198 protein-coding genes, 6 pseudogenes and 2 other annotated features (1 of these 206 cut by a window edge) are annotated in these 230,686 nt (G+C 48.5%); of the genes and pseudogenes, 156 read left to right on the top strand and 48 right to left on the bottom strand.

Features of this window, described 5'->3' with window-relative positions:
• The 17 genes from A7975_RS17070 to A7975_RS16995 all read left to right on the top strand — a co-directional run.
• Positions 1-659: the 3' portion of an ABC transporter ATP-binding protein gene (locus tag A7975_RS17070; RefSeq protein WP_053372615.1), read on the top strand. Its footprint begins 97 nt before the window's first position; the window shows 659 of its 756 coding nt (coding positions 98-756); its start codon lies beyond the left edge, outside the window; it ends in the stop codon at positions 657-659.
• Between the two features lie 51 nt (positions 660-710).
• Entirely contained in the window at positions 711-1,358 is a 648-nt protein-coding gene (locus A7975_RS17065) for an ABC transporter permease (protein ID WP_053372614.1), read from the top strand.
• Between the two features lie 320 nt (positions 1,359-1,678).
• A complete protein-coding gene (locus tag A7975_RS17060; RefSeq protein WP_255314304.1) occupies positions 1,679-3,238 on the top strand; it encodes an HAL/PAL/TAL family ammonia-lyase in 1,560 nt (519 codons plus the stop codon).
• Positions 3,239-3,269: 31 nt separating this feature from the next.
• Positions 3,270-4,880 (top strand): FAD-dependent oxidoreductase, encoded by a 1,611-nt coding sequence (locus tag A7975_RS17055; protein ID WP_065385858.1) that lies wholly within the window; start codon positions 3,270-3,272, stop codon positions 4,878-4,880.
• Positions 4,877-5,215 (top strand): 4Fe-4S binding protein, encoded by a 339-nt coding sequence (locus A7975_RS17050; RefSeq protein WP_053372612.1) that lies wholly within the window; start codon positions 4,877-4,879, stop codon positions 5,213-5,215. Before A7975_RS17055 ends, A7975_RS17050 begins: the two co-directional genes overlap by 4 nt.
• A gap of 22 nt (positions 5,216-5,237) precedes the next feature.
• Complete coding sequence (locus A7975_RS17045; protein WP_065385857.1) at positions 5,238-6,533, top strand: 4-hydroxyphenylacetate 3-hydroxylase C-terminal domain-containing protein; 1,296 nt, start codon at positions 5,238-5,240, stop codon at positions 6,531-6,533.
• A gap of 12 nt (positions 6,534-6,545) precedes the next feature.
• Positions 6,546-7,970 (top strand): 4-hydroxyphenylacetate 3-hydroxylase family protein, encoded by a 1,425-nt coding sequence (locus A7975_RS17040; protein ID WP_065385856.1) that lies wholly within the window; start codon positions 6,546-6,548, stop codon positions 7,968-7,970.
• A 153-nt stretch (positions 7,971-8,123) separates the two neighbouring features.
• Positions 8,124-9,068, top strand: coding sequence for an ABC transporter substrate-binding protein (locus A7975_RS17035; RefSeq protein ID WP_065385855.1), 945 nt, complete (start codon positions 8,124-8,126; stop codon positions 9,066-9,068).
• 124 nt (positions 9,069-9,192) lie between these two features.
• Entirely contained in the window at positions 9,193-10,080 is an 888-nt protein-coding gene (locus tag A7975_RS35670; RefSeq protein WP_082198236.1) for a DUF427 domain-containing protein, read from the top strand.
• Between the two features lie 535 nt (positions 10,081-10,615).
• Positions 10,616-11,032, top strand: a complete 417-nt coding sequence (locus tag A7975_RS17025; RefSeq protein ID WP_053372608.1) for a DUF2203 domain-containing protein — start codon at positions 10,616-10,618, stop codon at positions 11,030-11,032.
• Between the two features lie 147 nt (positions 11,033-11,179).
• Positions 11,180-11,332, top strand: coding sequence for a hypothetical protein (locus A7975_RS34240; RefSeq protein ID WP_176707742.1), 153 nt, complete (start codon positions 11,180-11,182; stop codon positions 11,330-11,332).
• A gap of 31 nt (positions 11,333-11,363) precedes the next feature.
• Positions 11,364-12,134: an IclR family transcriptional regulator gene (locus A7975_RS17020; protein WP_065385854.1), complete on the top strand. Its 771-nt coding sequence runs from the start codon at positions 11,364-11,366 to the stop codon at positions 12,132-12,134.
• 120 nt (positions 12,135-12,254) lie between these two features.
• Complete coding sequence (locus A7975_RS17015; protein WP_065385853.1) at positions 12,255-12,983, top strand: type 1 glutamine amidotransferase; 729 nt, start codon at positions 12,255-12,257, stop codon at positions 12,981-12,983.
• 38 nt (positions 12,984-13,021) lie between these two features.
• On the top strand, positions 13,022-13,930 hold the full coding sequence (locus tag A7975_RS17010; protein ID WP_065385852.1) for an aldo/keto reductase: 909 nt from the start codon (positions 13,022-13,024) through the stop codon (positions 13,928-13,930).
• Between the two features lie 421 nt (positions 13,931-14,351).
• A complete protein-coding gene (locus A7975_RS17005) occupies positions 14,352-14,753 on the top strand; it encodes a VOC family protein (RefSeq protein WP_053372603.1) in 402 nt (133 codons plus the stop codon).
• Positions 14,754-14,909: 156 nt separating this feature from the next.
• Positions 14,910-15,353, top strand: coding sequence for an Rrf2 family transcriptional regulator (locus A7975_RS17000; RefSeq protein WP_053372602.1), 444 nt, complete (start codon positions 14,910-14,912; stop codon positions 15,351-15,353).
• 208 nt (positions 15,354-15,561) lie between these two features.
• The gene (locus A7975_RS16995) at positions 15,562-16,578 is read left to right on the top strand and encodes an LLM class flavin-dependent oxidoreductase (RefSeq protein WP_065385851.1); all 1,017 of its coding nucleotides are present in this window, start codon (positions 15,562-15,564) and stop codon (positions 16,576-16,578) included.
• A 387-nt stretch (positions 16,579-16,965) separates the two neighbouring features.
• Here the strand turns inward: A7975_RS16995 and A7975_RS16990 are convergent, their stop codons facing one another.
• On the bottom strand, positions 16,966-17,454 hold the full coding sequence (locus A7975_RS16990; RefSeq protein WP_255314318.1) for a M15 family metallopeptidase: 489 nt from the start codon (positions 17,452-17,454) through the stop codon (positions 16,966-16,968).
• A 291-nt stretch (positions 17,455-17,745) separates the two neighbouring features.
• On the opposite strand from A7975_RS16990, the gene A7975_RS16985 reads away from it, so the two are divergent.
• From A7975_RS16985 to A7975_RS16965, 5 genes are all read left to right on the top strand, one after another.
• Positions 17,746-18,183, top strand: a complete 438-nt coding sequence (locus A7975_RS16985) for a MarR family winged helix-turn-helix transcriptional regulator (protein WP_065385850.1) — start codon at positions 17,746-17,748, stop codon at positions 18,181-18,183.
• 56 nt (positions 18,184-18,239) lie between these two features.
• Complete coding sequence (locus tag A7975_RS16980; protein ID WP_065385849.1) at positions 18,240-19,217, top strand: ring-cleaving dioxygenase; 978 nt, start codon at positions 18,240-18,242, stop codon at positions 19,215-19,217.
• A gap of 166 nt (positions 19,218-19,383) precedes the next feature.
• Positions 19,384-20,997 (top strand): S-layer homology domain-containing protein, encoded by a 1,614-nt coding sequence (locus tag A7975_RS16975; protein ID WP_065385848.1) that lies wholly within the window; start codon positions 19,384-19,386, stop codon positions 20,995-20,997.
• Positions 20,998-21,098: 101 nt separating this feature from the next.
• Positions 21,099-21,947: a pirin family protein gene (locus A7975_RS16970; protein WP_065385847.1), complete on the top strand. Its 849-nt coding sequence runs from the start codon at positions 21,099-21,101 to the stop codon at positions 21,945-21,947.
• Between the two features lie 250 nt (positions 21,948-22,197).
• Positions 22,198-23,436, top strand: coding sequence for a TraB/GumN family protein (locus A7975_RS16965; RefSeq protein WP_065385846.1), 1,239 nt, complete (start codon positions 22,198-22,200; stop codon positions 23,434-23,436).
• Between the two features lie 108 nt (positions 23,437-23,544).
• Here the strand turns inward: A7975_RS16965 and A7975_RS16960 are convergent, their stop codons facing one another.
• Both A7975_RS16960 and A7975_RS16955 read right to left on the bottom strand, forming a co-directional pair.
• The gene (locus A7975_RS16960; RefSeq protein ID WP_065385845.1) at positions 23,545-25,269 is read right to left on the bottom strand and encodes a cache domain-containing sensor histidine kinase; all 1,725 of its coding nucleotides are present in this window, start codon (positions 25,267-25,269) and stop codon (positions 23,545-23,547) included.
• A 32-nt stretch (positions 25,270-25,301) separates the two neighbouring features.
• Complete coding sequence (locus tag A7975_RS16955) at positions 25,302-26,849, bottom strand: response regulator transcription factor (RefSeq protein ID WP_141680321.1); 1,548 nt, start codon at positions 26,847-26,849, stop codon at positions 25,302-25,304.
• A gap of 189 nt (positions 26,850-27,038) precedes the next feature.
• Here A7975_RS16955 and A7975_RS16950 point away from each other — a divergent pair, with 189 nt between their 5' ends.
• The 5 genes from A7975_RS16950 to abc-f all read left to right on the top strand — a co-directional run bounded on the left by A7975_RS16950 (position 27,039) and on the right by abc-f (position 34,166).
• Complete coding sequence (locus A7975_RS16950) at positions 27,039-28,340, top strand: ABC transporter substrate-binding protein (RefSeq protein WP_065385843.1); 1,302 nt, start codon at positions 27,039-27,041, stop codon at positions 28,338-28,340.
• Positions 28,341-28,433: 93 nt separating this feature from the next.
• Positions 28,434-30,101 (top strand): type 2 periplasmic-binding domain-containing protein, encoded by a 1,668-nt coding sequence (locus A7975_RS16945; protein WP_065385842.1) that lies wholly within the window; start codon positions 28,434-28,436, stop codon positions 30,099-30,101.
• 85 nt (positions 30,102-30,186) lie between these two features.
• Positions 30,187-31,077, top strand: coding sequence for an ABC transporter permease (locus tag A7975_RS16940; RefSeq protein ID WP_255314303.1), 891 nt, complete (start codon positions 30,187-30,189; stop codon positions 31,075-31,077).
• Between the two features lie 12 nt (positions 31,078-31,089).
• Positions 31,090-31,974 carry a carbohydrate ABC transporter permease gene (locus tag A7975_RS16935; protein ID WP_065385840.1) on the top strand — a complete coding sequence of 295 codons (885 nt, stop codon included), beginning with the start codon at positions 31,090-31,092 and terminating at the stop codon, positions 31,972-31,974.
• A gap of 377 nt (positions 31,975-32,351) precedes the next feature.
• Positions 32,352-34,166, top strand: a complete 1,815-nt coding sequence (gene abc-f, locus A7975_RS16930; protein ID WP_065385839.1) for a ribosomal protection-like ABC-F family protein — start codon at positions 32,352-32,354, stop codon at positions 34,164-34,166.
• Between the two features lie 111 nt (positions 34,167-34,277).
• On the opposite strand, the gene A7975_RS16925 is transcribed toward abc-f, so the two are convergent.
• Positions 34,278-34,586, bottom strand: a complete 309-nt coding sequence (locus tag A7975_RS16925; protein WP_082198232.1) for a thioredoxin family protein — start codon at positions 34,584-34,586, stop codon at positions 34,278-34,280.
• Between the two features lie 95 nt (positions 34,587-34,681).
• On the opposite strand from A7975_RS16925, the gene A7975_RS16920 reads away from it, so the two are divergent.
• The 16 genes and pseudogenes from A7975_RS16920 (at position 34,682) to A7975_RS16855 (ending at position 49,061) form a co-directional block, all read left to right on the top strand.
• Positions 34,682-34,972 carry a hypothetical protein gene (locus A7975_RS16920; RefSeq protein WP_065385838.1) on the top strand — a complete coding sequence of 97 codons (291 nt, stop codon included), beginning with the start codon at positions 34,682-34,684 and terminating at the stop codon, positions 34,970-34,972.
• An 897-nt stretch (positions 34,973-35,869) separates the two neighbouring features.
• A complete protein-coding gene (locus A7975_RS16915; RefSeq protein WP_053372590.1) occupies positions 35,870-36,463 on the top strand; it encodes a TerD family protein in 594 nt (197 codons plus the stop codon).
• Between the two features lie 27 nt (positions 36,464-36,490).
• A complete protein-coding gene (locus A7975_RS16910) occupies positions 36,491-37,072 on the top strand; it encodes a TerD family protein (RefSeq protein WP_053372589.1) in 582 nt (193 codons plus the stop codon).
• Positions 37,073-37,165: 93 nt separating this feature from the next.
• A complete protein-coding gene (locus tag A7975_RS16905; protein WP_065385837.1) occupies positions 37,166-37,744 on the top strand; it encodes a TerD family protein in 579 nt (192 codons plus the stop codon).
• 77 nt (positions 37,745-37,821) lie between these two features.
• Complete coding sequence (locus tag A7975_RS16900) at positions 37,822-39,114, top strand: TerD family protein (RefSeq protein WP_053372587.1); 1,293 nt, start codon at positions 37,822-37,824, stop codon at positions 39,112-39,114.
• A gap of 24 nt (positions 39,115-39,138) precedes the next feature.
• Positions 39,139-39,930 (top strand): TerC family protein, encoded by a 792-nt coding sequence (locus tag A7975_RS16895; protein WP_053372586.1) that lies wholly within the window; start codon positions 39,139-39,141, stop codon positions 39,928-39,930.
• 100 nt (positions 39,931-40,030) lie between these two features.
• Positions 40,031-41,236 (top strand): HpcH/HpaI aldolase/citrate lyase family protein, encoded by a 1,206-nt coding sequence (locus A7975_RS16890; RefSeq protein WP_082198231.1) that lies wholly within the window; start codon positions 40,031-40,033, stop codon positions 41,234-41,236.
• A pseudogene (locus A7975_RS34960) lies at positions 41,178-42,482 on the top strand (phosphoribosyltransferase family protein); the annotation flags it as partial. The gene A7975_RS16890 and the pseudogene A7975_RS34960, both read left to right, overlap by 59 nt.
• Before the next feature lie 81 nt (positions 42,483-42,563).
• Positions 42,564-43,661 carry a cysteine protease StiP family protein gene (locus A7975_RS34955; protein ID WP_255314317.1) on the top strand — a complete coding sequence of 366 codons (1,098 nt, stop codon included), beginning with the start codon at positions 42,564-42,566 and terminating at the stop codon, positions 43,659-43,661.
• Positions 43,658-44,455, top strand: coding sequence for an HAD family hydrolase (locus A7975_RS16880; protein ID WP_065385835.1), 798 nt, complete (start codon positions 43,658-43,660; stop codon positions 44,453-44,455). Before A7975_RS34955 ends, A7975_RS16880 begins: the two co-directional genes overlap by 4 nt.
• Before the next feature lie 42 nt (positions 44,456-44,497).
• Entirely contained in the window at positions 44,498-45,520 is a 1,023-nt protein-coding gene (locus tag A7975_RS16875) for an ATP-grasp domain-containing protein (protein ID WP_141680319.1), read from the top strand.
• A 148-nt stretch (positions 45,521-45,668) separates the two neighbouring features.
• The gene (locus A7975_RS16870; protein ID WP_065385833.1) at positions 45,669-46,361 is read left to right on the top strand and encodes a hypothetical protein; all 693 of its coding nucleotides are present in this window, start codon (positions 45,669-45,671) and stop codon (positions 46,359-46,361) included.
• Between the two features lie 31 nt (positions 46,362-46,392).
• The gene (locus A7975_RS16865) at positions 46,393-47,490 is read left to right on the top strand and encodes a toxic anion resistance protein (protein WP_065385832.1); all 1,098 of its coding nucleotides are present in this window, start codon (positions 46,393-46,395) and stop codon (positions 47,488-47,490) included.
• 118 nt (positions 47,491-47,608) lie between these two features.
• Positions 47,609-47,734, top strand: a complete 126-nt coding sequence (locus tag A7975_RS34950) for a hypothetical protein (protein WP_255314302.1) — start codon at positions 47,609-47,611, stop codon at positions 47,732-47,734.
• Positions 47,735-47,804: 70 nt separating this feature from the next.
• Positions 47,805-48,368: a hypothetical protein gene (locus A7975_RS16860; protein ID WP_053372580.1), complete on the top strand. Its 564-nt coding sequence runs from the start codon at positions 47,805-47,807 to the stop codon at positions 48,366-48,368.
• Positions 48,369-48,470: 102 nt separating this feature from the next.
• Positions 48,471-49,061: a thymidine kinase gene (locus A7975_RS16855; protein WP_065385831.1), complete on the top strand. Its 591-nt coding sequence runs from the start codon at positions 48,471-48,473 to the stop codon at positions 49,059-49,061.
• A 67-nt stretch (positions 49,062-49,128) separates the two neighbouring features.
• Here the strand turns inward: A7975_RS16855 and A7975_RS16850 are convergent, their stop codons facing one another.
• A complete protein-coding gene (locus A7975_RS16850; protein WP_053372578.1) occupies positions 49,129-49,575 on the bottom strand; it encodes a tellurite resistance TerB family protein in 447 nt (148 codons plus the stop codon).
• Between the two features lie 340 nt (positions 49,576-49,915).
• Here A7975_RS16850 and A7975_RS34235 point away from each other — a divergent pair, with 340 nt between their 5' ends.
• From A7975_RS34235 to htpG, 7 genes are all read left to right on the top strand, one after another.
• Complete coding sequence (locus A7975_RS34235; RefSeq protein WP_065385830.1) at positions 49,916-58,057, top strand: glycoside hydrolase family 3 N-terminal domain-containing protein; 8,142 nt, start codon at positions 49,916-49,918, stop codon at positions 58,055-58,057.
• Between the two features lie 311 nt (positions 58,058-58,368).
• Entirely contained in the window at positions 58,369-58,569 is a 201-nt protein-coding gene (locus A7975_RS16840; RefSeq protein ID WP_141680318.1) for a hypothetical protein, read from the top strand.
• Positions 58,553-59,428, top strand: coding sequence for a glycosyltransferase family 2 protein (locus A7975_RS16835; protein WP_065385828.1), 876 nt, complete (start codon positions 58,553-58,555; stop codon positions 59,426-59,428). Before A7975_RS16840 ends, A7975_RS16835 begins: the two co-directional genes overlap by 17 nt.
• Positions 59,401-60,099: a glycosyltransferase family 2 protein gene (locus A7975_RS16830; protein ID WP_053372575.1), complete on the top strand. Its 699-nt coding sequence runs from the start codon at positions 59,401-59,403 to the stop codon at positions 60,097-60,099. The genes A7975_RS16835 and A7975_RS16830 overlap by 28 nt, the downstream gene beginning before the upstream one ends.
• A gap of 5 nt (positions 60,100-60,104) precedes the next feature.
• On the top strand, positions 60,105-61,229 hold the full coding sequence (locus A7975_RS16825) for a glycosyltransferase (RefSeq protein ID WP_065385827.1): 1,125 nt from the start codon (positions 60,105-60,107) through the stop codon (positions 61,227-61,229).
• A gap of 13 nt (positions 61,230-61,242) precedes the next feature.
• Positions 61,243-62,301, top strand: coding sequence for a polysaccharide pyruvyl transferase family protein (locus tag A7975_RS16820; protein WP_065385826.1), 1,059 nt, complete (start codon positions 61,243-61,245; stop codon positions 62,299-62,301).
• Between the two features lie 239 nt (positions 62,302-62,540).
• Positions 62,541-64,421, top strand: a complete 1,881-nt coding sequence (htpG, locus tag A7975_RS16815; protein ID WP_053372572.1) for a molecular chaperone HtpG — start codon at positions 62,541-62,543, stop codon at positions 64,419-64,421.
• Positions 64,422-64,452: 31 nt separating this feature from the next.
• Here the strand turns inward: htpG and A7975_RS16810 are convergent, their stop codons facing one another.
• The 3 genes from A7975_RS16810 to A7975_RS16800 all read right to left on the bottom strand — a co-directional run bounded on the left by A7975_RS16810 (position 64,453) and on the right by A7975_RS16800 (position 69,616).
• Positions 64,453-65,994, bottom strand: coding sequence for a GGDEF domain-containing protein (locus tag A7975_RS16810; RefSeq protein WP_065385825.1), 1,542 nt, complete (start codon positions 65,992-65,994; stop codon positions 64,453-64,455).
• 180 nt (positions 65,995-66,174) lie between these two features.
• The gene (locus A7975_RS16805; protein ID WP_053372570.1) at positions 66,175-67,803 is read right to left on the bottom strand and encodes a response regulator transcription factor; all 1,629 of its coding nucleotides are present in this window, start codon (positions 67,801-67,803) and stop codon (positions 66,175-66,177) included.
• Positions 67,793-69,616 (bottom strand): cache domain-containing sensor histidine kinase, encoded by a 1,824-nt coding sequence (locus A7975_RS16800; RefSeq protein WP_082198229.1) that lies wholly within the window; start codon positions 69,614-69,616, stop codon positions 67,793-67,795. The genes A7975_RS16805 and A7975_RS16800 overlap by 11 nt, the downstream gene beginning before the upstream one ends.
• A gap of 192 nt (positions 69,617-69,808) precedes the next feature.
• On the opposite strand from A7975_RS16800, the gene A7975_RS16795 reads away from it, so the two are divergent.
• From A7975_RS16795 to pyrE, 10 genes are all read left to right on the top strand, one after another.
• The gene (locus tag A7975_RS16795; RefSeq protein WP_053372568.1) at positions 69,809-71,176 is read left to right on the top strand and encodes an ABC transporter substrate-binding protein; all 1,368 of its coding nucleotides are present in this window, start codon (positions 69,809-69,811) and stop codon (positions 71,174-71,176) included.
• 81 nt (positions 71,177-71,257) lie between these two features.
• On the top strand, positions 71,258-72,142 hold the full coding sequence (locus tag A7975_RS16790) for a carbohydrate ABC transporter permease (RefSeq protein WP_053372567.1): 885 nt from the start codon (positions 71,258-71,260) through the stop codon (positions 72,140-72,142).
• 55 nt (positions 72,143-72,197) lie between these two features.
• On the top strand, positions 72,198-73,082 hold the full coding sequence (locus A7975_RS16785; RefSeq protein ID WP_231637306.1) for a carbohydrate ABC transporter permease: 885 nt from the start codon (positions 72,198-72,200) through the stop codon (positions 73,080-73,082).
• Positions 73,083-73,203: 121 nt separating this feature from the next.
• The gene (locus tag A7975_RS16780; RefSeq protein ID WP_082198273.1) at positions 73,204-74,067 is read left to right on the top strand and encodes an ABC transporter permease; all 864 of its coding nucleotides are present in this window, start codon (positions 73,204-73,206) and stop codon (positions 74,065-74,067) included.
• 46 nt (positions 74,068-74,113) lie between these two features.
• Positions 74,114-75,016 carry a carbohydrate ABC transporter permease gene (locus tag A7975_RS16775; protein WP_053372565.1) on the top strand — a complete coding sequence of 301 codons (903 nt, stop codon included), beginning with the start codon at positions 74,114-74,116 and terminating at the stop codon, positions 75,014-75,016.
• Between the two features lie 72 nt (positions 75,017-75,088).
• Entirely contained in the window at positions 75,089-76,750 is a 1,662-nt protein-coding gene (locus tag A7975_RS16770; protein WP_053372564.1) for an extracellular solute-binding protein, read from the top strand.
• Between the two features lie 247 nt (positions 76,751-76,997).
• Positions 76,998-77,426 carry a disulfide oxidoreductase gene (locus tag A7975_RS16765; RefSeq protein WP_231637305.1) on the top strand — a complete coding sequence of 143 codons (429 nt, stop codon included), beginning with the start codon at positions 76,998-77,000 and terminating at the stop codon, positions 77,424-77,426.
• Between the two features lie 66 nt (positions 77,427-77,492).
• The gene (locus A7975_RS16760; protein ID WP_053372563.1) at positions 77,493-77,957 is read left to right on the top strand and encodes an MEKHLA domain-containing protein; all 465 of its coding nucleotides are present in this window, start codon (positions 77,493-77,495) and stop codon (positions 77,955-77,957) included.
• Positions 77,958-78,107: 150 nt separating this feature from the next.
• Positions 78,108-78,986 carry a DUF72 domain-containing protein gene (locus tag A7975_RS16755; RefSeq protein ID WP_065385823.1) on the top strand — a complete coding sequence of 293 codons (879 nt, stop codon included), beginning with the start codon at positions 78,108-78,110 and terminating at the stop codon, positions 78,984-78,986.
• Positions 78,987-79,088: 102 nt separating this feature from the next.
• Positions 79,089-79,610, top strand: coding sequence for an orotate phosphoribosyltransferase (gene pyrE / locus A7975_RS16750; RefSeq protein ID WP_053372561.1), 522 nt, complete (start codon positions 79,089-79,091; stop codon positions 79,608-79,610).
• Between the two features lie 342 nt (positions 79,611-79,952).
• Here pyrE and A7975_RS16745 read toward each other — a convergent pair whose 3' ends face one another.
• Positions 79,953-80,804 carry an NAD-dependent epimerase/dehydratase family protein gene (locus A7975_RS16745; RefSeq protein ID WP_065385822.1) on the bottom strand — a complete coding sequence of 284 codons (852 nt, stop codon included), beginning with the start codon at positions 80,802-80,804 and terminating at the stop codon, positions 79,953-79,955.
• Positions 80,805-80,869: 65 nt separating this feature from the next.
• A complete protein-coding gene (locus tag A7975_RS16740; protein WP_053372559.1) occupies positions 80,870-81,322 on the bottom strand; it encodes an Lrp/AsnC family transcriptional regulator in 453 nt (150 codons plus the stop codon).
• A 196-nt stretch (positions 81,323-81,518) separates the two neighbouring features.
• On the opposite strand from A7975_RS16740, the gene A7975_RS16735 reads away from it, so the two are divergent.
• From A7975_RS16735 to A7975_RS34945, 4 genes are all read left to right on the top strand, one after another.
• Positions 81,519-82,670: a serine hydrolase domain-containing protein gene (locus A7975_RS16735; RefSeq protein ID WP_065385933.1), complete on the top strand. Its 1,152-nt coding sequence runs from the start codon at positions 81,519-81,521 to the stop codon at positions 82,668-82,670.
• A gap of 78 nt (positions 82,671-82,748) precedes the next feature.
• A complete protein-coding gene (locus A7975_RS16730) occupies positions 82,749-83,951 on the top strand; it encodes an MFS transporter (protein WP_255314301.1) in 1,203 nt (400 codons plus the stop codon).
• 146 nt (positions 83,952-84,097) lie between these two features.
• The gene (locus A7975_RS16725) at positions 84,098-84,577 is read left to right on the top strand and encodes an NUDIX hydrolase (protein WP_065385820.1); all 480 of its coding nucleotides are present in this window, start codon (positions 84,098-84,100) and stop codon (positions 84,575-84,577) included.
• Position 84,578: 1 nt separating this feature from the next.
• The gene (locus A7975_RS34945; RefSeq protein WP_255314300.1) at positions 84,579-84,713 is read left to right on the top strand and encodes a hypothetical protein; all 135 of its coding nucleotides are present in this window, start codon (positions 84,579-84,581) and stop codon (positions 84,711-84,713) included.
• 35 nt (positions 84,714-84,748) lie between these two features.
• Here the strand turns inward: A7975_RS34945 and A7975_RS16720 are convergent, their stop codons facing one another.
• Genes A7975_RS16720 through A7975_RS16710 form a run of 3 tightly spaced genes read right to left on the bottom strand, consistent with a single transcriptional unit; the run spans position 84,749 to position 87,831 of the window.
• Positions 84,749-85,897, bottom strand: a complete 1,149-nt coding sequence (locus A7975_RS16720; protein WP_065385819.1) for a DHHW family protein — start codon at positions 85,895-85,897, stop codon at positions 84,749-84,751.
• A gap of 21 nt (positions 85,898-85,918) precedes the next feature.
• Positions 85,919-87,301 (bottom strand): MBOAT family O-acyltransferase, encoded by a 1,383-nt coding sequence (locus A7975_RS16715; protein WP_065385818.1) that lies wholly within the window; start codon positions 87,299-87,301, stop codon positions 85,919-85,921.
• A 5-nt stretch (positions 87,302-87,306) separates the two neighbouring features.
• Positions 87,307-87,831, bottom strand: coding sequence for a DUF4358 domain-containing protein (locus A7975_RS16710; protein WP_065385817.1), 525 nt, complete (start codon positions 87,829-87,831; stop codon positions 87,307-87,309).
• Positions 87,832-88,106: 275 nt separating this feature from the next.
• Here A7975_RS16710 and A7975_RS16705 point away from each other — a divergent pair, with 275 nt between their 5' ends.
• The 8 genes from A7975_RS16705 (at position 88,107) to A7975_RS35280 (ending at position 96,250) form a co-directional block, all read left to right on the top strand.
• Positions 88,107-88,835, top strand: coding sequence for an amino acid ABC transporter ATP-binding protein (locus A7975_RS16705; protein WP_053372553.1), 729 nt, complete (start codon positions 88,107-88,109; stop codon positions 88,833-88,835).
• An 18-nt stretch (positions 88,836-88,853) separates the two neighbouring features.
• The gene (locus tag A7975_RS16700) at positions 88,854-89,705 is read left to right on the top strand and encodes a transporter substrate-binding domain-containing protein (protein WP_053372552.1); all 852 of its coding nucleotides are present in this window, start codon (positions 88,854-88,856) and stop codon (positions 89,703-89,705) included.
• 74 nt (positions 89,706-89,779) lie between these two features.
• Positions 89,780-90,433 (top strand): amino acid ABC transporter permease, encoded by a 654-nt coding sequence (locus A7975_RS16695; RefSeq protein ID WP_053372551.1) that lies wholly within the window; start codon positions 89,780-89,782, stop codon positions 90,431-90,433.
• 15 nt (positions 90,434-90,448) lie between these two features.
• Complete coding sequence (locus A7975_RS16690; protein ID WP_053372550.1) at positions 90,449-91,099, top strand: amino acid ABC transporter permease; 651 nt, start codon at positions 90,449-90,451, stop codon at positions 91,097-91,099.
• 129 nt (positions 91,100-91,228) lie between these two features.
• On the top strand, positions 91,229-92,515 hold the full coding sequence (locus A7975_RS16685; RefSeq protein ID WP_255314299.1) for an ATP-binding protein: 1,287 nt from the start codon (positions 91,229-91,231) through the stop codon (positions 92,513-92,515).
• A gap of 6 nt (positions 92,516-92,521) precedes the next feature.
• Positions 92,522-93,412 carry a response regulator gene (locus A7975_RS16680; protein WP_065385816.1) on the top strand — a complete coding sequence of 297 codons (891 nt, stop codon included), beginning with the start codon at positions 92,522-92,524 and terminating at the stop codon, positions 93,410-93,412.
• A gap of 149 nt (positions 93,413-93,561) precedes the next feature.
• Positions 93,562-94,671 carry an ABC transporter ATP-binding protein gene (locus A7975_RS16675; protein ID WP_053372548.1) on the top strand — a complete coding sequence of 370 codons (1,110 nt, stop codon included), beginning with the start codon at positions 93,562-93,564 and terminating at the stop codon, positions 94,669-94,671.
• Between the two features lie 13 nt (positions 94,672-94,684).
• Positions 94,685-96,250, top strand: a complete 1,566-nt coding sequence (locus A7975_RS35280) for a glycine betaine ABC transporter substrate-binding protein (protein WP_065385815.1) — start codon at positions 94,685-94,687, stop codon at positions 96,248-96,250.
• 137 nt (positions 96,251-96,387) lie between these two features.
• Here the strand turns inward: A7975_RS35280 and A7975_RS16665 are convergent, their stop codons facing one another.
• A complete protein-coding gene (locus A7975_RS16665) occupies positions 96,388-97,629 on the bottom strand; it encodes a DUF3895 domain-containing protein (protein WP_065385814.1) in 1,242 nt (413 codons plus the stop codon).
• A 130-nt stretch (positions 97,630-97,759) separates the two neighbouring features.
• Between A7975_RS16665 and A7975_RS16660 the strand changes: the two genes are divergently transcribed.
• The 4 genes from A7975_RS16660 (at position 97,760) to A7975_RS33705 (ending at position 104,181) form a co-directional block, all read left to right on the top strand.
• Positions 97,760-98,416, top strand: coding sequence for a pentapeptide repeat-containing protein (locus tag A7975_RS16660; RefSeq protein ID WP_053372545.1), 657 nt, complete (start codon positions 97,760-97,762; stop codon positions 98,414-98,416).
• Between the two features lie 303 nt (positions 98,417-98,719).
• Positions 98,720-102,247, top strand: coding sequence for an S-layer homology domain-containing protein (locus A7975_RS16655; protein ID WP_065385813.1), 3,528 nt, complete (start codon positions 98,720-98,722; stop codon positions 102,245-102,247).
• A gap of 164 nt (positions 102,248-102,411) precedes the next feature.
• Positions 102,412-103,809 carry a threonine synthase gene (thrC, locus tag A7975_RS16650; protein ID WP_065385812.1) on the top strand — a complete coding sequence of 466 codons (1,398 nt, stop codon included), beginning with the start codon at positions 102,412-102,414 and terminating at the stop codon, positions 103,807-103,809.
• Positions 103,810-103,974: 165 nt separating this feature from the next.
• The gene (locus A7975_RS33705) at positions 103,975-104,181 is read left to right on the top strand and encodes a hypothetical protein (protein WP_141680315.1); all 207 of its coding nucleotides are present in this window, start codon (positions 103,975-103,977) and stop codon (positions 104,179-104,181) included.
• A gap of 450 nt (positions 104,182-104,631) precedes the next feature.
• Here the strand turns inward: A7975_RS33705 and A7975_RS16640 are convergent, their stop codons facing one another.
• Positions 104,632-105,195 (bottom strand): class I SAM-dependent methyltransferase, encoded by a 564-nt coding sequence (locus A7975_RS16640; protein ID WP_065385811.1) that lies wholly within the window; start codon positions 105,193-105,195, stop codon positions 104,632-104,634.
• Between the two features lie 176 nt (positions 105,196-105,371).
• Between A7975_RS16640 and A7975_RS16635 the strand changes: the two genes are divergently transcribed.
• From A7975_RS16635 to A7975_RS16610, 7 genes are all read left to right on the top strand, one after another.
• Positions 105,372-105,677 (top strand): transposase, encoded by a 306-nt coding sequence (locus tag A7975_RS16635; RefSeq protein ID WP_065385810.1) that lies wholly within the window; start codon positions 105,372-105,374, stop codon positions 105,675-105,677.
• 11 nt (positions 105,678-105,688) lie between these two features.
• Positions 105,689-106,432: a DDE-type integrase/transposase/recombinase gene (locus A7975_RS16630; protein ID WP_082198226.1), complete on the top strand. Its 744-nt coding sequence runs from the start codon at positions 105,689-105,691 to the stop codon at positions 106,430-106,432.
• On the top strand, positions 106,362-106,634 hold the full coding sequence (locus tag A7975_RS35475; protein ID WP_369688925.1) for an integrase core domain-containing protein: 273 nt from the start codon (positions 106,362-106,364) through the stop codon (positions 106,632-106,634). Before A7975_RS16630 ends, A7975_RS35475 begins: the two co-directional genes overlap by 71 nt.
• 915 nt (positions 106,635-107,549) lie before the next feature.
• A complete protein-coding gene (locus A7975_RS16625; protein WP_065385809.1) occupies positions 107,550-108,428 on the top strand; it encodes a hypothetical protein in 879 nt (292 codons plus the stop codon).
• Between the two features lie 23 nt (positions 108,429-108,451).
• A complete protein-coding gene (locus tag A7975_RS16620; protein WP_065385808.1) occupies positions 108,452-109,336 on the top strand; it encodes a hypothetical protein in 885 nt (294 codons plus the stop codon).
• 78 nt (positions 109,337-109,414) lie between these two features.
• Complete coding sequence (locus A7975_RS16615; protein ID WP_065385807.1) at positions 109,415-110,890, top strand: S8 family peptidase; 1,476 nt, start codon at positions 109,415-109,417, stop codon at positions 110,888-110,890.
• Positions 110,891-110,893: 3 nt separating this feature from the next.
• A complete protein-coding gene (locus A7975_RS16610; protein ID WP_065385806.1) occupies positions 110,894-111,394 on the top strand; it encodes a hypothetical protein in 501 nt (166 codons plus the stop codon).
• 488 nt (positions 111,395-111,882) lie between these two features.
• On the opposite strand, the gene A7975_RS16600 is transcribed toward A7975_RS16610, so the two are convergent.
• Complete coding sequence (locus A7975_RS16600; RefSeq protein WP_065385804.1) at positions 111,883-112,143, bottom strand: transposase; 261 nt, start codon at positions 112,141-112,143, stop codon at positions 111,883-111,885.
• Between the two features lie 253 nt (positions 112,144-112,396).
• Here A7975_RS16600 and A7975_RS16595 point away from each other — a divergent pair, with 253 nt between their 5' ends.
• From A7975_RS16595 to A7975_RS16580, 4 genes and pseudogenes are all read left to right on the top strand, one after another.
• Positions 112,397-112,723, top strand: a complete 327-nt coding sequence (locus A7975_RS16595) for a GNAT family N-acetyltransferase (protein ID WP_065385803.1) — start codon at positions 112,397-112,399, stop codon at positions 112,721-112,723.
• A gap of 103 nt (positions 112,724-112,826) precedes the next feature.
• Positions 112,827-113,934, top strand: a pseudogene (locus tag A7975_RS16590) (transposase); the annotation flags it as partial.
• 110 nt (positions 113,935-114,044) lie between these two features.
• Positions 114,045-114,329: a transposase gene (locus A7975_RS16585; RefSeq protein ID WP_065385802.1), complete on the top strand. Its 285-nt coding sequence runs from the start codon at positions 114,045-114,047 to the stop codon at positions 114,327-114,329.
• Positions 114,330-114,359: 30 nt separating this feature from the next.
• A pseudogene (locus A7975_RS16580) lies at positions 114,360-115,295 on the top strand (IS3 family transposase); the annotation flags it as partial.
• Positions 115,296-115,615: 320 nt separating this feature from the next.
• On the opposite strand, the gene A7975_RS16575 reads toward A7975_RS16580, so the two are convergent.
• The 4 genes from A7975_RS16575 to A7975_RS16560 all read right to left on the bottom strand — a co-directional run bounded on the left by A7975_RS16575 (position 115,616) and on the right by A7975_RS16560 (position 119,249).
• Positions 115,616-115,978 carry a hypothetical protein gene (locus A7975_RS16575; protein WP_082198222.1) on the bottom strand — a complete coding sequence of 121 codons (363 nt, stop codon included), beginning with the start codon at positions 115,976-115,978 and terminating at the stop codon, positions 115,616-115,618.
• A gap of 217 nt (positions 115,979-116,195) precedes the next feature.
• Positions 116,196-117,416 carry an acyltransferase family protein gene (locus A7975_RS16570; RefSeq protein WP_065385800.1) on the bottom strand — a complete coding sequence of 407 codons (1,221 nt, stop codon included), beginning with the start codon at positions 117,414-117,416 and terminating at the stop codon, positions 116,196-116,198.
• 56 nt (positions 117,417-117,472) lie between these two features.
• The gene (locus A7975_RS16565; RefSeq protein WP_255314298.1) at positions 117,473-118,018 is read right to left on the bottom strand and encodes a GNAT family N-acetyltransferase; all 546 of its coding nucleotides are present in this window, start codon (positions 118,016-118,018) and stop codon (positions 117,473-117,475) included.
• Positions 118,019-118,163: 145 nt separating this feature from the next.
• The gene (locus tag A7975_RS16560) at positions 118,164-119,249 is read right to left on the bottom strand and encodes a DUF3626 domain-containing protein (RefSeq protein ID WP_065385798.1); all 1,086 of its coding nucleotides are present in this window, start codon (positions 119,247-119,249) and stop codon (positions 118,164-118,166) included.
• Between the two features lie 164 nt (positions 119,250-119,413).
• Between A7975_RS16560 and A7975_RS34560 the strand changes: the two genes are divergently transcribed.
• From A7975_RS34560 to tyrS, 6 genes are all read left to right on the top strand, one after another.
• A complete protein-coding gene (locus tag A7975_RS34560) occupies positions 119,414-119,719 on the top strand; it encodes a GNAT family N-acetyltransferase (protein WP_218061017.1) in 306 nt (101 codons plus the stop codon).
• Positions 119,720-120,070: 351 nt separating this feature from the next.
• Positions 120,071-120,553: an SRPBCC family protein gene (locus A7975_RS16550; RefSeq protein ID WP_065385797.1), complete on the top strand. Its 483-nt coding sequence runs from the start codon at positions 120,071-120,073 to the stop codon at positions 120,551-120,553.
• Positions 120,554-120,603: 50 nt separating this feature from the next.
• Complete coding sequence (locus A7975_RS16545) at positions 120,604-120,930, top strand: YnfA family protein (RefSeq protein ID WP_053377448.1); 327 nt, start codon at positions 120,604-120,606, stop codon at positions 120,928-120,930.
• 61 nt (positions 120,931-120,991) lie between these two features.
• Positions 120,992-121,245 (top strand) — a binding site (T-box leader).
• A 91-nt stretch (positions 121,246-121,336) separates the two neighbouring features.
• Positions 121,337-123,016 (top strand): glutamine--tRNA ligase/YqeY domain fusion protein, encoded by a 1,680-nt coding sequence (locus tag A7975_RS16540; protein WP_065385796.1) that lies wholly within the window; start codon positions 121,337-121,339, stop codon positions 123,014-123,016.
• Between the two features lie 145 nt (positions 123,017-123,161).
• On the top strand, positions 123,162-124,217 hold the full coding sequence (locus tag A7975_RS16535) for a hypothetical protein (protein WP_065385795.1): 1,056 nt from the start codon (positions 123,162-123,164) through the stop codon (positions 124,215-124,217).
• Positions 124,218-124,459: 242 nt separating this feature from the next.
• Positions 124,460-125,749, top strand: a complete 1,290-nt coding sequence (tyrS, locus tag A7975_RS16530; RefSeq protein WP_053372533.1) for a tyrosine--tRNA ligase — start codon at positions 124,460-124,462, stop codon at positions 125,747-125,749.
• A 167-nt stretch (positions 125,750-125,916) separates the two neighbouring features.
• Here tyrS and A7975_RS16525 read toward each other — a convergent pair whose 3' ends face one another.
• From A7975_RS16525 to A7975_RS16515, 3 genes are all read right to left on the bottom strand, one after another.
• Positions 125,917-127,122 carry an MFS transporter gene (locus A7975_RS16525; RefSeq protein WP_053372532.1) on the bottom strand — a complete coding sequence of 402 codons (1,206 nt, stop codon included), beginning with the start codon at positions 127,120-127,122 and terminating at the stop codon, positions 125,917-125,919.
• Positions 127,123-127,194: 72 nt separating this feature from the next.
• Complete coding sequence (locus A7975_RS16520; protein ID WP_053372531.1) at positions 127,195-127,476, bottom strand: ArsR/SmtB family transcription factor; 282 nt, start codon at positions 127,474-127,476, stop codon at positions 127,195-127,197.
• A 184-nt stretch (positions 127,477-127,660) separates the two neighbouring features.
• Positions 127,661-128,635: a phosphotransferase gene (locus tag A7975_RS16515; RefSeq protein WP_065385794.1), complete on the bottom strand. Its 975-nt coding sequence runs from the start codon at positions 128,633-128,635 to the stop codon at positions 127,661-127,663.
• A 308-nt stretch (positions 128,636-128,943) separates the two neighbouring features.
• Between A7975_RS16515 and A7975_RS16510 the strand changes: the two genes are divergently transcribed.
• The 3 genes from A7975_RS16510 (at position 128,944) to A7975_RS16500 (ending at position 133,857) form a co-directional block, all read left to right on the top strand.
• Positions 128,944-132,465 carry a LamG-like jellyroll fold domain-containing protein gene (locus A7975_RS16510; RefSeq protein WP_176707740.1) on the top strand — a complete coding sequence of 1,174 codons (3,522 nt, stop codon included), beginning with the start codon at positions 128,944-128,946 and terminating at the stop codon, positions 132,463-132,465.
• Between the two features lie 69 nt (positions 132,466-132,534).
• On the top strand, positions 132,535-133,575 hold the full coding sequence (locus tag A7975_RS16505) for an S-layer homology domain-containing protein (protein ID WP_065385792.1): 1,041 nt from the start codon (positions 132,535-132,537) through the stop codon (positions 133,573-133,575).
• A gap of 75 nt (positions 133,576-133,650) precedes the next feature.
• The gene (locus A7975_RS16500) at positions 133,651-133,857 is read left to right on the top strand and encodes a VOC family protein (protein ID WP_065385791.1); all 207 of its coding nucleotides are present in this window, start codon (positions 133,651-133,653) and stop codon (positions 133,855-133,857) included.
• Positions 133,858-133,924: 67 nt separating this feature from the next.
• Here the strand turns inward: A7975_RS16500 and A7975_RS16495 are convergent, their stop codons facing one another.
• Positions 133,925-135,007 carry a branched-chain amino acid aminotransferase gene (locus tag A7975_RS16495; protein WP_141680312.1) on the bottom strand — a complete coding sequence of 361 codons (1,083 nt, stop codon included), beginning with the start codon at positions 135,005-135,007 and terminating at the stop codon, positions 133,925-133,927.
• A 118-nt stretch (positions 135,008-135,125) separates the two neighbouring features.
• On the opposite strand from A7975_RS16495, the gene A7975_RS16490 reads away from it, so the two are divergent.
• Positions 135,126-136,022 (top strand): LysR family transcriptional regulator, encoded by an 897-nt coding sequence (locus A7975_RS16490; RefSeq protein WP_065385931.1) that lies wholly within the window; start codon positions 135,126-135,128, stop codon positions 136,020-136,022.
• 15 nt (positions 136,023-136,037) lie between these two features.
• Positions 136,038-137,252: a UTP--glucose-1-phosphate uridylyltransferase gene (locus A7975_RS16485; RefSeq protein WP_065385790.1), complete on the top strand. Its 1,215-nt coding sequence runs from the start codon at positions 136,038-136,040 to the stop codon at positions 137,250-137,252.
• Between the two features lie 13 nt (positions 137,253-137,265).
• Here A7975_RS16485 and A7975_RS16480 read toward each other — a convergent pair whose 3' ends face one another.
• On the bottom strand, positions 137,266-137,475 hold the full coding sequence (locus tag A7975_RS16480; protein WP_053372524.1) for a hypothetical protein: 210 nt from the start codon (positions 137,473-137,475) through the stop codon (positions 137,266-137,268).
• 108 nt (positions 137,476-137,583) lie between these two features.
• Between A7975_RS16480 and A7975_RS16475 the strand changes: the two genes are divergently transcribed.
• The 5 genes from A7975_RS16475 to rnhA all read left to right on the top strand — a co-directional run bounded on the left by A7975_RS16475 (position 137,584) and on the right by rnhA (position 142,936).
• Positions 137,584-138,678, top strand: a complete 1,095-nt coding sequence (locus A7975_RS16475; protein ID WP_053372523.1) for a GerAB/ArcD/ProY family transporter — start codon at positions 137,584-137,586, stop codon at positions 138,676-138,678.
• Between the two features lie 5 nt (positions 138,679-138,683).
• On the top strand, positions 138,684-140,126 hold the full coding sequence (locus A7975_RS16470; protein WP_065385789.1) for a spore germination protein: 1,443 nt from the start codon (positions 138,684-138,686) through the stop codon (positions 140,124-140,126).
• Positions 140,123-141,262: a Ger(x)C family spore germination protein gene (locus A7975_RS16465; protein ID WP_082198220.1), complete on the top strand. Its 1,140-nt coding sequence runs from the start codon at positions 140,123-140,125 to the stop codon at positions 141,260-141,262. The genes A7975_RS16470 and A7975_RS16465 overlap by 4 nt, the downstream gene beginning before the upstream one ends.
• Before the next feature lie 182 nt (positions 141,263-141,444).
• Positions 141,445-142,209 carry a methylenetetrahydrofolate reductase gene (locus A7975_RS16460; RefSeq protein ID WP_218061016.1) on the top strand — a complete coding sequence of 255 codons (765 nt, stop codon included), beginning with the start codon at positions 141,445-141,447 and terminating at the stop codon, positions 142,207-142,209.
• 73 nt (positions 142,210-142,282) lie between these two features.
• Entirely contained in the window at positions 142,283-142,936 is a 654-nt protein-coding gene (gene rnhA, locus A7975_RS16455) for a ribonuclease H (RefSeq protein ID WP_053372519.1), read from the top strand.
• Between the two features lie 292 nt (positions 142,937-143,228).
• Here the strand turns inward: rnhA and A7975_RS16450 are convergent, their stop codons facing one another.
• On the bottom strand, positions 143,229-144,095 hold the full coding sequence (locus tag A7975_RS16450) for a helix-turn-helix domain-containing protein (RefSeq protein WP_442950602.1): 867 nt from the start codon (positions 144,093-144,095) through the stop codon (positions 143,229-143,231).
• A 137-nt stretch (positions 144,096-144,232) separates the two neighbouring features.
• Here A7975_RS16450 and A7975_RS16445 point away from each other — a divergent pair, with 137 nt between their 5' ends.
• The 7 genes from A7975_RS16445 to A7975_RS16415 all read left to right on the top strand — a co-directional run bounded on the left by A7975_RS16445 (position 144,233) and on the right by A7975_RS16415 (position 150,504).
• Entirely contained in the window at positions 144,233-145,291 is a 1,059-nt protein-coding gene (locus A7975_RS16445; RefSeq protein ID WP_053372517.1) for a Gfo/Idh/MocA family protein, read from the top strand.
• Positions 145,288-146,145, top strand: coding sequence for a sugar phosphate isomerase/epimerase family protein (locus A7975_RS16440; RefSeq protein WP_053372516.1), 858 nt, complete (start codon positions 145,288-145,290; stop codon positions 146,143-146,145). The genes A7975_RS16445 and A7975_RS16440 overlap by 4 nt, the downstream gene beginning before the upstream one ends.
• Positions 146,146-146,165: 20 nt before the next feature.
• Positions 146,166-147,056: a sugar phosphate isomerase/epimerase family protein gene (locus A7975_RS16435; protein WP_065385786.1), complete on the top strand. Its 891-nt coding sequence runs from the start codon at positions 146,166-146,168 to the stop codon at positions 147,054-147,056.
• A 339-nt stretch (positions 147,057-147,395) separates the two neighbouring features.
• The gene (locus A7975_RS16430; RefSeq protein WP_082198219.1) at positions 147,396-147,839 is read left to right on the top strand and encodes a methyl-accepting chemotaxis protein; all 444 of its coding nucleotides are present in this window, start codon (positions 147,396-147,398) and stop codon (positions 147,837-147,839) included.
• Between the two features lie 230 nt (positions 147,840-148,069).
• Positions 148,070-149,002 (top strand): manganese-dependent inorganic pyrophosphatase, encoded by a 933-nt coding sequence (locus tag A7975_RS16425; protein ID WP_053372512.1) that lies wholly within the window; start codon positions 148,070-148,072, stop codon positions 149,000-149,002.
• A 109-nt stretch (positions 149,003-149,111) separates the two neighbouring features.
• A complete protein-coding gene (locus A7975_RS16420; protein WP_053372511.1) occupies positions 149,112-149,408 on the top strand; it encodes a DUF6509 family protein in 297 nt (98 codons plus the stop codon).
• Between the two features lie 127 nt (positions 149,409-149,535).
• Positions 149,536-150,504 (top strand): phosphotransferase family protein, encoded by a 969-nt coding sequence (locus A7975_RS16415; RefSeq protein ID WP_065385785.1) that lies wholly within the window; start codon positions 149,536-149,538, stop codon positions 150,502-150,504.
• On the opposite strand, the gene A7975_RS16410 is transcribed toward A7975_RS16415, so the two are convergent.
• Positions 150,501-150,812 (bottom strand): hypothetical protein, encoded by a 312-nt coding sequence (locus tag A7975_RS16410; protein ID WP_065385784.1) that lies wholly within the window; start codon positions 150,810-150,812, stop codon positions 150,501-150,503. The two genes, A7975_RS16415 and A7975_RS16410, sit on opposite strands and share 4 nt — an antisense overlap.
• Before the next feature lie 164 nt (positions 150,813-150,976).
• Between A7975_RS16410 and A7975_RS16405 the strand changes: the two genes are divergently transcribed.
• From A7975_RS16405 to pruA, 3 genes are read left to right on the top strand one after another with little or no spacing between them, the layout of a single operon-like run.
• Positions 150,977-152,188, top strand: coding sequence for an ornithine--oxo-acid transaminase (locus A7975_RS16405; RefSeq protein ID WP_053372508.1), 1,212 nt, complete (start codon positions 150,977-150,979; stop codon positions 152,186-152,188).
• Positions 152,189-152,193: 5 nt separating this feature from the next.
• Positions 152,194-153,096 (top strand): arginase, encoded by a 903-nt coding sequence (gene rocF / locus A7975_RS16400; RefSeq protein WP_065385783.1) that lies wholly within the window; start codon positions 152,194-152,196, stop codon positions 153,094-153,096.
• 49 nt (positions 153,097-153,145) lie between these two features.
• Positions 153,146-154,693, top strand: a complete 1,548-nt coding sequence (gene pruA, locus A7975_RS16395) for an L-glutamate gamma-semialdehyde dehydrogenase (protein ID WP_053372506.1) — start codon at positions 153,146-153,148, stop codon at positions 154,691-154,693.
• 3 nt (positions 154,694-154,696) lie between these two features.
• On the opposite strand, the gene A7975_RS16390 is transcribed toward pruA, so the two are convergent.
• Positions 154,697-156,049 carry an aminotransferase-like domain-containing protein gene (locus A7975_RS16390; protein WP_065385782.1) on the bottom strand — a complete coding sequence of 451 codons (1,353 nt, stop codon included), beginning with the start codon at positions 156,047-156,049 and terminating at the stop codon, positions 154,697-154,699.
• A 113-nt stretch (positions 156,050-156,162) separates the two neighbouring features.
• Between A7975_RS16390 and A7975_RS16385 the strand changes: the two genes are divergently transcribed.
• A complete protein-coding gene (locus A7975_RS16385) occupies positions 156,163-157,140 on the top strand; it encodes a DMT family transporter (protein ID WP_065385781.1) in 978 nt (325 codons plus the stop codon).
• A 458-nt stretch (positions 157,141-157,598) separates the two neighbouring features.
• Here the strand turns inward: A7975_RS16385 and A7975_RS16380 are convergent, their stop codons facing one another.
• Complete coding sequence (locus A7975_RS16380) at positions 157,599-158,501, bottom strand: LysR family transcriptional regulator (protein WP_065385780.1); 903 nt, start codon at positions 158,499-158,501, stop codon at positions 157,599-157,601.
• 194 nt (positions 158,502-158,695) lie between these two features.
• On the opposite strand from A7975_RS16380, the gene A7975_RS16375 reads away from it, so the two are divergent.
• Both A7975_RS16375 and A7975_RS16370 read left to right on the top strand, forming a co-directional pair.
• Entirely contained in the window at positions 158,696-159,169 is a 474-nt protein-coding gene (locus A7975_RS16375) for a DinB family protein (RefSeq protein WP_065385779.1), read from the top strand.
• A gap of 147 nt (positions 159,170-159,316) precedes the next feature.
• Positions 159,317-160,801 carry an amidase family protein gene (locus tag A7975_RS16370; RefSeq protein WP_065385778.1) on the top strand — a complete coding sequence of 495 codons (1,485 nt, stop codon included), beginning with the start codon at positions 159,317-159,319 and terminating at the stop codon, positions 160,799-160,801.
• Between the two features lie 65 nt (positions 160,802-160,866).
• Here the strand turns inward: A7975_RS16370 and A7975_RS16365 are convergent, their stop codons facing one another.
• From A7975_RS16365 to A7975_RS16360, 3 genes are read right to left on the bottom strand one after another with little or no spacing between them, the layout of a single operon-like run.
• Entirely contained in the window at positions 160,867-161,511 is a 645-nt protein-coding gene (locus A7975_RS16365; protein ID WP_053372500.1) for a metal-dependent hydrolase, read from the bottom strand.
• Between the two features lie 48 nt (positions 161,512-161,559).
• On the bottom strand, positions 161,560-161,721 hold the full coding sequence (locus A7975_RS34230; protein ID WP_157265580.1) for a hypothetical protein: 162 nt from the start codon (positions 161,719-161,721) through the stop codon (positions 161,560-161,562).
• 16 nt (positions 161,722-161,737) lie between these two features.
• Positions 161,738-162,625, bottom strand: coding sequence for an AraC family transcriptional regulator (locus tag A7975_RS16360; protein ID WP_065385777.1), 888 nt, complete (start codon positions 162,623-162,625; stop codon positions 161,738-161,740).
• Between the two features lie 217 nt (positions 162,626-162,842).
• Between A7975_RS16360 and A7975_RS16350 the strand changes: the two genes are divergently transcribed.
• The 6 genes from A7975_RS16350 to A7975_RS16325 all read left to right on the top strand — a co-directional run bounded on the left by A7975_RS16350 (position 162,843) and on the right by A7975_RS16325 (position 172,033).
• Positions 162,843-165,503, top strand: coding sequence for a glycoside hydrolase family 78 protein (locus A7975_RS16350; RefSeq protein WP_065385775.1), 2,661 nt, complete (start codon positions 162,843-162,845; stop codon positions 165,501-165,503).
• A 220-nt stretch (positions 165,504-165,723) separates the two neighbouring features.
• Positions 165,724-166,776 (top strand): LacI family DNA-binding transcriptional regulator, encoded by a 1,053-nt coding sequence (locus A7975_RS16345; RefSeq protein ID WP_065385774.1) that lies wholly within the window; start codon positions 165,724-165,726, stop codon positions 166,774-166,776.
• Positions 166,777-166,817: 41 nt separating this feature from the next.
• A complete protein-coding gene (locus tag A7975_RS16340) occupies positions 166,818-167,372 on the top strand; it encodes a glycerol-3-phosphate responsive antiterminator (protein ID WP_053377445.1) in 555 nt (184 codons plus the stop codon).
• A gap of 29 nt (positions 167,373-167,401) precedes the next feature.
• Positions 167,402-168,892, top strand: a complete 1,491-nt coding sequence (gene glpK, locus A7975_RS16335) for a glycerol kinase GlpK (RefSeq protein WP_065385773.1) — start codon at positions 167,402-167,404, stop codon at positions 168,890-168,892.
• A 187-nt stretch (positions 168,893-169,079) separates the two neighbouring features.
• A complete protein-coding gene (locus tag A7975_RS16330; RefSeq protein WP_065385772.1) occupies positions 169,080-170,765 on the top strand; it encodes a glycerol-3-phosphate dehydrogenase/oxidase in 1,686 nt (561 codons plus the stop codon).
• Positions 170,766-171,034: 269 nt separating this feature from the next.
• Complete coding sequence (locus A7975_RS16325; RefSeq protein WP_065385771.1) at positions 171,035-172,033, top strand: cation diffusion facilitator family transporter; 999 nt, start codon at positions 171,035-171,037, stop codon at positions 172,031-172,033.
• A gap of 72 nt (positions 172,034-172,105) precedes the next feature.
• Here the strand turns inward: A7975_RS16325 and A7975_RS16320 are convergent, their stop codons facing one another.
• From A7975_RS16320 to A7975_RS16310, 3 genes are all read right to left on the bottom strand, one after another.
• Positions 172,106-173,227 carry an ABC transporter permease gene (locus A7975_RS16320; RefSeq protein WP_065385770.1) on the bottom strand — a complete coding sequence of 374 codons (1,122 nt, stop codon included), beginning with the start codon at positions 173,225-173,227 and terminating at the stop codon, positions 172,106-172,108.
• Entirely contained in the window at positions 173,228-174,157 is a 930-nt protein-coding gene (locus A7975_RS16315; protein WP_065385769.1) for an ABC transporter ATP-binding protein, read from the bottom strand. It abuts the gene before it with no gap.
• A gap of 442 nt (positions 174,158-174,599) precedes the next feature.
• Positions 174,600-176,654: a beta-galactosidase gene (locus A7975_RS16310; protein WP_065385768.1), complete on the bottom strand. Its 2,055-nt coding sequence runs from the start codon at positions 176,652-176,654 to the stop codon at positions 174,600-174,602.
• A gap of 157 nt (positions 176,655-176,811) precedes the next feature.
• Between A7975_RS16310 and A7975_RS16305 the strand changes: the two genes are divergently transcribed.
• Positions 176,812-177,666: a helix-turn-helix transcriptional regulator gene (locus A7975_RS16305; RefSeq protein ID WP_053372490.1), complete on the top strand. Its 855-nt coding sequence runs from the start codon at positions 176,812-176,814 to the stop codon at positions 177,664-177,666.
• Here the strand turns inward: A7975_RS16305 and A7975_RS16300 are convergent.
• Positions 177,663-178,535, bottom strand: coding sequence for a VOC family protein (locus tag A7975_RS16300; protein WP_065385767.1), 873 nt, complete (start codon positions 178,533-178,535; stop codon positions 177,663-177,665). The two genes, A7975_RS16305 and A7975_RS16300, sit on opposite strands and share 4 nt — an antisense overlap.
• 223 nt (positions 178,536-178,758) lie before the next feature.
• On the opposite strand from A7975_RS16300, the gene A7975_RS16295 reads away from it, so the two are divergent.
• Positions 178,759-179,229, top strand: a complete 471-nt coding sequence (locus tag A7975_RS16295) for a hypothetical protein (RefSeq protein ID WP_065385766.1) — start codon at positions 178,759-178,761, stop codon at positions 179,227-179,229.
• Complete coding sequence (locus tag A7975_RS16290) at positions 179,226-179,852, top strand: hypothetical protein (protein ID WP_065385765.1); 627 nt, start codon at positions 179,226-179,228, stop codon at positions 179,850-179,852. The genes A7975_RS16295 and A7975_RS16290 overlap by 4 nt, the downstream gene beginning before the upstream one ends.
• Positions 179,853-179,904: 52 nt before the next feature.
• Here A7975_RS16290 and A7975_RS16285 read toward each other — a convergent pair whose 3' ends face one another.
• Positions 179,905-181,089 (bottom strand): acyltransferase, encoded by a 1,185-nt coding sequence (locus tag A7975_RS16285; RefSeq protein WP_053372486.1) that lies wholly within the window; start codon positions 181,087-181,089, stop codon positions 179,905-179,907.
• Positions 181,090-181,328: 239 nt separating this feature from the next.
• On the opposite strand from A7975_RS16285, the gene A7975_RS16280 reads away from it, so the two are divergent.
• The 4 genes and pseudogenes from A7975_RS16280 (at position 181,329) to A7975_RS16265 (ending at position 185,324) form a co-directional block, all read left to right on the top strand.
• A complete protein-coding gene (locus tag A7975_RS16280) occupies positions 181,329-182,273 on the top strand; it encodes an EamA family transporter (RefSeq protein WP_065385764.1) in 945 nt (314 codons plus the stop codon).
• A gap of 184 nt (positions 182,274-182,457) precedes the next feature.
• A complete protein-coding gene (locus tag A7975_RS16275) occupies positions 182,458-183,552 on the top strand; it encodes an ArsR/SmtB family transcription factor (RefSeq protein ID WP_065385763.1) in 1,095 nt (364 codons plus the stop codon).
• Between the two features lie 105 nt (positions 183,553-183,657).
• Positions 183,658-184,533, top strand: a pseudogene (locus A7975_RS16270) (ABC transporter ATP-binding protein); the annotation flags it as partial.
• Positions 184,530-185,324: an ABC transporter permease gene (locus A7975_RS16265; RefSeq protein WP_082198218.1), complete on the top strand. Its 795-nt coding sequence runs from the start codon at positions 184,530-184,532 to the stop codon at positions 185,322-185,324. The pseudogene A7975_RS16270 and the gene A7975_RS16265, both read left to right, overlap by 4 nt.
• 100 nt (positions 185,325-185,424) lie before the next feature.
• Here A7975_RS16265 and A7975_RS34225 read toward each other — a convergent pair whose 3' ends face one another.
• From A7975_RS34225 to A7975_RS16260, 3 genes are all read right to left on the bottom strand, one after another.
• On the bottom strand, positions 185,425-185,592 hold the full coding sequence (locus tag A7975_RS34225) for a hypothetical protein (protein ID WP_176707739.1): 168 nt from the start codon (positions 185,590-185,592) through the stop codon (positions 185,425-185,427).
• A 59-nt stretch (positions 185,593-185,651) separates the two neighbouring features.
• On the bottom strand, positions 185,652-185,813 hold the full coding sequence (locus tag A7975_RS34220; RefSeq protein ID WP_176707738.1) for a hypothetical protein: 162 nt from the start codon (positions 185,811-185,813) through the stop codon (positions 185,652-185,654).
• 99 nt (positions 185,814-185,912) lie between these two features.
• Positions 185,913-186,773 carry an AraC family transcriptional regulator gene (locus A7975_RS16260; protein WP_065385761.1) on the bottom strand — a complete coding sequence of 287 codons (861 nt, stop codon included), beginning with the start codon at positions 186,771-186,773 and terminating at the stop codon, positions 185,913-185,915.
• 146 nt (positions 186,774-186,919) lie between these two features.
• Between A7975_RS16260 and A7975_RS16255 the strand changes: the two genes are divergently transcribed.
• From A7975_RS16255 to A7975_RS16185, 15 genes are all read left to right on the top strand, one after another.
• Positions 186,920-187,750, top strand: coding sequence for an amidohydrolase family protein (locus A7975_RS16255; RefSeq protein ID WP_065385760.1), 831 nt, complete (start codon positions 186,920-186,922; stop codon positions 187,748-187,750).
• Entirely contained in the window at positions 187,747-189,246 is a 1,500-nt protein-coding gene (locus A7975_RS16250; protein WP_065385759.1) for a tagaturonate reductase, read from the top strand. The genes A7975_RS16255 and A7975_RS16250 overlap by 4 nt, the downstream gene beginning before the upstream one ends.
• Positions 189,239-190,738 carry a UxaA family hydrolase gene (locus A7975_RS16245; RefSeq protein WP_065385758.1) on the top strand — a complete coding sequence of 500 codons (1,500 nt, stop codon included), beginning with the start codon at positions 189,239-189,241 and terminating at the stop codon, positions 190,736-190,738. The genes A7975_RS16250 and A7975_RS16245 overlap by 8 nt, the downstream gene beginning before the upstream one ends.
• A 22-nt stretch (positions 190,739-190,760) precedes the next feature.
• Positions 190,761-191,705 carry an aldo/keto reductase gene (locus A7975_RS16240; protein ID WP_065385757.1) on the top strand — a complete coding sequence of 315 codons (945 nt, stop codon included), beginning with the start codon at positions 190,761-190,763 and terminating at the stop codon, positions 191,703-191,705.
• A 15-nt stretch (positions 191,706-191,720) separates the two neighbouring features.
• A complete protein-coding gene (locus tag A7975_RS16235) occupies positions 191,721-192,734 on the top strand; it encodes a zinc-binding alcohol dehydrogenase family protein (protein ID WP_065385756.1) in 1,014 nt (337 codons plus the stop codon).
• A 235-nt stretch (positions 192,735-192,969) separates the two neighbouring features.
• The gene (locus tag A7975_RS16230; RefSeq protein ID WP_053372475.1) at positions 192,970-194,832 is read left to right on the top strand and encodes an ABC transporter ATP-binding protein; all 1,863 of its coding nucleotides are present in this window, start codon (positions 192,970-192,972) and stop codon (positions 194,830-194,832) included.
• Positions 194,819-196,528: an ABC transporter ATP-binding protein gene (locus A7975_RS16225; protein ID WP_065385755.1), complete on the top strand. Its 1,710-nt coding sequence runs from the start codon at positions 194,819-194,821 to the stop codon at positions 196,526-196,528. The genes A7975_RS16230 and A7975_RS16225 overlap by 14 nt, the downstream gene beginning before the upstream one ends.
• A 71-nt stretch (positions 196,529-196,599) precedes the next feature.
• Positions 196,600-196,880 (top strand) — a binding site (T-box leader).
• A 146-nt stretch (positions 196,881-197,026) separates the two neighbouring features.
• Positions 197,027-198,028, top strand: coding sequence for a tryptophan--tRNA ligase (trpS, locus tag A7975_RS16220; protein ID WP_053372473.1), 1,002 nt, complete (start codon positions 197,027-197,029; stop codon positions 198,026-198,028).
• A 293-nt stretch (positions 198,029-198,321) separates the two neighbouring features.
• Positions 198,322-199,275 carry an ABC transporter permease gene (locus tag A7975_RS16215; protein ID WP_065385929.1) on the top strand — a complete coding sequence of 318 codons (954 nt, stop codon included), beginning with the start codon at positions 198,322-198,324 and terminating at the stop codon, positions 199,273-199,275.
• Positions 199,265-200,206: an iron chelate uptake ABC transporter family permease subunit gene (locus A7975_RS16210; protein WP_065385754.1), complete on the top strand. Its 942-nt coding sequence runs from the start codon at positions 199,265-199,267 to the stop codon at positions 200,204-200,206. The genes A7975_RS16215 and A7975_RS16210 overlap by 11 nt, the downstream gene beginning before the upstream one ends.
• Complete coding sequence (locus A7975_RS16205; RefSeq protein ID WP_065385753.1) at positions 200,203-200,961, top strand: iron ABC transporter ATP-binding protein; 759 nt, start codon at positions 200,203-200,205, stop codon at positions 200,959-200,961. Before A7975_RS16210 ends, A7975_RS16205 begins: the two co-directional genes overlap by 4 nt.
• 65 nt (positions 200,962-201,026) lie before the next feature.
• Positions 201,027-202,007: a siderophore ABC transporter substrate-binding protein gene (locus tag A7975_RS16200; RefSeq protein ID WP_082198216.1), complete on the top strand. Its 981-nt coding sequence runs from the start codon at positions 201,027-201,029 to the stop codon at positions 202,005-202,007.
• A gap of 153 nt (positions 202,008-202,160) precedes the next feature.
• On the top strand, positions 202,161-202,913 hold the full coding sequence (locus tag A7975_RS16195; protein ID WP_065385752.1) for an ABC transporter ATP-binding protein: 753 nt from the start codon (positions 202,161-202,163) through the stop codon (positions 202,911-202,913).
• Complete coding sequence (locus tag A7975_RS16190; protein ID WP_053372468.1) at positions 202,901-203,662, top strand: ABC transporter permease; 762 nt, start codon at positions 202,901-202,903, stop codon at positions 203,660-203,662. Before A7975_RS16195 ends, A7975_RS16190 begins: the two co-directional genes overlap by 13 nt.
• Positions 203,663-203,668: 6 nt before the next feature.
• Positions 203,669-204,508, top strand: coding sequence for an MBL fold metallo-hydrolase (locus tag A7975_RS16185; protein WP_065385751.1), 840 nt, complete (start codon positions 203,669-203,671; stop codon positions 204,506-204,508).
• 11 nt (positions 204,509-204,519) lie between these two features.
• On the opposite strand, the gene A7975_RS16180 is transcribed toward A7975_RS16185, so the two are convergent.
• Both A7975_RS16180 and A7975_RS16175 read right to left on the bottom strand, forming a co-directional pair.
• Positions 204,520-204,948, bottom strand: coding sequence for a DMT family transporter (locus A7975_RS16180; protein WP_065385750.1), 429 nt, complete (start codon positions 204,946-204,948; stop codon positions 204,520-204,522).
• A gap of 27 nt (positions 204,949-204,975) precedes the next feature.
• Positions 204,976-205,674, bottom strand: a complete 699-nt coding sequence (locus tag A7975_RS16175) for a Crp/Fnr family transcriptional regulator (protein WP_065385749.1) — start codon at positions 205,672-205,674, stop codon at positions 204,976-204,978.
• 229 nt (positions 205,675-205,903) lie between these two features.
• Here A7975_RS16175 and A7975_RS16170 point away from each other — a divergent pair, with 229 nt between their 5' ends.
• Together A7975_RS16170 and A7975_RS16165 are read left to right on the top strand one after the other, a co-directional pair.
• Positions 205,904-206,368 carry a divergent PAP2 family protein gene (locus A7975_RS16170; protein ID WP_053372464.1) on the top strand — a complete coding sequence of 155 codons (465 nt, stop codon included), beginning with the start codon at positions 205,904-205,906 and terminating at the stop codon, positions 206,366-206,368.
• 139 nt (positions 206,369-206,507) lie between these two features.
• Entirely contained in the window at positions 206,508-207,302 is a 795-nt protein-coding gene (locus tag A7975_RS16165) for an alpha/beta hydrolase (protein ID WP_065385927.1), read from the top strand.
• Between the two features lie 14 nt (positions 207,303-207,316).
• Here A7975_RS16165 and A7975_RS16160 read toward each other — a convergent pair whose 3' ends face one another.
• The 5 genes from A7975_RS16160 to nirB form a co-directional block, all read right to left on the bottom strand.
• Positions 207,317-208,270, bottom strand: coding sequence for a TRM11 family SAM-dependent methyltransferase (locus A7975_RS16160; RefSeq protein WP_141680310.1), 954 nt, complete (start codon positions 208,268-208,270; stop codon positions 207,317-207,319).
• 105 nt (positions 208,271-208,375) lie between these two features.
• Positions 208,376-209,152: a uroporphyrinogen-III C-methyltransferase gene (cobA, locus tag A7975_RS16155; RefSeq protein WP_065385748.1), complete on the bottom strand. Its 777-nt coding sequence runs from the start codon at positions 209,150-209,152 to the stop codon at positions 208,376-208,378.
• Positions 209,149-210,015, bottom strand: coding sequence for a formate/nitrite transporter family protein (locus A7975_RS16150; protein ID WP_053372461.1), 867 nt, complete (start codon positions 210,013-210,015; stop codon positions 209,149-209,151). Before A7975_RS16150 ends, cobA begins: the two co-directional genes overlap by 4 nt.
• 13 nt (positions 210,016-210,028) lie before the next feature.
• On the bottom strand, positions 210,029-210,343 hold the full coding sequence (nirD, locus tag A7975_RS16145; protein ID WP_053372460.1) for a nitrite reductase small subunit NirD: 315 nt from the start codon (positions 210,341-210,343) through the stop codon (positions 210,029-210,031).
• A gap of 20 nt (positions 210,344-210,363) precedes the next feature.
• A complete protein-coding gene (gene nirB, locus A7975_RS16140; RefSeq protein ID WP_065385747.1) occupies positions 210,364-212,805 on the bottom strand; it encodes a nitrite reductase large subunit NirB in 2,442 nt (813 codons plus the stop codon).
• Between the two features lie 335 nt (positions 212,806-213,140).
• Here nirB and A7975_RS16135 point away from each other — a divergent pair, with 335 nt between their 5' ends.
• From A7975_RS16135 to A7975_RS16125, 3 genes are all read left to right on the top strand, one after another.
• Positions 213,141-213,758: an ANTAR domain-containing response regulator gene (locus A7975_RS16135; RefSeq protein ID WP_065385746.1), complete on the top strand. Its 618-nt coding sequence runs from the start codon at positions 213,141-213,143 to the stop codon at positions 213,756-213,758.
• Between the two features lie 15 nt (positions 213,759-213,773).
• Positions 213,774-214,820: an anthranilate phosphoribosyltransferase gene (locus A7975_RS16130; protein WP_065385925.1), complete on the top strand. Its 1,047-nt coding sequence runs from the start codon at positions 213,774-213,776 to the stop codon at positions 214,818-214,820.
• A gap of 219 nt (positions 214,821-215,039) precedes the next feature.
• Positions 215,040-215,393 (top strand): helix-turn-helix domain-containing protein, encoded by a 354-nt coding sequence (locus tag A7975_RS16125; protein WP_065385745.1) that lies wholly within the window; start codon positions 215,040-215,042, stop codon positions 215,391-215,393.
• Positions 215,394-215,559: 166 nt separating this feature from the next.
• On the opposite strand, the gene A7975_RS16120 is transcribed toward A7975_RS16125, so the two are convergent.
• Positions 215,560-216,597 carry a glycosyltransferase family 2 protein gene (locus tag A7975_RS16120; protein ID WP_065385744.1) on the bottom strand — a complete coding sequence of 346 codons (1,038 nt, stop codon included), beginning with the start codon at positions 216,595-216,597 and terminating at the stop codon, positions 215,560-215,562.
• A gap of 190 nt (positions 216,598-216,787) precedes the next feature.
• Here A7975_RS16120 and A7975_RS16115 point away from each other — a divergent pair, with 190 nt between their 5' ends.
• The 7 genes and pseudogenes from A7975_RS16115 to A7975_RS35665 form a co-directional block, all read left to right on the top strand.
• The gene (locus A7975_RS16115) at positions 216,788-217,600 is read left to right on the top strand and encodes a hypothetical protein (protein ID WP_141680309.1); all 813 of its coding nucleotides are present in this window, start codon (positions 216,788-216,790) and stop codon (positions 217,598-217,600) included.
• Positions 217,597-218,151 carry a hypothetical protein gene (locus tag A7975_RS16110; protein ID WP_065385742.1) on the top strand — a complete coding sequence of 185 codons (555 nt, stop codon included), beginning with the start codon at positions 217,597-217,599 and terminating at the stop codon, positions 218,149-218,151. The genes A7975_RS16115 and A7975_RS16110 overlap by 4 nt, the downstream gene beginning before the upstream one ends.
• Before the next feature lie 148 nt (positions 218,152-218,299).
• Positions 218,300-220,042 carry an ABC transporter ATP-binding protein gene (locus tag A7975_RS16105; protein WP_065385741.1) on the top strand — a complete coding sequence of 581 codons (1,743 nt, stop codon included), beginning with the start codon at positions 218,300-218,302 and terminating at the stop codon, positions 220,040-220,042.
• A gap of 12 nt (positions 220,043-220,054) precedes the next feature.
• Positions 220,055-221,824: an ABC transporter ATP-binding protein gene (locus tag A7975_RS16100; RefSeq protein WP_065385740.1), complete on the top strand. Its 1,770-nt coding sequence runs from the start codon at positions 220,055-220,057 to the stop codon at positions 221,822-221,824.
• 430 nt (positions 221,825-222,254) lie between these two features.
• Positions 222,255-227,379 (top strand): annotated as a pseudogene (locus A7975_RS35470) (5'-nucleotidase C-terminal domain-containing protein); the annotation flags it as partial.
• A 1-nt stretch (position 227,380) separates the two neighbouring features.
• Positions 227,381-229,932: pseudogene (locus tag A7975_RS35465) on the top strand (5'-nucleotidase C-terminal domain-containing protein); the annotation flags it as partial.
• 263 nt (positions 229,933-230,195) lie between these two features.
• Positions 230,196-230,686, top strand: a 491-nt coding sequence (locus tag A7975_RS35665) for a 5'-nucleotidase (RefSeq protein ID WP_176707752.1), incomplete at both ends; no start/stop codon positions are given.

Genomic DNA, 230,686 nt, shown 5'->3' with positions numbered 1-230,686 from the left:
TCATTACGATAATAGGACCCTCAGGTTGCGGGAAGACGACACTGCTTAAAATGATCAATCGGTTGATTGAACCGGAATCCGGGCAAATCCTGCTGGAGGGAAAAGTTATCAATAGTCTCGATCCCGTGGAGTTAAGGCGAAACATTGGGTATGTCATTCAGCAGATCGGCTTGTTTCCTCATATGACAATTGAGCAGAACATCTCCATTGTGCCCAGACTAAAAGGTGAGAAAAAACAGCATTTAATTGCAAGGGCCTCGGAACTACTGGATTTAATCGGCCTAGACCCGGCTAAGTTCCTTAAACGGTATCCCCATGAGCTTAGTGGCGGACAGCAGCAGCGAATCGGCGTTGCTCGTGCCCTGGCTGCCAATCCTTCGATTGTGTTGATGGATGAGCCGTTCAGTGCGCTCGACCCTATTAGCCGTGTTCAATTGCAAAAAGAACTCATTCATTTAAATAAACAGGTACGAAAAACAATTGTATTCGTCACCCATGATATTGAAGAAGCATTGAAGATCGCTGATCAAGTCGTTTTGCTTAATGAAGGTACAATTGTTCAACAAGGTTCACCTAATGCGCTATTGCAATCACCCATAAACAATTTCGTTCGTGATTTTCTAGGTGCGGAAAGGTTTCCGCTTGCATACAACCTTTAACCTTTGTTGTGGGGTTGTATATTCAACCAATTTGAGAAAGGAAATAACTGCATGATTGAATTCTGGGAGATCCTCCGAACAAATTGGCAAGAGGTTTTACAAAAAACAAGCGAGCATTTTCAATTGTCGTTCATTTCAGTCCTCATAGCTTGTGCGATAGCGGTACCCGCAGGCATTTATGTTTCTACACATAAACGGCTAGCCAATATTATGATTACAGTGGTGTCTGTTATTCAGACGATCCCAAGTTTAGCGTTATTTGGATTCATGATCCCACTGCTCGGCATTGGAGTTAAACCCGCAATCTTTGCTCTTACACTATATGCGCTTTTCCCAGTCTTGCAAAATACTTACGTTGGCATAAGTGGTGTTAATCCTGCTTTGATTGAAGCAGGGACGGGAATGGGCATGACGCGGTTGCAAATATTGCGGTTGGTGCAGTTGCCTATTGCCAGGAGCATGATTATGGCTGGCGTAAGAGTTGTTACTGTTCAAACTATCAGCATGGCCACCATTGCCACTTATATTGCAGCTGGCGGACTCGGAGACATTATTACGCGGGGCATATCGATGATTAACACGTCAATCATTTTGCTAGGGGCTATACCGGTATCGATATTAGTTATTATTGTTAATTTATTATTACTTGGTTTGAATCGTGTATTAACACCGAAAGGTTTAAGACATCAAAAAACATGAGCGTAAGAGGAGTATTCATTATATATGGATTTAGACAGACGCGTTGTTGATTGAAGTCATCATGGGTGGTAGGACTCGTCATAATATTGCTCGCTGCTACTGCAGGGTGCGGCAATTTGCTGGAGGCAGGCTCTAGTAAGTCTGACACAATCAATATTGCTACAAAAGGTTTTGCAGAGTAGAATGTTTTGGCCAATATGATTAAATTGCTGATTGAGAATGATACCGATTTGAAGACAAAAGCTCAAGGGCTAATTAAATAGATCTTGAAAATGCAGGATGCCCAGTAATCAAAGAATCCAAAGGAGTGATGACAGTTGGTGACAGTCAACCAAACGATACGCAACCATCATAGCGTCGCAGACGATGCGCTGGTTCTGAACGGGAAGCGAATGACGATTCAAGATGTATATGATGTCGCTCATCACGGCAGGTCTGTGAAAATCTCGGAAGAGGCCATGAGCCGTGTAGAAGCGGCGCGAAAGCTGGTATTAGAGCTGGTTGAGGAGGACGTACCGGTATATGGCTTTAACCGGGGAGTCGGATGGAACAAGGATAAGGTGGTTGCGCCGGCAGTCTTTGAGCAATTTAACCGCAACCTGATTTTGTCGCATAGTTCCGGGGTAGCACCTTATGCCACTGAAGCAGAAGTACGGGCCGTTATGGTTGCCAGACTGAATACACTGCTGCTTGGCTGCACAGGCTCGCAATCCACGATACCTGTGCGTTATGCCGAATTTTTGAATCTTGGCATTCATCCATTACTGCCGCTCAGAGGCTCTGTAGGAGCAGCAGATATTACAACGGTTACGCATATTGGCCTTGCCTTTATCGGCGAGGGGGAGGTCGATCGGGGAGGAGAACGGCTCACGGCGGTCGCTGCTTTGAGTGAGGCTGGGCTTGAGCCGCTTGTACTCGGGCCAAAAGATGGGCTATCACTGATTTGTACCAATGCATTATCTGCGGGAACAGGAGCGCTGGCGCTGCATGAATGCGGAGAACTGTTGAAGCTTGCTGATATTGTATTCGCGTTATCTCTGGAAGCCATTCGCGGCAATGTCAGCCCATTGGATGAAGCGGTCCATCGCGTACGCCCGTTTCCCGGTCAGTTGCAAAGCCTGTCCCATATCAAAAGCTTGCTTACGGGGAGCGATCTATGGGACAGCTATAATCCGGAATCGCTGCAGGACCCGTTAAGCTTTCGCGATGCCTGCCAAATTCATGGGGCAGCCTACGATGCATTCCGTTACACGAGGGATCAACTGGAAATCCAGCTTAATAGCTCGGACGATAATCCGTGCGTGATCATAGAAGAACGTAGAATTATCTCTTGCGCCAATTATGAGCCGGTATCCTGGACGCTCGGCTTTGAAATGCTTGGCAGTGCGCTTCATCATATATCCAAGAGCGCCTGTTATCGGACGATCAAGTTAGGTACGCCTGCTTTTACGGGATTAAGCCGTTTTCTGACTGCAGACGAAAGCCGTTCGATCGGTTATTGCACTGTGCAGAAGACGATTACTTCACTAGACACGGAAATTCGCCATCTTATAAATCCTGCTTCTTCTGATTATTTCTCTCTCGCCGGGGACATTGAGGATCATGCCGCCAATTCGCCGTTTGTTGTAGCCAAAACCCGCGAAATCATCGACCGGCTTCACATTGTACTCGGTATCGAGGCGCTTCATGCAGCACAGGCCATTGATTTGCGCGGTGGTATTCGTCTGGGCAAAGGCACCGAAGCTGCGTATCAAGCGATTCGCTCGGTTGTCCCTTTTCTAGCTGAGGACCGAAATTTATCGGTAGATATCGCACAGGCATACGGGGTGTTGAAAAGCGGAGAATTACTCTCACGGGTAAGAGAGGCATTGGATCAGTAAGCATGAACTTAAGGAAGGCGGACTGATAGGAATGAGTAATGAAGAATTGAAGCTGAAAGCCGATGTACTCATCATCGGCGGCGGACCTGCTGGTGCATGGGCATCCATTGCTGCAGCGGAACAAGGTGCTAGTGTCATCCTTGTCGACAAGGGCTATTGCGGAACAAGTGGGGCGACAGCGCCGGCAGGGACGGGGATTTGGTACATAAAGCCGAATGAACAAGAGCGTGAAGAGGCCATGATGAGCCGTGCAGAGCTTGGCGGACATCTGGCGGACCGAAAATGGATGCTGCGCGTACTCGATCGTACCTATCATAATGTACATCAAATCCGGGACTGGGGTTATCCCTTCCCGATCGATCAAGGGGGTGAGCTTAATTATAGCAGTGTGCAGGGACCGGAATATATGCGGCTGATGCGCAAGCGCGTACAGAAAGCGGGCGTACGCATATTGGATCATAGCCCGGCACTGGAATTGCTTGCCGATGGCCATGGTGTAGCTGGCGCAACAGGTATTCAGGAACAGACTGGGCAAACATGGCGTATTGATGCCGCAGCGGTCGTTATCGCTACAGGCGGATGCGCATTTCTAAGCAAGGCGCTGGGTACCAATGTTCTGACTGGTGACGGTTATCTGATGGCGGGAGAAGCTGGAGCGGAATTTTCAGGTATGGAATTTTCGACAGCCTATGCGATCGTTCCGCATTTCTCATCGGTGACGAAGACCGTATTTTACAATTGGGCGACCTTCTATTATGAGGACGGCAGAGTTGTCGAAGGCGCGGGATCGCGAAGAGGCCGCTCGGTGATTGCCAAGACTCTGCTTAAAGAGCCAGTGTATGCACGTCTGGACAAAGCGGACGAAGCCTTGAAGCTGGCAATGAGAAAAGCGCAGCCCAATTTCTTTCTCTCCTTCGACCGGCTAAAAATCGATCCCTTTACGGAGAAATTCCCGATTACACTCAGGTATGAAGGAACGGTCAGGGGCACTGGAGGCATTAACATTGTAGACGAAACCTGCGCGACCAAGGTTCCAGGTCTATATGCGGCAGGTGATGCAGCGACCCGCGAGCTGATTTGTGGCGGATTTACAGGCGGTGGCAGCCACAATGCGGCATGGGCGATGTCATCAGGTTACTGGTCTGGCGAAGGTGCGGCCAGATTTGCCTTGAAGCAGGGAGCACATCGATTGGATAGAGATGCCCGCGGCTTGTCCGAGCAAACAGGGGTGCCGACACACCCTAACTCAAACAAAAGCGCTATGAATACCGAAGAACTGATCCGCCTTGTTCAAGATGAAGTGTTTCCGTATGATCGTAATTGGTTCCGGAGCGAGCAGGGCCTTACGGACTCGCTGGGACGCCTGAACCGGTTATGGCACGAAATCAAACAGGGGGTAAGCACAGGTGAAGGCAGTACGATAAGTGTGAGAGAAGCCGCCGCTATGACGGCTACTGCTAGATGGATGTACGAAAGCGGCCTCGAGAGAAGGGAAACGCGGGGCATGCATGTACGAACGGATTTTCCGGGCAAGGATGCTGCCCAACACTACCGCTTGATTAGCGGTGGTCTGGATAAAGTTTGGGTTAAGCCGCATACAGGCCCATACTCTGGGAACATAAGGGAGGCAATCCGCCCATGATCGAGATATTGAGTGCCGACCGCTGTATTAGCTGCAATCAATGTGTAAGGATCTGTCCGACCAACGTATTTCAGGCAGTACCTAATGATATTCCGGTCATTGCCAGGCAATCGGCTTGCCAAACCTGCTTTATGTGCGAGCTGTATTGTCCTGTAGATGCGCTTTACGTGTCGCCTAACGCTGATCGTATAGAGAAGATTGAAGAGTCGACCGTTATTGAAGACGGACTTCTTGGCAGCTACCGCGAATCGGTTGGATGGGGAAAGGGCAGAAAATCCACTGCATCGGATGATGAATCCTATATCGTCTTCCGTGCAGCGCGCTCTTCCCATTAGATCAAAGAGGAGGAAAGTGAAAATGAGCACATCACATGATCTGACATTCACAATCGGATCAAAAGCAGCCCTTTACAACGGAGGACAACATTTGCCGTCACAGGTGCAGCAAGCGTTGCAACAGGAGTGGAACAGCATATCCCTGGAATTGGAGGCACAGGAAGGCGAGAGCTGGAAGCAAGCTTATATCCTCCCCAAATCATTGGATCAATTGCGTTCTAAACGATCCGGGTGGTATCAAATTGCTCGCGGCAGCTCCGTATTTGCAAGCGGTTTGAGCGATTATGCTCATTCTTTATGGTCCGGCTGGTACGGCAACAGGGAGCTCGATCAGATCAAGGAGCATCTTGATGCCCAGCGGTTAGCGAATTTGTTCGAGACCGCTCTGCGAGAGCGCAGCAGGCTTACGACCTCCTTTCATAAGATAAAGCCACTTGCAACTGGTTCAGAGACGATTCATCCGATCCTAAGTCTGACGGAGAGCGGCATTCGGTTACAAGGCAAGCAAACCTTTGGAGCAGACGCCTTATTTGCGGACGAATTGCTGGTGTTTCTCAACCAGGCAGGGGAGAGAGTCTCGTCAGGAATCGCTCTTATTCCAGTAAGCAGCGAGCAATTGGAGGTTCAGGTACACGCCGATTTGCAGGCGGGCATTACCGTCATCTATAACAGCATCGACATACCTTGGGAACGCATATTGGTGAATGACGATGCAGCGAGTGTCAAGCAGTTGACTCAGCAGCCTGCAGCTGTATCTCTTGCCGATTATCAATGGATTGCAAGACAGCTAGACGTGCTGGAGCTAATAGCCGGAACTGCATTCGCGCTTGCGGAAGAGAATGGCTTGAACAAGGAACTTCATATTCAGACGGCATTAGGCGAAATTGTTCAGCATCTTGAAGTGCTGAAAGCTTTCATTTTCACAGCTGAAGAAGGAGCCAGCGCTAACGAAGCGGGTCTGTTCCTCCCTTCCGCTACTCCGCTGCAGGCGGCAAGGAAAGCCGGAGGAGCATATATTCATCATGCGCTGGATGTGCTCGATCGAGTAAGCCAAACCGCAATTTTGGATTCCCCGCACTTGTCTTTTTCCGGTCAGCGCGATGATGGGGATCAGGCAACGCTGCTGCACGGGGTGTGGACACTTATAGGCGGTGAGCAGGCATATCGAAGAAAGCAGCATGAGCTCTATACGTTTGGCGATCCGATCGTACAATCGGCTCTGTTCTATCAACAATATGCGTTTGATTTCTACAAAGAGCTGTACACAAAGTTTTGGAACAAGGCTGGTACTCCAGCAAGCCAATATATTTATGAATAGGGAGTGAGCGAATTGTCATCTGGCAAACGATATATAGAGCGTTTAAATGACGGAAGACAAGTATGGCTGAATGGAGAATGGGTAAAGGATCTCCCCTCGCATCCCGACTTCCGGGGCACAGTTGCATCTATCGCTTCCATTTTGGATTTGCAAGATGATCCGGACATCGGCCCGCAGCTTACTTTTGAGACGGAAACAGGGGTTAAGGCGAATTTAGCCTATTTAATTCCTACCGAAAAAGAAGACAATATCCGCCGAGGCCATTCTTTTAAAATCTGGTCGGATGCAACGTTCGGTGTAATGAGCAGGGTTGCAGGTTCCTATCGGTCCCAAATTACAGGTCTTTATATTAATCGGAATTTCATCAATCAGGAGCAGCCGCATTTTGCTGAGAGAATCGAAAACTATTTTAAATATGTACGAGATAACGACCTGCTCATCACTTCGGCTGGTCATGATCCGCAGGTCGATCGCAGCAAGCTCGCCCATGATCTGGGTGATTTATATACCGCTGTCCGAATTGTGAGGGAAACGGAAGACGGAATTATCGTTCGCGGGGCTAAGATGATTGCTACTGGTGGGGCCTACCTGGATGAAATTATAATTTCTCCTCTCGCCAAAAAAACAGCAGCTGAGAAGGAATATGCGAGTTTATTCGTGATTCCAGCCAATAATCCGGGCGTATACCAGATTAGCCGTGAATCATTTGCTTCCCAACAGGAAGAGGATCATCCGCTAAGTTCGCGTTATGATGAGATGGATACCGTCATTGTGTTCGATGATGCACTGATTCCCTGGGAGCGGGTGTTGGTGAAAGAAGATCCGGATACGCTGTGGAAGCTGCGTACGGATCATGTATCCAATGGATTCGGGCTGCATGAAATTGTCGTGAGACTCGTAAGCAAGCTGGAATTCGTCACCGCTGTTGCCGTAGAGCTTGCCGAATCGATTAACATTACCAAATTCGCTCATGTGCAGGAGAAGCTTGCGGAGCTGGCTTTCCAGGTGGAATCCGTCAAAGCGTTATGGTATTCATCCGAGCATAAGAGTACGCTTCATCCTCTAGGCGTGTGGCTGCCAAGCAAGCAGGAGCTTGCCACAGCTAAAAATTTGGGGAACAAATACTACCCTCGAGCAATTGAAATTTTGCAGCAGTTATCGGGATCGGGTATGCTGCAGGTTCCTTCGAGACTGGACGATTTGCGGGGGCCGCTAGGGCCGAAATTGCAGAAATATTACCGGGGTTCCGACCGCAGCGCCGAGGAGCGTGGGAAACTGCTTAAGCTATCCTGGGAATTGGTGGGCAGCCAACTTGGGGCAAGACATGAACTCTATGAGCGATTCTATGCCGGAGACCCGGCTAGAACCTTTGCGGTTCAATTCCTGGACTATGATAAGCGTGAGCTTATTGCCAAAGCAAGGGCGAAATTCGGTTAATATCAGGAATGTCATGCAATCAAATATAACATTGATCGACCAAACGGTTGGAGGTCTTGTTTTCCCACAAGGGGAGAACAAGGCTTTTTTTATAAAATTTGTCAGCATGCGTCATCAACCAACAAATTAATTTAGTCGAGAGGGGAATTTCAGATGAAAGAAACATTCGATCACAGCAGAAGCAATCAAAAGAGGGGTAGAGGGAGATACAGAAAAGCTGTAATCGTCATAGGGCTTTTGATTCTGCTCCTTGCAGGCTGCTCCAGTTCAGGCGGCGGCGCTTCCGATACCATTAAGATTGCTACTAAGGGCTTTGCGGAATCAGATATTTTGGCAAATGCCTACAAGCTGCTGATTGAGCAGGATACCGATTTGAAGACAAATATTGAAACACTGGACAACGCGCTGCTCTGGGGTGCCGTTAAGGAAAAGAAAGTTGATTTTTATGTAGAATACACCGGTACGGCCCTTATTAATATATTGAAGGCAGAGCCGGAATTTGACCCGCAGAAGGCATATGACAAGGTGAAGACGGAGCTAAAAGCCAATAATCACCTTACGATTCTTGACCCGATCGGCTTCAACAATACGTATGCTTTTGCACTGCACAAAGATATCGCGGAGAAATACGGAATTAAGACCACCTCGCAGCTTGCGGAGAAATCCAGTGAACTGATCTTTGGCGCAAGCGAAGAATTTTTGAATCGCCCAGACGCCTGGCCGCCGATATTGAAAGTATACAATCCTAAATTCAAGGAAATCAAAAACATTCAAGATACGGGCTTGGCCTTCAAAGCGATCGAGCAAGGGCTGATCGATTCGTTTATTCTTTACACGACACATAGCAACATTACAGTGAAGCCTATCGTGGTGCTTGAAGATGACAAGCATGTCTTCCTGCCTTACTATGCTGTGCCGCTCGTCCGCGACGAAGTGCTGGAGAAGCATCCCGAGCTGAATGAGGTGCTTAACAAGCTGTCCGGCAAAATTACGGATACCGAGATGCAGAGGTTGAATGGGGAAGTGGAGCTTAAGCAGAGGCCTGCGCTTGATGTCGCCAAAGAATGGCTTACGGAGAATGGCTTGTTAACCAAATAAAGCATGATATTCTTGGGGGAAGAAGCAAGCTTTATGTAACCAGTGTGCAGTGTTTGCTGCATGTTTGCAGGGGAGTAAAGCTGCTTCGGACTCTATTATTTATCCTATAAGGGGTTGGTTGAATATGACTCACCATGATCCAAGTACGTCCATCTCGATTAATCGCGTGCCATTCATCATATCAGATGCGGAACGGCGTGACATTCCGCGCTTTGAGAAACGCCCGATCGATGCTATACTGCCCACGGAGAGCTTAACTCTGACACGTCGCTTTGTTCCGTATCCTGATCGCTTCACCTTCGAATCGAGCGCACGTTGGATTCGAGCTGTAGTTGGCGATATTGCGGTGGTCGACAGCCGTTCGCAGATTCTGGTATGGGAGCCGAGGCACAAGGTTCCCGAGTATGGCTTTCCTATCGAGCACGTTCGTACAGATTTGCTAATACCGTCACAGGAAAGACCGGAGCCTCGAGAATTTTACAGGCCGCAAACAACGGACGTGAGTTGGTTCGATCTAAAGCTCGGTGAACGTCACATTCCGTTCGCGGCATGGTCATGGAACGTCGAGGGACTTAAGGGCTACCTTGGAGTCAATTGGTTTAACGGTGTGCTCGATGGCTGGTTTGAGGAAGATCAGCCTGTGATGACCCATCCTCGTGATCCATACAACCGGGTTGATGCCTTGCCGAGCAGCCGACATGTGGTCGTGTGGGCGAATGGCCGAGTGATTGCAGAGACGCATGACCCTGTACTTGTGTACGAGACTGGCTTGCCGGTCAGATATTACTTTCCGGTTGCAGACGTAGATTTCAGCACCCTGGTTAAAACCGACTATTGGAGCGAATGCCCCTATAAGGGTTACTCTGATGGATATTGGCGCCTGAGCGAAGATGATGTCAACATTGCATGGTCATATTCAGATCCGCGTCCGGAATTATCTGAGATAGCGGGTCGCATTGCCTTCTACAACGACCGCGTTCAACTCGTCGTGGATGGCGAGCGAGAGAACTGATGCAAATGCTTTAACCGCCAGCCACTCTCTTGCTACCCTTATTTTTTTATTTCCTCAACGTTCTCTCATAGTCTTCAAAACGAATTTATCGAATTTGTTTCCGATCCGCTGATCGAACAATAATACCCTCCGACTTTCCGGAGGCATCTATTCCTACTTTTGTCTGCTCGAAGCGCTTCAAAAATGTAAAGGTATTTTCATATACATATAGAGCATCATTTCATGAAGAAAGCCTCTTTCATCCGACAGCTCCTCCGTTAATCTGTCTCTTTCACCTAGCTTGTGGCAGGTAAGAATACTCGGGTATTTCGTTAAAGAATTTATTTTCTTTAAATCCATTTTGGGTAGCTCCTTATCAAATGTTTTTCACTAATAAGCACGGGTAATTGCCTTATTTGTGTTTGGTAAAGAGTTCAGCTTTCCTTTTATGTGCGTCGAATGAGAGGATTGCTATGCTTTTGGGCAAAAAGAGGTTACCATAACCTATAGAAGCTTATCGATAAAAAAGTGCAATCAGATAAGGAGTGATCATAGGATGGAGAATATAACCTTTACGCTAGATGAAGCTAACGAGCTGCTGCCGCAATTGAAGGAGGATTTAAAGCTGCTTCAGCAATTAACAGCACAGTTCGAGAACCTATACGTAGATTATCAGAAGGAAAAGGCTGTATATGAGCAAGCCTTTGCAGCTGTACAAGGAAGCAAGGATCCTTTTTTCGAACAGGAAAGCCAGCTGGAATTCATGAAAATGGAAGCCGACCTGCTGATTGACAACTTTTCGCGAAAAGGCGTGCTTTTGAAAATGATCAACCCAGGATTGATCGATTTTCCAGCAGTGCTGGATGGCGAGAATATTCTCATTTGCTGGAAGGAAGGGGAAGAGCATATTAGCCATTATCATGGCTGGCATGATGGCTTTGTTGGAAGAAAGCCTTACCCGAAACAAGGATGATAACGAGGATGAAAATGATCGGTGAAGGCAAGGTGCCTTAACCTGGTCATTTTTTGTTGATAGGCGGCATTGCTAAATGTGCAACATTTTCCATTTTTTATGCGTATGTAAATAGGCATTTAAATCGAGAAGATAAGCAGGTGTTGCATGAGAAAATGGATTTCGACGTTTGCCCGAGGCGTGATCATGAAAACGGGCAGCAGAGTGTTTGGCGAGACGCTCTCGGAGAGCGGCATGATCGTGGTGCAGGCAGAGGGCAAGCTGCTCGCCTTCAAAGAGCCGGCCAGCTTGAGAAATTAATCTAGTTGCAAAGGAAATGAGGCGAGGCGCCATGTCAGGCGTAATCACGAAAGCCATTCACATATTGGACCTTTTGCTTCCGCAAGGGACGGAGAAAGAGATGAGCGTCACGGAAATGAGCAGGGAACTGGATATGCCCGTGCAAAGCGTTCATCGGATATTAGCCTCCTTAATGGAGCATGGGTTCGTTGCGCAAAGCACGAAAACGAAGAAGTACAAGCTAGGCTTGACGATTATGAAGTATGGCTTCCTGATGTGGGATAGCTTGATGCTCCGCACGGTTGCGAGGCCGTTCATGGAGGAGCTTTCGCAGAAAACGAAGGAAACCGTCTACCTCGCTACCCGCGAAAATGCGGAGGGCGTCTATATCGACTCGGTTGATTCACCGCAAATTTTGAAAATATCCGAACCGATCGGGCTTAAGCTGCCCTTGTTCATCGGCGCTTCAAACCGTGTGATCCTCGCCTATTTGCCAAGTAAAACGCAGGAAGCATTGCTCGCGGATGTTGATTGGTCATCGGTGCCTTCGCTAAAGCCATTGTCGCGGGAGCATATTGAGGATGAGATTGCAATGATTCATAAGCAAGGGTATGCCATTACGACAGGCGAGGCAACGGAGGGAACGACCGGTATCGGTGCCCCGATCTTTTCTTATGAGAACATGGTAATTGGCTCATTAAATGTGGCAGGGCCTTCTCTTCGGTTTACGGAGGATACGATTGAAAGAAACAGCTCACTCGTCAAAAAATATGCAGATCTCATTTCGAACGAGCTTGGCTATCGCTACAAGCTGAAGCGGTAAGTTATTTTTTGTACATGGTTTCCCGTTATTCGGGATATAGATATTTCAGATACTGAATAATGGGATTATAATTACCTTCATTAGCAGCAGCGCCTGCGTACATTGGAGGAGATCCGAACGATGAATATCCTTGCTTTTAGACATTTTGAATTTGATGATGATTATGCGCTCCGTACATGGGCAAGCCTTACGGGGCATCGGCTGGAGATGCGCGATCCTTCTATTGAAATAAATGCAGCTTGGCTTGATGAGACGGATTTGCTCGTTATATGCGGCGGGCCGATGAGCGTGTACGAGGAAGATCGATATTCCTGGCTCATTTCCGAGAAGCAATTTGTGAAGCAGGCGATTGTGCTCGGCAAAAAAGTGCTGGGCATCTGCTTCGGCGCTCAAATGATAGCTGAGCTGTTAGGAAGTCCCGTATATCGTGGCGCCTATAAGGAAATAGGCTGGCATACGATTAATCGCACGGGAGAGCAGCATCCGTGGCTGGATGGCTTGCCGGAGCAGCTGGTATCGTTTCAGTGGCATGGCGACACCTTTGATTTGCCTGCGGAAACGCGTCTGCTCGCTTATTCGGAAGCGTGCAAGGTGCAGGCTTTTGCCTATAGGGAGCATGTACTCGGGCTGCAATTCCATCTGGAGACGACACCATCTTGCATCGAGTCGATGTTTGCGCACTGGTCCTCCGAGCTGATCGATGCTCCTTATATTCAGAAGGCAGAGCAAATTCGAGGTCAATTCGGTCAAAGCGAGCATTCGATTAAAGCGCTCCACCGTATATTGGATCAGATTACTGCCCATGCAGAGGCAAAGTGCCATACAACAACGATAAACGGAAATGGCTGAAAGGGAAGTTTATTTTTTAAAAAAGGGAGTGTTCAAGGATGAAGCGCAATCGTCTAGGAAAATCAGAGCTCTACGTAAGTGAGGTCGGTCTTGGCTGCATGTCGCTTGGGACAGACAGGGAGAAGGCGGTAGCTCTCGTGCATGAAGCTATTGACGGGGGCATCAATTTTCTGGATACGGCAGATCTTTATAATGAAGGGCTTAATGAGGAAATTGTCGGTGAGGCCATTCGGGGAAGGCGTTCAGAGGTTATACTCGCCACGAAGGTCGGCAATCGCTGGGAGCCTGGCAAGGAAGGCTGGACCTGGGACCCGTCCAAGGCATATATCAAGGCAGCAGTGAAGGACAGCCTAAGGAGGCTTCAAACGGACTATATTGATCTCTATCAGCTGCATGGCGGTACGCTGGAAGATCCAATCTCGGAAACCATCGAGGCGTTCGAGGAGCTTAAGCAGGAGGGGCTTATTCGTTATTACGGCATATCCTCTATTCGGCCAAACGTCATTCGCGAGTACGTGGAGCGGTCAAATATCGTCAGCGTGATGAGCCAGTACAGCATATTGGATAGAAGGCCGGAAGAGCATGTGCTGTCTCTGCTGGCAGAGAAGGGGATAAGCTTAATTGCTCGCGGTCCGGTGGCAAAAGGGATTTTGACTGATGATGGCGCTGGGAAAGCGGAGAAAGGTTATTTGGATTATGGCAAGGAAGAGCTGTCAGCGCTGCGTGCTGTATTGCTCGAAACGGGAGATGGCTCCCGAGACATGGCACATACAGCAATCCGATATGCGCTAGCCCATCCGGCTGTTGCGACGGTTATTCCTGGCGCAAGCACTTCTAGGCAATTGCTGCATAATATAGCGGCGAGTGAGGCTGCACCGCTTACGCCACATGAACTAGAAGCTATTCAGAGCATAAGCCGAAGCAGCCGATATGAGCAGCACCGTTAAAATAAGCATGAGGGAGTATGACTGGGCAAAGTTTTCATTTACAGAACAAACGTTCAACGCTATGATCTCTTTGTGGGTCATTTTCCAATTAATTGCATGGAGAAATGAGGGAGCTGCCTGCCGGGCAGCTTTTTTTTTGAACCAACAAATAGTATGTTCGAAATTGTTCGTATGCTGATTCATACTGACAAACGTTATTAGATGACAAGCTGAGTCGTTTCATGCCTTGGCTGCATCGGATCGTTCGAAGGACCAAACATTGCCGACCGCGCAATTCTCTTACTTAGGCAAGCACAGGAGGCAGAAACAATGGGAGTGAGCAGCTCGAGCAGCTGGTTCATTTTATAAAGGAATACCATTCGGAAATTTGGGTCAATCCATTCTTACTTTCGAAAACGAGGAGAAAAGGAGAGGTTGAACGATGATTAAACGAATCGAATGTGCCTATGTACCTGTGTCTGATGTGGAGAGGTCCGCAGCGTGGTATGAGCGTGTATTAGGCATGCGCCTCCGTTCCAAGGTTGAACCGGGTCGCGGCGCGATTATGGTGATGGAGGAAGGCGGCTGGTTATTTCTTCTGCCAAGCCCTGACATGACACCGCTTACTTTCGTCACGGCAGGTTGGGCGGAAGATGATGCGTCATTCGAAATGTTCCCGCTTTGCTTTGAAACCAATCAGATTCATGTGCTGTTTGCTTCCCTTAAGGAAGCGGGGACATGGGTGGAGCGGGACATTCGAGATGAGGGTAGCTGTGGCCTACAGCTTAATTTCAAGGACCCGGACGGCAATAAGTATCAAGTATGGCAGCAGCCGGCATCATAGGTTAAAATAAGGTCTATTCTATCGCCTTGAGAATGTGACAGAGAGAGAAGGCTATGCGAGTCCTTTCTCTCTGTGCTATTCTTAGATAGGAAGGTTTGACTTTATCAACTGTATGCAATAATATTACAGTATCCTTCTTGAGAGGGAGTTGTGAAAATGAATAGTGAATTTACGGTAGCGGTTCACAGTCTCGTGCTGTTAGCCTATTTGCCTGATCATATGGCCAGCAGCGATACGATCGCTCGGAACGTTTCGACGAATCCAACGCGCATTCGCAAAATTATGAGCACGCTGAGGAAGCACGGATTTGTGAAGACGAAGGAAGGAATCGGCGGCGGATATATTTTGAACTGCGAGCCGGGCGAGGTTACGCTGGCTCAAATTTACCGCGCAATTTCTGGCGGTACACTGAAGCCTCACTGGTGTTCCGGCAACCCGGAGGAGGATTGTCTCGTATCGGCTAATATTCAGGCTGTTATGGATCATTTTTTCTATGAAGCTGAGCAGCATTATGAGGCTTACCTGGAGCAAAATACGCTGCAAACGGCTTTGGATAAAATCCGAAAATGTCAGCAGCAGTATAAAACACAGCAGGTTTAATGTCATTGTACGGATGCGAGGAATCACGGCTGCTTCAACAACAATTAGCGGTAAAACGATAGAAGGAAGTTTTTACCGCTGATTGTTGCTGTCGTGCTAGAAAAGCAGCTTTTTTTATTGCTCGATATGTATCAAATATTCATACAGTTAATTTGAGAATGGATTAAGGAAGGCTATATCTTCCGATGATTAAGAAAGGGTGAGCATAATGTCAGAACAGACGCAAATAAATGCAACATTTAACATTCCACTTTCAGTGCTCGATGTTTCTCCAATTGTTGAAGGAGGCTCCGTTGCCGAATCGCTGAGAAATACGTTAGATCTTGCCCAGCATGCGGAAAAATGGGGCTACAACCGCTACTGGCTGGCGGAGCATCATAATGCGCCCAGCATAGCAAGCTCGGCTACTTCTATCGTAATTGGTCATGTAGCGGCAGGCACATCGACGATTCGCGTAGGCTCAGGCGGCATTATGCTGCCAAACCATGCGCCGCTTGTCATCGCCGAGCAATTCGGCACACTGGAGTCTTTGTTCCCCGGCCGTATCGATCTTGGGCTTGGCCGAGCGCCGGGCACGGATGGTCTTACAGCAGCGGCGCTTCGCGGGAACAGAAAAAGCAATGGGCATGATTTTCCTGAGCAGCTGGCAGAGCTCCGCGCATTTCTAGATCCGTCCAGCGCAGAGGTTGGCATGCCTGTAAGGGCGATTCCAGGCGAAGGACTGGAAATTCCGATTTGGCTACTGGGCTCAAGTGATTTTAGCGCCTTGCTGGCTGCTCAGCTTGGCTTGCCGTTTGCATTCGCAGGACATTTCTCGCCGACCTTTACCGTTCCGGCTATGAATCTCTATCGCAGCAGCTTTAAGCCATCGGCAATTCTCGATAAGCCAAAGGGAATGGTTGCAGTTAACGTTGTAGCGGCAGATACGGATGAAGAGGCGGCTTACCTAGCTACGTCCATGCAGCAATTATTTCTTTCTTTTATTCGCAATACGCGCGGTCCATTGCCTGCCCCGGTTCGCGATATGGATACCGTATGGACACCTCAGGAGAAAATGGCTTTGCAGCAGCAGCTTGGCTCTTCCATTGTTGGAGGGCCAGAAACGGTTCGCAGCAAGCTGAAGCAATATATTGAGGCGACGCAAGCAGATGAGATTATGGTTGCAGCACATATTTTCGATCATAAGGCACGCTTGCGTTCTTATGAAATTATAGCTGGGCTGTAGAGGGCTGACGGATCGAGATCGTTAGGCCGTTCAGGCCGTTCACTCATTTAGCGGGCGTCGTGAGAAAGCCCTATGGATGGACGTTTTTACTATCGGCTAAGTCACCTGTTCTTATGCTGCATTGCAGCAATTTTATTGTTGTATGTTCTGGGCGTTTAATCTGATGGTGTGCCTAGTGTTTGACTGCTCGCCAACATTAGGTCTACTTTCTAGACCTATTTCCGCTTTCCGCTGACGGAGCGTCAGTTACCCACTTGGCAGGTTGACCTTTGGCGTAGGGAGCACAAGATGTTCATTTGGCGCGGAATGCATGCAAATTAAAAAAGCTGTCCTAAGGTCGAAAACCTTTTGGGGCAGCTTTTTTTTGCGAACTCGGAAATATATCAATCATTCAGCGGGCGGCCGCTGTCCATTGCGGAGCTGCCGGATGGAATAACCGAAGTCCATCTGGAGATGCGGATAATCGGGGAAGTTGTTCCAATCGCCGCCCCAAGAGAAGCCAAGCTGCTTCGCTATGGCAACAACCTCCATCCAATCCGGCTGCCCGTTCTTGTTGCCGTCATACTCCATGTCCCATACGACCTCGCCCTTCTTCGTGTACAGCGCAAAATCGATGGCAAGCCCGTAATTGTGATAAGAATGGCCGCCCTGCACTTGCGTAACGACCTTGCCCTCCGTCGTTCGTCCCTTTGCATAGATCGCATCCTGCTCCTCGCTTGAGCGGAAGCCGTCCGTAATCAGGATCTTGATGCCTGCTTTGCCCGTCTGGGCGATCAGCTCGTTCTGCTTGGCGAAGACGATCGGATGCAGCTCGGTTATCGGAGCAGCGGGAATGATATCGTTATTAGGCAAATAAGGCTCGAGGGTGAGGATCATCTTCCATAACAAAACGGCCGTTATCGCTAAAATGACCAGCAGCAAAAGTCTGTTGCGCTTGCGTTTCGTTCTGGCTGCGAGGTCAAAGGGAGATTGACCAGCCGGCAGCGGCTGCCGGTTAATTGGATTTCGTTCAATCATTCTAAATCTCCTTACGCATTGTATCCGCTTATCTTAACATATTGTCATTAAGCTTACCCTAGCCTGTGGTAGGGGATTCGATGTCGACATTTGACTTTTTATCAGTTTAGGTCTAAACTGATAAGTATAACGAAGAAGCGAGGTGGTCCAATGAGTGAAAATGAAGCGGAATCTTTCTTGTCTAAACGCGATGAACGATTAGGCTTAATGGTATGGTATCGCTTATCGCGGGTTTATAACCAAAGCTTGAAAGAAACCCATCAGCATTTGAGAAAATGGGACCTGTCGGTCTCGCAGTTCGATATACTCGCACAGGTCGGCGCAAATAAACGTTTGACTCAGCAGCAGCTAGCCGACAAGCTGTTTGTGACAAAAGGCAACATTACGCAGCTGCTCGGCAAGCTAGAGGAGCTTGGTTTCGTAAAGCGAGAGCAAGAGTGGAAGACTAAATATGTATCGTTAACGGAGAAGGGCAAGGAGCTATTTGATGATGTCGTTCCGATGCAGGAGCATTTTCAGGCATCGCAGTATAACGCTTTGAATCGGGATGAGAAGCGCCAGCTGCTCGACTTGCTCAAAAAAATATAAGATCGATAACTTACGCAGCATGATTTGCTGCCCAAAACTTATAGGAGGTTGTTATTATGCAACTTAAAGGCATTCACCACGTATCCGCAATCACGGGCACGGCATCCGGCAATTTTGACTTTTATACGAAGCTTCTAGGCCTTCGTTTAGTTAAGAAGACGGTTAACCAAGACGAGACTTCGGTTTATCATTTGTTCTATGGCGATGAGAAAGGCAATCCGGGGACGGAGCTTACTTTCTTCGAATTTCCGATGACAGGCAAAAACAAGCCCGGTACAAGCAGCATTTCATCCCTGTCCCTTCGGGTGGCAAATGATGCGGCGCTTCGTTATTGGAAGGAGCGGTTTGAACAATCCGGCGTTGACCATGATGAAATCACAGAACGCGCAGGACGCAATACGATTGCTTTCCGTGATTTTGAAGGACAACGTCTCGTGCTCGTATCCGATGAGCGTAATGAAGGGGTTAAAGGCGGCATTCCTTGGGACAAAAGCCCGGTTCCTGTTGCATTCGGCATACTTGGACTTGGCCCGGTACAGCTGACGGTCAAAAATCCGGAGCCAACCGTACTCGTCCTAACGCAGCTGATGGGCTTCCGCGAAAAAGGTAAGTACCCGTCTACTATCGCAGGCCAGCCGGATATCGTCGTATTCGAAACCGGCGAAGGGGGCAGCGGCGCTGAGATTCATATCGAGGAACGCCATGATTTGCCGCGTGAGCAGCAGGGCCATGGGGGCGTCCATCACGTGGCGTTCCGCGTGGACAACGACGACGAGCTTCGCGAGTGGATTGAGCATATCCGCGGAGTCCGCATTCCAAACTCCGGTTTCGTTGACCGTTTCTACTTCCGCTCGCTATACTTCCGCGAGCCAAACGGCATTCTTTTTGAGCTAGCGACTGACGGTCCTGGCTTTGATACGGATGAGGATATCAACCATTTGGGCGAATCGCTTGCTCTGCCTCCGTTCTTAGAGCCGCAGCGCGCGCAGATCGAAGCCAGATTAAAACCGCTGGAAACCAAATCAAACGGGTAAGCAACCATAGCGATAAAAGGCGAGCCATTCCTTTCTTAGAGTAGAAGGGAATGCTCGTCTTTTTTTTGCACAATTGATTATCTAGTATAGCTACCAATAATTTAGCAATGAGTAATAGACGGAAGTTTGGTATGATTCGAGGATTCGGCCTAGTAGGAGGATCTTCATGAATTATAAAAGCACTAGAGTTGCTCTAGCGGCATTCGTTCTATTATTTGTGATCACGAACGTACAGTCAGCTGTTGCGGAAAGCACGCTGCCATTTGACGATATATCAAGGAGTTACGCCAAGCAGGAAATTATAGATTTATATAATAAAAAAATAATAACGGGCACATCGGATCGCACCTTCTCTCCGGCCCAATCGATATCTCGGGCAGAGTTTGTGACCGTGCTTGATCGGCTGCTTAGATTAGAGCCGGTGGCAACACCGGTATCACCATTTGCCGACATGCCGAAGAAGGCGTGGTATTATGGCTGGATTCAAGCTGCCGTGCAGCTTGGCTTAGCCGATGGCGTAAGCGCCACTTCCTTTGCTCCAGCCAAGCCAGTCACGAGGCAGGAGGCGGCGGTATTGCTGTCGCGGGCGCTAAAGCAGCCCGGAGGCGCTGCGGGCGCGGACATGAGCTTCGAGGATGACAGCCTGATTGCGGAATGGGCGATTCCGTCAGTTATGTCGGTTCACGAGCTTGGCCTAATGAAAGGCGACGATAATGGCCTCTTCCGTCCAGCCGACCCCATCACAAGGCAAGAGACGGCGGTCATGATTCACCGGGTGCTGCAAAATAAGAAATGGGCAGCCGAGCTCGCGGCAAAGCCTAAGGAATCCATCAAGCTAGGCTGGCAATATTCGCAAACGACGCAGCAGTATGAACAAAGTGTTTTGAAATCCAATGTGAATACGTTGTCTCCGCGCTGGTACTTTGCGGGCGCAACGGGTGACGTATCCGATAACACAGATAAAACGCTTGTGGATTGGGCGAAAAAGAACAATAAAAAAGTGTGGGCCATGGTCGGCAATCGTTCCGATCAAGCAGCTACGCATCAAATGCTGTCCAATAGCGCTTCGCGTAATGCGGCAATCACGAAGCTGACGGCATTTGTGCAAAAATATGAGCTAGACGGTCTTAATATCGATTTCGAAAATGTAGCGCCACAGGATCGTGCCGCGCTGACCGCCTTTATAACGGATTTATCGAAAAAGCTTCATCTTTTAAACGCGACTCTATCCATCGATGTATCTCCCGACCGGGGCACCGATTGGACGGATGCTTTCGATTTTGCGGCGCTTGGCAAGCAAGCGGATTATGTCGTATTGATGGGGTATGACGAGCATTGGGGCGGTACATCGGAAGCGGGACCCAATGCCTCATTAGACTTTGATAAAGCGTCGATCGATAAGCTATTGCGATTAGTGCCTAATGAGAAGGTCATTTTGGCATTGCCATTTTACAATCGCGATTGGGATCTGAAGAAGGATGGAAGCGTGGAATCCTCCGAGTTTATTTCCTTTAGCCAGCAAAATGCGCTCATTGAGCAGTATGCAATTAGACCGAAATGGAATGCTAAAGAAGGGCTATACACGGCTTCTTACGTAAAAAACGGCGTGAACCATAAAATGTGGGTAGAGGACGGACGCTCGTTATCCGCCAAATACAAGCTGGCAGTTGATAATCAGCTAGCCGGTTTAGCTTATTGGTACATCGGCGGGGAAAGTGCTGACATTTGGACGAGCATGAGAAACGCAGACCGTTTTTTGGGCTATTCCTTCAAGGGGTAATAACGTAAAATTAGTTACTTGAGAAAAGTGAGTTAGCGAGCTATACTAAAGCTATAGAACAAACATCTAACAGCTTTCCTACTCTAAGGAGGTATAGCGTTATGAGTGAAAAATCGCAGATCTATAAACGCAGCATAAAAAAGGTGCGTACTCCGGAAATTAACCATATAAGCAGCCAGCATCAGAACAGTTTTATATTGGAGCAAGGTTTCTTTGAAGAGCATGACCCGTTTCTTCTGCTCGCAGAGGATTGGTTCCAAAAAGGCTCCTTCGACGATCATCCGCACCGCGGCATAGAAACCGTGACGTATGTGATCAAAGGACGGCTTGAGCATTATGACAATGCCTCTGGCAGCAAGGAAGAGCTCGTTGCGGGCGATGCCCAGTGGATGACAGCCGGACGAGGCGTTATCCATAACGAAGACCCTGCCGAAGGCGAGATCGTACATTCGCTACAGCTATGGGTTAACCTGCCGGCAGCCGATAAGATGACGACGCCCCGTTATCAAAATCTTAGAGGAGCCGATATGCCTGTAAGGGAGGAAGAAGGCGCCATTATACGCGTTTTCTCCGGCTCATCGGGCAACGTTCACTCCGCAACCCAAAACGTGGTCCCAGTCACCATGCTGGAAATGACGCTTGAGCCGGGAGCTACGGTTAAGCAGCAATTGCCGGGCTCGTACAGCGGTTTTCTCTACGTGCTCGAAGGAGAAGGGGAGTTTGGCAGCGAACGCACGAAGGGCAGCAAGCGGCAAGTATTAACGTTGAGCCGAGAGGACGGCACCGAGTCAAGCGAGCTTGAGCTGACAGCCGTAACGAAGCTCCGCGTTATGCTCTATGCGGGCGAGCCGCTCAATGAGCCGATTGCCGCGCGAGGACCGTTCGTGATGAATACGGAAGAGCAGATCAGACAGGCTTATTCGGATTATCGGAACGGCAAATTTGTATAATCAATCGAGTAAGGCACGCCCGCACATTGCGGAGCGTGCCTTTTTTTATGGACAAATAGCAGGCTGCCTTCAAATTGTAAGCGCATTATATGATACTGCCATTAGGGCATGCAACGAAAACAAAATTGGTATTTTCCGATATTGTAATTGCGCGGGCGCTATATGTAAAATATGGAGCGATAGGGTCTATTTGCCGTAGAAAAGCGAGTACGGCGCAAGGCCGATGACGGAGGAGGGAGAGGGTCCATTCATGAAAAGATTTGCAGCACTATTTCTAACACTAGCACTACTATTTTCATTTGTTACTAACGTACAAGCGGAGTCAAAGCCCGTAACGGTATGGGTAGAGAACCAGCAGGTACAGCTCGGCGACCTCCAGCCTATAGTAGAGAAGGGCACGACGCTTGTTCCAGCGAAGCTGCTGCTTGAGAAGCTTGGTTTTGAAGTCACTTGGGACCAGAAGAACCAAGTCATTTCCGGCAAGAAGGAAGGTCTGGTTCTTTTATTCCAAATCGATAATCTTGGGGCAATGGTCAACGAAGCAGAGCAAGGCTTGCTTGTTGCGCCTAAACTGGTTAAGGGTACCGTTTATATCCCTTTACGCACGGCAGGCGAGGCGGCAGGGTATGAGGTATCTTGGAACAAAGAGCAGCGCGCCGTTTCCATTGTGGCCAAAGAACCGAGCCGCGGCTTCCTATGGAAGGTAGAGAATGCGGGAAATACGGTATATTTGTTAGGCTCGATTCATATTGCGAACAATGCCATGTATCCGCTTCGCCCGGAAATTCAGAAGGCGTATGAAGCTTCCGACTACTTGGCTGTTGAAGCTGATATTTCAAAAATGAACGAAGCCGATGTACAGAAGCTTGTGCTTGATCTAAGCGTCTATAAAGACAAAACAACGCTTAAGGATCACATTTCCGCTGATGCGTATAAGAAGCTGGGAGAAATTTTGAAGGCGAACGGCTTGGCTGAAAACGTGCTGGACACGTACAAGCCTTGGAGCGTGTCTTCAACCGTAGATTACCTTACAACGGCAAAATCAGGCTTTGATCCGGGTATCGGCATCGACGCGCATTTCTTGCAGCAGGCCATTACGGGCAAGAAGCCAATTCTTGAGCTTGAATCGATTGAATACCAGCTCAAAATGTTCGACGGATTCTCAGATAAGCTGCAAGAAGAGATGCTGAGCGCATCCCTTGAAAACTTTTACAAAGAGGATTCCGGAATCGAAAAGCTTACTGAAATGTGGGTGACCGGAGACGAGAAGCAGCTGCTTGAGCTGACTAATTCGACATCGTCCAATGAAGAGTTTAGAAAAGCACTGCTTACAGACCGCAATGGTCCAATGGTCGATAAAGTTACAGGTTACTTGAATGACAGCGCCAAAAAAACTTACTTTGTTGTTGTTGGCGCAGCACATATGTTAGGCGAGGATGGCATCGTGCCATTGCTTGAGAAAAAGGGCTTCACCGTAACGCGTCAATAATGCGGCAAATACAGAAGGCAATCCCGTGAATAACGGTGATTGCCTTCTTTTTTATCATATGAAGCTGCAATGCGGCGAACCCGTTCAGCACGGACTGTTCTAGTTAAATCAGCTTGGTATTGAACCTATTTTAGCGGGGATTTGGATAGTTATCGAGGTACCTTGTAGAGGGAAGCTGTCAATGGCAAGAAGAAACTCGCTTCCGAACAGTAATTCTAAGCGTTTCTTTACATTGGTTAACCCGATATTCCTTATGCGTCCGTCGTTGGAGTGGGCAGCATTGCCATTCCGAGCCATTGACTCTATAGCCTCAGGTGTCATTCCTACACCATCATCGCTAATATTCACTACTAGTCGATCATTCTCGAGGTGAATAGATAAGGTAATCATTCCTTTTGTTTCTTTAGGGAGTATGCCGTGGAATAAGGCGTTCTCAATAATAGGCTGTAAAATATTTTTTGGCATATAAATGGTAGATACGTTATCAGCGATGTCCAAGTGCAATTCAAATTGATCGCGATATCGATACTTTTGTATTTTTGTATAGTCCTGAATAATGCCGACTTCTTTCTCGACGGAAGAGAACACTTCGTTATTTCCGATTTGTACCGCATCTTGCAGAATATGAATAAACGCTGTCATCATCTCCGTAATATCATGGTGCCGCTGTTTTCTTGCTAAGTATATGACCGTATTTAACGTGTTATAGATAAAGTGCGGATTAATTTGTGAGAGCAATAGATCGATTTCAAGCTGCTGCTTGATCTTCTCATTCTCCAACGATTCCTGGATGTGCTCCCGCAAATCTTCAAGCATTCGGTTAAAGCCAAGAGCTAGCACTTCAAGCTCGTCCTTGCTTTGAACCGTTATATTCACATTCAAGTTCCCTGCGGACACTTGTTTCATTGCGCGTGTGAGTTTTAAGATCGGTTTTGTTATATTGTTAATTAGTGGGGTTAGAATGAGCAATATGGCCAATATACTAGCCCCGATCATGAGCAAAATAAAGGTGAAAATATAATTTATTTTATGTAAAATTTTTTTTTTGGAAGTGTAAGAAATAATATTCCATTGATCGCCTACGGAGCTTTTATAGATGAAGCCGCTTTTATTTTCCTCGAATGAACTGCTCGCATTGAAACGATCGTTAAGCAGCGGATTTTCTGCTTTCCTATATAGAATTTGCTTATCTTCGTTCACCCACCAGTATTGTTCGTAGGATGCCGCATTGGATTGCACAACACTTACAAAATGATCGAAGTAGATGTTGATAATTAATTTTCCAATAACTCGGTCATAGTGATCAATGTCTAGTATATTCACCGCATAACTAATCACCTTACTTTGTTTATCGAGAGAGGAGTCGTTGTGCATAAAATGCGGGCCTGTAAAACCCCGATCTTTGTGTGAAGCGATGAATTCACGAAACCATGGTTCACCTAGGGATTCACGTACAGATTCATCGAGTGGAGAAGTGCTTAACGTTACTTCCTGCCCTCCTTTAACAATATAAAAGCTTTGAACATCGTTTCTTAAAGCAAAATACTGATTAAGCTTGCGGACAATTTCGCTTCTCCCGTCTAGGAAGTCGTAGACATCATCCATACGCGTATCTTTCTTGAGGAAGGCTTGTAGATTTTCATCCACCATAAGTGTTTCCGTAAAGGTGCGGACATTTGAAATCATATCGTTCAGTCGGTAGGCTGTTTGATTTAATTTGACCTGGTCATCTTGAATGACCTGTTGTTTTAATATTTTGGAGAAATATAAGTAAAAGATGGTGCCGCAAAACAGCAGACAAACCGTTACAATGGAAGCTGTGCTTATAATCATTTTTCGTTTAATGCTACGGTTTATCAGGATAATTAACCTCCTTTGCGATATTCTTGCGGCGTAAAGCCAGTCACCTTGTAAAAAACCTGACTGAAGTAGGCGCTGTTGCGGTAACCAATTTTTTCGGCAATTTCATAAATCTTAAGGTTGTTTTCCTGAAGTAATTTCTTCGCTATATTAACGCGGTAAGAGGTAACATATTCCAGGAATGTTTGCTGCAATTCTTTTTTGAAGAGCTGATGCAAATAGGGAACGCTGATACTCACCGATGTGGACACGCTCTCTACACTTAAGTCAGCATTGTAGTTCTTATGAATGAATTGAATAGCTTCACGTGTTTTCCGAGATAGATTAGAGAATCCATCCTTCTCGATTTGCTGAGAAAGCAGATTCATCTGTGAGATGAACCATTGTTTGATATCATCAACATGGAATATTTGCAGCACTTGATGCACCATGTCTTCATTGGCGATTTTTGTAGGGAGCATGCCGTATTTGTTGCGATGAAAATCGAGCTTCTTTAGTAATTCCGAAGTTAACAATTGCAGGGACAACGGGTCATTTAACTTTTGAATGTGATCAAAGTAACCTGGAATTTTCTCTTGAAGAACCAAGAGGTCACGCTCTTCCTGTATTTCTTGAAGTTGCTCTGGAAAAAAGGTATTCGGAGAAAGTTCAATATCAGGATTATCCTCTAATGTGTAGTACGCTTCTCTTCCATTAAACCATCGCTTGAGAAACAACGCATGACTTCGATGAAAGATGGTGTTAAGTTCCCGTTTACCGGAAGCTGCTACCGAGCCTGCGATAGAAATCGTTTCGTTGCTGGATTGACGCATTATTTTTTGAAGATGCTTCGCAAGATTGATCTGTTCTTGTTGGACTTTCCATAACTGGTGGGTATTTGTTATTGAATAAATAAGCACAATCTCCCTATCGTTTAAAGGAACTGAAATTAGATGCTTCATACTCATCTCTATATCGAATTGATCATATTTAAATATTTGCGATAATGGAATTCCAAACTCAGAGATTAACTCTGGAAAAAGAGGATAGGGCGTGTCCTGCTTCAAATAGAACAGTGCCAAAGGAGAATCTAATTGTTTCAGCCAGTCTGTTCCAAGATGATGAGGCGCTTCCGTATGCTTGCCTATGAATAGCTTCCGCAAATATTCCTCTTGAACCATAGAAACACTGCTGATCAGTCTCTCCCACTGCAGACGTACTGACAGAATCGTATCCAGCAACGTTTGAGCATCAATTTCATGCTTGAGTAAGTAACTCGACACGCCGTAGCGAATCGCTTGTTTGGCATATTCGAAGTCCTGGTATGACGTTATCATAATAATCCGACATAGTTCATTCTCGGATCTGATTAGTTCAGCGAGTTCCAATCCGTTTACGATAGGCATACGAACATCTGTAATAACAAGATCAGGCTTATGAACTCGAAATAGCTCCATGGCCCGTCTTCCGTTTCTAGCTGTTCCAATAATATGGAAATTATAATCTTGCCATTCGATTAAAGATTCCAGATCTTCAACAGCAAGAGCTTCATCGTCAACAATCATTACTTTCATAGTTAAAGGCTCCACTGGTTACCCTCCGATTTCACGTTAATATCCATTATAACATGTGGTCATTTGCTAACTAGCCGAGTATAGGAAATTGAATAATAGTATAGAATTGTGATGTTTTTTCGCCCTAAGGTGCGTGGTATGCTTCAAAACATAACCAACCTTAGCAATTGAAAAGGGGGGTCAAGGAAGATGAATAAAGGGACTCAATTGGGTATAAGGGGGTTATCATTTTTATTCATATTGTCGCTTATAGCTTGCAGCAATGGTGGAACCAAAGCTCAGGAAGCGAAGGGAAATCAAACCATTGGCAGCAGTGGTACGGTTACAATCTGGGGTTGGGACAAGCCGAAGGACAATGTGCTGCAAGGGTTTAAAAATAAATACCCGGATATCTCAATCAATTACGTAAATATATCATCGGGAGATATAATGAAAAAATTGCAGGTCTCACTGGCGTCGGGTGGTGATTTGCCGGATATTCTCATGATTGAGCGTGATTTTCGGGGGCAGCTGAATAATATGGGTTTGCTAGAAAACCTGGAGGCCGAACCGTACAAATTCAATCGGGATTTAATCTTTGATTACGACGTACCTCAAAATTCAAATGCATATGGCAAGATCGTGTCTGTTCCAATGGACATGAGCATCGCAGGATTAGCCTACAAACGTGAATTAACGAAGCAATATTTTGGCACGGATGATCCGAATAAGCTTCAAGCGCTTCTCCCGAATTGGGATCAGTTTATTGCAAAGGGGAAGGACGTTTTAGAGAAAAGCGGAGGCAAGGTGTACATGTTTACAAGCCTCAGAGAAGCTTGGCAGATCATTGCAGGCCAGAATCCCGAGCCCTATGCAATAGGCAACAAAATAAACGTGAATAAATTAGCCGCTTTGTTTGTTCTCATCCGAAGGATGAGTGATGCAGGTATCATTGATAATCTCGATAAAAGCTCACCATTGAGTAACTCATCTTTTGCACAAAACAACCACATCTTCTACCCTGCCGCGATTTGGTCGCCCCGCTATCAGATCGAGCCAAATGACAAGAATGGCAGCAACGGGAGATGGGGGCTTATGGTGCCGCCTGGCGGAGGATTTATTTGGGGAGGAAGCTCCTTCGGAATTCCTCGCAATGCGAAGAACAAAGAGCAAGCATGGAAATTTATCCAGTGGTCACAACTTTCACAAGAAGGTGCTGAAGCGAATAAAAAGGATGGGATATTTACGCACTTCAAAGCTGCCTATGACAATCCAGGCTTTATCAATTGGAAAACGCCTTGGTTTGGCGAGCAGGATATTGGAATCACCTTCTTCCAAGACCTAAATGTCGTAACGAAGTACATCCCGCTAAGTAAGTATGACGATACCATTATTTCGAATGGGGTTGTAATTGCTTTGAAGACGCTGGCCTCCGACCCTGGAATTGGCAATGACGAATTAATTAAAAAAGTGACGCAAAGTATAAAAAATATTGCCCCTGAGTTGAAGTAGCCATTTAGGGACGGAGGGAGGAAAACAAACAATCTTCCCTTCAAATGATGGAATGTGAGTTGCTATATCAATAGAATGAACGGGGGATTCTCTATGAAAAAGGCTGCATTATTTATGTTGAGCTTGATTATTGCAAGTAGTATGGCAGCTTGTGAAAGCGGTACCAAAAGTACGGGCGGAAATGTAACGACGGATGGCGGCACGGCTGGCAACGATGCCATTGTGGATGGGAAGATGAAGGATGAAGTGGTTTTCAGTATTCCGAAAGTTGTAGATCCCAATGCTAAGCAGGGTGCTGGGAATCTGCCGGCAGGCGACTCGAATGATAATAATCAATTCACCAGATACGTGAAAGAAAAGCTGAATATATCTTTTGAAGCGGCCTTCACAACTGCTCCGGAAGCTTATGACCAAAAGCTTAGTTTGGCAATGGCCAGTAACGAGCTGCCGGATGTTACTGTAATAGCGGAAGCTGATTTCAAAAAATTGGTAGAAAACGGTCAGGTTGAAGATTTGACTGCTGTTTATAACAAGTATGCCTCTCCAATCTTGAAGAAAATTTACGATTCAACCAACGGGAGGTCGCTGAACCAGGCGACGGTCGACGGTAAATTAATGGCAATCCCTAACGTTAACACGATGGCGGATTTTACGAACATGCTTTGGGTTCGCAAAGATTGGCTGGATAAATTGGGATTGAAGGAACCTAAGACGCTGGACGACATTATTACTGTTGCAAAGGCTTTTATAGAAAAAGACCCCGACGGCAATGGCCAGGCCGACACGATGGGATTGCCCGGTCCGAGCAAAAATTCAGCTCTTGTTACGAATGATAAAAATCACTACTTTGGTTTTGAACAAATTTTCGCACTCGATCAGGCCTTCCCCGGCATGTGGGTGAAGAATGACAAGGGTGAAATCGAATATGGCTCCATCCAACCGGAAGCTAAGAAAGGCCTCGGAATTTTACAGAAAATGTATAATGAAGGCGTGATCGACAAGCAGTTCGCATTTCGCGATGACCCTTCTCAGTATGTAAAGAGCGGCAAAGCCGGCATGTTCTTCGGGCCTTGGTGGATGCCGCTTGGCATGCTGCAGGATGCGGTGAAAAATGATCCAAAAGCGGAATGGATTTCCGTACTAGCGCCTTTTGGAGCTGATGGCACCTTTACGTCAAATCGCGGATCGGCAAGCGGTGACTTTGTCGTTCTAAAGAAAGGATTTAAACATCCGGAAGCTTTAATCCTGTATATGAACTTATATGGCGCCAATTTAGTCGGGGAAGATCCGGAAGGTGGACAAAAGCTGGATCCGAATGTTGATCTAGGGTACTGGCCAATTCGGATGACACTTGAATATGGCGATAAGGTAGAAAGAACGTCCATTGAAGTCCAAAGCGTAATCGACGGAAAGAATAAGCCTGAAAGCCTGGACCCGGTTAAAAAAACGATATATGAAGCCTATTTGCGAGATCAGCAGAATCCGAGAAAAGTAGTGCCTGATTGGGCTTTATCTGCTAGTTGGCTTGCATCCGGCAAGGTGCTTAGCCAGCCGATAAAAATTGTGAATAATGAGTTTACGGGCACGACGGAAAGTATGATTCAAAAATGGGCAACGTTAAGTAAATTAGAAAATGAAACGTATTTGAAGATAGTTATGGGTCAGTTAGATATTAGCGCCTTTGATGATTTTGCGAAGAAATGGACCGAATTGGGCGGCGAACAGGTCACGCAAGAAATTAGAGAGCTGGCAGGAAAATAAAAAGAAAAATCTGCAAGCGGGCTGGTTCTCTTGTCCAAAGGGAGCTGGCTTGCCTGCTGGATTATGAACGCAGGAGGTGAAGAATGTGAGGGAAAGATTGAATATTAAACACTATTGGATGATGTTGATTCCAGGGTTATGTCTTCTATTCGTTTTTAATACGTATCCATTGTTCGGCTCCATTATCGCTTTTCAAAATTATAATCCGTTCAAAGGAATGCTTCATTCCAAGTGGGTGGGTCTGGAAAATTTCGAGTTTATGTTTCAGCTGCCTGATAGCCGCCAGATTTTATTCAATACGATCAATATCGCCTGTTTGAAAATTATTGCAGGGATGGTCTTTTCTCTAACCTTCGCTATTTTGTTGAATGAGCTAAGGCTAAAGTTTGCCAAAAGATCCATTCAGACGCTTGTGTACATTCCTCACTTTTTATCATGGGTTATTTTATCGGGTATATTGATAGACCTTTTTTCACTTGAAGGAATGGTCAACAAAGTTGTGCAGTGGTTCGGAGTTCAACCCATTCAATTTTTAGGCAGCAATCAGCTATTTCCTTTTCTTTTAATTGGAAGCGACGTCTGGAAAGAGTTCGGCTTCGGCGCGATTGTTTACTTGGCTGCTTTAGCAGGCATTAATCCCGGTTTATATGAGGCTGCAGCCATTGATGGAGCAAACCGATTTCAAAGAATTATGTATATTACGCTTCCTGGCATCGTGCCTACCATTGTTTTGTTAGTTACTTTGAGTTTGGGAAATATACTAAACGCAGGCTTCGATCAAATATTCAATATGTATAATCCTATTGTATATGAATCTTCGGATATTATTGATACTTATGTATATCGCGCGGGGCTTGTCTCCCAGCAATACAGTTTGGCGACTGCCGTTGGGTTGATGAAATCGCTCATCAGTTTCGTTTTGATCGTTATTTCCAACATGCTTGCTAAAAAATTTGCTAATTACCGTATATTCTAAGGCAGGTGTGAAATCATGACAGATAATAGTGTCGCTTCCCGAATTTTTGATCATTTTAATGTGGTATTGCTGAGCTTGCTGGCCTTGCTATGTCTTGCTCCCATTTGGCATACGCTTGCTCTGTCCTTTAGTTCCAAAAGCGCTGCTGAAGCGGGAATGGTGTTTTTCTGGCCGGTGCATTTCAATTTTACATCGTATACTCAAATCATTGGAGATCAACAGTTTTGGAGATCTTTTCTGATTAGCATCATAAGGGTCATTCTCGGGAGTTCGTTGAATTTTCTAATGACGCTGCTTCTTGCTTTCCCGATGTCGAGAACGACCAAACAGCTGCCGTTTCGGAATGCCGTTATGTATTTTTTATTGTTTAATATGTTGTTTTCGCCCTCAATGATACCGATGTATTTCACGGTGAAAGATTTAGGATTGATGGATAGCATTTGGGCGCTGGTCCTTCCATCGGCCGTTCCGATCTTCAACGTCATGCTGCTGATGAATTATTTCCGCAATATACCGAAGGAAATGGAAGAAGCGGCGATGATAGACGGTGCCGGACCTTGGTACATGATGATCAGAATTTTCTTGCCCATTGCCGTTCCTACGGTGGCTGTTATTACATTGTTTAGTATTGTCGGCCATTGGAATGCTTTTTTTGACGGATTAATTTATATGAATAAGGTCGAGCATTACCCGTTACAGACCTATATACAGCAGCTGATCGTCAAGATTGACCCGAGCAAACTGACTGTAGAACAGCTGGTAAAATTGCAAAATGTTTCTGCGAAAACGTTGAATGCGGCAAAAATATTTATTTCCATGCTGCCTATTCTCATTTTATATCCATTTTTACAGAAATATTTTATTCATGGTATTATGCTTGGTTCAGTTAAAGAATAAGAGAGATGCGCAGCTTGTCTGGAACTGTCTGGAAAGTTAGGCTTGAAAATGTATTTGGCAGTTCGTTATAATAGACACATATCAAAACTGATGACTGACGGAGGTAACCCAGCCGATGAAGTAAGTACACGATTCCTGCAAACAACTTGTCTAAGTACAAGCGGCGTTCTCGGCAGCGAGAACCGGTCAGGGATACGTGCGTCGATTTGGGGACTTATGGATAGTCAATCAGCAGCGATAGATAGGTGATGTTTACCCGCGACAAAGCGGTGTAACGCCTCCTTATTTTCGTTTACCTGATATTCCCCTGCGTATTCGACCGTGTGCCGCTGGCCACGGTTTTTTATTATGTTTATTGAAATGGGGAATGTTCATTGATGCTGTTAAAAGTGAAACAATTGACTAAAGAATGGGACGGCAATCTGCTGTTCGAAAATATAAGCTTTGAAGTGAAAGAAGGCGAGCGGCTTGCGCTGTTTGGACGAAATGGCGTGGGCAAAACGACGTTATTGCAAGGGCTGACCGGCAGGCTAACGCTAGATGGCGGCGAGGTGCAGCGCTTGTTGCCGCTTGACGAGTGGGGCTTGCTCGACCAGCAGGCGCAGCTGCGTTCCTCGCTGACGCTGCTCGAATTCGTTCAAGCGGGATCGGCTGAGCTGTTCGGCTTGAAGCAAGCGTTGTCGGAGCTGACGCAGCAAATGGGGGCGGAGACGAGCGAGGAGCTGCTGAGCCGCTATAGCGAGCTGTACGAAAGGTATGCGCAGCTAGATGGCTACGGCTGGGAGATCAAGGCGGAGCGATGCTTAAATCAATTGGGCTTTGATCCTACGCTATGGAGCCTACCGTTTGCGCGGCTTAGCGGAGGCCAGAAGACGAAAGCCCAGCTGGCGGCGCTTATGGTAAGGGAGCCGAAGCTCGTCATTTTGGATGAGCCAACGAATCACTTGGACTCGGCCGCGCTTGACTGGCTGGAGCAATGGGTGCAGTCGTATCCGGGAACGATCGTGTACGTGTCGCATGACCGAACGTTTATCGATCATACGGCAACGGCCGTATTGGAGCTGGAGCGGCATGGCTGCCGCCGTTATCCCGGCGGTTATACCGACTATAAAGCGCAGAAGGAGCTTGAGCTTAGGACGCAGGCGGCGCTGCACAAAAAACAGCAGCTGGAGCGGGAGAAGCTGCTTGAGAGCATTCGGATGTACGCGGAATGGTTCCAGCAAGCGCACAAGGCAGCGGGACAAAATGATTTTTTGAGATCAAAATCGAAAAAAAACGTCTCGCGCCTCCATGCCAAGGAGTCTGCGCTGGAGCGGCTAGAGAGCGACAAAGTTCAGAAGCCTCGGGAGGAGTCGCAGCTTCGCATGCAATTGGAAACGGAGGGCTTCGCGGCGTCGACGCTGCTGCGCATGGAGAATGTGAGTTTTGCTTATGAGGGCCGCAAGCAGGTGTTCAGCCAGTTCAACCTTTCGATTGGCCGGGGCGACCGACTCGCCGTGCTAGGTCCAAACGGAGCGGGCAAGTCGACGCTGCTGAAGCTGGCGACAGGCAGCATAACGCCCACTGCTGGCGAGGTAACCATTCATCCGCAGGTGAAGATCGGATATTTCGAGCAGGAGCTTGATAAGCTTGATCACGAGTCAACGATTCTGGACAGTCTGCTGATGATTCCGGAGATGACGCAATCGCATGCGCGTACGATTTTGGGCTGCTTCTTATTTTCGAAAGAGGATGTCTTTAAACGAATCGGGGATTTAAGCATGGGCGAGAAATGCCGTGTCGCCTTTCTAAGGCTGTATTTTGGCAAAGCGAATTTGCTTGTGCTGGATGAACCGACCAACTATTTGGATGTGAGTACGCGCGAGCAGGTGGAAGAGGCGCTTTCGCATTATCCAGGCGCCGTACTTCTTGTAACCCATGACCGCTATTTGATCCGCCAAGCGGCTAACCGATTGCTTGTAATGGATGGGCATGGCGAGCCGAGCTTGTTTCCCGGAACCTATGAGGAGTACCTGTCCAGGGATCGCAGCCGATTGCTCTCGCCGGAGGAGCAGCTTAGCCAGAACGAGCAGGAAATGCTTCAGCTTCGGTTAGCTTGGCTCATGAGCAGCGAACAGCCGGCTGAGCAAGAGGATCGGCAGCGGCTTATGCAGGAAATTCGCAAAGTGCGCGACCAAATAAGCGAGCATTAACACTCGTCTTTCCTCGGAGAAGAGCAACCTTTTGCAAACGAACCTCGTTTGTATATTTATGGAAATGGAAGTGGGGGCGGCTCATGAGCATGATTTTCTAGCAGAGTCCCCTTACTTTAGCATCAGATAGACATGGTCAACGGACTGCATCGCGTATTCCTTCTGAATCAGCTCGCCATTCTCGAGTATTGCCAAGCACGGAACGCTGGCAATTTTCCATTGCTCGCGCAGCCGCGGCGCATAGTTGATATTCAGTTTGTACAGCGGGGCGGAAATACCGGTCATATCAGCAATTTCCAGCATGCGCTCGCCGATTTTGCAGGTGCCGCACAGCGGGGTAAAGAAGTAGACTGCTGCTTTGCCGCCTTCGGCAAGCATGATGTTCAGTAAGGATGGTTCATCTATTTCTTGGATAGCCATTTCTCGATCTCCTTAACGTTTATAGTTGTAATGTACTCGATTGGCGTGAGGCATACAAGAGCAATGGATTTCATGGTTACGGGGTGAGCACGGGCATGAAGAAGAAAAACATTTTTATAGGCGCTGCTATTTTGGTTATTGCCTCCTTGTTTGTTAGCTCTTTTTCTCCCGAATGGACAATCCGCAGACATATTTTAGGGAGCCTGCAACCCATTAACAGCCTAAAAGCCAAGATTACGACACTGGGGAGAGTGGATGCGGAGTACGGTCATTTATACAATGTCAGCGGATTTATGAACCGGGCTACGGGAGATGAGCTTGGATTCTTTTATTTGAAAAAGCTTGGCCCCTTCTGGTATGTGGCAAGCACGGGGACAGGGCCGTAACCAAAGGATTAAGTCAGAAGCCTAGATTTAGATCTAGAACAAGGGAGCTATCCATGAGGCAGCTCCCTTTCCTGTTTCTTATTGTTGGTAGTACATAAGATACATGAACATTTTAGGGAGCTAGGGAAACATTAAATGATTTATATTGGGAGGAATGACGTTGAAGGCGGAAAGGCTCATCAGCAATGCAGTGGGGGCAGTCGTATTCATTTGCGAGTGTTCTCGTGGAGTTTGACATGATCATAATCGGGCAGAGGGCCTAGCGAGCTTATTCTGCTTTTTTTATTTGTTCGAGAGGACGAGCGACAGCAAAAACAACCCATTAATGAGGAGCAAGGCAGCGAAGATAAGTCCTGTTTTATTCCGTTTTATAAATTCCATACAAACACCTCGTTAACGCATATTTACTACTTATAATTATCACGCTTATGATCTGTTTTTTCCACCTTTTTTTTAGCAGATGCGCGGGGGATGCTATTATGTCCGTTCGTCAGCTTATCGCATGGCGCCATATTTGCTTTTTCGTCAAAAAAGGCAGACTCGTTTAAATTTTTGCAGAAAGGACAGCGAAATATTTCTTTTATAAAACGACAACTTTGGCTGAAGTGGATACCTTAATGTCTCTTTACTTGAAGAAATTTGTAATTGGAATGGCGATTGTTATAAAATTAAAGGCGAGGTGCTCGAAGTTCGAGCTTTCTCTGCAATATCGCTTTTTTTCATGTGGAGTTTCCGTAAAGAAGAGGTAATGTTCAGGATTTGTAGAATAATGTAGTGACCACACTTTTTTTTGGAACTTACATGTCGAATAGGCGTATTGTTGGGTAGAACCTATGGAACTATACCTGTTATTCATTGACTCTAGTAGTTTAACTAATGGAAAGGGGGTGCAATACAATGGCTATCTCTCTCGTTAAAGGTCAGAAGGTTGACTTGACAAAAGGTAATGCTGGTCTTAGCAAAGTGATCGTAGGCCTAGGGTGGGACCCTGCTGCTGTAAAAGGCGGATTCTTCGGAATGAAGAAGGCGGCTAACGTAGACTGCGATGCTTCGGCGTTATTGCTTGATGCAAACGGCAAGCTAAGCGGCGAGAAAAATCTCGTTTGTTTCTATAATAAGCAGAGCGGTGACGGATCTGTCGTCCATACTGGCGACAACATCACAGGCGAAGGCGATGGCGATGACGAGCAAATTATCGTTCAGCTTGACCGGGTACCCGACCATATTCACAAAATTCTTTGCGTGGTGAACATTTACGAATGTGAGTCCAGACGTCAAGATTTTGGTATGATCAAATCCGCTTTTATCCGCATCGTAAATCCTGCCAACAATCAAGAGCTTATTCGTTTCAACTTGACGGATAATTACGCAGGCAAAACGGCATTGGTCGTCGGTGAGCTTTACAGACACAGCGGCGAATGGAAGTTTAATGCAATTGGCGAAGGCACTCATGCTGCCCACGTTGATATTCTTGCTCGTCAATACCAATAACTATAATTAGAAAAGAGGTCATTTCAAATGGCAATCAGCTTATCCAAAGGTCAAAAAATCGATCTTACGAAAACAAACCCGGGTCTAACTAAAATCACTGTAGGTCTAGGCTGGGATACTAATAAATATGACGGCGGAAAAGACTTTGACCTAGATGCATCCGTATTTGCTCTTAATGCACAAGGCAAAGCAGGTTCCGAGTCCGACTTTATTTTCTACAACAACCCTAAAAACAGCAACGGCTCCATCGTTCACACGGGCGATAACCGTACCGGCGCAGGCGACGGCGACGATGAGCAAGTGAACATCGACCTTTCTGCAGTTCCAGCAGAAACAGATAAAATTGCATTCTGCATTACGATCTATGATGGTCCTGCACGCAGCCAAAATTTTGGACAAGTATCCAACGCTTTCGTTCGTATCGTTGACGAGCAAAGCGGCACAGAGCTTATCCGCTATGACCTGGGAGAAGACTTCTCCGTTGAAACGGCTGTTATCGTAGGCGAGCTATACCGACATTCCGGCGAGTGGAAGTTCAGCGCAATCGGAAGCGGCTTCCAAGAAGGCCTTGGCGGTCTTGCACGCAACTACGGCCTATCGGCTAACTAATCGTTCCATCTACCCGTAAAGGGTCGCCAGCGGCGGCCCTTTTTTGAAATGAAGGAACTTATTCTTATTTTCACATAAAGGAGGAGAAGAGCGATGTCCATCAATCTTTCCAAAGGACAACGAATTGATCTTACCAAAACGAATCCAGGACTAACGAAGGTTGTTCTTGGACTCGGATGGGATACGAATAAGTATACCGGCGGCGGTGAAATTGACCTCGATGCGAGCGCGTTTCTTCTGCATCAGGACGGCAAAGCCAAGGACGAGAAAGACTTTGTATTTTATAATGCTTTGAATGCTTACAACGGTGCCGTTGAGCATACGGGCGATAACCGTACGGGTGAAGGCGACGGAGACGATGAGCAAATCATAATTGATTTTCTCAAGGTTCCTGCGCATATTCAGAGAATCGGAATTAGCGTCACGATTCATGATGCCGAGTCGAGGCTGCAAAACTTCGGACAAGTCTCGAATGCATTCGTGCGTTTGGTAGACGAGACAACCGGCAGGGAAGTGCTTCGTTACGATCTTGGCGAGGAGTTTTCCGTTGAAACGGCAATCGTATTTTGCGAGCTGTACCGCCATGGCGCGGATTGGAAATTCCAAGCGGTTGGCTCCGGTTTCTCGGGCGGACTTGCAGCGCTTTGCCGCAACTACGGACTTACCGTGTAAGCTGTACGTCGAAAAGGGTGACAGGGCTGGAGCGGATTTGTCACCCTCTTCTATTATTACCGAAGGGCGGTTTACGCATGGAGCTAGCATTAATGAAAGGCCAGAAAGCAGATATTACCAAAAACAATCCTTCTTATCGAAACCTGATCGTAGGAATGGGTTGGAATAGCGCTGCAGGAATTGATGTTGATTTCTCAGCCTTTCTATTACGCGCAAACGGCAAAACTGCCGGGGATCAAGATTTGATTTTTTACAGCAATCCGAAGGACGCTAGCGGTTCGATTGAGCTGATTGGCGATAATAAACGAAGCCTTGCAGGCAAAGTCGATAAGGAACAAGTGATGATACGCATTAACGATGTGCCTCAGGCGATCGAACGCATTTCCTTTACCTTAACGATCTATGATGGGGAAGCGAAAAGACAAAATTTTTCTAACGTGAACGATGCCTATATCCGGGTTGTTGACGAAGGAACAGGACGCGAAATATTGCGCTATGACCTTGGAAAAAATTTCTCTATCGAGACTGCAATAGTCGTAGGAGATTTATATAGATATAATGGCGAATGGAAGTTTAACGCCATTGGATCAGGCTATTCCGGCGGGCTTGCGGCGCTTTGCAATAGCTTCGGCATTGAAGTGAAGGCCGATACGCCAGCTCCGAGTACGCCGCCAGCACCTGTGAAAGCTCCTATTATTTCTGCTAAGCCGCCAGTACCTCCTGCACCGCCAGCACCGCCTGCACCAGAACCAAAAACAGCTCCAGTAAATCTCAGCAAGATTTCGCTTACCAAACGCGGAGATGTCATCAATTTGCAAAAAGGTGCCGGATCGCTCGGTGAAATCGTCGTTAATTTGAATTGGAATCAAAAGAAGGCGTCAACCGGATTTTTTGGCCGCTCAAGCGGCGGTGTTGATCTGGACGTTGGTTGCTTGTTTGAATTGAAGAACGGGCAAAAGGGAACCGTACAGGCACTGGGCAAAAGATTTGGAGATTTCTCGAGAGAGCCGTTCATTTCGTTGGATGGCGATGACCGTACCGGTTCGGTTACAACGGGCGAGAATCTTAGAATCAACGGCAATAAGGTTTCAGAGATTAAAAGAATCGTCATCTATGCATACATCTATGAAGGAGCGACTAACTGGGCCGAGGCAGCAGGTATCGTAACCATCACGCAATCAGGCGGGCCAGATATAGAAGTGCGCATGGACGAGCATAACAATCGCAAGGGCATGTGCGCCATAGCTATGATCGAGAATGTGAACGATCAAACCTTCAGTATTCAGCGGCTCGTGCAGTACTTCTCCGGGCATAAAGAGCTCGACGAGGCTTATGGCTGGGGTCTTAGATGGGTTCAAGGAAGCAAATAAAGCAATATTCGGAGGTATTCACAGATGGTTGATTTTTTTCAGAGCGTAATCGCAAATTTCGGGAGCTTTTTTCATTGGGACAACCTGTCGCAAGTGTTCACAAACCCTACTAACTGGGGGATCATTGCGACACTCGTCATTTTGGAAGGCTTGCTTTCGGCAGATAACGCGCTCGTGCTAGCGGTAATGGTTAAGCATTTGCCGAAGGACCAGCAGAAGAAAGCTTTGTTCTACGGTATTATCGGAGCCTATATTTTCCGGTTCATTGCAATCGGTGTGGGTGTCTACCTCGTTCAAATTACGTGGATAAAAGTCGCGGGCGGACTCTATTTATTATGGATTGCGCTGAGCAACCTGTTCCATCTTGAATTCAAGCTTGCGCGCGTCGGCAACATTCCATTAATTCCATACATCGGCAAGAAGGGCGACGGCGAAGAAGCAGAAGTTCAAAATAAAGGCTACGGCTTCTGGCGTACCGTACTTGCTGTTGAGATCATGGATATCGCGTTTAGTATCGACAGCGTTCTAGCTGCATTTGGCGTGAGCGAAGAGGTATGGGTTCTATTCCTCGGCGGTATTCTCGGCGTACTTATGATGCGCGGCGTCGCTCAAGTATTCCTCAAGCTGATCGATAAGTTTCCAGAGCTTGAGAAAGCAGCCTTTATTCTAATCATCGTTATCGCTGCAAAAATGATCGGCGGCGCGTATGGCTTGCATGTGCCGCATACATTGTTCTTCGGCTTAATTATAGCGGTATTCGGAGGCACGCTTATCTATAGCGCAGTTCGTAACAAAAGAGGCTCAAAAGCCGTCTAGTTTCTTGCATACAACGATTGTCGAAAATATCCCTCAATGGATCACGAGGGATATTTTTTAACTCTCAGCTGGGTTTTACAAACTTTTAGGAGGGATAACTTTGAGGTATTTTAACTATCTTACCAATGATGAAGAGCAAAATTTCTTTTACTCCCTTCCGACTCAGTTCAATAATGATGCTGACAAAGAAATTATTGCTCACGCGATTGGTGCTGCGCTATACATGCCGGCAACCAAGGATAATATAGCAGACGATTTGGTAGCCGTAAAACACGAGGGACTCGTGTCTATGGTGATAGACCTTGAAGATGCAGTAGGCGATAATCAGCTGGAGTATGCAGAAGAGACGTTGAAAGCAACGCTACTAAAGATTGGTAGATATATTTCGATAGGTTTGCTGCGTGCCGATCATATCCCTCTAATCTTCATTAGAGTTCGTTCCGTTGATCAGTTCAAACGGCTGCTCTCCTTTTTTGGAGAAGAGATCGAATACGTTACGGGCATCGTGTTTCCAAAATTCAATATAAAAAGCGGCAGCGAGTATTTAAGGCTGCTGGCGGAGTATAACAAACGGAAGCTGCCATCAAGCACGGTGCTGTACGGCATGCCGATTTTGGAGAGCGCGGACATCATATACCGTGAGAAGCGAGTTGAGACGCTGCTGGCCATTGCGGGGCTGCTGAATGAGTATAAGGAATATGTGCTGAATGTGAGGATTGGCGCTACGGATTTTTCGAGCCTATTTGGGCTTCGCAGAAGTCCGGACCATACAATCTACGATATTGGCGTCATACGGGATTGTATAGCTGATATCGTCAACGTCTTTGGACGAATGGACAACCATTACGTCATCTCCGGGCCTGTGTGGGAATATTTCAAGAGCGACCGGGTGTTCAAGCCTCAGCTCCGGCAGACGCCGTTTGAGGAGAGCATGGGACGGCACGGACGGATTTTGCGGATGGATTACATTAATAGGTATGTGGACGGGCTTATTCGCGAAGTAGCGATGGACAAGGAGAACGGCATCATCGGCAAGACGATTATTCATCCTACGCATATTAAGCCGGTTCAAGCGATGTTTGTTGTTACGCATGAGGAATATATGGATGCCCTGCACATTATGGAAAACGGCCAAGGCGACTTGGGCGTAATGAAGAGCCGCTATTCGAACAAAATGAATGAATTTAAGCCGCATATGACTTGGGCCAAACGGATTATGATCAGATCGAACATATATGGGGTGCTAAATGAAAACCAGAATTTTACCTGCCTGCTCGCAGAAGAACGAGAATCATCAATCGTTTAATATTATTGGAGATTTAGAGGTTTCGATAAAGGTGACGAGCAACGCCTTTCATATTCCGCTAGAGCAGCTATTCCAGATGGCGGCCCGCATTAATAAAAAACGAAGCTTCTTATTCGTAAGCAAGGTGTTAGGCAAACATATCCCCGTTCGTCCCCATGTATCTTTGTTATCAGGCGCGGCGCTTGGACTGCTGTATCAACAGTTTAGAGGAAAAGAGCTCCCGATTCAGGTTAAGCAGCTGCTTCACGCTTTTGAAGCGCCGGAGTCGGCAGGTGAAATCTATGATTTGATGAAGCGCAATAAAATGACAGTCGATGGGAAAACGCTGTTCATCGGTTTCGCGGAAACCGCTACGGGCCTTGGTCACAGCATGTTCGACATGTTTGATGGCGATGCCAGCTTCTTGCACACGACAAGGGAGAGCATCGATTATATGGCCTCCTGCATCGATTTTGAGGAAGAGCATTCCCATGCCACTACGCATCGCTGCTATGCAAGCGACCCCGCCATATTCCAGCAAGCCGAAACGATTATTTTAGTTGACGATGAGATGACAACCGGTAAAACGGCGATTAATATCATTCATGATTTGCATGCCAGATACGGTAAAAAAAATTATATCGTAGCCAGTCTCTTGGACTGGCGTTCCAATGAGGATATAGAGCGCTTCAGCGAGCTTGAGCGGGAGCTGGGCGTCAGCGTGAACTGCTTATCGCTCGTGTCTGGGCAGATTGCTGTAAAGGGCGCCCCTATTGAGAGCACGGATCATATCGATGAGCAGCATGAGCCTGAAATCGTGCCGGTTATCGATTCCTTATATGTGAACAGCCGCTTCGCAAGCCTCCCTTCCTCAAACGGGGATGTTGACTATCTGAAGCATACCGGCCGGTTTGGCTTAACGGCGCAGGACAGCTTTGCACTGGACATGGAAGTAGATCTAGCGGCAGCATTTCTGCAAGAGCGCCGATCAGGCGGCAGGACGCTTTGTATGGGAACCGGTGAATTTATGTACGTTCCGATGCGGGTAGCTGCAAAGCTTGGCGAGGACGTCTGGTACCAATCAAGCACGCGCAGTCCGATTCATCCGAATACGCAGCCTGATTATGCCGTTCGATCCGCTTATCGGTTCACCTCTCCAGAGCATGCGGATGTCATGAACTTCATGTACAACATTCCGCGCGGCCATTATGATGAAATGTTCCTCTTTATGGAGCGTGAGGCAGCCGCTGCGCAACTGGAGGAGCTTAGGCAGGTTCTGCACTCTCTAGGCATCCCGCATGTCCATATCGTTTACTTTAGCGCTAGAAAAATAGCCGATCCTGCTCCCATGGGCAGCTATAAGCCGGAGGATGCCATTTTTCTGCTTAAGGATCTTAGCGATATTTCGTTGGAACAGCGCACCGAGGATAGGGAAGCCGCGATGCAGACAGGGGGCCATTACTCGGAGAGCCTCGCGATTGAATACCAGCCAACGGCTGAATATATTCAGTTGTTCCATGATACGCTCAGCGACTCCGCCATTCGGATCGCAAGAGCGGTTGGGACCGTCTCCGAAATGATTATTCAGAAAAACGGATTTGACGTTGTGCTCGCTTCCTTGGCGAGAGGCGGTACGCCAATCGGCGTCTTAATCAAACGCTACATTAAGCAGGTGTACGGAGTCGATATGCCGCATTACAGCCTTTCGATCATACGGGGCAAAGGCATTGACGAGAATGCTCTCCTTTATATGAATCAGAGCCATCCGGATAAACGCGTGCAATTTGTTGACGGCTGGACGGGTAAGGGCGCAATACGGAAGGTGCTGATCGCTGCATGCAGCCTTATGAAGCAAAAGTATGGCCTTGAGCTGAACGACGAGCTTGCCGTGCTCGCAGATCCTGGCTATTGCGCGGGGACGTTCGGAACGAGAGAGGACTTCCTTATTCCGAGCGCTTGCCTCAATTCAACCGTGTCGGGCCTGATTAGCCGAACGGTGCTGCGCAGCGACCTGATCGGACCGGATGATTTTCACGGCGCCAAATTTTATAAGCAATGGGAAGAGTCAGACCTGACGGGCGTATTCGTGGACACGATCTCTGCCCATTTTAACGAGACAGCAGCTGGCTCGAAAGAAGAGGCGCTGCGAATGCAGGCGAATCCCGCGCAAAGTGAAATCACTTGGCAAGGGCTGCAGGATATTGCGCAAATCCAGAGCGATTTTGGCATTACGGATATTAATTTGATCAAGCCAGGGGTGGGAGAAACGACCCGCGTTCTGCTTCGAAGGGTGCCTTGGAAAATACTTGTCGACCGGCTCGATAATGCCAATCTGAAGCATATTCTTTTGCTGGCGAAGGATCGTGGCGTTCCGGTTGAGGAATATCCGAATATGACCTATTCCTGCTGCGGGATCATCAAGGCGATAAAGGGGGAGTCGGAATGATTTTTGCGAGCGATTTGGACCAGACGTTGATCTATTCGGCAAGGTCGAAGGGCGAGATGGAAATCGAGGAGATGGTGCCCGTTGAGTTGTATGAGGGCAGACATATCTCCTATATGACGAAGCCTGCTATAGAAAAGCTCAAGCAGCTAACGGGCACTGCAAGGTTCGTTCCTGTGACGACGCGTATACCGGCGCAATTTAACCGGATATTTGGAATTAGAGAAACGTTTGGCCCTGAATACGTAATTGTAAGCAACGGCGGCACCATTCTCGTGAACGGGCAAGTCGATCAGGACTGGCAAACCTTCGTACGGGATGCCGTGAAGCAGCATTGCGCCGAGCATGCGGAGATTTCCAGCTTGTTCGCCAAGATCGCATCTTCACATTGGGTAAAATCGAGTGATCTTTGCGATGATTTGTTTTATTCCATCGTTGTGGAGAGAGACCATTTGCCTCATGAGTCGCTTGAGGAGCTGAGGCAGCAGCTTGCGCCGCTTGGCTGGAGCTATTCGCTTCAAGGACGCAAAATTTATTTGGTTCCCGAGAAAGTAAGCAAGGGAGCGGCTATTCAATATGTGAAGGAGAAGCTTGCTTCTACTTTCGTATATGCGGCGGGAGACAGCCTGCTTGATGAGAGCCTGCTGCTTGCTGCTGATTATGCGATTTCGCCGTCACACGGTGAATTAGGCCGTTTCTATGAATCGCATCCCCATATTCAATTTACGGAAGCCAGAGGCGCCCTTGCCTCTGAGGAACTGCTCGACGCCATCTTAAAGCATGCCCGGATAGCATGAACGCTCCAGCCTCATCACTCTTAATGACAGGGAAGAAGGTAAATAGATATGACACGCGTTTATATGAATCGTTGGTTTTCGGTAGCGTATCATTACATTAACATGATTCGGAACAATCCAGACGGCGAGTCGTTTGAGTTTTTTGGCACGCATCCGGACATTAACCATATGTCGCTGCTGGCATCCGACCATATCGGAGTGGAGCCGGCCGTTTTCGGCCTTGAGTATGTTCGGTTTTGTGTGGATTTCTGCAAAAAAAATGAAATCGATATTTTCATTCCGCGCCTGCATATGGAGGAAATCTCGCGCCACGTGCATCTGTTTGACCAGATTGGCACGAAGGTGATGGTATGCCGCGATATCGAGCTGCTGGATTCGATGATCGAAAAGGATAAATTCTATGAAGCGCTGCAAGGAAAAGATCTCGTTACGATTCCCGATTACCGCGTTGTGAATACGGCGGAGCAATTTAAACAAGCCTATGAAGAGCTTACGGCTGCCGGGCATAAGGTATGCTTCAAGCCTACGGTATCGGAGGGCGGAATGGGCTTTCGGATTATCGACAACGAACGTGATCCGCTTCGCGACCTTTACGGCTATGTCACCTTGTCCACTACGTTTGAGCAGGCCTATGAAACCTTGTCATCGACGGATCGCTTCGCCAATTTGATGGTGATGGAGCTGCTGGACGGCACGGAGTACAGCATCGATTGCGTGGCAAGCGCCGAAGGCGAACTCATTACGGCGATTCCTCGCCGCAAATCGACGGGAAGAACCTATCTTCTGGAAGACACGCCGGAGCTGATGGGCATTGCTCATCGTATTGCGACGACGCTGCGTATCCCTTATGCTTTTAACATCCAAGTTCGTTATAATAATGGTGTTCCTAAGCTGCTTGAAATTAATCCGCGCATGTCTGGCGGTCTCTATATTACATGTCTTTCAGGCGTGAACATGCCTTACCTTGCAGTGCAAGCACTTCTAGGCAAAAAGATTGAGCCGCCTGTTCCGCAGTTTGGCATTCAGGCCGGCTACGTGGAGCAGCCGCTCATTATGAAGCATTAAACGAGAAGGGGACGAGAGTCCTCTTTTTTTTTTTTATAATGGGCCAACATATAAAAAATTGACTTACCTGTACCAAAAACGAGATAATTGAATCATAACGACGAATACAGGCATCAAGATAAGCAAGCTTAAACATGGAGGTGCAGCAATGAATTCAATAAAAACACCGTTAGGCATCGCGATAGGCAGCTACGCAGCCGCTCTTGTGGTTTACTGGATTTCTTCTCCCTATATAGCAATGGCTATACCTGCGCTTGGCATGTTTGCCGCGCTTTCGATTAGGCAGCGGGGCAGGAAAGAAATCAATCCGCCAACACGCGAGCCTGAACTGCAGCAGACGCCGCAAAACCAACCTATCCAACAGCAAAGTGCAGCGAGCCCGGCTAGTGCACAAGCGGCCGCACAGACTGCTGGATCAGCAGCGGAACCACCGCAGGTACTCGATCCCGAGCTTGCAGCTGCATTAGAATACATCGGCATTATTGAAGATATGATTTTACTCGAAGGCGAACAAAATAACTTGGACGATGAAATTGTACAGAAAACGCTCGCCCTGCTGTCACGCCTAAATCGGTTAATTCCTGATCTGGTCGCTTTGGGAGATGCAAGCATTAACCACAATATTTTGCGCTTGGTGCGCAAGGATCTAAACTCGACGATCAATCCATTTCTACGGCTAAGCGGCGACGCGAAGCGTCAGAACAGGCGGCTTTTGCTGGATGGCATAAAGGATATCGATTCGAAGCTTACCTTCTATACGAAGACGATTGAGCAGAAGGATCTAATGGAGCTGCACACGAAGGCTGAGCTAATCCAACAGCGTTATCGTCTTACTGACTAATACTTCTGACTAATGAAAGGGGAAATGAGAGATGTCACAACAGCTCGTACAATTAAAAAACGAAGATCTCCAGAAGCTGGAGCAGGAAGTGCAAAGCACGATGCAGAAGGTAGCGACAACGGATGCGATGCATCTGGATACGCTAATGGATGAGATTACGAAAAAAGGCCAAAAGACGCTTGAGCGTTCCGGGCAGACGCTGACGATGCTGGAGCGCCCGTTATCCGATCTGATGTCAGGCAAGAGGTCTGAGGTAGCGACTAATATGCTGAAGCTGCGCAGCGAGGTTGAGGATTTGAGCAAGAGCAAGCAGCTCAGCCTTGTGCAGAAGCTGCTGCGGAAAGCACCGATGAAGGCTTATATTTATAAGTATCAATCAGCCAAATCGAATGTACAGGTGATCGTGAAGTCGCTGCGCGACGGACGCGACAATCTGGAAGAGAATGTCGTGCACATGAGAAACTTGAAGCGCAGCAGCTTAGACAATGTCTATGATCTGCAGCTGCTAGTGGAATACGGCAATCGTCTCAAAAAAATGTTCGAGGATGAAATCGCGAAGCCGGAGAACGAGCTGCGCAAAACGTATTTGGAGCGCGGCCTTCGCAAGGTCGTTACGAAGCTTCAAACGTATACGGAAATGATTATGCTGTATCAGCAAGCGATTGCTGCAACGGATATTATTAACGATACCAATGATAAGCTAATGGATGCGCTCGACAGCTCCATCGATAAAACGCAGCATTTGATGTCGGTATCGGTGCTGATTGCCAGCGCGATTGATGACCAGATGAAAGCGATTGAAGCGGTCAATTCGACGAATGAGATGCTGGGCAATCAGTTTGCCGAGAATGCTCGCCTTCTGAATGAAACGAGCGAGAAGGCAAACCAAGCGCTGACGAAGCCGGCTATGAGCATGGAGCTTGTAGAGCGGGCGATGTCGGATCTCTTCTCGGCTATGGATAAATATGAGAATTCAAACCGCCAAATCATTCAAACCGTATCGCAGCAGACGGAGAAAATGACGCAAATCAATCAAAAGGTTGGACAGCGGCTAGGCATTCAAGCGACTTCAGGGGCAGGCAATGCCGTGCTTCCTCCGGGAACGTCCACGAAAGGCTTCTTGGAGTAAAACGATAATAAATTTGTGATGGACGAGCTCTCAGGGGCTCGTTTTTTTTGTCTTTAATTGAGGTGTGACGAGGGATGTCTCCATAATAATCGCTCATAAAAAAGGGATCGCCGGCATAGTGTTAAAGAAAAAACGAGGTGATCATGTTATGTTTGGCGGTATCGCGCTGGCTGCGCTCCTTCTTGTGTTGATTGTGGTCGCAAGCTCCGAGAGAGTGGAGGCTATTATGGAGGATTTCAACTAACAGCTGTTTGCGTTGCACTCTGATTTGGTATAATAGATTGAAATTATACTGTTGATCGGAGGTATGCCATTTGGAGTTCACCTATGAGATTATTTCGGAGTCCAATATTAACGTTCGGTTCATCTACGGCGGAGAATGGTTTACCTTTAACCTGTTTAACCGTGACAATCAGTGGGTCCTTCATCCATTTGACTCTACGCTGATACGCAATAAAGATATGAGCAGGCTTGTTATTGCTGATCTGCTTCAACATAGGCCGTTCCAGGTTATGCTTGCCAAAGAAGGCATTATCCTCTCGGAGCTGAATACATCGATCCCGCTTGGCCAGAACGAGGAGCCGGAGGTGGAGTACGAGGAGCTACCCCGCATAGACCGCGGATCAGATCGTTTATTCGATGAGCAGCGCTCCTCAAGCCCCCTGGAGTTTGATATCGATCAGCTAATTGAGGAAAATGAGCTTGAGGACTTGATACAGCTGGAGGTGCAGCTCATAGAAGCGCGCCAGAACATGTACAATCAAGTATTGCATAAGATGTTTATGGCTAATCTAGGGCCAACCGATCAGGAATTCCAGAGAGTCCAGCAAATCGTCAAAGCATACGGAGAAGCAAAAACAAGGCTCCTTACGATATAGCAGGGTTTGTCTGCTCCCCTTGTGCCTATCAAATTTTCCAATCGTTTCGTGCCGTCAAATCCTGTATAATAGGAGCACTGAACTTTTTTGGAGGAGATTTGATTGGCACAGCTTTATTATAAATACGGAACGATGAACAGCGGCAAATCGTTTGAAATTATTAAGGTCGCTCACAATTACGAGGAACAAGGCAAGCAGGTGCTTATTTATTCTCCATCCGTTGGGGCTAGGGGCAGCGTTGATCGCGTAGGCTCAAGAGTCGGCTTCGAGCGTGAAGCGATTCCCGTACACGAGAGCACGAATCTTTATGACAGCGTGAAGGCTTATGTAACTGCCGCGCTGCCGTCAAAAATTTATTGCGTCCTGATCGATGAAGCGCAGTTTTTGAAGAAACATCATATTTTGGAGCTTACCCAGGTTGTGGACGAGCTCAATATACCGGTCATGGCTTTTGGCCTGAAAAATGATTTTCAAAACCAGCTGTTCGAGGGCAGCTATAATCTGCTCGTGCAAGCGGACAAAATCGAGGAGATTAAGACGATCTGCTGGTATTGCGACCGCAAGGCGACGATGGTCATCCGCTTTAATGATGGACAACCTATGAACGCAGGCGAACAGATTCAGATCGGCGGCAATGAGGATTATAAGCCGGTCTGCAGACGCTGCTACAATGAGGCATTTCGCAAGGCATAGCCGTATAGATAAAGAACCTCCAAAATCACGGTAAACGTGACGTTGGAGGTTCTTTTGCATTTCGATATTACAAGCTGAATTCGCTAGGGTTAAGGCCAAGTGTATTGCAGATATCACGAACAGCCGCTTGCTCCATAGCATCAAAATCGCCGTCCGCTGCGCCAATCGCGCTGCACACGCCCACGATGACACGTCCAACTTCAGGCTTGCTGCGGTATTTGGCAATCGCTTTAAGCGCTTCTTGCTTGCCGATCATGCCATCAAATTCGATGTTTCCTACGTAGTGATTGAAACGGTTGATCACATCGCTCATGTCAAAAACTTTAAGTTCCTCGCTGCGGCTAATATATCCAGCCATTTTTTGCTTTTCAGAAGCATCGATAGAACCGTCGGCTCCGGCAACAATCGCACAGCCTGCAACGACTGCATCCAAGAAATCTTTATTTTTGAATTTTTTGACCTGGTCGTTTAGTCCTTGTTTGGTATTCTGCAGCCATGATGTAAATGAACTCATATGGGTCAGCCTCCTATAGTGAATTGGTCATACTCTAACTCTATTGTAGATTCTAATGAGGTCAATTAGCAAATGCTGTGGAAAAATGTCTGTTTTTGCAAGCTTTTTCATGGGCATTTGCCATTGAAATAAAATGCTTAACCAGAAGCTGGCAGCCAAACGCGGATTTTTGCAACCGGTTGCAAAATCCCAAAAAACAACGCACATAATCACAAGAATGCGCCATATTTTCAAGTCCCTTTCGATTTTATACTTGTAGGTAATCTCGTCTGCAGCCGGACTTGGAAACGGGGCGGCTGAGCCGTGAGACGGCTATTACAGTTTTGAGGAGGGTTTGGATTTGAAAAGAAAGATGTCGATGATGACAGCGATTCTGTTGGTTGTATCGCTGATGACGAGCTTGCTCTCGGTAGGCGCGGCGCCTTCCGCGCAAGCAGAGGGAGCGCTTCCGACGTATTTGGATCCGGCGGCGAGCGTTGATGCCCGGGCAGCGGACTTGCTGTCGCGTATGACGCTGGAGGAACGCGCAGGACAAATGATACAGCCAGAGAAATCCAATATTACACCGGAGGAGGTAAAGCAGTATTTTATCGGCTCGGTGCTTAGCGGCGGGGGATCGTTCCCGAATGGCAAGCAGCAGGACAGCACAAGGGAAAATTGGCAGGCGCTCATAGACAGCTATCAGGACGGGGCGCTCTCGACGCGGCTTGGCATCCCGCTGTTATATGGGGTGGACGGCGTGCATGGCCATAACAATGTGAAGGGGGCAACCTTGTTCCCCCATAACATTGGCCTGGGCGCGGCAAACAATGCTGAGCTTGTGAAGCAAATCGGAGCCGCAACGGCGAAGGAAATTCGGGCGACGGGAGCAAATTGGGATTTTGCGCCAACGATTGCTGCGCCGCAGGACATTCGCTGGGGCCGTACATATGAGGGCTACAGCGGCAACCAAGCGATCTCCAAGGTGCTTGGGGCGGCCTATATCGAAGGACTCCAAGGTGAAACCGCTGCCGAGCGCAGCCAAACGAAACATGTCGTTGGCGCTGCGAAGCATTTTATAGGCGAAGGTTACACCGACAATGGCACGAATCAAGGAAATATAACGAAGTATACGGAGGACGAACTGCTTGCAACCGATTTGTCGATGTACAAGGCGGCTGTAGACGCAGGCGTGCAAACGGTTATGGCGTCCTACCACAGCATCCAAGGCTTGAAGATGCATGCGAACAAGCGGCTTCTTACCGATGTGCTGAAGGGTCAGCTTGGGTTTAAAGGATTCGTTATTTCCGATTACAACGCCATACAGCAAATAACGCGTGATCAAGATGGCAAAGCTGTCAGCGGCTTGAGAAACCAGCTGCTCGTATCCGTCAATGCTGGCGTGGACATGTTCATGCTGACAGGTGATTGGAAGGCGAGCCTGACACATTTGATCAGCCTAGTGAAGGATGGCAGCATTGCGGAGGAGCGTTTGAACGATGCCGTATTGCGCATTTTGAAAGTGAAAATTTCTTCAGGGTTATTCGAAAATCCGAAGACAGATACGGATTTGACAGGCTACTTCGGAGCGGCTGAGCATCGTGCGCTTGCACGCCAAGCGGTTGCGGAATCGCTTGTGCTCTTGAAAAATGATGTGGTGAACGGTTCGCCGATCATGTCGCAGCTGAAGGGCATGAACAAAATTTTCGTAGCCGGCAAAAACGCGAACGACATCGGCAACCAGTCCGGCGGCTGGTCGATTACATGGCAAGGCGCATCCGGAGCGATTACGACCGGAACGACCATTTATGAAGGACTTAAGGAGGTTGCAGGTGCAAGCAAGACCGTAACCTACAACAAGCACGGCCGAGGCGCTGCGGGCTATGATGTCGCAATTGCGGTAGTCGGCGAAACGCCGTATGCGGAATCGACGGGCGATCGTACAAGCTTAAATCTCGATGAAGAGGATTTGGCAACGATCGCGAATATTCGCGCGGCTGATCCGAACATCCCGCTTGTTGTCGTTCTCGTATCCGGGCGTCCGCTCACGATAGCGGATCAAATGGATGATTGGGACGCGCTCGTGGCAGCTTGGCTGCCGGGAACGGAAGGCCAAGGCGTCGCTGACGTATTGATCGGAGGCAAAGGATTCAAAGGGAAAAACCCGATTAAATGGCCATTCTATTTGACCAATTATCCGATTGTGGGAGCCGACAGCCCGAACTTGCTGTTCCCTATCGGTTATGGCTTAACGAGCGGGCAGGCTACGCCTGTGCTGCCACCTAAGCCGGTACAGACGGAGGCGCCGTCACAGCCGCTGCCGGGCAAGCTGGAAGCGGAATCTTTTGTCGCTAAGAGCAGCGGCTTGAATACGGAAGATACGACGGATACAGGCGGCGGCAAAAACATCGGCTGGACAACGGGCGGCGCTTGGCTGGACTACACGGTCAAGGTGAATGAGCCAGGCACATACAGCGCTGCGTTCCGCTATGCGGGCAACGGCGGAGCAACGGGCATAAAGATCAAGACAGGAGAAGGAGCGACAGTCGGCACGCTAAACGTAGGCTCAACAGGCGGCTGGCAGAGCTGGAGAACAGCAACGGTCGACAATGTCGTGTTAAGCAAAGCCGGTACGCAAAAGCTTCGATTGGAGTTTATTGCCGGCGATATCAACTTTAACTGGGTGGAGTTCACGCGTACTGGAGACGTTCCAGTAGGCGGCGGTGGTGGCGGCGGCGTTACGGAGCCGGGCACTGGCGGCGAACAGCAGCCGGCCCTTGTTGCCGGAGCTGTTGAATCATGGATTTCCAGCGAGCGCGACGCGGGCAACCGCCAGTGGTATTACGCTGATCGTTACCACGCTGGAGATAAGAAGCTGGAGCAGCAAGCCAATCTGGATATTACGCTGCCGGATAACAGCAAAGCAACAGCGATCACGATCAATCCGGACAAAAAATACCAGTCGATGCTAGGCATTGGCTCTTCGATGGAAGAAGCGACGATTCACAATCTTGTGAAAATGTCGCCAAGCAAGCAGGAAGAGCTGCTTCGCGGCCTGTTCGACAAGGACAACGGCATCGGCATGAGCTTGGTTCGCCTGACGATCGGAACCTCCGATTTCACAGCGCAAAAGTTTTATTCGTATGATGATTTGCCTGCTGGCGAAACGGATGTTGAGCTAGCGAAGTTTTCGATTCAGAAGGATATCGATTTTGGCATTATTCCTACCGTGAAGAAGATGCAGGCGATTAATCCGGACGTGAAGTTTTTCGCTTCGCCTTGGAGCCCGCCGGGCTGGATGAAAACAACCGGCAGCATGATTAGAGGCCAAGTGAAGGAAGAGTATCTTCCTGTTCTTGCCGCTTACTATGTGAAGTTCTTGGAGGCCTATGCGGAGCAGGGCATTTACTTCGAAGGCATGACGCTGCAAAATGAGCCGCTGCTCGAAATTGATTACCCGAGCACAGCGATGTCATGGCAGCAAGCATCACGCCTTGCGAAGCTGCTGCGCGCGAAGCTGGATCAGAACGGCAATGCGAAGATCAAAAACGTGAAGCTGTGGATGTTCGACCATAATCCTGGCGATACGATGGCTTATCCGGCGCAAATTTTAGGCAATCCGGTAGAGGGTGCCTACGACGCCATTGAAGGAACAGCGTTCCATGATTACGGCGGCGAGCTGTCCATGATGACGACTCTCCAAAACCTGTTCCCGGAGAAAAGCGTTTATTTGACGGAGCGGGCGGTATGGGGCACGTCGGGTGCCGACCGAATCGCACAATATTTCCGCAACTATGCGAGAAGCTACAACAGCTGGGTAACGATGCTCGACAGCGATATATCGTCGCATCAATGGGTAGGCATCCCTGATCCGACACCGATCGTGCAGGATTCCTCAAACCCGGACAACTATTGGAAGCTTCCGGAATATTATTTGATGGGTCAATTCACGAAATTCGTGAAGCCGGGTTACGTGCGGATCGACAGCAATTATGGATCGGCGGCAACGGTGACGAACGTCGCTTTTGCAAGCCCGGATGGCCGCGAGATTGTAACGGTGGTCATTAACCAAACCAATGATCCGCAGCCTTTCAAAATCTTGATCGACGGCCTGCAAATCAATGCGGTTATTCCGGCGAAGTCAGCCGCGACCTATCGCTGGGACCGCTCGCAAATCGCTAGCGTTCCAGCAACGATTGATGCAACACGTTTTGTCTCGGCAGAAGGCGAGTATCAGGTTAATCCGAAAGGATATTTGGGCTCGTTCAACGCTAGCGGAACGGCTTCCTTCGATTATATCGTCTCGGTAGGCGAGGCGGGCGAATACGATCTTGATCTGGCGCTCGCAGGCTTTCAGACGAATGCTTCCGTAGACTTTAAGCTGGACGGACAGCCGCTTGTTACGCTTCCGATTAATCAGACGACGTACCAATGGGAATATTTTGCGAATCAGCGCGTGCGTGTTGTGCTTCCTGCGGGTACGCATAAATTAACGATGGCTGTCAGCAAAAACGATTATAACATTAAGAGCATCACCTTCACCAAGGCGGAGTCGGCACCTATTGAGCTTCCGGGCCTTATTGAAGCAAGCAAGTTCTCATCCGCTTTGAATGTGCTTGTAAATGGATCAGCGGTCAGCTTTGCCGATCCGGATGATTGGATGGAATATAAAGTACAGGTTCCGGCAGACGGAACCTACGGCATTACTTATCAATACGCGACCGAGCAAAACGGCGCCAAAGCAGAGCTCTCAAGCGATGCTGCCGTGCTCCAAACAACGGATCTGCCAACCAGCGGAGGCTGGGATACATGGGCAGCCGTGACGGATAGCGTCACACTGACGGAAGGCTTGCATACGCTGCGGGTTCGGATCGTCGGCAGCGCATTTAATCTAAATGCGATTGCGGTTGGCCCGGCTATCCTTGCGGAGACGGCTACCATTACGGAAGGCGCAGTAGCTGGAAGCGAGCTTATTATTAATTTGTATAATGACAGCTACAAAGAGGAATTGACGGCAGCCAACTGGTCGATCGAAGGATATGCGGGAACGGTCGTAGACAGCGTATACCGTGTGGATGACCATACGGCGAAGCTTGTAATCGGCGGCTCCGTGTCTCGCGATCACGACTCTGATCGTACGCTGACGGTCACAGCCAGCGTCTACGAGGCAGCATCAGGCAGCTTAGGCCAAACGATGAAAACGAAGGTTCTCATTCAAGCTGTTGATGATGCCGAATCGTTGTCATTGTCAGAAAACGCGCTGGCTTATGGCGTTAACGGCAAGGAGTTAATCCTTACGATTGCAGGCGGCACGTTCGTAGGGCAAAACTTAAATGCGATCACCCTGACGGGTACGGGCAAGACGCTTGGGGGCGTATCGCTTCAAGCGGCTGAGCTTCTTACTCCGCAGTCCGTGAAGCTTACGCTCAATTGGAATGAGACGGTTTACTATAACGAGCTGGAGCTGCAGGTTAACGTTCCAGTGGAAGCGTACGACGATTCTACAGGAGGCACTGCATTAACGGCGAAGGCAGCACTGCTTGGCACGGAAAATGTGAAAACGCCAATTCAGCTGCTTGCCCTCGATTCGCTGGATCAATTCAATAAGCTGAGAGGCTTTACGGTAACCGGCACGGGCAGCGCAAGCGGACTATCGCAAATCGATGCAGGAGATTATGCGGATTATTTGGTTCATGTTCCGGCAACGGGCCCTTATGTCGTGACGCTAAAAGCAACGTCTGCTGGGCAGGCCTTAAACGGCATCGCCATCGAAGCGGAAAACGGCGCGGTTCGGAAAACGATCACCGTACCTAATCTTTACAATCAGGTAGTGGAACTGCGGGTCGTGATCGACCTGAAGGAGGGCGACCAAAAGATTCGTCTGGCAGCCGGCGCATCGGGCTACTCGCTGCGAGGAATCAAGTTTGAGCCGTATGCGGTACAAGTGATGGATCAAAGCGCAGCTATGAAAATTGAGGCGGAGAGCTACAGCCATGCAGACTCGGCTGCCGTTCAAAGCAACATGGACGGCCAAACGCTGAAATTCAAAAACGTAGGTTTTATCGCGGCGGCGGGCTCGCTTTATTTTGACGTCAGCATCGCGAAATCAGCTTTCTACAAAGTGACTTATCGTTATGCTACGCCACAAGCGGGCGTGAGCGGAACATTGTCGGTGGACGGCCACAAGCTGTCGACAACGGCGCTTGGAGCAAGCGGAGGCTGGGACGCCTATACCGAGACTTCCGGTATTGTACAGCTTGCGGAAGGCGTGCAAACGATCCAATTCACGAGCAATAATGACGGAGCGAATCTGGACTGGATGTCGCTTGAAGAGACAGAGGCGGCTGCGCCGATCGAAGGCAGCACAGCGCTTCCGAAAGCTTCGCTTAAAGCTGGAGCTTACAAAGGCACAAAAACGGTTGTTTTATCGTCTGCAACAGAAGGAGCTTCCATCTACTACACGACGGATGGAACTTTGCCAAGCAGCGCGAATGGCAAACGATATAACGGGCAGCTTACGCTGTCGGAGCTGACAGTGCTCCGCACAATCGCCGTTAAAGCAGGCATGAAGGACAGCTTTGTCGCACCATTTACGTATATCATTACGCCAGGCGGGGTGCAGCCAACGCCGGAACCAACAACAGAACCAACAACAGAACCAACAACAGAACCAACAACAGAACCAACAACAGAACCAACAACAGAACCAACAACAGAACCAACAACAGAACCAACAACAGAACCAACAACAGAACCAACAACAGAACCAACAACAGAACCAACAACAGAACCAACAACAGAACCAACAACAGAACCAACAACAGAACCAACAACAGAACCAACAACAGAACCAACAACAGAACCAACAACAGAACCAACAACAGAACCAACAACAGAACCAACAACAGAACCAACAACAGAACCAACAACAGAACCAACAACAGAACCAACAACAGAACCAACAACAGAACCAACAACAGAACCAACAACAGAACCAACAACAGAACCAACAACAGAACCAACAACAGAACCAACAACAGAACCAACAACAGAACCAACAACAGAACCAACAACAGAACCAACAACAGAACCAACAACAGAACCAACAACAGAACCAACAACAGAACCAACAACAGAACCAACAACAGAACCAACAACAGAACCAACAACAGAACCAACAACAGAACCAACAACAGAACCAACAACAGAACCAACAACAGAACCAACAACAGAACCAACAACAGAGCCAACAACAGAGCCAACAACATCGCCAACGCCGGCACCGACGCCAGTGGCAACACCGGCGCCAACAACGGCACCGACGAAGGCACCGGGCGGCAAAGCCATCCCAGCGCCAACACCGGTCATCGACACGGCTAGCGGGCTCGGCAAAACAACGATAAGCCAAACGCTTATCGACGGCGCTTTGAAGCCTGGTCAAGGTGGAATTGATGAAGTTCAAGCGGTAACTATCGAGGTTCCGAAAGTGAGCGGAGCTAAGGGCTATGAGGTGCAATTGCCTAAAGAGTCGATTAGCGCAGCGAAGCTAGCGATTCAATATGAAATTGTAACGAATATAGGAACGGTCACCCTGCCAAGCAACATGCTGGCATCGGTGCCTGCAAGTGCGAAGCAGGTGTCCATCGTAATCTCAAGCGTTGACAAGGCGAAGCTTACCGAAGAGGCGCAAGCCGCACTTGGTGATCGCCATGCCATCGAACTGAGCCTCTACGTGGACGGGGTTAAAGTGGAATGGAGCAATCCAGAAGCTGCTGTAAACGTATCGCTTGCCTACAGCCCAAGCGCGGAGGAAAAACAGAACTCCGAGCATATTACGGTATGGTACATCGACGCGGCAGGCAAAGTCATTGCGGTTCCAAGCGGTAAATACAATGAAACGAAAGGCACCGTAGCCTTTACTGTTCATCATTTCAGCACCTATGCGATTGCTTACGTGAACAAATCGTTTGATGACCTAGGCAAGCACGCTTGGGCGAAGCAAGCGATTGAGGTTATGGCATCCAAAGGCGTTATTAACGGCGTATCGGAAAAAGCTTACGCGCCGGCGCAGCAGGTGAAGCGCTCAGACTTCATCACGCTGCTTGTCAAAACGTTAGGCTTAAGCGCAGCGGTTGACGGTAACTTCACCGATGTAGCGCAGAATGCTTACTACTACGATGCAGTTGGCATTGCGAAGAAGTTAGGTATTGTTACCGGACGCGAAGGCGGTGCCTTTGATCCGAATGCATCGATCACAAGGCAAGAAATGATCGCGATGACCGCAAGAGCTTTAAAAGCCTCCGGCAAAAAGCTGCAAGCGGGAAGCACGGATCAGCTGAAGCCGTTCTCGGATTTGAACCAGCTGGCTTCCTATGCGGAGGACAGTGCGGCCCTTCTTGTAGCGAACGGCATTGTGAAGGGAGACGGCTCCAAGCTGAATCCGCTTGGACATACGACTCGAGCGGAAGCGGCAGTTATTATGTATGCGATTTATAACAAATAAGTAAGCTTCAAATTGAAGCAGGCCATGGTTAATCCATGGTCTGTTTTTTTTTTGCTGCTGCAAGATATTGAGTTTAGGCAGGTTTTCAGCGGTGCTTTGCGCAATAGACGCGCCTAATATCGCGAGCTTTCATTGAACGCTGCAATTTGTGCAATATACGAGCTTCGTATCGGCAAGGGTGACTCTTACTCAGTATTTTGTACAACGCAAAAGTGCGGATTCTATGAAAATTTTTTCAAATTAGCCTTGTGCCGTTCACTCTACTAATCTCTCGAATAGGATGAGGGTAACAATTGGAAGGAGTTGATCATGTGTCATTTTATCTAAAGCTGCGCACGTACCAAGGCAGAGACGTAGAGGTGGTTCTCTCGAACGGCGAAGTAATTGCGGGTGTTTTGATTAAGGTAGGCTTCTCCTTTGTGGTGGGTCAAGCTTTAAGCATACCCGGATACAGCGGCACGGAGGATGTGCTGATTCGCTCGCGGGTCATTGATTATGTTCGAATATTTTAGGCAGGGCTGCACGGATGGCGGGCGAAGACGGGATCTGGTCAAGCGGCTGATCGAAGACAAGCAGGCGATGCCTGTGCTCAGGCAAGGAACGGATTTCTCCCAAGCCGGAAAACGCAGCACAGCCAAGCAGCGCTTATCCGTCATTATTCCTGCTCAGAACGAGGAAGCGGCTATTGGCCGTGTCATTCAAGAGGTAAAGCAGCTGTCGCCTGCTGAAATTATCGTTGTCGTAAACGGAAGCTTCGATCGAACGGAGAAGATCGCGCATGGGCTTGGCGCGTCCATTATTGGATTTCAGGAGCCGCTGGGAACAGATGTCGGCCGGGCAATCGGAGCTTTGGCATCCTCCGGTGAGCAATTATTGTTTGTGGATGGTGATTTTGTTATCCCGTGGAAGGAGCTTGTCCCGTTTGCTGATGTGGTGCTGCATGAATGTGATTTGGCTGTCAATAAGCTGGATCACCATCTTCGCATGCGCATTCCATGGAGTGCCGTAACGACGCTGAAAATAGCGCTAAATATGGCTTTGGGCCGCGAGGAGCTTGCGAATGCGTCGCTTGTACCCGTACCTTTCGCCATGAATAGACGGGTGCTTGAAGCCATTCCCTGGTCCTCGCTGTTGTGCCCGCCGAAGGCATACGCGCTTGCTGTGCTTAGCGGCTTGTCCATCAAGGCTGTGCATAAGGTCGAGGTGGATCGGCTGAACCGCTACAGGCCCCATAAGCACAATAAGCAAGGGGACGACCACTCGCCGGCTGCGATGCAAATTATCGGAGATCATTTTGAAGCTCTGCATGCCATCCATAGCAGAAAGGGGAATGAAGGAGACAAATGGTGCAGAGAGAGCCTGGAAAAGTAAGTATCGTTATAACTAACCATAATCGAGCGGCGTATTTGGCCGAATGTCTGGATAGCTTGCATCGGCAGACTTATGTGAATAAGGAGATTATTATCGTTGACGATGCATCATCCGATCGATCGATCGACGTCGTGAGAGCATGGTGCGAGAAAAATGGGGTAGTCGGCACAGATTCACTTATCCTCGTAAAGCTGCCTAGAAATGCTGGATTTTCTGGAGCTATAACAACGGGCTTCTTCCTTGCCCGCGGGGAGTTTATCGCAGTGCAGGATGCAGATGATTTCTCGCATTCCTCCCGTTTGGAGAAACAAGTGGCTTATTTGCAAAGCGAGCCGGATGTCGCGTTGGTCGGAACGAACTACGCTGCCTTTAAGGATGCGGAGAAAGATCGGCAATATGTGCCGGCTAACTGGCTAAGTTATGGCGAGGAGATCCGCAGCGTTTACCGAAAGGGCGGTCACTGCGTCTGCCATGGAACGATCATGTTTCGCGGCGATGTGTTTGACCGTATCGGAGGGCTTAGCCGGAAAATCGTCGGTGCAGAGGATTACGATTTTATCGTCAAGTTTTTGGAGCATAAGGCCCGCATAGAAAATATGCCCGAAATTTTATATTACTACCGCTTGCATACGAATCAACGCTCGTTAGCCTATTATTCCAAAAAGGAGTGAATGAAATGACAAGCTCGCCGTTATCCGTGTTGATGGCTCTGGACAGTATGGATGCCGGTGGCACGGAAACTCATGTATTAAGCTTGGCAAGGGCATTAATAAGCAGCGGTCAACGAGTGAGCCTAATTTCATCGGAGGGCCTAATGAGACCGCAGTTCGAAGAAGCGGGCTGCTCCGTGTTTTTATACGATTTTCGAGCAGCCAGCTCGCCAGCTTATGCGGATCGATTAGCGAGGCTGGTGGACATGATGCGAAGGCAAAAGATTGACATTGTTCACGTTCATCAGACGCCGTCAGGCCTGCTAGCCGCAAGAGCGGCAGAGCAATTAGCGATCCCGATGGTCTTCACCGCACATGGCACTTATTATCCGCAAGCGACCATAAAGAGCATTCTTGCCTCCTCCAAGGCGGTTATCAGCGTAAGTCCCCCCGTTCAAAAATATATCGAGCAGCTAGGATCCACGTCTGCAATCGTACCGAATGGGATCGATTTGCTCGCGTTTTATCCTACTCCGCAATCGAGCTTGCGCTCTGATCTAGGCATTTCTGAGGATGCAGTCGTTCTGGTCTACGCAAGCCGGCTGGCATGGGGAAAAGCGACGGCTTGCGACACGCTGCTGCGTGCGATGAAGGATCTTCATCGATACGGTTGGGACCGGCTGCAGCTGATCGTCGTAGGAGACGGGCCCAAATTCGAGCCGCTCAAAAAGCTCGCGTCCTTCATAGAGGAGGAGAGCGGTAGCAAGTTCATTCATATGGTAGGCAAGCAGGCACAAATGCGAGAGTACTATAATGCCGCAGACATCGTCGTAGGTACAGGTAGGGTAGCGCTGGAAGCGATGGCTTGCGAGAAGCCTGTGCTTGCTACCGGCAACCACGGCTATTTTGGCTGGGTGGAGCCGGACAATTACGAGCAGGCATGGATGCACTATTTTGGAGACCATGGATCAAACGCTCCTCATTCACGGTATCTTTATTCGAACGACATCGCACAGGGCTGCAGGCGGATAGATGAGCTGCGGGTGCTTGGAAAAGAAGGGAAACGGTGGATTGAGCGTGAGTTTCAGATTGGCCGGGTACTTGAACAGACGATGAATGTGTACCGTGTTGCCTTAGGCAATTCATCTTGAAGGGTGGTAGAGCATGAAACGAATTTTGTATTTGGGCTGGCTTGGATTTAATAACATTGGCGATGAATTGATGTGGCTCTTGTTCCGGGATCTGTGCAGATCCTATCTGCCTGACAAGCATTATGATGTCCTTCCATCGATACCGGGCGTCGATATCCACAATCCGGGTCCATATGACACGGTTGTGCTGGGCGGCGGCTCGCTCCTCATTCCAGGTTATATTGATGTCGCTTATCAAGCGGTTAAGAAAAATAAGAGGGTGTTAATCTGGGGAAGCGGCCATGACAGGCAGGAATATCCCGCGCTGGGTGCTTCCGGCAAAGTAACAACGAATCTTGCCTACACGGCAGAAAATGAAGCTACAAACGCGAAGCTGGCGGAGCTGGTTCGGAGCTCTGTATTTTGCGGCGTCCGCGGGCCCTTATCCTATCAATTTCTTGAGGATTCCGGCGTTGACATGGAGCATGCGATCATTAGCGGCGATCCAGCCTTTCTGCTTCATCCTCCTTCGCCGCGCAAACGGGGGCAGGAGAGCCGGACGATCGGCGTAAACTGGGGTACCGCTTATAATCGGATTTTTGGCGGCAATGAGGAGAAAGTGGAGCAGCAATTGGCGGAGGCGCTGCGCCAGCTGATTTGCAAGGGCTACCGCATTCATATTTTCCCGGTATGGGGTCCGGACCGGGAGGCTTGCAAGCGATTGTACGCGAAGCTTGGAAACACGGACAAAGTAGAGCTTGATCTTGAGCTCTATCACCATGATGATTTGCTTGATCGGATGAAATCGTACGCGCTGACGATCAACTTCAAGCTGCATGCCAGTTATTTATCTGCTGCTGCCGGCGTGCCTTTCATAAGCCTTGGCTACCGGTTCAAATCCATCGATTTTGGCCTCTCTATCCAGCTTCCTGAATTCGTGCTGTCGACGGGAGACGAGCGGTTAGGGGAGAGCATTCTGGATCGAGTGGGCAGCATTGAGAAGGAATCGGAGGATATCCGCAGAACGATCAGTGCCGAGAAAGAAAAATATCGTTTGCTCCTCGAGAAGCCATTTCGCGAGGGACTGCTTTAACCGCGCGGCCATCCATCCATAAAGAGAAGCTGCCCAAGGGATATGACCTTGGGCAGCTTCTCTTTTTTTTCGAATTTTGCCAAATTCAAGTTGACAGTAAAAAATAGTTTATGATATATAAAAGGAAGGATTAGCACTCTACGGATTTGAGTGCTAATATGGAAGAGGTACAAGCTTTTGCCGCCAGAGGCAGGCAGTAGCCGTTATGCTTGAATGATGAATGGAAAGGGGACTTACTCATGTCCAAAACACAGTTTAAAGCAGAATCGAAACGATTGCTGGAAATGATGATTAACTCCATTTATACGCAAAGAGAGATCTTCCTTAGAGAGCTGATCTCTAATGCGAGCGATGCCATCGACAAACTATATTACAAAGCGCTAACCGACGAGAAATTGGTATTCAACAAAGAAGATTATTACGTTAAAGTCGTTGCCGACAAGGAAAACCGGACGCTTACGATTACGGATACAGGTATTGGCATGACGAAGGAAGATCTTGAAAACAATCTTGGCGTCATTGCGAAGAGCGGCTCCTTTGCGTTCAAAAATGAAAATGAGCTGAAGGACGGCCACAATATCATCGGCCAATTCGGCGTCGGTTTCTACTCGGCGTTTATGGTGGCTGACGTAGTTACGGTCGTGACCAAGGCTCTCGGCAGCGACGAGGCTTTCAAATGGGAATCAACGGGTGCGGACGGCTACACGATCGAGCCTTGCGAGAAGGATTCGGTAGGTACGGAAATCGTATTGAACATTAAGGAAAATACCGAGGATGATCAATACGACGAGTATTTGGAGGAGTACCGCCTCAAATCCATTATCAAAAAATATTCCGACTTCATCCGTTATCCGATCAAGATGGATGTGAAGGGACAACGCCCTAAAGCTGACGCGGAAAACGAGTTTGAGGAATACCAAGAAGAGCAAACCGTCAACAGCATGGTGCCGATCTGGCGGAAAAATAAAAACGAGCTTACGCAGGAAGATTACGATCAATTTTATTTCGAAAAACGCTACGGCTTCGATAAGCCGATTAAGCATCTTCATATTAGCGCGGACGGCGCTGTCGTTTATAATGCGATCTTGTACATTCCGGAGAGCACGCCTTTTGATTACTATACGAAGGAATTTGAGAAAGGGCTGGAGCTTTATTCGAATGGCGTGTTGATTATGGATAAATGCTCGGACCTGCTTCCTGATTATTTCAGCTTCGTTAAAGGGATGGTTGATTCGGAGGATCTATCGCTCAACATTTCAAGAGAAATGCTGCAGCATGACCGCCAGCTGAAGCTGATTGCAAAAAACATCAACAGCAAAATCAAAAGCGCCCTGCAGGGCATTTTGAAGGATGATCGCGACAAGTACGAGTCCTTCTACAAAGCGTTCGGCAGACAGCTTAAATTTGGGGTATACAACGATTACGGCGTGAATAAGGACGTGCTTCAGGACTTGCTGCTGTTCCACTCCTCCAAGGAGAAAAAGCTTGTCACGCTGGATGAATACGTATCGAGAATGAGCGAGGACCAGAAATATATTTATTATGCTTCGGGCGAGTCGATTGAAAGAATCGATAGACTGCCGCAAACCGAGATGGTGACGGATAAAGGCTACGAGATTTTGTACTTTACCGATGATATCGATGAATTTGCAATCAAGATGGTCTCGAAGTATAAGGATAAAGAGTTTAAGTCGGTATCGAGCGGCGATCTAGGCATTGAAGCGGATGATAAGGATGAAGAATCGGCCGAAGAGCAGGATTTGAACAAAGAGCTGTTTGAGCAGATGAAAACGATCCTTCAGGATAAAGTGAAGAGCGTAAAAGCGTCAAAACGACTCAAAACCCATCCTGTATGCTTGTCCACTGAGGGCGAAGTAACGATCGAAATGGAAAAAATATTGAAGGCGATGCCGAACAGCCAGGATGTCAAAGCGGACAAGGTGCTCGAAATCAATATTAACCATGACATTTTCCAATCGCTCAAAAACGCCTACAGCAACGATAAAGAGAAGCTGAGCCTCTACACGAGCTTGCTTTATAATCAAGCGCTGTTAATCGAAGGGCTGCCTATTCAAGATCCGGTAGCGTTCACGAATGATATCTGTAAAGTAATGGCTTAATTTCGAGCTACAAAAAACAACCCGCACCGGCTTATGCCAGTGCGGGTTGTTTGCCGTCATAAAAGCTAAACGTATTTTTGCCGCTTCGTTTGGAGTGATAGAGCGCCTGATCCGCGCAAGCATAGAGCTCATCGGAATCCTGGGCATGTTCCGGTGCAAGCGCAATTCCAATCGAAACCGTCGTGCGGAAATCGTTCACCACATTGATCCCCTTGATTTCAATAGGGCGCTTGAGCTCATGAATAATGTGGCTGGCTGCTTCGAGAGCGATCTGCCTGTCATCGATATGGTTCAAAATTACGGCAAACTCATCGCCGCCAAGGCGCGCGGTTATCGCATCGGGATAAGTCACAGCGGAACGGATCCGTTTGCTGATTTCTTGAAGAAACGAATCTCCCGCATCATGCCCGAGCCGATCGTTGACCATTTTGAAATTATCAAGATCGATAAGAAGCAATGCCGTGTTGCTCTGTTTTTTCTTGTTTTTCTCTATGCTTGATATAAGGGAGTTTTCAAACGCCGCGCGATTGAAGAGGCCTGTCAATAAATCATGGGAGGCCAGGTACATCGGTTTTGCCACAAGCCTCGTTATGATGTAGGAAATGATAAGCGCTATGGCGATTGTCGCTAACAGCTGAAGCAGGAACACATGCCTGTTCTGCTGCAGCTTGGTTTGCAGCTCCTGCTCGTTGTATATGATCTCGATGATGCGCTGATCGGTAAAGCGGGTTATCGCGTTGTCCACTTGAATCGTGTAGGGGACATAGCGATAAGTAACCGGCAAGCCATCCCTCTCGCTTGCGATCTCCTGTACGGTGGAATTTGCGTACGCTTGGCTGAAGACAGGCATATTTTGCTTGGCGACGACGAGCGACTTTCCATCCGCGCCCGTTTTGCCAATCGACTTGCCCGTCGTCGTGAACACGGTGATGTCGTTGATATAGCTGTATTTTTCGATAAGGCTGTTGCTGATTTCGAGAAAATTGAAGCTTTGGAAGATCGGATTATTATCGAGATACAAGCCAAGCTCGATCAAATATTTGTGGTCAGGGGTGGGGATATAGCTGTACTTTCTGATTTTCCCCGTATTCGTTTCCTGATCGAGCCCATCCGCTACGAACGTGTTCTCCTTTAGCCTCTCTTTCAAGAGATGCGAGAAGGAGCCCGCCGCGCCTCCATCGTCAGCGAAGCTTAGACCAACATCCAAAGGGAAGCTGCTGTGCCGAACGGTCATTGTATCGTCAATGATGTAAATGTCCATTCCATCGAGCTGCCCTTTGAGCGCTTGGTAGTCCCAGGATGCAACATCCGGATTTTCATAGTATTTTTGCAGCAAACGGTGGGAGTAGGCTCTCATCTTATTCTCGATGTCCCTATCTGAAATGAGAAATGCTTTGTCTGCTGCCGAGACCGCGGTGACGACGGTATCTTCGACTAAAGCGGATTCGCGTTTATAACCGGCGATCAAGTTATCCTTTAAACGATGCTGGTTGACCAGCGATACGCTGAAGGTCAGCAAAATGGTGAAGACACCCATAATGGTCATGAGCTTAGCGTTGAAACTAAATTGCACGGCAATACCTCCTCTACGATATTCATGCATTGCCCAGTGATGCTCTCGAATGAGCCGTTAGGTCTATTTACCTACGTTATATATCGGCTGGCTTAATCGTTAAGTTAATTGCTTTTTTTGGAAGTGAATACAAAAATGCGAGGCGCTGTGCCGCGCCTCGCTTCTTATGGTTCATTGCTGCTATTCCGCATTGTAGTTTTTCTGATATTGCCGCGGCGTAAGTCCGGTCCACTTCTTGAAGGTTGAGCTGAAGTGGCGCTCCTCCTGGTAGCCGACCAGCTTGGAGACGGCATAAATTTTGTAGCTTTGGCGAAGCAGCTCCTTGGAGCGCTCCACACGGTATTGGTGCAGGTAATCGAGGAAGTTTACGCCAAGCTCTTGCTTGAACAGGGAGCTGAGGTAAGAATTGCTCACGAACGTCTCCTTGGCGGCCAGCTCCAGCGTAAGATTTGAATTGTACCGCTGCTTAATAAGCTCAATGGTCGCGTGTACGGTGCGGTGGAGCGACTTTTGATTCGATACGGCCTCGACGATGCTCTGGACGATCTTTTGCAGGACGACGGAGCAGTCATCCAGCGTCTCCATATTAGGAATTTTCTCAATCCAGTTGACGAAGCTGTCCTGCCATTCAATCGAAGCTACTTTGCGCTCTTGCGCAAACTTTTGCAGCTCGAGGATGAGGCTTGTTGCGTATAATTGCACCTCGGCTTTCGAATAACCCGAATTGTTGCGAATATGGGACATGCCTGCCTCGATCGCATCAACCGCCTGCTCATACTGCTCATTTTGCAGAGAGACGAGCAGTTCCTTTCCGATACGGTGCAGCAAGGCATCGTCCAATATGGACGCTTTGGCTGACTGCTGCTTATCCGTGCATGTGTAGAAGAAGATGCCGCCCCGGCCTTGATAGAACCTGCCCTGCATCGCTTCCATCGCCTCTTGGTAGCCGATATGCGCATATTCGACCGAGGCATTGACCGAGCTGATCGATATGCTGATGGAAAGCTTCAGATAAGCTTCCAGATTGTACTGCAGCTCCTTCATCGCGCGCTCAATCGCATCATGCGTCGTATCGGCCGGATAGTTGCCGATCCACAGCATCTCGTCGCCATGCCGGAATACTTCAAGCTTGCCGGCATAAAGCGGGCGGAGCGTCTCTCCTGTAATGTTCAGCAGCGCATAACGAATGAGCTCTAGATCTCTTTTGGAGGAAGCGGCGTTAGGTCCCGTGCTGGAATCGATTCGGATGATGCCGACCTGAATCGATCCTTGCACGAGCGTCATTTCTACCTCTCGGATGACGTTGTAACGATTTTCGAGCGGCATGAGCGGCTGCTGAATCCACTGGGACAAAATTTGATTTTTGAGCAAATGAATGTTGCGGTTCCAGCTGCGGCTCAGCTCGTTGACCGCTTTATCCTCATTTTCCGATTCTTCGATCTTTTGCTTGAGATCGAGGATCACGCGAACGATGTCATGCGGCATGCACGGCTTAAGAAGATAGTCCGACACGCCAAGCTTGATGGCCTCCTTCGCGTATTCGAATTCGTTGTAGCCTGTCAGAAGCACGGAACGAAACTCATGTCCGGCCGCCTTGGCCGCGCGGATCAGGTCGAGCCCGTTCAAGTGGGGCATGCGGATATCAGTCAGCAGCAGATCGGGCGGATCATTGTTGATCATCTCCAAAGCTTGCCTGCCATTCTCGGCTTCGCCTGCAATCTCGATGCCGTAGAGCTTCCAGTCGACAAGTGTCAGGATGCCTTCGCGGAAGGACTGCTCATCCTCTGCAACGATCATTTTAAGCGCCATTTCCATTGCCCCCTTGTTTGATTCGTAATTGCACTCTAGTACCCAAGCCTTCTCTGCTCACAATCTCGAATTCCGCCTGCTCATAAAATAGAGCGAGCCTTTCTTTAATATTGGACAATGCCATCCCGGAGTGGGGCGCATTCATTTGCAAGTTTTTCATTGGCTCTTGTGCCGGCGCTTGGTTCAAACGCTGCACCTGTTCATCCGGCATGCCCAGCCCGTTATCCGCGACCTCCAAAATGATCCGCGAATCCTCCGTATAAGCTTTGACGTGAATATGTCCATTGCCGCCAGAGGGCTCGATCGCATGAATAATGGCGTTCTCGACGAGCGGCTGAAGCAGCAGCTTCGGCATGCGGAAATGCTGGATGGACGGCTCCATGTCGATTTCAAAATTAAAGCGGGTCGTGAACCGTTTCTTTTGCAAAAACAAGTAGTTTCGCACCAGCTCCATCTCATGCTCCAGCTCGACGAAGTCGTTGCCGCTGTTAAGGCTTAAACGAAACACCTGCGAGAGTGAAATAACCATTTCGGAAATCTCCTTGTCTCCCTTTTGCATGGCACTCCAGTTGATCATATTCAGCGTATTGTACAGAAAATGAGGATTAATTTGCGATTGCAGCGCCTTAAGCTCCGCTTCCTTCTGCTTCAGCCGCGAGGCGTAGACATCGTCGATCAACGTCTTGATCCGTCCGACCATCGTGTTGTACAAATGTCCGAGCCTGCCGATCTCATCATTGCCGTTAAAATGGACACGCTGCGTAAAATCACCGGTCTGAAGCGCTTTCATAGAAAACATGAGCTTTTTCATCGGATTCGTAATAATGCGGGCGATGACCCATGAGACAAGGATGGTGATCAGCGTCACGACAGCCATGATCGAGAATGTGACGGAGCCGATATGCTTTAGTTCTAGCACCAGCTTGCTGCGATCCTGAATGACGACGGAATGCCAGCCGGTAATGTCCGATACGGAATCCGAGACGATATATTGTTTCTTCTGCTTCAGTAGCTCGAGGCCGTGATCCGGATGAATATTGTCTACATTCGTCTGGTCAAATACGGGAAGCAGGGTGACCGGCTTGCCGATCCACTGCATGTCGGTTGCGGCGAGCACGATGCCTTGGTCATTCATAATAAACTGCGTGGCATCCCCGTTGTCATGATACAGCGTCTTGCTTAGTTTATCCGCGTCCATCCCAATGATCAGAAGGCCGTTGCGCGCATAATTGTAAAAGCTTTTGTAGGGCTTAATCAGGACGATCTTATGATGGTAATCGCCAGGCAAAATATAATCCGACGGATAGAACATATCCCAAATTTGTCCGTTCTCTGTTTTGGCTAGCCTTTCATAGTAACGGGTTTTGGTAAATCCATCTAAGCTAATTGCGCTTGCGATGCCTGTTTGCGTAATGACAAACGGCTGGCCGGATTCATGCTCCTTCGAGGTCGGGTAGAGGATGAGCGACTGGATCGATTCCCCGGTAACCATCAGCGGCAGCAAATTTTTGAATACCTGGTCGCGGCGCTGGGGCGTATCGCCATTCATCACCATGCCTTGCACGGTCGGATTCAGAAATAAGTAATTGGAGAAGCTTAGCGTGCTTTTGGCAAAATAGTCCAGCTGGTCCTTCGTCTTGATTGCCATGTTCAGCTGAGACTGGCGCAGCTTATCGACGACCTCGCCTGAGGCGATGTAGTACGAATACAGACCCGTAACACCTACGGTAACGATAAGAAGCGGAATGACTAACGTAAGCAATTTGCGCTGCAGCGTAATATGTCGAAATGGAGGGAAAAGAGCTCTCATCATTTTCACCTGTAGTCATTCAAATTTGTGATTTCAGTATACCAAGAAATAATTGGAGGAAGTGGTTTTTTGCTTATGATCCAAAAAATGAGGCATCTATTCTAAATTTTGGGTCATATTTTGGCATGGGAGTTCCAAGTTATAATGGGGGCAGAACAGGAAATACCTGGTCAAACAAATAAAGGTGGGGTAGCGATGAAAAAAATATGGATCACGCTCGTGGCGATGCTTATGGTGTTTACGGTAACGGCATGCGGCTCCGGCAATAACGGAGCAAACGGAAATAAGAGCACGAATGCGCCGAGCCCTAGCAACGAAGCGAAGGAAACAGAGGCTCCGGTTGAGGGCAAAACAGCAGAGCCGGTAACGCTTAAGTTTTTTACGGCGCTCGCGGACCGCTCTAACGGAGCAGGCAAAATCGAGCAAGCGATCATCGATAGCTACATGGCTGAAAACCCGAACGTGAAAATTGAAGTCGAGGCGCTTCAGGATGAGCCGTACAAAGCCAAAATCAAAGTATACGCTTCAACCGATGCGGTGCCTGACATTATTCAATCATGGGGCCAAACCTCTTTCATCAAGCCGCTTATCGACAACAATATGCTGCTTGAGCTGAATGCATCAGAATTTGCGGACAGCAATTTTGTTCCAGGCGCGACAGACGGCTTCTCCCAAGACGGCAAGCTGTACGGCTTGCCGCGCGGAACGGATTTCCTCGTTATCTACTATAACAAGAAGCTATTTGACGACAACGGCTTGAAAGTGCCGACAACGACGGCAGAATTGCTGGAGGTTTCGAAGCAGCTAAGAGCCAAAAAGATTAACCCGATCGCTACAAACGCAATGGAAGGCTGGTCGCTGCCAATCTGGTTCGAATATGCGGCACAGCGCCATACAGGCGATTTCAACAAAATGGATGCGGTTCTAAAGGGCGAAGGCAAATTCTCCGGCGATGCTGATTTCTTGGCAGCGGCACAGGACATTGCGGCGCTGGCAGAAAATAAAGGACTCGCAGACGGCTTCCTGACAGCGGATTACGGCACATCCCGCAATCTGTTCGGCCAAGGCCAAGCGGCCATGTACGTGATGGGCAACTGGGAAGCGGGACTTGCAACGGACGAGAACTTCCCTGAAGAGTTCCGCAACAACGTAGGCGCGATCTCGTATCCGGCTTCCGATAAAGGCAAGGCAACGGACGTAGCGGCTTGGTATGGCGGCGGATACTCCGTATCGAAAAACTCGAAAAACCCAGAAGCAGCGGTAGCATTCCTGAAATACTTCTTTGCACCGGACAATTGGGCGAAGCAAGTATGGCAAAACGGCTCCGGCACGCCGGCTCAGAAGTTTGACCAGTTCTTGACTGGCAACGAAACGGCGCTTCAAAAGCAGCTGGTTGATATTTTCAGCGCAATGACATCTTCCAGCGGTACGCCAGTTCATGACAATGGCACGGATGAGTTTAAGACAAAAGTAATGGAAGCACACCAGAAGCTGTTCGGCAAACAAATTACGCCGGAGCAGTTCCTGACGGAAATGGATGCAGCAGTCGCTGTTCTGAAATAACAAGATTAACCTGGTAGCGGCGGGATGGCCAAATGATATTGGCTGTCCCGGCCTTCTACGAAAGAGAGAGCGGGGAGAACCATGCACAAACTGATGAGCAATCGGCTCACCATCTTCTGGCTAGTCGCACCTGGCTTTATGCTGTTTCTCTTCATGGTTTGCTTTCCGATTATCATGAGCGGTTACTATGGTACGACGAATTGGACGGGAATTGGCGCATACGAGTTCGTTGGGCTGGACAATTATATTAAAATCTTATTTCATGACGGCGTTTTTTGGCGGTCATTGCGCAACGCGCTGCTGCTGCTTGCAGCAACGCTTCTGATTCAGCATCCCCTTGCATTATTGTTTGCGATATTCGTCACGCATGCAGGAAAGCTAGAGAAATGGTTCCGGGCCATCTTTTTTATACCGGCCGTTATTTCGATCGTTGTTACCTCAAAAATGTGGGTAAGCGTATTTCATCCGAATTTCGGGATGTTAAATAAATTGCTTGAAGGCGTAGGCTTAAGCGCTTGGAAGCAGGACTGGCTCGGAGATCCGCAAATCGCCATTTGGTGCGTCATTGTCGTCGTCATGTGGCAAGGGTTCGGCTATGCGCTGCTGCTTTATTATGCCGGGCTGCAAGGCATACCGAAGGATCTATTCGAAGCCGCTGAGCTGGATGGCGCAGGCAGAGTGAATTTGTATACAAGAGTTATCATTCCGCTGCTCTCTCCTATGGTTCGGGTTGCGGTCGTCATTGCTGTCACCGCCTGCTTGAAGCAGATGGAAACGGTGTTTCTCATGACGAACGGAGGACCAGCCAATACGACGCAATTCATCGGCAACTACTTGTACAAAACAGCGTTTTCCTCCTCGCTTTACGGCTATGGAAACGCGATATCCGTTGTGTTCGTCATTATTTGTCTTATTATTACGCTTGCGATGAATAAGGCGTTCAAGAAGGATGTCGGCGAGTTCTAACGTAGGCAGATGCGTATGCATTTTTTGGTTATACGAATTTTTAGGAGGCATGCTTGTGGGAGCCGTTACAGCTAAGACCAATCGGGAAGCGGTAGGCATTAAGAAAAAGGATGCCGCATCGCCCGCAATAAAGGTTATTCTTCATCTCATCTTATGGAGCGTGGCGCTGCTTCAAATTTTTCCGCTCATTTGGCTGATCAATTATTCGTTTCTGAAGAGCGGAGATTTTTTTGGAAGCGGCATTTTAAAATGGCCTAAATCGTTTGAATGGAATAACTACGTGAATGCATTCACATACGGGAGCGTTCCGCGCTTCTTGCTCAACAGCGTGTTTATTACGACCGTGACGATTCTGGTAGCGGCCTTCCTCGCGCTAATGCTGAGCTACGCGTTCACGCGAATGGAGTGGAAGCTGCGGGGGCCGGCGATGGCTTTCATCATGCTTGGCATGATCGTACCGATTCACGCGACGCTGCTGCCGAACTTCATTTTGTTCGACAAGCTGAATCTCATCGATAATCCTTTGTCGCTCATTCTACCGTACATTGCTTTTTCGTTGCCGATCAGCCTGCTTATTATTTCGGGCTTTCTGGAGACGATCCCAAGGAGCATCGAGGAATCGGCGGTGATGGACGGCTGCTCCGTCTTTGGCGTTATTTTCCGCATTATCATGCCCATTACGAAGCCTGCTATCGCAACGGTATGCATTATGAACTTCATCAGCTGGTGGAATGAATTCATTATGGCGAATACGTTTCTAACGTCCGAGACGTTCAAGACGCTGCCATTTTCCATTATGAAATTCACCGGGCAATATTCATCCAATTATGGCGCCCAGTTTGCGGTCATGACGATTATTGCTTTGCCGACCGTCATCATTTATTTGTTGTTTACGGAGCAAATGTCGCGCGGCATAACAGCCGGAGCGGTGAAGGGCTAAGCCAGAATAGGGAGGCGGAGGTAGCGTGCAAACACCTGTTACAGCAAATACAGCGGTAAGCAGCCCTCGCAGACAAAGACCGCTTTGGCGGCGGTTTTTGTCGCAATGGCAAGTACAGCTGATGATTTTTCCGGCATTGGTTTTTATCCTCGTATTTAATTACTTTCCGATGTACGGCGTGCTGATGGCCTTTCAGGACTACAGCTTGTTTAAAGGCTTTTTTGGCAGCCCATGGGCAGGGTTTAAGCATTTCGAAATGTTTTTTAACTCGCCTGACTTCTTCCGGGTAATAAAGAACACTATTGTAATCAGTCTATTGAAGCTGGTTATCAACTTCCCGGCTCCGATTTTGCTTGCGCTCATGCTTAATGAAGTTAGAAACATGGCGTTCAAAAAAGTGATTCAAACGATCAGCTATTTGCCCCATTTTTTATCGTGGGTAATCGTGTCCGGCTTTACGATCTCGATCCTCTCCGTCGATAACGGAAGCTTGAACATCCTGCTGCAGTCGCTTGGGCTCATCGACAAGCCGATTAATTTTCTGTCGCTGCCCCAGTACTTCTGGGGAATAATCGTGACGACGAATTTGTGGAAGGAAATCGGCTTTGCGACGATCGTTTATTTGGCGGCGATTGCAGGCGTGAATCCGAGCTTGTATGAGGCGGCGTCGATTGACGGGGCAAGCAAGTTCAAACAGATTTTTTTGATAACGCTTCCTTCGATTACGCCGGTCATTATTATTTTTCTAATACTGAACATCGGCAGCTTGTTGAATGCTGGTTTCGACGATTTGCTCCTGCTTGGCAAAAGCGCGATGCTCCGCGATGTGGCGGAGGTCATCGATACGTATGCGTACCGGATAGGGATCATTAACAACCGATTCTCGTATGCGGCGGCGGTTGGCTTGTTCAAAGCGATTATTAGCGTTGGTTTGCTGACGATGGCGAACTATCTGTCTAGAAGAGCAGGTACAAGCCTATGGTAAAGCGGACCCGAATGGCAGCTAATATGCAGAAAAGTGGTGAAGCCTAGTGAAGCTGAGCAGCGGCGACAAAGTATTGCAAACGTTCATTTATATCTTCCTAGTGCTGCTAGGGCTGGCTACTCTATATCCGTTCTGGAACTCTGCCGTCATTTCCTTTAATGAGGGGTTGGATACGGCAAAGGGCGGAATAACGGTATGGCCAAGAGTGTTTACGCTTGATAATTACAGCATCGTATTCCAAAATGACCGCATCGTGGACGCCTTTCTCATTTCGGTTGCGCGTACCATTGCCGGAACTGCGATATCGATTTTCTTCACCGCTATTTTCGCTTACGGCTTGTCCGTCAAAGGCGTTATCGGGAAGAAATTTTATATGGTTTTTGCGATTATTACGATGTATTTCAGCGGCGGGCTCATCCCCTTCTACCTGCTAAACCGCGAGCTTGGCCTGATGGATACGTTCTGGGTCATGGTCATTCCGACCGCGGTCAGCGTATGGAATATGATCATATTCCGCACCTTCTTCATGGGCTTGCCCGATGGGCTGGAGGAATCGGCGAAAATGGATGGCGCAAGCACGTTTGGCATCTTTTTCAAAATTGTGCTTCCTTTATCAGGCCCTGTATTGGCTACGCTTTCATTGTTTACGGCGGTTTACCATTGGAACGATTGGTTTACGGCCACGATCTTCATTAACGACGCGAAGCTGTATCCGATTCAGACATTCCTGCAGCAAATTATGAACTCGAACACGATGAGCGAGCAGCTGTCGATCGCTTCGCAAGGCAGCGGCGCCGCTACGGATGCCTTAAGCCGGATGCAGAGCGTCACGAGCAAGTCGCTCACGATGGCGACGATGATGGTAGCCACGATTCCAATCGTATTGGTATATCCGTTCGTTCAACGTTTTTTCGTAAAAGGCGTCATGATCGGCTCCTTAAAGGAGTAAAGCTGGTATTCGGCCAAATAGCTTCGGCGAGTGGTTTGAGTATATATATTAAAAAATGGGAGGCGTACGAATATGAAAGGAAAAAAGCTGCTAACCACGCTTATGACTGTCGGTCTTGCCGGTTCTGTGCTGCTCGCGGGTTGCTCCGGCAATAATGGCGGAAACACCGGAAATACGGGCAAAGCAGGCAATTCAGGCAACACAGGCTCTAATAAAGCAGAAACGAGCAAAGGGTTTGTTTTGGGGGAAACGCCGGTATCATTTTCTTATTATGTACATTATGACTGGTGGACCACGGAGCCATGGGGCGCGAACCCGAACAGCAAATGGGTACAGGATAATTTGAAGGTTACGGTAAATCCGATTCAATCCGGCGGTGCGGCAGCGCAGAAGCTGAGCACGATGATCGCCTCCAAAGAGCTTCCCGACGCAATTATGATGGACCGCGGTCCAGAAGTAGAACGGCTAAGATCAGCGGGAGCGCTCGTTCCCCTTGACGAATATATCGATAAGTATCCCAATTTGAAAAAATGGGCGGGCGAAGAGACATTGAACATGCTTCGCTCCAGCGACGGCAAAATCTATCAATTCCCGAACTGGTATACGGCTGCGCCTACAGGCAACGGCGGCTGGTTTGTGAATAAGAAGATATATGCGGAGCTTGGCTCGCCTAAGCTTGAAACGACTGATGATTTGTACGCTTACTTGCAGCAGGTAAAATCCAAATATCCTGACGTTGTGCCTTTAGAGGTTGGCGGCAACGCTTCCGGCGTTGAAGTCATGTTCCCTAGCTTCCAAGAGGGCGCAGCCGGCGCATTCCACGCGATGAAGGCATTCCCGAATGGCGATAAGTTCGATACGATCTATAACAATGAAGCTTGGAAGGAAACGATGCTTTATGCAAGCAAGCTGTTTAGAGAAGGCTTGATGACGCAGGATGCGATGACGCAAAAGGACGATCAGGTGAAAGAAAAGCTGGCAACTGGCAGGGTCGCTGTATTCGTGGGCGGCAATGCAACGAACATGGGCCGCGAAGGCCATAACGCGTTAAAAGCACAGGATCCAAATGCAGGTTATGAGTTTATTTGGCCGGTAGCGAAGGCTGGCTTGGATAAAAACAAAGTGTATCCGAATGGTTATAATGCGCTTGGCTGGAACGTTAACGTCATTACGACAAGCGCCAAAAACCCGGAAGCGATTTTCGCTTACTTGGATTGGATGACAGGCGAGGAAGGCACGCGCATTATGTTCTTCGGACCGCAAGGCTTGTATTGGGATGATTTTGACGCAGACGGCGCGCCAATTCCGAACGACAAATGGTTCAGCACTACGCAAGAGGTGAAGGACAAGGATAAGCTGGAAGCATACGTATGGGCAGGAAACGCTACGTTTGTTGATACGAGCAAGCAGAAGATCGAGCAAACGCTGCCGGAGGACCAACGCAACTGGGGTGCTTTGGCACAGCTGAACATCGCTTGGAAAACATCGCAAAACATGACGCAGTACAACAATATCGACCCGGCTCCTGAGACGGATGAAGGGATTATCAACCAACAGGTTACGGAGATCGCTAACGAATACTTCGGCAAAATCCTGTTCGCGAAGAGCGACGCTGAGGTGCTTAGCCTGATCGACGAAGCGAAGAAAACGACAACAAGCCTCGGCTTCGACAAAGTCAACGAGTTCCGCACAGCAAGATGGAAAGAGAACTTAGCTTTGATTAACGGCAAATAATTAGTCTAAGCGATTAGTGCAAAAGGGCTGCTCCGCCGGTAGATTTATCTGCCGGGCGGGCGGCCTTTTTTTGGGGAGGTGGAAGCTTTCTTCTTAGAGCGGTTTAAAAAGTGGGGAAACCACCCAATATCCGTGAATATTTTTAAACATGCCGCATGTTATAGCTCTTTCGAGTCATGTCTATCTCCACTTCTTTGAGCGAAAATGATAGATAGGGAATTGAGCTCAAGGAAGCGAGGAGAATGATTTGGAAGAACAATTGGATAAGAAGAAATCATTTTGGTTATTTGTTGCTTGGGCGGCGGCTGTGCTGGCAACGGCAGGCAGCTTGTATTTGAGCGAGGTCATGCATTTTGCGCCGTGCAGCCTCTGCTGGTTTCAGCGCATCTTTATGTACCCGCTGGCGATTCTGCTTGGAATAGCCTATTCGAAAAGCGATACAGGGATTGTTTCGTATGCTTTGCCGCTTGTTGTGATCGGAGGGGGCTTCTCGCTCTACCATACGGTGCTTCAGAAGCTGCCGCATGACTCCCCGCTTGCAGCATGCGGTCCGGTCTCCTGCCAAGGCGATTATTTGAACTGGTTTGGGTTCATTACGATTCCGATGCTGGCGCTTGCTGCGTTTATTATGATTTTGACGGCGCTGCTTCGCCTGCGCAAGCTTAACCGTTCATAAGAAGTAGACAAGCGCGGCTCTCCGTGATATATAGATTGGAGCAAGCAAAACGGGGAGGAACGACAAGTGCAATTACCGCTAACAGGCGTAGGCGCCGCCGAGGAGCACGCAAGGCTGCTGTTGGACAGCTACCGGCGTTGGACAGGCAAGGAGCTGCTGGATATAGAGCCCGGCAAGAGCATTAGGGAGCAGTTGTTTCATGCAACAACCGTTATTTTATCGCATGGCACGGAAGCTGATCCCGTTCTAAACTATGGGAATCAGAAAGGGCTTGGGCTGTGGGAGATGGAGTGGGAGACGTTCACGAGCACGCCCTCGAGATTGACGGCAGAGCCGATGGAGCGTGCGGAGCGGGACCGCTTCTTTGAGGCAGTAACCGCTAATGGCTACGTAGACAATTACACGGGCATTCGAATTTCAAGCACAGGCCGAAGGTTTTATATCGTGAACGCGACGGTTTGGAATTTGGCGGACGAGAGCGGAGGCTATCTGGGACAAGCGGCTGCATTCTCGGAGTATCGCTATCTATAGAAGGAATGGGCTTTGGAAGGGCTGCTCTTCGTAGAATGATCTACTGAGAGCAGTCCTTTTTTTTGCCGTGCGCAGCTGTTGGCTTCCTTATATGCAAGTTAGGTATAATGAAAAAAAAGATTGGCAATAAGAAGCAGCGGAGGGGTAAATATGCCGATACATATCGGACTGGCAGGCTGGGGCGATCATGATCGGCTGTATGTCCCAAGCGCAAAAGCAGGCAGCAAGCTGCGGCAATATGCGAAGCATTTTCCGGTTGTGGAGGTGGACAGCACCTTTTACGCCATTCAATCGAGGGAGCGCTTTGGCAAATGGCTGGAGGATACGCCGGATACGCTTCATTTTCTCGTTAAGGCGTATCAAGGAATGACTGGACATCAGCGCGGACCGTCGGTGCCCGCGTCGGAAACCAATGAAATGTATGCGGCGTTCCGGGACATGCTTGAGCCTGTTATCGCGGCTGGCCGATTGACGGCGGCGCTATTTCAATATCCGCCTTGGTTTGACTGCACGCAGGCAAATGTTCGGATCTTGAGAGAGACGAAGGAGCGAATGAAGGGAATCCCGTGCGCACTGGAGTTTCGGCATCAGAGCTGGTTCACGGAGGAGTTTCGCGAGAAGACGCTAGCGTTCATGGAACGGGAGCAGTGGATGCACAGCGTTTGCGACGAGCCGCAGGCTGGAGCGGGCTCCGTGCCAACCGTGCTTAGGGCAACGGATGCGCTTTCCACGATCGTAAGGTTTCACGGACGGAATGTGTCCGGGTGGACGCAAGCCAGTGCGCCGAATTGGCGCGAGGTGCGCTATTTGTACCGATATAGCGATGAGGAGCTGTTGGACTGGGTTGGAAAGCTGCGGCTGCTGGAGCAGCAGAGCGAGCATATACACGTCATTTTCAACAACAACTCCGGTGGGGATGCGGCAGACAATGCGAAGCGGCTCATGGAGATGCTGGGGCTTGCCCGCCCGGATGGCGGGGAGCCGAACGAACCGCCGCCGCCCGTCGTCGAGCAGCTGGATTTATTTTAGCGGAATGATAGCCGTTTGAAGTCCGGATAAGTTGTGTACATATTCATCTATACATCAATTGGCATTGTGGTAAAATGAAAAGAAATCCTAGGCAGGTGGAATATGGAAATAGCTCTTCTGGCAAAAGAAATTTATAAGACGGCACATTTGACCGGTACTTTTAAGCTAAGATCAGGGAAAGAATCGAATGACTATTTTGACAAATATTTGTTTGAGTCGAATCCGATATTGCTAAATTTAATTGCGGAGTATTTATCAAAGTTGGTTCCCCTAGGAACAGAAGTGTTGGCGGGCCTTGAAATGGGCGGTATTCCGATCGCGACGGCCGTGTCGCTTAAAACGGGAATCCCCGTCGCGTTCGTCAGAAAAAAAGCCAAAGAGTACGGCACTTGCAAGCTCGCAGAGGGCATTGATATTCAAGGTAAAAACGTTTGTATCATTGAGGATGTCGTCACGACTGGCGGCCAAATTCTATTAAGCGCCAACGATTTGAAAGATTACGGAGCGATAGTTAAAAATGTCGTATGCGTCATCGAACGGGAGCAGCAGGGAAGAGAGAATCTGGAAGACGCGGGGTTGTCCTTGTATTCCTTGTTTAAGATGGACGAGCTTATCGAATCGTAATATAAATTTGACCTAATACGCAAAAAGTGAGCCTTAGAAGCGATTCTAAGGCTTTTTTGCGTATAGGGAGCATGTGCGAGTAGCGGTTAAACGGGTTTAGCGGGAAATTCTCCATCTAATTTTCGCGTACGGAGCCCATTTGAGCATTTAGCTGGAAATACTCCCGTTAATAGGATCACTTACAGCCGAATTTGCTAAAATGCAGAAAATTAACGGGAGAAATTCCTATTAATGCTGATTTTTGAGTAAAGTTGCATGAAATAACGGGAGCTTTTCCCGTTAATGCTGCTGATTGAAAGCTTTCGGAGCGCGCGGCAAGCGGACGTTTATAACGCATGAAGCTTATGTCGACCGAAATGATTTTTTAGGCATGAAGCCAAATTCCTCTACCAATCGATCCATCCGGTACAGCGGCTTGTATTGATTTTTGGCGTCGTCAAAATGACTGAGATCGTACACCGCGGCTTGGTCGCCTAGCAGTGATCGGAGCAGGGAAAGCGATGGGACTGAAGCGCTGACGTCAGGTCCTACAAAATTGCATGTAATCACCCTGTCCTTCGGTGGCGCATTTATGATTTTTATTAGTCCGTCCACCACATCGCTCACGTATACATGCCCGAACTGAATGAAGGGGACAGAAAGTGAAGGGGGATCATCCATGACAGGCGCAGTCCATTTACCATCCGTTGCGACCGCTCCTAGCCTTAAGTTGATAAAGTCGGCGCCGGGACTCATTCTATGAAAATAGCGGGTTAAATCCTCGACCATTGCTTTGCTGAGGCCATAGGCGTCTTTTGCCAGGCAGGGATGGTCTTCCGGTATGGGAAGCTCGAGCGGCATAAAATCGTCATGCAGGCTTCCTGTTGCGGCAATGGAGCTAGCCGTTATAAACCTCGAGCAGCCACGATCGAGTAAATACCGATAAAGCCTTCTTGTTCCTTGCACATTTACAGCAAGAGCGCTCTCCTCGTCACTTCCGCCCGTTACCGCAGCCAGGTGGACAACAACGTCGATTGGTATGCCATCCAGCTGATGCAAATCCTCCGTTTCATGAAACGACCCTTGTATGAAAGTAAAAGATTCATCGCCACCCAAAGGGCTCCGTCCCATACCGATTACGGAATGGTTTTGAACTAGCTTTTCAACTAAACGCTGTCCGATAAATCCATTAACACCTGTGATCAGAATATTCATCGTGAGGAGTCTCCTTTTAAAAGCTCGAATGTACGGATTAACGTTTTATTTTACTGCTGTTTCGGCTAGGCCAGCAGGTTTGGTGATTCTAGTGAGGCAATCATAGGCTTTTGCTCAATTGGCGAAGACATCACGATCAGAATCGTATACGTCCCATATTTATCGCATAAATTGCCGAATTCCTCGAGAGAACGAGTGGAGTCGGTCACCACCTTCAATAAGTAGTTGTGTTCTCCGCTGATGCGGTAGCATTCCGCGACCTCGGGTGCTGAGCGGCAAAAATCGAGGAAAGCGTGGCAATCTCTTGTGCTAAAAAGGATGTAGCCAGCTGTTTGCTTCCCTATTTTTTCTGGAGATATTATCGTGCGATACTCCTCGATGATTCCTTTTTCCTCCATGCGCTTGACTCGCTCGGTTACTGCGGGCTGCGATAATCCGACGCACTTGCCCAGCTCCGTCATCGAAATTCTCGCTTGGTTCTGAAGATAAAACAGAATTTGCTTATCAATATAGTCCATCCGAGCGGGCTCCTTTAAATTCAAAGATTTTATATGAAAGTAACTCGTTTTCCTTTGTAAGGAGGCAGATTTAGCTTTATCGCCTTATGTAAGGCGAATGACTTAATTAATATAATATACTCACAATAGTAAAGTGATCAAGGCTTTAACTATTCAGAGAGGATGAGCATGATTGAGTCATTTAAATGTAAACAAAATGAACCAGTATGATTTACAAGCGCGCATTGATGAAGTTATCGATCGTACCCTTGCCGAGAAACGGCTGGTTGGCGCTGTCATAAAAGTATCGTTAGATGGGCGACTGGAATATAGCCGAGCTGCCGGATTTGCTAACCGCGAAAGTAACGAGCTGATGCAAGATGATACATTATTCCGCTTTGCTTCCGTAACCAAACCCATCGTATCCACGGCAGCCCTTGTGTTGGTTGCGCAAGGCCGTCTGCGGCTGGATGATCGCGTAGATCGGTGGCTCCCTGCGTTTCAGCCGCGCTTGCCAAATGGCGAGCCTGCGACATTGACGATCCGTCACTTGATGACGCATACCGCAGGACTGACCTACCGCTTCTTCCAAGAGGATAATGGTTCCTATGAGCGAGCGGGCGTATCCGACGGCATGGATCAACCCGGTATCACGCTGGAAGAGAACCTTAGTCGTCTCGCTTCTGTACCGTTGCTCTACGAACCGGGCACAGAGTGGAAGTACTCAATCGCAACGGATGTGCTGGGGGCAGTCATAGCAAAAGTAACAGATTCGCCTCTTAGCGAAGCCATTCGTTCTCTAATTACAGAACCGCTTGGACTTCATGATACCGGCTTTACAGCAGTTGATCCGGAAAGGTTGGCGGCTGTATACATTAATGATACACCAGAGCCGCGCCAATTGCAGGATGAAGGCAGTGTTGCCTTTTTGCAGGGGACGGCTGGATTCCGCTTGGCACCCGGCCGGGCGTTTGACGAATCAGCCTTTCCATCTGGCGGAGCAGGCATGGTCGGCAGCGCCGGTGATGTTCTTAAGCTGCTGGAAACGCTGCGTTTGGGCGGGGCGCCGCTTCTGCCTGAGCGCTTAGTTCGGGAAATGGCGACCAACCAAATTGGTGAACTGCCCATGCTTTATTGGCCAGGCCGAGGTTTCGGGCTTGGGTTTACGCTGCTCAAGGACCCGATAGCGGCAGGCACGCCAGAATCGGCGGGCACATGGCGGATGGGCGGGACGTATGGCCATACGTGGTTCGTAGATCCAGCTAAAAAGCTTAGTGTGGTCGCTTTTACCAACACAGCCTTGGAAGGCATGTCGGGCCAGTTTACGGTTGATCTCTGTGAAGCGATTTATAAAGGAATAAACAAATAAAGCAGGAACAGGAGCCTTGGTACGGGATAAGCCGGCCTAGGCTCTTTTTATAACCGAATACATGAGGGAGTGATGGTTTTGATTCAAAACGGTTCACATCAAAGAGCTGCAACCCCCATATTTTTTATTGCGCTTGGATTATTTGGCGTATACACCATTGAGTTTGGCGTGGTTGGCATACTTCCGGCGATTATTGAACGATACGATGTCAGCACATCTCAGGCCGGTATGCTTGTTGGCTTGTTTGCTCTTGTCATTGCGCTTGCCGGTCCTTTTATGGTTTTGCTTCTATCGCCGTACAATTCTAAAAAAGTGATGCTGCTATGCCTGCTCATATTTGCAGGAAGCAGCATAGGATCGGCATATGCGCCCAACTTTTATGTACTGCTGGCCCTTCGCGTTATTCCGGCATTGTTCCATCCCGTCTATTTTTCGCTTGCCTTCGCTGCCGCAGCGTCCCTTTATTCGAAGGAAAAAGCGACGGAAGCCTCGGCCAAAGCATTTGTAGGCACCAGCATGGGAATGGTGCTCGGAATACCGATTACGACCTATTTAGTCGATCAAATCTCATACGAGGCTTCCTTCCTTTTTTGTGCTGCTGTAAATATCGCCGCTAGCATAGGGATTGCCCTCATGCTTCCAAAACCGCCTAGCGCGGAGAAAATTTCTTACGGAAAACAGCTAGGCATCTTGCGTAAAATCCCCTTATGGATAAATATTAGCGCATCCACCTTCCTATTTGCCGCTATGTTTTCGGTATATAGCTACTCTGCCGAATATTTAAAACAAGTAATGGGAATGAGCGGCAATGCCATTAGCGTTATGCTTATTGTTTTTGGGATCTCCGGCATGGCGGGCAATTTGCTGGCTGGAAAGCTGATCGGATTAAATATGGTAAAGACGACTATTTTGCATCCGCTCGTCTTAGCGATTTCCTTCTTGCTGCTTTATTTGGGAGAGGCATCCTTTGTTCCTATCGTCATTATTACCGTGTTGTGGGGAGCTGCTCATACAAGCGGACTTATAGTCACGCAGATATGGTTAACATCCGAGGCGCCGGAGGCTCCTGAATTTGCCACCGGCGTATATATTTCCTTCATCAATCTGGGCGTGTTCATCGGTTCGGCAGCAGGCGGGTGGTTTCTAACCGCGTTTGGCATGAAGGGCGTGATTGGGAGCGGACTGCTTTTTATTTTGCTGGCTATGGTCTGTATTGTCCTAAAAGTTATCTTTTTTCATCCAACAAGCTCGAAAGCGAAGGCAAGTCAGCTATCAAAATGAGGGGGAACATATTTTGAGCGAGCAGCGAAGTATGGTAGATTTATAGGATTAGGGTAATCTCCTTATAAATGGATAATCTGCTTTGCAATCCTGCTGCTATTGCTCGATTAGGAAGGAACGTTCAAGCCATAAAAGGAGGTTCTTCTATGGGTTATATGATGGATCTTAGAAGCTTGGTGGGGACAAGGCCGCTTATCATGGCTGGCGCCTGCGTTTTATTATGCAAGGAGGATTCACTTCTTCTGCAAAGACGGTCAGACAACGGTTTGTGGGGGCTTCCCGGAGGGGCGATGGAGCCAGGGGAGGCGCTGACCGAGGTCGCAAGGCGGGAGCTATTGGAGGAAACGGGATTAATAGCGGGGAGTCTGGCGCTATTTGACGTATTCTCTGGGCCAGAGCTCTACTATAAGTATCCGCATGGAGACGAGGTGTATAACGTCTCTACCGCGTATATCTGTTCGGATTTTGAAGGGATGCTTAAAGAGGATGGAACAGAGACTCTGGAGCTGCGTTTTTTTGAATTTGGTTCAATCCCGCAGGAGCTAAGCCCTCCGGATCGGCCGGTTATTCATGCTTTTCTGGAGCGCTTCATAATCAATAAAAATAACCCGGAAGGCGGTGCCTGAAATGCAGACGCTAATCGTTATTTTATTATTGATCATCATCGGGCTGCTGCTTCGAATCAATTCGAAATTGCCGAGGCGTGATTTAGCAACGGAAGCGGTTGAACGATACCATGAAGAACGGTCGAAGGATAAATAAAGAAGGAGCAGCTACCCAGGCTGCTCCTTCTTCCGTTAATATTTTAGCTTCAATAGATTGCGCTCCGTTATGAAGGTTGTCGTATTGAAGAGCAGCAGCACGTCTTTAATGCCGTTTTCCTCCATGTAGCTGCTAATACTGCCGTTGTAGTAGCGAATGTCGATTACATGGATGTCTTTCACATGCTGCGTAAGGAAAGGCAGGAAGCTGTGCGCATAGGAATCTTTGATGACCAGCAGCTTTTCTTGATCTGTTTTCTCTGCTGGAAGATCGGTATGAAGCGTCATTAGCGCATGCACGCCGCCAAGGAAATACGAGTATTTGTCTTTTTTCTCTAAGTAGCTCGCATCGTACATGCCAGCATAGGTTTTGTCCGTATCCGCGACATACATCTCCGTTGCAAAGCCATGTTTCTCTATATAAGCTTGTATGGCATCTGGCTTTAATCCGCTGAACTGACCGCGCGTATGGTAGCTGCCTAGAAACGAATCGCTGACTGTCTCTATATCGAATTCGCCCTCGGCAGCAGCCGTCCAGCCCATTTTCTCTGCATAGGCGACATAGGCAAGATAGGCGCCATAGGTCGTCCAGTGATGATCGGTTTTATAGTAGATGGGCTTCGAGCCGCCAGCTGCGGGGCGAAGGAAATCGAAGCCGTCAATGAATGACAGGCTGTCTTCAACCTGCTTCCCGATAAAGCTGTTTACCTTCGATTGCGGATAAGCTTCAGCCAGCCATGGCAGCCGCTCCGGATACATGCCGATGGAGGTTGGCGCGAGCATGAACGTCATGTTCGCATCCGGATGGCTTTGCGCATACTTCTTCACCGCAGACGCATACTCCTCGATTTCGGTATCGCTTGGCTCGTTAAACTTTTCGAACAAATAGCCGTCCTTGCCTTTATAGATGCCGTTATTCTCCTGCTGCAGCCGAAGCTGCTCCAGCATCGACTTCGTCCAAACAAAGTTCGTTCGGAATGGAAAATGGTCGGTTACGTAGCTCTCCGCGTCCTCGGAGAACTTCTTGGACCAAAGATTTTCCCAAGTAAGCTTAGGCGCTTTCCGGAGCGTACGGTTCTCCACGTCGGAGAACACTTGCACAGGCAGCATAAAAAATAATAACGACATGGCAAACAGAACGATGACGAAGCCCCACACGAAGGCGCGATCCGTCTTTTTGCCCATATCTGCCCGCCTCCTTCTTCGTTAAAAACGGAAATATAAAAATGGATTGAACGTGGCATCAACTAAATAAGCGACCGACATGAAAAAGAGTCCCGCATGCCAGCCAAGCTGAGCGACAGGCCCGAAGCTGCGCTTGATCTCCCGTTTTGGCATGGAAGCAAGGACGAGCAATACGAGCAGAATCGCGTTCGTGTATAACAAATACAAGGACTCATTATTCCATAAGGGCTGATGATTAAATCCGAACATGGCTGCAAAATAAGCGCCCATATGGGACAGCTCGTCGAATGCAAAAAATACCCAGCCGATCAAGATGAGGAGCAGCGCGTACGCATGCCGAACCCAGGCAGGCATACGCTGCAAGAACCTCAAGCCGAACCATTTTTCAAAGACAAGAACAACCCCGAAGTATAAGCCCCAGAGCAGGAAGTTCCAGCTCGCTCCGTGCCAAATGCCGGTCAGCAGCCAGACGATCATGATGTTCCGAAGCTGCTTCCACGGCCCTTTGCGATTGCCGCCAAGCGGAATATAGACATAATCCCGAAACCAAGTGCTGAGCGAGATATGCCAGCGTCGCCAGAAGTCGGTAATGCTTCGCGCCGTATAGGGCCGGTTGAAGTTTTCGTTAAATCGGAAGCCAAACATCATGGCAAGCCCGATGGCCATATCGGAATAACCGCTGAAGTCAAAATATATCTGGAATGCAAAGGCGATAATGCCTAGCCAAGCGGTCAACGCAGGCATCGTATCGGCGCTCGAAGCGGATATCGTATGCCAAAGCAGGCCGATATTGTTCGCAAGCAGCACCTTTTTCGCCAAACCGATAATGAACCGCCTTACGCCTTCGGCGAACAGCTCGATGTTGACGCTGCGATGGCGCAGCTGCTCGGCAATCGTCGAGTACTGCACGATAGGGCCGGCAACGAGCTGCGGGAACAAAGCGACAAAGGTCCCGAAGTCGATCCAGTTGCGCTGCGCCTTGGCGGTTCCCCGGTAGACGTCAATAATGTAGGACATGGACTGAAACGTATAAAACGATATGCCGATTGGCAGCGCCAGCTCGGTTAGCGGTATTTGCGTACCTAGCCATGCATTCACATTATGAATGAGAAAGTCAGCGTATTTAAAATAACCTAGCAAAGTTAAATTAACGATGATAGAGGCGACAACGATCCATTTCCGCTGCAAGCTGCTTAGCCTCGGATTGCTTAGCAGCAGTCCGAAGCTGTAATCCGTTACCGTGGATAGCAGCATGATGGCGATATACACTGGCTCGCCCCATGCGTAGAAGACAAGGCTGGTCACGAACAATACGAAGTTTTTAATACGCCACGGCGATATGAAGTAAAGCAGCAGTACAGCAGGCAGAAATAGAAATAAGAAGAGTAGACTGCTGAATACCATACTCGTTATTTTTTCTCGAAGTAGCTATCGAATTCCGTTACGAATTTATCGGGCTGATCAGAGATGACGAAAAATACGTAATTGCCTTTTGAAACAAGCTTGTAGTTTTTAGCATTCTCGTATTGATCCTGCAAATAGGTTTCAAACTGTTTTTGTACATCGGCAGCACGCTTCTTAATGCCATCTTCAACTGCCGCAACATCCTTCGCATCCTTCACTTTAAAGACGGCAACCTCATTCGTTTTTACGTTCATCATAGGGGACATAATCGTATATTCTTCCAGCAAAGCGGGGTCAATGTAATACATTTGCTTAACCATATCGCCTGTCATTTCGACTAATGCGGGCTGCTCGATTTTGGCAAGCATGCCGTCAACCATTTCTTTGGTCGTCTTAGTCGTTACGAATTGATTTTCTTTATTAGCGGAAGTGCTGCTATTTTTGTCCGAATTCCCATTGGAGCCGGAGCATGCTGTCAGTACAAGACCTAACGCAATAACAAGCATAAATGCAAAATAACTTTTTTTCATTGTAATCAATCTCCTCGATGTCTTTATTTGATGTTTACAAAAGCTAAAAACGGTTTGTTATTCGTGAAAGTTGCAGTTTTATTTATTATGGTAAAAAATAACGCGGGTATTCACGGCTATATTCATGTGAGCTGCAAGCGCTCCTTTTAGAAAAATATCTGATTGGCATGTAGGATTTTATAAGATCATGTAGTTTAACCATAGTATTTGTGTTAGGTTTTCTAACTCACAACTAACAGAATAACGATTGAATGATGCTTTAGGAGGAGGGTGCCATGATCTCATTTCGGCAGGTCGAAAAGCATTACGGACATTTCCATGTGCTCAAAGCCATTAATCTCCAAATTGAGCAAGGTGAAGTAGTAGTCGTTGTGGGACCTTCTGGTTCAGGCAAAAGCACGCTGCTTCGGTGCATTAACCGATTGGAGACGATCACGAGCGGCGATGTCATTGTAAACGAGCATACGGTCAACGCCAAAAAGACGGATATCAATAAGCTAAGACGGGATATCGGAATGGTCTTTCAGCATTTCAATTTGTATCCTCATAAAAAAGTCATCGACAATATTACGTTAGCGCCAATGAAGGTGCTAGGGATGACGAGGCAGGACGCGGAAAAAACCGCGATGTACTATTTGGAGAAGGTCGGGATCGAGGATAAAGCAGGGCAGTATCCTTCGCAATTATCGGGAGGACAGCAGCAGCGGGTTGCGATTGCAAGGGGACTTGCGATGAAGCCGAAGGTGATGCTGTTTGACGAGCCAACCTCCGCGCTTGATCCGGAAATGGTCGGCGAGGTGCTTGATGTCATGAAGGCGCTTGCGAATGAGGGCATGACGATGGTTGTCGTAACGCATGAGATGGGGTTTGCACGCGAGGTAGCCGACCGTGTCGTGTTTATGGATAAGGGACAAATCATCGAGGAAGCTTCACCTGAGACGTTTTTTTCCAACCCGCGCGAGGAACGGGCACGCTTGTTTCTGAACCGGGTATTAAATCATTAATACAAAGGGGCGATTTTAATGATGGCAAAGAAATGGTTGAGCGTTGGCGTTATGATCATCGTATTGTCGGTGTTTGTGCTTGCGGGGTGCGGAGGGGCAAAGGAAAACGAGGCGAACAGCAGCCCAGGCGCCGGCAATGAGCCGGATGCTGCTGCAACGATTGTGGATACGATTAAAAAAAGAGGAAAGCTGGTTGTTGGCGTAAAGTACGACACGAAGCTGTTTGGATTAAAAAATCCTTCGAACAATGAAGTGGAAGGCTTCGATATCGACATCGCAAAGGCGCTTGCCAAATCGATTCTCGGGGACGAGACGAAGATCGAACTGAAGGAGGTCACCTCCAAAACGCGTATTCCGATGCTGGACAGCAATGAAATTGACTTAATTATTGCCACCATGACGATTACGGAGGAGCGGAGAAAGCAGGTTGATTTCTCCGAGGTGTATTTTAAAGCCGGTCAGTCCCTGCTCGTGAAAAAAGGAAGCGCGATTAAAGGCATCGATGATGTCAAAAAGGGAACAAAAATACTCGCAGTAAAGGGCGCCACTTCCGTCGATAACATTATTGAAAAATCGCCGGAAGCTACCGTGCTTGAATTTGATAATTATCAGGATGCCTTCAGCGCGCTGAAAGCCGGCCAAGGCGATGCGCTAACGACGGACAATGCGATCCTGTACGGCATGATGGCGCAAGATGCTGGCTTTGAAGTAGTTGGCGAGCCTTTCACGGATGAGCCGTATGGCATTGCGATCAAGAAAGGCGAGACAGCGCTTGTGGATGCCGTCAACAAAGAGCTTGCTGCGCTGAAATCAAGCGGGGAATACAATAAAATCTACGAGAAATGGATCGGCACCATGCCGCTGGAGTAACGGGAAAACAACAAAAGGAGGGTGGCTGCGGCCGCCCTTATTTCATAGGTCAGATCCGCAAAGGAGGGTAAAAGATGCCTGATTTCTCGATCTTAACCTCGCATTTGGACCTCTATATGGAGGGTTTCGTCAATACGGTCTACTCCAGCATCATTGCGCTGATCGGCAGCTTCGTGTTGGGGACGATCATTGCCGTATTCCGCATTACGTCAATTAAGCCATTGCGGTGGGCGGGCACGGCGTACGTTGAATTTATCCGAAACATTCCGCTGCTGCTCGTAGTTTATGTTTTTTACTTGGTGCTGCCGTCGCTCGGTATTGTGCTAAGCGGATTTATTTGCGGAACGATCGGCCTTGCGGTATATACGTCCTCTTTTATAGCGGAAGCCATACGAGCGGGCATTATGTCCGTGCCAAAAGGGCAGACGGAGGCGGCGATGTCCTCCGGACTCACGTATGTGCAGACGATGAGGCATGTCATTCTTCCGCAAGCGATCAAAATCGTCATCCCTCCGCTCAGCAACCAATTCATTAACTTGGTCAAAAATACTTCGGTGCTTAGCGTGGTAGCGGGCCTAGATCTTATGTACTTTGGCGATAAGGTGGCAAGCAAAACCTATATTTATATGGATACCTATATCATTGTCGGGCTCTTTTATTTGCTGCTGACTCTCCCTTTAAGTTATATGGCGCTTCAACTGGAGCGAAGACTGGCCAAACGCGGATAGAGAGGAGGAGGACAAATGGATTTTGCCAATGCTTTTACCATCGATAATTTGACATTTATTCTCGAAGGGTTCTACATGACGCTTAAAGTGGCGTTCAGCTCCATTATATTAAGCTTTGTGCTTGGCGCGATCGTAGGCACGATTCGTTATATGAAGGTTCCGGTGCTATCGCCGATTCTCGCCGTTATCGTTGAGCTGATTCGTAATTTGCCGCTGCTGCTCATTATTTTTTTCACGCGGTTCGCTTTGCCGGAGGTCGGCATTCAGCTTGGACCCGTGTACGCGTCCATTATTGCTTTGACCTTGTTCGAGGGGGCCATGATATCTGAAATCGTCCGCAGCGGTCTTAATTCCATTGAGAAAGGGCAAATCGAAGCGGCTCGTTCCTCCGGCCTCAGCCATCTCCGCACGCTGTGGCATATCGTGCTGCCGCAGGGGCTTCGCCGCATGGTGCCGCCGCTGGTCAGCCAGTTTATTTCGCTGCTCAAAGATACCTCATTAGCCGTTGTCATTTCATTGCCTGAGCTGATGAACCAATCGAAAATCGTCATCGGGCAGAGCATAACGTATGCCATCCCGGTTCTATTGTTCGCCGCGCTTCTATACTTTATGGTGAATTATGCTTTATCTTTGATAGCCAAGAAGCTGGAGACCAAGATGGTTTAACGGCGGCAGCGATCCAAAAGCTGACTTCGCAGGAGGTCAGCTTTTTTTTGTGACCATTGTCGCAATATTCAAAAAAGTGTATGAAAATAACGGCCCGTTGTTTACAATTATTTTAAATGGGGGAATGGCTTGCGAAAATATACGAATAACATAGGGATGCAAATGATACTAATAGCAGTAGTGACCGCGGCAGCGGGCGAATTTAAAATAACGCCCTTTAGCGGTGACTTGTTCCGAATCGGGCTTGGCAGCAGCGCCTTTCTGCTATTGCTTGTGTTGTTAAGGCATCTGCCTTATGTGTATACGGGTATCGTTACGGGGGTAACGGTGCTCGCCTTCCGATCGGTTATCGACGGCTTCGTTTCATTCGAAACGTTCTCGCTTATCGCAAGCATGAAGACGCATCTCTCAGCGTCGCTTTATTACATTATTTTCGCCGTAGGAATGAAGCAGATCCAGCCCTATTTGCCCAAGCTACACCCTTTGCTGCTGGCCGGCGTCTTTTCGGGCATTGATTTCATTTCCAATGAACTAGAGCTGCTTACACGCAGCCTTATATTTGATTTGCCATCCTTTTATTCTGGGCAATGGCTGCTGCTCGGCGCCACCTCCGTTGTTCGAAGCTTGTTTGTGGTTGGCATATTCAGCAGCATGATGATCAATCAGATGCGGGTCGTACATACCGAACAGAAAAAAAGAATGGATCAAATGCTGAACTTCGGATCAGGGCTGTATGGGGAAGTCTTTTATTTGAAAAAATCGATGGATGCCATCGAGCGCATTACTTCCCAAAGCTACGATTTGTACGGGAAGCTTAGTGATGCCGGAGATAAAAACATAAGCCGGTCGATGCTGGACATCACGCAGCAGATTCATGAAGTGAAGAAGGACTCTCAGCGCATTTTATCCGGCTTGCTGAAGCTGTTCGACCGCGAATCGGCCTCTGATATGACGCTATCGGAAATTATTATTTTCGTCATCGAATCCAATGAGCATTACAGCCGGATGCTGAAAAAAGAGGTTCATTATGAGAAACGGATCGGCACCGATTACGCGACCGCTCATTATATTCCGTTATTGACGATGCTTAACAATCTCGTTTCAAATGCAGTGGAGGCCATTGATACGAGTGGAACGGTTCGGATTAGCGTGTATGAGCAGGCGAATGAAACGGTGCTCGTCGTGTCGGATACGGGGGAAGGCATTGCGGAGCAAAATAAGGACATTATTTTTGAACCGGGATTTACGACCAAATTTAATATGGAAGGCTGTGCGGCGACCGGAATCGGCTTATCGCATGTTCGCGATATCGTCAGGTCTACAGGGGGAAGGCTGCGCCTGCAAGCATCCAGTCCGTATAAGGAAACGACCTTTGTTGTCGCTTTTTCAACCGATACATTGAAAATAGGGGTGTGAAGACCGATGCTTTCATTTGGTATTGTGGATGATGATGCGGCCAGCATACTGATGCTTCAAAACATCATTGAAAAAAGCTGGCTTGGCGAGGTTATCGTTACTGCGGAGGATGGAAGCGACGGGGAGAGGGCTGTTCTGGGCGCGAATCCGGACATCGTGCTTATCGATTTGCTGATGCCCGAGCAAGATGGAATCGAGACGATCAACAACTTGAAGCTAAGGGGCTACAACGGCAAGTTTGTGATGATCTCGCAAATCGAGAGCAAAGATATGATCGGGAAGGCGTATCAAGCCGGTATCGAATATTATATTCAGAAGCCGATTAATTTGGTGGAAGTGCAGGCTGTACTGTCCAAAGTGAATGAGCACTGGAAGATTGGCTGTTATTTAAAAGAGATGAAGGACTCTATGGCAAAGCTGAGCAACTTATATATGGACGCGGGGAGCAGCCAGCGGAAAATGACCGTTCGCGAAACGGTTCAGCCTATATTGAGAGATTTGGGTGTCGTCGGCGAAATCGGCAGCAGGGACATTGTCGAAATGATGGAATATCTGGTTCAGCACAATAAATCGGAGTTGCTCCCGCCTTTGAAAGAACTATACGAGCTTATTGCCCGTACCCATCATGATCAAGGCAAAGAGGGCAAGGCAGTCGAGCAGCGGATTCGCCGTACGCTGATGAGCGCGCTCTCGAATCTCGCAAGCATCGGTTTGGCAGACTATAGCAATCCTAAATTCGAGCATTATGCTCCGCTTTATTTTGACTTTCAAGACATTCGTTTGAAAATGAAAGAGATTGACGAGCAGCTGCAGCCGGAGAAGATTAAAGTGAACATTAAGAAGTTTCTGCAGGTGCTTTACTTAGAAGTGCTGGATAAACAAAGAAGCGAGCAATAGAATAGGTGAATTGATCCTTTGATCGTCCAAAGCGTCGCAGCCTTACCGGCAGTGATGCTTTTTTTGCGTTTCCTTGGAAGCATAGGGAAATGGCAGTTGGATAAAATAACAGCAGCCTGTTTTTATTCTGACTAACATGGGGTGCCTGCTTGATACAATTCAAAAACGTGACGAAACGTTACCACGACGGAATGACCGCTTTAAAAGGAATCGACCTGGAAATCAAGGAAGGCGAGTTGATTACGTTGATTGGGCCAAGCGGCTGCGGCAAGACGACGACGATGAAGATGATTAATCGTTTGGTCGAGCCTTCCTCGGGTCAAATTCTGATCGGCGGGAAGGACATTTCCCGCATTAATCCGGTCGAGCTGAGAAGAAATATCGGATACGTCATTCAGCATATCGGTTTGTTTCCGCATATGACGATCAAAGAGAACGTAGCGATCGTGCCTAAGCTGAAGGGCATCGCCAAAGATACATACGAGAAGCGTATCGATGAATTGATGGAGATGGTGGGACTTAAACCAAGCGAGTATCGGGACCGTTATCCCGCCGAGCTAAGCGGAGGCCAGCAGCAGCGAATCGGCGTCATTCGGGCGCTTGCGGCGGAGCCGTCGATTATTTTGATGGACGAGCCGTTCAGCGCGCTTGATCCGATTAGCCGGGAACAGCTGCAGGATGAATTAATTCATTTGCAGGAGGAGGTCAAAAAAACGATTGTTTTCGTCTCGCATGATATGGATGAAGCGCTGAAAATAGCCGATCGCATCGTCTTGATGCAAGGCGGCGAGATCGTGCAGGCGGATACGCCAGACCGCATTCTTCGCCGCCCGAAAAACGATTTTGTCCGCACGTTTATTGGCGGCAACCGCTTGAACGAATCGGAGCAGCTGACGGTGGACGATGTCATGGTTCCGAACCCGGTTACCGTTTCTTTGACGCGCGGCCTTGCTCATGGGGCGAAGCTGATGAAGCAGTTCCGGGTAACCAGCTTGCTCGTAACCGATAGGCATCGCCATTTGAAGGGGATCGTAACGAAAGAAATGCTGGAGGAGCAGTACCACCATGAGGATTTGACGCTTCAGGACATCATGAAATCGGATGTTCCAACCGTACTGGCTGGTACGGGTGTCGCAGACGCCGTGGAGCTGATGAGGCAGCATGGCTTGTACAGCCTTCCGGTCGTCCATCCGAGCGGCTTATTAGCCGGCTTAGTCACCAATTCCAGTCTAATTGACGCTCTGCTAAAGCAGATTTAAGAGGGAGGTAGCCATGAATTTCTGGGATGTGATCATAAGCCGCCAAGAAGATATATTTCGCGCGACCATGGAGCATATCGAGCTATCGTTTATCGCCCTTTTGATCGCGATCGTCATTTCGATTCCGATGGGGCTGCTCCTTACCCGTTTTCCACGGTTTGCGTCACCGGTAATCGGCGTAGCCTCCTTGTTTCAAACCATTCCAAGCTTAGCCTTGCTCGGGTTCATGATTCCGATCCTTGGCATAGGCATGTTTCCGGCGATCGTAGCTTTGACCGTCTATGCGCTGCTTCCCATTCTGAGAAACACATATACCGGTATTATGAATGTGGAGAAGCCGATTAAAGAAGCCGGGATCGGCATGGGGATGACGAGCATGCAGGTGATGATGAAGGTGGAGCTGCCGCTTGCTTTGAGCGTCATTATGGCGGGTATCCGCACGGCCACCGTAATGTTGATTGGCGTTGCCACGCTTGCATCGCTTGTTGGAGCGGGCGGGCTTGGCGATTTGATTTTCCGGGGCATATCGACGGTAAATACGGAATTGATTTTGGCAGGGACGATTCCATCTGCATTATTAGCTTTGCTCTTTGACTATTTGCTGGGCTGGATGGAGCGGGCAGTCACTCCAAAAGGAACGCGAAAAGGCGGCAAAAAAACGTCCAAGCTCGTAAAAGGCTTGCGAATTGGTCTAGGCACGGTACTGATTCTGGCAATTGCGGCAGGCATCGTGGCGAAAGGAAATCCATTTGGTTCCGATTCCATCGTTGTGGGCGGGAAAAATTTTACCGAGCAGGATATTTTAGCGCATATGATGGCCTCTTTGATCGAAGCGAAGACGGACCTCAAGGTCGTCCGCAAACCTTTTCTCGGTGGATCGCAGGTCACGCACAGTGCGCTGGTCAAAGGCAACATCGATATTTACCCGGAGTATACCGGAACCGGCTGGACATCGGTGCTGAAGGAAGAGCCGATCGGCGGCAAGCCGGAGGAAACGTATGAGAGAGTGAAGGCTGCTTATGAAAAGAACTTCAATGTGACATGGCTGCAGCCCATCGGCTTCAACAATACTTACACGCTTGCTATGAAACGGGAACGCGCCGAGCAGGAAGGGATCGAAACCTTTGCGGATTTGGCGCAGAAATCACAAAAATTCATTTTGGGCGCGACGCATGAGTTTTTGGAACGCCCAGATGGATATATCGGCCTGCAGCAGGCATATGGAATGAAGTTCAAGGAAGTGAAGGGGCTGGACCCCGGCCTAACCTATAGCGCGGTTAAAGAAGGAACGACGGACGTGAATGACGCCTTCTCCACGGATGGCCGTATAGAAGCGTTTGGCCTGAAGGTAATCAAGGATGATAAGCAGTATTTCCCGCCTTATTACGCAGTGCCCATTATCCGGATGGACACGCTTAAGGAGCATCCCGAGCTGGCGGAGGTGCTTAATCTGCTTGCGGGCAAAATCGATGACCGTGCGATGTCGGTGCTGAACGGCAAGGTCGATCTCGAAGGGAAGCAAGCACGCGAGGTCGCCGAGCAGTGGCTGAAGGATGCGGGACTGATCGAGGGTAAATGAAAAATAGAGCTAGAACCTAGCTCTATTCCATTCAAAATAGCTGAAATTACGGGAATAAGTCTAGAAACTAGACTTATTTCGGCGCGCTCTCCGCCAAATGAGGTGCCGAGACACCCCGCCGGCTGAATATAGAGCTTTTATTTGTGCGCGCTTGTGCTGGAATAATTGCGATCCTCGGAGTTGCTGCTCACAAGCTCGCATAAGCCTGTTGCTGCAAGCTTGTCCAAGTACGCGGCAACGGCGATGTAGATGCCCGGCTTGCCGGTTGACATTCGCTCATCCGAAGCGAGCTTCTGCTCGATCAAGAAATTCGAGATCGCCAGCGTGCTGATGCGCCCATATTTCAAGGCATCGTCAACGACGCGCTGTGCGGAAGGAGCCAGGTAAAAAGGGCTGGACTTCTTAGCGCTTCCGCTGCTCAGCTCGGCTTCTCGCAAGGCGGCGGCTCCCAGCTTCCTGCCGGCCTCCTCATAGGCATAAGCATCCTGATTAACAGCAGGCGCAGGCTCATCAAATACAAAAGCGCCTTGGCTCTCTTCCATTTCGTCGAAGACGAAGGCGCCCTGACTGCTTTCCGCATTGTCGAACACAAAGGCAGCTTGGCCGTCATCTGTTTCTGCAAAGCTAAAAGCAACCTGAGCGGTGTCCTCATCGTTAAAGCTGAAAGCAGCTTGTCCTTCGTTCGCCTCATGCGTGTCCACAGGATCGACTAGCCGGCCGCCGCTTTCTTGATCATCCGTGTCGTCTGCCGGCTCATTATAATAGGTTAGAGCGGCAGCAATCCTCTTCTGCCTGCTCGCTTGGTCAAGCTCGCGCAGCCTGCCGCGCAGGCGCGCCAGCTGCCTGTCGAGCAGCGGAAGCTTAGCGTCCAAATGCGCCTGGATATCTTGCGGCACCTCCAGCTCAGCGGGCAGCGGCAGGAAAAGATGCTGATCGAGCTGCCAGCCATCCCGGTATTTGATGAGCATTTCGTTAAGCTCGCCATCGAGCACATCAAAGCCCTTCATAATATCCGAAATCGCCTTCGCATCGATCCCGGTATGCAGCTGCAAATGCTCAATTCCAAAGTAGCGTACCGTGTTCGAAGGCAGATGAAGCACTTGATGCTGATAGCGCAGCGATCTGCCGCATTCGCATTTCGTATGCGGCGACACTTCGCCGCTATCGGTAAACCCGATATAATCCCATTCCTCGATAAATGACTCTATATCTTCAAACTGTGCATCCTCGGGGATGAATTGGCATTTTTTGCGTGCCAGCTGCCGTGCGAACAAGGTTCTCCGGCCTCTAACCAGCTCATGATGCAAAAAATGACGTTGCTCCTCCGACAGTTTTCCCATGATGTGATCGCGCTGCTCCAGCGTCATCTCGTATTTCATCTCGCACCTCGCACTCTGAACCTTTATTTATTCACATTATAGATGGGGATGAGGAAGAAGTCATTAGCGATGAGGTGTATAATAGGGAGAAGTTGAAGTCATTACATCATAAAGGCAGGTCATCATACATATGTCGAGTAAAAAAGAAAAAATCGAAGCGCCTAAAATTCCGGACGGTTTAACAGCATTAGACGTCCCTGATTACGAATGGGCGGACGAGCATGAAATTAGCGACAGCATCATTCAAGATTGCAGCATTCAAAATCAATCAGCCTATAAGGTTTGCTTCGACAGGGTCGTGCTCAGCAATGTGGTGTTCCGGGGCACTAGCCTGCGGAAAGCGGAATTTACCGATGTTCGTTTTGAAAACTGCGATTTATCGAATATTGATCTGAGCGAAACGATTATGCACCGGGTTTCATTTCATAACTGCAAGCTGCTTGGCATGGATATTACAGGCTCGACGCTGCGCAACGTATGGTTCGAGCAATGTTACGCGGATTATGCGGTACTGCGCTTCTCGAACGCGAAGGGCGTTAAGTTTGAGAAAAGCTCGCTAGCGAAAGCGGACATGTCGAATATGACCTTGGCTCAATTTTATTTAAGGGAAGTGAATATCGATCAAGCGCAGCTGTCCCAGACGAAGCTTGGCGGCATCGATATAAGCAGCTGCGAATTTAACGGCTTGGGCGTATCGCTCGAGGATTTGCGCCGCTGCATCATCTCGCCGGCGCAGGCGATTACGTTCGCGACGATTTTTGGGCTGGTTGTGGACGATGGCATGTAATGACATAGGGAATACGAACGCAACCCCGGAAGGCTTATAGCTTGAAGGGGTGTTTTTTTGCGCTTGCGGCAGCGGCAAGGTTGTATTAATTCACCTGTGCACAGAGTGAACAAATCAAACTTAAGTTCATATTTCTGCGTTGGAAAAGCTATAACACGGGTCATTCTGGAAGTTCATTCCCGTCCGAATTGTTCAGTTGAAGAGGCAGCGCATCTCCGTTATCATTCGGTGTGACGTTCCAAAGCACATCATTTGTAAACGCATACAACAGGAGCGATATTAGGGATTGAAGGAGGAATACCATTGTTACGGAAAAAGAAATGGTTGTCTTTGGCGCTCTGCTGCTCTTTGCTCGCATCCTTTCTCACCTCGCTGGCACCTGCTTATGCGGCGAATGAGAGCCAGATGACAACAGCTGCTGTCACGGACGAATTTACGGAACAGGAGCTGAAGGATAACGACTACATTGTTTATTTCGTCAATGCAGGGGACGCAACGCCAGCAACGGTGGAGGGCAGCGATAAGCTGGGCCTCTATAGCTCGGTTACCGAGCAGGTGTATGGGGTCGATCCGATAACGAAAAAATCATGGGGTTTAGTCACAACGACCAGCGCGACGAACGTGCGCGATGCAACGACGAAATCGGGCTCATTGCGATACTATAACGGCACACAAGTGAGAGATAAGGCAATTTCTTACGATTTTGAGCTGCCGCAGGGCGAATATGACGTGACATTCGGCTTCAGCAACCCATGGAGCGGCAGAAGCGTGAATTTGCTTTTGGAAGGGAATAACGTATCCGGCGGTGATTTTGCAATTGGCGGCGATGGAGCCGAGAAGGTCGTTACCTATCGCAAGGTCAATGTGACCGATGGGCAGTTGAATGTGCGCATACAAGGGCCGGCAACCGCTGCGCTCTCCAATTACAATGATCCGCTTATTAACTATCTCGTCATAAGATTGAACATTACGGTGCCGCTTGCAGATTTGGAAAATAAAATAGCGGAAGCCAAGCTGGATGCGGCGGGCACGAATTATACGCCGTACAGCCTCGCAGCATTAAATAAAGTGATTCAAGAGAGCGAGACGCTGCTTCAATCGCTGCTGAGCAGCGGCGCCGACATTACGGAGCCTGCGGTGCAGGAGCAGATTATCTCCGGGATCGCAGCGTTGTCGAAAGGAATATCGGAGCTGGCGATAAATGAGCCGTACGATTCTTTTAAGCCGGGGGATATTTGGCGAGATACGAACGGAGCGCTTATTCAGGCGCATGGCGGCGGCATGATGTACGATGAGGTGACCAGCACCTATTACTGGTACGGCGAGGATAAAACTTACGGTTATTTGCCGGCCCGCGGGGTCAGGGTGTACGCCTCGAAGGATCTATACAACTGGGAGGATCATGGGCTTGCGCTTACCGCGATTGAGTCTGCCGATGATTTTGTGAACGATCCTCTTATTTCAGAGCTGTACGCTGGCAGAGAGGACAAAGCGGACATTTTGAATGATATCGGCACGGATCGGATCATTGAGCGTCCGAAGGTGATTTATAACGATAAGACCAAAAAATATGTGATGTGGATGCATACCGACGGTCCGAGCGCTACGTCAACGGCTAACTACGCGAAGGCAGAAGCGGGATATGCGCTCAGTGACTCTCCTTTTGGGCCATTCGTGTACCAGGAAAGCCATCGCATGGATCGTGCTCCGGAGGGAGCTGCGGACAACGGCCAGCCATACCAGCCGGGAATGGCGCGCGATATGACCTTGTTCAAGGATGATGACGGCACAGGCTACTTGGTTTATTCCAGCGAGGAAAATTTGACGATCTATATTTCCAAATTAAATGATTCCTACACAGATGTAGTAGGTTGGCATAAGGATGGCAATGTTGAGCGCGATACAGCATACAAAGCGGTTCATGGCGTCGATTATGTACGTGTATTCCCGCTTGCCCAGCGCGAAGCGCCAGCTTTGTTCAAGTACCAAGGGAAATACTACATGATTACGTCCGGCGCCACGGGATGGGCTCCGAACGTGGGCAAATATACGGTTGCCGACAACATTATGGGACCATGGAAGACGATGCGCGATGTCGCGCCGGGCAGCTCTACGACCTTCGGCTCGCAAAGCACACAGGTTATACCGGTAGATGCTGCCGCAGGCAAATTCATTTATATGGGTGATCGTTGGAATCAAAACGATCTTGCGAATTCCCGTTACATCTGGCTGCCGATTGAATTTGGCCAAGGTGATGAGATCGCTTTGCGCTGGCAGGATGAATGGAAACTTGATGTGCTGGACGGTATGGGGAAAGTAGAGGTAAATACCACCCTTCCGGCAAGCACGACTATTGGAGTGGCACCTGCGCTACCGGATGTCGTTAATGTGACTTTATCGGACGGTACGATAAAGGATACGCCTATTGCTTGGAGCGTGAATGCCGATTCATTCCAAAAGCCAGGCGTGGTAAACATCAGCGGCTTGTTAACGGAACTATCGAACAAGAAGGTTGAGATTCAGCTGTATGTCATCCCTAAAGGCGGCGCATATTTTGTCCATGCAGGCGGTGCTGACACCCAGGATTATAAGGACATGATTGCGTTAATGGGCGAGGAAAATGTGCTTAACGGAGCCATTATCGATCAGAAATACGATCCTGCGAATGGTCAAAGCTGGGGGTATGTCGGAGACAATACGTTGACGTCGGGAACGAGCTCCGGCGATCTCTTCGGCTCCTTGCGGTATTTGAAGGGCAATTCCGGCGATGATCTCACCTATCGCTTCGATATCGGCAACGGAAGCTACAATGTCTATGTCGGACTATATGATCCTTGGTCCCAATATTCAAATGGCAAACGAATAGCTGATCTATTATTGAATGGCACGGTGAAAACGAACGGATACGTATTCACGGCTGCAAAGGATGTATTAAGTTATGACGATGTAGCCATCACGGATGGCAAGCTTGAGCTGACGGTACATAGGTCGGCCAATGCGGGAGCATCGAGCTCCGATCCGCAAATAAGCTGGATCATGATTGCGGAGAACGGCGAGAAGCCGAGCCCGAGCCCTAGTCCCGATCCGACACCAACACCGACACCGACATCAAGTCCGGACCCGACACCGACATCAAGTCCGGACCCGACACCAAGCCCGGATCCGACGCCAAGCCCAAGCACGGACCCGACACCAAGTCCAGTGTCGACACCGAATCCAAACACGAATCCGGCGCCTAGTCCGTCGCCGAGTATATCACCGAGTGCAACGCCAAGCCCAAGTGCCGAACCGCAGCCGGTTTTCCCTGATGCTGTAGGGCACTGGGCAAGCGCATCGATTGCCAAGCTTGCCGGCCAAAAAATACTGGGAGGTTTTCCTGACGGCAGCTTTAAGCCGGATAAGCAGATGAGCAGAGCAGAGTTTGCGGCTGTCGTTTCCAGATTGCTTCATTTGGAGCCTTCAGAAGGTAAAACGAGCTTTGAGGATATTCCGTCAACAGCCTGGTATAACCAATATGTTATGGGCTTGTATGAAGCGGGAATCATTACAGGCTTTCAGGACGGCAGCTTCAAGCCGAATCTAGAGCTGACGAGAGAAGAGGCTTTCGTTATTTTGCACAGAGCATTGAAGGATCAATTAAAGGTTTTAGCTGATGCGAGCAAGCCGACCTTTACGGACAAGGCAGGCATATCCAGCTGGGCTAATGAAGCGATTGAAGCTTTAACGGCGGCTGGTGTAATCAAAGGATACGAGGACGGCACCTTGCGTCCAAAAGACAAGATTACGCGCGCGGAGATTGCGTCGATCGTAGCTAGCCTCGTAAAATCATAATAATTACGAAAGGCATCCTCGATAACGGGATGCCTTTCGTTTATTTTTAAAGCATAAAAATGATATACTGTTGTGAAAACAATCGATTATTATGGCAAACGATGATATGATTTAAATAACTAAATTAGACGATTAATTGTGCGCATGTAGGAGGCTATTTACAGATGGAGTACATCAGTACAAGAGGAAATGTTGGCAAAATAGGATTTATCGATGCGTTTATGATGGGTCTGGGCAATGATGGCGGTCTGCTTGTGCCTAACGAAATTCCGGTTATTTCCGCGGACACGTTGAAGGAATGGCAGGAGCTAAGCTATCAGGAGCTGGTGCTCGCGATATTCTCGCATTTTACGAACGGTGAAATTCCTGAGCAGGATCTAAAAGATATGGTATATGCGAGCTATTCGACCTTCCGCGATCTGGAAGTGACGCCGGTGCGCAAATTGAAGGATGATCTTTATTTGCTGGAGCTGTTCCACGGCCCTACTTTCGCATTTAAAGATATCGCCCTGCAATTTATGGGCCAGCTGTATACGTATGTAGCGGCTAAACAAAATAAAAAAATTCATATTCTCGGAGCAACCTCCGGCGATACTGGCGCTTCGGCGATCGAAGGCGTCAAAGGCAAGGAAGGCATCAAAATTTGTATCTTGCACCCGCATGGCAAAGTAAGCAAAGTGCAGGAGCTGCAAATGACGACGGTTCAAGAGGACAACGTGCTGAATCTGTCGGTGGACGGCAACTTTGATGATTGCCAGCGCATGATTAAGGATTTGTTCGCTGACCTTGACTTTAAGGCGACCAATCATTTGGCGGCGATCAACTCGATCAACTTCGTCCGTATTTTGGCGCAAACGGTTTACTACTTCTACGCCTATTTCCAAGTCGTGAAGATGGCGGATGCGAAGCAAGTAAACTTCAGCGTACCGACGGGCAACTTCGGCGATATTTTTGCAGGTTATTTGGCGAAGCGTATGGGCCTTCCGGTTGGCAAGCTCATTCTAGCTACGAACGAAAACAATATTTTGGAGCGCTTTATCCTTGAGGGCGTGTACAAGCCGGGAGATTTCCGCAGCACGTACAGCCCGTCGATGGATATTCAAGTAGCAAGCAACTTCGAGCGTTACTTGTACTACGTGCTGGGCGAGGATGCCGCACAAATCCGTACGCTGATGGATCAGTTCAAAGCGGAAGGACAAATTGTCATTTCCGGAGAAGCGCTGAGCAGGGTGCAAGCGGAATTTGGCGCGCATGGGGTACAAGGGCAAGAGTGCTTGAGCACGATTAATAAATATGAAGCGGAAAATGGCTACTTGCTTGATCCGCATTCCGCTTGCGGCGTAGCAGCGGCTGATAAATACAGCGGCGAGCAAGGGATCACGATCTCGCTTGCGACAGCTCATCCGGCTAAGTTTAACGAAGCCATTGAGCTTTGCGGAATCGAGCAGCAATTCCCTGAGCAAATCGCTTCGCTATTCAACAAAGAGCAGCGCCAGACTCGCGTAGACGGTTCGCTTGCGGCGGTAGTCCGTGAACTGGAAGTTTTCTATAACGCAAAATAATAATGATTCAACTATCAAATAAAGCTGCGGTAATGAAGGGATTCGCCTTCTTGCTGCAGTTTTTTTTAATTCAAGCTGAAATTTTTCTCTTATTTTTACATATTGTAACAAATTGAGACAAATGGTATGATTTACAAAACTGCCATTCTAGGAGGAAATACAGGGGTGTCTTATCTATCTAAAACAACAAAAGAAGACATAATGGAAGGCAATTACGACCGTCCAATTGGTGTGAGCATACTTGCTATCTTACTTATTATTAACGGTGCTGTGCTATTAGTAGCACAGTTATTAGCATTTTCTAAGCTGAATGAAGCATCCTCATTTATCGGGGTATCTAATGTTTTTTTTCAAGGAGCACTTGGTTTTTAGGGGTTCTTGGCATTTCTGCCGGGATCGGGATGTGGCGTGGGAAAAAAGTGGGTTGGTGGCTAGCCATCTTTTACTTCGCATATGAAATTACTCGAAACGTAAATGCATGGTTTACCATTAAAGTGATTTCAGATCAGTTTGCTGTTTCAGGACAGAGCCTGAATAGCTATTACATTAAATACGGGATAAGGATTTTATGGAATGTCCTGATTTTATATTTTATGTGTCGTGAAAATGTTACGTTTTTTTTCAATACAACGGAAACGAAAAAGTGGAAAGCGCTGCTTATTGTGTTTGCCTATTGTATAGCGATTTTATTATTGGGTTCCATCTTAAACCTATTCAATTAGTAGGGCTGTTGTATTACAAAAGCACTTCCATATAAAATTGAAGCGAAAAGAGCCACTTCAGCAATCTGAAGTGGCTCTTTTGCGATAGAAGCATCTACACTTATTTGCGTGCGGTTATAAAAAACCGATGCTCCGTACTTTGAATAAAGCCATTCTGCTCCAGCTTTTCTTGCAATAGGATGAGTTTATCCAAGCACTCTCGCACCGAAAATCCAGGAAACTCCCATTCAATGATTTTCGCAAAATAAACCAAAGCCCCTACATCATAAAATTGCAGTAAAGGGAAATGCTCCATACCCTCAATGAGTGTAAACCGTGCCTTCAATAGTTCGTCTCGGCAGGTTTGCAGATTAAAGTTGGGATCCGTTAAGCTCACTTGTTGGCCGAGCAGAAACGTTGATAATTCCCTGTTGTTTTGTCCGCCAACCTGCTGGGTCACGAAAATGCCGCCAGGTTTTAAAATTCGGTGAACCTCTTGCGCGGAGAAGGATTCATGCCGATTGATGACCAGATCAAAAAAATCACTCTCAAACGGCAGCTCATGATCATCGCTCACCAGCCTTACATCAATTCCAAATGCGGGCAGCGTATTTTTGCATAGCTCATAATTAGGCGTATAAGCTTCGGTTGCATAAGTTTTGCCCTTTGGAGGAGAGAGCGACAATGAAACTACCCGCCGCCTGTTCCATATCAAGGAGTGTAGTTGTGCTCTGCATGTAGGATAATGCGGTTGTTCTGTAATCCCAAGGGAGCTCCTGCGTTGCTCTTTAGCCCCCTAATTCCATTGGAGTCCGAATTGGAATCCATAGTACACTATGTATATGGATGAGGTGAGGGATAATGAGGAGAAAAAGACAAAGTGAAGCGTACAAAATGAAGGTAGTTGAAGAGGCCCTACAAGGGGGCAACTTTAGTCATACAGCGAGAAAACATGATCTGAATCCCGAATCGGTAAGGGTCTGGGTGAGAGAATACCGTGACTCATTAGCAGTTGAGAAGAAGGAAGTTGCTGAAGGTCCAATCCCGGAAGAAGATTATGAGTTAAAGTACAACAGAGCTATGAAGATTTTAGGTGAGAAGGAGGTCGAACTAGAGATCTTGCGTGAGCTCTTAAAAATGCCCAACCCCGCTTATCCGAAAAGATAGCCATTGCCAACATGTTTATTAAGCGGGGACACGAGGCATCATGGGTACTCTCTATCGTTGGTGTCGCAGCATCGACATACTACGACCGAATAAAAAGGACGGACAACCAGAAGTCTTCAAACACAAAAGCATGGGCTACAGAGCCAACTCAAAAACGTGGTCGTCCCATCCCAGGCTATTCCTACACGAAGGCTGGAGAAAAGGTTTGTGACGCACAAATCGAAGAATGGCTGCTGGAGCTCATTGCAGGCGAGGAACATATTTACGGCTACGAAAAACTAGCTGTGAGCCTTTGGAATCAACACGACCTGGTCATCAACGACAAGAAAGTATATCGGCTCTGTAAAGAGCTAGATATCCTGCAGCCGCAGAGGGTCAGCCGTCCCAAGTATCCACGAAAGCTCGCAGCTAATCATGAGATTCATGCACCGAACCAGTTATGGCAATGCGATATTAAATATGGTCATATTGCTGGACTAGATCGATTCTTTTTTATCTTAAGCTACATTGATGTATTTGGATCCATTGTGGCACAATACCGTGGTCCAACCTGTGAAGGGAAGCATGTCGTACAAGCTCTTAAGGAGGCACTGAAGACACGCAAGCTTGATCCTAAAAAAGATGGAAAAGGACCTATCATCCGAACGGATAACGGCCCACAGTATATCAGTAACGTGTTTGGTGATGTGCGAGGAGTTCCATATTCATCACGAGAGGATCCCGCCAAAATCGCCGAATATGAATGCTTACATTGAATCTTATCATAGCCAGTTGGAGCGAGATCTTTTGCAAAAAAATGAGTATGAAACGTTTGCAGATGCCTACGAAGCGATAGACCGATACTTAGACTTTTATAACAACCGACGTTTGCATCGTAGTATTTTTATGCTATCACCGACATGCTTCTTTCAAGCTTGGCGACAAAACCAAATACAGCCGATGGTGATTAAACTGTAACCGGGTTTTGAATTCTGGAGCATTTACTCGAAATAAAGTGCAAGCGTAAGAACGACTATTGAATTCCAATTAAAACTCCAAAATTAAGGGGTCAAACCGGTTGCTGTGCGTTTAGCCAGCTACGAGAAATCCCAACCCGTAAACGTCTTTTCCTCTTCCAGTATCCAAAAAGGTATTAATTCATTTAATTTCATGATTCGCTGTACCCCTCTCACATTTTCATACAATCATGTGGATTAGGTGCAGATAACTGATAACAATTACATATTAAGCCCGATACATTCTGTTATCAGCATGTATATAACTGCACCGGGCAATTACCGAATTTTATCATCATCGCTTATTCCTCGCTTTTGAAAAAGTAAGTACGAATTTACAATAACTACACCAGTACTCATTACTTGAAAATATTTTCATGAACAGATCATCCAAGTACTCGTCCTTATGATTCAAGATAAAATGTACAGTCCTTTGTGACTACGAAATATAGACTAGTAACCCTCCTCTATTGAGTGGTCTATTGGCACCGTCTATTCTTCGAGGAATATGCCGAATCTTCTTAGTATTTTAGCACATTCGAGTAGACAAGAAATCAACAACTCAACTATTTTTTTCACTTTACAACTCAATCAAAAGAAGATCAACAAAAGAAGATCAACTGCGTTAGAATAATAAAAAACACAGCATAATCATGATGTATTTGATGCACGCAAACTCTTATTCGGAAAATACCAATCAACATTGCGTTGTTAGTTTGTTAATATTATGATATTTATTTAAATGTATGTAAAATATAAATACTATAAAAAACCTAAAGTGAAAAATATAATTAATATTTGTAAATATTAGGTTGACTAAAAGTATTACTCATAGTACTATCGTGAAGACCGGTCGAATTGAAAAAAGGAGGCATTTATGTTTTTTAATACCAAAAGAATGATATCTATTACTTGTAGCTTATTTCTATTAACGTTATTGGCAATGCAATCACCAATTTCTAATGCACAAGAGGGAAACACTATGGAATTGGACACTGGTACAGAGTTTAAATTGTTAAATGTTAATAAGGTTCCAAAGCCAAAATTAACTGATGAAACGTCTAAGAAAGCTAGATTAGAAAGTCTTATGGAAGAGGCGCATAGAATCTGGGCAGAGGAAATGGATATGTCTGCAGTAAATAATTTTCTACGTGAAAATGACTGCATAATACTTACTCCTGAAAAAAGTGATTCTATTGGGACAGTTTCTACTTCAAACAGTGATGTAACTATGGGTTTACCTTCTGTAGGTTACGAAACGTGGTCTGGCTATTATTTTGTAACTGGAACTATGCAATGGAAAAAAATAGGTACATCAACACAACCAAGGTGGTACAACGATTTTATGGGTGCTGGTGACGCTGAAGTTGTACTGTTAAGTTTAGGTGATGGGAAAAATAAAAATTTCAAAAATAAGGGATATTCATTGAGTATAAGGGATAAAAGTGGAGTCTCATCAAGTATTATGAATGCAGAAGCATGGGATAATAGTGGTGTAATTTGGAGACCTCAAGATAGTTTTTCTGGAAGTACAACTATTGGGAATGCAAATTATAACATTGATAGTTACTTTGCTACACTGTATGTTGAATATTTGGGATCAGAAACGAACATACCCGTTTTTAGTCAATATAGTCATACGTGGAAAAACACGAATATTACGGGGTTCTCATTTTATTCGAATGGTTTATCCGTATCATTTGCAGACAGTGCTTATGGATGGAAAGCATCTTCAAATCCAAAATATTTTAATTAATTATTAATCATAGGAGGGATACATTGAATTATAAAATGAAGAAGTTTTCTTTAGTTACAATATCTTTATGTTTGCTTTTAGCTTTAGTTGTTCATCTACCAGTTTCAAATGCACAAGAGTCAGTAACAAAAAAAATGGATAATGGTATTATCTTTAAGTCGTTGGCTGCTGATAAGCTACCAGAACCAAAGATAAAAGATGAAAAATTAAAAAAAGCTAGGGTAAACACTCTGATGCAAGAAGCTCATAGAATATGGGCTGATGAAAATAATATGTCGGCGGTTAATGATTTTTTACGCGCTAATGGCTGTATTATACTCACTCCTGAGAAAAGTAAAGTAATAGGCAACGTATCATCCTTACAAGATGATGTTACAATGGGTCTACCAGGTATAGCTTATGAAACTTGGTCAGGATATTACATTATCACAGGAACAATGCAATGGAAAAAAATAGGAACTACCACTAACCCGCGATGGATGAATGATTTTGATGGCGGAGCAGGTGATGCAGATGTTGTTTTATTAAGTATCGGGGATGGTCAAAATGCTAATTTCAAAAACAAAGGATACTCTTTAAGCATCAAAAACAAAAATGGAGTTTCTGTCCATGTCCCTAATGCAGAATCGTGGGATAAAAGTGGTGTAATTTGGAGACCACAAGATCAATTCACTTCAGATGTTAATGGATTGAATAAAAATTATAATTTAGATAGTTATTTTGCTACTTTGTCTCTAGAAGTTATTGGAGGAACGGCCGTTAATCTTCCTGTATTCAATCAATATGGACACACTTGGAAAAAAACTGCTATAAGTGGTTTTGGCTTTTTTTCTAATGGTCTAACGCTATCTTATGCAGATAGTAGTTATGGTTGGAAAGCGATTTCGGGACCTAAATATTATAATTAGTCTTTAAATAAATTCAACCCCCTTCTATACTTTAATTTTAATTAAGGAGGGGGTTGTAAAATTCTATAGGAGTAGTACATGAGATATATGAAATTTAGATATTGCATATTAATAATGTCCCTAGTATTAACGAGTTTATTATGTTTTTATTTATTTGACATTTTTAAGGTGAAACAAGAAAAAGTACCTATCATAGCCATAATTGATACAGGGTTGGACATAAGGAATAAAAAAATGATTAGAGTAATGAAGAGTGGGTATAACGCTATTAATCCCACTGATAGTATAAATGATGATAATGGACACGGTACATTAATGGCGAATATAATAATGAATTTAACTGATAAGAAAATTCAGATACTTGCTATAAAAGCATTTGACTCGCTTGGAAATGGAAAAACTAACAATATTGAAACCGCTCTTAAATATATTATAAAAGAAGAGGTTGACATCATTTTATTTAGTTCTTCTTTTTCATATCTTCCTGAAACAACGCGTTCTCTAATATCAGAAGCAAATAATAAGGATATAATAGTAGTTGCTGCAGCAGGAAATAATAATACGGATGTTTCTTATCCCGCTAGATTCCCAGAAGTTATAGCTGTCGGTGCATCGGACAACAGCGCTAGAGCCAATTATTCTAATTATGGATATGGTTTAGAATTTTTAGCTCAAGGTAATTTAGGGACGGCGATTCCAAGAGGACATGAGAATCGCAATGTTGAAGGTTCTTCAATATCAGCAGCGAGGGTCACGGCATTAATTTCAAATTTATTAGCAAATGAGAATTTTAAAGTGGGGAATGATAATATCAGGTCATTTCTTTTAGGAGCTATAAGGGAAAAGAATAACGAGTGGAGTTTCGAAAAGGGACTTGGAGTTTTATCTGATAATAAAGTGGATAGTAAAAATTCACAACGGTATTTATCAATTGAAAACGGCGATTCTTTTCCTGTAAACACTATATTACCTGTAAAAATAGGTAATTTTGAAAAATATAGTATAACTGTCCCGATAGACGGAGAGTTGAAAATACTGGTCTCTGATTATGAAAAATTTAATTTGAGTCTCTATGACGAAAAAAAAAATAGGGTGTCGCATAATTATGGTAAATACTTAGTTGAAAAAGGAGAATATTTTTTAGAAATAAGAACCAAAACTCCGAATAAGCCGGTTAATACACAATTATTAATTGATCTAACTCTTATAAAGGATAAATATGAATTTAACAATACTATTGATAAAGCATTCAGTTTGAATGGTGTAAACTTTCCTTTGACACTAAATTTTGACGAAGTTGCAGATACTGATTTTTTTAATATAACGACTAAAAAAAATATTATTGAAATAACAGTAAATCCAATATGGGGGTATTGTGATATATCTATTTCATTATATGATACTAATGAGTTTAAATTACTTGAAATCGATGATAATGGTATAAATGAAGTGGAAAAATTAAAGTATAAGACAGTTCCAGGAAATTACTATATTCAGATAGAAAATAAACTGAAATCGGATGAGAGTTCATATTCGATAATTGGGAGTTGGTAAGTAATGAGGTTTAGACTTGTGCTTATGTTAATAACTATTATTGTATTGCTGTCTGGATGCAATGAACAAGAATTAGATGTTAATCAAGTTATGAAGGACTCAAAAATTCAATACGAATATATTATTCATACTAAAGAAATTCCAGAACGCAATTTAGCTTTAGTTTTTTATAAGCAACAAGAAATGTATGGATTAGGGTTATTAGAGAAGAAAAATAGTTGGAAATGGTTAGTGGGCTCTACAAAACCTATTGAGGAATTAGAGATGTCTATGGTATATAACAATCTCGACCAAAAAGCACCTATGGCATTTGGAGTAATAAATAATTTATCCATAGATAGTGTTAAGATTGAAATTAAAGGTGAAAAAAAAATAGCTGAAATTATAGAAACACCGGATGAAAAAAGATTATGGTATGTATTATTTGATGAACCGCAAAATCCACCAATAGAGGTTTATGGATACGATAAAAATGGAGAAATAGTGTTCTCAACTGCATCTTAATTGATAACACTAACTTGAATATTGAACCTCTTCCGCTTCAACCAGCCTTCATCCGTAGAGATATACGTAATATCCGAAAGCCATTTCTCGCACGGTTTACTTGTTTCAAAATTTTGATTCAGAAGATTATCCGCTACAGGCAGATTATGATTAGAGTTCGTTGTAGCCTTATATTTCTTGACCACTTTCGATCGGATACCGTTTGTCTGCATGAGGCGAGCCACACGGCCTCGACTAGCTTTTTGGTCGGGCGGTAGATTCGCGGAGACCCGTAGATCCTGTGGCTTTTTATGTGAATGTCTCGTATCGTATCGAGTAGCTTTGATTTTCCACGCTACGGTTGCTCTCTGGACGTTTGATGAAAGCATAGTAGCCGCTTCTAGAGACGTTAAGAGCCTTGCACATCTTTGCAATCCGAAATTCGAAGCGGTGTTCATAGATGAACTTTAACGTGTTTATTTCAGACTTTTCGCAAAGTAGGCTGCCGCCTATTTTGGAATTCCATTTTCTTCCTTTAGATCAGCGAGTTGCTTGCGCAGCTTACGGATTTCTTCATCTTCGGGCTTCAACTTACCGCTGCCTGGAAAGGCACTATCCCCGTCACGCCCATGACTCTTAATCCAGTCCCTTACCGTGGTATAGTGAACGCCAATCTCCTTGGCGGTTTCCCCCACCGTTGTTTCTTTTGCCAAGATACGCAGGACGACCTGCTTCTTAGACGCTTTGTCGTATTTCTTCCCTTGTCCCATTGTGAATCCCTCCATCTTTTATTATAGAGGTTTTCTCTGTGGCCATCTATTCGGGGTAAGGTCAAATTACGGCTTTGTTGAGTTTCTTTTGCCGTTCTCATTTTTATTTCCCCCAAAGTACAATTAAACTGTATAATTTTTTCTATATTATACTATAACTCCCTTGCGAAAGTGAAAGAATGAAGAGGTGAAGCTAATGCAAATCATCGATTTAACTCGAGATGATAATGGAAAGATGGAATAGGTCGCTCGCTTGCTGCTTGAAGGATTCACGGAGGCTTGGAATGAGTGGGAAGAGTGCATGGCTGAAGTAGAAGAATCCTTGCACGAAGAACGGATCAGCCGAATTGCTGTGGATGATGATGGAAGGGTTGTCGGCTGGATATCAGGGGCAAGCAATTATGGCGGAAACGTTTGGGGTCTGCACCCCTTAATCGTACATAAGGATTATCAAGGACAGGGAATCGGGAGAGCATTGGTTTATGATATTGAAAGCTGCGTAAGAGAAAACAGGGGCATTACCGTATATCTTGGGACGGACGATGAGAACGATGACACCACTCTTTTTGGAGGCCACTGAAAAAGTTCCTAGTTCAATTAAACGAGTCCTATCTCGATTTCTAGAGGTAGGGCTCGTTGTTTTTATTGTATAATAATTGTACTAATTTCAGGTGGTGTTCTCGATAATTTCGAACCAACAATCGCTAAGCCTCAGCCCATTTATGGCTATCTACGATATCGTTGTGCCTAAAGTTAATATGCTTCGTCAAATTAATGAACTTGTGGACTTCTCTTTTGTGCTCGAAGATTTGCAGAATAAATATTGTCTCAATAACGGTCGCAATGCAGTACCACCTATTCGTATGTTCAAATATTTATTGCTCAAATTGATCTTTGATTTATCCGATTTTGATGTCATAGAACGTTCAAAATACGATATGTCTTTTAGATATTTTTTGGACATGGCGCCAGAAGATGCGGTCATCAATTCAAGTTCATTAACGAAATTCCGCAAGCTCCGTCTTCAATATATTGAGTTTATTGGACATGCTCATTCAAAAGACCGTTGAGATTGCACTGGAGAAAGAATTAATTAAAAGCAAATCAATTGTCGTAGACGCAACGCATACAAAAGCACGTTATAAACAAAAGTTATCGAAAGAAATTTTAATGGAGAAGTCTAAGCTAGTACGAAAAGCTGTTTATCAAATTGATGAAAAAATGAAAGGGATATTCCCACCGAAAACGACGACGAATGAATTAGATGTTGAAATAGATTACTGTCGTAAAGTCATTGAAACGGTTGAAGCAGAAGAAACTATTCGCGAATACCCGAATGTAAAAGCGAAACTGAACGTCTTAAAGGAAATCGTCGAAGATCATCACGAACAACTTCGATACTCGAAAGATCCAAACGCTAGAGTAGGCCATAAAACAGCCGATTCCGCTTTCTTTGGATATAAAACACATATCGCAATGAATGAAGAACGCATTATTACAGCTGCGGTAATAACAAAAGAAGAAAAAAGTGACGGGAAACAACTTCAAACCTTAATTGAAAAAAGTCGTAAAACAGGGATTGAATTCAATACCGTGATTGGAGATACGGCTTATTCTAAAAAGGATAATATTCAGTTTGCAAACCAAAACCAATTACAACTAATGGCTGAATTAAATCCCAATATTACACAAGGGATTCGAAAAAAAGAGGATGAATTTGAATTTAATAAAGATGCTGGAATGTATGTATGTAAAGCGGGTCATCTGGAAATTCGTAAAGCACGTACAGGTTAAAAAGGCATTAATAAAAATCAAAAAGATACATATCTCTTAGGCCCCCTAATTAAACTGGAGTCCTCCCAACCAATAAACTAAAACTAGGACAAGGGAGATGATCTGTTATGGGAGGAAGAAGAGTTAGTGAAGAAGTACAGTTAAGAGTAGTTCGAGAGGTGCTTGCAGGTGTTAAGGTGGGGGTGTTAGCCCGCATGTATAATGTTCATCCTGAAACGATCCGTGTTTGGGTAAGGGAGCATCGAGATACGATTCCTCGAGAAGAAATACCGACATCAGACGAACATTTGCAAGAGCTTAAACGACTGCAAGAAATTGAGGAGAAGTATGCAATGGCAATGAAGCTCTTAGGTGAAAAGAACTCGAGAATGAAATCTTACGTGAACTGGTAAAAAAGAGAAACCCGCTTATCCGAAAAGTATGAAGTAGCCGACCAGTTCATTAAGCGGGGAGAATCAGCAGCGCAGGTTCTAAGGACTTTGGGTCTAGCCATATCTTCTTACTACGATCGAAAAAAACGTGCCTCATGCCCAGCAGAACCAGCGTCAGACTGCCGAAAAGGACGTCCTCAACCAGGTTATTCATGGACAGAAACAGGTTCGGAGATTACGGATGAACAGATCAAAGAATGGCTGATGGAGCTCGTTGAGGGTGAGGAACACGTTTACGATTACAAGCTGCTTGCGCGGTGTCTGCGTAATGATCGCAAACTAGTGCTTAACAAGAAGAAATCTTACCGTTTGTGCGAGGAGCTGGGGATTCTACAGAAACAGCGTGAATGTAAGAGCAAACATCCGCGTAGGCTGCCGAAAAACCGAACCGTTACCGCTCCCAACCAATTGTGGCAGATGGACAGTAAATACGGTTACGTCATTGGATGTGAACGTTTCTTTTTTGTGCTCAGCATTATTGATGTATTTGATCGTGTTGTCGTTAACCAGTATAGAGGGGCTGTATGCGAGGCCAAACACGCCGTACAAACCCTTTGTCATGCACTCAAACAGCGTGTAAAACCAGGAGAAAAACTCCCCGTTATTCGTACCGATAACGGGCCCCAATTCGTTAGCAAACTATTTGGTGATACGTGTGAAAGTCTAGATATGACTCATGAACGAATACCGCCAAGGAGTCCTAATATGAATGCCTACATCGAGTCTTTCCATAGCCTGCTGGAACGTGATCTGTTCACCAAAATGGATTTCATGAGTTTTGAAGAAGCGTATGAAGAGCTTGACAAGTACATGGAGTTTTACAATAACCGTAAAATGCACGGAAGCTTGAAATTGATGCCTCCAACGAAATTCACCGAATGGGTTTTGACTCTGGAGGATCGAAGTATGTTCCATAAAGCCATGTAAAAGGCAGAAAAAACAAGCTTAGCTACGTAAAGTTGTTTTTTGGTTGGAAGTACTCCAGATTTAAGGGGTCTAGCCGCGGGCAATTACCGAATGTAAGCATCATGGTTAATACCTCGCTTTTGAACTGTAGATTTTCAAGAAAAATAAAGTCTTAGACTGCCGGTGAATTATTGAACTATTTTTCCTCGTTAGCTCAATAATTAACTTTTCCATGTACCGTCTGCTTTTGTTACTTGCCATTTACCTTTTTTGTTTTCAACAATGACTTTTGTTCCGATAGCTCCGTCACCAGCTCTGTACTTAGAGCCTTCAACAACAATTTACTTATTTGAAATCTCAGTCTTTTCGACTCGTAACAAAACGCCATTTAGAACCAAAGTCTCGGGGTCAAGTAACCCTTTGGCTTCTAGTTGCTCATAAGTCGCTTCCATTACTTCAACATTGTATTTATCAAAATGCGCTAGAATTTGTTCTTTATCTGTTTCATCAAGGTCTTTAAAGTTACTCATGTCAATGGCAATATATTTCATATCACCATTTAAACCATCATCAATTGGCATATACGCATCTAAAGCCAAGCTATACAGTTCTCCCATATCTTTTGTGGACTTGGTGTTCGAACATGCAGTAGCTAACATAATACAGAATAAAGCAAGACATAACGACAATTTTGTAATTCTCATTTCCATCCTCCCTAACTCATCAGACGAAAAAAATCGATCATTGTTTCAAACTTGTTCTTATTATTATTTTCCCAATCTCCAATAACGCCTTACTCCGCTATCTTGCCAGTTGGCTGAACAAGGAGATTTTTTAATTAAAATGCAGTTTCCATACATAAGAAGGTAATCTGCACAAAAAAAGCGCAGAGCTGTTGGTTTCAACTCCGCGCTTTTTTGGTTATGCGGTCATCTTTTCTTCAACTTTTCGAGCTAGTCTTAATGCACCCTTTTTTTCAACTTTTCGGGCTAGTTTTAATGCACCTTGATCGATATATTTCATATAGTAATGCGACAAAATAAATAAGGGCACCATGGAAACGGTAAACGTAATTGCATAGGCAAGATTATAACTAAAATGATGAATCACTTTACTAAACAGGAACGCGGAGAACGTATTTAGGAAAGTGAAATGAATGAGGTAAAGGGAAAATGAAATCTGTCCCAAATAAGAAAACGGTTTCCATCCAAACACATGCTGCAGCGCTTTTAAACGAAGCAGAGCAAACAATATCATAGCAGAACCTAGGGTTCGTGCAAGAAGCCGCGGATCGATGTTAAATTGAATCCAATCATTGATATTTTTTGTCCACACCTCTATGGGTTCGTACATAGTCCCTATTAATGGAGTATAAGGCGCCGAACCTAAGTAAATCCCCATTAAAAGCACAAGCACTACCGTTATTTTACTTTGGACCCATTTGTGCTTGAGCAAATCGGCAAGCAGCATTCCCCACAAAAAAGCGACAAAATAGGTTTGGATAAACGCAATGGATAAGACCACATACACAATCCATCTTTGTTTCACTCGTCCAAATAAAGCAAGAAAACCAAAAATTAAAAAAGAACCTAATAGCTCATAGCTCATTGTCCAAAGGACTGGATTGTAAGGATGTGCTTTAAAGCGGAAAAACGGATCAAAAATAGCAGCCTTGATAACGGTATATATATTTGTATCTAGATCATAGTAGTTCTTTTTCATATCCGTCCATGTTGTTCCCCATATTTCCTGGAGATAAAAGGCATTTGTAATAATTGCTAGATACACAAGCAATACGGATACCGCTGCCGGCACGGCAAGCCGAATGTACCTTCGTATGGCGCTGGAATGCAACAATTTTTGAAAGGTCTCACTATCGAGCTCTTTTTCAAACATTTTGACACTGAGCACATAACCGCTTAGCACAAAAAACAAACAAACGGCAAACTGTCCATTATAAAATAAATTAATCGGAGAATGTCCGTACCAGATATCCCATTTAAAATGAGCTTGTTGCGGTCTTCCATTTAATGCAGCTGGATAAAATACTTGAATGTAGTGCGAAATAACCACGGCAAATGCCGCGAGTCCCCTGATGCCATCCAAATAGAATAGCTTTCTTTCGGATGTCTCTTTATTCATTTTTACCCTTCTTTCATGAACAAAACTAGTATACGGTTATTGAAACGTCCTTTGGCTTAATAGAGATAACCTAAAAGATCTAGTTCACCCTCGACCCAATCGATCTTTCCTACTTTTTTAATCATTAATTCATCCAATTGTTCTAATCCTATACCAGTTGTAATCTGAGTTTCATTATCAATTTTTACCCATTTACATTTGTTCTTTACTGGCCTATATCCATTTCTCAAATACAAGGTCATGTTATCTGCAAATAAAAGGATAAAATCAATATTTCGTCCCACAGAAAACTTATCAATCTCTAAAAGCAAAGTGGAACCTACACCTTGCGAGCGAGCGTTTGGCGAAACGCACAAATCAATTACGCCGAGTACCCTTACTGGCTTCCCGTTTAAATTCATTACTCGATAATCTAATCCAACCTGTCCTATGAGCTGATTCTCTTGATTAAAAGCTAGAAATCTAAATTGCGGTAATTGCTTAAAATAAATTCTATCCCTAGGATATAAAAATGGGAAACTATCGGTTAATAATTGTTGTATACTTGCTTCTAATTCATTACCTATACCATATTCAAATACTTTGTCTATTTTCAAAATCACTTCTCCAATACGTGTATATTTGTTTTAACTTGGCGATATCTCCGTCAACAATCATATTTTCTGATTCATAATAGGACTGCTGCCCGTTAAAGAATTAGACTGAGAAAATAAAGGATTAGACTGGTAACCCCTTTTTAAAAATTGTTCACTTTTCCATTGGCTTTCCATATCTCACTAAAACATGCCAGAGTAATTTTAATTCTTGCAAAACTTCTTTGTAGGTTCCTCTATCGCTCCAATTACTTGGATTTCGTTTCAAGTCCATAGCTGCCGAGCCAATCATATTTACATCAATAAAATCATATTGCGCAATTCTTTTGGCTAGTGAAGGCATCGTAGGACCTCTAAAATCCATAGGAACCTCATCAACCAAAAGTGTAAAGCCCATGTGCCAGTAAAGATCAACGGAATACTTTAAACATATCTGTTCTAAGATTCGTCCAGTATGGGTGCCTTTAAATGATGGATCGGCAACAAGCATCTTTACGTGTTCTTTAAGAAAAATGTCACCATGCACTTGAGCTTCGATATAGTGGTTAAGATTTCGGTTCGGCTCTTTGTTTGATGGATTTTGGAATGGTTTCTCAAGATTGACGAGCATATGGTCGATTAACTTTCGAACTGTCAGATTTCTTTCGCCAATGGCAAAATCACTATAGAACGCATCCTTCATGAGAGCAGCCAAAATGAGGTCAAATGCCTCATACGTCCCTTTTTCAGTGGGGTCTTGGTGAGAATCCAAATAAGTATAAGTGCAGCGATGAGAGACCTCAGTGGATAAAAGGAAATAGCATGATCCAAAACGTGGTGCAGGCCCATCGGGATGTAACATGACATTGAGTGCCCCATACTTGGGCCGTTCGCTATTGGTTGAGCCATTTATTTGGTACGCTCCGCCAAACATTTTATTCTCCCAAACGTCACGTTCGCCACCCGAAAATGCTGATACACTTCCATTCGATAGGAAAGTCTCAAACTGGCTTTTATAAATCCCCTGCTCAAGCAGTGCTTCAGCAACGCTTTTCATGGTCGGGTCTAATCTATCTGGGTGAAAGTGTAGAGCAATACTTGCGTGAGATTTTAGTTTAGTGATAGCATCTTCATATGTCTTCAGCTCGATGTTGGACATTCGAAGGATTTCCCTAATTGTTTGCTCCACTTCATTTTTGCGGCTTCTTGCGTATTTTGTTATATACTCTTGAGCTAATTGCTGAGACCTCGATAATTCCATGGGCAGAAGGGTCCTTTCCTTTTTTATAGAATCATAATATATGATGGACAGTAAGGGAAATTCCAGATAAAGTTATTAAATTCTTCTGACAATTGAATCCTATATTTTTTCTATATTATACAATAACTCCCTTGCAAAGTTGGAAGAATGATGAGGTGCTGTGGATGCAAATCGTTGATTTAACTCGTGACGCTAAAGGGAAGATGGAAGAGGTTGCTCGCTTGCTGCTCGAAGGATTTACGGAGTCTTGGAATGAATGGGACGAGTGCTTGGAGGAAGCAGAAGAATCGTTGCAGGAAGAACGAATAAGCAGAATCGCGGTAAATGATGAAGGAAGGGTTGTCGGCTGGATAAGCGGGGTAAGCAATTATGGCGGCAACGTTTGGGAGCTCCACCCGCTAGTCGTACATAAGGATTATCAAGGGCAGGGAGTCGGTAAAGCGTTGGTTTATGATTTTGAAAGCCGGTAAAGGAAAAGGGCGGCATCACCGTATATCTCGGGACAGACGATGAGAGCGGCGGGACCACTCTTTTTGGACAAGAGCTTTATCCTGACGTACTGGGTAACCTGAAGCAGATTCAAAATATAAGCAACCATCCGTTTGGCTTCTATAAGAAGCTTGGTTATGAAGTTGTAGGGGTACTGCCTGATGCTAACGGCTTTGGGAAGCCGGATATTTTTATGGCGAAGCGCGTAAAGTGAACTCTGTATATTTCTTTGCGGAAATATAACCGTGGAGCCTTATCGGCTGTTCTGGTCTAATAAGCCGGATGATCTGGAGCGCACGCTGGATGAGGAATAAGGAGATGGAGGGATTAACATGTTAGCTGTCATTACGCAAGTTGCTAATGGGCACACCGTTCGTTTCGAGCGCCGTCTGAAGCATCCAGTCGAGAAGGTCTGGTCTATGCTGACAGAAAACGATAAGCTGGCAAAATGGTTCTCCGAGCTGCGGGTCGACGACCTGCGCGAAGGCGGTATTATTAAGTTCGATATGCAGGACGGTACGTTTGAAGAGATGGAAATCCTCGAGCTTAAGGAGCATTCCGTATTGGAGTATACATGGGGCGAGGATCAAGTCCGGTTTGAATTGTACCCGGAGCCGAAAGGCTGCCGCTTGGTTCTAATCGAGAAAGTGTCTAAAATAACAGCCCATACGCCAAGAGATATTGCCGGCTGGGACGTATGCCTGGATGTCATCGAAGCGCTGCTTGAAGGCAGGACAATCGAATCACGCAAAGACGTTTGGAAAATCAAATACGACAAGTATGTACAAGCCTTTGAAAATTTGCCTCAAGCGTAGATTGAACCATTGAATCAGCAAGCAGCTTGAATGACTTGGATGTGAGTAAAATAATAGGTGCGATTTTTATATTTATATTGGCTGGATTAGCGGAAATAGGCGGAGGTTATCTCGTGTGGTTATGGCTCCGTGAAGGAAAGCCGCTCTACTGGGGAATCTTTGGAGGAGCGGCATTAGCGTTATATGGCGTTATTGCTACGTTTCAATCCTTTCCATCGTTCGGAAGAGTCTATGCGGCATACGGCGGGGTGTTTATCGCGCTTGCTGTCCTATGGGGATGGCTCGTTGATAAAAAAACACCGGATTTGTATGACTGGATCGGCGCCGGCATTTGTCTAATCGGGGTTTCGGTCATTCTTTGGGCGCCGCGGCATTAAAAAACGTGCAGAATAATCATTTACAGACCAGGGAAGCATTTGATAACATAGACGGAATAACAAAAAGGCGATGACGAGAAGAGTAAATAAAACCATTCCTGCACAGAGAGCTCCGGCAGCTGAAAAGGAGCAAGGAATGCTTTATTGAAACAAGTCTCTGAGCATCACACCGGAACCTGAACAAGGGGATGCTGTGACGGGAGCTCCTGTTATAGAGCTAGAGTATAAGCATCCATTGGTGCCGTACTTGAAGAGGTTGATATGGCGACATATCAACGAATCTGGGGTGGTACCGCGAAAGATTTCGCCCCCAAGACTTAAAGTCTTGGGGGTGAAATTTTTTTTTGTTTTTGCAGACGTAAGGAGAAAAGAATCGCGGTACTAACTCTACAATGGAGGTTTTACGATGAATAACGATAGAAAAGCGGAAGTGGACCATTTTTTATACAAAATCATAAATGAAGATATTCAAGCGGGAGTTTTCAGCAGGCCGATGTGCACGCGTTTCCCGCCAGAGCCTAACGGCTACCTGCATATCGGAAGCGCCTACGCCATTCATACGAACTATACGATCGCGCAAAAGTATAACGGGAAGTTTCATTTGCGCTTTGACGATACGAATCCTTTGAAGGAGGATATCGAATATGTGCGGGCCATTGCGGAGGACATCAATTGGCTTGGCTACAGTCTGGGCAACCATATTTACTATGGCTCAGATTATTCGAATGATATTTATGCAGCTGCCGCTGCGTTAATCAGGAAAGGCAAAGCTTACGTCTGCGATTTATCGCCGGAGGAGGTTACGGAATATCGGGGGACGCTAACGGAGCCCGGCAAGAACAGCCCTTACCGCGATCGCTCCATAGAGGAAAATCTGGACTTGTTTGAAAAGATGAAAAAAGGTGATTTTCCAGCGGCATCAAAGGTACTGCGTGCCAAAATCGATATGGGCTCGCCCAATATCAATTTAAGAGATCCCGTTATCTACCGCATTATCCACGCGGAGCACTACCGAACGGGGAGGGAGTGGTGCATCTATCCGATGTACGATTTTGCCCATCCGATTCAAGACGCTATCGAGGGCATTACCTATTCCTTATGCTCTATTGAATTCAAAGACCATCGTCCGTTATATGAATGGGTATTGCAGGAGCTGGATATCAAGGAGCCGCCAAAGCAAAGAGAGTTCGGAAGGCTGAATCTAACCGGAGTCGTGACGAGCAAACGATTTTTGCGGCAATTGGTTGAAGGGGAATTTGTTGACGGATGGGATGATCCAAGGCTGCCTACGATTCGCGGGCTGCGGAGAAGAGGTTTTACGCCGGAGAGCATTCGAAGCTTCATCGATGAAATTGGCATGATTAGAGCACAGAATTCCGTTGATATCGCGATGCTGGAGCATGCGGCAAGACAGGATTTGAAAGCGAGGGTGGGCGGTGTAATGGCTGTTATCCATCCGCTGAAAGTGGTTATTACCAATTATCCGGACGGTCAAACGGAGCCGTTGAGCATCGATAACAATAGCGAGAATGAAGCGCTCGGCAAACGGGAGGTTACCTTCTCCAATACCTTATATATCGAAAAGGACGATTTTATGGAGGAGCCCGCCAAAGGCTTCCACCGGCTGGCGCCTGGCGCGGAGGTACGGCTGATCGGTGCTTATTTCATTAAGTGCGAAGAGGTCGTTAAGGATGAGACGACAGGGGAGATCTTGGAGCTGCGCTGCACGTATGATCCGCAAACGAAAAGCGGAACAGGCTTTACCGGTAGGAAGGTGAAGGGGACGATCCACTGGGTATCAGCGGGTCACGCGGCGAAGGCTGATGTCCATTTGTATGAGAACCTGCTGCTTGATTATGAAGCGCCGAAGGATGGCATGGTCGATTGGGAGAGTGCCGTCAATCCCAGCTCATTAGTTGTCGTTAAGGATTGTATGATCGAAACCTTTGCAGAGAAGCCTCGGGCAGAGGACAAATTCCAATTCGTGCGTCATGGTTATTTTTGCGTGGATAAGAAATATACGACCGATGAGAAGCTGGTGTTCAACCGGATCGTACCGCTTAAGGATACGTGGAGAAAGAAATAATGCAGCAAATGAGGATGGTCCCGCCGAAGGTCATTGATCTTGCGGGGCCTTTCTTTTTTTAGGTTGAGCGTCATTAAAGATGAATGGTAAAATCATACATAAGTGTTTTGAACGGGAAGCAAGCAACAGGAAATGAGGGGATCAAATGATTTGGTCGAAGCTGCGGTCATCCATGTTGACGGTTATGTTTATGCTCATGGTTCTCCCGGCAGCAGCGAGCGCCAATGGGGGACCGCTTGTTGACCCTGCACTCGGTTATGGGCTGCTGAGGTTTGACGAGAAATCGAATATTAGCTTAGTTCGAGAGAAAGTGGTGTACAACGTCAACAAAGGCGAAAGCCGCTATAATGACGAGGGGGAAGTCACGGTTATGTATGAGCTGCATAATCGTAACGATGCCCGGAAGGAGATTGAGGTGCTGTTTTTAACCCCTTCCCTAAAAGGGTTAACCGTTACGGAAGGGGACATGCGCATCAATGCAAGTCCGGCGGGGAATGAAAAACCGTTTAATTGGCGTCCTCCCGCGAAAAAGACGGTTGCCGATCCGGTAAGCGGCAAAGAGCTAAGCATAGCTCACTATGGATTAGGCTATGAGCGAGTGGAAGGCTCCCGATTTCCACTTTCATTCGAACCAAACGAAACCAAACCTATCGTCATCCACTATACGGAGGTGGGCGGCATGTACGATAAGGGCGTTATTAACATGATCTATTCCCATTTGTATTATTTGACGCCTGCCGCCTATTGGGAGGGCAAACCGCAGGTTGAGCTGGAAGTGAATCTATACGCGCCAGGCGGGAAAATCCATTCGAATCTGCCTATGGAGCAGATCAGCCCGACTGCCTACAAAGCTGTTTTCAATGATTTGCCTACCGAGGATTGGTACTTTTCTTATACGTATCCGAGTAGATTGCTTTTTCCGACGAACGTCGAGAAGGATCATAACCTGCTGGTGCTCGGATCGGTGGCGGGGTTGACGGTTATTGCGGCAGCGCTTGCGATAAGCTTTAGAAGGAGCCTTATTTTCACATGGTGTGCAGTTGGCATATGGGCGTTTACGGTCTATTCTATTTCGAAAATGGGCGGCTACCCGTTTAATGTTATTTTCGTAGCTTTTACCGATATCGTGGTGGGCGTGGGCTTGCTGATGTGCAATGTCCTTGTTCGTAAAATCATTCGCAGACGAATGATCGATTCATAGTTTTCGCCAGATTGCTCGGACAGCTGCTTGCCTACGTTGGATGGATGATTGGTCTCTAGTGCAGTAAGCTTGAGCGTCTGGCCGAAGCTCCCGTGCTTTTGACCGCATTTGCGGCTAATCTGCGAATGGTCGTGACAATATTATAGCTAAATACTGCTAAAACCTAAACGCAGGACAACACGCTTCTTTTAAAAATGCCGAATTAGACGTAAAATATAAGAAACAACAGAGGAGAGAATGAAATGACGAATGAAGCAATAGCAATCAATCACGATGATCTTTTGGCAGACTTGGAGTACCGAGGGCTGGTACAGCAATTCACCAACCGCGAGGAATTACATAAGAAGCTTACTAGCGAGCGCGTTGTGCTTTACTGCGGATTCGATCCGACAGCAGATAGCCTCCATATCGGAAGCCTGCTTCCGATTCTATGCTTGCGCCGCTTTCAACAAGCGGGCCATATCCCGCTCGCGCTGGTCGGCGGTGGAACGGGATTGATTGGCGATCCGAGCGGACGCTCAACGGAGCGGTCGCTTAACACGTCGGAGACGGTGTCACAATGGACGGATAGCTTGAAGCGTCAGCTGTCTCGTTTTCTTGATTTTGAAGCTCAGGAAAATTCGGCTAAGCTCGTAAGCAATTACGACTGGATTGCACCGCTGGATGTTATTACGTTTCTGCGGGACGTAGGCAAAAACTTTACGGTCAACTACATGCTAGCGAAGGATTCCGTCGATTCACGCTTGTCATCGGGCATTTCCTTCACCGAGTTCAGCTATATGATTTTGCAAGCCTACGACTTCCACAAGCTGCATCAAGAGCATAACTGTTCCCTGCAGATTGGCGGCAGCGACCAATGGGGCAACATTACGGCAGGCCTTGACCTAATCGGCAAAATGGGCGGCAAAGACGCATACGGAATGACGATGCCGCTCGTTACCAAAAGCGATGGCAAAAAGTTCGGCAAATCCGAATCCGGCGCAATCTGGCTCGATCGCTCGAAGACGTCCGCCTATCAGTTCTATCAATTTTGGATCAATACGGAAGACAGCGACACGATTAAGTTTTTGAAATATTTCACCTTCCTGTCCCGCGCTGAGATCGAGGCGCTGGAGAGCGAACTTCAGGCTGCTCCGGAGAAACGTGTTGCCCAGCGGGAGCTTGCTCGCGAAATCACACGCCTGGTTCACGGCCAAGAGGCGCTGGAGAGCGCAGAGAAAATTACGCAGGCATTCTTCTCGGGCGATGTGAATCAACTGAGCGAAGCGGAGCTTATCGAAGCGCTGCAGGACATGCCTACAACGGTGCTGACGAATAGAGAAGAGATCACGCTTATGGATCTGCTGATTGAATCAGGCGCTGCGCCGTCCCGCCGCCAAGCGAAGCAGGACATTACGAGCGGCTCGATCTCGATTAATGGAGCGAAGCAAACGGACGCTGAGGGCGTTGTCGGCAGAGAGCAAAGACTGTATGGCAAATTCGTCGTCCTGCGTCGCGGGAAGAAAAATTATTTCCTCATTCGCTTCGAATAGTTTTGAAGTCAACCGCAATACGCCTGCTGCCTGAGCGAGAGACAATCGCCTAAAGCGCACCGCAGCATAAGCTGTCCCAAACGCGCATAAGGAATTGTACGAGCCCCAAATCTATACGGAAAAACGCCTCCAAACCCACTGTAGCTGTGGGGATGGAGGCGTTTTTTTCACTCAACTAACGTACCTGTTTTTACTAAGCCGCTCTTCAATGCCTCACGCCGAGTGCGCGAGTGGGAGATACTGAAGGTTGTTGCGGCAATGGCTGCTGCGAGAATAACGCCGGTTGCTCCAATCCAGCTGATTGAGGTAAGCGATGCTTGCTCGACGATGACGCCGCCAAGTCCGGCGCCCGCAGCCATGCCTAGCTGCAGCACGGAGGTATTCAGGCTGAGCATAATGCCGGAGGCTCCAGGGGCAAGCGACATTAAGTGAAACTGCTGAGTTGGACCAGAGGACCAAGCGGTGAATGCCCAAAACATCAGCAAAGGGAATACGATGACAGGCGATTGGCCTGCCAGCGAAAGCAGAACAAGCGCAACCGTGTGGAACAGCATGCCGGTAACTAGGGTGCGAGGAGCTCCCCATCTATCGGTGCTGTAGCCGCCGAGCTTGGAGCCAATCAGGCTCGCGATTCCGAAGGCGAATAACGCTGCGCTCACGCCTTGTTCGGTCAGCTTTGTCACCGTAAGCAAAAATGGTGATATATACGTGTAAACGATGGAGTACCCGCCAATCCATAAGAAGGTAATCGTCAAGCCGATCGCGATTTTGGGCTGTTTCAACAAGGCGATCTGTTCACGAAGCGGAATAGGCTCCTCGCCATCGGATTGCGGGATAGTAACCAATATTAAAAGCATGGCGAGCAGACCGAGTATGCCGATCGCTCCGAAGATAAGCGGCCAATCATAAACGGATGCAGCAACCCTGCCAAGGGGAACGCCAACGATAAGAGCCGTGCTGAAGCCCATCACAAGCGTTGCGATAGCACTTCCTTGTTTGCCGGCAGGAGCTAACTTCGAAGCGACGGTTAGAGCGGTTACGACGAACACCCCGGTGCTGACAGCGAGGACAACTCTTGAAACGATTAAAAATTCAAACCCAGGCAAAGCAACGGCAATTAAATTGCCTACTGCAAATACGCCAAGGGCGTACAATAGCAGCCGGCGGCGCTCCATGCGTGCGGTTAAAGCCATAAGAATAGGCGTGCCAAAAGCATAAGCCAGCGAAAAAACGGTAATCAATTGGCCGGCAGCTGAGACGGTAACGCCAACATCTGCGGCGACCTTATCCAATATGCCTGCAATGATAAATTCGGATGTCCCGACCAGAAAGCTGATAATAGCCAGCATGTATATTTTCCACGTATTCGACATACCTATAAAGCTCCTCTCTCCACTCCACTGTTTTTATATTTCTAAATATATAGAAATAGACCCTAAAAAAAATTACTCCAACAAATATGGCGCGTACTTCTTCGCCATTTCGCGGTTCACGCTGTAGTAGATATACGTTCCGTCCTTGCGGAGATTGAGCAATCCGCATTCCGTCAATTGCTTCAAGTGATGGGAGAGTGTAGAGCCGGCAACGGATTCCAGCTTAGTGCCAATATCGGAGCAGCACAAATTTTTCTCCTCCGTCAGAAGCAGAGCTATTTTCAGCCTGGTTGGCTCACCGAGCGCTTTGTATACTTTGACAGCTTGACGGACGTCCGCAAGGTCTTCTACCATAGTGACTTCACCTTTTTCCAGTAGTTGTTATTTCTATATGTGTAGAAATAAGATAGCATACCTTTTTTATAATGTAAACAGGAAAAATGAGCGCAATGGTGATTTTCTTTTTTACTCCCCATAAACGACTCGCAATTTTTTAGCAAAAAAAAGAGGCTGCGTGCAGCCCCTCTCCTCCATGTGACTACAGCTCATGGGCCTGAACCCAAGCAGATAAAAACTTTAGCTTTCCGTCAAAATAACCGTCATCCTGCCATGCTCCCCAAATGCCGCTGCGCCCCGTATGGAGCCCAATCAACCACAGCTGCCTGACGGCAACGAACACCGGAATAAGCGCCAGATCCTGCTGGCTTAAAGGGCGTTCCGCCATATAGGCTTCGATGAAAGCATCCCAGCATTCATGCTTAAAGCCATCTTCTTTGCCGTGAACAAGATCCCACAAATAAACAGACAGATCATAGGATCGCCAGCCGATCCCGCAGCAGTCAAAATCAAAGTGTGTCAGGCCGCCGTCTTCCGTGTGAAACACATTCCACCCATGCAAATCTCCGTGGCATACTCCCCAGTCATATGCCCCGTCCGCGGCTGAAGCCAGATGCTTGCTCAGACGGCCCGCAATATCTTCCACAAGCTTAATGTCATCCGGGCGATGCTGCAAAAACGGGAGCAGCTGCGCGAGCGGCTCATCGAGCAGATGCTTGGCACCAAGCTCAAAGCGTTTGTGCCGGGGCTCATAGCGGTCCATAGCCCCATGAAGCTCAGCGATCGCGCGCCCATAGGTTCTGCTGGTCTCCAAATCGACCTTGCCCGTTCCATATGCGTAACTGAATAGCGCAGCGTACCGCACGCCCTCTGGGGCGTCAAGCTCCGTCAGCCATCCGCCGTCACGCCTTGCGATCGGGTGGGAAACCGGTAGGTCGCAGCCCTTCAAGAAATCAAGCAGATCCAGCTCGAAGAGAATGTCCGATTCGGTTCGCCAGTTGTGCTTGTAAATCCGCAGCACATATTTTCCGGTATCCGTGTCGACCGCATACGTATCATTTAATCCATTGGAAACGAACCGGCTCTTGAGCGGCGTGCCTATATCATATAGCAAGGCCATTGCCGCAAAAAGCTCATCCTTGTGAAAAACAGTATGTACCGCAGTAGGAGAGAGCATATCGTAATCATCCTCAATTCGTATTCTCGTTATCTAAATCTATCCTATCCGAATCCAGCACAGAAAGAGATAGAAATAATGGCTATAATTGTTTTTTACTTCGCGCTTGGTCGTCTATCCCTTTATTTACAATAACCATACGCGATTATAACGCTCATCAAACAAAACAACCAATTAAAACATATATAATACACATAAAACTAGTATTAAAGAGGAGTGATTTAGTTGTTTTTTAATGGAAAAGAAGTCTAGCCCTAATTATCATCATTGCTGTTTTATGCTCAAACGCAAATTGGTTCATGCGGCCTGTGAGCGCGGCTGATGCTGTACAAGCACCCGTGGCTTCCGTTGCTGGAGGTCGCTATGAGGCTGCGGTAGAGGTTGTGCTGAGCACCTCTACGAATGATGCGAGCATTTACTATACGCTGGACGGGACGCAGCCGAGCGATAAAAGCTTGAAAGCGGACAACCTGCCTATCACGATTGCCAAGACGACAAACCTAAGCGCGATCGCAATGAAGGACGGCGTGGCAAGCAAGGCTGTAGCGTTCGGTTATTTGATCAAAACGGCTGATAAGCCGCTGCTGCAATTCGTAGCGATGTCAGACGTTCATGTGGGCTCGCGCACGACGGGTGATCCGAGATATGAAAGCTATTTCGATACGATTGCATCCATCTTCCCAAACCCTGATGCCCTATTGGTCGTGGGCGACATGATCAATGACAACGGGGGCGACAAGCCGAATGACCACCAAATGGTGCGGGAAATTTTCCAAGCCAACCTGGCTAGAAAAAACATGACCGATACGAAAATGCATGTTGCGATGGGCAACCATGATGCGACAGTCGCGAAGGTAAACGAACATTATCCGGCGGAGTGGTTTACGGCGCAGTCCAACGGTTATTATGAAACGCAGATCGGCGGCTATTATTTCTTCTTTTTGAATGGCAACAACTACAATTCGGATACCGGCCAGCGGAACTGGCTGAAGGGCAGATTGGCTGACATTACGGCTGATCCGCTCAGCAAAAACAAACCGATATTTGTGGGCATCCATCAGCCCATCACAGGTACGGTCATGGATGGACAGCAAGCATCCAATCCGAACCTGAACAGTGACTTGGCAGGCTACCCGCAGGTCATTACGCTGTCAGGGCACTCCCATCTGACGAATAGCGATGAGCGGTCCATTTCTCAGAAGGATTACACGGCTTTGAATTTGGGCTCGATGTCTTACATTGAAGCGGAGCATGGTTATTCCGCCGTCACGAACAAAGGACTTGTCAGCCGTTTTGAGTTTCCTGTGTCTCAGGCTGATTTTATCGAAGTGTATGCGGACCGGATTGAAGTAGACAGAATCGCATTCAACGCGGATCCGGCTGATATTATGGACAATTGGACTCCCGTTCCGCCTTTCAACAGCGTTGGCACGATCGCGGGCAACAAATGGGTCATTGAGCTGAAGGGCAACACGAATGAGGAGATTAAGAGCAACTTCAAATACACCGCCGCCAACCGCAATAAGGTGGCTCCGAAGTTCCCTGCCGAGCCGGACCTGAAAGTGTCGGATCTGGATAATATTCCGAAGTTATCCTTCAATCAAGCGAAGGATGACCAGAACATGCATCATTACGAGGTAACAATCATCAACAAGCGGACGGGTGCGGCTGCGAAATCGGTTAATGTGTTCGCTGACTATTTTTTCTCGCCGATTCCAAGCATGATGAGCATCCCGCTCGACGGATTAGATCCGCAAACGAACTATACAGCAAACGTTACTGCGGTAGATAGCTATGGCAACAAATCGTCCGCGATTCAGCAGTCGTTTCGAACGGGCGGCACGGCGCCGGAGCTGACGCCGATCGATCCCGAGACGATGTGGAAGGACCTTGTCGTCGATATGAGCTTCGACGGCAACTTGAGCGATGCTGCAAGCGGAGCAACGGGGTCGGCAATATCGGTCGGCAGCGTGACGTACGTGGAAGGAAAATCAAATAAAGCTGCTTATATACCGGCAGGCAATGGAAATTATATCGATCTTGGCAACCGCAGCGACCTGAAGTTTGGCAGTGGCAGCTTTACGGTGTCATTCTGGCAAACAGGCAATTTATCCGGCGATCAGACGATTATCTCTAACAAAAACTGGAACAGCGGCAAAAACGCAGGCTGGTATATCGGCCCTGCTGTGGCTAATGCGATGACGCTTAACATTGCGGATGGCAACAACCGAATGGACACATCGGCGGGCAGCGTGGGCAACGAATGGCATTTGTTCACGGTCACTGTCGATCGCGCAAACCAAGTAGGCAAGGTGTACGTGGATGGCGTGGAGAAATCATCGAAGGAGATGGCTGCACTAGGTACGAGCGGCGTCGATACTGCCTTTAACACGATAATCGGCGCGGACGGCAACAAGGGCAATGGCGGCGCGAACGTCACGATGGACGATTTGAAAATTTGGAAGCGGACGCTCTCTGCAACCGAGATCAAGGCGCTATCCGACTCCTACAAAATGGTCCCGGCGTATACGTATGAGCAATTGGCTGTGCTTCAGAGTGAAGCGGCAGCATTTGATGCTTCCAGCAGCACGGTGACGGGAGTCACTTATTCTGCTGCTAAGCTTGGCGAGCTTCGCGCAGCTTTCAACGTGGCAGCCGCTTTGACAGCGAGCAGCCCAGTTAACGAAATAGACGAAGCTTACGTCAATCTATTGCTGGCACTAGAGGCTGCCAAAGATTCCGTGACGTACACCTTCATTCCAAAATCAAATTTTACAATCGAGGCCTTCAGCTCGTATGCGGATAATGAAGATGCTTTTGCACGGAATATGCTTGATGGAGACCCATCGACCATTTGGCATTCCAAATGGGAGGCTCCCGCGTCGAACTTCCCGCATTGGGTCATTATGGATGCCAAGAACAGCCTTAGCTTGAGCGGCATTCAGCGAACGAGCCGAATGAATCAAACGGCGTCGGAATTTCCGAAGGAATTTGAAGTTTATGCATCCGATAATTTAGCTGATTTGAGCGATGAGGCTTTCCTTGCGAATGATGCCAACAAAGCGACCAGCATCTTCGGCAAAACATGGACAGGCAGCACGTACAAAGACTTTACGCCGCTAAACAAAACGATTAGTGGCAGATATATCAAATTTGTCGTGAAGAGCACTTATAACACGGCTGCTACATTCACGAGCATGAGCGAGATTGATTTTACAGGCACGGAAGTTGAAAAGCAGCTAGAGAAGGCTTCCTTGAAAGGGGATGCGAAGGCGGCTGCTGGAGGCTCCGTCGAGCTGACTTACGGGTTAGAGAACGTAGCGGGCACGGTGATGGCACAGGACATCACAATCGAGTATGATCCAGCAAAGCTAGCCTTCGTATCGGCTGTTTCTTTGCACGAAAACCAGTTCGTTATTCCTGAAATCAAGGATACGAACGGTCAGCTAAGGCTGCTTGCCGTTCATCTGAATGAAGCGCAGACGAGCGTGAACGGGGACTGGATGAAGCTCTCGTTCCAAGTGAAGACGGGAGTCTCAGCCGGTCAAACGTTTGTCAAGGTTAAGAAAGCAGAAGTGTCAGACAGCTTGGATGAACATGCGATTGCAGGCGCTTCTCATGCCATTGAGGTGACCAGCCTTATTGGCGACAACAATCATGATGATAAGATTAGCATCGTCGATTTGGCGATGATCGTGAAAGCGTACGGAGCGAAGGAAGGCGACAGCAACTGGGAGTCGGTGAAATTCGGCGATTTGAACGGCGATAAGGTCATCGATATTGTGGATCTCACGCAGATGGCTAAATTAATTTTGAATTGGAACGCATAAAAGCAAATAGGGATGAGGGCGGTTAACGATTAAACCGCCCTAGAGACCTGCCTAAGAAGGATGGTTCTTATGAGGAAATGGAAAACGCTGCTTACCGTGTTATGCTTCTCCCTATGCGTATCGATCCTGCCAAGCGCCAAAGCTGCGGCTTTGGATACGGTCAAGCCTAAGCTGACACTAAGGCTGGAAACCAAAGAAGCTGCGGTAGGCCAAGAGATCAGCATTGTTGTGAAGGGCGAGCAATTAAAGGATTTGTACGGCTTTGAACTCAAGCTCAAATATAACGAAGCGAAGCTGAAGTTTAAAAGCGCAGCCGCAAAATGGAAGGGCATGCCCGTCACCCCTGACCATAAAAATGGCGTCATTACATTTGCCCACACGAAGATTGGCGCATCGACAAAGGGCGAGAACGGCACTGCCGATATCGCAACCTTCGTATTCGAGGGCAAAGCAAATGGCGTTGCGGCAATCGAAATCGCAGAAGCGAAGCTTGTAGACAGTGAGGTTATACCCGTGCAGCTGAAAAATGCAGCACGCACGTTTGTTCAGGTTGCGTCCGCATCGGCCATTGCCTTTAAAGATACGAAAGGGCACTGGGCAGAAGCAGCCATTAACCGCGCAGCGTCGCTTACAATCGTCAATGGCTATGAGAACGGGGCTTTCCAGCCGAATGCCCAGGTAACGCGTGCCCAATTTGCAGCTATGCTCATGCGGGCGCTCGATGCTGGTCTCGACCCGGCTGGCTCAGCAGGATATAAGGATGCGGGGCAGTTCCCGGCTTGGGCGAGGCCGTTCATTGAATCAGCATCGCGGACGGGAATCATTACCGGCTATGAGGATGGAACCTTCCGTTCGGAGCGATTGATTACGCGGGAGGAAATGGCGGTCATGATCATGCGCGCATCCGGTGACAGCTTGGATGCTGCATCTGTGCCGGCGTTTGCCGATGAGGCGCGAATTGCCGCATGGGCAAAACCCGCAGTAGATCAAGCTGCGAAGCTTGGATTAGTTAAGGGCAGTGGAAATAACCGTTTTGAGCCAGCAGCGCATGCAACCCGCTCCGAAGCCGTTACGATGATCCTCTCACTTATCGACCATTTGAATAAATAGTCATAAAAAGGAAATTCATTTCAGTGGGCGAATATAGGCAATGAACGTTATTTGAACAAAGGAGTAGAGTAACTTATGTCTAATAAGCTTAGTTCGCTCACTGTATTAATGGTTTCTGATCAATTGGTTTCCCTATACGAGGAATTTCGCAGCAAAGGCGCAATTATCTCCGTGGAGCCGCTCATCTATGCAGATGGTGGACCATGGAAGGAATTCGTGATCGAGGACCCGGATGGCTATCATTTTGCGTTTGGCGGAATGGATGGCACACCGGGCGGATAGCAGCCAGAGCTGGATATATACGAGAAAAAAGGCTGCCGATCATAATCGGCAGCCTTTTATTGCTAGGTTAGACATTAACGGCAGTCGCTTCGACCATCCAGCCAAACGGATCTTCGAGCTTGCCCATTTGAATGCCTGTCAGCGTATCGTAGAGCTTTTTGGAAAGCTCGCCAGTTTGGCCTTCATTGATGACCAGAACGTCGTCCTGCCAATTCAATTCGCCGATTGGCGAAATAACGGCTGCTGTTCCCGTTCCGAAAGCTTCTTCCAGCGCGCCGCTGCGGCCAGCTTCATAAAGCTCTTCAATCGTAATTTGGCGCTCCACAACCTCGATATTCCAGTGGCGAAGCAATTGAATGATGGAGTTGCGCGTAATCCCGTCCAAAATACTGCCAGTAAGCGCTGGCGTATATACGACGCCGTTCATTTTGAAGAAGACGTTCATGCTGCCGACTTCCTCAATGTATTTGCGGTGCACGCCATCGAGCCATAGCACCTGGGAATAGCCTTTTAACGTAGCCAGCTCCTGCGCCTTTAGGCCAGCCGCATAGTTGCCTGCCGTCTTCGCTTCGCCTACGCCGCCCTTGACGGAACGAACATACTCCGACTCAACGAAGATTTTAACCGGGTTTACGCCCTCGGTGTAATACGCGCCTACAGGCGACATGATGATGATGAATTGGTAGTGCGTGGACGGCGCCACGCCAAGCTGTGCTTGCGTTGCAATGATGAACGGACGGATGTACAGCGACGTGCTTGGCGCATTCGGAATCCAATCCTTATCGATGGCAATCAGCTGCTTCAAAGCTTCAATGGCGGTATCGACATCAAGCTCAGGTACGCTAAGGCGCTCGTTGGAGCGGTTCATTCTTTGTATGTTTTTTTGAGGTCTGAACAGCAGTACGCGGCCGTCGTCGGTTTTATACGCTTTCAAGCCTTCAAAGATCGTTTGTCCATAATGAAATACTTTTGCCGCAGGATCTAATACGATCGGCTGATAAGGCAAAATACGCGGTTTATGCCAGCCTTTGTCCGTCGAATAGTCCATAATAAACATATGATCCGTAAAATGGTTGCCGAATCCGAGCTGATCCGCTGCTGGTTGTTGTTTCTTGTTTGTGGTTAGTTCGATTTCCAATGATTGAAGCAAATGGCCCATCTCCCTTAATGATCATTAATTGAATGCTAACACTTCATGCGATATATTTAAAATATCTATTTTATTGAATGTCCATACCTTAAAGGTATAGATGAACGGAGTGAACGTATTGGACATGCGGCAGTTGAAATACTTCTTAACTATAGCACAAGAAGGACAGGTTACGCGCGCTGCTAAATTGCTGAATATGGAACAGCCTCCCCTGAGCAGGCAATTGAAGCTGATGGAGGAGGAGCTTGGCGTTAAGCTCTTTGAGCGCAATGGCAAGGGGCTTATTCTCACCGACTCGGGAGAGCTGCTGAAGCACAAGGCCGAATCGCTGCTCCTTCAATTCGATGAATCCCTCCGGGAAGTGAAAGGAATGGAGGAGGGCATTCGCGGCGTGCTGTCGATCGGGTCGGTTGTGTCCTGCATTTCCTTGCTGCCCAAGCGGATTGAGCTGTTCAGAGAAAGGTATCCCCAGGTTACGTTTAAAATATCGGAAGGAGACCATTTCTACTTAGGCGAGCAGCTCGAGAAACGGGCTATTGATTTGGTTGTCGCCAGGCTGCCGTTTGAGGCGCAGAAGCATCCGCAGCAATATACCATTTTAAAGCTGCCATCCGATCCGTTTGTTGCCGTCATTCCCAGCTCGTGGACAGACTACTCAAGCAAGGAAGCGCTGTGCATGAAGGATCTAGCCCAGTTTCCGTTTCTTACGCTTAAGACGGACAAGACGACGCGCATGCATGAACAGGTCGTAAATGAATGCAAAAGGCATGGGTTCGTGCCTAATATTATATGCGAATGCTCCAGCGTTGCGATTATTATGTCGCTAATTGCCGGAGGAATCGGCGCGACCGTGTTCCCGAAGTCGGTCATGTCCTCTTTTCCAACGACCGTCGTCAAAATGCTTGATATCGAGGATGCGGATTTTCAGTCCGAAGTCGGCATCCTTTGGTTGAGAGACCATTATTTGCCCAAGCGCGCTCAGCTGTTTATTGAGAGCTTCCGCTCGGATCTGTGAAGGGAGGGTTTGCCAATGAAAACGAATATGCGACTGGTTGAAGCGAGGCTTCGCGCCTATAAGCAAGAGCATGTCCTAAAGGTTCTCAAAAATTTGCCCGAGCCGGCTAAGCAGAAGCTAATCGCGCAAGTGGAGCAGATCGATTTCGAGCGGCTGTTCCAAGCGCTGGCCGAGCATAACGATTCCAATAAATCTAGCACAGCTAACGTAACGCCAATCCCGTTTGAGGACTGGGACAGTTACGATGAAGGGGAGCAGCGCGTGTTTACGAAGCGCGGATGGGAGCTTTTGCGTAACGGGAAAGTTGGCGCGATCGTCGTCGCTGGCGGCCAAGGCAGCAGGCTAGGCCATGACGGGCCAAAAGGAACGTTTGATATCGGGCTTCCATCCGGCAAGTCCTTATTCCAGCTTCAAGCGGAAAGGCTGCTAAACCTATCTAAGCGAGCAGGCCATTTGGTTCCTTGGTATATTATGACGAGCCCAGACAATCATGAAGCAACGGTATCTTTTTTTCAAAAGCATCATTTTTTCGGTTATCCGGCGGCGGACTGTTTTTTCTTCCAGCAAAAGACGATGCCTGCGCTTGATTTTGAAGGCAAGCTGCTAGTAACGGCCGATGGCGCCCTTGAACAACTGCCCAGCGGCCATGGCGAGTGCTTCGCTTCGTTAGAGCGGTCCGGCGCAATAGCCGATATGAAGCACAGAGGCTTAGAATGGCTGTTTTATTATAACGTGGATAACGCGCTTATTAAGGTGGCTGACCCCGCTTTTATCGGCGTTGCTTCCACGCATAACCATCCGATTGCAACAAAGGTGATCGAGAAGACAAATGCGGATGAGAAGATCGGAATCGTTTGCTTGAATAACGGTCGTCCGGCTGTATTGGAATATAACGAGATTCCAGATGAAATAAACGAAGCGAGAACGAAGGACGGACGGTTGTTTTACAACCTTGGGCATATTTCCATTCATTTATTTAAGTTTCGTTTTATTGAAAAGCATGCCGGAGCGGAGCTCCCGCTGCATGTCGCCTCCAAAAATAACGCGTATAAGCTGGAACGGTTTATTTTTGATTTTTTTACGTATGCGGATCAGTTGACCGTGCTTAAAGCAAAACGTGAAGATGAGTTTGCCCCGGTGAAAAATAAAGACGGAGCGGACAGCCCGCAAAGCGCGCGAGAGCTCGTGCTCGCACAGCATCAGCCCTGGCCGCAAGCCAAAAACATCTAGCTGCGCTTTCGCTTTATTGCGGCTTGCTCTCCTTCTTGGCAGGCTGGAGCCGATCAGCAATAAACAAACATAGAATAACAGGCAACAACGTAACGGCATTCACCAGTACAAATCCCCATGTTCCGGCTGCTATCAGCTGATACCAATGGTAGTCTGACAAAAAGGAAAAGACAATAAGCAGCCAAATGCCCGAAATGGCATATGTACATAGATAAGCTTTCAAGCAGGCACCTCCCTCCTGAATTAGGATCCCTCGCTTGCCACTCCATTATGCGATGCATAGATTGCCAATTGCTGCGCATAATGAAAGGATCGGTAAGGGAGGTTCGTTATGGAACGCCGTATCATGATTAGCAATTTTCAAATGATGGCTTTAATCGTCATTTCTACGATCGGAACCTCAAGTCTGTACGCTCCTGCAACTTTTGCCCATTATGCCGAACGAAACTCCTGGTACTTAGTCATCCTGGGAGGAATAATGGGAGTTATCAATCTCTTTGTACTATTGAAGCTCCATCAGATATATCCGAAAAAAAATATGATCACCATTTGCACGCATTTACTTGGTCCTTGGTTTGGAGGATTTCTTGCATTTTTATTTGTCTGTTATTTCATGGACTTAACTTCATGGGTATTGCGCGAGTTTTCTCAGTTTTTTATTATCGCGTTAAATCCTGTCATCCCGCAGGTCTGGTACTTGGCTGCTGGCGCAATTATGTGCGCATATGCGGTTTATCATGGCCTTGAAGTGTTTGCGCGTGTATCGGAAATTATATTTTTTGTAACGGTGACCACTTTTTTGGCGATCTATCTGATGCTGATCAATCAATATCACCCAGAATATTTGCTTCCCATACTCGAAAATGGACTAATTCAGCCGATGAAGGGGCTTATGCTAGCGACGTCTTGGTTTGGCGACTTGATGTTTATTTCTATGGTCTTTCAGCATGTGCGCCAGACAAAGCGCACGACAGCCTATGCAATGGGCGCTGTTGGCATAACCTTTTTGCTGCTTTTGCTGTCGGTGCTCTCCTGTACGCTGCTGTTTGGCGGTCAAACGACGGCAACCTTTACCTACCCAAGCATAGGTCTTATACAAAATATAAGACTATTTCGCAACATTGAACGCTTCGATGCGGCATTGGTAGTCGTATGGGTGATGAGCTCTTTTATCAAAATAACGGTGTACTTCTGGTCCGCGCTACGTGGCCTTTCAGATTTGCTGCGGCTTCGGCGGCCTCGGATGCTTATTATTCCGCTGGCTATTTGTTTTGTCATAATCTCTAAGTACAAGGTTTGGGGTCTTATCGAGCTATCCGCTTTTTATGACAGTCAGGCTTGGTATTTTGTCATGTTCCAATTGTTCATTCCCCTCGTGCTGCTATTCATCGCATGGATTAAAGAGAATACGACAAAAAGCAGGTGAACGCCATGGAGAACAACAAAACCAGGCTCTCGGACAATGTACCGGATAATAAACGATTGCTCGAGGAATGTTTGCAGTTCTCGGACGATCTCGTGATGGTTGATTCCGCAATCGGTTCAGATCAAACGGTAACGGTATGTTATCTTGCGGGAATGACGGATACGAGGAAGCTCGACCTTATGCTGGAACAATATAATGAAGACAAAAACATGCTGTCTGTTTTCCAAGCGGACGAGAAGATTGCGACGATCGAGGATGCTGCGGACTGCCTTGTGTCAGGCATGTCTGTGCTGTTTATTGGCACGGGCTCAGATGGACGCGCAGTCGCGATCGATACGCTGGGCGTACAGCTGCGCAGCGTAGACGAACCGGTTACCGAAGCTGTCGTGAAAGGCCCAAGAAGCGGTTTTACAGAATCGTTATCCAACAATCTTGCCTTGGTTCGCTATCATTTTGCTTCGCCTAAATTAAAGACTGAATATCGCAAGGTAGGCTATTTAAGCAAGACGAATATCATTATATTGTCAGTCGGCGGAATTACGAATCCGGCCCTCCTGAAAGAGGTCCATCAAAGAATCGGTGAAATACCGGCGGACGTGATACTTGAAGGCAACTATTTGGAGGAATGGATTACCGATAACCGCGGTACATTGTTTCCGTTAATTGAATCGACGGAGAGGCCCGACCGGGTCATTGGAGCGCTGCTTGACGGAAGGATAGCGGTCCTTGTGCAAGGGACACCCTTTGTGCTCCTGCTGCCATTCGTCTTTATGCAGGCGTTTCAAGTCAGCGAGGATTACGCGTGGAACTACTATATCGGCTCGGTCATGCGCTTAATCCGGCTCTTCAGCGGGCTGATAGGGATGCTTCTTCCGGCTTTTTATGTGGCAACGGTTACGTTCCACCATGAGCTGGTTCCGACCACCTTGCTTCAAAGCATCGCTTCTGCGAAGGAGCCGGTTCCCTTCCCGGCAGTAGTGGAAAGCTTCATGATGATGGTCGCTTTCGAAATTATGCGCGAAGCGGGCATTCGAATGCCGAAGCAGGTCGGACAAGCCGTCAGCATTGTGGGCGCGCTCATATTGGGACAAGCAGCCGTAGCGGCCGGGATCGTATCGCCAATCATGGTAATCGTCGCGGCTTTAACGGGAATCTGTACGTTTACGCTGCCTCCTACCGCGATTAACTATGTCATTCGGATGCTTCAGTTCGGCATGACGTTGCTAGCCTCGCTGCTTGGTTATGTCGGCGTTATGGTCGGCATCATTATGCTTATGACGTATCTCGCCTCTCTACGTTCCTTTGGCGTTCCTTACCTTGGACCAGCAGCCCCCATGCACTTTGATGAATTAACGGATGTTGTTTTGCGCCGTCCGATCCCAAGTGACAGCAAGCGGCCCAGCTTGTTCCGGTCCATCCATAAAAGGCGATTCTCGGGGAAGTCATGATGCGTATAAGAAAAGGGTTGGCTGCTGCAATGATCGCGGTTTGTTTCATGATTACGGGCTGCAAAGGAAGCATGGAGCTCAATGAGCTCCACATTGTGCACTCGGTTGCCATTGACGAGGGAGAAAATGGCGGCGTTAAAGTAACCGCTGAAATCGCGAAGCTGACGACTGGCGGACAGCAGCCAAAAGGGATGCAGGAGAGGACGTTTTTCCTAACCTCAGAGGGCAGAAGCTTGTTCGAGGCGGCGCGTCTCATGAGAGCGAAATCAGATCGAACGCTGCTTTGGGGGCATACGACCGCAATTATATTCAGTGCGGACCTAGCCAGGCGCGGACTCGATACGCAGCTAGAGGACATTCGGCGATTAAGGCAATTTCGGAACTCCACATTGGTGTATGCCAAAGAAGGCAAAGCGTATCAAGCATTAAAGGTATCGATGCCAAACGTATCCATTTCCTCCCAAGCTTTACGGGGGTTATCCGAGGGGGGGCTGACGACGGCATTGACGGAGCAAACGACTTTAATTGACGTGTATAAAGAATTAATCAACAAATACAAGGACATCAGCATCCCATCGATAGAGGTCGTAAGGGATCAAGTCGACAATAAGCTTCAACTGCTTCAAACGAAGGGGCTATTTGCTTTTAGGGGTAGCCGCCTCATCGGGTTCATGCGTTCGCAGGAAACAAAAGGCTACCTACGCGCCGCGGGCAAGATGACCGGTTCATCCGAAGCAGTAGCCTGTGGACCGAAGCAGATGCTTTCCTTCGAAAATATTAGCAACCGGGCTGTGGTCCATACGAATGTGGATCAGCAGCTCAAGCCGAATATAAGAATTGAAATTTATGCAGATTTAAATTTAACGAGCGTGCAATGCCGGGATACGAAGATCGATCCAGCAGCGGTAGCGCGCTGGGAGAAAGCGCTCAATGAAAATATCGCGAATGACATCAAAAAGTTTCTCCAGTTTTCCCAGAAGAATAAGGTCGATCTGCTTGGGATAGGCGAAAGAATACATCGGAAAAATCCGAAATATTGGCGTAAGATGAAGGATGATTGGCAGGAAATCTATCCCAAAGCTAAGTTTGAACTAGAAGTGCACACCAGAATCGATCATACGAATTTCACTGCTTAGCCGGGACCTGTTTGGGGCATTCCGGCTTTTTTTGTGCTTTATAAGCAATAATGATAGAGTGTGATCATTAATCTTATTGGAAATTTGAATTTAAATTCGATAATATGTATTATTATACATTTCTTTATAATGGCGATAGGTATCGGTTTTGTTCCTATTATATGAAGCAAGGAGACTATGCGGTGAGAATTTCGTTAGAGCTTGTTCCGAGAGATTCCGAAGGACTAAGAGCCGAGCTTCAATGCGTGAAGGCCGAATTTCCGTCCATCAATACGATCAATATTCCCGATCTGACGAGGTTTGAGCTTAGAAGCTGGGAAGCCTCAAGCTTGTCCAAGAGCTACTATGAGGATTGTATCCCCCATATACGATCGATGGATTTTGACGCAAGGGAACCTTTTTCATTAATCGAATATTTAGATGCACATCAACTATCAGAGGTGCTTATCGTTACGGGAGACGCGCCTAAAAATAGCAGCCAGCCGGTTTATCCGACCACCTGCATCGATTTGATTGCGAAGCTGAAGCGGGAGCATCCCCATCTGAAAATCTATTCCGCAATTGATCCTTATCGGAACAGCATCCGCAAAGAATATGAATATGTGCAGCAAAAGCTAAACGCTGGAGTCGACGGCTTCTTCACCCAGCCCTTCTTCGACCTTCGTTTTATGGAGCTGTATTCCGAAATGCTTGCGGGCTCGGACATTTTCTGGGGCGTTTCTCCCGTCGTAGCGGAGTCCTCCAAGCGGTATTGGGAAACTAGAAACCATGTCGTTTTTCCTAAGGATTTTGAGCCTACGCTGGAATGGAACGTGGAGTTTTCGAAAAAAGCTTTAGCCTATACGAAGCAAATGAACAGCCATATTTATTTTATGCCGATTAAAGTGGATTTGCGTGCTTATTTTGACGGCGTATTTGGTAAAGCGCTGACGAATAGCCTAAAATAGATTATGCGATGAAGCGGAAATGCATCAAGTAACGAACTTATTTGATCGATAACAAAGGTGGTAATTTGAAAGAATGGCTAAAGGCAAATATTATGTCGTCTGGGTAGGCAAAAAAACGGGAGTATTCGCCGCATGGCCGGAATGCCAAGCGCAGGTTAGCGGCGTGAAGGACGCGAAGTATAAATCCTTCGAGAGCAAGCCGCTCGCCGACGCAGCCTTTAAGGACGGCTGGCAGAAGCATTGGGGGCAAGGAGGCGGCTCGGCGTCCGCCAAGACGAGTACAAGCGTCAAGCAGCCGGTGCTGTTTGGCGATGAAACCTCTATCGATTATGACAGTATTTCCGTCGACGTTGGTACCAGAGGCAATCCCGGCCCTGTTGAATACAAAGGCGTGGATACGCAGACCGGTGAAATCTTGTTCTACGTCGGTCCAATCGCTAACGGAACGAATAACTTGGGTGAGTTTATTGCGATCGTCCACGCGCTTTCGTACTTGAAGGAGAAGGGCAGCGAAAGAACCGTATATAGCGATTCGCGGACGGCGCTCAGCTGGCTTCGCAATAAGAAGGTAGCCTCGACTTTAAAACGGGATGCTTCCACCGCAAAAATCTGGGAGCTGACGGATGAGGCGGTAAAGTGGCTGCAAACCCATTCTTATTCCAATAAGGTATTGAAATGGAATACCGAGGAATGGGGAGAAATTAAAGCCGATTTCGGACGGAAATAAGGTCAGTAAACCAGGTTGGATGGCAGCATCTACGACTTGCCATGCAAGAAGAGCCGATGAGGCGCTTTTGCAGTGAAATAGAGCTAGAAACTAGCTCTATTTCACTTAAACAAGCTGGAATTCCAGAAATAAGGATAGAAATTAGCCTTATTCTGCGCATTCCCCGCCAAACGAGCGGACGAGCGAGCAGCCGTCCATTCCGGACCAGGCTGCTAAGAAATCGTAATAATGAACACGGCGATGAAGTGCATATTTACGGAGTTGGCAAATAAGACGCACTAGGCAGCAGCCATTAGTTTCCCCTTAGCGACGAAGGGGAAACTTTTTTGTGTTTCTTGAATGTCCGGCTGAAATAGTAGATGTCGTTAAAGCCGGTAGCGGCAGCGACCTCGGACACCGTCAGCGAGCTGTGGCGAAGCAAATAATCGGCTTTGCCGAGGCGGGTCATCGTGATGTATTCGGTCACGGTATGGCCGCTAAGCTCCTTGAACAATCGGCTGAAATGGAAGCGGCTGAGGCTGGCCATATTCGCGAGCAAGTCGACGGACAGCTCGTCCTTAAAACGTTTCTCGATATGTTGGAAGACGGGTGCGAAGCGCTCGATGTTTTTCATCCGTTCCGCATACTCGTCTTGGGTGAGTACGGTAGCAACATGGCCGCGAAGCAGCAGCGTCAGCAGGCGGTACAGCTCCGATTTAATCGCCAGCTCATAGCCGAATTCGCGCTGCTCCAGCTCGTTGATGATCGCATGCATGCAGGAGGATACTTTGCTGTTGTCTGTGACATGATTTTGCAGCAGCAGCCGGTTTTGCGAGATCGGCGTTATGAACTTGGTTTCGGCTGCGTCTACCGACTGGCTATGCAGCAGCGATATATCTGCAATGAGCGCATAGTAGTACAAATTGGATGAGAGGCTGATGCCATAATGCAATTCGTTGCTGTTCACGACAATAAGATCGCCAGCGGAGGCGGTAATGGTCGTAGATCCACATTCGATCGAGGCTTCGCCGGTGACGATGTATAGAAATTCAAGATGCTCATGAAAGTGATGGGGGAAAATGACGACTCCCTGTTCATCGAAGGCGTTGCGGTGCAGTTTGATTGGAAAATGAGGGTCCGGCATGTCCATGGGCTCGCGCAGCGTCTCGAATTTTTCCACCTTCATTCACCTCCTAATCAGGATAGCACGATTGTACAAACAAACCGCACAGCTTTGCATGGCGTTAAGCGTTGAAACCATTATAATACGAAAGTGTAGACGTGCAAAACTTTACTAGGACAAAGGAGAGATTAGCAATGAAACCGGTACAAATCGCAGTTATTGGGAACGGCTCTATCTCATCATCTCATTTAGATTCATATAAGAACAATCCAAATGCAAACATTTATGCGGTTTGCGATTTGAACGAGGAACGCGCACAGGCTGCGGCGGAGAAATACGGCGCCGAGAAAATATATACGGATTATCGCGAGCTGCTCGCCGATCCCGTTATTGAAGCAGTAAGCATCTGTACATGGAACAATACGCATGCCGAGATCAGCATCGCTGCGCTTAATGCGGGCAAGCATGTGCTTGTCGAGAAGCCGCTTTGCCGCACCGTTGAGGATGCGCTTCTTGTGCAGGAAGCCGTAAACAAATCAGGCAAGCTGCTGCAAGTGGGCTTCGTTCGCCGCTATGATACGAATGCGCAGCTGCTGCGCGCAATGGCGGACAGAGGCGAATTCGGCGAAATTTATTTTGCTAAAGCATCAACGCTTAGACGTCTTGGCAACCCGGGCGGATGGTTCTCCGACATCGAGCGCTCCGGCGGCGGGCCGCTGATCGATATCGGCGTTCACGTAATTGATCTTTGCTGGTACATGATGGGACGCCCTAAGCCGGTTTCCGTTAGCGCGAACACTTACCACAAGCTGGGCAATCGCTCAAACGTGAAAAATTTAAGCTTTTATCAGGCTGCTGATTACGATGCAGCTAAAAATACAGTTGAAGATATGGCAAACGCGTTGATTCGTTTTGAGAACGGCGCTTCGCTGCTTGTCGATGTCAGCTTCACACTTCACGCGAAATCGAATGAAACGGCAGTGAAGCTCTACGGGGAAAAAGGCGGCTTTGAGATCGATCCGGAGACGGTTATCGTTACAGAGCAAAACGATACGATTTTGAACATCTATCCGCAAACAGACAACAAAGGCTTTGATTTTGTCGGCGCGTTCCAAAATGAAATCAATCACTTTATCGATTGCGTATCAAGCGGTAGCCAGCCGATCAGCCCAGTTGAAGACGGCGTGGAAATTATGAAAATTTTGGTCGGTATTTATGAATCGGCAGCAAAAGGAGCGGAAGTGCGTCTATGAAACTAGGGATTAGCACATACAGCTTATATCAAGCGCTAAGAACAGGCGAAATGACGATACAGGATGTTATCATCTTTATGGCATCCATCGGTGCAGAACATGCGGAAATCGTACCGCTCGGCTTTAACCTGACCGAAAACCCGGAGCTTATTGAAGCTATCAAGAAGCAAGCGCAGGAAAGCGGAATCGAGCTGTCCAATTATGCGGTAGGCGCAAACTTCTCCGGCCTGAACGATGAGCAGTTCGAGCAGGAGATCGCCCGCTTGAAGCAAGAGGTGGATATCGCGGCAGCGCTTGGCGTGAAGAAGATGCGCCATGACGTTGCATCCTCGAAGGATTTATCGATTTCCAACTTTTTGCTAGAGCTGCCAAAGCTGGCGAAGGCTTGCCAAATCATTGCAGACTATGCAGCGCCGCACGGCATTACGACAAGCGTAGAAAATCACGGCTACTATATTCAGCATAGCGACCGCGTGCAGGCGCTAGTTGATGTGGTTGACCGTCCGAACTTCAAGACGACGCTTGATGTAGGCAACTTCCTATGCGTAGACGAGAATCCTGCTGCTGCGGTTGCCAACAATATCGGCCTAGCTTCGATGGTTCATGTAAAAGATTTCTATTACCGCCCATCGACTGAAAATCCTGGCGAGGGCTGGTTTAAATCCGCGAGCGGCAACTGGCTTCGCGGCGCAATCGTCGGACATGGCGACATCGCGATGCCGCAAGTGCTTCGCGTCGTGAAGGAAAGCGGTTATGATGATTATATTTCCATCGAGTTCGAAGGGCTGGAAGATTGCCGCCTCGGAACGAGACTTGGCTTTGAATTCGTAAAGCGCGTATGGAACGAACTATAAACTAGGGGAGCGTGCCGGATATGACATTGCCTATCATTACGAACAAAATCGGCGTTATCGTGGATAGCTTTCAGGTTGGCGTAAAGGAAGGCTTGCTAAAGGCGAAGCAGGTCGGCGCCGACGGCGTACAAATGTATGCCGTGCATGGCGAGCTTGATCCTGCCGGACTTACGACAGCCGCAAGAAAAGAATGGAAGTCCTACATCGAGGGGCTTGGCCTTGATATCTCCGCTTTGGTTGGCGACTTGGGCGGCCACGGCTTCCAAGATCCGGAACAAAACCGCGCGAAGATCGATAAATCCAAGCGGATTATGGAGCTTGGCTTGGAGCTTGGAACGAACATTATTACGACGCATATCGGCATCGTGCCGAGTGACAAAAACAGCCGCGTATACGAGACGATGCATACAGCCTGCGAAGAGCTGGCTCGTTTTGCTAACGACGTGAATGCTTACTTTGCCATCGAGACAGGTCCTGAGACTTCTGCTCATCTGAAGTCCTTCCTAGACAGCCTCGGCACCAAAGGGGTGGCGGTTAACTTCGATCCAGCCAACATGGTTATGGTAACGGGCGATGATCCGGTTCAAGGCGTATATACGCTGAAGGATTATATCGTTCATACCCATGCGAAGGATGGCGTGAAGCTTGGCCATATCGACCCGCGCGACGTTTACGGCGATTATGGCTACGAGGTTACGCTTGACCATGAGAAAATCGCGATTATGGCCGAATCCGGCTCTGCATTCCGCGAGGTACCGCTTGGCGAAGGCGGCGTGGACTGGCCCGCATATTTGCGTGCGCTGCAGGAAATCGGCTATAACGGCTATTTGACAATCGAGCGCGAGGTTGGAACAAACCCAGAGGTTGATATTAGCAAAGCGGTTCAGTTTTTGAAAACATTCAAAGGGTAGATAGGGCGTCGGCAGAAATAACCGGAAAATCTCCCGCTAATAAAGGGGTTTCCGAGAAAATGCTTGCATTAGATGGATTACCTCCCGTTAATTTGATGAATTTATGCCGTTTGGGGCGAATTCGGGTAAATTAACGGGAGGTTTTCCTGTTAATCCACCTATAAGTCCTTCGCAGGGACAATTAGATGGATATTATCCCTTTAAGTCTGCTTCTGCTTATCTGAAAGAGACGTTGGCGGCCGATCAAAACGACCGATTGAATAGAAACTCACCAAAAGTTCTCTGGGCATATGTCTAGAGAGTTTTTTTGTTGCTGCTTAACTTGCCTCTAGCGGAAAGATAGCGGAGGAGGTTCGCAAGCTTGCGACGCAATCACAAATCTCGGCAACGCAAATCGCCGAATTGATTACGGCTATTTTGGAGCAAACGACGCAGCTCTCTACGGACATGGAGTCAAACACGAAGAAGGTGGAGTCCGGCCTTCAGCTCGTTAAGGACGCGGGAGGCGCGTTCCGCTCGATCGTAACGGGGCTGGAGCTCGTGAACGTCCAGCTGCAGGAAGTATCGGCAGCCTCGGAGGAGGTATCCGCCGAATCAGAGGAGGTCGCAGCGTCGGTTGAGGAGATGGAGCGAATTTCCCGCCAGGCCGCTCAGCATTTTGAAGGAATCGCGACAAATTCCGGCGCCCAGATCGTTTCAATGGATGAGGTGAGCACTTCGGCAGAGCTGATTCGGGCGATGTCCAACGAGCTGACCTCGCTGAACAAACGTTTTACCGTATAGCGGATTCATTATTCACAAATTTTATGATTTAATTCAGTGTAACGGTATAGGAATAAAGAGAACTTAAATCTATAATGGTTTTAAGCGGATTTCGACCGTAAAACGAGCATGTGCTGCCCTTCGAAAGGCGACAGCCGTTGGCGGTTAGTGGTATAATCATCAAAAAAGGTCTAGGGTCATTAGCGACTGCTTTGGCCCTGAAGGCAAATAACATTTAAGGAGTACTCGAAATGACTAAAACGCTTATTTTCGGGCACAAAAACCCGGATACCGACACGATTACATCAGCTATTGCTTATGCTGAGCTGAAAACAAAGCTAGGTGCTGACGTTGAGGCGATTCGCCTTGGAGACGTTAACGGCGAAACGCAATATGCGCTCGACTATTTCGGTATTGCAGCTCCCCGTCTTATCGAGAACGTTGCTGACGAGACGGATACGGTTATTTTGGTCGACCACAATGAGCGTCAACAAAGCGCGAACGATATCGATAGAGTACGTGTACTGGAAGTTATCGATCACCACCGTATCGCTAATTTCGAGACAAGCCACCCGCTATATTTCCGCGCTGAGCCTGTAGGCTGCACAGCGACGATTTTGAATAAATTGTACAAAGAGAACGGCGTTGAAATTCGCAAAGAAATTGCTGGCCTTATGTTGTCTGCAATCATTTCCGATTCCTTGCTGTTCAAATCGCCGACTTGCACCGAGCAAGACGTTGCAGCAGCTCGCGAGCTTGCTGAAATCGCTGGCGTTAACGCAGAAAGCTACGGTCTGGACATGCTTAAAGCAGGTGCTGACCTAAGCGACAAAACGATTGCACAGCTGATCTCCCTTGACGCGAAAGAGTTCGCAATGGGCAGCTACAAAGTAGAAATCGCGCAAGTAAACGCGGTTGACACAAACGATGTCATCTCCCGCCAAGCTGAGCTGGAAGCGGCATTGAATGACATCATCGCAACGAAAGGCCTTGACCTGTTCGTGCTTGTCGTTACGGATATTTTGAACAACGATTCCGTTGCGCTTGCACTCGGCGCTCAAGCTCATGCGGTTGAGAAAGCTTACAACGTAACATTGTCCGACAACAAAGCGGTACTCAAGGGCGTTGTTTCCCGCAAATCGCAAATCGTGCCTGTTCTTACAGAAACGCTAAGCAACCTGTAGGAAAAGGGGCGGCGGTTGCCGTTCAACCAAAAATAGCAGCCTGGGACTTGATTAACAAGTTTCAGGCTGCTTTTGTTTTGCTATAATAGATAGAGAAGGAGCGGATAACATGTTTACGATTACGGAATACAGCGCTGAATTGATGAAGGACCCGTTTGGCATTTTGACAGGAAAGAGATATGAATTCATCCTCGATCTTGACGTTGCCGACGATGATGAGCTTTACCACGAGGAAGGTGTAACGCTTCGTGTCATTTATGTTATTGAAGAGGAAGCAGCCCGCATTGCGAAATATGAGTTTTTGACGACATCCTCCAATAAGTACATCGATTTTGAGCTGGAAGAGGATGAAGAGAAGATGGTGCTGGCGTTCTGTCAGGAGCATTTTGAGAAGGCTGCGGAATAGAGCACCGTCTAGCAGCTGAATTATACATATCAGGAATGACTATTGTGCAAGCAGGGCTGCCCGTCAGCTCTGCTTAGCGCAAGGGCGCTGACATAACGGCCAAATCCATAGAAGGGGATGGACAACGATGGAAAGCGGAATAAAGAGGAAGCTGACGGAAAGTGAAATGACAGCGATTACATTGAATGCATTTGGGCAATCGCCAACCGTTATTAAGGAGCTTACGGACGGCTGGGCTAATGCTGCCTATCAAGTGACGCTGGCGAATGGGCAATCGGTTATTGTGAAGGCGGCACCGCTATCGGATACGAAGATGATGAGCTACGAGCAGGGGCTGATGAAGACGGAGGTAGAGGTGCTGCGACTAGTGAAGCTAGTCGGCGCATTGCCGGTGCCTGCTGTATACGCGCATGATAACTCCGAATCGATCGTGGACTGCGAATATTTTATTATGGAGATGCTGGAGGGCGAGCCTTACAATAAGGTGAAGGATCAGCTGACCGAAGAGCAGCGCAATCAGATCGATTATCAGCTTGGCGTTTATAACCGGCAATTAAATGAAATTCGCGGAGAGCGCTTTGGTCTTTATGCAGCAAGTGACGGTTCGGCGGACTCCACTTGGAGAGAGAGCTTTCATCAACTGCTGCTGGGCGTGCTGGCTGACGGAGAACGCGAGGGCGTACAGCTTCCGGCGGACTATGATTCCATCAGGAATGAGGTAGCGCTTCGGTTAGACGTCCTTGATGAGGTAACGGAGCCGAGGCTTGTTCACTGGGATTTATGGGACGGCAATGTATTCATAAAGGACGGAGCCGTTTCCGGCATTATCGATTTCGAGCGTGCGTTATGGGGCGATCCGCTGATGGAGCATTATTTTAGCCACTTTAATAAAACGGCATCTTTTCTTAAAGGTTACGGCATCAAATCTTTTACAACGGGAGAGCAGGGCCGCAGAGCACTCTACGATTTGTATTTGGATCTTATTTTTTGCATAGAGTGCCCGTATCGCCAGTACGAGGACCGCAATCACTTGCAATGGGCACAAAATAATATGGAGCAAGGCTGGCTTCGTTTTATCGCAAGCAGCAAGGATTAGCTCGAACCGGCATAGATGATTATGCAGAAAACAGGCAAAATCCAAATCAGCGGTACCATTGCGATGGTAATCGCTGTTTTCATTTTGTCCAGGCGATAGAGCACCCAGCTCACGATAATAGATAAAATAAGCGCTACCGGATAGAGCCAGTTGATGATGAACAGCAAGACAGGCCAAAATAATTTTTCGGAACCTGGCGAGTCGAAGATCATAACGGACATCAAGGCGACAAAAAACCAAATGAACGTAAACAGTCCGAACAATATTTGACTAATCAACAAAGTGAAAAACACTTTTTTATTTCTCAAGCCATCAATCCCCCCGATTTATATTAAATCAACACGCCTCATCCGCACAAGAGAAATTGTTACTTTCTACCTATCCTCCAGTCCCTTTGTTATTTGTCACCCCTTAACCGCATAAAATTCAAAAACAGCTATTTTTTGCGGGTGCATGCAGAAAGGAGCAGGTGATGAACAGGGCGAGTAAAGACATCGAGCTGGCTGAACAATTTGGAGCCCATAATTATCATCCCCTGCCGATAGTGATCAGCAGCGCAGAGGGCGTGTGGGTGCAGGATTCGGATGGCGTGCGTTACATGGATATGCTGAGCGCTTACTCGGCTTTGAACCAAGGGCATCGTCATCCTCGCATTATTGAAGCATTGAAGGAGCAGGCGGATAAGGTCACGATTACATCACGTGCCTTTCACAACGAAGCGCTGGGCGTATTTTGCGAGAAGCTTGCGGCTTATACAGGCAAAGATCGCATTCTTCCCATGAATACGGGGGCGGAGGCGGTCGAGACGGCAATAAAGGCAGTTCGGCGCTGGGCATACAGCGTCAAGCATATACCCGATGAGCAGGCGGAAATCATCGTTTTTGAAGGGAATTTTCACGGGCGGACGCTGACGGTTACGTCCTTCTCCTCGACGGAGAGTTACCGGCAGGGCTTTGGGCCGTTCACGCCAGGGTTTCGTGTAATACCCTATGGCGATCTGGCGGCGTTAAAAGCAGCGATCCAGCCGAATACCGCCGCGGTGCTGATCGAGCCGATTCAAGGCGAAGCGGGCATACGCATTCCGCCAAGGGGATTTCTTGCCGATGCGGCTAGGCTGTGCAAGGAGCAGCAGGTGCTGCTCGTCGCAGACGAGATTCAAACCGGCTTTGGCCGCACCGGGCGAAAGTTCGCTTGCGACTGGGACGATGTTGTGCCTGATGTCTATATTATGGGCAAGGCGCTTGGCGGCGGCGTCATGCCGGTATCGGCGATTGCGGCAAGCAGCAGCATTATGGATGTATTTGGTCCGGGCTCGCACGGTTCTACGTTTGGCGGCAACCCGCTCAGCTGCGCCGTTGCGATCGCTGCGCTTGACGTAACCGAGGATGAAATGCTGGCGGACCGCTCGCTTGTCCTCGGACAGTATTTCTTAATCAAGCTCGCGACATTGCAGCACCCGGATATAAAAGAAGTCAGGGGCCGCGGCCTATTTATTGCCATTGAGCTGAATACGCCTGCGAGAGCTTATTGCGAGAAGCTGATGGAGCTGGGGCTGCTATGCAAGGAAACGCATGACTATGTGATCCGGCTAGCGCCGCCGCTCATTATAACGGAGGACGAGATCGACTGGGCGTTTGAGAGGATTCAAGCTGTCTTCGCGAATAGCACTTTGGCAGGAGAGTGACGTCTATGAGCATTCAACAGGTGGCCATCGTTGCGGTTCCTTTCGGAAAAGGCGCGGGCACTCCGGGGGCAGAGCTTGGTCCGGCGCATATTTTGCATGCTGCAGGGCTGAGCGGCAAGCTGACGGAGCTCAATATTTCCTATCGCATGGCTGGAGAGGTCAGCGCCATGGCGCCGCTGCAGACGCTGAAATCAGCAAACGCAAAACATTTGGCGGAGGTACTTGCGGTGAGCAGCCAATTATCCGAGCGTGTAGCTGAAATTGTGGCGGATGGAGAGTTTCCGTTAGTGCTGGGCGGCGATCACAGCATTTCGATTGGGACGATTGCGGGTTTAGCTGAGCATTACGAGGATCTTGGCGTCATTTGGTTCGATGCGCATTCGGATCTGAACACGGAGGACACAAGTCCTTCGGGCAATATTCATGGGATGTCGCTTGGCATCAGCCTCGGGAGAGGCATTCCGCTGTTAACGGGTCTTAGAGGCATTTCACCTAAAATAAAGCCAGAGCATGTCGCGATTGTCGGAGCCAGATCGCTCGATTCCGGGGAGAAGGCGTATATCCGCTCCTTGGGCATCGCCTGTTATACGATGCATGACATCGATCGGCTTGGCATCGCGCGGGTGATGGAGAAGGTCATTCAGCAGCTGAGGAAGACGACCGACGGCGTCCATGTCAGCTTTGACATCGATAGCCTTGATCCGCTAGAGGCACCTGGCACGGGGACGCCTGTAAAGGGCGGCTTAAGCTACCGGGAAGCGCATCTTGCCCTTGAGCTTCTCTATCAGTCCAATCTCGTTACATCGGCGGAAGTCGTGGAAGTAAATCCATGTCTCGACCATCATGACCAGACGGCTAAGCTTGCCGTGGAATTGATAGGCTCGCTGCTGGGCGAGCAGATTTTGTGAGGACAACGAGCATTCAGCGTTGATTCGAATGGGCAGGAGGGATTAGGCTATGCGGGAGCCATTTCAGAACGAGCCATTTACCGATTTTTCGGTAACCGATCATATTCATGATTTTCAGGAAGCGCTGCGCAAGGTGGAGTCGGAGCTCGGCAAGGAATATACGCTGAAGATTGGTCCGGACCGCATCGAAACGATTCAAAAGCGCAAATCGATTAACCCTTCCGACGTGAAGCAGCTGGTTGGCATCGTATCGCAGGCGGACACGGGGCTTGCGCATAAAGCGATACTTGCCGCTGCGGCAGCCTTTGAGGATTGGAAGAAGGTAACGCCGCCTGCTAGGGCGAGGGTGCTGTATAAGGCTGCGGCGCTGCTGCGGCGGCGCAAGCATGAGTTCTCGGCGTGGCTCGTATACGAAGCAGGCAAAAGCTGGGCCGAGGCAGATGGAGATACGGCGGAGGCCATTGATTTCCTTGAGTATTATGGACGCGAAATGGAGCGGCTCTCGGAGCGCCAGCCGATTGTGGCGACAGCCGGCGAGGATAACGAGCTCGTCTACATTCCGCTCGGAGTTGGCATCATTATTCCGCCGTGGAATTTCCCGCTTGCGATATTGGCGGGCATGACGATGGCGGCGGTCGTTGCCGGCAATACGGTCGTGCTTAAGCCAGCGAGCGCGACGGCGGTCATCGCCGCCAAATTCGTTGAGCTGCTGGAGGATGCCGGGTTGCCCGATGGCGTCGTCAATTTCTTGCCAGGCGCCGGCAGCGAGGTGGGCGATTTTCTGGTAGAGCATCCGTTAACCCGCTTTATTTGTTTTACAGGCTCGCGAGAGGTTGGTTTGCGCATTAATGAGAAGGCCTCGTTCAGCCAGCAGGACCAGAAGTGGATTAAGCGCGTGGTCGCCGAGATGGGCGGCAAGGATACGATCATCGTTGACGAGGATGCGGATCTTGATCTGGCAGCCGATGCGATTACAGCATCCGCTTTCGGCTATGCCGGCCAAAAATGCTCCGCTTGCTCGCGTGCGGTCGTGCATGAGCTTGTCTATGACGAGGTAATCGAGAAGGTGGTCGAGCGGACGAAGAAGCTGAAGCTCGGGAAGGCAGACGAGCAAATCACCTACGTCGGTCCGGTTATCGATGAGCGGGCATACCTTAGCATTTTAAAATATATCGAGGTTGGGCGCAGCGAAGGCATCATTGTGCAAGGAGGGAGAATTGGAGACAGCAGCGGTTATTTCATTGAGCCTACGATCATCAAGGATGTCGCTCCGTATGCACGGATCGCGCAGGAGGAAATATTCGGCCCCGTGCTTGCGTTTATTAAGGCAGCCAACTTCGACGCGGCGCTTGATATCGCTAATAATACCGAATACGGATTGACGGGAGCAGTCATCTCGCGCAACCGCAGCAGATTGGAGCAAGCCCGCGAGCAGTTCCACGTAGGCAACCTTTATTTTAACCGCAAGTGCACAGGTGCCTTGGTCGGCGTTCACCCGTTCGGCGGCTTTAATATGTCCGGTACGGATTCGAAAGCCGGCGGGCGTGATTATTTGCTGCTCTTTACGCAGGCTAAGCTAGTATCGGAAAGGTTCTAAACGTTATTTGCGAGCGGATTGGATGAGCAAAGCGCCAATCCGTTCAATTCCTCTTTCTATATCTTCCTCGCTTACATTAGTCGCATTTAGCTTCAATATATTTTCCCTCTGGAAATTGCTCAAATAATCTCTATCCAATGAGAATAGATGAATCGATTCCTTCTTTAATTTTGCAATAATCTGCGGGACGGACAGCGTTTTATCCAGCAAAATATGCGTATGAATGGACGGATGTTTCGGGCGCTCATAGGCAAATGCCCCACCGCTGCGAGCGGCTTCCTTCACCAGCGCAGCATCAAGGAGCTTGGCCTTAGCCGTATAGCTGCTGCGGATTTTGGCGCGGTGACGGTCGAACATGCCGCTGCGCAAATAGATTTCGAGAGCGGCTTGCGACAGCATGGAGCTGTCGATGTCGTCCTGTTTTTTATACAGCCGAAACGATCCAGTGAGCAGATCAGGGATGACGGCAATGCCGATGCGCAGGCCGGGAAATATGATTTTGGAGTAGCTCTTCAAATAGATGACATGCGAGGAATCGTCATGGGCGTAGATCGGATCGGCCTTGCTGTCCTGCTCGAAATCGGCGAGGAAATCATCCTCCACGATGTATACGTCGTATTTGGCGGCAAGCCTCGCGAGCCGCTTCTTTTCTTTGTTCGTGTAAGAGCAGCCAAGCGGATTGTGAAAACGCGGCATCGTATAAAAAAACTTAATGTCCTCCGTACGAAAGATTTCCTCCAGCCTGCCAAAATCTATACCCGAGAACCGGCGTTCTATCCCGATAACCGGAATGCGGCGCGTCTCCAAATATTCGATAAACAGATGATAGCCCGGCTGCTCGATCAGCACCTTCTGCTTGCCGCTTGGGAAGGGGATTGCGGCAAGCAACGAAAGGGCTTGTTGAACCCCGGACACCACAAATATACTCCGCTCCTCGGCGAACACTTGATAGCTCGTTAATTGTTTGCGGACGACATCGATAAGCGAAGTCATCCCTTTGGCAGTGCCATATACGAATAAGTCCTTCTGGTAAGTGTCGATCGCTTTATTGATGCAGTGCTGAAAATCCAAATAGGGGAATACATTCGGATCAGGTGCGGAATCGGCAAAGTTTAAAATTGCCGACGCTTCGCCTTGGACGGAATCCGTCCCTTTTACAACGTAATAGCCGCTCTTTGGCATCGCATAAATAAGATGGCGCTTCTCGAGCTCATCGAGCGCCTTAATGATCGTGCTCTTGCTGCAGCCGCACTGCTCCGCCAATGAACGGATCGAAGGGAGCTTCTGCCCATCCTTATAAGGCTGCTTTAAAATCAGTTCTTCTAGCTCGTTCATAAGCTTTAAATAGATATACATCGGACAGGCTCCTCGCGAATCTGTATCGGTACAGATAGCCGTTTTCCTTATTGTAGCATGCACGGCGGGGAGATACGATATACGTAACATAAACATTCATTAGGAGGTGCGTCATGCCAGCAGCACAATTAGACGCCAAAACGAAGCGCTTCGCCTATTCGGCGATCGTTATTTATTCGGCCATAGTAGGGCTCTCTTTTCTATTTGGAAAATTAGCCTTAACGGTTGCAACTCCGCTCGATAGTCTCGCTCACCGCTTTACCGTTTCCCTTAGCGCGGCAACTATTCCTTTCCTATTCGGGTGGGTGAAGCTCCAAATCAAACCGCGGGATGTACTGGCTGTTCTTCCGCTTGCGGTCTTATACCCCTCGATGTTTTTTGCTTTTCAAGCCTTTGGCTTAAAATTCACATCCTCCGCGGAGGCTGGCATTATCCATGCTACTGTGCCGATCTTCACGATGATTGCGGCAGCGTATTTCTTGAAGGAGCGGACAACGAGGCTGCAGCAGCTTTCGACGCTTCTCTCTGTGGCAGGCGTCATCTTCATTTTTGTCATGAAAGGTACGTCGATTAATCTGGCAAATATGAAAGGGACGCTGCTTATTCTTTTGTCAGCCCTCGCATTAGCCGGCTATAGCGTGTTAGCAAGGAAGCTTACTTCTCGGATGAAGGTAATGGCCATGACCTATGTGATGACGGCAATCGGCTTCCTTGTTTTCAACCTGATGGCGGTCGGCAAACATGTGGCAGAAGGGACGTTATCGCTTTATTTTGAACCGTTTGCAAGCCCTGTGTTCCTATTGTCGGTTTTATATTTGGGCGTGCTCTCCTCGCTCATTTCCAGCTTGCTCAGCAACTATGCTTTATCGAAGCTGGAGGCGTCCAAGGTTAGCGTGTTCAATCATCTTGCGACATTGGTTTCGATTATTGGAGGTTTCGTTTTCTTAAACGAGCAGCTTGCGTATTACCACATTATCGGGGCAGCTGTCATCATCGCGGGCGTGCTAGGCGCGAATGCGGGGACATGGGGAAGGAGGAAGGCGGTGCTTCCTCCCATAGTATCTGATCAAGCGATGAATAAGAACGGATAACGATAGCCTATCTGAAAATAACGCTAAACCACCGGCGCGCAGGCTTCATAGCCAGCGCAGCTGGTAATAGATGGCGCACCGCCTTTTCTCGTATTGTATATGCTTGTTGGTAGATTGCTGTTTCAAGCGCGGCAATGCTGGGAGAGCGCCGTTTGTGGCGAGTCGTATTATGTTGAGAGAGTGTCATGCGAGTGAGCAGAAGCAGTCTGTGATGTGATGGGAGTGTGCGGGGCGAGCAAAGTTTGTGGTGGGAGAGTATCGTGCCAAATAGAGTTAGCATTCCGGTTATCAAAAATCGGCTGCGTTTATCGTATTGCCCGGACTGTACATGGGGATGCTCCTGCTCCATCGTAGGAACATTTTTGTCTATATGCTGGCGTTTCCCCACAGTTTGTTTGAAGACAGGCGCATCAAACCAATTGTGGGGAACACCGCACTACAGTCAAGCTGCGTGTTATTTAAGAAGACTTCGCATGATGGATCGCGGACTCTATATAGGCTCTTAGAATCTTTATAAACGTGCGCATGGCATGTCCGATATATCGGTCGCTGCGATAGATGAGACAAATGTCTTGAGAAGGCGTAGGATTTTTTAGAGGCAGCACCTTGATGTCGGGATAAGGAAGATTATCGAGCAGCAGCCGCGGCAGAACACAGGCGCCAGCTCCGCTTTGCACCATCTGGAGGAGGGATGATAAGGTTGTCGTCACCATATGCGGACGCAGCGTAAAACCTTTATCCATGCAGAAGCGGTCGATCAGCTTGCGGCACTGATGGTCGGATGGGAACATGACGAGCTTCAAGGTGTCCAGTCTGCTCAAGGAGATGAAGCTCTCCGCGGCAAGGGGATCATTGATGCTGACCGCCAATGAGAACTCTTCATGAAACAAAGGAATGGACGTGAGACGATCATCGATAACAGGCCCGGTCGTTACGCCAACATCGATGCTCCTATCCAGAACTTGTTCGGTTACTTTGGTGGTTTCCAAAAGAGACAGCGAAATGGTGGGATAGGTTTGATGAAAGTTTAGCAGCAAGGCATTAAACATCAGATCCGCGTCACCGGGCAAGACACCGATCGATAACGATCCGCCTTGCATTTTTTTTAAATCCGCAATCGCATCGCTCGCTTGCTGCAGATGCCCGAACACGGCAGCGCCATGCTCATGAAGAATCGCTCCGGCTTCTGTGAGGACGATTGTTTTACCTACACGATCGAACAGCAAAACCTTTAATTCTTCCTCCAATTTCCTTATCTGCTGGCTGACGTTGGGCGCGCTGACGCCCATCTTCTCGGCTGCTCTCGTGAAGTGAAGCTCCTCACAAATCGCCATAAAATACTGCAGCTGCCTTAACTCCATAACGCACACCTGCTTTCAATAGCATCGCTGAGTGCCTTGCATCATTATTGTCACTTCATCCTCTTTTTCTGTCAATGAATAATCGTTAACTTACACTTAACGTTCCGGTAATGTGCACTGCATTGATGAAAATTTCCAGGAGATCTACACTTGGAACATATCAAGCGCGTCACATTACAAAGGAGGAAATCAACATGTCAGAAATGATGATCAAAACGGCTCAAACGGTTCGTCAATTGGTGCTTCAGCAGGTGCAGGCGATCCCTGAGGAACTGTTCGACATTCAGCCTGATGCCTATAACAACACGGTTCGCTGGAACGTTGGACACATGATTTATTGGATGGATGTCTACATGTCGCTTGGCTTCTCGCGACAATCGGCCATTCCCGCAGCTTACGCATCGTTTTTCAAATCCGGCACGGCGCCAGCGGACTGGACGGACACCCCTCCTTCGAAGGAAGAGCTAATCCAGCAGCTGTCCGATCAGCTTAGCTTTATATCTGAGTTGGCTCCAGACAGCTTGAAGGCAACTCTCACACCGCCGATTCAATTGGGACCGCTCACCTTCAACCGGGCGGGGGAGCTGTTGAACTTTGGATTAGTCCATGAAGGGATGCATCTTGCAACCTGTGGCTGCTTGCTTAAGGTCATCCAAAACAAGCAATAAAGCTTGCGTCGAAAAAAATCGCCATCCCCACCGCTCTAATAGAGGAAAGTTTGGCTATATCTATTTATTACGATGACACGCTTCCTGAAATTGGATATTATGGAGAGAAGAAAATGCTGGAAGCAGGGCGTGTGGGGGATGGTTCTAATGAAGGTAAATATGGAAGAGTGGATTATAGAGGCGGATATAGCGAGCATGCAAGCGGCAATGGAAGCAGGCTGGTTAAGCTCGGAAGAGCTTGTGAAGGTTTATCTGGGGCGTATTAAACGACATGATGGGGTGCTTCGCTCCATTTTGGAAGTCAACCCGGACGCGATTGAAATCGCAAGGGATTTGGACCAGGAACGAGTCGAGCGCGGGAGCAGGGGCAACCTGCATGGCATTCCGATTATTTTGAAGGACAATATAGATACCCATGACAACATGCACACGAGCGCAGGCTCAGTTGCTTTAGCGAATTCCTACGCCGCAGCGGATTCCTTCGTTGCATCGCAGCTGCGCGCCGCCGGAGCTGTTTTTCTCGGAAAAGCGAATATGACGGAGTGGGCCAATTTTATGTCCGGCTCGATGTGGGCGGGCTATAGCTCAAGAGGAGGGCTTGTGCTTAATCCATATGGGCCGGGAGAGCTGTTTATTGGCGGCTCCAGCTCGGGATCAGGCGCTGCGGCTGCCGCGAATTTAGCAGCGGCTGCGATTGGAACGGAAACCTCCGGCTCCATCATTAGCCCTGCAAGCCAAACGAATCTGGTGGGAATCAAGCCGACGATAGGACTCGTAAGCCGAACCGGCATTATTCCGATTACGAGCAGTCAAGATACGGCAGGACCGATGGCAAGAACGGTGACGGATGCTGCCATCGTGCTTGGGGCGCTAACGGGTGCGGATGAGTTGGATGAAGTAACGGTAGCGGGGGCGAAGCATGCTTACAAGGATTATACGCCTTTTTTGAATACGGATTATTTGAAGCAGGCAAGGATCGGAATTCCGCGTTTTTACTATAAGGATTTAGACGAGGCTAGGCTCGCCGTTATCGAAGAGGCCATCGGGGTCTTGAAGCAGGCAGGCGCCACCATTATTGACCCCGTTGAACTGCCGTGCGAGAAGGTCGAATGGGATTGGCATGTGCTGCGTTATGAATTCAAAAAATACATCAACGATTATCTAGGGAAGCTGGATGAATCGGTTCCCGTACATTCCTTGCAGGAGCTTATTGCCTATAATGCAGAGCATGCCGATATTGCTTTAAAATATGGTCAAGATACGCTCATATCGGCAGAGGAAACGAGCGGGACGCTGACCGAGCAGGAATATGTGGATAGTCTCATTAGAAATAGAGAGCTTGCGGGCAAAGGCGGGATCGATCACGCTTTGGAGGAGCATCAATTAGATGCGCTGCTGTTCCTTGGCAATGACGATGGCGATGATCTTGCCGCCAGGGCAGGTTATCCCGTCATTACGGTGCCAGGCGGATTTGCGGAAACCGGTATTATCGCAGAAGGCGGCTATACGACTAAAGGTCCGCAGGGCATATCCTTTATCGGCACAGCCTTCAGCGAGCCGACACTCATTAAGCTGGCTTACGGCTTCGAGCAAGCGACCAAGCATCGTTTTCCTCCAACAGACTTCAGTTGAAAAATAAAAGGCGCAAGCAGCAGGCATTATAGCCTTGTCGCTTGCGCCTATTCTCTTATAAAAACCTACAGCCGGATTTTAAATGATTTTTTCGTCAGCGGATAAAGCCATTTCACACCGCTCGGCGTGAGCGTATCCGCTACGAGATGAGATAAATAACCGAGCATCGAGACGATTGCGATGCCGTCAATTTGCAGCTGATTCTCGAGTCCCCAGCCAATCGCGCCCCAAATCGGGACGGCCCATATCGTATGCGTCATGCCGCGATGCTTCAGCCACGGTACCCAAGCGGAAAACAGGCCGAAGCCGATCAGCCAGTTCATATGATAGTAATAGCCGGCGTACATAACGATGCATCCGACGGCGCTCGCGAGCACATTTCGGATGACGCCCTGCTTCGCCACGAGGCCAAGCAGGAAGACGGCCGCTGCTACGCCTATGTATAGCGGTGAAGGCGATTGGTCGGTGAAAAAATAATAACAAATGATGGCGGCAAGCAGGAAGCCCGACCATAGCGTAAGCTCGCGGATCAGCTTGGAAACCTTGCTGAGCTTGGAGCTGAGCATGCTAGGGCCGTCAAGATCCGCGCTTAACGCGGAGAAGCCGGCTACGGCAATGTACAAAGCGGCATGCTCCAAAGTGAACGGGTAATAGATCGATGCGGCTGCGCCAACGGCTGCCCCGATCGCTAGATGAGTCTTTCCTGTCATAAATCCTCCTGTGACTGACGATGCGTGTGCATGAATGATGACAGCCTATTATAGTTGTTCTCGGTTTACCTGCTCATTGCGAACCATTTGCTCAAGCTTCTCTACAAGCCGGTCGTGAGCCGGGTCTTTTTTGCCAAAGCTTAAAAGCCGTTTGCGATTTTGTTTTTTGAGCAGCTCTAGCAGATAGAGCTTTTCCTTTAACGTAAACATGCTGACGAAGAACCTCCTATCGATTTGACATATCGCCTGGGTCCGTTTCTTTGCGATATACGCTTGGCGTCATTCCGGTGCATCTTTTAAACAAGGTGTTAAAAGAATGAATATCCTTGTAGCCGACCATCTCGGCAATCGTGCTGATTTTGAGCTGGGAGCCGCGAAGCAGCTCTTGGCTCTTTTGGATGCGTACATTTTGCAGGTAGCGGTGGAAGCTTTGGTTCGCATGCTGCCGGAAGAGACGCTGCAGATGCCGCTCGCTCCAGCCGCTTGCCTCAGCCAGCCTAGCTAGCGTCAGCTCCTGATCATAATGCTGCTCGAGATCATTTAACAGCTTGATAAAAGCCGTTTGCCTCGGAGCGGGGGACGGGCGGGATTGCTCCATCGATCGCTGCAAAGCGATGATCAGCTGCAGCAGCAGGGAATGCAAGTAATCAGAGGAGCCCGTTTGCGGAAGCTCATATTCTCTGTGCAGGGCTAGAAAGAGCTTCTCGAACTGGTCATGCGTATCCATGCAGGAATAGTAGGAAGAAAGTCCGCTTTCCATGTTGCTCATAAACTGAACGATGCTGTAATCGGAGGCGAATGCACTAAGCTTATGCAGCAGCAGCGGAGAAAAGACACAATTGAATACGCTCAGTGGGCTCACTGCTTTATTTGCGGAAATCGGCCTGAACACATGCGACATGCCGATCGGGATGAAGAAAACCTGCCCCTTTCGCACCTTATGAACCTGATCGCCGATATGATGGTAGCCGGCTCCCTCTGCGATATAGACGCATTCGAGAAAATCGTGATCATGATAGGGGCTCGTAATGTTCTCTGTGGCGCGATTAACGTAAAGCAGCTGATTTTTTTGGAAAAAGTGCTCTCCGCGAAACGTTTCTACGTGATGATTCATTGTGCGCGCTCCCAACGCAGATTTCTCTGCCTTTTGTGAAAATGTCCGGATTACCGCATCAAGTTGTCCGTTATACCTGCATTTTTATCGCTCTGCTTTTTTATAATTATAGAGGAAAGCGTAGAGGCAAGGAAGGCGAACACGCAATAAATATCGGCATTTTCGAGCGCTTGGTTATGGAAGCTTAATTCCGTTATACCTGAAGGAGGATAACTTAATGCTAGAGATTAGAGAACTGCGCTGCGAATATCAGAAAAATCCGATCGGAATCGGTGCGGCAGCACCACGTTTGGGCTGGAAGCTTCATTCAGAAGAGAGAGCGGTAAGCCAGTCTGCTTATGAGATTGAGCTTGCTTCGGATGATCGTTTTGCTGACGTGATCTGGCAATCGGGCCGCATGGAATCGGAGCAATCCACGCATGTGGAGCTAAAGTCGTTTACGGCTGAATCTTGTAAGCGTTATTACTACCGTGTCCGGGTATGGAATCAGCGGGGCGAGCAGTCTGCTTGGTCAGAGACGGCTTTCTGGGAGATGGGCATTCTAAGTCCTAAGGAATGGGTGGGGGAATGGATATCAGCGCCGCTTGACCTGCTGCAAGTTGAGTCCGAGCCATCCCCGATGCTGAGGAAAACCTTTGCTCTCACAGGCGCTGTGAAGGAAGCCCGCTTGTACGCGACTGCACTTGGGCTCTACGAGCTTGAGCTTAATGGACAACGGGTGGGCGACAGCTACTTTACGCCGGGCTGGACGAGTTACAGCCATACGCTGCAAACACAAACCTATGATATAACCGAGCTCCTTGCGCCAAGCGGAAATGCGATTGGCGCTTACCTCGGAAATGGCTGGTACAAAGGGAATTTGGCTTGGAGTGAGCAGCGCTGCTTGTACGGCGATCGTCTAGCTCTGCTGCTGCAAATACGTATCATGTATGAGGATGGAAGGGAAGAGCTGATCGTAACCGACAATAGCTGGAAAGCGGCGATCAGTCCGGTTCGGCTTTCGGAAATCTATCATGGCGAAACGTATGACGCACGCCTGGAACGAGAGGGCTGGAGTACGGCAGGTTATGATGACGGCGAAGGAGGCTGGCAGGCGGTAGAATTGCTGCAGCATGGGAAGCAAATGCTGACGCCGCAAATAAACGAGCCCGTACGCAAGCAGGAGAGGCTGAAGCCGATAGCGTTCTTTTCGACGCCAAAAGGGGAGCGGGTGCTTGATTTTGGCCAAAATATGGTCGGATGGGTGCAATTTGCGCTGCAGGGAGAAGCGGGGGCTGAAGTAACGCTGCTGCATGCCGAGGTGCTCGACCATGAGGGTAATTTCTACACCGATAATTTGCGTGCGGCAAAGCAGACGATCAAGTATGTGCAAAAGGGCGCCGAGCGTGAAATGTATGAGCCGCGATTTACGTTTCAAGGCTTTCGGTACGTGCAGCTCATCGGATTTCCCGAGAAGCTGGAGATGGATGATTTTACAGGCGTGGTGCTCCATTCCGATATGGAGGATACCGGCTTGTTCGAGTGCTCGGAGCCGCTGGTCAATCAGCTTCAGCGCAACATCAAATGGGGCATGAAGGGCAATTTCCTCGACGTGCCGACCGACTGTCCGCAGCGGGATGAACGGCTTGGGTGGACCGGAGATGCACAAATGTTCATCCAAACGGCGTCTTACTTATCGAATGTAGCGCCTTTTTTCACCAAGTGGCTGCGGGATTTGGAGGCTGATCAAGGCGAAGACGGAAGTGTGCCTTTCGTTATTCCGCAGGTGCTTGGCGAGAACGACAGCTCCTCGGCGGCATGGGGGGATGCGGCAGTCATTTGCCCGTGGACCATTTATGTTTGTTACGGCGATAAGCGAATATTGGAGGAGCAGTATGACAGCATGAAGGCTTGGGTGTCCTACGTCCGGCGTCAGGGGGATAACGAGTTTTTGTGGAACACCGGTTTTCATTTTGGCGATTGGCTTGGGCTTGATGCCAAATCCGGCGATTACGTGGGAGCGACCGATCGGGACTTTATTGCGACAGCCTTTTACGCGTATTCGGTATCGCTTGTCCAGAAGACGGCAGCCGTGCTGAATGAGACAGAGGATGCGGCGACGTATCAGGAGCTTTATGTGCAAATTCTAGCCGCTCTGCGCGAGGAATTCGTGACCGCTACGGGCAGGCTGGCCGTGCCGACCCAAACGGCTCAAGTGCTTGCCCTCATGTTCGGGCTGCTGGATGAAACGGCAGAGAAGCGGGCGATTGCCAAGCTTGCCGAGCTGCTCGAGCAAAATAAGTTTCACCTGACGACAGGATTTGTTGGTACGCCGTATTTGAATCATGTGCTTAGCGCATTTGGCCAGAACGAGGCGGCTTATAAGCTGCTGCTGCAGCAAACTTATCCGTCATGGCTCTATCCGGTAACGAAGGGTGCAACGACGATTTGGGAGCACTGGGACGGCATCAAGGAGGATGGCAGCTTCTGGAGCAAAAATATGAACTCCTTCAATCACTATGCGTATGGCGCCATTGGCGATTGGATGTACCGCACAGTCGCAGGCATTCAAACGGTTGAGTCGGCGCCTGGCTACAAGCAAATCTTGATTGCGCCGCAGCCGGGCGAGGGGCTTAGCTGGGCGGAGGGAAGCTTGCAAACGTTGTACGGGAAGGTCAGCTCCAAATGGGTGAAGTCGGAGGACGGAACCATCACGCTAGATGTAGCGATTCCGCCGAACACGGCTGCGGAAATTCGGTTGCCGGGGGCGTCTGCCGGGGCAAAGGTAACCGAGAGCGGAGGCTCGCTTAAGGGAGCTTTGGGCGTAACGGCTGTATCGGAAACGGAAGCTGGCGTTTCCATTCATGTCGGATCAGGCAGCTACCAGCTTGCATGGTAGGATGCACGTTTTTTACTTATGCACGTATGCATCGAAATAATGCATAAAAGGTCAAGCAAGGCTGCTCTACAGGTGCTAACACCTAAGGGCAGCCTTTTGCTTTTTGCGGTGAAATCGATAAATTGTTCTTGATTTTTAGTAAAAACAACGTATAATTTTACCCATAAAAGAGAAATCGCTTACATCACGTATTCCATGCCTTGCAGGAAGGAACGGTAGTATGGCTACGATTAAAGAAATTGCGCAAAAAGCAAATGTATCGATCGCAACGGTATCACGGGTGCTTAATTATGATCCGGGCATTTCGGTGGCTGATGAAACCCGCAAACGCATTTTCGAGGCAGCACAGCAATTAAATTACAAGACGCTGCGACAGCGCAGCGGCATTGCTGTCAAGGAGCGGTACCGGGTTGGGCTTCTGAACTGGTATTCCGATCAGGAGGAAATGCTTGATCCGTATTATTTGGCGATCAGGCTCGGCATTGAACGTGAATGCTTCCAACGGAAGATGGATTTGGTTAAATTGTATATGCAGCCCAAAGGGAATTCGGACAGCAAGGACTGGCCCGGCGAGTCGCTCGACGGCATGATTGCGATTGGGCGGTTCGAGAAGGAGGATTTGGATCGTTTTCCGATCGGCCTTAGCAGCATCGTCTTCGTCGATTCCTCTCCTGACGACAACCGCTTTGATTCCGTAGTCATTGATTTGCGCAAGTCCGTTTCCGAGGTGGTCGATTATCTGATTGGCTTAGGCCATGAAACGATCGGTTATATCGGCGGGCATAATAAGGTGAACAATAAGCGTGTGCGGGATGAGCGCGAGAAAGTATTTATGGACCAGTTGGCTGCCCATGGGCTGTTCGATCCGGAGCTGGTGTATACGGGCAACCATTTATATTCCGAGGACGGCTATAAGCTGATGAAGAAGGCTTTGACGGGAAATAAGGTGCCAACGGCCTTTTTTATTGAAAATGATTCCATGGCAGTGGGCGCGCTGCGGGCGCTGCATGAAGAGAAGTTGCAGATCCCGCATGATATTTCGATCATTGGGTACAACGACATCGCCATAGCTGAGTTTTTGCAGCCGCCGCTCACAACCGTTAAGGTTCATATGGAGCATATGGGCGAAACAGCGGTTGAGCTGCTGGCCGATCGCTTGGTCGCCAAGCGGGAAATTGCCAAAAAAATCGTATTGCCTACCCGTTTGAAAATACGCGAGAGCAGCGGGGCGCCAGCCAAGAAGAACGGTGCGGCACCTATTAACCACGAATAAGTTAAGTTATCCGAATACGCGCGGAGGTGGCAGGCTTGTCTTTGTTGCTGAACGGTCAGAACGTATTGCCGGCTGTGCATAAGCTGAAGGATGTGGAGGCGGTGCTTGCTTCGCCTTATGCTTTTATGGTGCTGCTCGGAGGACATTTGGGGCAGTTGAAAAATATCGTTGATCTGGCGAGGCAGCATGACAAAAAGGTACTGCTGCACGCGGATCTGATTGACGGACTTAAAAATGACGAATACGCAGCCGAGTTTCTCTGCCAGTCCATTCGACCCGCGGGCCTTATATCCACTCGCTCCAGCGTCATTGGCCGCACGAAGCAGAACGGGCTGATTGCCATTCAACGGCTGTTCCTTATCGATTCGGATGCGCTGGAGAGAAGCTATACGGGTCTGGACAAAAATCGCCCTGATTTCATCGAGGTGCTGCCGGGCGTCATACCGGATATCATCAGCGAGGTTAAGAGGCGGAGCGGCATTCCGATTATTGCGGGTGGGCTTATACGGACGCAGGAGCATGTAAAGCAGGCGCTCGAAGCCGGCGCAACGGCGATCACGACATCGCGGAAAGAGCTGTGGAAGGCTGCGGATTAGCCCTTTGGCATGTGAAGGAGGAGGTTAAAATGGATAAATATATACTATCGCTCGATCAGGGCACGACAAGCACGCGCGCGCTGCTCGTGGACCGAAGCGGGACTATTATAGATATGGAACGGGAAGAGCTTCCTCTGCATTACCCGCACGCAGGCTGGGTTGAAGCGGACGCTATGTTTATATGGGAATCAACGAAGAAGGTGATGGCGGAGCTTCTGGAAAGGTCTGGCGCAACGGCTGAGCAAATCGCTGGAATCGGAATTACGAATCAACGGGAGACGACGGTTGTCTGGGATAAGAAGACCGGTCACCCCATTCACTATGCGATTGTATGGCAGTCGCGCCAAACCGCAGACATCTGCGAAGCGCTGAAGCAAGGCGGATATGAGCAGCTGTTTCACTCGAAAACGGGACTGCTGATCGATGCTTATTTTTCAGGGACAAAGGTGAACTGGCTGCTGGACCATGTCGATGGCGCCCGTGAGCGAGCGGAGAAGGGCGAGCTGCTGTTTGGCACGATTGATACTTGGCTCATATGGAATTTAACCGGCGGGCTGGTGCATGTAACGGATGTCTCGAATGCATCGCGGACGCTGATGTTCAACATTCATGAGCGGAGCTGGGATGATGAGCTTTTGCATATTTTGAACATTCCAAAAGCGATGCTGCCAGAGGTACGCTCTTCCTCCGAGGTGTATGGCTGGCTTGATACCGGGCTGCTGGGACGCGCAATACCGGTAGCGGGAGCGGCGGGCGACCAGCAAGCGGCGTTATTCGGGCAAAATGCGTACGATGAGGGAAACACAAAAAATACCTATGGAACGGGCTGCTTTATGCTCATGAACACGGGTGCTAAAGCAATCGTATCCGAGAGAGGGTTGCTCACCACCATTGCATGGGAGGTGGACGGCAAGCTCGAATATGCGCTCGAAGGCAGCGTATTTGTTGCGGGAGCTGCAATCCAGTGGCTCCGCGATGGGCTTGAGCTTATCGAATCGGCATCCGAGACCGAAGGTCTGGCGGAGCAGGTCGAATCGACGGATGGCGTCTACGTCGTTCCGGCATTCGTAGGACTTGGCACGCCTTATTGGAACAGCGATGTAAGAGGCGCGGTATTTGGTCTGACGCGCGGAACGTCGAAGGCGCATTTTGTCCGCGCCGTGCTCGAATCTTTGGCTTACCAGACGAAGGATGTCCTATCGGCTATGGAGGAAGAATCGGGATTGCCGCTGCAATCGCTGTCCGTAGACGGGGGAGCGACGCTGAATAATTTGCTTATGCAATTCCAAAGCGACTTGCTGGGCGTACCGGTAGAGAGACCGGTAGTCAATGAATCGACGGCGCTTGGAGCCGCTTATTTGGCGGGTCTTGCTGTCGGCTTCTGGGAAAACCGCGAGGAGCTTGCCAAGCTGCGGAAGGTGGATCGGTTGTTTGAGCCATCGATGGCGGATGAGACACGTGAGGATTTATATAAGGGCTGGCACCGCGCGGTCAAAGCGGCCATGGCTTTTGCGCAATAATGATGTTATAATGTCGATAAGTTAATAACGGTTGGAGACTAGGAGAAACCACGAAGACCGCTTCCAAACCCTTTTTTAAGGGCTGGGAAGCGGTTTGAGTGGTTTTTTTGTTTATATTTGTTAAATGAGGAGTAACCAGACGAATTTGGCAGAACATTATATGGATAGAGAATCGGAGGAAATCATAATGAACAATCATAAGGGCAAGGAAATTTTTGCAGCGCAAAATCGTGAGCAGGTGCTGGCGGACATGCAGTCTTCACCCATTGATGTGCTGGTTATTGGCGGCGGCATCACGGGAGCGGGTATTGCGCTTGATGCTGCTGCGCGCGGGATGAAGGTGGCGCTGGTTGAAATGCAGGACTTTGCGGCGGGCACATCGAGCCGTTCCACGAAGCTTGTGCACGGAGGCTTGCGCTACTTAAAGCAATTTGAAGTAGGCGTCGTCGCCGAGGTGGGCAAGGAGCGGGCCATCGTATATGAGAATGGACCGCATGTGACTACGCCCGAATGGATGCTGCTACCGCTGTACAAAGGAGGCACCTTCGGCAAGTTCTCGACTTCGATCGGGCTGCGTGTTTATGACTTTTTGGCGGGAGTCAAAAGAAAAGAGCGCCGCATGATGCTGAGCGCTGCGGATACGCTGGCGAAGGAGCCGCTTTTGAAACGCGAAGGCTTGAAGGGCGGCGGCTATTATGTGGAATATCGGACGGATGATGCGCGGCTGACGATTGAAGTGATGAAGAAAGCGGTGGAAACCGGCGCTTTGTCTGTCAATTATGCGAAGGTGGAGACGCTGCGCTACGACAAGTCTGGCAATATAACAGGCGCACTCGTTAAAGATACGATCAGCGGTACAGCATATGAGATTAAAGCGGCCAAAATCATCAATGCAACCGGCCCTTGGGTCGATGATATACGTGAAATGGACGGTTCCAAAAAAGGGAAAACGCTCCGTTTGACGAAGGGCGTCCATCTTGTGTTCGACAAGAGCCGTTTCCCGCTGCGTCAAGCGGTTTACTTCGATACGCCGGATGGACGCATGGTGTTCGCGATTCCACGCGCCGGCAAAACTTATTTTGGCACAACCGATACCAATTACAAAGGCAACACCGTAAATCCCGTTATGACGCTGGAGGACCGTACCTATTTACTGAATGCCGTCAACTTTATGTTCCCGAAGCTGAAGCTTATTGAAGCGGATGTGGAATCGAGCTGGGCAGGACTGCGCCCGCTCATCCAGCAGGAAGGCAAGTCGCCGTCGGAAATATCGCGCAGAGACGAAATTTTTGTATCGCAGTCCGGCCTCATTTCAATCGCAGGGGGAAAGCTGACCGGCTACCGCAAGATGGCTGAAACGGTCGTTGACAAAGTAGTCGAGCTGCTGGGGCAGGAGGGCAGTGCCGCTCGCTTTGCCAAAAGCGCAACAAAATCGATACCGATGTCGGGCGGAGACTTAGGCGGATCGGCTGGCTTTGAACTATTTTTGCAAAAGAAAACGGCTGAAGGCGCTCATTATGGCTTTACGAAGGAAGAGTCGGCTTATTTGGCACAGCGTTACGGCTCCAACGTGGATCAGCTGTTCGCGATGGCTCAAGGGACGGCGGAATGGGCGGCTGCCTATGGGCTGCCGCTTGTGCTGGCGGTGCAGCTCCGTTATTCGCTTGAAGCAGAAATGACGGTGAAGCCGGTGGACTTCTTTATCCGCCGGACAGGTGATTTGTTCTTCCGCATTGGCTATGTGCAGCAGTGGAAATGGCAGGTCATTGCCGCGATGGCGAATCGGCTTCATTGGAGCGAGGAGCAGCGGGCTGCTTATACAGCGGAGCTGGAAGAGAAGCTGGTTGAAGCGGTAGAGCCGCTGAGGAGCTAAAGGTATATTTTGGAATCGAGAATTTAATGGTCGAGTGAGTGTGAAAAGAGGCGCGGAGATGCGTCTCTTTTTGTTTTGGTGCGCACGGGTTGAAGCGAAAATTTGTGTGTAAATATGCTGTTGCAATTTTAACCAGTTGTACATATAATCAATACATGAGCAACTATTCATATGTTATTGATCGTTATCCATGCAGCGGAATGGAATAGAGCTTATGAAATAATTGGATATGACACAGACTAATAGGGTTAAATGAGGAGGCTGCACCAATGAGCAACAACGCAAATGACAAGAAAGAAGATCAACATTCCCACGGCCACCACCATGGTCACTCACATAGCCATCATGGTCATCATGGTCACTCACATAGCCATCATGGTCATCATGGTCACTCACATGCTCCAAATAATAAAGCAGGCTTGCTGATCGCACTTATTATTACTGCGGGTATTATGGTATTGGAGTTTGTCGGGGGGGTAGTGACGAATTCTTTGGCGCTGCTGTCCGATTCCGGGCATATGCTGAGCGACAGCGCGGCGTTAGCGCTAAGTCTGTTGGCAATGTGGTTTGCGGTGCGTCCGAAGTCCCCGAATCGAACCTATGGCTTTCATCGTTTTGAAATATTAGCCGCGTTGCTGAATGGCGTTACGTTATTTGTCATCGCGGCTTTCATCATCGCCGAAGCGATCAAACGTTTCGGAGAGCCGCCAACCGTGGCGAGCGGTACGATGATGATTATCGCGGGCATTGGTTTGCTGGCTAACATCGCAAGCGCGTGGTTCCTTATGCGCAAAGGCGACGTTAAGGACAACTTGAATGTACGGAGCGCTTACCTACATGTCCTTGGGGATGCGCTTGGCTCGGTTGGTGCGATTATAGCGGGTATTTTAATGTCTTTGTTCTCCTGGTATATCGCCGATCCGATCATAAGCGTAGTCGTTGCGATTCTTATTTTGAAAAGCGCATGGGGAATCATTAAATCTACCGTTCATATTTTGATGGAGGGAACGCCGGCTAACGTGGATGCTGGACAGGTCGAGGAGACACTGCTCCGCATCGATGGGGTAAAAGAGGTGCATGATCTCCATATTTGGACGATTACGTCCGGGCTGGACGCTTTAAGCTGCCACCTTGTTGTCGAAGACAACGTGGATTGCCAGAAGGTGCTGCAGGAAGCGATTCAGCAAATCGCGGCTGATTTTCACATCGAGCATACGACGTTCCAAATCGAAAAATCGGAGCTGAAGCATTCCGCATTTAAGGTGTAAATATGCAAAAACAGCAGGTCGCGCGATGCGTTGGCGAAGCATCGCGGCCTGCTGTTTTTTTTGCGCGAGAGTCTACCTTGTAGCGGCAATTGATTTGGCTTTGTATACCTGAGAGCCGACTAAGAAGGAAACGACGCCCCATAACACCATAATGCCAATACCGATCCAGAAGGAGCTTGAGGCTACGCCGGAGGCGTAAATGAGGCCGTCACGCATGCCATCCACAAAGTAGGTGAGCGGAAGCATCTGCGTAACCGGCTGCAGCCAGGTTGGGAGCGTTTCGAGTGGGAAAAACACGCCGCTTAAGAACATCATGAGCATGCTTGCAATGTTGGCCATCCCCATGTAAGCCTCCATCGACTTGCTGAACGAGGAGAATAAATACCCCATTGCATTAAACACCAATCCGCCTGCAAAAAAAGCAACAACCAAGCTGAACACGTTAATATGAAGGTTCGCGCCAAATCCGAATACGCCGATCAACGACAAAATGACGATTTGGATAATTCCGAGCACGAGCCGCACGACCATGCCGGCCAGCCCGTAGAGACCCATTTTGGCAGGAGTCATGCGAAGCCGCTTCATTAAGCCTTTTCTGCGCATCTCGACAAGATCAACCATACCGAACAGTCCGCCTTGGGCAACGGATAGTCCGATCATGCCGGTGAGCAGGAAGTCCGCATAATTTAAATCGTCGGCGCCCGAGGAGACGGAGCTTTTCGTTAAGCTAAACGTAGGTGTTGCTCCGGCAGCCGACCAGTTCGCCTGCTGAATAAATTGATCCAAAATGCCGGCTATTGCTTGTGTCGTTGCCCCTTGTTCATCCGCCTTGTTCACAATGAGCTGCATCGTGGCGGCGCCTTCTGACTCAGGCAAAATAATTAGGGCGTCAATATCTTGCTTCTCCACGAGCGTATTGCCGGCTTCTTTCGTTACGGGCTGCTCCTCTTTGAACTCGAGTACAGGTATTTGCCGCAGCTGTTCCAGCAGCATGCTTGAGGTTGCGTTAGGCTGGGGATCAGCAACTGCGATTTTGGCTTTAAAGCTGTCTCCCGAGCCGCCTCCGAAAATAATCATAAATAACACCATCAAAATAACGGGGAAAAAGATATTCCAAAACCATACTTGTTTCTCGCGGAACATCATCTTAATCTGCGCGGTGAACATTTTGGAAAATTGCTTGGCGCTGTTCATTTAATCCCTCCATTCCTTGCCGGTGAAGGCGATGAATACATCTTCGAGGCTCATTTCGCGAATCGAAATTTGCTCGACCCGGAAGCCTCGGTCTTTCGTGAAGCCGAACAGCTCATAGAGCGTTTCTTCGGGCTGCGTCGTCCAAAGCTGGAGCGAAGCGCCCTCGCGATTCGTCCGCACGACTGTAGGCTGGAGGGTCGCTACCTTTTCGGTTTCGATCGCGGCGTCGGCGCCGTCAAGAAAGGTGAGCCGTACCTCGCGTTCCTTCGTAAGCCGATCGATTAGGGCGGCAGGCGTATCGAGCGTGACGATTTTTCCTTGGTCGACGATGCAGACACGGTCGCTTAGCTTCTCCGCCTCTTCCATGTAATGCGTCGTCAAAATGGTCGTTTTGCCAAGCTCCTTCAGCTTGAGAATGATGTCCCATATGTTGCGCCTTGCCTGCGGATCAAGTCCGGTTGTCGGCTCATCAAGGAAAATGATCTTTGGATCATTAATCATCGCAAGCCCGATTGCAAGCCGCTGCTTTTGTCCGCCGGACAGCTTTTTGACATGCTTATCTCGCTGGTCCGTAAGGTTAATCATTTCGAGTACGTCTGATGCCGGCCTTGATTTCGGATAGAAGGTCGCAAACAAATCCAAATTTTCTTCTACCGTCAATAGATCGAACAACGCGCTGGATTGGGGCTGCACGCCGATGGACACTTTGATTTGCTCGCTATTCCTGGTCCAATTTAAAGCGCCAAACGTGATTTGGCCCGCGTCCGGCGATTGCAGCCCTTCAATCATTTCAAGCGTAGTCGTCTTGCCTGCGCCGTTTGGTCCTATAATGGTGAACACCTCGCCGGCTTCTACCGTGAAGCTGATGTCTTCTACCGCGTGGACTGAGCCATAGGTTTTCTTCAAATTACGCACTTCCAAAACGGGCATTATGTAACCTCCTTAACGTTTTTTGAAGCAAAATTGCTTTGTTAAACAAATTGGCATTGGATGCAAAGCTGAATTTGGAAGAGGAGCTTTAGATGTGAGGGAGCGAAGGCGCTGGCAGTTTGGTTCCGTGCTTCTTATGATCTGCTACCGTCATTTTAAACGTATCCATTTTATGAGAGTACCGCCTGCAGCATGCTTTTCATCTCAGTCTGGAGGCGGAGTGGGCGGGTGACGCTCGAATGCTGGTACAAGCAGAAGGAGGGAGGGAGAATATTGGGCGGCGGAAGGATGAAGCGTAATTTGCCGCAGTTTGAGCGTGATCGGAGATGATAAGGCTAATATTAGCCTTATTTATGCCATTTTGTTAGTTTGGAGAAAATAGAGCGAGCTGCACAATCCCAAAAGAAGCCGGGCTCTATGCGAGCCCGGCTTCGGAAATGCTTTAGCTTAATACTACAACGCCATAGCCTTCAAGCGTTACGGTGCCGCTTAGCTGGTTGCCGGTGAGAAGGTCGGTTTTCGCTTCGCTGAGCGTAATCGTCGCAGGCTGCTCGCTGTAGTTGAGCAGGAAGTGGAGCGCTCCTGCTTCATCCTCGCGGATGGCTAGCTCAACCTCGGCCGGAAGCGTCATCCAGCTGGCTGACGGTGATACGAGGCCAAGCCGATCGATGATTTGGTTGGCTGAGGCTTCGTTAAATACGGCGCCGAAGTACCAGGCCTGCCCTTCGCCGAACTTGTTTTTCGTTACGGCTGGCTTGCCTGCATAATAGTCGGAGGCGTAATGGGCGACAACCTGGGCAGAGTCGCTCTCTACGCAGAGGACATCGTTGAAGGAGTCCGCACCGGTCAAAGCTTCGCTGCCGCCGCTCCATTTCATCGAAGTCGCTTCGCGCGTGCCTTTGACCATCGTAAACTCTTCAATGGAAATGCCGCACAGTCCCGCAGCCGCTCCCGGGAACGGGCGCATGTAGCAGTGGCCATGTTCATCTTTGTAGCCGGTTCGGCAGCCAAAAATAACAATGCCGCCCTCGCGCGTATATTGTTCAAGAAGCGCAGCCGTCTCATCGCGCATAATGGCTGGATGCGGGTAGACGAGCACCTTGTAGCGCCGCAAATCGTCGATCGTAGTGCCGCTGCGCATGTACAACGTATCGTTAGGGATATGGCGGCGGTTCAGCGCCTTAAACCATGCTTTGCCGCTTTGCCATGCGAATGGGCCATGCCAAATATCGTATTCGCCATCCCATTCATTGTCGTAGTCGCGAAGCAGCGCGATCTCCGCTTTAAAAGAAGTAGCTGCGATGCGGTTCCCTGCTTGCGCAAGCTCGGTACCGATCTGGCCGGCCTCGCGGACGCGGCGGTTCGGCTTATTGTGGTAATCGTTGATGCCATGCCAGTAGATTTCGTTACCGAACGTCGCGGTCCGCCAGCGGAAGTAGAGCACCATATTCGCGCCGTGAGCGATCGATTGATAAGTCCAAAGGCGCATTTGCCCAGGCTTAGGCGAAGGCATATCCATCCGGTTAACCCAACCGCCCGGGCCTGACTGCTGCTCCATAATGGCGAAGTTCGGCGAGATCGAGCGAACCGCTCCAAGCGTCTGGCTCCAGCCTCTGTCTGCAAGCGGATTTACCTCATCTTTATCGTAATAGATGGTGGAGAACTGCGGATACGAGTCATAGCTGAAAAAGTCGAGCAGTTCATCATTCATCCGGTGGCTGTCCAAATGCCCGAACAGGCCGTTCGTCGTAACCCAGTGATTGGGGGCGGTCTCACGCAAAATATCTCCCTGTACTTTAGCGTATGAAATCGTGTTATCCGATATAAAACGTTTCTCGTCCAGCGCTTGATGCGGATTGGGCTGCTTCTGCGCTGGCGTTGGACGGGGCAGGAAAACTTGCTCCCAGTCCGAATAAGTTTGGCTCCAGAAGACGGTGCCCCACGCTTCGTTAAGCCGCTCCAGCGAGCCGTATTTCTCCTGCAGCCAAGCGCGGAACGCATCATGATCGGCAGGCGCATAAAACTCGCTGATCTCGCAGTTGAATTCATTGTCGATCTGCCAGCCGATAACGGCGGGATGATTTTTGTAGTGTTCAGCCATTTGGCGCGTAATGATCGCAGACAGCTCGCGGTATTTTTGACTGCTGTAGTTATAATGGCGGCGCAGGCCATGGTGCAACGTTACGCCGTCCTGCGTGACGTTCAGCACCTCAGGATATTTATGGGTCAGCCAAGCCGGCGGTGTAGCAGTCGGCGTACCGACGATCACCTTCAGTCCGTGCTTATGGGCTAAATCCAGCGCGCGATCGAACAGGTCGAACGAAAAAACGCCCTCCTGCGGCTCAAAAATCGACCAAGCAAATTCCGCTACGCGAACGATCGAGAAACCAAGCTCGCGCATTCGGCGGAAGTCATCCTCCCACAAGGATTCTGGCCAATGCTCCGGGTAATAACAGACGCCAAGGCGAAACTCTTTTAACGCTTCGGTATGCTTCACAACATGCTCCTCCTAGTGTTCGAATTTATATTTATGCGAATATATTGCGAAAGAATAGTCTCGATTTCTATTTTAAAATCAATCATATTAACCGTAAATGACAATATCCTGCGATTTATGATACAATATTGCGAACTTGAACAAAGGGGCGGGAGCGATGCTCAAGCACTATATCGTACCGAAACCGGCTTTTTCGCAGTATGTCTGTTATCCCGACCTATTCGGAAGGTACTATTCGTTTCCGCAGCATGCCGAGCGCAGAGAGCAAGGGCAGCTGAATGATTATAATTTGCATCTGATTTTTGAAGGAAGCGGTTATGTGATGAATGGAAGCAGCGGCGAGCGGCTGGAGCTAAAAGCGGGTGACGGCTTTTTGTTCCCGAAGCATGCCTTTCAGCAGTACGGCTCAAGCACGGATGATCCGTGGGATGTGCGGTGGATACATTTTGAGACGAATATTCCGCTGCCGATGTTAAGGGAGGCCGATGATTCTGGAGGGTGGCTGTTCACGTTCTCCAACCGCGAGCGGTTCGAGGTGCTGACGGAGGAAATGTATGCGCTGTGCAGCCCGTTCGAGACGAGCAATGAGCCGCGCCTGTCTGCGCTGCTTTATGAAATATTAGTGGAGCTGGTGCAGCATTCGGTAAGGCTGGAAGGTTCTGCGGTACTGGAGAAGCAAAATGGGATCCGGGCAGCAGCCGATCAAATCCGGCATCGATGCAAGGAGCCGTGGAGCTTGGAGCGAATGGCGGAGCTTGCGGGCTACAGTCCTTATCACTTTCTTAGACTGTTCCAGCAGGTAATGGGGAAAACGCCGAATCACTATGTCACGGAATGCCGCATCGATGCAGCGAAGCTGCTGCTGGCGACTACGGCTTTATCCGTGACAGAGGTTGCGGCGATGTGCGGCTTCGCACAAGCGAGTTATTTTATACGTGTGTTCCGATCATCCGAGGGCGTTTCTCCGAAAATGTACCGTACCATCTATGGACAAAGCGCGACGCTTCATTAATCGGCTTTGACGGCTGCATGGATCGTTATGCCGGATGGATCTTGGATCACATATGCGTTTCCAAGCGCAGTAGCCTGAACCCCTTCGCTGCGCAGATGCGCAAGCCATGCTTCACGGGAAGAAGTTGTCGGAAATACGATTGTATAATAAGACAAGCCTACCGTATTAGCCGGCGGCAGCACAGCGCCAACGCCTGCCCAAATGTTCATTCCGATATGGTGATGGTAGCCGCCTGCCGATACGAATACAGCGGACATTTGCGCATAGTCGCCAACCACATCAAAGCCAAGCTTGCCTTCATAGAAAGCGCGCGAGCTCCGCAGATCGCCAACATGAAGATGGATATGCCCAATGACGGTGCCTTGCGGCAGGCCGCTCCATTCCAGCCCTTCGCTTGCGGCGAGCAAGCTCTCGATGTTAAGCGGATCGGTTGCCATTACATAATTGCCTCCGGCATCGCGCTTCCACTCCGAACGCGGACGGTCCGCATAAATTTCGATGCCGTTGTTGTCCGGATCTGCAATGTAGAGCGCCTCGCTAACCAGATGATCGGCCTGCCCAATATGAATGCCCGTCTGAATCAAGTTGCGCAAAGCAAGCGACAGGGAGGGGCGGTCCGGCAGCAATAGGGCAAAATGGTACAACCCTGCATGGGATCTTCTTTGCGGCACAACTGCATTCGGAACCTCCTCGAGAATGAGCAGCGTATGCTTCCCATCGGCAGTAAAAGCAGCCGAGCGCTTCTCCTCGTCATGCGCCAGCACCTTTAACCCGACAACTTCCTCATAAAACCGAATCGACCGATCCAATTGGCTAACCTTGAGCTTTACTTCGCCGAGCGAAATATGCGGGTCCAAAATCGTTGACATCGTAATTCCTCCTCTATATCTGGTTGAGAAGCAGCCATGCTACAAACGCGCAAACCTCTAATGCAGCTCCTAATGTTTATATCTTGTACAAAATACTGGAAAATACTTCGTTTCATGCTCATACTATAGAAAGTCGTCATTTATCGTAGCATATATTTAAAATTAAATAAAGTAACTAATTAAAAGTAATCAACTTATACGTTTGCATGAACAGGAGGGCGGTATGAGAAAAGCTTTGTTTTTGGCGGAATGGATGCTGCTTGTTGGGATAGGAGGGATGGCTCTTATTATGGTGCTGCCGGTCTCTGGCCTATTCGACCGTGATACGGAGCTTAGCGCAGCTAAGAAAAAGGGCTACTATTACGAAGTGAATGCGGATAAGCAAACCTATTTTAATAAAAAGGTAAGCGTTGATGGTGTTGTATATGGCGAGGGTGAGCTGGTCGTCTATATGACAGCGAAGGGATTATTTGCGATTCCAAATTTACCTCAGCATATTCAGGTGAAAACCGATTCCGGCGAGGTGTTTGATCATCGCAGCTCCAGCGCTTCAAGCAACATCTATCAATCAAGCGGACAATTTACGTTCAAAAATGTGCCGCCAGGCATCAAATCCATTACGGTGTTTAAAGAAGCCTACGGCGAGTCCCTCTCTTTTCACATATCGTTTGGGGGAGGGAACGGAAACGAATGAATGCGTCCAACAAACGTTTGCTTGGTCATTGGATTAGGTGGATGCTCATCCTTTTGTCCAGCTGTATCGTCTTTATAGCTATGTTCTCGCAAAGCTCTATTCATTTGGAGAAAGTCGTGCGAAACGCTATGAACGTGGCAGAGGTGCCGAGCGCGCCTATCGCGATCAGAACAAAGATCGGTCAAAGCTATGAGCTTCTGAATATCGTCGACCGCAAAAATGCCATTTATCATCAATTATTCGTAAACCGCACGCTAGGACTATTATGGAATTACCGCGGGGGCAGCTTTGGCATGAAGCTGGAGCCGCAAGTGCTGCTTAGCTTTCAGGGCGGGATGTCCACGTTTGGAAAGCATCGCCATTATTATTATGTTGGACAATTCAACGATCCTAAAATAAGCCGGCTGCATGTGGTATGGTGGGACGGCTACGAGCAGGACGCAGCCATCAGTGACGGCGTATACCAAGCAGCACGCTCTATTCGAATCTCAGAGGAGTCGCAGCAAAATTTTTCCGCTATGAATAAGCTTTTCGCATATGACGCGAATGATCGGTTGCTCTACGAGCTTAGCGACGAGAATCGGGAAATCAGATCGGATACGGTGACTGAGGAAGCCTCCTGAAAAAAAAAAAGAGCCGTCCGCGCATAATGAAGCGGTGGAACGGCTCTTCTTATTAGGCTTGTATGCTTGGCTGGCTTGGCGCCGCAGGCTGCTTCTTCTTGGATGGAAGCGGACCAAACAGCAGCCAGTGCCACTTGAACGGGGCGCAAAGCGATACGATTGCCCACGGGACGAGCAGGGCGATCATGAACCCGCCTGCCGCCCAAACATGATACAGAAGGGGTTCGCCGCTAACGTTTATTTTGCGGTATAGAAACAAGATGACGGGATGAACCAAGTAAATGCCAAATGATGTGGCTCCGATATGCAGTAGCGCTCTGACCGCCCATTTGTTCCATGATGTATAGATCCAGAAGGAAACTTGAAGCAGCACAATGCCCGCAGTCACGCAGCGCAGCTCGTCTACCAGCTCCAATAGATCCGTATTTATTATCGATATTTTATGTACCCGGCTCTCGTAATAAAAATAGACCATAACCAAGCTCGACGATAAAAACAACAGCCATAACGCAATCGTTGCGATTATTTTTTGCGGCGTAATATTTTTTCTTGTGAGGTTGATCCACTCAGCCAGCTTCAAGTAATAAATGCCGATAAACGCGCCAGCCGTAAAGTAAAACATATAAGTAAACGAATAGCTGCCCGGGCTCTTGAGATGAAGCAGCGCGATTAGCTTATAAATAAATAGCCATTGCACTAGCAGACCGATCCAGACGATATGTTTGCCGAGCGACGGAAAACGTTTGACGGCAAACAGCATGAGCGGCGCAAGCGCATAAAATTGAATGATAATAACGACGAAATAGAGATGAGTGTACGTTTTGCCGATGACTAGCATCTTGAGAAATTTAGTTGTCGTAAAGTAGCCGATAAAGGTTTGGACATCGGTGAAGCCGAACTGGGCCAGCCTCGTAAAACCAAAATATAAAAAAGAGAATATGAGAAACGGAAGCAATATTTTGGACATTCTTTTTTTGTAAAATTGACCGATGGTTTTTGCCGTGAAGGGTTTGTCGTAATAGTTGTAAAAAAGCACGAAGCCGCTTAAAAAAATGAACACGGGAACCGCAAACTTAGTAAAGTTGTTTAAAAAAATGTAAAGCGGATAAAGCGTAGCTTGGTGATCGTAGCCCGCTACGATCGATGATGTAGCGTGAATCATGATGACCGCGAAAATGCCGAAGGCCCGGACGATGTCCAGCTCGGGTAAATACGGTCTTTTTGCAGCGTGTGCCATTAAAATCCCCTTGTTTTTTATAGGATGCTAGCATGGTTATCAAGGCTATAAAAAGGCCTCTATCGATATTATAAGGTCAGTGCTAATTTCAGCCAATACTTTTATTTTTTTGCAAGATCTTCCCGCTGCAGGTGAGCCGTATTTCGTACAGACAAAATGGATTCGACTTGATATGATAGGTTCAACTAAATGTTTATCGTCCCTTTGGGATGGATCAAGGAAAGGGGCTTCTTGCTCTTATGTGGCTTACTTATTCGGTGTTCGCTGCGCTATTGTTTGGCGTGCGGGGCATTCTGTATCATTGGACGAGTCAAAAGCCGCTCAACCGTAATTTATTGCTCTTCGGAACATTCAGCATGGGTGCAATTATAAACGGCATTTGTGCGCTGGTCTTCTCGTCGAACTGGACGATGGCGGCGCTTATCGGGATACAAATGGGATTGTTCTCCTTCGGCGGCAATGCAAGCATGTTTAAAGGTTTTGCGGTGGGCAAAGCTTCGCTCGTCGCGATTTTAACGGCGCTGCCTTCGGTCGTTGTGGTCATCGTTGCTTTTGGACTGTGGAACGAAAGGCTTCATGCGATGCAGCTTATTGGGTTTGTCGTCATTATAAGCGGCGTGCTGCTGGTCCGGATGTCGAACGACATCTCGCTTCGGAATTTGCAAGGGGCGCAGTGGGGCTTGCTTGCGATGCTGCTCTTCGCGGCAAATGACTTGTCAGGCAAATGGTCAACGATGATGGAGGCGGATTTGTTTCCGACGATGTTTTTTGTATTCGTGACGGGGGCTGTCTGCTTTGGCTTATGGTGGCTTCGGGACTGGCAGCGCGCGCGGGGCCGGCGGGTGGTGGCGCTTCAAACGACAAACTTAGCAGTCGGCGAAGTGCGTGTGTCGCAGCATGCTGCCGGTTATAGCGGTGGCGGCCTTCCCGTCGCATGGAGCGGCAAAAGGACCTATCTCGTCGGCCTCGCGATCGGGATCACAAACGGCGTTGGCATGATGCTCATCGTAACGGCATTCTCCTTAGGCAAAGCCGGACTCGTATCCGCGGTTGCCGCATTAAATGTGTTGATCGTGCTTCTATACACGCGCTTCTTCGTTAAGGAGAAGTTTAAACGGGTGGAGGTTATCGGCATCTCGCTTGCATTCGCCGGTATTCTGCTATTGCGCTTGTTTGGGACTTAATCGTTAAAAGGTGAAAAAGCTTTGCAGCGGCTTTCAATAGAAGCCGTTGCGAAGCTTTTTTCTTTTATGGGGGATATTGACAAATGATCCATGTTCATTTAAATTGTGTTAAATGGATATTAAATGTTTTTCATAAAAAATTAAATTTTAGTTTAATAACGACTTAACTAGAAGGGCGTTGAACATGTTGGATTGGGAAGAAATCGTTGAACGGTTACGTTTTTCGTATCATGAGCAAATCGAGTTTATGTCAGCGGTGACCATTGTTGCCCAATTTGAGCATATTAAGGAGTTTGCGCGTGAGGTTCATTTTTCGATAGATGATGAGCTTACCGACATGGTCGAGGCTGCAAATGCCAGTTTAAGCAAACATGTGAGAGGAGAAATGGCTGTCTTTTTCTCCGAAAACATGTTTAAGGGGAAGCTGGACTATGTCATGGTTCATGTGTACTTAAGGCATCGGGAGCAGCTTGGCACCCCTGAAGATTATTTGGCTAGCTACCGCGCCATGCCGGCAAACGAATTGGTCAGCCATCTGGCTGCCGCCATCTATAGCGATGAGAAGATGGAATGGACGATGGGACATGACTGGAGCGAGATTTCAAAGGATGGGGAGCTGCTCTACAAGCTGGCAGCGGCTAGCGAGCTTTCGGACCATGCCGAGCATGAAGCGCTGCTTGAGCATATTCGCTATCCCGAGGAATACAAGCAGCGCACTTTATTTTTACTGGAACAATTTTATCGTTATGCGTATTTGCCCATACGCGATAGGCTGCGGGAGCTTGGCGAGGCTGGAGCGGAAAAGTATAAGGCTTTGTTTAAAGAGAAGCCGGAGCAGGCAATCCGCGATGTTGCCAAAATGGATGCGGAGCTAATCGATAAGGAAACGGATATTCATGTCAGCTACTTCGCTCAGGTACGGGTAAGCATCCATCGTGATGATCAAGCGGGTCAAGCGCATTTGGTCGTGCTTGGGGTCAATAATGACGCGTTTGCATGGCAGCGCGAGGATCAGGAGACGATTGAACGTTTTTTGAAGGTGATCGCCGACAAGCGCAGGCTGGAAATGATCGAGCTGCTCCACAGCAAAAACTACTATGGCAATGAGCTTGCCCAGGCGCTTGGCTTAACGCCTGCCGCGATCAGCTATCATACGAATATGCTGTTCGATCTTAATCTCATCCATTTGATTAAAGCAGACAACCGTATCTACTATGAGCTGGACAAAGAGAAAATCGCTTATTACTGGGAGCAAACAAAGCGGGTATTATTGCCATGACGCAAAGGGGAGTGTGCTGAATTGCAGGAGTATGTATATGAGCTGAAGGGCGTAAGCCAGATTTATAAGAAAGGCAAAACCTCCGTGACAGCCAATGACGACATCTCGCTCACCATTCAAGAAGGTGAAATCTTAGGCGTGCTTGGACCTAACGGAGCGGGCAAATCGACGTTGATTAAGCAAATGGTCGGCCAATTGAAGCCGACGAGAGGTCAGGTTCTCTTTTGCGGAGAGGATGTGTTTAAGCATACGCGTGCGATAGCCAGCATGGTCGCCTATTACGCGCAAGAGCCGCATGTGCTGTCGGCGCTTAAAGTCCACGAGGCGCTTGCTTTTACAGGCAGGTTAAGGGGCATGCAGGCACGGGAAGCGGATAAACAAGCGATAGAGCTGCTCGAGCAATTCGATATGGCCGAGTGGAGGGGGAAGCCGCTTAAGCAGCTGTCCGGCGGGCAGAAACGATTGATCGGAATCGGCACGGCGCTAATTGGGCGTTCACCCGTCCTTATATTCGATGAGCCGACCAATGAGCTTGATCCCAAAAAAAGGCGGCTCGTTTGGAATCTGATTAAGGAGCGCAACCGCGAGGGCGCGACCATTATTTTGGTCACGCATAATGTGCTGGAGGCGGAGCAGGTTGTGGACCGGGCGGCTGTCATTAACCATGGCAGGCTGCTGGCGATTGACCATGTCGCAACGCTTAAGCAAAAGGTGGATCAGCGGCTGAAATTTGAGCTGACGGCAGGAAACGGGCGCCGGGCTGAAGCCGCTGCCGCTCTCGCTCCATTTGGCATCGTGCAGGAGCACGGGGAGAACAGACTGCTGCTGCTTGTTGAGAAGCAGGAAGCAAGCCATGCGCTGGCCTATATTATCGAGCATACGGAGCTGCCGATTATTGAATATGCGGTCGTTCCGCCAAGCCTGGAGGACGTCTATTTTCACATCGACGATATGGCAAGAAAGGAGGCGGTTATTTCATGAGCAGCGCTCCAATGCAATTAAGGATGAAGCGGCCGGCATCGCTCTTTGGGGCGAAGCGGCTGCTCACGGAGCTGGACATTTTATTCCGCATTCAATTTGCGCTTATTCGCGACAGCTGGATCATCGTCGTGCTTGTCGCAACGATATTTCCGCTGACGACGATACTGTTTATGCGGTTCTTTATCGCCGACCCCTCACCTGAGATGATGGTCCAAATCATTGCCGGCAATATGATATTTGGTGTCATTATTATGGGACTAAACAGCATTGGGCAAGAAATTTCGATGCAAAAGCATCAAGGACATTTTACGTTTTACGCATCGCTGCCCATCCTGAAAATAAACTTCGTAGCCGCTAATTTGCTCCGCGGGCTGATGAGCACGATACCGTCCTTCGTGCTGCTTGGCGTCATCGGCTACTGGATATATGGCGTGGATCTGCATTTATCTTGGGGATTGCCTCTCGTTATGCTGCTGTCTCTCACTAGCGTTGTTGGGCTTGGCGTCTGTATCGGCTTCTGGTCGCCGAATCAGCAATTGACCAACATGCTGGCGCAGCTGCTGATGATGGTCGTAACCTTCCTCTCTCCCGTCATGGTGGAGCGGGACCAGCTGCCTGAGGTGCTGCAATGGATCTCTTATATTTTTCCGACTACCTATGCCGCTGATGCGATGCGCATCGTGTTGCTTCATGGCTGGACGCAAGCAGTCATGCTGGATTGTTTAGTGATGCTTCTATATACGTTCATTACATTATTTATCGTTAATCGGCTGGTTAGCTGGCGGGTTTAAGGAGAATCTGAAGCTTAACAACAATAAGGGCTGCTCCTATGGGATGTACCAATCCATAGGAGCAGCCTCTATTGCGTAAAACAGCTATTGCCTGGGCTCATTACTGCTGGCCTGGACGGATGCGGACGACGCCGACTTCCGATGCGTTGATGGCGAATGCATTGCCGCCTTGATTGATGGTTGCGCTAGCGCCTTGTTTTACGTTAACGAAGGTTTTGCCGTTGTTCTTTTTTACCCAGTTGCCTTGCTTGGCATGTTTAAGTCCCATTTTCTCACCCCCTTCAAGAGTGCTGCCGGACGATGCCGGAGCGGAATGAAGAGCGGGCGCTAGCCTTTTTTGCCTTTTTTGAAAATTTGTACGGTTGCTGCGTTGCTGGCAAGCACGTTGCCTTGCTCAGCGCTTGCTTCAGAAGATTGATAAATATTAATAATTAGATATTTGTTTTTTCCTACTTGGTACTTTATCGTTTTTACGCTTGATCGAACCATCTGCAAAACCCTCCCCCGCCAGCCATTCTAACTTGCTAGATATTATATGAGAGAATCAGACAGGCAGTATCCGCGAATGATAACCGGCAAATCTATCATTTACTCGTTCCTTTTGTAATGCGAGGGCGTCGTGCCCGTTAGTTTCTTGAACATGCGGTGAAAATGCGGAAGGCTCTCGAAGCCGCACTGCTCGGCGATGCCCGCGATATTGGCATCGCTCTCGACAAGCAGCTCCTTGGCGCGAATAATTCGTTTGGTCGTGACGTATTCCGTCACGTTCATCCCGGTTAGCTTCTTGAAGACGCGCGAGAAGTGGGCAGGAGTGACGGAAGCGCGCTTCGCCAGCTGCGACAAGCCAAGGGGACTGCTCGGATGCCCATCGATATAGGCTAGCGTAGCCGTCATCCAGCCGGGTGCCGTGGTGGATAAGGTCTGCTCTTCTTCTGACGGGTTAAGCGTGCGCCCGAGCAGCAGCAGAATTTGCTGCAGATGAAGCAGAACGGCTTGTCTGTAGCCTGGCAGCTTGTCTGACTCCTCGGCATGAATATGATCGATGAATGCGATAATTTGCTGTTTATCGGCAGCTTCCGCTGCGAGCAGCTTGTAGGCTTTGCGGCGCTTGGCCTGCTCGAAGCAGCGTAAGTAGGAGAAGGAATCGCCAAGCGGCGGGCTGTGCACGAGCGAAGCGTTAAAGAACAAAGCGGTTGACGTCTTCGGATCTTCCGGATCGGGAAAGGAGCGGTGGATGGTGTTGCCGGGAATGAGAAAAATATCGCCGGGGGCGGCGTCATAGAACGTTTGGTCGATAAAAAAGGTGCCTCTGCCGCTATAAATATAGACCAGCTCATACCAGTCATGAAAATGGTCAGGCAGCTCGTTTTGCGCGCTTTTAGTATCCTTATAGACGCATTCGAATGGAAAAGGGGTCATGGCATCGAATCTTTTGCGATACGGATTCATCGCTTCACCTCATTCGGCAGTTTGTCAGCCTGATTGTAGCAAATATCAAAATAGAGTACAAATATGCGAGTATTGATTATTTCAGAGATCAATATTGTTTTTTATAATAAAGAGGAACCTAATCTGCTAGAAAAGAGGCGGAAGCGATGAGAGTGGATGCGCATCAGCATTATTGGAGCATCGAACGAGGGGACTATGGCTGGATTACGCCGGATATTTCGGTGCTGTGCCGTGATTTTTTGCCGCAGCATCTGGAGCATCATTTACATAAACATAAGCTGGACGGATCCATTGTTGTACAGGCGGCGGCAACGCATGCGGAGAGCGATTATTTGCTGGCATTAAGCGAGGCTTCCGATACGATATTAGGCGTCGTCACATGGCTGGATCTTGCTGACCCGGACTATCGCAACCATTATGAACGGTTCGCGCAGCATCCGAAGTTTGTTGGCTTCCGGGTTATGATTCAGGAGATGGCTGACGCGAATGCGATTCTTGCGCCAAGCTTTGTGGAAGCGCTCGCTTTTTTCGCGGAGAAGCGTGTGCCCGTTGATTTGCTTGTCGTATCGCATCAGCTGGAGCCCTTGGTAAAGCTGCTGGATCAGGTGCCTGGCCTGCATGCGGTCATTGACCATATGGCTAAGCCGCGCATTAAGGACGGGATTTTGGAGCCGTGGAAAAGCCAAATGAGCCAAATCGCCGCCCATCCTCACATTTATTGCAAGCTTTCGGGCATGGTGACCGAGGCGGATCATTCTAGCTGGAAGCCTTCTGATTTCAAGCCCTATATCGAGCATGTGCTTGCGGCGTTCGGGACAGACCGTGTCATGTATGGAAGCGATTGGCCGGTGAGCCTGCTGGCAGCCAGCTACGACGATGTTGTTGCGGTGCTGGCAGAAGCGCTGCCAAGCACATGGACCGAAGCGGAGCGGGAGAAGCTGTTCGGATTAAACGCAAAGGAGTTCTACCGCATATGACGACAACATTAAACGAAAGCCAGCTCGATGAGGAACAACGACGGTTATACGAGGCAGCGAAGCAGGCTAAGATTACGGTGCTGCAAATCGGCGAGGGCAATTTTTTGCGCGGCTTCTTTGACTGGATGCTGCATGAATGCCGAAAGCAAGGCTTATACGAGGGCAGCATCGCGGTTACGCAGCCGCGGCCTGGCGGCAAGCCGAAGATCGATGCGCTCGCAGGGCAGGATGGATTATATACGCTGGTCATTCGCGGCTTGGAAAATGGGGAGCGCGTGGAGCGGACGGATGTCATATCGGTATTTAGCAGCGTATTTGACCCTTATTCGGATTGGGAGAAGTATCTCGCTTTAGCCGAGAATGCCGACCTGCAGGTCGTCGTATCCAATACGACGGAGGCGGGACTTGTATACCGGCCCGAGGAGCTTGTGGAAGGGCAGCCGATTCAGTCGTTTCCCGGCAAGCTGACGCAGCTGCTGTATCGCAGATTCACGTATTTTAACGGTGATCCTGAGCGCGGCTTGGTTTGTTTGCCTTGTGAGCTGCTTGAGCGCAACGGCGATGAGCTTCGCAGCTGTGTACTCCGCTATAGCGAGGATTGGGGTTATCCCGACGCATTCAAAGCGTGGGTCATGACGCATAACCGCTTTTTAAACTCGCTGGTGGACCGTATCGTTACGGGTTATCCGGATGAAGCGCAGGCTGCGAGCTGGTTCGGCGAATGGGGCTATTCCGATCCGATGCTGAGCACGGCGGAGCCTTACCATCTGTGGGCGATCGAGGCGGAGCCGGAGCTTGAGAAGCTGCTGCCGCTGCGCGCGGCAGGTCTTAACGTGCATTGGGTGGATGATTTGTCGCCCTTCCAGCTGAGAAAGGTAAGGATTTTGAACGGGGCGCATACGCTCATGACGCCGCTTGGTCTGCTGCAGGATTTGGAGCAGGTGCGGGAGGCGATGGAGCATGCGGCGCTTGGGCCGCTTGTGAGGACGACGGTAGAGACGGAAATTATTCCAACGCTCGCGGTTGACCAAGCAGAGCTGCGGACATACGCAAATGATGTGTATGAGCGTTTCTTGAATCCGTTCATCCGCCATAGGCTCGCAGATATTGCGATGAACAGCTTAAGTAAATTCAAGGTGCGGCTGCTGCCATCCTTGCTTCATTATGCGAAAGCTGGCAAGGCAGCGCCAAGCGGCTTAGCCCAAGGCTTCGCCGGTTTGCTGCGCTATTACAAGGTGGTACGGGCCGAAGGCGGCTTTGAAGGGAAAACGCTGAGCGGCGCTTCATATACAGTACGGGATGATGCCGGCATGCTGGAGATCATTGCGGCGGTTTGGACGGAGGCGGCGGAACAGCGGTGGACGCAGGAGCAGACGACGCGCAAGCTGCTTGGTTTAACGGACATATGGGGACGCGATCTGGCGGCTGAATGGCCGGCTTTGGCGTCAGCCGTGGCTGAGAATATAGCGGAAATGGAGCGATGCGTGAATGAATAGCTGGGTCAGGCTGCATGAGGAGGATCATGTTGTCATCGCGCTGCAGCCTTTTGCCAAAGGGGACCAGCTGACGCTTGAGGAAGGAGAGCCGCTTACGCTGCAAGCTGAAGTGCCGAAGGGGCATAAGGTGCTTACGCGGGCAGTTCGCAAGGGCGAGCATGTGCTGAAATTTGGCTATTCTATCGGTGTAGCGAAGGAAGATATCGAGCCTGGAAGCTGGGTGCATACGCATAACATGGGTACGGGCTTGAAGGGCTTTGTGGATTATGCCTACGAGAAGGCTGTTCCCATACAGGCGAAGGCGGCATCGCCCGATGCAGAGCGTACCTTTCAAGGCTTCGTTCGAGAAAATGGCGACGTCGGCATCCGCAACGAAATTTGGATTATCAATACGGTGGGCTGCATTAACAAAACCTGCGAGATCGTAGCCAGAAAAGCGCATGCTCTCTATGAGGGGCGAGTTGACGGCGTATATCATTTTGCGCATCCGTTCGGCTGTTCCCAGCTCGGGGATGACCTTGTGCATACGCAGAAGCTGCTTGCCTCGCTCGTGAACCATCCGAATGCAGCAGGGGTGCTCGTCATTGGCCTTGGCTGCGAGAACAATCAGATTGATGCGTTCAAGCGGGCGATTGGCGAGCATAGCCCGGAGCGGGTAAAGTTTCTGAAATCGCAGGAAGCGGAGGACGAGATCGAGGATGCGCTGGGGCTTGTTGAAGAGCTAATCAACTACGCCGAGCAGTTCGTACGTGAGCCGGTGCCGGTGTCGACGCTGAAGCTTGGCTTGAAGTGCGGAGGCTCGGACGGCTTGTCCGGCATAACGGCGAACCCGCTCGTAGGCGCGGTGTCCGATCGTTTGATCGAGGCGGGCGGAACGGCGATTTTGACCGAGGTGCCGGAAATGTTCGGAGCGGAGACGATTCTGATGAGCCGTGCCGCAAACGAGCAGGTTTTTGGTAAAATCGTTCATTTGATCAACGATTTCAAGCAATATTTTATAAAGCATGATCAAGAAATTTATGAAAATCCTTCACCCGGCAATAAGGCGGGTGGCATTAGCACGCTGGAGGAAAAATCGCTCGGCTGCACGCAGAAGGGCGGCCATGCGATCGTGCGGGACGTTGTGCCTTACGGGGAGCGCATTACGAGCAGCGGCCTTAATCTGCTGGAGGCGCCGGGCAATGATCTTGTGTCGGTAACGGCGCTGTCAGCGGGAGGGGCGCATATCGTGCTGTTCACGACGGGAAGGGGAACGCCGTTTGGCGGACCGGTGCCGACGGTGAAGATTGCGACGAACAGCGAGCTTGCCGGGCGGAAGAAAAACTGGATTGATTTTAACGCAGGGCAGCTTCTTGAGGGCAAAAGCATGGAGACGCTGACTGACGAGTTATGGGAACAGCTGATCAGCCTTGCTTCAGGCGAGACGCAGACCAACAATGAGCGCAACGGCTTTAAGGAAATTGCGATCTTTAAGGACGGCGTTATTTTGTAGGCGCACATAAGGAGTGGTAAAGATGAAATATCGCAAGCTTGGCAAGACGGGCCTTGAAGTGTCGGCGCTTAGCTTCGGGGCATCGTCGCTTGGATCGGTGTTTAGGGAGACGAATGATGCGGAAAGCGTACGGACCGTGCATACGGCGGTCGATATGGGCATCAATCTGATCGATGTGTCGCCGTATTACGGCTTAACGAAGGCGGAGACCGTGCTCGGGAAGGCGATAGCGTGGATGACGAGAGATCGGTTTATTTTGACGACGAAGGCAGGACGTTATGGCGCGGACCAGTTCGACTTTTCGGAGAAGCGCATTATGAGCAGTTTAGATGAGAGCCTGCAGCGATTGCAGACGGACTATATCGATATTTTGTTTTTGCATGATATTGAATTTGTGCCCTTCGAGGAGGTTGCGGAGGGGGCGTTCCTCGCGCTTGATAAGCTAAAGCAGCAGGGCAAAATACGTTTTGCCGGCGTATCGGGGCTTCCGCTTGCGGTGTTCGAAAAAACGCTGGCTTACACGGAGCTGGATGCCGTGCTATCTTATTGCCACTACTCGCTCAATGACACGTCTTTACTGGATATTGTACCGCTGCTTGAGCAGAAGCAGGTTGGTCTTGTGAGCGCATCGCCGTTATCAATGGGGCTGCTGGGCAACCGGCCGCTGGCGGATTGGCATCCCGCAGGCGCTGATATTCGGGCGTTATGCGAAGAAGCAGCCATGCACTGCGCGGCCAAAGGAGAGGATATCGCCAAGCTGGCGGTGCAATTCGCCACGGCGAACGATCGCATACCAACGACGCTCGTCAGTACGGCTAATCCGGATAACATTCGCAAAAATATCGAATGGACCGATGAGCCGCTGGATCAGGAGCTGCTCGCCGAGGTGCTTGCGATTCTTGCGCCCATTCATAACCGGAGCTGGGAAAGCGGAAGAAAAGAATACAATACGAGCGTCATCGGATAAGGGGAGACATGCTGGGTGAGAGCAATCGTATGTGAGCAAATCGATCAGCTGAGGTTAGTGGAGCAGGAGGAGCCGGTATTATTGCCAGGGATGGCTGTCGTTCGGATTCGCAGAGTGGGCATATGCGGAACCGATCTGCATGCGTATAAGGGAAATCAGCCCTTCTTCTCGTATCCGCGCGTGCTTGGCCATGAGCTGGCAGGAATCGTCGAGCAGGCTGATGATCCGCAGGGCAAGGTCAAAGCAGGCGATCAAGTGAGCGTTATTCCTTATATGCACTGCGGCAATTGTATCGCTTGCCGGGGCGGAAAAACGAATTGCTGCATGGATATGCGGGTGCTTGGCGTTCATATCGACGGCGGCATGTGCGAGCTTATTGCCGTGCCCGTGACGCATCTGCTCGTTGCCAATGAGCTGACGCTTGATCAAGCAGCGGTGCTGGAGCCGCTCAGCATTGGAGCGCATGCGGTTCGCCGCTCCGGTATACAAGCCGGAGAAACGGCGCTCGTCATTGGCTCGGGACCGATCGGGCTCGGCGTCATGGCGTTCGCCAAGCATCGCGGAGCGCGGGTAATCGCCATGGACATTCAGGAAGAGCGGCTGGCGTTCTGCAAGCGATGGGCAGGCGTCGATGAGACGGTGCATGCGCTGCAAGGCGCCAAGGAGCGGCTGGCTGAATTAACGAATGGCGAGTATCCGGCAGTCGTATTCGATGCTACGGGCAACGCACGGTCGATGACCGATGCGTTTGGCCTCGTCTCACATGGAGGCAAGCTCGTTTATGTAGGCCTCGTCAAAGCGGAGCTTTCCTTCAGCGACCCGGAGTTCCACAAACGGGAAATGACGCTAATGGGCAGCCGCAACGCGACGATTGAAGATTTCTCCGCCGTCCTGGAAGCTTTGCAAAGCGGCAGCGTCGATGTAGGCAGCTACATCACGCACCGTGTGCCGTTTGCGGAGATGATCCAGCATTTTGACCATTGGCTGAAGCCGGAAGCGAAGGTCATTAAAGCGATGGTGGAATTATAACCAAGTCATTCCGACTATGATAGAGAGTCCGACTGAAAGGCGTTCCAGCCTGAGGCCGGACTTTCTCTGCGTTTATGGCCCGCTCGCCGAAAATGCGGCGGGTTGGTAGAAAACGTTTATACTCATTTCGTACCGTTGACAAAAGAAGGAACCGGAATTATGATGGTAAGCCAACTGCCAAAAATTAGGATGTAACAAAGGGGAGTCAGAACGTTAAATAAGGGGGGGAACAACGTTGGGGAAAACAGAGAACCAAGCGGAAGCGGACAGGATATCGTTGCAGTCAAGCAAACGCCTGCGCAAGCAAGAGGACAAAACAAAGCAAAAGGCCGAGCTGGATGAATCGAAGCGCTCCTATGTATGGGCACTCAAGTTTCTGTTGCCTTACAAGAAGCAAATAGCGGCGCTTGCGGCATGCGGAACGATGGCGGTCACGGGAGAGACGCTGACGCCAAAAATGATTCAATATGTGATCGATCATGTCGTGGTCAACAAGGACACCTCGCTTTTTATCGGTATTTTAGCAGCGCTTACCGTCATTAATCTACTCATGCTCATCGCCAAAAACTATCGCAACCTGCTGCAGCGGACGATCGGGGAGCTTGCCTCACGCGATATGCAGACTGCGATCTTCAAGCATCTGCGCAAGCTCGGCTTCGCTCACTACGAGCGGCATCCTGCGGGGGAGACGCTGTCGATGTTCAACTCCGAGGTGGCATCCGTTCAGAAAATATATCGCAACGTCCTGCCAAGCGTCATCGAAAATTTACTGTTCATTATGGTAGCGATCGCCCTGCTGCTTAGCATCAGCGGCTGGCTATGCCTGATTATGCTGCCGACATTCGGATTGTATTACTTATTTGGTCCCTATTTCGAGCGCAAAGCGGCGCTTTACGGACGCCAGTCTGGCCAAGAGCGCATCGCCTATAACCAATCGGTATACGAAAGCATTTCCGGCCTGCGCGAGTTCCGCGCCTTTGGCTCGCAGCCTTGGTATCACGAGCGAACGCTGGGCAAGCACAAAAATTGGTCGCATGTCTACTTGCTTAGCGCAACCTATAGCTTCGGCAGAGGAAGCTTTCGGCGGTTCACGTTTTATTTGGGCGCGATTGCCCTCTTTATTACTGGCTATTATTCCTTGCAAAATAATTGGATATCACTAGGCGGCTTTATCGCCTTTACCCTCTTGTATATGACAACGATGTTCCGCCTCACGCTGCTCGTTACGCAGCTCACCGAGCAGAAGCTTATTATCCACCAGACGATTCCGCTGTTTCGGTTCATGCATAAGCCTATCGAAATCGATGATCCCGCCGATCCCATTACGCTTGATGAAGTACGCGGCGGTCTTGTGTTTGACAATGTTTATTTCCAATATCCCGAGCAGCCTCCGGTCATTAACGGCTTCACGCTGACGATTAAGCCGGGCGAGAAGGTGGCCTTTGTAGGCGCAAGCGGCAATGGCAAGACGACGATGTTTAAAATGATCGGCCGGTTTTATGATCCGACCTCCGGCATCATCAGGCTGGACGGCGTGCCGATTCACCAAATGACGCTGGAGCGGCTGCGGGAATCGATCGGTTATGTTTTTCAAGAGACTTACTTATTTGGCTCCTCGGTGAAAGAAAACATCCGCTTCGGCAAGCCGGAGGCGAGCGATGAAGAGGTAGTCGCCGCTGCGAAAGCGGCTTACGCGCATGATTTCATCATGCAGCTGCCGGAAGGCTACGACACGCTCGTCGGCGAGCGGGGGATGAAGCTGTCCGGCGGCCAGAAGCAGCGCATCTCGATTGCGCGCATGTTCGTGAAACAGCCGGCCATTATCTTGCTCGATGAGGCAACGTCCTCGCTCGATAATGTAAGCGAATACGAGGTGCAGCGCGCGCTTGATGAGGTGCTCGTGAACCGGACGACGATCGCGATTGCGCATCGGCTGTCAACGGTGAAGCATTTTGACAAAATTGTCGTGATCCACGAGGGCCGCGTTGCGGAAGCTGGAAGCTACGAGGAGCTGATCGCTCGCAAAGGGCTGCTGTATGAGCTGGAAGTGGGCCAATCCGAAGCAGCAGAAGGGAGAGTGGCACATGAAGTATCTTAAAATCTTTTGGTCGAACTCGGTTATGCTTAAAGGCACTTATCTGATCGTGCTGCTCTATCTCGCGCTGGAATCGGTGTCCAACTACACGCTTGTTTATGTGCAAAAAATATTAATCGATGATGTGTTCAGCAAAGGGAAATACGAGCTGCTTCCCATCGTCATCGGCGTGTTTGCGGCAGCGGGTATCGTCTACTCTCTCATGTTCACCATGACGAGCCGCAGCCTTGTCCGCAATGAATTCGCGGTCAGCCGCTCCTTGCTCACGCGTATGCTGAAGAAGCTCGAAGGCATTCCCATCGAGCGGTTTCAAAATGAGCGAACCGGCAAGTACGTCTATTCGTTCACGCAGGATTTGTATATTTCGGCGAGCGTAATCGGCTGGCAAATCCCGCGCGGCATTCAAGAGACGCTGAACCTATGCATCCTAATGGCGATTATTGGTTTCTCTAGCCCGATTCTGCTGCTCATGATCGTGGCGCTTTGCACCATTTATGTGCTGATTGGCTACTATTTTACTCCTAAGCTTAAGGCTCAGGCGAGAAAAGTAGCGGAGAAGCGTACCGCATTGCTCATCCAGATTGAGGAAGGCGTCGCGTCCACGCGAGAGGTTGTCGCCTATCACCGGCTGAAATGGGAAGAGAAGCTTTACAATAAGATGTTCGCGGAATACTTTGAGCAGGTGATGGCGGAGGGCAAGCTCGTCAACCGGCAAATCCGTTTCAGCGACCCGATGAAATGGGGCATTGGCATTTTGGTGCTTGGTTACTGCGGCTTTCAGCTGATCAACGATCAGATGTCGATTGGAACGTTCGTCATTTTGTTTCAGTTTTCCACGCAATTGTCAGACTCGTTCTATAATTTGTTCCAGTTCTTCATGGGCATGTCGTCGCAGCTCGCGAATGTGGACAGGGTGCAGCAGATTTTGGAGCTGGAGCAGCATGACGAAGGCCGGCAGAGCATGAACCTGCCAATCGAGCGCTTAACGTTCAGCGATGCTAGCTTTCGTTATTCGCCGGAGCTTCCTGAGGTCATTCGGGGTTTTACGGCAGAGCTGCCAATCGGCAGAAAGATTGCTTTCGTCGGTACGAGCGGCGGGGGCAAGTCAACGATTGCCCAGCTGCTCGTCCGTTTCTATGATCCATCGCTTGGAACGATGAAGCTGAACGATATTGCTGCGCAGGCGTACAACCGCGAGCAGTGGGCAAATAAGGTATCGATCGTTTTTCAGGACCCTTATATGTTCTCGGACACGATTCGGGAAAATTTAATGCTCGGCAGACACGGCGTTACGGAAGCGGATATCGAGGAAGCCTGCCGCATCGCGCAAATCCATGAATTTATTTTGGCGCTGCCTGAGGGCTACGATACGAATATCGGCGAGCGGGGCATCAAGCTCTCCGGCGGACAACGCCAGCGCATAGCGATTGCGCGTGCGATGGTTAGCGATCCGGAAATTTTGGTGCTGGATGAGGCTACGTCAGCGCTGGATTTGGAGACGGAGCGTCAGCTGCTGGCTGCGCTTGAGGCAAGAAGGGAAGGGCTGACGACGATCATGATCGCGCACCGCCTCTCCACGGTCGAGAACGCCGACGTCATATTCGTCATGGACCAGGGAGCGTTAGCGGAGACCGGTACGCATAACGAGCTGCTTGCCAGCGGCAAAGTCTATCAGCAGCTCCTGATGGCGCAGCACTAGCGGTCATGAAGGTGGAACGATTTAGAGATTGACAGCGCTATTTGGGTGAGATACATTAATCATTACATAATCTAACAATGAAGATGAAGGGTAAGTAGACATGCGTCAAGGACTTGCAGAGAGCCGGTGGTTGCTGTGAACCGGCGTCCCGCGTATGATTGAATGGCCTTCGGAGTTGCTTTGCCGAATCACCATTTGGATGTAGTAGGCAAAGCCGGGGTTCCTGCCGTTATCACGGGAGCAGTATCGAGCCGAATGTTGGTGTCCGTACTGTCCAAGAGAATTGCGATGCTTTGAATGATGAGGCAGCTGCGATTAAATAAGGTGGTACCACGATAACTTCGTCCTTTGCGGATGAAGTTTTTTTGTGTGATTTGAAGGGGGTGATGGCCATGGAGGATGGCTGGTGGCGGCGATTGAATGAAGGAATGCTTCTGCTCAAAAATCGATTTGCTAGACAGTTATTAAGTACTGTCTCATTAATTAGGAGGGCTTTATATGATGAAACAAAGAATGCTTACAGGAGACCGTGTCACCGGCAAGCTGCATCTTGGCCATTACGCCGGAAGCTTGAAAAATCGGGTCGAGCTTCAAGACAACTATGAAACCTTTGTCCTGCTTGCCGATGTTCAAGCATTGACCACCCATTTTGATAAACCGGAATTAATACGAGGCCATCTTCGAGAGGTAGCGCTCGATTATTTGGCTGTTGGCATTAAGCCTGAATCGGCTACGATCTTTGTGCAATCGATGGTGCCGGAAATTGCCGAATTGACCGTGCTGTTCTCGATGTTCGTCACGGTAAACCTGCTGCGGCATAACCCAACGATTAAATCAGAATCCAAAAACAGCGGATTGGATGAGATGTACTATGGATTCCTTGGTTATCCGGTAAGCCAGGCAGCGGACATCACGTTCTGTAAAGCGAGCATTGTTCCGGTAGGAGACGACCAGCTTCCGCATTTGGAGCTGACCCGAAAAATCGTTCGCCGGTTCAACGAATTGTATAAGCCTGTATTTGTTGAGCCGCAGGCGATAGTAGGCGATTTCCCGAGGCTGCTCGGGACAGATGGCAATGCGAAGATGAGCAAGAGCCTAGGAAATGCGATTGAGCTGGACTCATCGCCTGACGAGATTGCCTTTAAAATACGCAGGGCCGTTACGGATCCGGCTCGCATCCACAAAAACGATCCCGGGCATCCCGATATTTGTCCGATCTATGCCTATCACCGGGCTTTCCGGCCGGAGGGGGCACTGGAAATACGCGAAGGCTGCGAGAGAGGAGCAATCGGGTGTTCGGGGTGCAAGCGGCTTATCGCTTCGGCCATTGAGCAGCTTCTGGAGCCCATGCAGGAACGGCGAGCTTATTATGCCGATAGGCCAAAGCTGATTGATGATATTTTAATGGACGGAACCAAGCATGCGCAAAACATTGCTAGAGAAACGATGATTGAGGTTCGGGACGCCATGAGCCTCAATTACTTCATGAATAAGGATTGATTCTGCAGCAAACAAAAACCAGTCTGACACGGCCTTCGTGTTTGGACTGGTTTTTTTTCTTGATGAGTGGAGCGTTTTCCGTTCACGAGCCCGTCACACTTTTAAACTGTGCAGGAAAGTCCATCACCCGATATAGAAAAGTCCATTCCGATCATTTTAAAATCGTGTAACATAGGAAATGTTGCTGATAATGGTTATCACTTAGAGAGTGGTGGTAGAATGCAGCATATTTTTTTGCAAATAAATGAGAATGATTATCTTTGATAATTTCTATGATGATTTGGGGAATTCGTGTGAAGCTATGGTATCTCTTAGTCGTGCTTATTGCGTTATCGATCACGTCCCTGTTTATCGGGGTTAAGGACATATCGCCGCTCGATCTGTTCTCTTTAACGGAGGAGCAGCGGCAGGTATTGTCCATTAGCCGTATTCCGCGGCTCGTCAGCATTATTATAGCTGGCGTCGGAATGAGCGTCACGGGATTGATCATGCAGCAGCTCAGCCGCAACAAGTTCGTATCGCCTACGACTGGGGGGACGGACGATTCCGCTAGACTTGGCATACTCGTTGCTTTGATGGTATTCCCGTCAGCAAGCACGATGGAGAAGATGCTGCTTGCATTCGCATTTGCGTTAGCCGGCACCTATGTGTTTATGAAAATTCTCGATCGGCTGAAATTTAAAGATACGATCTTTATACCGCTGGTAGGGCTCATGTTCGGCAATGTCATTAATGCGGTGACGACGTTTTTCGCCTATAAGAACGATCTTATCCAAAATATTTCCTCATGGCTGCAAGGCAGCTTCTCTCTTGTCATGAGCGGACGTTATGAGCTGATGTATGTGAGCTTGCCGCTGCTCGTCATTGCGTATCTTTATGCGAATAAGTTTACGATTGCCGGGCTAGGGGAGGAGTTCTCTACCAATCTAGGAATGAATCATAAGCTGGTTGTGAATATCGGCCTTGTCATTGTAGCGCTGATTTCGGTGATCGTTATTTTGACCGTAGGCACGCTGCCATTCCTTGGCCTCATTATTCCGAATATCGTGACGCTGTATATGGGCGACCATTTGAAACGAAACCTGTCCCATACAGCGGTGGTTGGCGCGATATTCGTACTGGTATGCGACATCATCGGCCGCTTGATTATCTTTCCGTATGAGATTCCAATCGGCTTAACGATCGGCATCATCGGAAGCGTTATTTTTCTTTACTTGTTGATGAGGAGAAAGGCATATGAAGCTTAAACTAAGTTTGCTTGCGGTGCTGGCCGTCGCATTAATAGCCGTATTTCTTTTCATTCATCTTGGCCCTAATTGGGATTATGCCCTGCCAAGAAGACTGAAGAAGGTGCTGGCGATTGTCATTACCGGGGGCGCAATTGCTTACTCCACCATGATCTTTCAGACCATTACGAACAATCGGATACTAACGCCAAGCATTATCGGCCTTGATTCGCTTTATATGCTCATTCAGACGTTCGTCGTCTTTGCTTTTGGCTCTATGAGTCTTCCAAGCACAAACAAGCATCTTAATTTCTTTATATCCGTTGCTTTGATGATCGCATTCGTTGCGGTGCTGTATAAGCTGTTGTTCAAAAAGGAAGGCAGAAATTTATATTTCCTTCTGCTGATCGGACTGGTGCTGGGCACTTTGTTCGGCAGTATGTCAACGTTCATGCAGGTGCTGATCGATCCGAATGAATTTCTAATCGTTCAAGGGAAAATGTTCGCAAGCTTCAACAATGTCAATACGGACCTGCTCGTCATCTCAATCATCATTATCGCTTTAATCGCTATTTATGCCACGCGGCTAAGCAAATATCTAGATGTGATGTCGCTTGGCAAGGAGCATGCGGTCAACCTGGGTATTCCTTACGATTATGTCGTCAAAAGAATGCTGGTCATCGTTGCGATTCTGATCGCCGTATCCACCGCGCTGGTCGGTCCGATTACCTTTCTTGGCCTGCTCGTTGTCAATGTAGCCTATCCATTCATGCGCACCTATCGACATAGCTACCTGATACCGGGAGCAATGCTGATTAGCATTATTGCGCTTGTCGGCGGACAGCTAATCGTAGAGCGGGTGTTCTCGTTCGAGACGACGATAAGCGTCATTATCAACTTCGTCGGCGGAGCGTACTTTTTATATTTGCTGCTAAGGGAGAAGAAAGCATGATTGAGGTTAAAAAGGTTTCCAAAACATATGGCGGCAAACCTGTTATCGAGCAGGTGTCCGTAACCATTTCGAAGGGGAAGATCACTTCGTTCATCGGCCCTAACGGAGCAGGCAAGAGCACGCTTCTCTCGATGATCAGCCGCCTGTTAACGAAGGACAGCGGGCAGGTGCTCATCGAGGGCAAGGAAGTCGGCTCATGGAAAAGCGCCGAGCTCGCCAAAAAAATATCGATTCTCAAGCAGTCGAACCATATTAACCTTCGCCTCACGGTGCGTGAGCTTGTAAGCTTCGGAAGGTTCCCTTATTCCCAAGGCAAGCTGACGGCGGAGGATTGGAAGCAAGTTGACGAAGCGATCGTATATATGGATCTGCAAGAAATGCAGGGCAAGTATCTTGACGAGCTAAGCGGAGGGCAGAAGCAGCGCGCGTTCATCGCGATGGTCATCGCACAGAATACCGAATACATTTTGCTGGACGAACCGCTTAATAATTTGGATATGAAGCACTCCGTTCAAATAATGAAGGTGCTGAGGGGCCTAGTAGAGGAGCTTGGCAAGACGGTCGTGATCGTTATCCATGACATAAACTTTGCTTCTTGTTATTCCGATTACATCGTGGCGTTGAAGGATGGAAAGGTCGTTAAGGAAGGTGCTACCGAGACGATCATCGACAGCGCCGTGCTTAAGGACATTTACGATATGGACATTCCGATCGAGCTGATTAACGGCAATCGCATCGGTGTTTATTTTACTTAATCAAAGAAAGACTTGCCAAAGGTTATCCAAACATTAATATAAAAAATGATCTAGGGGTGATTGAAGTGAAAAAATCTTTACCTGTATTGGCTATTCTAGTAATCTTCGCTATGGTGATCGCGGCGTGCGGCGCCAATAATAGCGGAAAGAACGGAGCGACTAACGCGCCTTCGAACGAAGCGCCTGCGGCTACGGACGCGGCAGCGCCTACGGAAGTAACCGTTAAGCATCAGCTAGGCGAAACGGTTGTTCCTGTAAATCCGGCTAAGGTTGTTGTTTTCGACTTCGGCACATTGGATACGCTTGATAAACTGGGCGTAGAGGTGGCAGCATTGCCGCAAGCAAGCGTACCTGCTTACCTTGAGAAATACAAAGACGCTAAATACGTCAACGCGGGCAGCTTGAAGGAGCCTGACTTCGAGAAAGTGAACGAGCTTGCGCCTGATCTGATCATCATCTCCGGCCGCCAATCGGACGCATACGACGAGCTTAGCAAAATTGCGCCAACCATCTTTATGGGCGTAGACAATAAAAACTTTATGCCATCATTTACCGAAAACGTGAAGACGCTTGGCCAAATATTCAACAAATCGGCAGAAGCGGAAGCAGAGCTTGCAACGATCAACGATTCCATTAAAGCCTTGAACGAAAAAGCGGCGGCAGGCGGCAAAAAAGGACTTATTATTTTGGCTAACGAAGGCGCAATCAGCGCATACGGCAAAGCTTCGCGTTTTGGCATCATTCATGATGTATTTGGCGTAGCGGCAGCGGATGAGAACATTGAAGTATCAACGCACGGCCAGCCGGTAACCTATGAATATGTAGCGGAGAAAGATGCGGACTATCTATTTGTTATTGACCGCAACAAAGTGGTAGCAGGCGAAGGCAATGCCCATGATTCGGTTGAAAATGAGCTCGTGAAAAACACGAAAGCCTACAAAGAAGGCAACATCGTGTACCTGAACCCTGATTTCTGGTATCTGTCGGGCGGCGGCCTTATCTCGGTAGACGCGATGGTTAAAGAAATCGACGGCGCTTTGAAGTAACAGCAATAAGCATAGTATCACAGTAAAGGCTGATGGCCTGCTTCCGCAACAGCGGCAGCGGGTCTTCGGCTTTTTTGGCCTATTTCGTTATACTCTTTTTCGATTAGCTGCAATACAGCTATAATGTAAGGAAAGCAGAAGGGAGGGCAATCCGTGAATCCGGTTTTAGAGCTGCAGGATGTGAACAAAAATCGCCATGACGCAGAGGGCGTTCCATTATTCTCGAGGGTGTCGGCACAAATCATAGAGCCATCTATCGTTGCTTTGCTTGGCGTGTCCGGCCAAGGGAAAAGTACGCTGCTCCGTATGATTGCCTCATTGGATAAGGTGGATGAAGGGAAAATCCTTTTACATAACGTTTCACAGCGCGAGATGGACCCAAGGCAGTGGCGGATGAAGGTGTGTTATGTCGCGCAGCAATCCGTGATGCTCCAAGGGAGCATCGAACAAAATTTGAGGACGGTCAGCCAACTGCACCGCATTCCGTATGAGGATAAGTTAGTTCAGCATCTGCTGCCGCGGCTAGGACTAGAGCACTTGGAGCTTAGCAAAAATGCGGACCGTCTGTCTGGCGGGGAGAAGCAGCGGGTATCGCTGCTCCGCTCTTTGCTGCTGCATCCGTCAGTGCTGCTGCTCGATGAAATTACAGCTTCGCTGGATAGGGGCAGCAAGGAAAAGGTAGAGCAGGTGCTGCAGGAGTGGTGCCATCAGGAAGGGACAACGATCATTATGGTCACCCATGATTTTGAACAGGCAAGGCAAATGAGCAAGACGGTATGGTTCATGGGCGAGGGGACGCTGCTGGAAAACAGCGAAACCGCAGCTTTTTTCGAGAATCCATCGACCGAGCTCGCCCGAAGCTACATCCAGTCCCCCTTGCAAAAGGAGCAGCCATGTCCATCTTAGCGTTAAGCTTTACACTGCTCTTCGTGATGATTACGATGCTTGTATCCGTATGGCAAAAGCTTGGGCTTGAGCGGGATATCGCGGTGGGCACGATTCGCTCTGCCTTGCAGCTGCTGCTCGTTGGTTATGTGCTGCAGTTTATTTTTAATACGAGCAACCCGCTCTTTATAACGTTGATTCTATTGCTGATGATTATAGTCGCTTCGTATAATGCGGGGAAACGGGGCGAAGGGCTGCGGGGCATCATTTGGAAAATCGCCATCGCCATCACCTCCACGGAGCTGCTTATGATGGGGCTGCTGCTAGGCTTCCGAATCATTGAGGCAACGCCCCAATATATCATCCCGATTAGCGGCATGACGATTGGGAACGCGATGGTCGTATCGGGACTCCTTCTGAATCAAATGAGAAGAGAGGTCGGCGCCTCGCGAGGCGAGATCGAGACGATGCTGTCGCTTGGGGCTACGGCTAGGCAAGCGATTCAGGATGTCATGAAGCGCTCGGTGAAATCGAGCATGATTCCGACGATCGACGGCATGAAGACGGTGGGGCTCGTGCAGCTTCCGGGCATGATGACGGGGATGATTATCGCTGGCGCGAACCCAATCGAAGCGGTGCGTTACCAAATTTTAATCGTATTCGCATTCGCGAGCTCGGCAGCCGTGACGAGCATTATTTTGAGCCTATTAAGCTACCGCCAATGGTTTACGAAAGATCTGCGCATTCAAAATATAGAGCAAAAAGGATGATGACACGTGAGCGTATATAACAGCGGAATTGCATTAGAGAAACAAATTGCCAGCACCGTGCTGCCTGAGCAGTCATTGGCGCTATGGGCTTTGGGGCAAGAGGGGTTTCTAGTCAAATGGAACAATAAAACGGTGCTATTCGATCCCTATTTGACCAATGGGGAATCAGACCCGAGCGGACAGTGGATTCGCACGTTTGAATCGCCGCTTCAGCCATCGCAATGCTTGGATGTCGATTATGTTGTCTGCTCGCATCATCATGGCGATCATATGGACAAGCTGACCTTGCAGGCGATCGGGCAATCTGCCAAAACCCGCTTCATTGTGCCGAAGGCTCATCTGTCTTTAATGAAGGAATGGGGCTTGCGCGATGAACAGTTGATTGGAATATCCCACGAACAGTCGCTTGAGCTGGATGGAGGAATTCGCCTTGAAGCTTTTGCAGCCAAGCATGAGCAGTTTGAACAGGACGAGGCGGGCGAGCATAAGTTTCTGGGTTACGTAGCTTATTTCGAATCCATTCATCTCTATCATGCCGGCGATACGATCGGATTTCCTGAGCTTGTGACATGGCTGAAAAGCAGGAAGATCGACATTGCGTTACTGCCCATTAACGGACGTGATTTCAGCCGCAATGAGCAGGGGATCGTTGGCAACTGCAATTACCGGGAAGCGGTAGAGATCGCGGTGCAAATCGATGCGGATATGGTCATTCCGATGCATTTTGGCATGTTTTCGATCAACGATGAGAACCCTGCTTATTTCGTTGATTATATTCACCGTCATTATCCGGCTAAGAAGTTCCATATGTTCGCTCCCGGCGAGCGGTTTATTTATATGAAATAACCGACTTGGCTTTATTTGAGCTTGAACACGACAACGCCGGTAATCATGATGCCAATGCCGATCAGCTTGTTGGCGGATAAAGGCACTTTATCAACGCCGAACAGCCCGAGGCTGTCGATGATCAAAGCGACAAGCAGCTGTGTAATAAGCAGCAGCGCCACTGAATAAGCGGGACCAAGCGTTGAGATGCCTTTCATGACGGTGAACACGATCATAACGCCGAACGCGCCTCCGAGCCAGTACAGCTTGTTTACGGTGTACAACTTGGATAAGCCGCCGTCCTTCACCATAAGCAAAACGATAAGCGACAGCAAAAAGCCGGTTCCATGCACCCAAGTGTTCGTAAACCAGAAGCCGGCTTTGTCGCTGAGCCTAGTGTTAAAAATGCCTTGTATGCTGACCAGAACGCCGGCAAGCAGCGAATAAATAATGCCTATCATAGCTCTTCCCTCCAAGTGGATCATCCATTAACGGTAAAGATTGCCGCTGGCAAGCTCTTTAAGTCGAGTCTCGTTGCGAATAAAGATGGCGCCGCGCTTTCGTTCAATGATGCCGGCAGCAGCAAGCTGTGTAATGACACGGTTCAGATGGCGGTAGCTGGTACCAAGCAGCTCGGCAACGTCCGTCAGCAAATCCGTCCTCATCTCTACAAGCGAAGGGGAAAGGGGGTCCTCTGACATAATCGAAATCAAGTAGCTTGCCAGGCGATTTTCTACCGGATAAAGCAGATTGAGGCTGGATACATACGAAACCGTATGCAATTTGTTGCTGATTTGCTTAATGATGAACGTAAGGAAACGCGGATCTTGAAAGGCGGTTTCGCGCAGCGCTTCTTTTTTTATCGCGATAAAATGGGTTTCGCCTACGGATTCAACCATGCAGCGAACTGGAAAGCCCGTCATAAGCTCCATATCCCCAATGATCGCAAGCGGCTCATTGAAGCGGAGCAGCACGGATTTTCCATTGGGAAGCGTCGTGTACACTTTGATTTTTCCTTTTACCAAGAGGAATAAATGATCAAGCTGATCACCGGGCGAGCAGATCGCTTCTCCATTCTCGTAAGCCACAATATTCATCATCCCTATGGTTGCCGCGTCAAAAATGGCATTAAGCTGATTTTCGGCTGCATATCGGGCAAGGCGCTCTTCGTTATGAATCGCTTTCATGGTCCCTCCGTCGACTGTTGAGCAGTAACGCGACTGCCAGTTATTATACTTATTTTTTATTTTAGAAACAGATAGCGAATGTGAAAAGGACATATGTCCCATTCTAAAATATAAGTTATCCTTAACTTGCTATTCGGCTTGTTTTCCTGCGCTGCGATCCAAGGACTCATGAATTTGCATCTGCAGGGCAAAATAGAGGAGGAGAGTAATGACTGGAGGTTGAATTTCTGTGGCCAATAGAGGACTTATAACAGCGATTGCTGCGGTAGGTGCAGCGCAGCTGCTGAAGCTGCCATTGCATTATGCAAAAACGGGCAGATGGGAAATACGACAAATGTTTGGGTCAGGCGGCATGCCCAGCTCGCATTCGAGCGGGGTATCGGCGCTGGCAGCATACACAGCAACGAAATACGGAATAAAGACGCCTGAATTTGCGATATCGGCTTTGTTCGGCATTATCGTAATGTATGACGCGATGAATATTCGCAGGCATGCAGGTCAAATAGCCATGCAGGTAAATGATTTGGATGTGGATGTAGAGAAGCTTGCGGGCAAGCATCCCGGCATTTATCATACGCGACGGCGCGAACGGCTTAAAGAAAGCTTAGGGCATGAGCCGCAGGAGGTTGCCGCAGGCTCGCTGCTTGGTGTTTTGTTAGGGCTTGTTGGAGCTTTAACCGCACCTAGAAGATAAAGAAGCGCTGGACAATAGGCTGGATGGGGTTTAAGCGGTCAAACGCCTAGCCCTTTTTTTAGTTTGCTTGCCAAATCGTTAGTTATATAATGGTGAAAGATGACATTTTATATGCAGCGATATGAGTGGGATTATGCAGATGACGGAGCAATTATTATGGATGCACGGAGCGCCGTATGCAGTTGGAAATGCGGATGAGGATTGCCCTGCCATTACGCCTTATCTTGTAGAGGGAGATAACGCTCCCGCCATTATCATTTGTCCTGGGGGCGGTTATGGGGCAAGGGCGAGTCATGAAGGGGAGCCTATCGCGCAGTGGTTGAACGGACTTGGTATATCTGCCTTCGTACTGCGATACAGGGTGGCTCCCTATCAATACCCTTGCGCGCTGCTGGATGTACAAAGGGCGATTCGCATGGTTCGATTCAAAGCGGATTCCTTCCGCATTAATCCGAAAAAGGTCGGCGTGCTTGGTTTCTCGGCTGGCGGACATTTGGCGTCCAATGCGGGGACAAGCTATGACAAAGGAAATGGGAGCGCGGAGGATGTTATTGAACGGATGTCATGCCGTCCTGATCTTCTTGTACTATGCTATCCCGTTATAACGCTGACTGATCCTTTCACGCATAAAGGCTCAAGAGATAACTTGTTAGGCAAGGAACCGGGAGTATTGCAAGGGGAGCGGCTTAGCAGCGAGCTAAATGTAACCGAAGATACGCCGCCGACTTTTTTATGGCATACGTCGGATGATGCAGCCGTTCCCGTCGAGAATAGCCTGATGTTCGCCGCTGCGCTCAGCAAGCATAAAGTGAGCTTTGACCTCCACGTATATGAGAAGGGGCACCATGGGCTGGGACTAGCCGAGAGCGAGGAGCATACGAATGGCTGGACGGCTGCATGTGCTTCCTGGCTTGCGTTAAATGGGTTCAACTAAAAGGCTGAACCCGCTTATGCGCAAACGATAATTTGTCTAATAAAGCTGCCCTTTCTGGTCGTGCAGCGATCTAGGATAGCGAAGCCTGCGCTTTCAATCAGCTCGTCCATCGGATCTGCCGTTATGATAACGGCTTTGGCTGCGATGCGGCGAGCATTCCTTAGTAGGGAAAGCTGATCCTCTGGCGTCGTGCGAGAGAAATGGTTGTAAGGCATATCTAAGATCGCTGCGTCATAGTGGCTGGTAATATCGGCAATATCGCCGCATACTACATCCGTTTTAAAATTAAAATGCGCTAAGTTTTCCAGCGTACCGCGAATAACAAAAGGATTGATGTCGCGGCCGACGATGTCGATGCCCATCGATAGGGCTTCAACGAGCACCGTGCCAATGCCGCAGCAGGGGTCGATCGCGGTCTTGCCGCTTGGAATCGGGACAGCGATATTTGCTACCGCACGGGCTACCCGCGTGCTCAGTGCTATCGAGTAGCTGCGCGGCTTCGTCATTTGCGTAAGCCAAACGGCTTTGCTCTTGATGTAGTTCCCGAAATACCAGCGTCCGCCCCAGTTCAAAATGCCGAATGTGTAATCGGGATTGTGCACATCAGCCTCACCTTCAATATAAACGCCGATTTCGCGTTCGATGACACGCTTGTCGTCGAAATCGATCTTATCCTCCGGCGCCAAATCACTCATTTTAATAAAAATAACTTTAAACGTCGAATCGCCTAATTCGATTTGCTTCACTTGCTCCAATATATCCTCAAGGCGTTCCCCTTGGTACATCGTTTCAAGCCGTTCTCTCATAAAGGGACTGCGGTCCGGATGAACAGCAATTTCGCTCATCAAGAGGCCGGAATCCGTTTGTTTGTCAAAAAAAGACCGCATCTCTAAATGACAAAGCTCTGTCTCCTCTAACCGATAGCCATAGGTATAAATAAATAACGGCGCTTGCTTCTTCATTTCCAAATTGTAGTCGCATCCTTTGCCATAACGTACTGAAACCTTCATTATACGTGAAATGGCGCGTAAATGCCTGTCGCTCGGAAATGGAGGGACCGCCGCTCGGTTTTTTTAGCCGATTAGCGCAGCCGCATGCTGTTCGGCTTGCAAGAGCTGCTCTCGCACAGAAACGACTTCTCCGATAATAATAAGCGCTGGATTGCTTAGCTTCATGGACAGGGCTAGCGTATGAATATCGGCTAACGTACCGATGATCGTTCGCTGGCTCGGGGTCGTGCCGCGTTCGATTAGCGCGACGGGAGTGTAGGAGGCTTTGCCGTGCTTTAGCAGCTCATCTCGAATTGCGGGAAGCTCGCTGACGCCCATATAGATCGCTAACGTATCCACGCTATGCGCGAGCAAATCCCAGCGGATGGCCATCTTATCGCCATGGCAGCGGCTGCCGGTCACACAAGCAAAGGATGCGGCATAATCGCGATGGGTAACGGGGATGCCCGCAGCTGCAGCAGCGCCGATTGCCGAGGTGATGCCAGGCACTATTTCGTACGAGATGCCTTGCGCGGCGAGGGCCAGCGCTTCTTCCGCGCCTCTGCCAAAGACGAGCGGGTCGCCGCCCTTTAGGCGGACGACGGTTTTGCCTTGGCGGGCATAATGGACGAGCGCTTCATTAATAAGCTGCTGCGACATGGCATGCGAGCCAGGCGCTTTGCCGCAGTATACAAGCTCTGCATGCGAGCTGGCGTAGCCAAGCAGCTCCTTGTTGATGAGACGGTCATACAAGATAACGTCAGCTTGCTCAATGCGCCGCATCGCTTTGATCGTAATAAGCTCGGGGTCGCCAGGGCCTGCGCCAACAATAAAGACCTTGCCGGATGCGCTCTCTCTCATAGGCTGCTCCTTTTGGCTGATTTTGCCGCCTTCATGTCCAATAACGATTTCGCTTGCTCCGAAGAAACCTCAATGAGAGGGGATTTTGAATGAGACAAGTAGAGCAGCACGCCAGTAAACAATGCGCCGCCGACAAAGTTGCCGAGAAGGACCGGAATTTGGTTCCACAGCCACCAGTCCGCCATCGTTACATCGGCGCCAAGCAGCATGCCTGCCGGAATGACGAACATATTGACGACGGCATGCTCGAAGCCTTGAGCGAAGAACGTCAGGATCGGCAGCCACATCGCTGCTATTTTGCCGGCGGTAGATTTGGATGTAAATGCAAGTACGACTCCGAGCGTTACCATCCAGTTGCAGAGCACAGCCTTAATGGTAACGAGGATGATGCCGTCAAAGCCCATTTTTTGATAACCGAGTGTTTTGGCTTCGCTAATTTGAATAAGCATTTGAGCAAGCGGATTGCCCATATCCGTTCCCATCTTCGTTACGGTCAAGCCGTACAGAATCGCGTAAAGCATACAGCCGAGCAAATGGCCAACAATCGCCCAGCCGTAGCTTGCAAGCATACGGGAAATCGTCGTTTTGCGCTTGATGACCGATAAGGGGATCAATGCAAAGCTGCCGGTCACAAGCTCGAGGCCAAGCAGAACGATCATTACGAAGCCTACGGGAAAGATAAGGGCGCCTACCAGATTGATAGAGGTTTGGCTGACAGCCGTGAAGGCGAGTGTTGTAGCAAAAGCTAAAATAGCGCCTCCTAAAAAACCACGAATAACCATTTGAAAGGCGTTTAGCTTCGCTTTGGCCTCTCCTGCGTCAATCATGGCTTCTAATACTTCCGCAGGTTTTACGTATGCCATTTTGTTATCCCCCTTAGATGTTCAAAAAGATTGACCCGCTCTCGCGGTCGATTTCGGTCTCGAAGGTTGTTACGCAGCCATCGTCAGGCTCGTGCACGCGGCCGCTGCGCAAATCGACCTTCCAATCATGGAGAGGGCAGTGTACGGCAGTGCCGCACACCATCCCTTCCGATAGCAGCCCGCCTTTGTGCGGGCATTTATTTTCCACGGCGAGCACGCTCCCGTCGGTCAATCGGAATACAGCAATTTCGATATCGTTTACTTGGATGCGGCGGGAGCCGAGAACGTCGATATCGCTGAGATTAGCTACAAGCAGCTTGGTTGTCATGAAAGTTGTCCTCCTTTTAGTTATCGATTTGCCGTCACCGGGGTGGAGAGCTGCTCGAAATTTTTGCGCAGTTCGTCAGATTCGACGATTTTTTTCCAAGGATCGCTCGTTAGGCTTAACGTTTTCTCGATGCGGGACTTCAGCGCGAGGCGATCTTCAGGGTTTTGAAGCGCGTTCTTCACGTAACCCAGTCCAACGCGTTCGATCCACTGAGCTGTACGCTCATTCCACTGCGCATTCTCTCGGTAAAGCTGCAAGTAAGCGGAGGACCATTCCATGACCTCTTCCTCTGTTTTGACGATGCAGAGCAGGTCAGTTGCGCGTACTCTCACTCCGCCGTTGCCGCCGACATGGAGCTCCCAGCCTCCATCGATGGCGACTACGCCAAAATCTTTAATCGTCGCTTCCGCACAATTGCGCGGACAACCGGAAACGGCAAGCTTTACTTTGGCGGGCGCATTCAGACGCTCGAACGCTTTTTCCAATTTGATGCCCATCCCGATCGCATCCTGCGTGCCGAAGCGGCAAAAGGTCGAGCCAACGCAGGTTTTTACCGTTCGCAGCGTCTTCCCGTAGGCGTGGCCGGATGGCATATCGAGCTCCTCCCAAATTTTCGGGAGATCCTCTTTCTTGACGCCAAGCAAGTCGAGCCGCTGCCCGCCTGTAAATTTAACCATCGGAACGTCAAACTTCTCGGCGACCTCAGCGATTTTTTTCAAATCGGCAGGGGAGGTCACGCCGCCGTAAATACGCGGAACAACGGAGTAGGTGCCATCCTTCTGAATATTGGCATGATAACGTTCATTGGTAAAACGGGATTCATTCTCGTCCACGTATTGCTCCGGATTGATCATGCCGAGGTAATAGTTAAGCGCCGGGCGGCATTTTGTACAGCCCTCAGCATTATGCCAGCCGAGCACGTTCATGACTTCTTTGGTGGAATTAAGGCCCATCCTTGTAATTTCTGCGACGATCTCATCGCGGCTGAGCGTCGTACAGCCGCAGATGCCTTCTTTAACCGGCTCGCCCGCCGCATCGCCGGCGTACAGCTGGAGGAGCCCTTCGACTAATGGCTTACAGCCGCCGCAGGAAGCGGAAGCTTTCGTGCAGGATTTGATAGCGCTAACCGTATTGCAGCCCTTATTCGTAATCGCATCGCCAATCGTTCCTTTCGTTACGCCGTTGCAGCCACAGATTATTTCATCATCAGCCATCGACTCGAGCCTATTGCCGCCGGAGGATTTGCCAAGCAGATCGGAGGGGATGCCAAGCAGCAGCTCCTTCTCGCGTCCTGCTATCGATTCGCCTTTCTTAATAGAAGCGAATAATTGTGCACCGTCCGAAGTGTCTCCGAATAGGACGGCGCCAATCAGCTTGCCGTCTTGAATGACGAGCTTTTTGTAAGTGCCTGCTAAATCGTCTTGCATTTTCAGGGCGCGAGTAGCAGGCGTTTCAACGAAGCGGCCAGCCGAGAACACGTCTACGCCAGACACCTTTAGTTTTGTTGAGGTGACGGACCCTGCATAACCAGTCGTTTCCACACCGGCCAAATGCTTAGCGAGCACCGCGCCTTGTTCATATAGCGGCGCAACAAGGCCGTATGAAATGCCGCGGTGCTCAGCGCATTCGCCGACCGCATAAATACCGGGCACGCTCGTTTGCATGAAATCATCTACGACGATGCCGCGATTGACTTCGATGCCTGCCGCCTTAGCGAGCGTTATGTTAGGCCTAATGCCAACGGCCATTACGACCAAATCGCCATCTACTTCGGTACCGTCCGTGAAGGCGAGTCCGGCAGCACGGCGCTTGCCCTTAATGGAAGCCGTATTTTTTTGCAGCAGAAATTGCATGCCTTGCGCTTCCAGCTCGCGCTGCAGCATTTTTGATGCAGCTTCATCTAATTGACGCTCCATCAGGTAGCTGTGTATATGGACGACGTTCACTTCCATTCCGAGATGGAGGAGACCGCGGGCAGCTTCCAGCCCGAGCAAGCCGCCGCCGATGACGACTGCTTTTTTATAAGTTTGGGATGCGCTTAACATCACTTCGCAGTCATGGATATCGCGGAAGGCAATGACGCCTTCCTTGTCTGCGCCGGGAAGCGGCAGCATGAACGGGTTGGAGCCGGTAGCGACGATGATGGCGTCATAATCAACTTCAATGCCTAGCTCAGAGATGACCTTTTTGCGCTCCGTATCAATGTTCGTTACCTTGTTGCCCGTGTGCAAGGCTATATTATTTTGTTTGTACCAATCCCAGTCGTTAATGATAATTTCCTGCATATCTGCACCGCCTGCCAAGACGGATGAAAGCATAATTCGATTATAGTTGGGATGCGGCTCAGCGCCGAAGATTGTAATGTCATAGGTATCCGGTGAAAGCTTCAAGAGATGCTCGATTGCCCGCACCCCCGCCATGCCGTTGCCGATAAGGACTAGCTTCTTCTTTGCTATACTCATTGTATTTCTCTCCTCTCGATCTGTCTAAGTTTATCTTTTGGCTATGGGAAAATAAGAAAAGCCTGCCTCGTTTCATAGGAGAACGTACGTCTCCCATGAAAACGAAAGCAGGCTTCTTTGCCGCTTCAAACGAATACATCGTTGTATTCGTGAATGATATGATTTTGATAACGCTAATATACAATGCGGCTGAAGTTCGTGTCAATATACTTAACACAAAAATACGAAAAACTTGTGTGATGACATTTTTAAGGTTTTTATGTTATATATAATGACAAATAGATCGACTTGTGCACAATGAACAAACGAAGTCGAATAGGAGGGGGCGCTTCTACATGCGTTCTTTGTTGGTGATCGATCAACGTACAGCAAACGAGGTGGCGGCGGCGGTCCCTCTGCCGGATCAGCTTTCGAAGAAACAAACGCCAAAATATTTGCTTGAGTGCTACGGGTATCAAGTCCTTCGTACGGCGGATGAGAAGAAAGCCGTTCTACACATGGGCAGCACGGATGCCGTAATCCTTCATTTGCCGCTCAATGAGGCGAAGCAATGGGGAACAAGGCTGCTGAAGCAAAAGACGGTCCCGATGCTCTGGTGGTGCAGCGCCGCGACAGCTTCTTTATCGGCCGCATTTTGTGAGGATGACGTGCCTGTTGATGGCATTTTAACACCTTCGATGAGCGAGCAGGAGCTGCACTGGGCGCTGCATTTTGGCTCTAAGCAATGCTTCGAGAGGCTGCAATGGATGAATGAGCGCAAGCAGCTGGAAGAGCGGCTTGAGGAGCGGAAGTGGATCGATATGGCAAAGGGGATTTTGTGCAAAATTAAAAACATTTCCGAAGCGGAAGCGTATGACGTGCTGCGAAAGCAGGCGATGAATGAGCGCAAGCGGATGGTTGATGTGGCAACATCAATCGTGAAGGTTTACCAAATACTTCAGGATCAAAAATAAGGGGGCTTTGCGATGATGATCAACCTGTTAAAGGAAGTCGGACGCGGCAAAAGGGGAGCGCGCGACCTTGGGTATGATGAAGCGCTGCTGGCAGCCCATGCCATTTTGGAGCTAAAGGCAACCCCGGCGCAAATCGGCGCATTTTTTATCGCAGAACGAATAAAGATGGAAAGCGTCGAGGAAATCGAAGCTTTCGTAGCTGTATGCAGGAAGCATGCTTATCGCGAGCTGATCCAGCAAGGGCTCGACTGCGCCGGTCCCTATGACGGCCGAAAAAAATCATTTTACGCCACATTTCCAACGGCTTTCCTTCTTGCTGCCGCCGGCCTGCCCATTACGCTGCACGGAGCGGCATCCTTGCCGCCAAAATGGGGAATTACGCTGCACGATATGCTCAAGGAATCCGGCATTGATGCGGAGCGATTATCGAAAGACCAGATTGTTCAAGCGGCTGCGGGTACGGGAGTGCTGTACGTTCCGACGGAGGAATGGTGCCCGCCGCTTAAAGCTCTTCGTTCCATTCGGATCGAGCTGGGCATGCGAACGGTGCTGAATACGGCCGAGAAGCTGATCGATTTTGCCCATTCTCCCTATTTAATATTTGGGGTATATCATAATACGGTGTTCGAGCGCATGGCAAAATTAGCGGGCAATTTGCAATACAAAAAAGCGCTTATCGTGCAAGGGGCGGAAGGCTCCGAGGACCTGTTCATCGAGAGGCCGACCCGGACCTATTTCGTGGAAAACGGAGAGTCGCATCTAAGCATGATCGATCCGGATGCTTATGGTCTAGAGACGTCCCTGCCGGAAGTCGTTTGGACGGCGACCGAGCAGCTTCGTGTTTCGGAGTCCGTCCTGCAAGGGAGCGGACATCTCGCATTCGTCAATCAGGTGCTGCTTAATGCAGCTGTCAGACTGCAATTGGCTGAGAAGGCCGACTCGGTGGAGGAAGGGCTGTATATTTGCAAGGCTTTGCTCGATAGCGGGGCCGCATGGGAGCTTTACCGCAAATGGCAAAGCGCGATGCGAAGCGAAGCGGCGCTGCCTTGTCGCACCACATAACAGGCGAATGGCAATTACGTTGTTTAATAGTAACCCGGTAAACCGTATTCCGCTTTGTTGTGGGATACGGGTTTTGTTTTGCGTAGAGATAGCCTGCATAAAGGGAAAAGTGTCCTAAATATTAACATGTATTCCACAAAAAAGAGCCTTGTGATAAGATGGTTTGGATGTGCATTTTATCGCGATTGAGTAAATCGGTAGGGTTGAAGGAGGATTTGAGTGAAATTTAATTCATTATCGATCATTATTTCGGCTCTCATCTTAGGTGTTTCTATTATAGCGGGCTGTACGATAATTGCTAACCATGAAGGACAAATCACGGAGCAAGCACCAGGCGAGATCCTTAATATTGAACAGGCAGCAGCATACTTGGATTTATCCGAAAAGCAAGTGAACCTTATTATTAATGCTGAGCAAAGCAAGCTTCAAAACAGCGGATCTTTTTCGGGCAAGATGTTTCCTTATTTTAAAGTTGGCAGTGACATATTTATTAGCAAGAGTGGTTTGGCAGACTGGATTAATGAAGCAGCAAGCGCTAGACGGGAATATGTCTTCGGGGATGTAATGCAATAAAGAAGCTTTGATATAGGCGCAACAAAGCTCCCTGATCATTCGTCTATGAAGGAACCGATATATGAGAAGTGGAGGATATGATGAGGGAGCAAATAAAAAGTAAAGTTGTCGTAGTCGCTATACTCATTGCCTGTAGTATTCCTATTCTTTTGTGCGGGTTCCTGTATCACCTTCTTAGTGCGCCAATGATGCCGTGAATAAACGGTGCGCGAAATTCCCAGCTGTAGAGTACGGCAGCAAGCTTGGATTTAATCGACAAATAATAGAGGTACTCTTTTAAGCTGCTGCATTTGTATTGATAGCCCAGTACCTTCGTGCTGTCCGTGATCATCTCGAGATGAAGGATTCTTGCGATATCCTCTTTCGTAGCGGGGACGGGACTATTTTTGAAATTGCGGATCAACATGCTGTAAATGGACGCTATATGGTATGCGGCCATGTCTTTCCGATAATGATCATGGGCACATAAGCCAAAGGTCTCGGACAGTTGTTTCCTTAGCTCATATTGAAGAATTAAGCTTCTCTCCAAATAAGGCTTGTAGAGAGAGCTCATTAGACTGTCCATATTGTTGACGGTGTAGAAATATAAAATATCAGGGAGCGCGTATGCGCGATCGGCAGTTAGCAGCGCTTCAAGATGAAAGATCGTATCCTCCCCAATCGTCAGCCCCTCATGGAACGTAATGCCGTTTCGATTAAGCGATTCCCGCAAAAATAAGCTTCGCCAGGCAAAACATAAATCATTTCCGGTATGAACGGCTGCCGCGCTTAAAATGAGGTCTTTCCCGCTTATAAGCGAATGGAGCTTGTAATGCGGAGATACGCTGAGCCCAGTCGGAACGGTCCTGTATCCGCTGATTACGACTTCGCAGCCATGCTCCTCCGCAGTGGCGTAAAGCTTAACGAAAAATAACTCATCAATCTCATCATCGGCATCGAGAAAGGCAATATATTTGCCGCTGGAAGCTTTGATGCCCACGTTTTTAGCGCTGCTTGTTCCGCTGTTGGGTTTATGAATCACTCTTATTCTAGCGTCTGCAGCAGCGAATTCATCACAAATGACGCCGCTGCGATCCGTGGAGCCGTCATTAATAAGCAGCACCTCTATGTTACGGAATGGCTGGTGAAGGATGCGGTGCAGGCATCGGAGCAGCCATCTTTCAGCATTAAAAATAGGCACGATTACACTAATGGCATAGCCCATGCACATCTCACCCCAAGTATGATCGTTAATGAATAGATGAATAGCGCTTACAAGTCTAGCTTTAAACTGATCATATCACATTCGTTATAAAGAACAAATCGTTATTTTTACGTAGAGCTTAATGAATGATATGGAAGCAACAACAGTTAAAAAAGTGGTAATATGGAAAAATGGGGAAGGGGAGGGAGGTTTGAAGTTTAAGGGGAAAATGTTATGGCCGGCCGTTTTGTTATTGGTTGTGGGCAGCTGGGTCGGTAATGTAATTTACTTTCAGAGCATGCAATTAGCGGAGCCGCTGTTTTTGAAGCATGAAATTTCGATTAGAAGCATTCAGGGCGAATTGATAGAACTACATTTTTTGGAAAATAATAATGCGGACAAGAAGATCATAAATGTTCAAGTAGAGGAGCTGCCGCAGCTTCGGTTCGCGGTTGATGAACGCAGCAGATATCAATATCAAACGTTAATGAGGGCTGCAGCAGAATGGATGCCGGCTGAGGCTGGCCAGCAGATCGCGGCGCCGCTTACGATCAAGGAAATAACCGTTTTTTATAATAAAGGACAGCCTCGAAAGGTTCCGATTGGCGAGATTAATGTCGTGGAGAGCAGCGGGGGAGGCTTGCTGGATTTTTCCTCAATGGGATCATCCAGTACGGGGGCTGGAAGCTATTTTGTGAAATTAACAAGGTCTGCTGCTTTAGAAAAAATAGAATACAGCGACAGCTTGAAGCCGTGGTTTAAGCTTAACTTGTCGGGGCAGCCTGTCGATTCGTATCTTTTTCCTGCGAAATTCTCGCAAGGGAGAATCTTATCGTTCGAGTATCAATGGTCCTATCCGGACGATGAGCCAGCTGCGCTTGTATTTTACAAGCCTGCCATTACGCTTTACTTCCAGACGGAAGAGGGCGGAGCTATTGTTGAGCGGATTCCAATTAATAATAACTTCAACTTGAGTGAAAGCCAGGTCAAGCGATTAGTCCGAACGGGAGGTGCGCTTCATTGAAAACCTCTTTGAATAGCGCGCTCAGGCGGCTTAGATGGGGGCTGGTCATTGCCTTTTTGGATATTCGCATCGGCTATGTTGACATACTCCCCGATTTCATAGGCTATATGATGATAGCGTCAGCGCTGCATGCAATGAGCACCTATCAGCCCGTTTTCAACAAAGCAAAATGGATCGCGATTGTTCTGGTAGTTGTTTCTATGCCGAATGCGTTGATCCATACTGGCATATTCTTATCGGATTTTACCGCAGTTCCAATCCAGCAACAACTATATGCGCAAGCGCTTCTGGGCCTTCATGTCGTGCTTGCCTACTTGGTTTTTGAAGGGCTTGGCTTGCTGGCAAAGCAGGATGGGCAGGAGATATTGCTGGATTCTGTCCGAAGCCGCAAATGCTTATATATGGTGATATTGGCTGCGCAGCTTATCTTTTATCCTTTTCTATTGAATCTGGACAAAAGCTGGATTTCTCTATTCATCCTTTTAGCACTCTTTTCATTCATTGCCGAGCTGCATTTTGTTCGGCTGCCGTTCCGCTTTTCAAAAAAATAAATAAATATGGTTACCGAAGATTTAAATTATAATCTAAAATACAGCTATAATTAAAAAGGACAATTGGCGCCAGAGATGGCATAAGAGCCGCCGTTTTTTTTATGCTGCATGCAGTAAGCCATTTTGGCAACAGGAAAAGGGGGATATGATGTCTTTTGTAAATCGCTTGCGATGGTTTTTTAAAGATCGGTGGGGGAGCTATGTAATAGCCGTCAGCATCATGGCGTTAGTCAGCCTGCTGTCCACGATACCGCCCAATCTTATTGGGAAGACGGTCGATCATATACGTGAAGGGGAGCTCACTTCGGCAGGCTTGTCCCAGACGGTGCTGCTGCTTATCGGGCTTTCGCTGATGCTCTACGTCATGGTTTACATATGGATCACGACGCTGTTTGGCAATTCGGCGCTTGTCGAGAAAGTGCTGCGGGGACGGCTGCTTGCGAATTTGACGCGGATGACGCCTGCATTTTTTCAGCGCAACAGCACGGGGCAATTAATGGCGCTCGCAACGAACGATATTTTGGCAATCGGACAAACGGCAGGCTACGGCGTCATGACTCTCGTCAATACGCTCGTTGGCGCGTCGGTTGTCGTGATTATGATGATTTCGCTGGTCAGCTACAAATTAATGATTGCTGCCCTTATTCCGCTGCCCTTGCTGGCAGTCGTGATTAGCAAGCTTGGCAAAAAAGTGAGGACAAGGTTCTTGGATGCGCAAGCCTCCTTTGGCAAAATGAACGATCATGCGCTGGAATCGATCTCCGGCATACGCGTTATTCGCTCGTACGTGCAGGAGAACGATGATCTTTCCGCATTTGATAAAGTGACCTCTGATGTGATGTTCAAAAACAAACGGGTATCGATACTAAACGCATTGTTCCAGCCGATCATTTCGTTGATTGTTGGCGTGAGCTATTCGATTGGCATTGGCTATGGCTCCTATCTCGTATTCCAAGGCGAAATATCGCTTGGCCAGTTGATTTCGTTCAATATTTATTTAGGCATGCTTATTTGGCCGATGATCTCCTTCGGCGAGTTCATTAACGTTCTGCAGCGCGGAAGCGCATCGGCTGATCGGTTGGACACGGCGCTTACGCAAAAGCCGGATCTGGAGGACGCGGACAAGCTCGCTGCGGTCGCAGTGCCTACGAGCATTGAGATGAAGCAGCTTACTTTTACTTATCCTACCGCAAGCCATCCTAGCTTGGATCAGGTATCTTTCCAGCTTGAACGAGGCCAGACGCTTGGGATCGTAGGTAAAACGGGAAGCGGCAAGAGCACGCTGCTGAAGCAGCTGCTTCGCCAATATCCGCTTGATCAGGAGCGGTTGTTCGTAGCAGGCGTGCCTGTAGAGCAAATCGCGATCGACCAGATGAGACGCTGGATTGCTTACGTGCCGCAGGAGCATCTGCTCTTATCCAAAACAATTAGAGAAAATATCGCGCTGGGCAAGCCAAATGCGACGCCTGAGGAAGTTGCCCGCGCGGTAGAAATGGCCTCTTTTACTGAGGATATTGCGATGATGCCTGAGGGGCTAGAGACGATTGTTGGCGAAAATGGCGTCATGCTGTCGGGCGGACAAAAGCAGCGTTTAGCAATAGCGCGGGCGCTGCTCGTAGACTCGGAAATATTGCTGCTGGATGATTCGTTGTCGGCCGTTGATGCGAGAACCGAGAGCCGGATTTTGCATCACATTCGCTTGGAGCGCGAAGGGAAGACAACGTTTATCAACACCCATCGTCTTTCTGCCGTTAGCCATGCGGATTGGATCATCGTGCTGAATGAAGGCAGGATCATCGAGGAAGGCTCGCATGAAGAGCTGATGCTGTTCGGGGGCTGGTACAAGGAGCAGTGGGAACGGCAGCAAATGGAAGCAAGCTTGGAAGAATGAGGAGGCTGTAGAATGCCAAAGCAATCAACGGCGAGAAGACTATTCCAATATGCTCTCGTCTATAAGTTCAGAATTATCGGCGCGCTGCTCATTCTTTGCTGCGCAGTAGGCGCTGAGCTTGGCGGACCTTTTATTATAAAAACGATCATTGATAAGCATTTGGACGTTGAAGGCAGCGATCTAGTGCCTGTTCTCTGGCTGCTTGCTCTGTATATGGGATTGCTGCTCGTTGCGAGCATCGGAAATTTCTCGCAATCGTACATTTTGCAATCGACAGCGCTGCAAATTATTAAAAACATGCGCATGGATTTAATGCGCCACATCCAGCGGATACCGCTGCGCTATTTTGACAATACGCCCATCGGTCAGATTGTTTCGAGAATAGCAAACGACACGGAGGCTGTACGGGATTTGTTCATGAGCTTCATGGCGACCTTTGTCGTCAGCTTCGTGCAGTTGATCGGCATCTTTACGGCGCTGTTTATTTTGGATGTGCGCCTGGCCCTGTACTGTCTGCTCCTGCCGCCGCTCTTCGCGCTCATTATGGTCATTCATTTGAAGTATTCGAAGCGCTACATTACGATTATGCGGGCTCGGCTTAGCGATATGAATGCGATGATCAATGAATCGATTGTCGTCATGCCGATTATTCAAGCGTTTCGCCGCGAGAAGGTGACGCTGGATGAATTCGAAGTGCTGAATGAGGATCGGTACGTCAACCAAATTAAGCAGTTTAGAGTTTTCTCTTTGTCATCCAGAAACATTGTGGGCACAATTGGCAGTCTAGTGACGGCGCTCGTCATTTGGTATTTTGGCCGTGCGTCTCTGGAGACTTCTATCATGTTCGGGGTGTTTTATGCCTTTATCGACTACCTGGGGCGTATCTTCCAACCGATTATCGGTATTTTCGATCAGCTGACGAATGCGCAGCGAGCGTTCGTATCGGCGGAGAAGGTGTTTGCGATACTTGATATGGATGGCATGGAGGTCGAGGAGGTTGCGGACGTGAAGCGGCCAGAGGGCGTCGTGAAGTTCGATCAAGTAACCTTTGCGTACAAAGAAGGCGAAAACGTGCTGAAGCAAATTTCGTTTGAAGCGCGCAAGGGTGAGACCGTCGCTTTGGTAGGCCATACGGGCTCCGGCAAAAGCTCGATTATGAACCTTTTGCTAGGCTTTTATGAACCGGATAAGGGCGTTATCTCAATTGACGGTCGCGATATTTCGACATATTCGAAGCAGGCGCTGCGCAAGCATATGGGCATCGTGCTGCAGGATCCGTATTTATTTGCCGGTGATATCAAGTTCAACGTCAGTCTTTACAATAAAGACATTTCTATCGATCGCGTTAAAAGCGTGCTGAAGGACGTTGGCGCCGCGCCATTCATCGAACAGCTGCCAGGCGGTTATGATGAGCTTGTCGTTGAACGCGGAAGTACGCTTTCCTCTGGCCAAAGGCAGCTTATTTCCTTCGCTAGAGCTCTCGCTTTTGATCCATCGATTCTTATATTGGATGAGGCGACGGCTAGCATTGACAGCGAGACGGAGGGGCTTATTCAACAAGCGCTGCGCGTCGTTAGTCAGGGACGCACTACGCTCATTATCGCGCATAGGCTGTCCACTATTCGCGATGCCGACCAAATTCTTGTGCTGCATCGCGGCGAGATCGTCGAGCGCGGCAATCATGATGCTTTGATGGCGCTCGGGGGCAGGTATTACAAAATGTATCAGCTGCAAAAGGGTGAAAAGGCTTCGGCTGAGCCTGTGAGCACAATGAAAAAATAGTGATTTCGTATCATTTCTGTCTAAGTACCGTGTGTATGACGAACTATGTCATATATATGGTACTTTTTGTTATATTTTACGGGATTTCATACCTAGAAAATCATTACATTCTACCAATTGACAGGAAATACGATCCGCTGTATACTCTTTCATATGTTATATGTCAGTTTACATTACATTAATAATAGACGGCTCCAATAGCTTTTGGGCCCAAAGCTATACCCCTTTCTTCAACAATGCAAATATTCTGTTTATGGATGTCATGCATGTATGGAGATAAGGGGATTTTTTTTGCCGTCGATGAACAAATGTGCATGTTTACTGGAACTTAATTTCAAGTTGATATTGTGATGACAAATTTTCACTAGTCTATAATAGTTATGTATTGTTCTTTAATACCATTTTTGTTTAAAGGGAGGAGAAATTTAGAATGCAGAGAATCGTAAAGCGGATACAGAAACAAGTCTGCATGCTGTTAGTCGCTCTTCTGTTGGTTTCCGGTATGTTTGGAAGCTTGGGCAGCCCTGTACAGGCAACGCCTGCGGGGGATAATATCGTTATTTCACAGGTTTATGGTGCTGGGGGTAACGGCTCGGGAGCGACCTTTAAACAGGATTTCATTGAGCTTTATAATCCGACCAATCATGAAATTTCCTTGTCGGGGATGACATTGATCTACGCATCGGCAACAGGATCTTGGCCGACGTCGGGTAACAATCTTATGCCATTATCGGGTAAAATAGGACCTGGAAAATATTACTTAACGCAACAAGCTGCTGGTGCTGATGCAGCAGCTCCAAACCTGACAAGCCCAGATGCAACAGGCAATCTTAGTTTGGCGGGGGCAAGCGGCAAGGTGAAGCTGGTCAACAGCGCTAATACGGTTATTGATTTAGTAGGCTATGGTGCAGCTACTGAATTCGAAGGCACAGGTCCTACAGGAACGCTGCTCACGAATGTTACAGCAGCAATCCGCAAAGGCAATCGTGCTCAAGATACGAATAATAACAATTCCGATTTCGAAGTGGGCACGCCAGATCCACGGAATTCATCGTATGGAGTCATTTCTGACGGCGTTGAAGCTGTAACGGCAGACGTAAGCTCCGGAGCGGTTCAACCAGGCACGATCATTCATCTTTCGACGCCAACGGTTGGCGCTAGCGTCTACTACAGCGTATATGGCTCAGGAGATACGCAGATCGCTCCGGAAGATTTTGATTGGTATCAACCGGGCGTGACCTCTATTGAAATTAATGGACCAACGACGGTTCATGCTTTTGCGAAGAAAGATGGTTTGGCAAATAGTGAACTGCGTGAATTTGCTTACAGCATCACGAGCCAAATTACAATCGCGGCAGCTCGCGCGGCTGCAATTGGTACAAGCGTGACGCTCAGCGGAACAGTAACTCATCGTGCTGAGTCTGGTTCATATTATAATTTATTTGTTCAAGATTCGACTAATGGCATTATCGTGAGAGTTCCAAGCAGCGTATCCGTTCAGCCGGGAGATACGATTGAAGCTTTCGGAAAGCTTACGGAGTATTTCGGTTTGCTTCAATTAGAAGCAGCTGCGGATGATATGAAGGTTACGGGTTCAGTTGCTATCCCTGCGCCTGTTAATGTAGATTCTACGAGCTTTGGCAAAACGACTGATAATCGAAACAAATTCGAGGGTCGCTTCGTACAGGTGAAAAATTTAACGGTTGAGAGTGTCGCCAGCGGCGTTGTTACGGCAACGGATGCGGCAAGCGCTGGGAAAATTATTATTTATTCCTCGGATGCTTCATTTGTCGCAGGAAAGACGTTTGAGCAGGTTACCGGTGTTATGACGTATCATTCCAGCGTAGGCCTCGAGCTGCTGCCGCGCAATACGCTTGATATTGTCGAGAAACGGTTAGCTGTTCAAGCGAGCATTCCTTCAGGCGGCATTAATGCGGGGGCTTCCGTTTCATTAAGTTCGCTTGCGGAAGGCGGAGTTATTCGTTACACGACGGATGGCACTACGCCAACTGCTTCGGTTGGTGCGCTTTACGCTAGTCCTATCGTTGTAAATGCAGATACCGTCATTAAAGCGGTTGTTACAGCAGGTGGGGTAACAAGCGAAGTATCGACCTTCACGTATAAGGTATTGGGAAATACGGACGGTATCGCAATCAATAAAATTCAAGGCGAGACGCATAAGTCGATCTATAATAATGTAAAAGTTTCAAATGTTACAGGCATCATAACTTCGATCAGCACGGATTCCTTCTTCATGCAGGCGCCTGATGATCAACAGGATGACAATCCGAATACTTCCGAGGCTATTCAGGTGTACAAGAAAGCGCATGGCCTTGCTGTAAAGGATGCTGTTTCCGTGACAGGTACAGTACAGGAATTTGGCAACAGCCCATCCCTGACAGTAACCCAAATTAATGCAACGACTATTAATAAGCTGTCCAGCAATAATACGCTTCCTACAGCTACAGTGATTGGTACAGGAGGACGTATCGTTCCGAAACTAATCGATTCGGACAGCTTCGCCAAGTTTAATCCAGAGGTTGATGCGATTGACTTCTTCGAGAGCTTGGAGAGCATGTTGGTCGAAGTGAAAAATCCTAGCATTACAGGACCTTATGCAAATGCAGTAACACCGGTTACGTTTGACAACGGATTAAATAATCCGGTAAAAACTTTTTTTGGCGGTATCGTGCTGGAAGGCAATGGTTTAGACCCTACTGACAGCAGCCTGAATCCGCAAAAGCTGTATATTGGCGGCTCAAAGCCAGCAGGCGATGAAATTAAAACGGGTGATGCGTTTAACGGAAATATCGTTGGCGTGATTCAATACGCTGGCGATCTCTATAAGCTGATGCCAACGCAAGCTTTGCCAACGATTACCCGCAGCAGCAATACGCAGAAGGTAACTAGCATTGAGCCAAATGCGGACAAGCTGACGATTGCTACATTTAATGTGGAAAACTTCAGCCCTGCCGACACGGCGAAAGCTGGCAAAATCGCTTCGATTATCGTAACGAACATGAAACAGCCGGACATTATCGGTTTAATGGAAGTTCAAGATAATGACGGTGAGAAAGACACTGGCAATACGGATGCTTCCCAAAGCTTCCAAACGTTGATTGACGCTATTAAATCGAAAGGCGGCCCTACTTATAAATATACCGATGTTGCTCCAGAAAATAATAAGGACGGCGGAGCGCCCGGAGGAAATATTCGAGTCGGTTTCTTGTACGATACTGATCGAGTAACACTCGCACCAGGAGTAAAAGGCGATTTTAAAACGTCGATTAAAGTGGATGGAATCGGAGGTCTAACGCAAAATCCTGGTCGGATTGGATCTGCGGATGCTTCTACCTTTGCTTCATCCCGTAAGCCGCTCGTCGGAGAATTTAATTTCCAAGGAAAACGTGTCATCGTTATTGCGAACCATTTGAATTCCAAAGGCGGAGACGGCAAGCCTTGGGGTGAAATTCAGCCTGTTGTTCGCAGCAGCGAGGTGCAGCGCGCCAAGCAAGCGTTAACCGTGAACGGCTTCGTGAAAGAATTGACGACGAAGGACCCGGAAGCAAGCGTAGTTGTACTAGGGGACTTTAATGACTTCCAATTCTCTGGAACGCTAAACAAGATCAAAGGTACGGAATTAACGAACCTTGTCGATAAGCTGGATGTTTCGGAACGATATTCCTACATCTATGACGGCAATTCGCAAACATTGGATCATATTCTAGTAGACAATGGAATTGAAGCAAACGCCAATATTGACGTTGTACATGTTAATGCTGATTTCTCGACAGAACAGGGCCGTGTGAGCGATCATGATCCGCTTCTTGCGCAGCTGGATCTGTCCACTAAGAAAGATGCGGAATTCTCTATGACGATTATGCATGTGAATGATTCGCATGCCAATCTGGCAAACGTAGCAAAACGATTTACTGCAGTTAATCAGATACGGAATGAAACACCCAATTCAGTCTTGCTTGATGCTGGTGATGTGTTCTCGGGCACATTGTTCTTCAATAAATATTTAGGTCAAGCAGATCTGGCGTTTATGAATAAGCTAGGATACGACGCGATGGTATTCGGTAATCATGAATTTGATAAAGGGCCATCAGTACTAGCGGATTTTGTGAAAAATGCGAAATTCCCATTTGTAAGCTCCAATATTGATTTCAGTAAAGAGCCTGCGCTGAGCGGATATCTCGCTGAGCAAGCGGTCGGTGCAGAACCGGCAGACGGTAAAATTTACAACTCTATTATCATTGAGGTTGGCAAGGATAAGACGAAGGTCGGCGTATTCGGACTAACGACGGAGGATACGAAGTTCCTTGCTTCACCTGGCGAAAATATCGTTTTCAATGACTATATCGCGAAGGCAAAAGAAACAGTTAAATCGCTTCAAGACAAAGGGATTAACAAAATTGTTGCTTTGACTCATCTAGGACATGACTTTGATCTTGTACTTGGCGAGCAGGTTGCTGGTATCGACGTTATTGTTGGCGGTCACAGCCATACAAAGGTTGATGTTCCAAAGGTGATTCATGCAGGTGCAGAGCCAACGCTTGTTGTACAAGCAGAGGAGTATAACAAATATTTGGGTCGATTGGATGTTAAATTCAATCAAGCTGGCGTGCTTACGAATTGGAATGGCAAGCTGCTTGATATTGCGACTTTTGCAGCAGATCCAGATGCAACAGAAATGCTGAAGCCTTATAATGCGGGCATTGAAGACATCAAAAAACAGATTATCGGCAAAACGAATGTATTTTTGGATGGCGATCGCAATTCGGTTCGTGCGAAAGAAACGAATCTCGCAAATCTAATGACAGACGGCATGGTCGCAAAAGTAAAAAGCTTTGTGAGCAGCAATGCGGAATTACAGAAGCTTGAGGTAAAAGGTTATGTAGCGATCCAAAATGGCGGAGGTATCCGCGAGTCGATTAAACGAACGGCAGAGGGCAAGGCAGATGGCGACATCACGCTGGGCGAATTGCTGACAGTTATGCCATTCGGCAATAACCTGACATCGCTTCGCATGACGGGCCAGGAAATTGTTGATGCGCTCGAGAACGGCGTAAGCGGAATTGATACAAAACAAGGCCGTTTCCCGCAAGTTTCGGGCATGCGCTACTACTATGATTCGAAGAAGCAGCCGGAAGTGCTGGATGCAAACGGACATCTAGTAACTGCGGGCAAACGTATCGTCAAAGTTGACATTAAAAACGCTGATGGCAGCTATAGCCCAATCGATCTGAATGCATATTACTTTGTGGCAACGAACTCCTTCATGGCAAACGGCGGCGACTTCTACCGCTCGATGAAAGCAGCGAAGGATGCAGGACGCCAGTATGAGATGAACCTAGTTGATTACGAGGTGTTCATCGAGCATATTTCGAAGCTGGGCACGATCAATACGGGAATTGAAGGCCGTATTACGGATTTGGAAGGCGGTCCGATTCCAGGCGAACCATTCAAAATGACGCTTATGCATGTGAATGATACGCACGCTCATCTTGATTCGATTGCCAAAAGATTCACAGCGATTAAAGAGATTCGCGNTAGGATACGACGCGATGGTATTCGGTAATCATGAATTTGATAAAGGGCCATCAGTACTAGCGGATTTTGTGAAAAATGCGAAATTCCCATTTGTAAGCTCCAATATTGATTTCAGTAAAGAGCCTGCGCTGAGCGGATATCTCGCTGAGCAAGCGGTCGGTGCAGAACCGGCAGACGGTAAAATTTACAACTCTATTATCATTGAGGTTGGCAAGGATAAGACGAAGGTCGGCGTATTCGGACTAACGACGGAGGATACGAAGTTCCTTGCTTCACCTGGCGAAAATATCGTTTTCAATGACTATATCGCGAAGGCAAAAGAAACAGTTAAATCGCTTCAAGACAAAGGGATTAACAAAATTGTTGCTTTGACTCATCTAGGACATGACTTTGATCTTGTACTTGGCGAGCAGGTTGCTGGTATCGACGTTATTGTTGGCGGTCACAGCCATACAAAGGTTGATGTTCCAAAGGTGATTCATGCAGGTGCAGAGCCAACGCTTGTTGTACAAGCAGAGGAGTATAACAAATATTTGGGTCGATTGGATGTTAAATTCAATCAAGCTGGCGTGCTTACGAATTGGAATGGCAAGCTGCTTGATATTGCGACTTTTGCAGCAGATCCAGATGCAACAGAAATGCTGAAGCCTTATAATGCGGGCATTGAAGACATCAAAAAACAGATTATCGGCAAAACGAATGTATTTTTGGATGGCGATCGCAATTCGGTTCGTGCGAAAGAAACGAATCTCGCAAATCTAATGACAGACGGCATGGTCGCAAAAGTAAAAAGCTTTGTGAGCAGCAATGCGGAATTACAGAAGCTTGAGGTAAAAGGTTATGTAGCGATCCAAAATGGCGGAGGTATCCGCGAGTCGATTAAACGAACGGCAGAGGGCAAGGCAGATGGCGACATCACGCTGGGCGAATTGCTGACAGTTATGCCATTCGGCAATAACCTGACATCGCTTCGCATGACGGGCCAGGAAATTGTTGATGCGCTCGAGAACGGCGTAAGCGGAATTGATACAAAACAAGGCCGTTTCCCGCAAGTTTCGGGCATGCGCTACTACTATGATTCGAAGAAGCAGCCGGAAGTGCTGGATGCAAACGGACATCTAGTAACTGCGGGCAAACGTATCGTCAAAGTTGACATTAAAAACGCTGATGGCAGCTATAGCCCAATCGATCTGAATGCATATTACTTTGTGGCAACGAACTCCTTCATGGCAAACGGCGGCGACTTCTACCGCTCGATGAAAGCAGCGAAGGATGCAGGGCGCCAGTATGAAATGAACCTAGTTGATTACGAGGTGTTCATCGAGCATATTTCGAAGCTGGGCACGATTAATACGGGAATTGAAGGCCGTATTACGGATTTGGAAGGCGGTCCGATTCCAGGCGAACCATTCAAAATGACGCTTATGCATGTGAATGATACGCACGCTCATCTTGATTCGATTGCCAAAAGATTCACAGCGATTAAAGAGATTCGCTCAGAAGTGAAAAACTCCATTTTGCTTGATGCAGGAGATGTATTCTCAGGAACGTTGTTCTTTAACAAATATTTAGGACAAGCGGATTTGGCATTTATGAATAAGATTGGTTATGACGCGATGGTGTTCGGTAACCATGAATTCGATAAGGGTCCAACTGTGCTTGCCGATTTTGTAAAGAATGCGAAATTCCCGTTTGTAAGCTCCAATATTGATTTCAGCAAGGAGCCAGCACTAAGCGGCTATGTATCGGAGCAAGAAAAAGGAAAGCCGGCATCAAATGGCAAAATTTACGACGCGGTCATTTTGGATAAAGACGGCCAGAAGATCGGCATATTCGGTCTAACGACGGAGGATACGAAATTCCTTGCTTCGCCGGGTGAAAATATCGTGTTCGAAAATTACATTTCCAAGGCTGATGAAACGGTTAAAATGCTCCAAAAAGAAGGCATTAATAAAATCGTGGCCTTGACTCACCTAGGCCATGAATTTGATAAAAAACTGGCTGAAGCTGTAACCGGCATCGATGTTATCGTTGGTGGACACAGCCATACAAAGGTTGACGCGCCAGTAGTCTACCATGCGGCAGAAGAGCCAACGCTAGTCGTCCAAGCTGAAGAGTACGGCAATTATTTAGGCCGCTTGGATCTGGACTTTAATGGAAGCGGCGTGTTGACAGCATGGAATGGCAAGCTTCTGCCGATCAGCGGTTATGCTGAGGATGCAGAAGCGTTAGAAATGCTGAAGCCTTACAATGAGGGCATTGCTGATACTAAAAAACAAGTTATTGGCAAAACGAATGTGGATTTAGAAGGCGGTAACCCTCCTTCCCGCGTTAAGGAAACCAACCTTGCAAATCTAATGACGGACGGGATGGTCGCTAAAGTAAAAAGCTTTGTTAACAGCAATCCAGAGTTAAAGAAATTAGAGGTAAAAGGTTTTGTAGCGATCCAAAATGGCGGAGGTATCCGCGAGTCGATTAAACGAACAGCAATGGGCAAGGCGGATGGCGACATCACGCTGGGCGAATTGCTGAAGGTTATGCCATTCGGCAACNTGAAGCCTTACAATGAGGGCATTGCTAATACTGAAATACAAGTTATTGGCAAAACGAATGTGGATTTAGAAGGCGGTAACCCTCCTTCTCGCGTTAAGGAAACCAACCTTGCAAATCTAATGACGGACGGGATGGTCGCTAAAGTAAAAAGCTTTGTTAACAGCAATCCAGAGTTAAAGAAATTAGAGGTAAAAGGTTTTGTAGCGATCCAAAATGGCGGAGGTATCCGCGAGTCGATTAAACGAACAGCAATGGGCAAGGNAAAAGCTTTGTTAACAGCAATCCAGAGTTAAAGAAATTAGAGGTAAAAGGTTTTGTAGCGATCCAAAATGGCGGTGGAATTCGCACGTCGATTAAACAAAAGGCAGAGGGCAAAACGGATGGCGACATCACGCTGGGCGAATTGCTGACGGTTATGCCATTCGGCAATAACCTGACATCGCTTCGCATGACGGGCCAGGAAATTGTTGATGCGCTCGAGAACGGCGTAAGCGGAATCGATACAAAACAAGGCCGTTTCCCGCAAGTTTCGGGCATGCGCTACTATTATGACTCGAAGAAGCAGCCGGAAGTGCTGGATGCAAACGGTAAGCTGGTAACACAGGGCAGCCGTATCGTCAAAGTTGACATTAAAAACGCTGATGGCAGCTATAGCCCAATCGATCTGAATGCATATTACTTTGTGGCAACGAACTCCTTCATGGCAAACGGCGGCGACTTCTACCGCTCGATGAAAGCAGCGAAGGATGCAGG

The organism is Bacillus sp. FJAT-26390, assembly GCF_001682865.1.
Taxonomy (GTDB): domain Bacteria; phylum Bacillota; class Bacilli; order Paenibacillales; family Paenibacillaceae; genus Pristimantibacillus.
Note: the sequence above shows the minus strand (reverse complement) of the source record. Positions and strands in the feature narration are given on the sequence as shown.

What these genes read in the sequence shown, in the direction of transcription:
- A7975_RS16895 (WP_053372586.1), top strand. Translation starts at nt 39,139, where the DNA reads ATGGTTGATTTTTTTCAGAGCGTAATCGCAAATTTCGGGAGCTTTTTT.
- trpS (WP_053372473.1), top strand. Translation starts at nt 197,027, where the DNA reads ATGATGAAACAAAGAATGCTTACAGGAGACCGTGTCACCGGCAAGCTG.
- A7975_RS17055 (WP_065385858.1), top strand. Translation starts at nt 3,270, where the DNA reads ATGAGTAATGAAGAATTGAAGCTGAAAGCCGATGTACTCATCATCGGC.
- A7975_RS16330 (WP_065385772.1), top strand. Translation starts at nt 169,080, where the DNA reads ATGAACAATCATAAGGGCAAGGAAATTTTTGCAGCGCAAAATCGTGAG.
- A7975_RS16690 (WP_053372550.1), top strand. Translation starts at nt 90,449, where the DNA reads ATGGATTTTGCCAATGCTTTTACCATCGATAATTTGACATTTATTCTC.
- A7975_RS16820 (WP_065385826.1), top strand. Translation starts at nt 61,243, where the DNA reads ATGAAACGAATTTTGTATTTGGGCTGGCTTGGATTTAATAACATTGGC.
- rnhA (WP_053372519.1), top strand. Translation starts at nt 142,283, where the DNA reads ATGGCTAAAGGCAAATATTATGTCGTCTGGGTAGGCAAAAAAACGGGA.
- A7975_RS16625 (WP_065385809.1), top strand. Translation starts at nt 107,550, where the DNA reads ATGTTTTTTAATACCAAAAGAATGATATCTATTACTTGTAGCTTATTT.
- A7975_RS16945 (WP_065385842.1), top strand. Translation starts at nt 28,434, where the DNA reads ATGAAAAAGGCTGCATTATTTATGTTGAGCTTGATTATTGCAAGTAGT.
- A7975_RS16520 (WP_053372531.1), bottom strand. Translation starts at nt 127,476, where the DNA reads ATGGTAGAAGACCTTGCGGACGTCCGTCAAGCTGTCAAAGTATACAAA.
- A7975_RS16420 (WP_053372511.1), top strand. Translation starts at nt 149,112, where the DNA reads ATGTTTACGATTACGGAATACAGCGCTGAATTGATGAAGGACCCGTTT.
- A7975_RS17045 (WP_065385857.1), top strand. Translation starts at nt 5,238, where the DNA reads ATGAGCACATCACATGATCTGACATTCACAATCGGATCAAAAGCAGCC.
- A7975_RS16795 (WP_053372568.1), top strand. Translation starts at nt 69,809, where the DNA reads ATGAAAAAAATATGGATCACGCTCGTGGCGATGCTTATGGTGTTTACG.
- A7975_RS16925 (WP_082198232.1), bottom strand. Translation starts at nt 34,586, where the DNA reads ATGGCTATCCAAGAAATAGATGAACCATCCTTACTGAACATCATGCTT.
- A7975_RS16710 (WP_065385817.1), bottom strand. Translation starts at nt 87,831, where the DNA reads ATGAAAAAAAGTTATTTTGCATTTATGCTTGTTATTGCGTTAGGTCTT.
- A7975_RS16865 (WP_065385832.1), top strand. Translation starts at nt 46,393, where the DNA reads ATGTCACAACAGCTCGTACAATTAAAAAACGAAGATCTCCAGAAGCTG.
- A7975_RS16485 (WP_065385790.1), top strand. Translation starts at nt 136,038, where the DNA reads ATGAAAACGAATATGCGACTGGTTGAAGCGAGGCTTCGCGCCTATAAG.
- A7975_RS17000 (WP_053372602.1), top strand. Translation starts at nt 14,910, where the DNA reads ATGAATAGTGAATTTACGGTAGCGGTTCACAGTCTCGTGCTGTTAGCC.
- A7975_RS16350 (WP_065385775.1), top strand. Translation starts at nt 162,843, where the DNA reads ATGCTAGAGATTAGAGAACTGCGCTGCGAATATCAGAAAAATCCGATC.
- A7975_RS16990 (WP_255314318.1), bottom strand. Translation starts at nt 17,454, where the DNA reads ATGATCCTCACCCTCGAGCCTTATTTGCCTAATAACGATATCATTCCC.
- A7975_RS34945 (WP_255314300.1), top strand. Translation starts at nt 84,579, where the DNA reads ATGCAGACGCTAATCGTTATTTTATTATTGATCATCATCGGGCTGCTG.
- A7975_RS16105 (WP_065385741.1), top strand. Translation starts at nt 218,300, where the DNA reads ATGTCTTTTGTAAATCGCTTGCGATGGTTTTTTAAAGATCGGTGGGGG.
- A7975_RS16995 (WP_065385851.1), top strand. Translation starts at nt 15,562, where the DNA reads ATGTCAGAACAGACGCAAATAAATGCAACATTTAACATTCCACTTTCA.
- A7975_RS16600 (WP_065385804.1), bottom strand. Translation starts at nt 112,143, where the DNA reads ATGGGACAAGGGAAGAAATACGACAAAGCGTCTAAGAAGCAGGTCGTC.
- A7975_RS16755 (WP_065385823.1), top strand. Translation starts at nt 78,108, where the DNA reads ATGCCGATACATATCGGACTGGCAGGCTGGGGCGATCATGATCGGCTG.
- A7975_RS17065 (WP_053372614.1), top strand. Translation starts at nt 711, where the DNA reads ATGATTGAATTCTGGGAGATCCTCCGAACAAATTGGCAAGAGGTTTTA.
- A7975_RS16415 (WP_065385785.1), top strand. Translation starts at nt 149,536, where the DNA reads ATGGAAAGCGGAATAAAGAGGAAGCTGACGGAAAGTGAAATGACAGCG.
- A7975_RS16315 (WP_065385769.1), bottom strand. Translation starts at nt 174,157, where the DNA reads ATGCCCGTTTTGGAAGTGCGTAATTTGAAGAAAACCTATGGCTCAGTC.
- A7975_RS16700 (WP_053372552.1), top strand. Translation starts at nt 88,854, where the DNA reads ATGATGGCAAAGAAATGGTTGAGCGTTGGCGTTATGATCATCGTATTG.
- A7975_RS17035 (WP_065385855.1), top strand. Translation starts at nt 8,124, where the DNA reads ATGAAAGAAACATTCGATCACAGCAGAAGCAATCAAAAGAGGGGTAGA.
- A7975_RS16290 (WP_065385765.1), top strand. Translation starts at nt 179,226, where the DNA reads ATGAATGCGTCCAACAAACGTTTGCTTGGTCATTGGATTAGGTGGATG.
- A7975_RS16385 (WP_065385781.1), top strand. Translation starts at nt 156,163, where the DNA reads ATGCCAGCAGCACAATTAGACGCCAAAACGAAGCGCTTCGCCTATTCG.
- A7975_RS16550 (WP_065385797.1), top strand. Translation starts at nt 120,071, where the DNA reads ATGTTAGCTGTCATTACGCAAGTTGCTAATGGGCACACCGTTCGTTTC.
- A7975_RS16525 (WP_053372532.1), bottom strand. Translation starts at nt 127,122, where the DNA reads ATGTCGAATACGTGGAAAATATACATGCTGGCTATTATCAGCTTTCTG.
- A7975_RS16725 (WP_065385820.1), top strand. Translation starts at nt 84,098, where the DNA reads ATGGGTTATATGATGGATCTTAGAAGCTTGGTGGGGACAAGGCCGCTT.
- thrC (WP_065385812.1), top strand. Translation starts at nt 102,412, where the DNA reads ATGGAGTACATCAGTACAAGAGGAAATGTTGGCAAAATAGGATTTATC.
- A7975_RS16905 (WP_065385837.1), top strand. Translation starts at nt 37,166, where the DNA reads ATGTCCATCAATCTTTCCAAAGGACAACGAATTGATCTTACCAAAACG.
- A7975_RS16970 (WP_065385847.1), top strand. Translation starts at nt 21,099, where the DNA reads ATGAGTGAAAAATCGCAGATCTATAAACGCAGCATAAAAAAGGTGCGT.
- A7975_RS17015 (WP_065385853.1), top strand. Translation starts at nt 12,255, where the DNA reads ATGAATATCCTTGCTTTTAGACATTTTGAATTTGATGATGATTATGCG.
- A7975_RS16210 (WP_065385754.1), top strand. Translation starts at nt 199,265, where the DNA reads ATGAAGCTTAAACTAAGTTTGCTTGCGGTGCTGGCCGTCGCATTAATA.
- A7975_RS16285 (WP_053372486.1), bottom strand. Translation starts at nt 181,089, where the DNA reads ATGGCACACGCTGCAAAAAGACCGTATTTACCCGAGCTGGACATCGTC.
- A7975_RS16445 (WP_053372517.1), top strand. Translation starts at nt 144,233, where the DNA reads ATGAAACCGGTACAAATCGCAGTTATTGGGAACGGCTCTATCTCATCA.
- A7975_RS16630 (WP_082198226.1), top strand. Translation starts at nt 105,689, where the DNA reads ATGTTTATTAAGCGGGGACACGAGGCATCATGGGTACTCTCTATCGTT.
- A7975_RS16320 (WP_065385770.1), bottom strand. Translation starts at nt 173,227, where the DNA reads ATGAACAGCGCCAAGCAATTTTCCAAAATGTTCACCGCGCAGATTAAG.
- A7975_RS16540 (WP_065385796.1), top strand. Translation starts at nt 121,337, where the DNA reads ATGAATAACGATAGAAAAGCGGAAGTGGACCATTTTTTATACAAAATC.
- A7975_RS16475 (WP_053372523.1), top strand. Translation starts at nt 137,584, where the DNA reads ATGGAACGCCGTATCATGATTAGCAATTTTCAAATGATGGCTTTAATC.
- A7975_RS16440 (WP_053372516.1), top strand. Translation starts at nt 145,288, where the DNA reads ATGAAACTAGGGATTAGCACATACAGCTTATATCAAGCGCTAAGAACA.
- A7975_RS16300 (WP_065385767.1), bottom strand. Translation starts at nt 178,535, where the DNA reads ATGTCAACGATTTTGGACCCGCATATTTCGCTCGGCGAAGTAAAGCTC.
- A7975_RS16745 (WP_065385822.1), bottom strand. Translation starts at nt 80,804, where the DNA reads ATGAATATTCTGATCACAGGTGTTAATGGATTTATCGGACAGCGTTTA.
- A7975_RS16255 (WP_065385760.1), top strand. Translation starts at nt 186,920, where the DNA reads ATGAGAGTGGATGCGCATCAGCATTATTGGAGCATCGAACGAGGGGAC.
- glpK (WP_065385773.1), top strand. Translation starts at nt 167,402, where the DNA reads ATGGATAAATATATACTATCGCTCGATCAGGGCACGACAAGCACGCGC.
- A7975_RS16280 (WP_065385764.1), top strand. Translation starts at nt 181,329, where the DNA reads ATGTGGCTTACTTATTCGGTGTTCGCTGCGCTATTGTTTGGCGTGCGG.
- A7975_RS16635 (WP_065385810.1), top strand. Translation starts at nt 105,372, where the DNA reads ATGAGGAGAAAAAGACAAAGTGAAGCGTACAAAATGAAGGTAGTTGAA.
- A7975_RS16665 (WP_065385814.1), bottom strand. Translation starts at nt 97,629, where the DNA reads ATGAAATACGAGATGACGCTGGAGCAGCGCGATCACATCATGGGAAAA.
- A7975_RS16570 (WP_065385800.1), bottom strand. Translation starts at nt 117,416, where the DNA reads ATGAATAAAGAGACATCCGAAAGAAAGCTATTCTATTTGGATGGCATC.
- A7975_RS16980 (WP_065385849.1), top strand. Translation starts at nt 18,240, where the DNA reads ATGCAACTTAAAGGCATTCACCACGTATCCGCAATCACGGGCACGGCA.
- A7975_RS17025 (WP_053372608.1), top strand. Translation starts at nt 10,616, where the DNA reads ATGGAGAATATAACCTTTACGCTAGATGAAGCTAACGAGCTGCTGCCG.
- A7975_RS16135 (WP_065385746.1), top strand. Translation starts at nt 213,141, where the DNA reads ATGCGTTCTTTGTTGGTGATCGATCAACGTACAGCAAACGAGGTGGCG.
- A7975_RS16610 (WP_065385806.1), top strand. Translation starts at nt 110,894, where the DNA reads ATGAGGTTTAGACTTGTGCTTATGTTAATAACTATTATTGTATTGCTG.
- A7975_RS16805 (WP_053372570.1), bottom strand. Translation starts at nt 67,803, where the DNA reads ATGGCGCTTAAAATGATCGTTGCAGAGGATGAGCAGTCCTTCCGCGAA.
- A7975_RS16960 (WP_065385845.1), bottom strand. Translation starts at nt 25,269, where the DNA reads ATGATTATAAGCACAGCTTCCATTGTAACGGTTTGTCTGCTGTTTTGC.
- A7975_RS16265 (WP_082198218.1), top strand. Translation starts at nt 184,530, where the DNA reads ATGAGCAGCGCTCCAATGCAATTAAGGATGAAGCGGCCGGCATCGCTC.
- pruA (WP_053372506.1), top strand. Translation starts at nt 153,146, where the DNA reads ATGCGGGAGCCATTTCAGAACGAGCCATTTACCGATTTTTCGGTAACC.
- A7975_RS35475 (WP_369688925.1), top strand. Translation starts at nt 106,362, where the DNA reads ATGTGCGAGGAGTTCCATATTCATCACGAGAGGATCCCGCCAAAATCG.
- A7975_RS16260 (WP_065385761.1), bottom strand. Translation starts at nt 186,773, where the DNA reads ATGAATCCGTATCGCAAAAGATTCGATGCCATGACCCCTTTTCCATTC.
- A7975_RS16800 (WP_082198229.1), bottom strand. Translation starts at nt 69,616, where the DNA reads ATGATGAGAGCTCTTTTCCCTCCATTTCGACATATTACGCTGCAGCGC.
- pyrE (WP_053372561.1), top strand. Translation starts at nt 79,089, where the DNA reads ATGGAAATAGCTCTTCTGGCAAAAGAAATTTATAAGACGGCACATTTG.
- A7975_RS16560 (WP_065385798.1), bottom strand. Translation starts at nt 119,249, where the DNA reads ATGGAATTATCGAGGTCTCAGCAATTAGCTCAAGAGTATATAACAAAA.
- A7975_RS16390 (WP_065385782.1), bottom strand. Translation starts at nt 156,049, where the DNA reads ATGTATATCTATTTAAAGCTTATGAACGAGCTAGAAGAACTGATTTTA.
- abc-f (WP_065385839.1), top strand. Translation starts at nt 32,352, where the DNA reads ATGCTGTTAAAAGTGAAACAATTGACTAAAGAATGGGACGGCAATCTG.
- A7975_RS34955 (WP_255314317.1), top strand. Translation starts at nt 42,564, where the DNA reads ATGGGCAGCTATAAGCCGGAGGATGCCATTTTTCTGCTTAAGGATCTT.
- A7975_RS16240 (WP_065385757.1), top strand. Translation starts at nt 190,761, where the DNA reads ATGAAATATCGCAAGCTTGGCAAGACGGGCCTTGAAGTGTCGGCGCTT.
- A7975_RS16975 (WP_065385848.1), top strand. Translation starts at nt 19,384, where the DNA reads ATGAATTATAAAAGCACTAGAGTTGCTCTAGCGGCATTCGTTCTATTA.
- A7975_RS16500 (WP_065385791.1), top strand. Translation starts at nt 133,651, where the DNA reads ATGTCTAATAAGCTTAGTTCGCTCACTGTATTAATGGTTTCTGATCAA.
- A7975_RS16850 (WP_053372578.1), bottom strand. Translation starts at nt 49,575, where the DNA reads ATGAGTTCATTTACATCATGGCTGCAGAATACCAAACAAGGACTAAAC.
- nirD (WP_053372460.1), bottom strand. Translation starts at nt 210,343, where the DNA reads ATGACAACCAAGCTGCTTGTAGCTAATCTCAGCGATATCGACGTTCTC.
- A7975_RS35280 (WP_065385815.1), top strand. Translation starts at nt 94,685, where the DNA reads ATGAATTTCTGGGATGTGATCATAAGCCGCCAAGAAGATATATTTCGC.
- A7975_RS16325 (WP_065385771.1), top strand. Translation starts at nt 171,035, where the DNA reads ATGAGCAACAACGCAAATGACAAGAAAGAAGATCAACATTCCCACGGC.
- A7975_RS16950 (WP_065385843.1), top strand. Translation starts at nt 27,039, where the DNA reads ATGAATAAAGGGACTCAATTGGGTATAAGGGGGTTATCATTTTTATTC.
- cobA (WP_065385748.1), bottom strand. Translation starts at nt 209,152, where the DNA reads ATGAGAGAGAGCGCATCCGGCAAGGTCTTTATTGTTGGCGCAGGCCCT.
- A7975_RS16305 (WP_053372490.1), top strand. Translation starts at nt 176,812, where the DNA reads ATGCTCAAGCACTATATCGTACCGAAACCGGCTTTTTCGCAGTATGTC.
- A7975_RS16915 (WP_053372590.1), top strand. Translation starts at nt 35,870, where the DNA reads ATGGCTATCTCTCTCGTTAAAGGTCAGAAGGTTGACTTGACAAAAGGT.
- A7975_RS16175 (WP_065385749.1), bottom strand. Translation starts at nt 205,674, where the DNA reads ATGAAAGCGATTCATAACGAAGAGCGCCTTGCCCGATATGCAGCCGAA.
- A7975_RS16615 (WP_065385807.1), top strand. Translation starts at nt 109,415, where the DNA reads ATGAGATATATGAAATTTAGATATTGCATATTAATAATGTCCCTAGTA.
- A7975_RS16740 (WP_053372559.1), bottom strand. Translation starts at nt 81,322, where the DNA reads ATGGACTATATTGATAAGCAAATTCTGTTTTATCTTCAGAACCAAGCG.
- A7975_RS16365 (WP_053372500.1), bottom strand. Translation starts at nt 161,511, where the DNA reads ATGACAGGAAAGACTCATCTAGCGATCGGGGCAGCCGTTGGCGCAGCC.
- A7975_RS16880 (WP_065385835.1), top strand. Translation starts at nt 43,658, where the DNA reads ATGATTTTTGCGAGCGATTTGGACCAGACGTTGATCTATTCGGCAAGG.
- A7975_RS35670 (WP_082198236.1), top strand. Translation starts at nt 9,193, where the DNA reads ATGACTCACCATGATCCAAGTACGTCCATCTCGATTAATCGCGTGCCA.
- A7975_RS16225 (WP_065385755.1), top strand. Translation starts at nt 194,819, where the DNA reads ATGAAGTATCTTAAAATCTTTTGGTCGAACTCGGTTATGCTTAAAGGC.
- A7975_RS16770 (WP_053372564.1), top strand. Translation starts at nt 75,089, where the DNA reads ATGAAAGGAAAAAAGCTGCTAACCACGCTTATGACTGTCGGTCTTGCC.
- A7975_RS17050 (WP_053372612.1), top strand. Translation starts at nt 4,877, where the DNA reads ATGATCGAGATATTGAGTGCCGACCGCTGTATTAGCTGCAATCAATGT.
- A7975_RS16470 (WP_065385789.1), top strand. Translation starts at nt 138,684, where the DNA reads ATGGAGAACAACAAAACCAGGCTCTCGGACAATGTACCGGATAATAAA.
- A7975_RS16435 (WP_065385786.1), top strand. Translation starts at nt 146,166, where the DNA reads ATGACATTGCCTATCATTACGAACAAAATCGGCGTTATCGTGGATAGC.
- A7975_RS16575 (WP_082198222.1), bottom strand. Translation starts at nt 115,978, where the DNA reads ATGAGAATTACAAAATTGTCGTTATGTCTTGCTTTATTCTGTATTATG.
- A7975_RS16585 (WP_065385802.1), top strand. Translation starts at nt 114,045, where the DNA reads ATGGGAGGAAGAAGAGTTAGTGAAGAAGTACAGTTAAGAGTAGTTCGA.
- A7975_RS16250 (WP_065385759.1), top strand. Translation starts at nt 187,747, where the DNA reads ATGACGACAACATTAAACGAAAGCCAGCTCGATGAGGAACAACGACGG.
- A7975_RS16780 (WP_082198273.1), top strand. Translation starts at nt 73,204, where the DNA reads ATGATTTTTCCGGCATTGGTTTTTATCCTCGTATTTAATTACTTTCCG.
- A7975_RS16425 (WP_053372512.1), top strand. Translation starts at nt 148,070, where the DNA reads ATGACTAAAACGCTTATTTTCGGGCACAAAAACCCGGATACCGACACG.
- A7975_RS17005 (WP_053372603.1), top strand. Translation starts at nt 14,352, where the DNA reads ATGATTAAACGAATCGAATGTGCCTATGTACCTGTGTCTGATGTGGAG.
- A7975_RS16705 (WP_053372553.1), top strand. Translation starts at nt 88,107, where the DNA reads ATGATCTCATTTCGGCAGGTCGAAAAGCATTACGGACATTTCCATGTG.
- A7975_RS16205 (WP_065385753.1), top strand. Translation starts at nt 200,203, where the DNA reads ATGATTGAGGTTAAAAAGGTTTCCAAAACATATGGCGGCAAACCTGTT.
- A7975_RS16920 (WP_065385838.1), top strand. Translation starts at nt 34,682, where the DNA reads ATGAAGAAGAAAAACATTTTTATAGGCGCTGCTATTTTGGTTATTGCC.
- nirB (WP_065385747.1), bottom strand. Translation starts at nt 212,805, where the DNA reads ATGAGTATAGCAAAGAAGAAGCTAGTCCTTATCGGCAACGGCATGGCG.
- A7975_RS16695 (WP_053372551.1), top strand. Translation starts at nt 89,780, where the DNA reads ATGCCTGATTTCTCGATCTTAACCTCGCATTTGGACCTCTATATGGAG.
- A7975_RS16955 (WP_141680321.1), bottom strand. Translation starts at nt 26,849, where the DNA reads ATGAAAGTAATGATTGTTGACGATGAAGCTCTTGCTGTTGAAGATCTG.
- A7975_RS16405 (WP_053372508.1), top strand. Translation starts at nt 150,977, where the DNA reads ATGAACAGGGCGAGTAAAGACATCGAGCTGGCTGAACAATTTGGAGCC.
- A7975_RS16190 (WP_053372468.1), top strand. Translation starts at nt 202,901, where the DNA reads ATGTCCATCTTAGCGTTAAGCTTTACACTGCTCTTCGTGATGATTACG.
- rocF (WP_065385783.1), top strand. Translation starts at nt 152,194, where the DNA reads ATGAGCATTCAACAGGTGGCCATCGTTGCGGTTCCTTTCGGAAAAGGC.
- A7975_RS16900 (WP_053372587.1), top strand. Translation starts at nt 37,822, where the DNA reads ATGGAGCTAGCATTAATGAAAGGCCAGAAAGCAGATATTACCAAAAAC.
- A7975_RS17010 (WP_065385852.1), top strand. Translation starts at nt 13,022, where the DNA reads ATGAAGCGCAATCGTCTAGGAAAATCAGAGCTCTACGTAAGTGAGGTC.
- tyrS (WP_053372533.1), top strand. Translation starts at nt 124,460, where the DNA reads ATGACGAATGAAGCAATAGCAATCAATCACGATGATCTTTTGGCAGAC.
- A7975_RS16985 (WP_065385850.1), top strand. Translation starts at nt 17,746, where the DNA reads ATGAGTGAAAATGAAGCGGAATCTTTCTTGTCTAAACGCGATGAACGA.
- A7975_RS34220 (WP_176707738.1), bottom strand. Translation starts at nt 185,813, where the DNA reads ATGGTTCGATCAAGCGTAAAAACGATAAAGTACCAAGTAGGAAAAAAC.
- A7975_RS16910 (WP_053372589.1), top strand. Translation starts at nt 36,491, where the DNA reads ATGGCAATCAGCTTATCCAAAGGTCAAAAAATCGATCTTACGAAAACA.
- A7975_RS16870 (WP_065385833.1), top strand. Translation starts at nt 45,669, where the DNA reads ATGAATTCAATAAAAACACCGTTAGGCATCGCGATAGGCAGCTACGCA.
- A7975_RS16735 (WP_065385933.1), top strand. Translation starts at nt 81,519, where the DNA reads ATGAACCAGTATGATTTACAAGCGCGCATTGATGAAGTTATCGATCGT.
- A7975_RS16515 (WP_065385794.1), bottom strand. Translation starts at nt 128,635, where the DNA reads ATGCTCTCTCCTACTGCGGTACATACTGTTTTTCACAAGGATGAGCTT.
- A7975_RS16375 (WP_065385779.1), top strand. Translation starts at nt 158,696, where the DNA reads ATGTCAGAAATGATGATCAAAACGGCTCAAACGGTTCGTCAATTGGTG.
- A7975_RS16150 (WP_053372461.1), bottom strand. Translation starts at nt 210,015, where the DNA reads ATGGCATACGTAAAACCTGCGGAAGTATTAGAAGCCATGATTGACGCA.
- A7975_RS16535 (WP_065385795.1), top strand. Translation starts at nt 123,162, where the DNA reads ATGATTTGGTCGAAGCTGCGGTCATCCATGTTGACGGTTATGTTTATG.
- A7975_RS16165 (WP_065385927.1), top strand. Translation starts at nt 206,508, where the DNA reads ATGACGGAGCAATTATTATGGATGCACGGAGCGCCGTATGCAGTTGGA.
- A7975_RS16715 (WP_065385818.1), bottom strand. Translation starts at nt 87,301, where the DNA reads ATGGTATTCAGCAGTCTACTCTTCTTATTTCTATTTCTGCCTGCTGTA.
- A7975_RS16380 (WP_065385780.1), bottom strand. Translation starts at nt 158,501, where the DNA reads ATGGAGTTAAGGCAGCTGCAGTATTTTATGGCGATTTGTGAGGAGCTT.
- A7975_RS16370 (WP_065385778.1), top strand. Translation starts at nt 159,317, where the DNA reads ATGAAGGTAAATATGGAAGAGTGGATTATAGAGGCGGATATAGCGAGC.
- A7975_RS16965 (WP_065385846.1), top strand. Translation starts at nt 22,198, where the DNA reads ATGAAAAGATTTGCAGCACTATTTCTAACACTAGCACTACTATTTTCA.
- htpG (WP_053372572.1), top strand. Translation starts at nt 62,541, where the DNA reads ATGTCCAAAACACAGTTTAAAGCAGAATCGAAACGATTGCTGGAAATG.
- A7975_RS16345 (WP_065385774.1), top strand. Translation starts at nt 165,724, where the DNA reads ATGGCTACGATTAAAGAAATTGCGCAAAAAGCAAATGTATCGATCGCA.
- A7975_RS16505 (WP_065385792.1), top strand. Translation starts at nt 132,535, where the DNA reads ATGAGGAAATGGAAAACGCTGCTTACCGTGTTATGCTTCTCCCTATGC.
- A7975_RS16835 (WP_065385828.1), top strand. Translation starts at nt 58,553, where the DNA reads ATGTTCGAATATTTTAGGCAGGGCTGCACGGATGGCGGGCGAAGACGG.
- A7975_RS16680 (WP_065385816.1), top strand. Translation starts at nt 92,522, where the DNA reads ATGCTTTCATTTGGTATTGTGGATGATGATGCGGCCAGCATACTGATG.
- A7975_RS16790 (WP_053372567.1), top strand. Translation starts at nt 71,258, where the DNA reads ATGCACAAACTGATGAGCAATCGGCTCACCATCTTCTGGCTAGTCGCA.
- A7975_RS16465 (WP_082198220.1), top strand. Translation starts at nt 140,123, where the DNA reads ATGATGCGTATAAGAAAAGGGTTGGCTGCTGCAATGATCGCGGTTTGT.
- A7975_RS16825 (WP_065385827.1), top strand. Translation starts at nt 60,105, where the DNA reads ATGACAAGCTCGCCGTTATCCGTGTTGATGGCTCTGGACAGTATGGAT.
- A7975_RS16830 (WP_053372575.1), top strand. Translation starts at nt 59,401, where the DNA reads ATGGTGCAGAGAGAGCCTGGAAAAGTAAGTATCGTTATAACTAACCAT.
- A7975_RS16660 (WP_053372545.1), top strand. Translation starts at nt 97,760, where the DNA reads ATGTCGAGTAAAAAAGAAAAAATCGAAGCGCCTAAAATTCCGGACGGT.
- A7975_RS17020 (WP_065385854.1), top strand. Translation starts at nt 11,364, where the DNA reads ATGTCAGGCGTAATCACGAAAGCCATTCACATATTGGACCTTTTGCTT.
- A7975_RS16295 (WP_065385766.1), top strand. Translation starts at nt 178,759, where the DNA reads ATGAGAAAAGCTTTGTTTTTGGCGGAATGGATGCTGCTTGTTGGGATA.
- A7975_RS16245 (WP_065385758.1), top strand. Translation starts at nt 189,239, where the DNA reads ATGAATAGCTGGGTCAGGCTGCATGAGGAGGATCATGTTGTCATCGCG.
- A7975_RS16100 (WP_065385740.1), top strand. Translation starts at nt 220,055, where the DNA reads ATGCCAAAGCAATCAACGGCGAGAAGACTATTCCAATATGCTCTCGTC.
- A7975_RS16180 (WP_065385750.1), bottom strand. Translation starts at nt 204,948, where the DNA reads ATGATAGGCATTATTTATTCGCTGCTTGCCGGCGTTCTGGTCAGCATA.
- A7975_RS34225 (WP_176707739.1), bottom strand. Translation starts at nt 185,592, where the DNA reads ATGGGACTTAAACATGCCAAGCAAGGCAACTGGGTAAAAAAGAACAAC.
- A7975_RS34240 (WP_176707742.1), top strand. Translation starts at nt 11,180, where the DNA reads ATGAGAAAATGGATTTCGACGTTTGCCCGAGGCGTGATCATGAAAACG.
- A7975_RS16360 (WP_065385777.1), bottom strand. Translation starts at nt 162,625, where the DNA reads ATGAATCATCACGTAGAAACGTTTCGCGGAGAGCACTTTTTCCAAAAA.
- A7975_RS34560 (WP_218061017.1), top strand. Translation starts at nt 119,414, where the DNA reads ATGCAAATCGTTGATTTAACTCGTGACGCTAAAGGGAAGATGGAAGAG.
- A7975_RS16130 (WP_065385925.1), top strand. Translation starts at nt 213,774, where the DNA reads ATGATCAACCTGTTAAAGGAAGTCGGACGCGGCAAAAGGGGAGCGCGC.
- A7975_RS16275 (WP_065385763.1), top strand. Translation starts at nt 182,458, where the DNA reads ATGTTGGATTGGGAAGAAATCGTTGAACGGTTACGTTTTTCGTATCAT.
- A7975_RS16720 (WP_065385819.1), bottom strand. Translation starts at nt 85,897, where the DNA reads ATGGGCAAAAAGACGGATCGCGCCTTCGTGTGGGGCTTCGTCATCGTT.
- A7975_RS34230 (WP_157265580.1), bottom strand. Translation starts at nt 161,721, where the DNA reads ATGTTTACGTTAAAGGAAAAGCTCTATCTGCTAGAGCTGCTCAAAAAA.
- A7975_RS16120 (WP_065385744.1), bottom strand. Translation starts at nt 216,597, where the DNA reads ATGGGCTATGCCATTAGTGTAATCGTGCCTATTTTTAATGCTGAAAGA.